We start from the raw sequence: 230,056 nt of genomic DNA, 5'->3' as shown, positions 1-230,056 counted from the left end.
GGTGCTCAGCCTCATCAGGGCCCGCGAGGGGCGGGCGGCGCTGACCGTGGAGACGCACCTGTGGATCCGCGAGATGTCCCGCGTGGACGCCGCCGTCGACACCTCACCGCGCTTCCGTTGGTCCGACGACGGGATCGACCAGTCGCAAGACCTGTTTCTTCCGGCGCTCTACTGCAGGCACTGCGGCCGCTCCGGTTGGGGCGCCGTCCTGGCCCCGACCGGCATGGACCTCGAGCTGGACGACTCCAAGATCCGTGAAGCACGCGTCACGAACAACCCGCGCTTCCGGACCCTCATCTCCGCAGCTGCGGAGGCGGACATCATCGAATTCCATCAGGACGGCTCGGAGGAGGTGCAAGGCCTGCACTGGCTCCACACCGTCAACCGGGGGCTCTCGGCTACACCGCCGAAGGCGGACAGCGCCGACCTCGCCGAGGGGCGGATCATCCCTGTCCTGATGCTCACAGGCAAGGACGCGGACGACGATTCGAAGAAGGACGTATGTCCGTCCTGCCTGGCTAAGGATGGCATCGCCTTTATGGGCAGCGCCATCGCCACAATGCTCTCCGTGAGCATCTCCAACCTGTTCGGTGCCGAAGGGCTGAACGACGACGAGAAGAAAGCCCTCGTCTTCACTGACAGCGTCCAGGACGCCGCGCACCGGGCCGGATACGTCCAGTCCCGCTCCCACACGATGACGCTGCGCACCGCCCTGCGGCGCGCGCTCGGCGAGCAGCCCGCCACGCTCTCGGAACTTGTGGACGCCGCGATCACCCGCGCGGACACGCCCGGCGCGCGCTACCAGCTGATCGCCCCCGAATTCGTAGACCGGCAAAGTTTCCGACCCTTCTGGGATCCGAAGGCCTCCCCTGGAGAACGCGTCCGCGCCAGACGTTTCGCCAAACGCCGGCTGCAGTTCGATGCTCTCCTGGAGCTCGGCCTCCAGTCCCGCACCGGCCGCACCCTGGAACTCACAGGATCCCTGACCGTCGAAACCGACGCCGGCAACCCCACCCGCATGCTCTCCGTGGCGCGGAAGGCCTATGAGGCCGCCCTTCACCAGACGATGATCGGCGAGACCGCACCCACGCAGCAGCAATTGCTGCACTGGATTCGCGGCACGGTGGAGAGGGTCCGGCTCCAGGGCGGCGTGCACCACGAATGGCTCAAGGGCTACATCGCGACCGACGGCAAACGCTGGCAGATCTGGGGTGGACGACCCAAGGGTGAAGGCATGCCCGCATTCCCTTCCGGCCGGTCCGCGCCAGCCTTCCCGCGGATCGGCAGCGCTGCCGCGGCTACCGACAACATGGACGGGGTCACGTCCTCGGCCTCCTGGTATGCGCGTTGGACAGCCCGCTGCCTCGGCGTCGCTCCCGCCGACAGCGGCTACCTGGCGAAGGCACTCATCACCGCACTCGCCGAGGGCGGAACCCTCGGCAGCTCGAAGACCAACTCCGGCGCGGATGTGTACTGGCTCGACCCGGAGAAGATCGTGCTCTCCGTCCCGGACGCCGAGGATCTGGCCGGAGGACGGCACACCGTCCAGTGCAGGGTCTGCCAAGCCATCACCCCCGGTAGCCTCACCGTCATCGACCAGCTGGTCGGGGGCCCCTGCACGCTGGTCCGCTGCGGCGGGACACTGCAGCGGCATGCCGCGGACACCCGTAACTTCTACCGGGACCTCTATTCTTCCCGTGAGAGCAAGCGTGTGGTGGCCCGGGAACATACCTCGCTCCTCGACGACGCCACGAGGATTCTCCACGAGACGCAGTTCAAGTCCGGCGCCGACAACCCCCAGGCACCCAATGTGCTGGTGGCCACACCCACCCTGGAGATGGGCATTGACATCGGGGACCTGTCCTGCGTCATGCTGGCTTCGCTGCCGACGTCCGTGGCCTCGTACCTACAACGGGTGGGCCGGGCCGGCCGTCTGACCGGCAACTCGCTCGTCCTCGCCTTCGTGCGAGGCCGGGGCGAGCACCTGCCCAAGCTCCACGAACCGCTTTCCGTCATCAACGGCGAGGTTCGGCCACCTGCCACCTACTTGGACGCCGAAGAGATCCTGGGACGGCAGTACGTCGCCCACGTCGCGGACCGCTTCGCCCGGGTCGCGGGCCGGGCACATCCAGTCGATGCCATCCAGGCCCTCGGGAGCGTGGCATCCGGATCGTTCATCGGGGATCTGATCGAGGACGCCACGGCGAACGCCCCCGCCTATCTCGTAGCATTCTTGGACCAGTTCGGCGAAAGGATCTCCGCGGACAGCGTCGCCCGCCTGACGGTCTGGGCATCACCCCACGCGGACGGTGAGCCCAGTGACCTCGCTCGTCACCTCATCCGGGCGGCCGCGGAGTGGAAGGCGGACGTCGACGAACTCGACGCCCGCCGCAAGGAGGTCGGCAGCGCCCTGCCCGCGCTGGAGGAGGCCGTCGCCCTGGCTGACCGGCTGGACGACAAGACCTCTGACGCGCACCAGGCCCTTCGCACCGCCAAGGCCACCCTCAAGATGATTCGGGACCAGCTCAAGCAGCTCCGCGGCCAGTACTGGATCTCGGTCCTTGAGGCCTATGGTGTGCTGCCAAACTACACGCTCCTGGACGACTCGGTGAGCCTGGACGTGGGGTTGTCCTGGAAGGACGCGGACACACAAGAGTTCGTCACCGACACGGTGTCCTACAACCGCGGTGCCTCGGTGGCCCTCAGCGAATTCGCGCCCGGCGCCACCTTCTACGCGCAGGGCATGGAGATTCTGATCGACGCCGTCGACCTCGGCCCCCAGCAGAGCCATATCCAGAAATGGCAGGTCTGCCCGCACTGCGGCTGGATCAAGACCGACCTCGGTACGGCTACGGCCGTGCAGAACTGTGTTCGTTGCGGCACATCGGCCATCGCGGACATGGGTCAGGTCCTCGACGTCGTGGTTATGAAAAAGGTCTCCGCCGAGGTCCGCCGGGACGAGGCCGCGATCAACGACCGCCGCGACAACCGCGTGCGGGAACGCTTCACGATCGTCGCCGCGGCGGACATCGACCCGCAGCACCTGCAGAAGCGCTGGTTCGTGGAGGGCTACGACTTCGGTGCCGAGTACTTCAACCGGGTGGACATCCGCTGGCTCAACACCGGAAGAACCGCCTCCAACGGCGGCACGCGCTCCATCGCCGGCGACGACGTGCGGACACCGATGTTCAGGTTGTGCTCGTACTGCGGACAGCTGGACCAATCCGCCAAGGAGAATCTGCCCACCGAACACCGGTTCTGGTGCAGGTACCGGAAGACAGCACAGGAGAGCGTCAAGGAAGTAGTGCTCGCCCGCGAACTGAACACGCAGGGCGTGGTACTCCACCTGCCCCTCGACGTGACCTACGGCGACGACTTCTCCGTTCCGAGCCTCCAGGCAGCCCTATTGTTGGGTCTCCGAGAAGTCCTGGGTGGAGCCCCGGATCACCTCGGTGTGCTGCGGATCAATGATCCGGCGCACGGCGGGAACCGGATCGCCCTCATGCTGCACGACAAAGTCCCCGGCGGCACCGGTTATCTCGCCGAGTTCGCCGATGCCGAGCGCGTATGGGAGCTGCTGCACGCTGCGTGGCGGACCGTGCGTGATTGCAGCTGTCGCTTCGAGGAGCGGTTGGCGTGCCATCACTGTCTCCTGCCCTTCGCCGAGCCGTGGACAGTGGACAAGGTGGCCCGGGCGAGCGCGGAACGCCTGCTCGGGCTGCTGCTGCGCTCCGGTGAGGCAGACCGGGACGGGACCGTTCCGCCGTCATTCTCTGACTGGAGGGTGACTGCAGAGCTGCCCGACCCCAAAATCTCGATCGAATCCCTCCTGGAGAAGCGCTTCCGTAAGGCCTGGATGGACCGGCTTAAGGCGGTGGGCGCACATACCAAGGTGACCCCCGGTGCGCTGGCCGACACCATCACCTTTCGGATCCCCGGGCAGCAGTTCCAATGGCAGCTCATCCCGCAGGTGGATGTCGCCGGAACCCGACCCGATTTCCTGCTCAAGGGACCGCCCGACCCGAACTTCCCCGTGCTCGCGATCTACACGGACGGCTTCACCTTCCATGCGTCCGCGGAGCACAACAGGATCGCGGACGACGCCACCAAGCGCGACAAGCTCCGACACAGCGCTGAACTGTCCGGGGCCGCCGTGCCATGGGCGGTGACCTGGCAGGACGTGGAAGCGTTCGAAGCCGGCCGCGACGCTCCTGTTGCCCTGCCCCCGTGGGCCAATGCGAAGCTCAATGCGCAGCTCATGGCCAACTACCCGGTGAATGCCGCGATCATGGATCTGCTGGGCCGGGACGCGATGACCATGCTCTGGGAATGGGTCAACCGACCCGATGCGGAGGCCTGGGCAAGTTTCTCGGAGCTAGTGCCGCTCATGCTCATGGGCCAACGGCCTGAGCCCGCCGACGCCGACGCGATGTACGAACACGCGTCCGCCCTGGCTCAGGGGGCGAATTCACCCCTTCCTGCCGGGACCGTTACGGCATGGACGTACGGGTTGGGGAGCCTCGGGTTCGCGGCCGCCGGGTCGCCCAAGAGCCTGTCGACGATCGCCGTCGGGCTGTGCCTGGACGACCGGGCGCATGCAGTCGGCTCTCCTGCGCACGAGGCGTCCTGGCGAGAGTGGCTGAGGCTCTCAAACCTCCTGGCGTTCAAGCCGATCGGACTCACGATCGGCTCGGTGCTGTCCACGGTCAGTGCCGCCGGATCCGTGGAGGAAGAAGCCGCGCGGCTGGAAATGTCCGACGGGCTCAACCCATCCTGGCGTGGGTTGCTGGAGCAGGCTACCGAGCTCGAGAGAGCCATTCTGCTGGCGATCGCCGATGCGGACATCAGTGTGCTGCCCGAACTCGGCTTCGAAGTGGACGGCCTGCCGGTCTCGATCGCCTGGCCGGAGTACCAGATCGCCGTCATGCTCGATGGCGACGACGGGCACGCTGAGCTCGAGGCCGCAGGCTGGGCCACCGTGGGAACAGACATCGATGAAATCCGCGAACTGCTGACGACGAGAGGAGCTTGATATGGCGCTGGTCACGTGGATCAAGCAGAAGGACAAGATCGACGGCACCATGAAGAACAAGGTGTACTCCTTCTTCGAGAAGCTCCAGAAGGACGACACCGCGCCCGGGCTCCACATCGAGCCAATGCACACGCCGGCGGACCCCCGCGTGCGGACGGGCCGGATCGACCTCAACTACCGGGCCGTGCTTTTCAAAGTCGCCTTCGACTCCACCCCGCACTACTTCTACTACGGTGCCTGGCCCCACGACGAAGCGATCGATATCGCCCGGTCCAGTGTTCTGCAGGTCAATTCGACCAACGGCGTCCTAGAGGTCATCCGGACGTCCATGCCGAATGACGAACAACCGCACTCACCCACTCCTGATCTCCCGAGCCCGCCGGCACCGGAGACCGACGTCGAACCTCCTGTCCCCGAGGACAGCGAGTCTGTGGAGGTTTGGACCAACCCCCTACTCGGATGCGGAATGGATCCTGCAGCTCTGGTGTCGGAACTCGGGCTTGCCGCCGACCTCGTTGCTCGAGCGTTCGCCGCGACATCAGACGGAGAGTTACTGGATGTTCTGGGCGATGCGCCGGATTGGCAGGCCACAGCGCTCCTCGAGCTTGCTGCCGGCACGTCCGTCACGGAGGTTCGGGAGAAGCTGGCACTGAGCCGCTACGTGGATGACCCGGAGGCGACCGACGAGGAGAAGATCCGGAAGTCGCTCGAGCATCCAGCGACGAGAATGCAATTCACGTTCGTGGGCGACAACTCCGACGAGCTGAAGAAGGTGATCGAGGGCGGGGACTTCGACTCCTGGCGAACCTTCCTGCACCCTGAGCAGCGTGTCTACTCCGAACGCCACTACAACGGTTCCTTCCGTCTCTCTGGTGGTGCCGGGACCGGAAAGACAGTGGTGCTGCTCCACCGGGCAAGGATGCTGGCCCTTGGTGAACCGACGGCGCGCATAGTCCTGACCACCTATACCACCACCCTTGCCGAGTCACTGGAGAACGGCTTGTCGAAGCTGGACCCCGACCTCACCCGGGCGCCGAAACCGGGGGCGCCAGGCATCCACATCTCGGGAGTGGACTCGTTGGTCAGCAAGGTCTTCCGCAGTGCTCAGGAAACCGACCAGCGTCGAGCGATGAAGGATTTGTTCGGGCTCGAGATGTCGGCCCCGGGGAAGACGCTGGAGACGGAGGCCGCGCGCCAGCAGTGGGAGGCAGCTCTCTCGGACGTCGATCACGAGCTCGAGGTCGAACTCGCCAACGCGACCTTCCTCCAGCAGGAGTACGAGACGGTGATCCTGCCCAATTTCATCAGCACCAAGGACGAGTACCTGAAGGTCCCGCGTGCCGGTCGTGGGACCGCTCTGAACAGGACGAAGCGGATCGCGCTCTGGAAGGTCGTCGAGGGGTACCGCTACTACAACAGGATTGAGATGCATGCCTCCTTCGTGGAGGTTGCGCACCTCGCAGCCCTGGTGCTTCGGCAGCGCGCGGATACGGGCGAAGGTCGCCTCATCGATCATGTTCTGATTGATGAGGCGCAGGACCTGCACGCGGGCCATTGGCTGTTCCTCCGAGAACTGGTTCAGGAGGGTCCGAACGATCTGTTCATTGCAGAGGACTCGCACCAGCGCATCTACGGGCAGAAGGTTCCGCTGTCGCGCTTCGGGATCGGCATCGTCGGCCGTGCGCGTCGGTTGACGCTCAACTACCGCACCACTCAGCAGAACCTGGCCTACGCCGTCGGACTCCTGAGTGGTGCGCCGGTGACGGACATCGAAGGCGACCAGGAGTCAGTCAACGGCTACACCTCCTCGCGCGTTGGGCCACGGCCGGAGGAGATCGCCGCCGCTTCGATCGCCGAGGAACTCGACAACCTCGCTGGTCATCTTCAAAGGTGGATGGGAGAGGACGTTCCACTGGAGACCGTAGGGATCCTGGTTCGCGCGAACTTCCAGATCGCGAAAGTCATCAATGGGTTGAGTGAACGTGGTCTGCAAGCGAGGACAGCGGGTGCGGCATCAGCACCCGGTGTGCCGTCGGTGATGACGATGCACCGGTCGAAAGGAATGGAGTTCACACGGGTGGTCCTGTTCGGTATCTCGGACCAGCATCTACCGGCGACGTACCAGGTGCGGAACTTGGCAGCGGCGGAACAGGCCGATGCCATTCTCCGTGAACGCTCGCTGCTCTACGTGGCTGCCACGCGGGCCCGCGATGGCCTGGTCGTGTCGTGGAGCGGCAAGCGGTCGGAGCTGCTCGGTACCAGGTAACAGGGGGCGCCGTCGACGTTCGATCGATCGTCATGAGCGAGCCAGACGCAGTTGGAGCAATGGGGCCGGGCTAGATTTCTGTAGTGCCGTCGACGCCTGCGAGGCTGTAAGCCAACTCGGCGGCCTGGGTGACTCTGCGAAGGACCTGCTGAGGGTCAGCGGAGAGGTCGATGGGAAACTCGTGAGTCACGACATCGGTATTGCGAATCTGCCTTGATACTGCGTCACCCGGCCCGGCGTACAACAACCACGCATTCTTCTGACCAAGGGCCGTGGCGTACGCCAGCATCTGGTAGTAGTCCGCGTTCGGGTACTGGCCGGTTCTCGATGCCGTTTTGTATTTCGCGTCGAAGATCAGGATGAGCTCGGAGCGCACCTCATGGACGACGTCGGGCCTCATCGATACCCTTCGGCGGTCCTGATCCCCACCGATCTCATCCAGATAGGTCTTGTGTTGTTCCTTCGTTCTACCCGGATAGGTTCGCAGTTCCTCGGTGAGAGCGGCTGCCACGAAGTCCTCGAAGACCTTGGCCATGTTGACCACAAAGGACGCGACTTGCAGGTTCCCGGTAGAGGCCTCCGCAGCAAGATTTTGCAGGATGATCTCAGCGATCCGCAACGCAGGGACGTAGTCGGCGTTCTTGCGAGTGGGTGACCAATTGGGCACGCGGTTCCCCCTCGATATGAGGGAGATATCGGCTAGCTTCCTATCGAGATGGAGAAGGCGGAGTCGGACGCCGGCGTCCAGCCTTGGTACGAGCAGCATGCGGCGCACAGCCGTCCGAAGAATCTGATTCTCCGCGATATCGACCGTGAACTCGTCGTGCGTCACCTCGACTGGGAACAGCAGGCCGGGGCGCTGTGTCACCTGATCGGACATGCGTATTCGGCCGCGGACGGTTTTCAACGATTCATCGATGCTTACGTACCCCTGGAGGACACCGCGTTGAGTGGCCCGCTCTCCCAGCCGGACGAGGGTCTCACCAAGTGCAGCCCAAAGGTCGGAGGTTTTTGCTGCTTGAACGTTGTCCGGTTTGAAGCCGGGGTCCTTGGCATAGCTCAGCAGGAACAGCATCTGAGGGATCCCCACCTTGTCCTTCGGCCTGACCTCAACCAGTAAGCGCCCAATCTGGACGGCACCTACATAACCGTTCGGGAGCAGCATCGACCGGCCTCGGCCTACGCCGCGCACAAGGACCAACTTCGTGGCTTCCAGCGCTTCGCGGATGCCTTCGCCAAGCTGCACCGGGTCGGACTCCGAGTCAAGCTCATCGAGAACAACGTGCTGTAGGCCAGGTGGGGTGGTCATCTCGCTACTCATGGGAGTCCCCGTCACGCACAGGGTCCAACTCTTCGAGGGACCTTCCGAGGACGGAAAGCAGGGCGTCCAGCCCGAATCGCTCGTGCACCTGCTTCCGGCTGAGCTCCCCGAAGTGATATTCCTCGAGCAGCGGCAGGAGCTCATACTTCCACACGCGGCGTAGGCCACCTGAATCCGCGGCGTCCTCTTTCATGAAGTAGGACGGCCCCACTGCGAGATCCCTCTTGTCCGCCCCGAGTTCGTCGTTCAGCGCCGTAAGGAGGTCCGAGGCGAGGGGTGAGCGTCCTTCCCCTGCTAGGAACTTCTCGAGCACCTTTGCCACCATGCCGTCCTGCGGGTGAAGTTCCACGAACGCGAATCGTCGTCTGATGGCGGCGTCCACCATGGCGATCGACCGGTCCGCTGTGTTCATAGTGCCGATGATGAACAGGTTGGGCGGAAGAGTGAAGTTTTCATTCGGGCTGTACTGGAGTCGAATGCTGTCCTTGCGGTACTCCAGGAGGAAGTACAGCTCCCCGAATACCTTGGCGAGGTTGCCTCGATTCATCTCATCGATGAGGAGGAAGAACGGCTTGTCCTGGTTGCCGGGTTGGCTCGCGAGCGCTGCGAGGCGCCGGAGCGGCCCGTGCTGTAATTCAAACCCGACAGAGCCCCCATGAGATGAGCTCGGGCGAAATCCCTCGAAGAAGTCCTCGTAGGCGTAGGAGGGGTGAAACTGGACGATCTGTACGTGATCGGCGTTCTCCTTGCCCACCAGATATTGCGCGAGTCGCTTTCCGATGAAAGTCTTGCCCGTGCCAGGCGGTCCGTAGAGAACTATCTGGCGCCGGGTGCGAATCAGGTCGACCATCTCCTGTAGGTCGTCCCGCAGTACATGGAGTTCAGTGGCCAACTCCTCGCTCGGTTTCTTGAGCTCAAGAACCTTATTGGCGACAGACACCGGTTCTACTTGTATCGACCACGCGGTGATTGTCGAGATCGCGTCGGAGGCATCGATGATTGTGCCGGTTTCGGTGAGAAGCCGTGGCAGGGGATCAGGAAGGTCGATATTCGGTACTGCGTACGTGTGCCAGTCAACGGTGCGAGAAAGTTTCGGTCCGCCGACATCGGTGGACTGCACGTTCCCCTTGATGGTGCCCACAAGGACTACGTCCTCCCACGGTGAGATGAGCAAGTCGCCCTCGCGCATTTGGGTGACGAATCGATGGAGTTCCCGGGCTTTGTCCTTCTGGTCCGATGAACTGATGTGCTCGTACTCGTCTTTGACGATCCGAAGAAACTCCTCGAACTCATGCGTTGCGGGGATCCATTCGCGAGGAATCGCCACCGTGATGAGGTCTTCCCTGGTCCAGGTCTCTGCCATCGACTGACCCCCTTGCGATTGCCGGATGAGCCATGCCTTTCGGCGACCGCTGTCGAAGTTAATCCACTGTGACTTGTACGGTTCGGTGTACCAGTCGGCGTACGTGCCTGCTTGTGCGTTATGGATCTGCCGTATGTCGTGGAGGTCCTGCGCGATGTCGATCTCCGCGTTCCCCCGCGGACGACCAAGAAGGTACGCAAAGGCGTCGCGAATCTTCCTCCGGTCGTCCTTGGCCACAACGGACTGGAGGTAGTTCGGCCAGACAAGGTAGTCGATGGTGTATCGGATGGAGGGGACGTCGTCGGGAACATCCGCAGTCAGCGCGATCCATTTCCATGGATTGGCCAGTGCAGCGTCCAACTCGTCCTTTGGGAGTCCACTGACGTGCTTGACCAACCGAAGGAGCCAACTGATGTGCGAGGAGATGTGCAAGTTGAAGCCTTGACCGCCGTTAAACGCTCCTGGGCTATGCAACGCGTTTTCCAGCTCCGCGGGGAGCCGAGGGGGGCCGGAAGGTGCCCATTCGAGAATGGCGTTGACCCGTTCCATCTTTTTCGTGGCCCCCGTGTCCGTCAGCGCCACGCATTGAAGAAACGTCAACTCGGCAGCCAACAGGTAAGTCTCATTCGGCGACCCCTCGAGTTGACCTTTCAGCCTGCCAAGATAGCCTCCAACACCCGGGTCCTGATTCTCGCGGGCCAGGATCAGATCGCGTGCAGCGCTGCCTTGCCAAGTAGGCGATCTATTGTCGATGGGGGAGGGGTGGCCCCGGAGCGCCGGCTCCAGAATCTTCCAGGCCGCATCTTCCGTCTCGAGAGATCCCCCTGTGCCTCGGGTGTAGGACAGCGCTCGAGGAGCGTCTTGATCCCCCCGCCACTCCCGGAAGGCCCGCGCTTCTTCCCGGGGCCAACGCGAGTTCGGATCGCTATTGGTCAATGTCCACATCAGACCTTGCGCGTCGAGTCGGTCCTGAACCGGTAGTCCGGCCGACTGGGTGGTTTCGAGCAATGCATCGAGTGCCTCGAGCATTTGGCCGTATCTCGCACCGGCGGAGGCATTAGCTTTCAGCGGCTGTTGTCCGATGAGCCGTATGAACTGGGTAGCTCTCCTAGCCCTGAACGGAGGGTATCGGGTAGGTGAGACGGCCATCAGGAGGAGCGCCCCGAAGCCGATTGCACCTCCCGCCGACAGCCGCTGAGGATTCAACCGGCGAAGATCCTTTTCCAGTTCATCGAGTCCATCCGGGCCAACTGGGTCGGTCCAGAACTTCAGGACAGCATCACGAAGCTCCTCGGGCTTGTCTGCCGATGCTTTGATGAGCGCCATCATGAAGTATTGGTTCACAAGGTTCGTCCGGCTGATCTCCCGCCTGAGCGTCTCGAACCACTGTTGTTGTCCCTCCAACAGCTGCTCGCGAGCGTCTTTTGCTCCTTTTGCGAAGTCAAGCTTGTAGTAGCGCTCATCCTCGTTCAGGTCGATCTGGTTCAAGAAAAGCTGCGAATACTTCAAAATCGGTTCCCAGACGGACATCAGGGGAGCTCCTTGAGGAGATGAGGCGGCGAATGATGTTTTGCCAGGACGCCGTGTGGAGATAGGGACACATCCTGTATACCTTCTCTTGAGCTGGCAGTTCGCAAACCCTCCCGATCAATCGTTTCGAGAGGGGTCTTGGTAGCCGGGGAGCCGCGCGAACCGGGCGCTAACGGGAGCCAATATGCAATGTGTCAGTCATGCGCTGTCGTCGAGAATGACCCGAAAAAGTCGAAGCGGATCGTCGTGTCGTGGAGCAGAAAACCGTCTGAGTTGTCTTGCACGAAGTAGCGTCGATGCATCAACGAGCTTTGGGGGAGAGATGACGGCAGTGACACCGGTCAAGAAGTCGCGCTGGTGGGACGGGGATACCACTCAGCGGTATTGGATGGAATTGGTCAACGTCGACACGTGGGGGAGCGAGCTCATCGCACCGGATACGCCGCGGTACGACTTGATGAAGGACGTCCGCGTCGGTGATGTCGTGCTGCATTGGGTGGGCAAGAACAACCCGATGCGCTTCAAGTCGGGGATGTATGGCGCGTCGATCGTGGCCGGTCAACTCCAGCCGCGCGCGGGTGACTGGTATGGGAAACCGGCGAACACGATCCCCCTCACGGATTACACCCCTCTAGCGAAGCCCTATCTGCTGACCGACCTTCGGTCGAACCACCAGGAGGACATCCTGGGTGTCAGAGACGTCCTCGAGCGCACCTATACGGATACCGCCGGACAGATCATCTACTTCCCGTTCCAGAGGCATCCGACCAGTGGCCTCAAACCCAATCAGGGGTATCTCTTCAAGCTGCCGGAGGAGCTGATCAAGACCATCGACGGACTGCTTCCCGAGAGCGACTGGGGCAGCTCCGACGCTTTCCCTGTTGCGCCGCCCGTCGGCGGGCAGAACGGCGTTCGACAGCGCTATGCGGGTTTCTGCGCCGACCCGATTCTGAAGAAGGCGATCGAGATGCAGGCGGTCCGCCAGGCGATCACTCACTATGAGACATCGGGCTACAGGGTCGAGGACGTCGGCGCGTATCGGTCCTATGATCTGCTCGCCACGCGAGGGGCTGAAGAACGGCATGTCGAGGTCAAGGGATCCCAGGGACATGTCGAGAAGGTCATCCTGACGCGTAATGAGGTCACCCACGCGAATGATTACGAGCTGACCGACCTGGTCGTCGTCGCGGAGATCAAGTGGGAACGTCACCTCGACGGTTCAGTCACCACTGACGACGGCACGATGAGCGTCTACTCTGACTGGCGGCCCTCGCCGGAGAACCTGAAGCCGCTCAGCTACGAGTATTTTCTGGACTAGGCACTGAGGGGAGAGGGGGTCGGGGGTCCGACCCCCTCTCCCACCGGAACCTAGTAGGTTTTGTCCGCCAACTTGTCAGCCAGGTCACCTGGAGCGAAATCAGCAGTGTGGTAGATCGTCCAGCCTTCCTCGGCCAGCCAGTCGTCGCGCGTCTCGTCCCTGTCCTCAAGCACTGCGACTCGTGCGCCTGGCCAGGAGAGATCGATCTGCCATTGATTGTCCGGACCGATGTCAGAGCCCCAATCGCCCGGCTCGACCTCGGCTTCCACAAGTTCCGAGACGAGCTCACGCAGCGACGGGCCGGACTCGGCGAAGATGGTGAGCCACGGGCTTTGACGGACGCTTTCGGGAACCCCCTCGTCGACCTCACCGGTCGCAGGCGCGCCGGCGTGGGCAGATGACTGAAGTGGATTCAACTCCGCCCAATCCCTGAAGCCGAGCCCGATCTGTCCGTGCACCCCGAACAGCGTTCCCCGGTCGAGGTTGGAATTGAACAGCTCACAACTGGTCTCCGGGACCAACACACAACAGTGGCACGCGGCGAGGTTTCGCGCGTCGGTCCCAGAACCCCGGGACTCGATGCACACGGGATCTGCGGAACACCACGACGTCCGGAAGAGGCCCTCGTCGAGAGCGGCACCGAGACGGCCCGGGCCTGCCTGCGCGGCGATGCCGCCCAAGCTGCCGGCAGAGTCTGAGGAAGCCGTATACAGCAGCACGCCCACCTGATCCCGACCGACGTACAGGCGTTCACGGATGGAGGAGGCTGGGTAGCCCGCATCGAGCGAGAGCTGATCGATGATGATGTGGGACAGCGTGTGGATCAATGTCTCCGCGATATTCACCGGCACTGGTTCGAGGCCGCGTTGCTCGGCAGCTCGCTTCACATTGTGTCTGAGGGTTTTCTCCCTCCCTGCGGCGAAATCCGTCTTCGCCCACTCCTCGACCTGATGTCGGTCAAGTGCAATGAAGAGACCCTCGCCCAGGGTCTCGATGGCAGGCAACCAGTTCTGTTTGTTGTCGTCCGGGAAGAGCGGAGACGACGTCGCGTCCGGATTGTCCTCGCTGCGTGGGTGCAACCGGCTGAAGCCGTAGAGTGCACGAACCTCTCGGAGACGTGTGACTTTTCGAGTGGCTTTGATCCAATGCGAATGAGACTCGGGGACAGCGACTTTCTCGGCGACGAAGTCCGTATCAGGGCTGTCGCGGCGGCCGTTCATCAACGCCATGAACTCCTGCTCGCGGAGCTGTTCCTCGGACAGCTCCGTCTCGTTGCCGCCATGGAACTGGCGCTTCACCTCTGCACGCAGCTCGTCGACGGAGAAGCGTCCATCGAAGCTCTCCACGATGCCTTCCAGCACCCAGGTGGAGGCAGGCTCGAGAGCCTGCGGCTTGCTGAGCTGCGATGCGTTGGCCGTGACGACCTTGGCAAGGAATTCGGAGTAGGGCGGAATGGAGATCGCAGAGCGGACGATTGGGAACCAGACGTTGGAAGCACCACGCTGGACGGTCTTCGGCGGCTTCCCGCACTCCCGTTCCCGGTAACCCCATCCGAGCCAGGGACGATTACCCTGGCATTTCATCTCCTTGAGCGCGATCGAGTTGAATGCATCAGCCATCGTGCGGGATTTCCCGCACGAGCAGCGGACGACCATATCGGCGAGTGAGGACGTGCGGCCCTCGGACAGGAGGCTCAGCTTGTGCTCGGCGTCGTCGTTCGGCGAATAGCCGTGGACCCAGTAGCCGTAGGGGAAATCATCGATGTGGCCGTCCTCGCAGGCGATGACGAAACGGGACGGCGTCAATGGCGCCAGTGACTTGCACAGGCCGCACTTCGGATCCTCGTACGAGGCTTGTAACTGCTTGACTGTACCGATCCGGTTACAGCTCGGACAGACGAGCATCTGCGGGAAACGAACCACCGGGATCTTGCCCCGTGTGCCGGCCGGCGGCAACAGCAGTTGGGATACACCGAGACTGCGAGCCAGACGAGGTTCGCTGACGGGCTTGAGATGCTTCTTGTCCCACTGATCGATGCTCGTGATCATGAAACTGTTGTTCTCGGCCGGGAACAGGCTTCCGACTCCGAACGTCGAGATCAGCTGGCTGCGACGTGCAGCGTAAGTCTTCCTAGCCAAGAGAGGCGTCCTTCCTTAGAGGTGCGGGCCGGAGGGTGGTCTCAGCGTCTACATCCCGCATGCTGCGCGGAGTCGGCCACGGCGTGGTACTGGTGCTGTAGACGAAGTCCGGGTCTTCGAGCGCCTTGCTCGAATCGATGAGCAGGGAACGAGGACTGCTCCGCTTCTCCTGGTATGGCAGGTCGACGTCGTCGAGGGCGGCCTTCCGCCAGATGTTCACCAGCCGTTCGAGTTCTTCCCGTGTCGCCGCGGCTTCCTCGGGATCGATGGCTTCCACCCGGTCTCCGACGAGGGCCATGACCTGGTCGACCAGATGCGACTCCACCCGGACCTGCCCGGCCTCCCCGCGGAGTTCCGGAACAAGCATTCGGAGAGCTGATACGAGCGTGGCGTGAAGGCCACGGTCTCGAGATCGCGCGGCGAAAGGTGTGGCGCTGGTGGCTTCGACGGCCCGGTACAGAGCACCGTGGAAGTCGTTGAAGGACTCGTAGTGCGAGCGGTCGCGAGTCCGTGCCGCGTTGAAGATCGTCACGACGAGACCCGGATGCTGCCGCCCGACCCGGCTGGTCGCCTGGATGTACTCGGCGCTGGATTGAGGCTGACCCATGACAGCCATGAGGCCCAGCCGGTCGACGTCGAGGCCCACTGAGATCATGTTGGTAGCGAGTACGACATCTTCAGGTTTGGTTTCGCCCATCAAGCTCTTCTCGAGCGACTTCAACGCCTCGGGGATCTTGTGGTTCTCGACGCGACTCGTCAGCTCGCTGAGCTGAATGCTGCGTGACGTATCGCGTCCCTCGCGTCGTGCCAGCAGGGATAGACGGGCGCGGACGTCGTCGTATACCTGGAGGTAGGCCGAGCCCAGAACGCGGAGGCTGTTGAAGTACCCGACGAGCGTCCAGTAGGGATCACGGTCCGATTGTTCAGCGGCATCGACGACGGTAGCCGAGTGGAGCAGCGATGCGTAAGTACGGACCATCAACGTCGCATGACTGGTGCCGGAGGCGAGCACGCCGACGTACTGACGAGTCCCGTATCGGTCCGACGGCGCCCTCTCGGCGAAGAATGAGTCATCGGGGTCCAGTCCGGGTGGCGGGAAAAGCTTCGATCGTCGATTGAACACGGATCGGATCTGCCGCTCGGCTCGCCGGATGGTTGCCGTCGAGGCGATGATCTTCGGTTTGCGCCCGTCCGAACCGCCTGGGCGATTGATACCGCCTGCCGCGAGATCGACTGCCGTCTCGAAGAGGCCGACAGTGGAACCCAATGGGCCGGAGATCAGGTGCAGTTCGTCCTGGATGATCAGATCGGGGCCGAGATCAGACGCTGAATGCCGCCCGAAGAGTGTGGAAACCTCACCCCGCCAAGCCATACTCGCGAATTTGTCGACGGTCCCGATGACGAGCTCAGGCCGCTCCCGGTAGACATCGGTGTCGATGATGTGGACCGGCAGGCCGTCGCTGAACTGGCAGTGACCGTCCGCGCAGCTCACGATCATGCGCTCGTACGGGACCTTGACGATCCGGTAGTCGTCGACGGTGAGCCGGGTCCCACACCAGGGGCACGCTTCGATTTGGCGCGGATTCCCCTCGACGACGTCTTCGTTCCGCCTGAGCTTGGCGAGGTTGGTCTTGGCCGTGCCGATATCGTTGGGCGTCGCGCCCCCTCCTACCCAGAGCCCGATGCCGAAGGATTCCCTACCGAGACGTCGCTCGTCCTGCTGGCGGACGGACTCGAGAGAGCAGATGAGCATAGCGGCGCGCTCGAACTGCTGGATCGTCAGAAGCCGCAGGGTGTACCGCATAATCACTGCGACGCCTCGGACAGTGCTGTCACGCAAGCGGCGAAGTAGGAGGAGATACGCGATCAACCCGAGGTATGCCTCGGTCTTACCCCCACCGGTGGGGAACCATAGCAGGTCGGCGATGTCGCGCTCCTCGTGCTGATCATCTGTGACCGATGGCAGGTTGATGAGGATGAACGCGATCTGGAATGGGCGCCAGGACTGCTCCCCGAGTGCGAACTCGCCCTGTGCACCCTTCCGAACCCAGTCCTGACGGGCACGCTGCATGTGCATCGCCCTGTTGGCGAGTTGGAAGGCCTCGAAAGCGACGTCGTCATGAGCCAGAAGGCTGATGCCCGCGGTGATTCGGCCGTGCGCTTCAGCGGCATGCTCCATGTGCTTATCAGCCACGCCCCGAAGGTGCTGCGGGACATGGGACGGGCCATTCGCGGACATCGAGTTCGTGGTGGCCTTTATCCAGGACGAGTAGTCCGTCGCCAACCGGGTCAGTTGAGCGAGGACTTCCTCACGCGTCCCGGCGCTCAGGAGTGAAAGTGACAGATCGGCCTTGCTCCCGCCCGCCATCGAGCGGTGGACCGCCTGTCGCGGGACGAAGGTCGTCGCTACTCGGCGGCAACGCCGACCCTCGACGTCGTCGTCTTCTACTTCGACCGCACAGCCATGACCGGCGCCGAAGACCATGTGGTTCCGGTAGAGCAGTTCTGCGGAGGCGAGGTCTTCATCCGCGGGCAGATCGACGCGGAGTTTGGACCGATCAACCAGAGCGGCCTCCTCCGTGCAGACGGTAAGACCGACTTGGAACCAGCAGGCGACGTCCTTGTCCTCGGAAGCGCCGGGCTTCGGTTGGGTATTCCGAAGGACGACCGTGACCGTCACGATGCCGTTCTCCGTCGGGCGGACCAGGGCATAGAGCTCGAGGGCACCGCCTTCGAGCAGATGATGCTGTGGGCCCGGCGCGTCCAGCTCGATGTCGATGGCACCCAAATCGGCTGGCTGTCGCTGCCAGTCGTAGACGTCACGCCTCTTACTCCCGCTCTGGCGATCGGTCTGCACCGGCGCGTAACGGGCTGCGACCGGTGAGACCTGGAGAGATGATGCCAGTCGCGTATCTACCGAGACCGTCATACCCACGCTGCTCGGGTAGGTCAGCCGTGCATTCGCCACAGGGCTGTCGACTGCAGCTTCGCCGGACACGGCGGATACGGATTCGGGCTCGTCCGGGGCCTCGACGTAGGTGTCATCCTGGGCAGGCCACAGCACGCCCGTGACGTAACGCTCCAGTGGGCGTTCAGTGATTAGCTCATCCTGCGAACCGGGACCGTACAGGTCTGTCTCGAGGCGGTCCACCATCTCTCGCCGGAAGGCGTACTTAGTATCCAGTGTCGACACTTATTGCTCCTGATTCGTGGTCCGCGCGATCAATCCGGTCAGTCGAGGAACCAACCACATGCCCGAGGATCCCAACCCCGTCAGTTTCGTGTCCTCCGGGTGCCCGGTAGCGCATTCGATAGATGTAACGCGGGCACCGGTGAATCCTGCGGGCCACTGATAGCTGCGGCTGTTTCTAAAGCCGAAGCTGTTCTTGAGCGCGTAGGCAAAGGACGTACTCGTTCGCCCGATCACTCCGCCGTCGCCGGTGGTGAGCACATACCGCGGTACTTCACCCGGCTCCGGCTCGGATTCCAACGAGCCGGAGACGACCTGACCTAGGAGGTCCTCCAGAACGAGGTTGTCCTGCACAGCCCGGGCATCACCGTCGACGGGGTAGTAGGGCGAGGCGTCATCGATGTCCGAGTTGATGAATTCCATCCGACCTGTGTACTGGCCGTGCTTCCCGTAGGCCTTTTCCAGCCAGCGTCCCGTAGATCCATCCGCGTGCTTGCGGAGGTTCTTCGGAAGTCTTGTGGAGATGATCTCCTCCCGCGCACGGCTCAAAGCCACGTACTTCTGCTTCAGCGTCGCCTCATTCTCCTCGGCTGCCGGCGACCCGAACTCGGGCTGCACGTACAGGACGTTGGTGAATTCGAGGCCCTTCGCCCGGTGGACAGTAGAGACCACCAGGTCGGCGGTGTCTGCCACTGTCAACGTCATTGGTACAGACCTGCTGCGAAGTCGTCGACTCAACTGAGGGACATTGAGGGAGTCGTAGGCCGCGAAGTTCCCTTCAGCCGTCTTCAGAGCGAGCCAGAGGTCAGCTGCGGAATCACCGAAGAGGTCGGTCAGCCGGGACTTGATGTCATCCGCATCGTATGTCCGATCTTCAAGGTCCTTGAATACTCCATGCACCCAGGGCGCGACGCTCATGTCCTGGGCTTTACGCCGGACGAGATGCCGGTAGCCGTTCTGCCAGAGGAGTTCGCTCGCGATGAGGACCTCGTAGTTGGTCGAGCAGAGGAGGGCCGTCGTCTCCCCGGCGTTCGGGCTCAAGGCTCCGGATTCGTCCAGGACCGAGGTGCTGGACACCTGCCTACGGAAGTCATCGAGAAGCTCATGGGCTGTCTCCACCGTCGAATCGTTCAGCTCGCCGAGGCTCCGGATCTCCTCACCGACGACGATGAGCTCCCGTGTGCGGTCGGTGACGGCCCTGTAATGCTGCGACAGCGCCTGATGCTCAGCTCCGAAGTCGACTTTCAACTTCTCGATGAGCTCCCCGGACGTCAACTTCGAGGTGGACTCCTTTAGTTGGAAGTCGTAGATCCCCTGCAGGGGATCGCCGAGCACGGTGAACCCTAGATCGTCACCGAGCGCAGCGAGTAAGGCGAGCACCAGCTCCGCCCGGTCTCCGACGAGATCCTGAGCCTCGTCGATCAGGATGTGCTTCAACTGGGTGATTCGCTCAGGAGTGTCCTCGCCGGCGACATGTTTCGTGGCTTTCTTGATCCGTGCTTCGAAGTTGTCGCCCAGCGTCTCCTCGTCCATGTCGATCAGGATCTGAGCCGCGAAGGAGTCGAAAGTGCGGATCTGGAGTCCGTCGAGGTCATGAACCCGAGCACGTTTCCTGACAGCCTCGACAGCAGCTCGCGAGAAGCTGAGTACCAGGATCTCGTCCGCGGGATTCAGTCCGTCATCCACCAGGGTCTTCACCCGGGCGAGGAGCACCTCGGTTTTCCCTTGCCCCGCTGCGGCCGTGACGAACAGCCTCGCGTCTGGTTCTGCCTCCGCTACCGCTTGCTGACTCTCATCGAGGTCGATCTCAACGAGCACCGATTGCCTCGTTCCGCCAGAGGTAGTCCAGCTGTGTGAAGGCGAGTTTGTGCCCGTACTGCTGCAGATTGTCCTTCACGTTGACGATGAGCACCTCTTCGCTGCCGCCGTTGCGAGGTCCGCGTAGGCCGCGGCCGATCATCTGAATGTATTTGTTGGGGGAGAAGGTGGGCCGGCAGACATACACGGCGTCGACCTTCGGCGCATCAAATCCCTGTGTTAGCACATCGAAGTTTGTGAGGACCCGGATCTTTCCCTTACGGAAGTCCTCGATGATCGAGCGTCGGTGCCCCAGGTCCGTCTTGCCGGAGATCGCGGCTGCAGGGATACCCTCGACGGACAGTACAGCGGCCAGGGCCTCTGCGTGTTCGACCGAAGCGGCGAACACGAGCGTCGGTCCTGTCGTCTTCGACGACTTGATATGGTCGAGGATCGCCTCATTACGTCGAGTGCTGTCTGCTACCTGCTGGAGGTCGATTCGAGCTTCGAGCATGGCACTCTGAGAATCTTCATCGGTGGCCGAGCGCATGTCCTTGAGCTTGAGCTCGATGCCCTCCAACTCCTGGTGATTTACCCGAGCTAATACCTTGAGGTCTTGAAGGTATTCGTGGGCGTCCTCTGCGGTGAACTCATCGGGCTCGATGAGGTTCTTGCCGAAGCGCGCGACGAGCCTCTCCGTCTCCTTCTCGTTCGACCCCCGGTACGGAGTTGCCGAAAGTCCGAGCAGAGACCTGGACTTCTCAGTGAAGGAACGGCCGAACCACGAGAGGACGGGCGTGTACGAGGTAGCGGTTGCCCCATGAGCCTCATCGATGATGACCAGGTCCGGGTTCGACATCCACTCGTACATCTGACGCCGAGACTGGTGAATGCTGGAGAGTGTCTGAATCGTCGCGACGACGAGGTGCAGCTTGGTTTCCTCACGTATTGCCTTATTGCCGCCCCAGAGTCTACTCACCGCCATTCGCTGTCCGGGAGCACCGACAGCTTGCCAGACGTAGGTCCACGTCTCGATGGCCTGCTCGCAGAGTTCTTCGGACTGCGCGATCCAGATGACGAGGCGGTGCTCCTCTTCGGGTGCGGCCTTGATATCTCGGATGACCGATTCGACGGCCACACGAGTCTTACCCGCGCCGGTGGGCAGTTGCACGAGACCTCGGCGGTACTTCGTCCGCCCGGCTAAGAGGTCGACGATCTTCTGGCTCGTCGTCTCCTGGTATTGGTGAAGCGGGTTCAAGCCCACCGGCCCGACGAACTCCTCCCGTTCAGGCTTCTTTTTGATCGATTCACCGGCCATCGCCGGCGAGAAGCCGAGCTCCTTGACGAACTCTTGGGCAGTGCGACCACCGCGGAACTGGTCAGGGGCGTCGATGCCCGCCTCGGACAGCGCCGGCTTGAGCACCTTGAGAAGGCTGCTGCCGTGTAGGTTGCTGACAATCTCAAACAGCCGTTCATCCGTTAGCTCGAGGTCTCTTGCGTCCAGCATCTTCGTGACCGCAGCCGGAATGAGCTTCCGAAGGGTGTCGCGACCGACCAGCTCAGCAATCTTGCCAGCATCCGTCTTTTGCCTATTAGCGCTCATGATGCGTTTGTTAGCGGCATCATCTTTCTTCAGCTGACGCATCGTCTGCATGACGTGCAGAGATACTTTCTTGCTTTCGAAGGCACCGAGGATTGTTGTCAGTAACGCCTGCTCGCCCTGAGGAGCGCGGTAGTAGAGCGCATCGTCATCAAGGTAGAACGCCTTCGGCGTTGCGATCGAACGAGTGTCGAAGCTGTTTGTTCGAACCTCCTCGACGGAAGCACAAGGAACACACAGAGTCTGAACCGCGACCTCACTTGCTGCCCGCTTGAGAAATGGGAAGACCGACTTGATACTTGCTGGTGCCTCGCCCTCCAATGGTGTGGCGCGGACCGATGTGAAGAACTCGACGGATACCGGCTTCATGCCCCAGTTCTCGACCAGCGAAGCATCGAGATCGGGATGACCTGTGTAGACGACGGGTACGTCAGCGATATCTACCAAATAATCGCGAGAAGCCAGATCTGATGCGAGCTGCAAATCCGAAGTCCGGTAGCGGGAATTTCGGCCTTTGCTCAACGGCACCAGAAGCTCCCTTGGCGGCCGCACGGCCAGAGCTGCCAGGGCGCCGTAGAGCTCGTGGACCTGTAGCATCGGCAGACGCTGTTCAGCTAGAGATAGGACGGGAGTCCATTCAATCCGTTGGGCGTCCGTCAACAGGTGCAGGACATCCGCATCTCCCTCTCCTGGAAACGGCAAATAGTCGAGCGGTACCCCGTCGATCTTGCCTACACAATGCTTGGTGTCCACGAGCCCCAGCGGGGTCTCGAGAGCACCGAAGGCCCTGACCCACCACAAGTCGGGACCTTCGACGCTCTCTGAGGGACGGTGACCACTGCTGAACTCGATCTTCGTCGGGTATTGGGCCTGGCGCAGAATCAACCTAGTGACGCGGGCGCGAGTAGCCGCTGATGCCTCAGTCAGAAGGTGGAGACCATCGGTGGTCAGGGCTTGGTTGAATCGTAGCCCGGAGCCTGGGAACCGACCGGAATGATGCCTCTTCCAAAGATCGTATGTCTCTCCGGCACGGCTCATCTGAGCGTCCCCGAGGGAAGATCGTGCGCCGAGTTTCCTTATCAGGGTGATGTCTTGGGCATGGAACTGTTCATCTATCAGGAGATGCTCGTCCCCGATATTCGATTGAGGGATCAAGCCTCCCGACAGCCAGACATTGCTTAGCTGTCGCCATTTTCGGTCCCGGCAACGCACCAAGATCTTCGCGGGGTCGGTTCTCTCACTGATGATCGAAAGGCTCTCCGGAACCGCGAGTGATCTTGTCAATGCCCAGAGCGACCGCGCCAGTTCTACGTCGGTATAGTCGCGGGCAATGCTACTCGCCATTCGGCTGACGATACCCCGGCCATCTTGCGCTTGAAGATCGAGAGCACGTAGGTAGGTGTTCGCGTTTCCGTGCTGCATCAGGTCGTACGACACGATATTGACTGCCTCGTCATCGGCCTTCATCGGAAGGAAAACCCTGGACGTTATCGGCGGCTGCACGCTGCCATCGGACATCAAAACGATCCGACTGCGCCGCATCGCTTGCTGGTAGTCGCTGTGGGACTTGTCGATCATGGCGGCGAGCTGGAGCGCATTCTCGTAGTCCTGGAGCTCTCCACCTGAGACAACTTCTTCAAGCCACTCCTCGATGGACGCGCGCTTCAGATTCGCTTCCTTCAGAATGCGCATCACTTGCGGCTCACGCCCGCCAAGAGCGCTTGGGTGAAGCCAACTTCGGTCGGCTGGCACCCACGAATCCCAGAGAGACGTGAGCTTAGTGGCATCTTCAAGGGCGGGTTGCACCTTGACCTCGCTAGGAATCCTCAGCACGCCGGATCGGTCCGGCAAGCTCGGTGCGAATGGCAGGATTGCGAAGATCGGCTTGTTGATCGCCGCGTCGGCCCAGGAGTTCGATTCCTTGTCCCGCGACGGAAGGATGTCTAGAAACAGGGCGGGATCACCCGGCGTGCTGAGTTCCTTGAGCGCGCTCGCCACCATTCGCGGAAGAGTCCGAGTCAGGATCTCCCGGTTGTACTGGGTGTCCAGAATGCTGTGTCGGTCCTCGTTCATCTTGAATGCAGCGTTGACCAAACCCCGGAGGGAGGTCTCGTGCTGAGTAGGAAAGTAGTTCCAGAAGCGACCCAATTTGCGACGTTGGTTGCCAGTGATCGGCACCGCCCAGGTGACGTCGATCCGCTTGCGCGCGACTATGCTTCCCGCCTCAACCGCTGCCACTGTGCTGACTTCGTGCTGATCTTCGAAGATCAACCACTCGCTGTTCGATGTGCTGTCAGTGAGCGTTACCCGGTTGCCTTGGCGGTCGGCTGTCCACAGCACCGCGGACCCCTCGTTTCGGTCGTCGAATTCCAACGAACCGATCTTGTCGGAGAAGAGCAAAAACTCCGGAGGGAAGTTTTTTATCTCCGTAGACAGCCATGAGACGTTGCCCCGCAGGGGAAGCTTCACGACGGTAGAGGCCCATGGCAGGAGCTCAGCGAGGACGTCGTCCTCTGCTGCTGCGTCATAAGGGTCCACGGGCATCGCCAGACGGAGTATCGGGTAGGACTCCAGGCCGGGATACAGCTTCTGGAGCAGATCGCGACTCCGGTCCTGACTCCAAGACACCGACCCACTACGACTGAAGATCATCGGCTCGGTGGTTACTTGAATCACCGACTTGAATCCGAGACCGAAACGTCCGATCTCGTCGTCACGTTTCTCCGACGAGTGGGATAACATGAGGGTCCTGAAACCGGCTTCGGTGAAGGGCTCGCCTTCGTTCGCGCAATACAGGGCGTCGTTGGTCAGGACGACCTTGATTCGTCCACCAGGATCTTTGATGGCGTCAGCCGCGTTCTGGATGAGCTCGTTGAGCTGCTTACGCCCGTAGCCACCCTGCGAGATCGCTGCTTCGATGTTGGCGTGTTCCCGGATCAGATCGGGGCGTGCCTTGTAAGCGTTGAGAGCGCTTTGTGTCTCGGCACTGACGAACTGATTGACGGGCGAACTCAGCCCTGCCCATGCTTCTTGAACCCTCATCGGTTCTCCCCATACAAAAGTGCACCTCCGACGGTCCTCCAGCGGGCCGCCGCATAAGTATGACGGCAATCATATGCTTCGCATCGACAACTACTGCGTTGGGCGGTCATTCACTTGCCCGTGTCTCAGAGGTGTCGCGGGACTTGAAGCGCGCTAGCTCGACCCACCACGACGCGCACCGCATTGCCGATCTGCTTGGTGATCGCAGTTTTCGATCCCACCCTGTGACGCAAATCGGGGAATCAGCAGTCGAGAGGCCTCGAGATGGGTGGTCTGGTCAAGGAGGCGTATAACTTCGAAGGGCGTCGAGACAGGCTTTCCGGATGAGTTGCTGTCGCTTCGCTCCTCTGGACTCGCCGGTTCGTACTGCGTGCCCCTTTCAGTTGGACTGTTAGCCCTTGCTAGTGTTCGGACATGACGAATGACCATGCACTGGAAGCCGAGCGGCTGACAGACGCCTGCCGCGCAATTTTCGGCCCTGAGGACGCTTGGATCTCCGCAGACGGCTACCCCAAAAGCTTGGCCCTATGCATCATCGACTCCGTATTCTCGACCGGCTCGCATTACCAAAGCGTCATCAACGTGGTCGCCGCATATTGCAGGTATCGGAAGAATCAGGGCGGTGACCCTTACACTGACGGGGTGGGGGAGCTCTTGGCCTCATTCGAAGAAGTAGGGAACTGTAGAGGGTGGGCGAAGCTCGTAGACAACCACAAGCCTGCCCACACGGGAACGGGGGCGCTCCTGAAGGCCGAAGTGGTCTATCGGGCGGCTAGAGCACTGAAGCGCGAAGGTATTCTGTCAGTCGCGGATCTGCATGAGCTGCACACCCAGGATGAGCACTTGATTCCAGTGAAGAAGCTTTGGCTGAAGCTCCCGAGCCAAAGCTCCGGAGTGACGTATAACTACTTGCTCATTCTTGCCGGATTCCAATCGGTTAAGCCCGACCGCATGGTCACCCGTTTTGTCACCCAGCACGCAGGGCTTGACGGAGAAAGGCTTACGGCAATGGATACCGCTAAGTTGGTCGCGCAAGCAGCAAAGCTATATCCAGCACAGCCGAGAAAGCTGGATCACGTGATCTGGCGTCATGTTTCGGGCCGGCAAATTTTCAAGGCTGATGGTCTCGTCACTGCTGATAGCGGACTAAGCTCTGATGCCCAGCTGCATTTCCGGTAGATAAGTAGCATTTTCACGCTGAGCACTACATTCTTCCCTGCATTTCACTTCGATGTCAGGGAAGGCGACTGCGGACGACTTGCTCGACAATCTTCGCGGCCGCCTCCATGTCCTCGTGCTCCCAAAAGCGCAAGACAACCCACCCGAGGGCTGATAGATGCGCATCGGTGCCGCGATCACGAGAAACGTTTTTCTCGAGTTTGGCGACCCACCACGCGTGATTTGATCGAGGTATGGTCGCGTGAAGAGGGCAGCTATGCCAGAAGCAACCGTAAACGAACACTGCCACGCGTCTGCGCGAGAAGAATACGTCAGCACGACGCCGAGGAAGCCCGGGAAGGGATGCATCAACTCGGTAGCGCATCCCTCTGGCGAACAAGGACCTCCTCAATCGGAGTTCCGGTGCGGTGTCCCTGCGTCGTTGCCTCGACATCCGTCCGCTGGTCGCTCGGTCAGGCGTCCTGCACACCGTGGATGGTTGACTCGCTTGATTAGGCGCGTCCTTGCTAAATCGTTGCATGCACTCGCCCTCCACCGCATCGAACCACAAAGGTTTGCGTCCTCATCGGCGTCACAACCAGGCCGCCACCCTCATACCTCGCGGGATGGTCGGGCCAGAGGTTTCCCGTCAGGCGCCAATATTGATGCATAAATAGCGCTGTCGTCTACGAGTGCGATGCAACGAGTTCTCCATGGTTGAAGTTCGTGCGAGCGGAATGCACCAAGTCTGGTTGAGTGGCTTGTGCTGGGCTAGTCTTGCGGCCTTCTACAGTCAGCCAGGTCTGCTTCATCATTCGGCTGAAGAATTCTTCGTCCAGTTTAGTGCCAAGTGCGGCTGCCAGTACGTGAGCGGCCAAGCGAGGGGGAATGGCATTACCAATTTGTTGGTAGATGTCCTTACCTGACCAGGGGTAATCCGCAGGAAATGTCTGCAGAAGACCGGCCTCGGAAAGGTTGAACCTGTCGAGTTCGTCACCGCGGTCGGACAAGACGCGATTGCGTGAGACCTTACCCGTTACGGTGAAGGCTGGTTCCCGAGAGGATCGACGTCCTCGGGCTTTTGGGTCACCACCAGAACCGTAGTTGGAGACGACGACGAAGGACCCAGAACGCTTCAGGGTTCCTCCTATGGTTTCACAGGCGGCTAGGGGGGACTCGACCTCATTTGTGGCGGATCGCTTCCTGTACCGACGATGGGTCGCTTTCGGCATTGTCGGCGAGCCGTGCAGAGTGGCTATGAGGATGGCGCGACGACGAGTTTGCGGAACCCCGTATTCTTCTGCGTGCAGGACGTCCGACGTCGTCTTGTATCCAATTCCTTGCAGCACCTCCTCCATGGCTTTCCAAACCGGAAGCACAGCCGGCACCTGTTCCAGCACGATGGTTTCGTAAGGGCGCCCCAAGTGGTGAGCTTCCAGTGCCCAGCGCAGTGGCTGCAGCACCAACCCCGTCCTTTCGTCGTCCAGGGCGGCCAAATCAGTGGAGACGTCCTCTCCTTCGACCATGCGCGCCATGAAGCGGAGCACCTGGTTCAGGGCTCGTCGCCCTCCACCTGAACCTGCCAATGTGTAGGTCTGACAGGGTGGCCCACCCGTAAGAATCGTTGCGTGGGGAAACTCATGCGGACCGTGGTCGCGTACGTCTCCCTGCACCGTTTCCAGCCCGGCGCGCTCTCTGGTGGCACACGCGTTTTCGTCCCACTCGATGCCGACTGCCGGTACCTCCAACCAGCTTGCGGCTACATCCAGACCGCCCGGTCCTGCGAAAAGATCCACCATCCGAGCAGTGGAGGCGGGTCGGTCTGGTTGCACGGAGGTCATGAGTCCCAATTCTATATCTACGGCGACCGGAGGTGCTCCGCAGCGTGCCGGTACCTCGTTCGTATCGCTGAGCAGAGGCCAGCATCTATTACCAGGGCTGGCTGTTCAGAAACCATGATTCCCTCTGACGACCGTTTTGAGACTGCTAGCTTGCAGCTGGGCAGCGTACGCTACCCGGACAGACATCCAAGCGAGTAAAAGCAGAGTTCTGACTGACGCGCCACCGCTATGTCGAGGATGCTGACCATTGAGGTGCTTTCAGGATTTTCCGAGTGCTGCGGGAGGGTGCTCCTCCAGAGCCCAATTTATCTATTCCCGTGGGTATCCGGGCGCGTGGTACACGAACTCGTCTCATAGGCGTGTTCCGATACGACTTAGGTTATGTTCCTATCAAAAACGCTACATTTAGTCGGGCACCGCCCGCCACATGGCTAGGAGCTCGAGAAGCCAATAAGGGCGGGTCTCAAGCTCCAGCCGGCAGTCTCGTTACCATCCGCTGAGCGAAGATGAAGGAGGCGGATTGGCAAATACCTCCGACCCCGACGAGATGCAAACTGAGCAGCGACCTTCGCGATATGGGTAAACGCGATTCCGCCTGGACAGGCGAGGCATTCACATTCAGGGGGTCCTTATCAGAACACTAGTCGAAGCTTATCTCCTCGAGACTTCCGTAGTACTCCTTTTCTCTCCAAGTTGTCGAGAACATTGTCAAAGTCTAAAGTGGCTTCAAGAAAACAACGCCTGAGCCGCGCTTCCGTCACGCCCTGCTGGTAGGGGTTCCCGTGACATGTACTTATCAGAACATGCACCACCTCTGCTTCCTCTTCGTTAAGGGCAACCAGGTTGTCGTAAATCTTTCGGATCGAAGTGGCTATGAAAGCCGCCGGAGCGTTTTGGGTCATTGAGAACACGGCCGCAGCAATCATTGCGTCGCCCCAAAATTCCCGGCATTTGGTTACATTGAAGAAGAACCGAGTTTTCGCTACCATCAGAGCGGCCAGACCCGGAGGCGGCGACGGAACGTATGTCTCAGATTTCAAATATTCGCTGGCGTGCGGGGCTGTCGCGATAACGCTAATCAGGGCGGACTTCGTTTCCAGCAAGTTGTTTGAGTCATCGCTATACAGCGTTTCCACAATCGAATTTGAGTGGTCATACGTCTTCCAGTAACTCACTAATCTATGTCCATCTTTAGGTTCTGTCTCTGATGTCAGCCAAAGACAACGGCTGTTTTCTGCAAACTATAGCATCGCGTAGTACACCAATTCGACATTAGCGTAGTAACAAGAAAATCCGAATCGAGGTGGGTGGCAACACCTCGAACAGCGATAGAGGTCACGCGGATTAAGGCCGGGCCCCGTAGTCGAGGTGACGATTGGAATAGGCTTCGTTCAGTGGATGCTTTTGCGGGACACCGAGAAGGCGAGATGTGTACGGAAGCCTTCGCTGTCCGTTAGCCCTGCTTAGGCGCTCATGACCTCCCAGTTGTCATTGGTCGCTGTGTCGAGTTTAATACAGTTTCAGCGTGCGACCGATGTCGTCGCCTCCGGCTGGTTTCAGTTCACCGCTGAAAAAGCGGTAGTTTGCGCTCTTTCTTAGCGCTCTCGATCCCCCCTTTGGGGAGGTGCGACCCTCGCTAGATTGGTAGTGGGCCGCGCCGCTCGAACTTGCAAATTAGTTTTGATGGCGCAGCCCGGGGCGATCAGGGATCCGGTCACGTGATCGCGGCGCCATCAAAGGTTAGTGGAGGTTTCCGCCGACGCCTGTGTACCGGCGGCACTGCTCCTCTCATTGACTCGATCGCGTCCTGACCTGACCGCGCTGGGGGTGGCGATGCATGCGGCCTAGTGAAAAGGGGTCTCGACACCGAGCCCGCTATCCTGAAGGCCCGTGCGCAGTGTCGCGCCCGGTTGCAGGAGACAGGTGCCGTACATGCAGCAGCTTCCCACGCCCAGCAACACCCAGAACCAGCAGAACCCCCCGCCCTCGCAGCTCGACCGCATCACCGAACTTGCCGGCGACCTCGCCGGACAGTTCGAACTGGTGCCGCTCCTCGAACGCGTCCTCGGGCACGCCGCCGTCCTCCTCGGGTGCGAGAGCGGCTCCATCTCGATCGTCCACGAGGCCGAGGGCTACTACCGCAAGGAAGTTGACCAAGGCGTCGGATGCCGCGAGGGCCAAACCTTCCCGCTGACCGAAGGCCTCACCGGACAGATCGTGAAGACCCGCGGCACCGTCATCCTCGACCGCTACGCGTCTGTGCCGATGGGCCACATCGACCCGGCGGACCCTCGGTGGGGGAGCGCCGTCATCGGCGTCCCCATCACCTGGGCCGGCAGCATCATCGGCACTTTCGCCATCTTCAGTGACGGTCCCGGCCGCGTCTTCAGCCCCGGCGACGCCTCCCTCGTGGAGCTCTTCGCCAATCACGCCGCCATCGCCATCATGAACTCGCGCCTCCACCAAGCCGCTGCAGCGAAGGAACGCGAGGCTGCCGTCGCAGGAGAACGTGAGCGCGCCGTACAGGAGGTCCACGAGACCATCGGCCGATCCCTGGGCTCGCTCCTGCTGCACCTCGACCGCGCGGACAAGGCGACACCGGGCGGGTCGCCCTCCACCCAGCACATCGACTCCGCCCGGGTGCTCGCCCACGAGGCGCTTTTCGAGACCCGCCGCACCGTGCTGGGACTCGGACCCTCCAGCCTGGCCGACCGCTCGCTCGAGGAAGCGGTCCGCCAGGAACTCGACCGGGTGAGCGCGAGCAATCCGATGGACGTGACACTCCTCGTGACCGGCAGTCCCCACGAACTGGCACCCGTCGTCGCCCACCAGCTCTTCATGATCATCCAGGAGGCCGTGGCCAACGCGGTGGCTCATGCCTGCGCTACCGCGTGCCGGGTGGGCATCTTCTACGACACCACCGGCATCTCGGTCGTCGTCGAGGACAACGGTCGCGGGTTCGAGGGCCGGGAGAGCACGGACCTGAAGGGCAGCCGGCTCGGTTTGCACGGCATGGCCGCCCGGGCCCACTACCTTCGGGGTGAACTCCATGTGGAATCAACGCTCGGCTGGGGGACGAGCGTCCGAGCGCAGGTGCCGTACTCCTCGAACGGGGACGCCTCCCGCGAACGATGGAAGGTCCTCGTCGCCTGCACCCAACCCCTTTTGCGGGCCGGACTCGTCCGGCTGCTCGAGACGTCCGAGCCGTCGGTGCAGGTCCTGGGCGAGTTCGGGACGCTCGAGGATCTCACCGAATCGGTGTCCCTCCTGCAGCCGGACATGATCGTCCTCGACGAGCACCTGCTGTCCGGATATTCAGAAGCCCGGGTGACGGACTCGGACACCGTCGAGCGGCCGGTGGTCGCCGTCGTCGACCATTTCGCGGACGAACTCCTGGCAGCCGCGGCGTCGTCGGGCGTGCGGGGCTTCCTTTCAACCTCTTCGACGCCGGCCGAGGTGGCGCGCGTCGTCGTCGCCGCCGCCCGCGGCGATGCCCTGCTGGACGGGGCGATGTTCACGCGGCTCACGGAGCATCGCGCGGCGGACACAGGCGAGTCGATATCACTGACGGCCCGCGAGCTCGAGGTGCGGGACCTCCTCGCAGAGGGGCTGGCGGACAAGCAGATCGCCACGCGGCTCGCCATCTCGGTGAAGACGGTCGAGAAGCACGTAAGCGCCATGCTGCGGAAGACCGGGGCACGTAACCGCACCATGCTGGTAGGCCTGCAGCACCAGGGTCAGGCAATCGCGAACTCCAGATAGGCGGCGACGCCGGCGGAGGCCTACGTACTGAGGCGCCACCAGCACGCTCGCCAGGTGTGCGTCTCAGAGGATGGTTACGAAGACCCAGCGGCGGTGGCGTCGAGGATGAACCGGGCTGTCTCCTGCGGCTGGTCCCAGTGCGGGAAGTGCCCGCAGTCCTCGAAGACGTGCAGGGTGGCGTCCGGATAGAGCGACATGGCGACGGCTGCCTCGCTGAGCGGGGTGACCCTGTCCGAGCGGCCCCAGCCGAACGCCAGCGTGCCCTTGATCGTCCCCTGTGGCGCGCCTGCCTGGCGCGGTCCGTGCGCGAGTGACTTACGCGCTTCGTCGAGACTGGGCGAGGTGGCAAATCCGCGGAGCTCCGTCAGGACGAGGTCCGGGTCGAGCTTCCAGGGGGCCACGGAGAACTGGGCGAGCAGCGCCGTCCGGCCCGCAGCCTGCTGGACGAGGAACGGCAGGACGGGCTGGAGGCGCCGTACCAGTGCAATGGACGCGGTGATGCTGCCGTTGAAGATGCGCACCTGGGTGTCGTTCCAGAATCCTCCGGGATCGAGGGCGACGACGTTGCCGGCGTGACCCCGCCGCGCCAGTTCGACGACGATCCGCGCACCCATCGAGCTGCCGACGATATCCGCGTCGCGCAGGTTCTCCTGCTCGAGGAACTGCTCGACGGCGTCCGTGAGGGTCGCGAGGGTCACCTCGCCCGCGAGCGGCTCGCTGCTGCCGAACCCAGGGAGGTCGAGAGCGATGACCTCGCGCTGTTCCTGCAGCTGAGGAAGGACAGGATCCCAGGTGCGGACGCTCGAGCCGAGCCCATGCACGAGGACGAGTGGCTTTCCGGTGCCGGTTCGTTCGGTGCTCAACATGTGGGGCCTTCCGTAGCCGGCGTGAGGACCCAGTCTATGCGGGCACAGATTGCTGTAGCCGATCCCCGCAGGACGAGGGGATTCCTCTGTGAGAATGGGCGCATGAGCCCGACAGAGATCCGCCACCACCAGGAGTCCATCACGATTCAAGCATCGGCGGACAGCATCTACGACCTGGTCTCGGACATCACCCGCACCGGCGAATGGAGTCCGGTGTGTACGCGGTGCTGGTGGGAGAACGACACCGACGCGGGCCAGGTCGGTGCCTGGTTCACAGGGCGCAATGAGCTTCCGCACCGCACCTGGGAAACCCGGTCGCAGGTCGTGGCCGCAGACCGCGGCCGTGAGTTCGCCTGGGTGGTCGGCGGCGATCGGGTCCACTGGCGCTACATGCTGACGCCGGCCGGCACCGGGACCACTCTGACCGAATCCTGGGATTTCCTGCCGGGCGGCATCGCCATGTTCGAGGAGAAGTTCGGGGAGGACGCGCCCGCGCAGATCATCGACCGGACCCGGCAGGCGCTTGACGGCATCCCGAAGACGCTTGCCGCCATCAAGCGGATCGCCGAGGCCGGCACATCTCGTGTGGATGACCGATCCTAGCGCGCTGACCCTGCAGCACTAGGGTCAGGCAATCGCGAACTCCAGGTAGGCGGCGGCGCCGGCGGAGGCGACTTCCTGGTCCTGCTCGATGGTGCCCGTGGAGACGCCGATGGCGCCGACGATGCTGCCGTCGCGCACCAGCGGGATGCCGCCGGGGAACACCACCAGGCGCCCGCCATGCGCATCGCTCAGCCCGTAGATCGGACCGTCGGGGCGGGTGACGCCCTGCAGGTCGCCGGTCTCGCACTGGAAGGCGATGGCCGTGTAGGCCTTATTGATCGCGATGGTGATGCTGCCGATGTTCGCGCCGTCCATCCGCACGTGCGCTTTCAGGTTCCCGCCGGCGTCGACCACGGCGATGTCCATCGGCTGGCCGATCTCCTCGGCCTTCGCTGCCGCGGCATCGATGACGAGGCGGGCCTCTTTGGACGTGATGGTTTCGAGTACTGATCCGGGAGTCATGGGGGTCCTTCGTCGTCGAAGTGGGTGGCCGGGCGGCCGCGGCCCACTCAACCACGCGCGTCCGCCGCTGACGAGGTGGTGATTACCCCCAGGGGGAGGGCGGGAGAACCCCCATATCCAGCGCGGCCTCGCCCACCTAGCGTGGGGGTCAGCCTGACCAGGAGGAATCACCATGGCCGTTGTACCGCTGAAGGACATCGTCGACCCGGCATTCGAGGCGCGCTACGGGGTGCCCGCCATCAACATCTTCAATGACCTGACCATGGAGGGCGTGCTCGCCGGCGCCGTGGAGGCCAACTCCCCGGTGATCCTGCAGACCTCGGTGAAGACCGTGCGCAGTATCGGCTCCCGGGTGCTGTTCGACATGTGGCAGTCCATGACGCGCGGCATCGAGGTGCCCGTGACCCTGCACCTGGATCACTGCCCCGACCGCGACGTGGTCACCGAATGCCTGAAGGCCGGCTGGAACTCGGTGCTCTTCGACGCGTCCAACCTCCCGGTCGAGGAGAACCAGCGCCAGACCATCGAGGTCGTCGCGGAGGCCCGCAGCTACGGCGCCCAAGTGGAGGGCGAGATCGAGGCGATTACCGGCGTCGAGGACGACCACGGGTCCGACGACGTCTCCAAGCAGCAGAGCCTCGAGGTGGCGCTCGCATTCATCGACGCTACCGGGATCGACGTCTTCGCCCCCTCGATCGGCAACGCCCACGGCAGCTACAAGGCCGCGCCTGTGCTCGACGCCGGACGCGTCACGCAGATCGTCGAGGCACGCAACGTCCCCATCGCCCTGCACGGCGGTAGCGGCCTGAGCGCCGAGCAGTTCGCCGACCTCATCGCCCGCGGCTGCGCGAAGGTCAACATCTCCACGGCACTCAAGGAGACGTACATGCAGTCCAGCCTGGCGTTCCTCAAGCAGGCCGAGCAGAACAGTAAGTGGGACCCGCCGTCGCTGTTCAAGCACACCCGCTCAGACGTCGTCGCCCTTGTCACGGACCTCTGCAAGCAGTTCGGCAGCGCGGGCAAGGGCGGCCGCTGACCATGCCGGCCCTCATCTTCGACTGCGACGGCGTGCTCGCCGACACCGAGCAGTACGGCCACCTCCCCGCCTTCAACCAGACCTTCTCCGACTTCGGCGTGCCCGTGCAGTGGAGCGTCGAGGAGTACGCCGAGAAGGTGAAGATCGGCGGCGGCAAGGAGCGTATGCGCAGCATCCTCACACCGTCGCTGACCGACTCCCTTGGTTTGCACGACGACGACGCCGTCGACGCCGCGATCCTCTCCTGGCACAAGCGCAAGACCGAGGTCTACAAGGGCCTCGTCGGGAGCGGGGTCATGCCGGCGCGACCGGGCATCGCGCGCATCGTGCAGGAAGCGCATGACGCCGGGTGGACACTCGCCGTCGCCTCCACCTCCGCGGAACCCGCGGTCCGTGCCGTCCTGACGCACGCCGTCGGGGACGACCTCGCCTCGCACTTCGCCGTGTTCGCCGGTGATATCGTGCCCGCCAAGAAACCGGCACCGGACATCTACCTGCTGGCCCTTTCGGAGCTGGGAGTGTCGGCTGACGACGCGATCGTCGTCGAGGACAGCGGGAACGGGCTGCGCGCCGCCGTCGGTGCCGGCCTCGCCACCGTGGTGACCGTCAGCGGCTTCACCCGCGAGGAGGACTTCACGGGCGCCGCGCTCGTCGTCAGCTCCCTCGGCGATCCGGACGGCGAACAGGCCGAGGTGCTCGAGGACCCGCACGGCGTCGGGCTCCGCGGCGTCGTCACCCTCGCCACCCTGCAGGCCCTGCTCGACGCCTCTTCCATGGCGCCGTCCGCCTCCCACGCATCGTCCACCGGAACGGAGATCCCATGAGCACCACCAAACTCGCCGACGTCGAATACGTCGTCCACTCACTGGCGCAGACCGCCGTCGAGAAGGAGAAGGAATTCGGCGATCTCGACTCCGTGGTGGGCGACGGCGACCTTGGCTACTCCCTCGCCCGCGGCTTCGAGAAGGTGCTGGCGGACTGGGACTCGTTCAAGCGCGACGACGTCGCCACCTTCCTGCAGCAGATCGCGCTCGCCATCTCCAGCAGGATCGGCGGCACCTCGGGACCGCTGTGGGGCACGGCCTTCCTCCGGGCGTCCGCTGCCGCGAAGACCACCGAGACGATCGACGGGGCCGCCGTCGTCGCCATGCTCCGCGGTGCCACCGACGGCATCAAGAAGCGCGGCAACGCCGACCTCGGCGACAAGACCCTGCTCGATGCCCTCATTCCCGCCACCGACGAGCTCGAACACCAGCTCGCCGCGGGCGCCTCGCCGGAGGAGTGCCGGACGGCGTTCGCCGCGAAGGTGCGCGAGTGCGCGGACGCGACGTCGAGCATGCAGGCGAAGCGCGGCCGCGCCAGCTACAGCGGGGAGCGCAGCATCGGCTCGCCCGACGCCGGTGCGGTGGCCGTGGCCGTCATCATCGAGCGCATCGTGGCCGACTGGCCCTGACTCTTCCTTCTACCCGTCCCAACTCACAACGATGTGGAGCCCCCATGAAGAAGTTCGTCAATGATCCGCAGCAGTTCGTCCCGGAGATGCTCGAGGGCCTGGCGCTCGCCAACCCGGACACGCTGAAGTACGTGCCCGAGTACAACCTGATCATGCGCGCCGACGGCCCGGACGAGAGCAAGGTGTCCATCATTCAGGGCTCCGGCTCGGGACACGAGCCGGCCCACGTGATGATCGTGGGAAAGGGCATGCTCGACGCCGCGTGCCCGGGCGACGTGTTCGCGGCCCCGCCGTTCGACTACGTGTACGAGACCACCAAGCTCATGGCGTCGCCCAAGGGCGTGCTGCTGCTGGTGAACAACTACACGGGCGACAAGATGGTGTTCGAGATGGCCGAGGAGATGTCCTCGGCGGACGGCATTGAGGTGAAGACGCTGTTCATCAACGATGACGTGTCCGTGGAGGACTCCACCTACACGATCGGGCGGCGGGGGGTGGCGGGCAACTTCTTCGTCATCAAGGCCGTCGCCGCAGCCTCCGAGCGGGGCTCGGACCTCGGCGAGATCATCCGGATCGGCGAGAAGGTGAACGCGGTGACGCGGACCATGGGCGTCGCGCTGACGGCCTGCACGCCGCCGGCCAAAGGCAGCCCCCTGTTCGAGCTCGGCGAGGACGAGATCGAGATCGGTGTGGGGATTCATGGTGAGCCAGGCCGCCATCGGGGGAAGATGATGCCGGCCAACGAGATCGTCGAGGAGATGCTCGTCCCGATCGTGAAGGACCTGCCGTTCAAGGAGGGCGACCGCGTGGCGCTCATGATCAACGGCCTCGGCGGCACCCCGATCAGCGAGCTGTACCTGCTGTACGGGCAGGCGCACAAGCGCCTCGCGGAGCAGGGCATCAGCGTGGGCCGCAGCTACGTGGGGGAGTACTGCACCTCCCTGGACATGGCCGGCGCATCCATCACGCTGGTGAGGCTCGACGACGAGATCGAGTCGCTGCTCATGGATCCGGCGGAGATCCCGATCCGCGTGTTCTAGTTCCTGCGCAACGACGACGGGCCGGTCACCTTGCGGGGGCCGGCCCGCAGTCGTGTTAGAAGAAGCAGGACTTCACGAGGAATGCAGCTCAGCCGTTGCTCAATCCAGGAAGATTACGGCAATTCCAAGCGAGCCGAACATGCCAGTCAGCATGGCCTCGGTATTCTCCGTTGCTCGGTCAATAAGCCCCGATTCCTCCGCGGCGGCCGCTATCTTCGCTTCTGCGTCCCGGTAGTACTGGGACTGCTCGGGCAATTCGATCGCGTCGGAAATCCGATCCAAGGCTCCACGATCCTCGTCGAGGACGTAGGTCAGCTCTTGGTCAAGATTGGGCTTGTCGAACTGCGGCTCCGGCAGTCGCACGTCGACCGACTTGCCATCCGGGGACAGGACCAGATCGTCCTCCGCGAGTCCTCCCAAATCCACGTAGGCACTTACCGTGCCCACCGCAACAAACGTTGTCTGCCGGCCCGCGAGAAGTTCGGGAACCCAGGGGACGTCGTCCTCGATTTGAAGTACCTGCTGGAAGGTACCCTCGACCGCGTGGTACTCGCTGATGTCTTTGACAGATGTAAGCAAGGCCGGCTGGCTCTGGTCGTCTCGGCTGCCTTGAAACGGGCTTACCCCGTATGCACTTGCGACGCCGAGTCCGCCTACGGCCACAATCATGCCAGCAGCCACGGACGAGATGATTTTAAGCTTTGTAATCGTAGGCTCCGTTTCAGCCATTGACAGCCCTGAGGCCGAATTAGCGGTTGCGCTGTCTAGCGCCATGCCAGATGAGCGAATTCGGCCTCAGTGTAGCGCGTGAGTACGGTCCTGCGACGCGAGCGTGCCGCGCAAAGTATCGCGTCGCATCTCCGATCACGAGCGACAATGCATTTCCATTGATCCATGGCGAGACAAGCTTTAGGCCATGCCATAGCTGAAATTGCCATGTCTGCTTCCACCTCGTCCGGAAAAAATTTTCGCTATCGGTTACAGTGCTCAAGAGCTACTGATCCCACATCCACCGATTGATCCGCGAGTCAACGCGCGGAGAATCTTCGGTGCGCTCATTCTGGAACTAGGAAGGAACGGCGATGGCCGACGCGACCGTATCAGAGCCCGAGGATTCGCTCAGTCTCGCCGAGAAGGTCTCAGACCAACTTCAGAACATGGTCGGCAAGGTGATCGACTCAGGCGTCGGTCCACTGGCTGGATCGATCAAGTGGGCGGAAGACCGTCTGGCTCGCGTTCAGGGGGGCCGCTACGAAGCGAATAGCCAACCAGCGCGAAAAGTGCGACCGGGCGAGTGCGAAGACATCGACAAGGTGATCAAGAGGTTGATTCTGGAGTCAGTGGAAGCGGCGGGTGTCAACGGCTTTGTGACGGGGCTAGGGGGTTTCATCGCTATGCCGGTGACTATCCCCGCCAATATGGCTGGAGCACTCGTGATCAATGCGCGTCTAGCCGCTGCCATTGCTTACCTTCGCGGATACGATCCTTCGGACCCCCATGTCCGAACCATGGTCACCCTCGTTGCGGTTGGCTCGAACGCTCAGCAAATCGCCAAAACGATCGGCATCAAGGCAGGGGAGAAAGTTGCTATCAATGCAATCAGAAAGCTCCCTGTAGCTGTGATTCGCGAGATCAACAAGAAGGTCGGATTCGCGCTCGTAAGCAAGTATGGGACCAAACGATCTGTAGTCACCCTCGCAAAGGGCATACCGCTCGTAGGTGGAGTGATAGGGGGAGGGGTGGACGCAACGATGACCAGTGTCATCGGCCGGACCGCGAGGGCGATGTTCCCCGTTGATTAACTGCGCTATTCGCCTATTGGAGCCGACGCCTATTCGCCAGCGGATCCTGCTCCGTGTGCTTTGCTTTCACATGCATCCTGCGGGCTAGCTACCCCTTAGGAGGCTAGCCCGCCGTACGTACCAAGCGGACGCTTGTCTTGGCAGGGCCCAGGACCTCCCGCCCGGTGCGTAGCACCGAGATCCGTGGGTGAGCGTGCACCGAGTCACAGGTCGGTTTTCGACCCTCGTGCCCAATTCGACGGCATTTCGGTCAGCCAGTTGTACCTGCGGGACGGACAGGCGTACAAGCGCCTTGCCGAGCAGGGCATCAGCATGGGCCGCAGCTATGTGGGGGAGTACTGCACCTCCCTGAACACGGCCGCGGCGTCCATCACTCCGGTAATGCTGGACGACGAGATCGAGTTGCTGCTCATAGGCCCGGCATAGATCCCTATTCGCGTGTTCTAGTTCCTGTGGGGGGAGGACGGCGGGCCGGACGCCAGGAGGACCTAGAGGGTGTCGGGAATGGGGCGCCCCGGGAAGAGCGTGGCGTACTGCCTGCGGTACAACCTGCGCCCTATGAGACGGTAAGCGAGGCGGACCGGCGGCGGGAGCTCCTTGAAGAACTCCTCCCGCTCGGCGGGCGGATTCGTGGCCAGCACCATCCCGAGGTAACCGACCAGGAACTTCTTGTCGAACGTCTCCACGCCGTGCTTCCCGATCTCCTTCCCCTCCTTCTCGGTCATCACTCTGTCCACAGCGGGCATCACCTCGGTGACCTCGCGGCGCAGGTGCACCTGGAGGACGGTGGACAACTCCTCGTACCGATCAGCGAGGTCCGCTCGCACGCCTTCCTCGGCTGTCTCCATCCAGCCCAGGCGAACTGGCTCGATGCTCTCGAGCCGTTGCGTGACCTGCCTGTGCTGCGCGAGCATCTGCTCTATGTGAAGGGCGCACCCCGGTGCTCTCTCCGCCAGGCGTGGGTACATAAGGACGTCCTCGCCTTCATGATGCACATGAAGCACCTTGTCGAAGTTCCCCAGTACCTCGCCGACGTAGGCGGCGCGGCCTGTGTCGCCGGGTTCGACGGATCTCACCAGGCCGGGCGCCTCGCCGTACGCCCACAGGAAGAAGCGGTGGATCCGACGCATACTCGCCGATCCGGTGCAGAGGACGGGCCCCGATGGCACGGGCGCTGCAGTCTCGCCGGGTCTCATGGTGAAGAAGTCAGTCATGGGATCGCCCTTCATGGAATCGGTCGAGACCAAGTCCTTCCCCGGCAGGATCCTAGGCTTCCCTTTCGCTTCGCACAATGGCCGCCCAGCGCCCGGCGGCACGTTCAGAGGCGCAGTGCACGACGGCGGTCGGCTTGCCTCCGGCGGTCAGCTCGCTTCTGCTGCAGGGGTTCGCTGATGAACCACGTCGATCCCCGATGACAGGTGTTTGCGCGCGTGTCGAGCTCATTCACGCCATGACCAACCATTGGGCCATGGTGTCGCTGGCCAGCCCGACCGACAAGGAGCTATAGCCTTGCAGCGGTGCGTCAGAGCTGCTGGCACGCATTCATTTCATCTCTATGGGGGTACTCCTTGGATCTACTGGGCAGCATGAGCCTTGACGCGCTTAGAGCCTTCCCATGGATTGCAGCCGCCGTCATCGCGTTGGTGTTCGGGTTGTGGCGTCCGCGCAGCCTGCACTGGATTGCGCTCGGCGCGGTTCTGCTCTTCGCCGCGCTCAACGCGGCGGCCGGCATCTACATTCTGAGCAACTTCAATGATTCGCGGTGGTCCCTGGACGGAGAGGCACCGCTGAGCGCTCCGTCACTCTCCGAAACGCCTCTTGTGGGGGAGTTCCTGGAGCCACTTGACTCCGCTATGGAAGGAGTAGTGGGAGGGGTCAATGACTTCCGCTCATTCCAAGAGGCACTTCCCCTCGCGCTGGGCTTCCTGGCGACTTCTGGGTGGGCACTGCTGGTGTCATTCCCGCTGGTCGTTCTTGCCGCTGGTCTCAGCTCCCTTGCCGCGCAGCGCCGGAAGGCGGAGTTCAGGAAGTACCGTGCGACTGTCGATTCGCTCAAGGAGGAGCTCGAGCAGATCAAGCGGCAGATCTCATCAGGAAACAACGGTGCTACGGCGCTCCCTATGGGGGATGCCGGTATGGGTACGCAGCCAGAAGTGACGCGCAATTGACGCGGTGAAGGCCGCATGAAGGCCGCGCTATGACCCCTTCTGCTTTTCAAGCACTTCGCAGGTGCCGTTCATCTCAACCGGAACGTAGACGCCACGGTCGCCAATGGGACCGAGCTGGTACCGCAACACTTTTTTGAGTGGGCCTCCTAACGATCAGCTCAGCTTTCGCCGGCGAGCACGTCCACGTGCACGTGGTCGAGGTGGCGCAGAATGTCGTTGGCAGGTGCGGGAGCGTCGTAGGGGTGCCATCCGCCTCTGGCCAGGCGTGCGCTCCAGAACTGGTCGTCGAAAATGACGTACTGGATGTCGAGGTCCTCGGCATGCGCGACCAGCCAGTGCGAGAGCATCCATCCCTGCCTCCGGTTCTCCGCGGTCAGGGGTCGGAAGAAGATGTCGATTGCCCGCCCGTCATAATGCGTGGAGTCACCGCCGTGCCCGGAACCGACACCGCCGGGCTCGAAACCGCCGAGGCTCTGGTCGCCGAACACCTCAGCCATAGCCGTCCGCACCTGCTCGGCGCGCGGAGTCAGGCCCGACGGGGTCAGCTCCTCCACCTGCAGATCCGAATCCACGGAGCCCTTACAGGTCAGGACCGGCCCGGCGTCGCTTGCCGGACCGTCAGTCAGGGCCTGAATCGCGGCTTCGTCGAGGCTCGAGCTTTCCGTGGGCTCTACGCCACGGCCCCGAAGAGCTACTTCCGTCGTGGCTCGTTTCGCCTCATCTCGGCTGAGCCCGATCTCTCCGTTCGGAGTGCGCACCACGCACTCCGGACGGGTGAGAAGTGATCCGCCTCCGGTGGACAAGCCGCTGAGGAAAGTCGGCCCCAGCAACACGAGTGCTGAGCCGAGCACGGCGAGGATCAGGACGGCCACGAGCACCTGAATCGGGCGCCGCCGACGGTTGCGCGTGACGTTGCCGGTCATCGGCGGCCCGCCTGAGCGGACAGCTGGGGGACAGGGGACGTGGTTCTACCGGTCACCGTCGATTCGCCGACGGCTGCTGCCGCGAAGCTGCTCGCCATGACCGATCCTCCTGGTGTGATGCAACGCAGCTCCTGGTGCGGAGTGACCTACTGCTCAGGGAGTTAATCGACGACAGCCAGCAGTAGTTCCCCAGAAGAGCAGCCCGAGGCCACGGAGCGGTCGCGGCGTCGATGAGCTGGTGAGTCGATGGCGCTGCACGCTCAGCAGGGCCGGTAAGTCTTTCCACCGGGTGCGTAGCAACGAGGACCGGTGTAAGGATCCGCGATCACAGGGGGAGCGGGAGGAACATACTGCTGCGCGGGCGGAACGTAGGGCTCGGGTGCGGGCGGGAGGTTCCGGATGCGCTCCTGCTCAGCGGCGGCTGCCGCTTCGGCCGCCAGCCGGTCGGCCTCGGCACGAGCATTGGCTTCCGCCTGGACCCGCTCGGCCTCGATACGGGCGGCCTCCGCTGCTTCCGCCTGAATACGTTCGGCCTCGACCCGCGCTGCTTCTGCTGCCCTGGCGGCTTCTGCTTCAGCCGCTGCGACCTGCGCGGCGGCTTCGGCTTCCCTGAGTGCTGTGGCTTTGGTGTCAGCAGCGGCCAGTGACCGCTCGCCCTTGGCGATCTGGGAGTCGAGGTCGCTCACCATTGCTGCCGTGCGATCGGCTCCGACCGCGAGAACCCGAACGGTGTCCTTGCCCGCCTCGAGGGCTTCCCGTGCGGCCTTCGCTGTCGTCAGGGCGGCGAGGATTCCGGCAGCGGTTGCAGCGACAGCTGCCCCTGTCTCGCCGACAGGAGCCTCGGTCGCCGCGGCGAGGGTCTCCACGGCATCGGTCACCTCAGCCGGAAGGGTGCAGCCTTCCGCGACGTCCAGCAACCCGGCGCCCTGTGCTGTGGCCTCGTTGTAGGCCGCTTGCACCTCTTCGTAGTACTTCCTGTTCGGCTCGATGAGAACCGGGACGCCCAAGCCCACCCGCGCGAGTTCCGCGTTGACCAGGACCTGGTCCTCGATGAAGACGGCGGCCAACACGCGGTCGTACTTGTCCGTTCGCTCGATATCGAAATCCAGCGCAACCTTCGTTCCTGGCGGCGTCAGCGATTCGAGCTTCTGAGTGGCCTCCGCGCCAAGGCATTCGACGGGCTTGTCGGGGTGCTTCGTCTCGGGAGTGTCCACGTTCAGCAGGCGTACGGTCTGGTCCTCGCCGTCGAAATTGATGACGAGGGTATCGCCGTCGACCACCCGAACGACGGTGCCCGGCTGGTAGTCGGATGCTGCCTCACCTGACGACGCAGGGTCGGTGCAGGCTGTCAGGGTCGAGGCGAGAACCGCCGCGGTCAGGAGGGTCGCCGGCGCGAGGCGGCGAAAACGAGCAGGATTCATCGGTCTTCTTCTACGGGTACGAATACGAGAGCTGGGCGGTGGTGGCTCGATGGACTCACCCGACACCGCAGGGATTGGAGTGTCAGCTGATGCGGGACCATCAACCGGGCCGGCGTGGGCGCCTTCGGACAGGTCTCAGCGAAGCAGGTGACAGAGAAGTTCTAGCACAGGCCGATGCTCCTGATCCCGGATAGGGAAGGGAAGCGCGAATCGGCTCCAGTCCTGAGCGGAAACTGAGCCAATCCAAAGCCGAGGGACGATGAATGAGCAGCCAATGCTGACATGTTCATCATTTCGCAGAACCGCGGGTACGCTGCCCCAAGACATCGCATCAACGCTGGGGAGCATCTCATCAAATCGCCATTCCGTCCGCCTGCCCGCACGCCGTCGTCGACCTCGTCGTCCACGATCAAGCTGGAGATACGGACCTCCACCGCTATCCTCGCCGGACTTGCACTGATCCTCGTGGTCGTCGGGCTCATCACCGGCGGTATCGGCGGAGCACTCATGATGGCGGCGTCGTTCGCCTTCTTCACGGGCCTCTACACGCTGATCACCAACCGCCCGTCATGGGCACGCCTCGCCGGGCGCAAGGCCGGAGCGATCACCGCAGGTGCAGCCGTCGTCGCGCTCCTCATCGGTGGTGCCATCGCGCCCGCGTCCGACACGGTCCCGACAGCCGTCGCCGAACAGGTGACCGATCAGGCCACGGAGGAGGCCGAGCAGGCGGAATCTACCGAGGAGCCGAGCACGAGCCGGCCCTCCGCCACAGCGACGCCGTCCGCCACGCCGACGCCGTCACCCACTCCCAGCGCAACGTCGTCGGACGTCGCCCCGCTCGACCCGGACACCGTCCCCGACGCCTCCGGTACGCCCCGGGCACCGGCGGACCAGCCGGCTTTCGACACCACGGCGCTCGCCGTCCTGGAAACGCTGCCGATCAAGGGACGCGCGCCGAACACCGGGTACGACCGCGAGCAGTTCGGGCAGGCCTGGCTCGACGTCGACCACAATGGCTGCGACACCCGCAACGACATGCTCAACAGGGACCTGACGGAGATCGTCCACGCGAACTCCGTGCCCTGCAAGGTGCAGTCGGGCATCCTGGACGATCCGTACACGGCGTCCACCATCTCGTTCCTGCGCGGACAGGCGACGAGCACCAAGGTGCAGATCGACCACGTCGTCGCCCTCTCCGACGCGTGGCAGAAGGGCGCTCAGCAGCTCACCTTCGACCAGCGCGTCGCCTTCGCGAACGACCCGCTGAACCTGCAGTCAACGGATGGTCCCACCAACCAGCAGAAGGGCGCGGGCGACGCCGCCACCTGGCTGCCGCCGAACAAGGGCTACCGCTGCGAGTACGTGGCACGGCAGGTGTCGGTCAAGGCGACGTACGCCCTGTGGGTGACACAGGCCGAACACGACGCCATGGCGCGCATCCTGTCCGACTGCAACGGCATCCTCGCGCCGACCAACCAGATGGCACCCTCCGTGGCACCGCCGGTGGCGCCCGCCGAAACCGAGGCGCCGGCACCCGTCGTGCCGGAGCCCGTTGCCCCTCCCGTGGCTCCTGCCCCCGCGCCGGTTGTCCCGGCGCCGGCACCCGCCCCGGTCGCACCGGCACCGGCACCTGCGCCCGTTGCACCCGCACCGGTAGCTCCGGCTCCCGCGCCCTACTACCAGAACTGCGATGCAGTCCGTGCTGCAGGTGCCGCACCGATCGCCGCCTGGACACCCGGTTTCCAGCAGAAGTTCGACCGCGACGGCGACGGGATCGGCTGCGACAGCTAGCGGTAGCCATCGCCAGATGGAATGACGGCGAGGCAGTTCCGCAGGGGATTGCCCCGCCGTCGTTCGCTTCAATGCCGGTGGAAGAAGACAGCCGTGGTGCCGCCTGACACGGAGCACCCTGCTCTCACAGAGCGGCGACCGACTCATTCCGCCGACGTGCCTGCTCCACAGGATCCGGAACGGGAGCGGCCGCGAGCAGGCGTTGGGTATAGGGATGCTCGGGGGCCGTCAATACTGTGTGGCGGTCACCCTGTTCCACGATCTTTCCGCGATGCAGCACCACCACGCGGTCGCAGAGCTCGTCCACGACCGCGAGGTCGTGACTGATGAACAGGCAGGCGAAACGGAGATTGCCCTGGATGGTGCGCAGCAACTCGAGCACTGTCGCCTGCACTGAGACATCCAGCGCCGAGGTCGGCTCATCTGCAATGAGCAGCATCGGCTCGAGCGATACAGCGCGGGCTATCGCTATGCGCTGGCGCTGGCCACCCGAGAGCTCGTGCGGGTAGCGCAACCCACGAGGCAGGCAGCTCGACAGCCTCGAGCAGGCGATCGACACGCGCAGAGAGTGCGCCACCGCGCAGGCGTTCGTGGACCCGGATGGGTTCGCCGATCGACTGGCCGATGGTCCGTCGGGGGTCGAGCGCGGCAGTAGGGTTCTGGAACACCACGCCGATGCGCTTCTTGAGCGCTCGCGCCTGCGAGCGCGACGCTGTGGCCAGATCGACACCATCGATGACGATATGACCTTCGGTCAGTGGGGCGAGGCCGAGCGCGCTCTTGCCGATCGTCGACTTGCCTGAGCCCGATTCGCCGACGAGAGCGATCATCTCCCCAGCGCGGATGTCCATGGAGACGCCGTCGACCGCGCGCATCGCCCGCCCGCGTCGATTGCGGTACTCCACCACCAGATCGGCGATCTCGAGAACCGGACGTTCGTGAGGTACAGCTGTCGATGCTCGGTGGGCGGCTCCGAGCCGTGGGACCGCCGCGAGCAAGGCCTTCGTGTAGTCAGCCTCTGGACATTCGAAGATGCGCTGGACGGGCGCGGTCTCCTCGACCCGTCCCCGCCGCATGACGACGACCCGGTCTGCAAGGTCCGCCACGACGCCCATGTCGTGCGTGATGAGGAGGATCGCCGCGGCGGTGCGCTGCTGCAGCCTCCGCAGGACGTCGAGGATCTCCCGCTGCACGGTGACGTCGAGCGCCGTCGTCGGTTCGTCGGCGATGAGGATCTCCGGGTCACACGCGAGAGCCATGGCGATCATGACGCGCTGCGCCTGCCCACCGGACAGCTGGTGCGGGTAGTAGTCGAGCCGGTCCTCGGGATCGGGCAGCTCCACCATCCGCAGCAGCTCCACGGCACGTTCGCGACGCTGAGCTGCGGTCAGCTGCGGGCGATGGCGCTTCAGCATCTCCAGGATCTGGTATCCGACGGTGAAGACCGGGTCGAGCGCGTTCGACGGGTCCTGGAAGATCATCGAGACCTTCCTGCCGCGGATCCCGGACAACACCTTCTCGGAGGCGCCGAGAACGTTCTGGCCGTCGACGAGAATCTCGCCGGACGCGCGCGCATTGCCGGGGAGCAGCCCGAGCACGGCCAGGGAGGTCACGCTCTTTCCCGAACCCGACTCACCGACGATGGCGAGCACCTCACCGGCGTGGAGGTCGAAGTCGACGGCGTGCACGGCCGGCACCCGATCTCCCCCCACGAGGAAATTGATGGCGAGGTTCCGGACGGTGAGCACGGGAGTTGTCATGGCGTTTCGTCCCTCGTTGTCGTGTGGTCGTTCTCATGGGCATCGCGGTACGCCTCCCAGTCGAGGAGCATCTTGCGGTGGTACCCCTCGAGCCAGGTCATGTAGCGCTCGGCGTTGCGCAGCCGCGTGCGCGGACTGGCCGCTTCGCTGTCAAGGATCCCGAGGCCACCGGTGATCGCGCCCTTCATCCGGCGCAGGTACTCGCGCTCGCCACTGAGGAACGTGCCCCACACGTCGTCCTCGACCCGGAAGTAGTGAGCACGATCCCCGGGGATGTTGTGTCGCTTGAGGAAGCCGACGATCACGAGCGAGCGGGTGGCCATCGATACCGCGCCGGTACTCGCCTGCAGAAGCTGGCCGATCTGCGCGGAGGACAGGTAGGGCTCGTCCACGATCATGAGCAGACCGAGGACGCGGCCCTCCATGCGGGCGTTGTTCGCGAGTTCCCACGAAGAGGCGAAGTCCTCGATGAAGGTCCGGGTCTTGTCGTCCAGCTCGCCCGAGAAGGACCGCGAACCGCTCTGCTTGTCTGTCATAGGGACATCTTGCCAAGCGTGTCGACCGGGCGTCCCGACGCGAGCGCCGCACGGTAGGTGTCGATCGGCCAGAGCGTCATCCCGCCCAGGGCTACGGACAGGATCCGCCCCGCCCCATCGCGCGTGAAGTATGCGGGCTCACCCGTCGCACCGAAGCCCGGGATGCGTTCGGCGAGGAGCTCGTCGTCACCGACGACGTCGAGGAACTGGTGGGCGAGGGCCGGCTCGGGGGACCGGGGGTTGATCGAGACGAGATGCCCGCCGAGTTCCACGATGTCGGTGACACCCCACATGTTGGCGAAGCGGCCGGTATACCGCGCGAGGACCGCCGGGTCGTGCGCCCGGGCCGCCGTGGTGGGGGAGAGGGCGATCTCGATGATCTGCAGCAGGCCGGTCGCGAGGGAGTCGGCGGGTCCGTCGACCGAATTGGTGAGCACGCTGAGCACGAACGCGTCGTCCGGGCCGATCCAGGTGCGCGTGATGTGACCGGGGTAGCCACCGCTGTGCCCGACGAGCTTGCGCTCTCCCACGGTGCGGATCTCGAAGCCCAGCCCGTAGCGGCCGAGTTCCCGTCCGCGGACCGTGACGATGGTCTCCTCGCGCTGCAGCAACCGTTTCGAGGAGTCCGACACGAGGGTTTCGTTGCCGAACCAGTGCGCGGCTCCATAGCTCGTCAGTTCGGCGGCGGTAGAGAACCAGCCGGTCGCGGCCGCCATCGCGCGGGTATCGACGTGTTCGATCCGCCAGCGTCGGTCATCGGCTTGCGTGAGACCCGTGTGCCCGGCCGCGTACTCGGCGGCGCGGTCGGCGTCGTACTCCGGCCCGGAATCGACGAGGCGCAGTCGGCCGACGATGTTCACACGCACGTAGTCGTTGTACGGCAGCCCGCTCGCGGCCTCGATGGCGAGCCCCAGCAGGGAGTAGCCGACGTTCGAGTACTTGAAGTACTCGTCCGTCTCGTACACGGCTCCGTTGAGCCGCGACTCCTCGAGCAGGGCCTCCCGGTCGAGGAACTCCCCGCCGCGCTGCCAGAAGTCATTGTCCACGCCGTCACGGATCACGCCTGCATTGTGGCCGAGCAGCGCGCGCAGGGTGACCGTGGCGAGGGGGGTCTCCGCGAGTTCCGGGACCCAGGTGACGACGGCGTCGTCGAGCCGGAGGGAGCCCTGCTCGACGAGCTGCAGCACCGCCGTGGCCGTCATGGTCTTCGAGTGCGAGGCGATGCGGAACAGGTGTCCGGGGGTGAGCGTCTCCCCGGTGTCGACGTCCGCGGTTCCCCAGGCGTAGTTCAGCACGACGTCGTCGTCGACCCGCAGCGCCGCCTGCACCCCCACCGCTCCCCGGAAGGCGCCCTGGAAGGCGATCCAGCTCTCGAGGTAGGGGGCGATGCGGGTGAGGACGGCGGTCCGGTCCGTTGCGGTGATGGTCATGAACGTCCCTTCGGGTCGAGGGCGTCCCGGAGGATGTCGCCCAGGGTGATGAGGCTCAACACCGTGACGGTGAGGAACAGGCTCGGGAAGACGAGCAGGTGGGGGTCGCTCTGGAAGTACGACTGCGCCGTGGAGAGTTGCAGTCCCCAGGAGATCGAGGGTTGACGCAGGCCCACGCCGAGGAACGTCAGCGTCGACTCGGCGACGATGACGGAGCCCACCATGGTGGTGGCGATGGCGAGCACCGGCCCGAGCGAATTGGGCACGACATGTCCGAGCAGGATACGACGGTCGGTCAGTCCCATCGCCGACGCGGCCTGCACATACTCCGCCCCACGTACGGTCCGCACGGAACTGCGCACCAGCCGCGAGAGCGTAGGCCATGAGAAGAACGCGAGCACGAGGGAGACGGTGAGGGCCGAGCGCGTGCCCGCACTGTTGAGGACCACGATCGCTCCGAGCAGGAACGGGAACCCGAGGAACACATCGGTGAGCCGCGAGACGATCCGGTCGGCGATACCTCCGTAGTAGCCGGCGATCGTTCCCAGCACCATCGCGATGACCAGGCACAGGATGGTGGTGAGCAGGCCGATGAAGAGTGAGGTCTGGGTCCCGTGGACCACGTTCGCGAAGATGTCGCACCCCTGGAGGTCGGTGCCGAAGACATGGTTGGGGCTGGGTTCCTGCGCGCTACGGGACAGGTCGCACGCTCGGGGGTCGGGCTGTCCGAACAGTCCCGCGATCGGGCCGGGCAGAACGGCGATGACCGCGAGCACGCCCAATGCCGCCGAGCAGATCCAGAAGAGAGGCCGCTTGCGGAGGGTGGTCCAGACGCTTCGGTCGCCGGGGGTGACGAGGGGTGCCTGCTGGGACGCGAGTTGCTCACTCATGGCGGATCCTGGGGTCGAGGAGGGAGTTGATGAGATCGACGACGACGCTGGTCATCAGGAAGATGAGGATGAGTGCGGTCGCCACGCCGACGACCGTCGGCCCCTCGTGTGTCCGGATGGCGTCGAACAGGAGAGCTCCGATGCCGGGCAGGTTGAAGATGGCCTCGATGACGACGGTCCCGCCGAGGAGGTAGCCGAGGTCGATCGCGAGGAACGTCAGCACCGGGGTCACCGAGTTGCGCATGACATGGACGCCGACGACGTTGCGGCGCGGCATCCCCTTGGCGGTGAGGGTCCTGACGAAGTCCGACCGCAGGGTGTCGACGACGCTGCCCCGCATGAGCCGCGTGACGCTCGCGAGCCCGAACAGCGCGATCACGGTAGCCGGCAGCAGGTACGCCGTCGGCCATCCGGCTCCGGCCCCGGCGATGGGGAACCAGCCGAGTTGCAGTCCGAAGACCAGCTGGGCAGAGACGCCGAGGACGAAAACCGGTACCGAGCTCGCGAGGATCGTGCCGATCAGCAGGGTGCGATCGAGGATACCGCCGTTGCGCAGGCCGGAGACGAGGCCGAGGATCACGCCGACGACGACCTCGATCGCGAAGGCGGTCAGGGCGAGGGTGATGGTGATGGGCCATCGCGCGGCCATCCGGTCGCCCACGGGCCGGCCGTCGAAGGTGGTGCCGAGATCCCCGGTGAACAGCCCCCCGATGTAGCGCAGGTACTGCAACCACACGGGTTCATCCAGGTGGTACTCGGCGCGTAGTTGCGCCTGTACGTTCTCGGGCAGCGGACGGTCGCCTCCGAGCGCTGCGATCGGGTCCCCGGGGAGCGTGAACACCATCGCGTAGATGACGAACGTGACCCCGATGAACACGATCGCGAGTTCGATGAAGCGCCGGCCGATATAGCGGGTCATGAAGCGTCCTCCGCGAGGAGCCGGGCCGCGACGGCGAGCGTCGAGGCGTATTGCACGCCCACCAGTTTCTCGATCGGCAGCACGGTGATGCCCGGTACGGATTCGGACTCCGCGATCCACCCGTCGTAGACCCGGGCCAGCTCTGTGCCGATGAGGCGCAACTCGGCTGGGGCGACGCCGGCGTCGACCTCGGCATCGATGGCACGCAGGAGCATCCCCCCGAAGCGCAGGCGGAAGCAGCGCACCGTGTCCTCATTGGTGAAGACCTCGGCAGTCGTGGCCACGCGTGAGCTCTCGGGAAGCTCGGCCCTGCGGGCCTCGGCGTCACCGACTCCCGCCATCATGGGAATGAACGCGCACGAGGCCCGGAGAAACGGTGAGTCGAGCACGAGGTGCGGCAGCGCCGACGACAACGCGTGCTGCAGCACGCGGCTGAGGTCACCGAGACCGGCAGCCTTCTTCCGGAGGACAGCTGCGTAATCGGTGCCGCTCGGGCGCGTGTCGAAGGCCTCGGGATGGGTCCAGTACGGCAACTCGGCCACGAAGGTGACCGACCCGTAGCGGCGCGCATAGTCGGCCGACCCGCCCCCGCCCACCTCCGCCACGGGATCGAGGCCGAGCGATTCGAGGTAGTCGTAGTGTTCTGTCGCGAGGGGGGCCAGGAACACCGCAGGCGCGAGCGCCGTGAGATCGGCGGACTCGGGTTCGCCTGCGTCGAGGGGGAGACCGAGAGCCTCAGGGATGGCGTGGAGGTCCGCGACGGCTCCCGCGATGTCGCGCCCCAGGTAGTAGTAGACGCCCCCTAGCTCCGCATTGTGCAGCCCGACGAGCAGCGCGGGTCGCGTCTCGTCGATCAGGCGCATGAGTGCCTGCGTCTCCGGCATCGACCGATCGAAATACGCCTTCTTGTAGCTGAGGGGGAACGACCACTCGACCTGCTCCTGCGGTGCCGGGCGGTAGAAGTTGCGGGCGTAGTGCGAACGGCTCGACGGCGCGCCGAACCATCCCTCGTTGAGCCGCGTTCCGTCGGGATCGATGCACGGGATCAGATGCCAGGTTGCGTCGACCGCGGCGAGCAGGGCGTCGTCGGCGGTGAGATCCTCTGCCAACCGCTGGATGGTGTGGAAACCGATGGGTTCATTGGGGTGCACCCCTGCGTACACCAGGATGTGTGCGGAGCCGGTGCCGACGGCGTAGTCGTGGATCGGGTCACCAGCCCGGGAGGTTCCGATGCGGCGTCGGGTGACGCGTCCGGGATGCGCAACGGCGATGGCGTCGAAGCGGGCCAGGAGGTCGTCGACGCCGGGGAAGTCGTGCAGGGGTGCCATGCTGGTGGCCCGGTCGATGATGTCGCCGATCGAGCCGGTGACGGCGTCGGCCGTTCGGGTGCTGGTGGCGGTGCTGGTCATGCGGGGACGTTCCTCCCTGATCGAACGGGTGCAGGTCGGTGGCGGGCCGCCGGACCCACGGGAACCCGGCGGCCCGGTTCCACTAGCCTGCGAGCTCGATGTGGGTCAGTCGCGGGTTCCCGACCGGGGACGTCACCAGCTCACTCACCTTGTCCGAGACCACGTACGAGTAGGTTTCGAAGAAGAGGGGAGGTGCGGGGAACTCGGCAAGAATCAGTTCCTGCACGGCGGCGTAGGCTTCGCCGTCCTCGGTGGCCTCGGCGTCGGCGGTGTCGATCGCAGCTTTCACCTCGGGGTCGTACCAGGGGATGCAGTTGGCGCAGCCCCCGTTCTCGACGAAGAACGGACGCATCGTTGCCTGCTGGCTCGGGTACAGGGCGCCCCAGCGGGAGAAGAACGGTCCGTCGATGGTACCGGCGGTCCGGTTGTCCGAGAACTCGGCCCAGTCAGCGCTCGGCACCGCCGAGGCATCGACGCCGAGGTTCTGTCGGAGATTGTTCGCTATGGCGTTGTAGAACTCGTCGAGTCCGCCGCCGCCGGGGAAGGAGATCTCCATGGTGCCCTCGAAGCCACCCGCCTCGTCGAGCAGGGCGGCCGCAGCCTCGGGGTCGTACTCGCAGAGCTTCCCGCAGATGCCCTCGGGAGTCCCGGGCTCGATAGCCGGCGTGAAAGCGGTGGCGGGCGTGTTGGCGCCGCCATAGATGACCTCGTTGATCGTCTCGCGGTCGATGGCCATCGAGATGGCCTGGCGGACCCGGATGTCCTGGTATCGCTCGTCCCACAGCGGAAGACCGAGGTAGGAGATGCCGGGTGCCTCGAAGGAGTAGAAGGCGTCCCCGAAGTCCTTGCTCGCCTGAGGCAGGCGGCTGGCGGGCACGCTGGCGACGTCGAGGTTGCCGGCCTGCACATCCGTGTACGCGGTCACTTCGTCCGTGTAGGGCACGAAGCTGATCTGATCGGTCGTCGGGGCGTCCCCGGCGTAGTCCTCGAAGGCCGTGACCACGATGGTCTCGTTCTCAACGTAGTCGTCGACCATCTCGAACGGCCCATTGCCGACCGGGTGGCTGTTGTAGGCGTCGAGGTCCTCGAACGCCGACGGGGGCATCGGATACATGGCGGTCTGCGCCTGGCTGAGCTGCAGCGGGAACTGGCTGTCGGGGCCGATGAGTTCGACCGTGAACGTGAGGTCGTCCACGACGGTCAGCCCGGACATCTCCTCCGTGGCGGGCTCGCCCTCCGCGGGGTTGAGGTCGGTATAGCCGACGATGTTCGCCACTTGGCCGGAGTTCTCAAAGGCGTTCGGGCCATAGGCGACGGTGTTCCAGGAGTCGACGTAGGACTGCGCCGTCACCGGAGTTCCGTCGTGGAAGGTCCAGCCGTCCTTGAGCGTGATCGTCCAGGTGGTGTTGTCGTCGGATTCGACCGACTCGGCCTGCACGTAGTTGAGGGTGCCGTCCGACTCGAGGAACGTGAGCGGAGCGAATACGGCCATGGAGAAGTCGTAGGCGACCAGCTGGCGACCGGGCGTGAGGGTGCCGGGATCGGTGACACCCATCGTGATGGAGCGGTCTTCGGAATCAGAGGCTTCACTTCCTCCTGACGAACACGCTGACAGGGCAAGCAGAGCGACCGTAGTGGTCGCCGCCATGGTGAGCAGTTTCTTTCTCATCGTTCTCCTGTTTCGGGCGCAGAACCCGGTGCTGGACGGGAGCTGAAGCGGGAAGTATCCGTCGGCACGGGGGTCGGCGGTATCGCCAGCAAACTCGGCGCCGGGCGTCGGGTCAATGCATTCCGCGCCCAAGTTTCATTACTTAATGAAACCTGAACAAGATGGAAACAAACCAAAAAACAGTTTCGTGGCAGAGTGACGAGCATGCGCCACACGCCACACTTCGTCCTGTCCGACGTCGGCGAGGTCAAGCGACTCGTCCGCGAGAATCCCTGGGCGACGATCGTGTCCTCACCGGCCGGCGGAGTCGTGGCGTCCCACTATCCGGTGATGCTCGAGGAGACGTCCGACGACAGCATCAGCATCCTCAGTCACGTGGGGCGCCCCGACGAGCAGCTGCACGACCTCGGGAACCACGAGGTACTGGTGATCATCCAGGGCCCGCACGGCTACATCTCACCCGGCTGGTATCCCGAGGACCAGATCATCCCGACGTGGAACCACGTCACAGCTCACCTGTACGGGAAGCCGGAGATCCTCTCCGACGAGGAGAACTTCCGAGTGCTCGGGAAGCTGGTCGACACCTTCGAGGCCGTCATGCCGGAGCCCAGCGCTCTGGCCCTGGACCCCGAGGGATCACGCCGAGTGGCCCGGGGGACGGTGGGCATCCGCCTGCGCGTGACCCGCTTCGACGCGCGGCTCAAGCTCAGCCAGGACAAGGCTCCCGCCGTGGTGGAACGGATCGTGGACGAGCTCGAGCACGGCGAGCACTACGCGAACCCGGCCCTCGCCCGCGAGATGCGGCGTACGTGGCACGGATGAACAGTTCCGTGGGTGGCGTCCTTCTCCGCTCCGCGCGCCTGGTCGGGACGCCCGGTGAACCAGTGGACCTCCTCGTCGAGGACGGCATCATCACGGCTGCGGGCCAGGGCCTGGAACCCGGTTCGGCCCGGACGGTGGATCTCGGCGGACGGTGGGTGTCACCGGGTCTCTGGGATTCGCACGTGCACATGGGCCAGTGGGCGCTCATGCGCCAGCGCCTCGATCTGTCCCCGGCGACATCGGCCGCGGGCGCCGCGGCGCTGGTCGCCGGACGCCTGCTCTCGATGCCGCCCGCGGCCGGACAGCCCCTGATCGGCTACGGCTTCCAGGACGGACTGTGGCCGGACGCCCCGACGCGGGAACTGCTCGACGCCGTCGGGTCCGACGTGCCCGTCGTGCTCGTCAGCAAGGACCTGCACGCGGCATGGCTCAACACCAGGGCCCTCGCCCTCCACGGGCACGCCGACCACCCCACGGGTCTGCTGCGCGAACAGGCCGCCTTCGACGTCAACGCCCGCATCAGCTCGGTGCCCGACGAGCACCTCGACGGCTGGGTGGGGGAGGCGGTCGATGCCGCGGCCGCCCGGGGCGTCGTCGGCATCGTGGACCTCGAGATGACCCTCTCCCTCGACCGGTGGGCCCACCGTGTGGCCGGTGGCATCCGGGGTATGCGGGTCCGGGCCGGCGTGTACCCGCACGATCTCGACACCGTCATCGCGAGGGGCCTGCGCACCGGGGACGTCATCGAGGGTACGGAGGGCCTGGTGACGATGGGCCCGTTCAAGGTCATCACCGACGGTTCGCTGAACACCCGCACCGCGTTCTGCCACGCCCCGTACCCCGGACTCGAGAACACAGCCGAGGGGCACGGGATCTCCACCGTGGGCGGGACCGACCTCGTCGACCTGCTCCGCCGCGCGTCGTCGGCAGGCCTCGTGCCGGCGGTCCACGCGATCGGGGACGCGGCGAACTCCCTCGCCCTCGACGCGTTCGAGGAGGTGGGCTGCGGCGGAAGCATCGAGCATGCCCAGCTCGTCGACGAGGCCGACTTCGGACGCTTCGCGCGCCTCGGCGTCACTGCCAGCGTCCAGCCGGAGCACGCGATGGACGATCGCGACGTCGCGGACCGTTACTGGCCGGGGCGCACGCACCGGGCCTTCGCCTTCGGGAGCCTGGTGGCAGCGGGCGCGGAGGTCAGGCTCGGCTCGGACGCGCCGGTCGCACAGCTCGACCCGTGGGTGTCGATGGCCGCTGCCGTGTCCCGAGCACGGGACGGGCGGTCACCGTGGCACCCCGAGCAGCGCGTGCTGTCGTCGGTGGCACTCGCCGCGTCTACCGACGGGCGCACGATGCTGCGGCCGGGGTCGGTAGCAGACCTCGTGGTCACCGAACTGGACCCGCTCCGCGCCGACGACCACCAGCTGCGGGACTTCGCCGTGTCGGCGACCATGCTCGGGGGCCGGTGGACGCACTCCACCCTCGACGGGGACACAACCGTCCAGGGGTAGCTGTCGGGGTCCGGCGGACGTCCCGGGTGCGGCAAGATGGAAGGCATGGACCGGGCCGCAGAGATCTCCGCTTTCCTGCGCTCGCGACGCGCACGGATCTCGCCGACCACGCTCGGAGCGCCGTTCGACGGCAGGGTGCGGCGCGTGCCCGGGCTCCGGCGCGAGGAAGTGGCCCGGCTCGCCGGCATGAGCCCCGACTACTACACGCGGATCGAGCAGGGCCGCGGTGGCGCGGTGTCGCTGGAGATCATCGACTCCATCGCCCTGGCCCTCCGCCTCGACACGGTGGAACGGAACCACCTGCTGAACCTCTGTGGCACCCCACTGCCCCACCACACGCCCGGCCTGGAGCCCCAGCGCGTTCGCCCCGGGCTGTACGACCTGCTCGCCGTCATGGAATCGGTACCCGCGATCATCCTCGGACGCCGCACCGACGTGCTGGCCAGCAACCGCCTGGCGAGGGCCCTGATGACCGACTTCGAGGCGCTTCCGGCTCCGCACCGCAACTACGCCCGCTTCATCCTGCTCGATCCGAAGGCCCGTGAGCTCTACCGGGACTGGGAGCAGGTGGGCGAGCAGACCACCGCGATGCTGCACCTCGACGTCGGACGCTTCCCGGAGGACCGCCAGCTGGCCGACCTCATCGCCGATCTCCGTGCGGGTTGCCCTGAGTTCACCCGGTTCTGGGAGGACCAGAACGTCCACGAGAAGGACCAGGGCGAGATCCGCTTCAACCACCCTGTCGGCGGTGAGTTCGTGCTGCATTACCAGACCCTCCTGGTACCGGGAGAAGCGGACCAGAGCGTCTGCACCTACTACGGGGCGCCGGGATCCAGCAGCGAAGCCGCGCTCGCGAGGCTCGCCGGGATGACGACGTCGTCCCCTGCCTCCGCCTGATCCTCCCGCCGCTGTGGCGCGGGCCACAGGTCAGGCTAGCCCTGCGCGAACTAGGTCCAGCGGGGTAGGTCTTGGGCGGTCGAGCGCTCCGGGGGAGTGATGGACTGAAGTCTGTACCAATCCCCACAGGCAGGAGCACCACCCGTGACGAGAGCATCGGACACACCGTCGGTTGCGGCCAGTCTGAGCCTGATCCAGGACGAGCTCGCAGGAGCAGCCGGCAGCCTGCAGGACGACCAGCTCGCAGCGCTCGTGGCCGAGATCCAGCAGGCCCGGAAGATCTTCGTCGCCGGTGGAGGCCGTAGCGGCCTCGCCCTGCGCATGCACGCCATGCGCCTCATGCACCTCGGACTTCCGGTGCACGTGGTGGGCGAGACGACGACGCCGGCCATCGGCTCCGGCGACCTCCTGATCGTCGCCTCCGGCTCCGGAACCACCGCCGGTGCCGTCGCTGCTGCAGAGACCGCGGTCTCCGTGGACGCCCGGGTGGCGGCCCTGACCACCGACGGCGAGTCGACGCTCGCCGGACTGGCCCACCGCGTGGTGGTCATCCCCGCCGCGCAGAAGACGGACCACGGCGGCACGGTGTCCCGCCAGTACTCCGGCAGCCTCTTCGAGCAGGCACTGCTCCTGGTGCTCGACGCCACGTTCCACACCCTCTGGAAGGCCGACGGCACCCCCGCCGAAGACCTCTGGCCCCGGCACGCCAACCTCGAATAGCGCGCCACCCCTGATCCCCCCCAGCCAGCAAAGGAAACATCATGAAACTGCAACTCGCCATGGACGTACTGACCGTCGAGGACGCCCTCGAGCTCTCCGGGAAGGTCGCCGAGTACGTCGACATCATCGAACTGGGCACCCCCCTGGTCAAGAACGCCGGACTCTCCGCCGTCACGGCCATCAAAGAAGCCCACCCGGACAAGATCGTCTTCGCGGATCTGAAGACCATGGACGCCGGCGAGCTCGAGGCCGACATCGCCTTCACGGCCGGCGCCGACCTCGTGACCGTGCTCGGCGTCGCCGATGACTCCACCATCGCCGGAGCCATCAAGGCCGGCAAGGCCCACGGCAAGGGCGTGGTCGTGGACCTCATCGGCGTCGACGACAAGGCAGCACGCGCCAAAGAGGTCACCGACCTCGGTGCGGAGTTCGTCGAGTTCCACGCCGGACTCGACGAGCAGGCCCAGGACGGCTACAACCTCGACACCCTGCTGACCGCAGGCAAGGAAGCCGGCGTCGCCTTTTCCGTCGCCGGAGGCGTGAAGCTCGCCACCCTCAAGGACGTCCAGGCCTCGGGTGCCGATGTCGCCGTCATCGGCGGCGGTATCTACAGCGCCGATGATCCCGCACAGGCCGCGAAGGAACTGCGCGCAGCGATCAGCTGATCTGCCCGTAGCAGGAAGGAAGGGCCGGTCCTTCGGGGCCGGCCGTGCCGTTTCCCCGGGCGCTGTGCGAAAGCACACCGGGGTCCCGCTGATCGGTGGAGAACAGCCAGTACCGCGTGGTGCTGCCGCTGGGACGATTGGATGGACAGCCGATTCCGCCACAGAATGGACCGCCATGGGCAACGACGCCGTACCCAACCCTGACCCGTCGACGTACGAGGGGAGGGACGCCGCCTTTCTGCAGGACTTCGCCACCCTCAGTACCTTCGGAGCCACGCCCGGGGGAGGAGTGGAACGCCAGGCGGGCTCGCCGGCCGATGGCGAGCAGCGTGCCTGGCTCACGGACCTGTTGGCGGTGCAGGGCTTCACCGTCCATTTCGACCGGGCCGGCAACCAGTTCGGGCTCCTCGAGCTCGTTCCCGGCGCACCCTTCGTGCTCGTCGGCTCACACCTGGACTCGCAGCCGACCGCCGGCAGGTACGACGGCGCCTTCGGCGTCCTGGCCGCAGCCCACGCGGCATTCACTCTCGCGGAGGAGTGGCGCGCGGCCGGTGCGGCTCCGCGCTACAACCTCGCAGTGGTGAACTGGTTCAACGAGGAGGGGTCGCGGTTCAAGCCGTCCATGATGGGCAGTTCCGTGTTCACGGGGAAGCTCGCCCTCGAGGATGCGCTCGCCACGACGGACCCGGCAGGGGTCGCCGTGCGCGAGGCACTGGCAGCGACGGCGAGCTCCGGCACGTTGGAGGGACCCGACCCGGCCTACTACGCCGAGATCCACATCGAGCAGGGTCGCGGGATGGAGCGCGACGGCATCGCGATCGGCGCCGTCGCATCGAACTGGGCGGCGAACAAGTACGAGTTCGTCATCCACGGCGAGCAGTCCCACACCGGATCGACGGTCATGGCGGACCGGCAGGACGCACTGCTGGGGGCTTCGCTGCTGGTCGTGGCCGCGCGGGACGTGGCCGACGCGTTCCCGGCGGGCGCCGTCCACACCTCGGTGGGCGAGCTGCACGTCTACCCGAACTCCCCGGTGGTCGTCGCGTCCCGCGTGAGCCTGCTGCTGGATCTCCGCTCCGCCGACGAGGAACTGCTCGCCGCCGCCGACCGGCAACTGCACGAGCAGCTCCGGGTGATCGAGGAGCGGGCCCGGGTGCGCATCGAGAAGACCGGGTCGCACTGCTGGCCGGTCACGCCCTACCAGCCGCAGGGCGTCGAGCTGGCGGAGAAGATCGCCGCGAACCGCGGCCTGAAGCACGCCCGCGTCCAGACGATCGCCGGACACGATTCCACCAACATGAAGGACGTGGTCCCGACCGTCATGCTGTTCGTCCCCTCCGTCGAGGGCATCTCGCACAACGAGCACGAGTACACCACCGACGAGGACATCGTGAACGGCCTGCACGTGCTCACCGACACCGTCCGCGCGCTGTGCCTCGGGGAGCTCGACGAACCGACGAAGTGACTCCCAGACAGAAGGAGCCCCGCCACCCGGCGGGGCTCCTTCTGTGTAGTACGGCTCAGGCCGTCTCGGCGACTCCGCACCAGCCGGCGATGAACAGGGCGATCGTCTTCGTGACGTTCCGGACCGACTCGACGGACACGCGTTCGTCGAAGCCGTGGATGGCCTCCGACGTCGGCCCGTAGACCAGCGCCGGAATGCCGGCGTAGAGCGAGAACACGCGGCCGTCGAGGTAGCCCGGCGTCGTGAAGTTCTGCAACGCGGCCCCGGTGACGTGCTGGTGGGCCGCCGCCAACGACTGCTCGGCCGCCGACCCCTCCTCGAGGACGTAGCCCTCGGAGAAGAAGCCCGTACGCACGGCCGAGATGTCCGCTTCGCTGTCGATACCTGCCAGGCAGTCCTCGATCTCGCGCCAGGCGTCCGCCGCCGAGGTACCGGGGTAGAGGGAGGCGCGGACGTCGAACTCGCACCAGGAGGGGACGCTCGAGGGCCAGTCGCCACCGGCGATTCTGCCGATGTTGAAGTTGATCGGATGGTCGAGGTCCTCGAAGTACCGGTGCTCGCCCTTCTCGGCATTCCAGCGGTCCTGCACCGTGCGCAGCTCCTGCATGACCGGATATGCGGCGTCGATCGCATTGAACCCCGACGCCATCTCGCGGACGTGCGTCGGCTGCCCGGACACCCGGACGCGGAACCAGATGACGCCCACGTTCGCGCGGACGAGCATGTCCTCCTCCGGCTCGGGAATGACGACGGCGTCGGCCGTGTAGCCGCGCTGCAGCGCCGCGAGTGACCCGTTGCCCGTGCATTCCTCCTCGACGACGGACTGCACGTGGATGCGTCCCTGGGGCGACAGGCCGGCGGCGCGCACGGCGTCGAACGCGAACAGGTTCGCGGCGAGCCCGGCCTTCATGTCGCCGACCCCGCGCCCGTACATCCAGCCGTCGAGGATCGGGGCATCCCAGGGGCTGCGGGACCAGGTCTCCACCGGGCCGGTGGGGACGACGTCGATGTGCCCGTTGAGGATCAGGGACCGCCCGGCTGCCGGCGCCGACGGCGTGTACGTCCCCACCACGTTGGTCAGGTCCTCGAAGTCCACCGTCGTCGGGCCGTACCCGACATGCCCGGACAGGGACTCCTCCTCGAGCTGCCAGCGGTCCAGCTCGAACCCGCGTTCCTGGAGGGCGCGGACCATCAGGTCCTGGGCACTGGCTTCCTGCGCCCGCAGCGACGGGTGGCGGACGAGCTCGGCCGTGAACGCGAGCTGGCGGTCGAAGGCGGCATCGACGGCGTCGAGGATCCGGGTGCGCTGTCCGTCGTCGAGCCCGGACCCGGGCGTGACATCACTGGACAATGGCCTTGTCCTTCACGCGGAGGCGCTCGCCGAAGAAGCCGCCGGCTGCGGTGATGAGCGAGACGGCCATGAGCAGCAGGGCCGCGGTCCAGGATCCGCCGCCGGTGGCGCCCTGCAGGGCGACGGCGATGAAGGGGAGGAATCCGCTCAGAGCGCCGGCGAGGTTGTAGCCCAGGGCGACGCCGCTGTAGCGGAGGTGGGGCGGGAACAGCTCGGTGAGCAGGGCGCCGGTCACCGCGTAGGCGATGGACAGGAACGCGATGCCGAGCGTCACGGCGAGGATGATGGCCGCGGGGTTCCTCGTGTCGATGAGCCAGAACAGCGGGAACGCCGCTGCGGCGGTGACGAGGCCACCGAGAAGGGTCATGCGTCCCGGCCCGACGCGCTCGCTGAGGCGTCCCATGACGAGCACGACGCCGATCTGGAAGACGGCGGCGACCAGCGTCGCGTTGACCATGAGCCCACGCTCGAGGCCGAGCGTGACGGTGCCGTAGCTGATGACGAAGGTGGTCATGACGTAGAACCCGCCGACACCGAGGAACGCGGCGGCGACAGCGACGAGCAGGCGGCCCCACGCGTTGCGGAAGACCTCCAGGGCGGGGATCTTGGCACGCTCCTCGAGCTTGACGAGTTCCCGGAAGATCGGGGACTCCTCGACCTTGAGCCGGATGTAGAGTGCGATCAGCAGCAGCGGGAAGGCGGCCAGGAACGGCAGGCGCCAGCCCCAGGAGTCGAAGGCCTCCGAGGGCAGCAGCAGGACGAGGGCGAAGGCGCCGGAGGACATCAGGGTGCCGACGGGAGAGCCGACCTGCACGAGCGCCGCGTACCGGCCGCGCTTCTCGATGGGTGCGTGCTCGACGGCGATCGTCATGGCTCCACCCCACTCGCCGCCCACGGCCAGGCCCTGCATCAGGCGCAGGATGGCGAGCATGATCGGCGCTGCCAGCCCGATGCTGCCGAAGTCCGGCAGGACGCCGATGAGCCCGGTGGCACAGCCGATCATCACGATGGTGATGAGCAGGGCGGGTCGGCGCCCCACGCGGTCGCCGATGAAGCCGAAGAGGACGGCACCGAGCGGGCGGGCCGCGAAGCCGACGCCGAAGGTCGCGAAGGCGGCGAGGGTCGCTGCGGTGGGATCCAGCGTCGTGAAGAACAGGCGGTTGAACACGATCGCCGCGGCGGTGCCGAAGAGGAAGTAGTCGTACCATTCCAGGGCCGTACCGACGAACGCGGCGCGCGCGATCTTGCCGGCGTCGGCCCCGCTCACTGTCGGGATCTCTGGTGGGGGTGCGGGTGTTGCCTCGGAGGGCTGCATGGTCATACTTCCTGGTCGGAGGGGAGCGGGGCGGTGGCAGGGACGGGGACGACCGTCCGGGGGGTGAGGAATCCGTCGCCGAAGACGCACTCGCCGCCCACGAGGGTGGCGAGGACGGTGATGGCGCCGATCCGGTCCGGGTCGACGCGGGCGGGGTGGTCGGAGAGGACGACGAGGTCGGCGAGCTTGCCCGCCTCGAGGGTGCCCCGGCGGTCCTCCTCGCCGGCGGCCCACGCGGCGTCCACGGTGTACGCGCGCAGGGCGGTCTCGGCGTCGACGCGCTCCTCGGGAGCGATGACGGCACCCGACGACGTGGTCCGCTGCACCATGGACTGCATGCCGAGCAGGGGGGCGCCGGTCGCGACCGGGCGGTCGGAGCTGCCCGGGACACGCACGCCCCGCTCGAGGAAGGATCGATGGCGGTAGACCCACGGCTCGCGCTCGCGCCCGACGGCGGCGGCCATGGTGTCGCCGACCTCGTACAGGAAGCGCGGTTGCGGGACGGGCGTGATGCCGAGCTCCACGAACCGGTCGAGCTGGTCGGGGCGGACCATGCCCGCGTGTTCGATCCGGTGGCGGACGCCGGGCCGGGGTTGCTGCTGCTGGGCTGCCGCGAAGGCGTCGAGGGCGACGTCGACGGCGGAGTCCCCGATGGCGTGCGCGGCGACGGTCCAGCCCGAGCAGTGTGCCGAGACGATCCGGCGGGTCAGTTCCTCGATCGAGAGCTGGAAGTCGCCGGTACCGTGGGCGTGGTCGCAGAACGGTTCGGTCACGGCAGCGGTGCGCCCGATCAGGGACCCGTCCACGAAGATCTTCATCGGGCCGATCCGGACGGTGTCGTCCCCGAAGCCCGTGGCGATGCCGAGGTCCAGGCCGAAGGTGATGCCGTCGTCGTCGTGCGCCGTGACCGGATGGAGGGCGTCGCTGGCGACCATGAGCTGGACGCGCGTCCGCAGTCCGCCCTGCCGGCGTGCGAGCGCATAGGCGGCGAGTTCGACGGGGCTGCGCCCGATCAGTCCGCCGCCGATGCCCGCTTCCACCACATGCGTCAGGCCCTCGGACGCGTACACCTCGCTGGCCCCTGCGACGGCGTCCGCCAGGTCCGCGACGGGATACGGCAGCACGAGTGCGGTGACGAGCTGCTGGGCCCGTTCCTCCAGCAGGCCCGTCGGGCCGTCGGCGTCCGTCACCACCTTCCCGCCTTCCGGCGTCGCGGCCGTGCCGTCGAGGACGCCGGCCAGCTCGAGGGCGAGGGAGTTCACCGAGCACATGTGGCCGGAACGGTGCTTCAGCCAGACCGGGCGTCCCGGGGCTGCGGCGTCCAGCAGCGTGCGGTGGGGATGGGCGCCGAGGACGGTGTCGTCGTACCCGGACCCGACGAGCCACTGACCCTCGTCGAGGATCGCTGCGGCATCCCGCACCGCTGCGGACACCTCGTCGAGGGTGCGGCAGCCGCTGAGGTCGAGCTCCTGCAGTGACTGCCCGAACCACGCCATGTGGTTGTGGGAATCTCCAAAACCGGGGACGACGACGGCCTGGTCCGCGTCGATCGTCCGCCGGGCCGGGAGGCCGGAGACGTCGTCGTCGAACCCGACGATGAGCCCGTTGAGGATGCCCATCGACTGCGCGGTCGGGCGGGTATCGCTGAGTGTGAAGAGCTGGGCGTTGATGATCTTGAGGTCGAGCATGGTGTTCCCTCGAGTGGGTGGAGCTGTTCGATTCCTACCAGTGTGGTCTCCGTCACCGGCGCCCACAATGGAGGGATGGCACGGACTCCAGCCCTAGGATGGGCAAATGCCCAAGAACAGTGACTCCTCGGCAACCGGGCGGTCAGTCCTGTCCGACGTGGTGACCAGCTGCCTCGCGGACATCGACGGAATCGCCGAACGGTTCCTGATCGACGTGCAGGACATCGAGGGGTACGCGGGCTCGCCCGTCCAGGACCAGGACCTGCGGGACACGGCCGTCGCCTCGATGGAGCTGCTGCTGAGGATGGTCGGCGGGCTGCCGGTTCCGGAGCGCCTGGCGCTCATGTCGGACGCGCTCGGCCACCGCAGGGCGAGCCAGGGTGTACCCCTCGAATCACTGCTGCGGGCCGTGCGGATGGACTTCCGCATCCTGTGGACCGAGATGCTCGGCAGGGTCCCGGCCGAGTCCCTGTCCGATTTCACGCACGATGCGGTGCGGGTGTGGGAAGCCGTCGAGTTCCATGTGACCCGTGTGCACGCCGGATACATGGACGAACTCGCGTCGATGGCCCACGAGAAGGAACAGCAGCGGGCCTTCCTGCTGTCGAGGCTGCTGTCCTCCGACGGTCGGGACCCGCAACTGCTCGGGCAGGCCGCCCGGGCGCTGGGCGTGTCTCCGCAGGGATCGTTCGTCGTCGCGGTGGGGGCGGAGAGTGCGCGCAGGGAGTTCAGGGCCGGCATCGCCCGGGCACAGGCAGAGGACTACCTGCACGAGCGCGACGGAGCGCTCATCCTCGTCCTCGAGGACCGGCGTCCGCCGTCGGGTCGGGCGACGGTCGCCGTGCCGGCCTGGCTGACCGGCCTCCGGTGCTTCGTCGCGCCCGTCGCGGGGTCCCTGGCGGAGGTCCCGACGATGGTCCGCGTGGCCCTCGAGGCCGTGGCGGTGCTGGACTTCACGGCGCCGGGCCACCAGTCGATCCGGCAGGCCTGGGGCCCGGTGGCTGCTGCACGGCTCGGCGGGTTCGGTGCGGTGCTCGCCGACGAGGTCCTCGGGCCGCTGGCGCGCATCCCGGCGGCGGAGGGGGAACGCCTCGTCGAGACCCTCCTCGCCTACGTGAACTCCGGATCGGTCTCCCTGGCTGCGCAGCAGCTGTACTGCCACCGCAACACGGTGCTCAACCGGCTGGCACGGGTCCATCAGCTCACCGGGTACGACCCGGCGGTCCCTGCCGACGCGGCCACGCTGATCGCCGTCCTGAACTGCCGCGTCCAGGCGCAGGCTGGGAGCGACGCTCCCCGTTCCTGATCCCCGTCGTCGTACCCGGTTCGGTTGCGGAACCGGACCGGGAGCGACGGTGGTCAGGCGCTCTCCTCGCCCTTGTCGTCGACTTCCTCGACCCACGACGGCGGCTCGTCGCGTCCCTGCTCCTCGTCCTTCTCGGCGTCGTCCGCCGTCGCCTGCACGATGCCCTGGGCATGGTGCGTGGGTGCGTAGACGGCGTAGAGGCGCAGGGGTTCGTCCCCGGTGTTCTCGACGTCGTGCCAGGTGCCGGCGGGCACCTGGATGCTCCAGCCGTCCTCGACGTCCTGCTGGTACGAGAGGTTGTCCTTCGAGGGCCCCATCGTGACGCGGCCCTTCCCGGCATCGACGCGCAGGAACTGGTCGGTGCCGTGGTGCACCTCGAGGCCGATCGCATTGCCCGGCTCGATCGACATGAGCGTCACCTGCAGGTGCTTCCCCGTCCAGGCGACGCGACGGTAATCGGTGTTCGCCGTCGTTGCACTCTCGATGTCGAACGCGTTCGGGTTCGGTCCGTTGTCAGTGATGTCCATGATCGCATTCTGTACCATTTCCGCCCGGGGTCGCCAGATCGAGGACCACGTCGTCGGGCCGGGAAAGCGCGGTATGCGGTGGGAAGGGTGATCGTGGACCGGTGCCCGGCCGGCCCGGCCTACCGGGCCACGGGTTCGAAGGGTGACGAAGCAGCCCCGGTCCACCGGTACAGGTCCAGCACGGCGGTCTGCTTCGTGACGCCGTCGTCGACGACCCGGCCCTGGGTGGCGATGTAGAAGTAGCCGTTGCCAAGGGACTCGAGTCCGACGTCGGCGGTGAAGTTCCAGCCCCGGATTCCGGTGGGCTCGTGGGAGAGGCCCTGCTGGAGGAGGGGGAGGAGCAGGCCTTCCTCGCGCGTCGGCTGGCCCTCGATCATGCCTCGTTCAGGTCGTGACGAGCCGTCGATAGCGTAGAGCGAGTAGTTGGGGAACTGCTCCTTCACGCCCTTGTAGACGCCGAGGAGCCAGGTGTGGGTGAAGGCGTCGTAGTTCAGGTTCTGCACGCCGTAGGTGGTGTTGCCGGTGTGGACGAAGTACTTGCCGTCGGTGGTCGCCGGGCCGGAGGTGTGGGGGGCGGCCTGGGTGAGCGGCTGCTCGTACTTCTTCCACCGTGTGACGTCGTACTGCAGGAGCACCTGGTGGTCGTTGTCCGTGCGTTCGGTGTTCGAGTACACGCCGTAGGCGACCGTGAGCAGCTGCCTGCCGTTCTTGCGGCCGAATGCCGGGCCGAAGGAGACACCGTCGATCCCGCTGCTGCCGTAGCGGTGGTCCGGGGTGTCGGCGATGTCGCCGTCGAAGACGCCGTTGCCGTCCAGATCCGCGGTGAAGTCCTGCACCACCTCGTCGAGGTAGACGGCCGTGACGATGCCGTCCGTCTCGGCGTCCATGTCCATCCCGGTGATGCGGTCGACGTCGAAGATGGCGATGTAGAAGGACTCGGCCGCCTTGTACTCCAGCGATCCGTAGACGCGGCCGTCCTTCTCGTTGAAGTCGAGGTCCCCGAGGTGGCCGGTGAATCCCGTGACGGTGCCGAGGACGGTGCCGTCGAGGTCGGTCTTCACCAGCATCGAGGTGAAGGAGTAGTAGACGACCTCGTTCTCGGTGTCGACGGCGATCCCCTGGACGTGCCCGGCGGGCCAGGCGCCGCCGTCGACCGTGGCGGGGAAGTCCTCGACGGCTGGCTTCGCGGCGCCGGTGACCAGGACGGCGGACAGCAGGACGGAGATGGCGCGGACGATTGCTTTCACGGATGGCTCCTCGTCGGGCAGCAGTGGTGTCGGTTCCACGCTGCCGAGGGGGAGTCACGGGCGGGTTGCCTCCGCTGGGCAGGGAGGTGAACAGGCCGCCAAGGCTCGCCTAGGAACGCAACTGCGGCGTGGTGGCCCGGACGATCAGCTCCGGCTGCAACAGGACGCTCGAAGCGGTCTCCCCCTTGAACCCCCGCAGCAGTGCGTCGACGCTGAGGGTGCCCATCCGCTGCAGGTCGGAGCGGATGGAGGTCAGCGGGACCGGGAGCGTCGCTGCGAGGTCGAGATCGTTGTAGCCGACCAGCGCGACGTCGTCGCCGACCCGTTTCCCGGCGTCGCGGATGGCTCCCATCGCGCCGAGGGCGAGGAGGTCGTGCACGGCGAAGATGGCCGTGGGGGGCTCCGGCAACTGCATGAGCTGCCGACCCGCCTCCAGCCCCGAGGGCGTGCTGAACGCCGACTCGACGACGTAGGCGTCCGGCAGCGGATAGCCGGCGGACTCGAAGGCCCTGCGAAATCCGAGGGTCCGCTCGCGGCCCGTGCTCGCCAACTGGTCCCCGGCGATGACTCCCACCCGACGGTGACCGAGAGCCAGGAGGTGCTCGGCCGCGAGGTGCCCACCGCGGTGGTCGTCCGTGGTGACGGACAGGTGGCCCTCGAGTTTCCGCATGACGAGGACGTAGGGGACGCCCCGGCGCCGCAACTCATGCGCTGCCGTGTCACCGATGTGTGAATCGCCGATGATGACGCCGTCGATCCTCCGCGAGAGCATCGCGTCGAGACGGGTCCGTCGGTGATCCGGATCGTCGAGGGTGTTGGCGACGACCGTCCCGTAGCCGGCAGCGCTGGCCGCGGCGTCGATGCTCTCGTAGATGGACGCGAGCACGAGATCGGTGAGGCGGGGGACGAGGACGCCGATCAGGCGGGACGATCCGGTCCTGAGTCCCGCCGCGCCGACGTCGCGCCGGTACCCGAGCACGGCAGCCAGCTCCCGAACGCGCCGGACCGTATCCGCACCCACCCCGGCCGGATCGTCGCTCAGCGCACGTGATGCCGTGGACACATGCACCTGCGCATGCCGTGCCACGGTCGCGAGCGTCACGGGGCGCGATCGACCGGACGTCGGGCCGGTGATGGGTTCGTCCTTCATTGCCTCGAGTCTAGGGGCCCCGGGCTCCCCGGACAGCAGGTGCAGGGGGCACGCAAAGGTTTGCGCGAGTGGTACCCCGTCCCGCAGCTTTCACAGTGCGGAAACATTGACGAAACCACCCGCCCGTAGTGTGATGTACACCATACTTCCGCGATCGTCCCTCCCCGATGCGGAACGCAATCGTTTGCGCGAATGACAGGATCCCATGCTCCAGTCCACCTCACTCGAGACCCTCGAACGACTCGGCACCGGCGTCACCGCACTGTCCGGTTTCACCGACGGCGACCGTCCCGGCTGGACCCGGGAGGTGTTCAGCGAGCCCTACCGGGCCTCCCGGACCTGGACCGCGGACCGCATGCGCCAGGTCGGGCTGGAGGTGCATGTCGATGCCGCCGGCAACATCGTGGGCCGTCTCGCAGGCCGCGAACCGTCCGCCCCGGCGCTGGTCACGGGATCGCACACGGACACCGTCGACGGCGGTGGACGGTTCGACGGCATCGTCGGTGTCCTCGGGTCCATCGAGGCCGCACGGCTCCTGCAGGAATCCGGGACGCAGCTCCAGCGGGACCTGCTGGTCGTCGATTTCCTCGGGGAGGAATCCAACGTCTTCGGCCTCAGCTGCCTGGGCAGCCGGTGCGCAGCCCAGGAGATGACGCCGGAGGACCTCGAACGGCGGGACTACCGCGGCGTGAGCCTCGGCCGGGCGTACACCGACTTCGGTCTCGATCCGTCGACGCTCTCCGACGTGCCCTGGGCGAAGCGACCGCTGCACGCCTTCGTCGAACTGCACATCGAACAGGGCCCCACCCTCGAGAAGCGTGGGTTGCCGCTGGGCGTCGTCACCGCGATCACCGGGATCGAGCGCTTCATCGCCACCTTCGCGGGCTCCGCGGACCACGCCGGGACCACCTCCATGGAGGACCGCCGGGACGCGATGATCGCCGCCGCCGAGGCCGTCCTCGCGGTGCGCGCCGAAGGCTGCGGGGCGCCCACCCATGGCGTCGCGACCTCGACGCGCGTGGAATCGGAATCCCGGTCACCGAACGTGGTGCCGTCCCTCGTCCGCATGTACAGCGAGGTCCGCAGCGTCGACTCGTCCTGGCTGTCCGGCGTCAAGGGACGCCTCACCGCCGAGATCGCCGCGAAGGCGACCGACCTCGGCGTCGACGTCGGCTTCGAGTGGTCGACCGACAACGCCGTGGTCCAGGCGGACCGGGGCGTGCAGGACGTGGCCGGCGCAGCCGCCGACGCCCTCGGACTGCCGTGGATGCCGATTCCCAGCGGTGCGACGCACGACGCCGTGCACATGGCCTCCCTCGCACCCATGGGCATGATCTTCATTCCCTCCAAGAACGGCAAGAGCCATTGCCCGGAGGAGTGGAGCAGTACGGAGGACATCGCCACCGGCGTGAGCGCGCTCGTCGCGACCCTCCGCCGGCTCGACGGCACCGACACCCGACCGACCGACTGACCGGCTCTTCGACCCCCACCCGCCCTGCCGACCGGAGTTTCCATGAAAACTGCACTGACTCCCGAGGGACTGTCCACGGACATCCTTGCGATCGCCAACCTGCCCGTCCTCTGGATCCTCGCCCTCGGGGTATTCGCGGCCATCATCGTCCAGTCGCTGATCTACATGAGGGCCGCGAAGAAGGCCGGACCCGCGGCCGACATCTCCGCTGACGAACTGCGGACATCCTTCCGGGCCGGTGCCATCGCCGCGATCGGGCCGTCGCTGGCCGTGGTACTAGTCAGCATCGCCCTCCTCACGCTGTTCGGCACACCGGCCGTGCTGGTGCGGATCGGCCTCGTCGGCTCGGCCGCCACCGAATCGGCCTCCGCGAGCCTCGCCGCCGGCACCATGGGCGCCACCCTCGGCGGGCCGGACTACACGCAGGCGGTGTTCGTGGTGGCATTCATGGCCATGAGTCTCTCCGGTGCCGGCTGGATGCTGGCGACCCTCGTGCTGACGCCTATCCTGCGCAGGGGTGACACGAAGCTGCGGCGGGTCAATCCCGCCCTGATGGCCATCGTGCCGGCGGCCGCCCTCATCGGGGCCTTCGCAAGCCTCGGTATCGCCGAACTCGGCAAGACACCGGTCCACATCCTGTCGGTCATCGTCTCGGCCATCACCATGGCCGTGTGCATCGTCCTCGCGAACAGGACTTCCGCGACCTGGCTGAGGGAGTGGGGGCTCGGCATCTCGATCATCGTCGGGCTGTTCGCCGCGTACATCGCCCACACCTCCGGCATGGCCCCCGCCGCCTAGGCAGTACCTCACCCGAAAGGAACCACCATGTCTGCTGCAGATACTGCCGTCACCTCCTCCGGATCGCTCGCCGAATTCGACCGCACCACCTCCCTCTGGGGCCAGTTCACCATGGGCACCGCCCTCCTCCTCTCCCTCGCCGCGCCCCTGTACCTCGTCTTCTTCACGGACCTGGGCATCACTGCCGGGATGATCTGGACGGCCTATCTCGCCGTCGCCGCAGCGTTCTTCGTGCTCTGGTTCGTGGAGCCCATCACCTACTACCCGGTGCTCGGGCCGGCCGCGATGTACCAGGCCTTCATGATCGGCAACATCGCCAACAAGCTCCTGCCCTCGGCCCTGGTGGCACAGGCGGCCGTCGGAGCGAAAGCCGGCACCAAGCGGGGCGAGTTCGCGGCACTCATGGCCATCTGCGGCGCGGCGATGGTCCACGTCGTCTCGATGCTGCTGTTCGTCGGGATCCTCGGGACCTGGCTGGTCAGCATCATCCCCACCGACATCGTCGACGTCGCGCGGCTCTACATCTTCCCGGCGATCATCGGCGGCGTCCTCGTCCAGCTGATCGTCACCATGAAGCAGCCCCGCGTGACCGTGATCGCCGTCGTCGTCGCCGTGGTGGTGCTCTTCGTCCTGGTGCCGGCGGTCCCGGTACTCGCCAAGCCGGCCACCGGCGTCGTCGTCCTGATCACCGCCGTGCTGGCCTGGTTCCTCCGCTCGCGCAAGGCGACCCCAACCCCCACCACCCTCGTCAACTAGGCTCCAGACAGACCCGCCCGAAAGGACACCATGACCATCGACACCGCCGTCTTCGACCTCTCCGACGCCGACACCACCGCGATGCACGAGCTGTACCAGCACCTCCACGCCCACCCCGAGCTCTCCATGCAGGAGACGCACACGGCGGCGTTCATCCTCGAGAAACTGAACCACCTCGGGCTGGAGACCTTCATGTGCGGGGGCACCGGCGTCGTCGGGATCCTGCGCAACGGCGACGGCCCGGTGGTCGGCTACCGCGCGGACACGGACGGCCTGCCCATCGCCGAGGACACCGGCCTCGCCTACGCCAGCACGACGGCGGGCAACCTCGCCGACGGCACCGATGTCCCCGTGATGCACGGCTGCGGCCACGACACCCACATGACCGTGGGCCTCACCGCCGCCCAGCTGCTGGCAGAGAGCCGCGAGGCATGGTCCGGCACCGTGGTCTTCATCTTCCAGCCCGGCGAGGAGACCGGCGAGGGCGCGGAGGCGATGGTCGAGGACGGCCTGTGGGACAAGGCACCGAAGCCGTCGATCATCTACGGGCAGCATGTGTGGCCGGGACTCGCCGGCACCGTGAACATCAGCAAGGGCACCGCCATGGCGATGGCCGACTCCTGGAAGGTGACCGTACACGGCAAGCAGGCGCACGGCTCGCAGCCCGAGCAGTCGATCGACCCGATCGTCCTCGGCGCCCACATGGTGGTGCGCCTCCAGACGATCGTCTCGCGCGAGGTGCACCCCATGAAGTCCGCGGTCGTCACGATCGGCACCTTCCACGGCGGGCTGAAGGAGAACATCATCCCGGCGTCGGCGGAGTTCACACTCAACGTGCGGACGTTCGACGTCGACGTGCGCGAGCGCGTCCTCGGCTCGCTGCGGCGGATCATCAGCGCGGAGGCCGCGGCGTCGGGAGCACCGGAGCCGGTGATCGAGCAGATCACCAACTTCCCCCAGTGCTACAACGACCCTGCCTCGACGGAGGATCTGATGGCCGTCCTCGGCGAGGTGCTCGGGGAGGACGCCGTCATCGAGGCCCCGCCGGTGATGGGCAGCGAGGACTTCGGACTCCTGGCCGAGGCCATCGGTGTACCGAGCGTCTACTGGTTCTTCGGCGGACACCCGCAGGAACTGCTCGACGGCGACGACCCCGTTCCCGGCAACCACTCGCCGTACTTCGCGCCGGCGATCGAGCCCACGCTCTCCACCGGAGTCCGGGCCGCCATGACGGCCCTGCTGTCGAAGGTCGGGACCACCGCGTGACCGCTGCACTCTCCGACCTGTCCGCCGTCGAGCTGACGGGGGCCATCCGCCGTCGGGAGGTGTCCGCACGCGAGGCGCTCGAGGCGCACTTCGACCGGATCGACGCCGTCAACGGCCCGATCAACGCCGTCATCACCGAGGACCGCGAGGGCGCCGCAGCGCGCGCGGACGCTGCCGATGACCTGACGGCGTCGAGCGCCGACCTCCCGCCGCTGCACGGTCTGCCGATGACACACAAGGACACGCACAACACCAGGGGACTGCGCACGACGCAGGGGTCACCGATCTTCCGGGACTTCGTGCCGACGTTCGACGACGTGATCATCGGCCACCTGAAGAGCGCCGGTGTGGTGACGACGGGCAAGACGAACGTGCCGGAGTTCGCCGCCGGCTCGCACACCTTCAACGAGGTCTTCGGGACGACGGTCAATCCGTACGACACCACGCGCAGTGCCGGCGGCAGCAGCGGGGGAGTGGCGGCATCGATCGCGGCACGCATCCAGCCGCTCGGCGACGGCAGCGACATGGGCGGCTCGTTGCGGATCCCCGCGTCGTTCTGCAACGTGGTCGGGTACCGCCCGTCGATCGGCGTCGTCCCGGCCGTGCCGACGCGCAACGCCTGGGCATGGCTCGGCCGCAACGGGCTGATGGCTCGTGATGTCGAGGACATCGCGCTGGGAATGACGGCGATCGCCGGCGCCGACCCGGCGGTTCCGTACGCCTACCCCGTGTCGGGCTCGTTCGCCGCCCCGCTGCAGCGGGACCTGACCGGGCTACGCATCGGCTGGTCACCCGATTTCGGGGTGGGCGTGCCGGTGGATCGCGAGGTACTGCGGGTCCTCGAGGGACAGCTGCAGGTCTTCGCCGACCTCGGCGCGATCGTCGAGGAGGCCGCGCCGGACCTGCGCGACGCCGACCAGGTGTTCGGTACGACGCGCGCCTTCGACTTCGTGCTCGGCCTCGGTGAGCTCGTGCAGAAGCACGGCGATGCGATCAAACCCGAGATCCGCTGGAATGTGGAGCAGGGGTTGCAGCTGACGGCGCAGGACATGGTCGATGCCGCCCTCGCCCGGACCCGGCTCGACACGAGCGTGCGGCGCTACTTCGGGAAGTACGACGTCTTCGCCAGTCCGACGGCGCAGGTGCTTCCGTTCGACGCAACCGAGCGGTATCCGACGTCGGTCAACGGCGTGGAGTTCGAGACGTACCTGGACTGGATGCGTTCGGCCTGCCTGATCTCGGCGACCGGGCTGCCCGCGGTGTCGGTGCCTGCCGGCTTCAGCGAGGACGGCCTGCCGGTCGGGCTGCAGCTCGCGATGCCGCACGGCAGCGACGTCGAACTGCTGCAGGTCGCGTATGCGTTCGAGCAGGCGACGGGGTGGGCGAAGCGGGCGCCGGAGCTGTAGGGCACCCGCAGGGCGCTCGTTTATGTCTGTGCCGGTTTTCCCAGTCGGACGATGGACGGAGCAGTCGGGTCCTTCACTGCAGCTATGCCGGCCGCAGTTGCCTGGGTCAGGCACCACTTCTCGAGGCTGCCCAGCCGTAGGTCTGCCAGTTTCCTGCCACCGTCGAGGAGCAACCCCACATAGCCGCCGAACTGACCGACGTGCACCCCGCTCTTGCGCAGGTGGCCGTCCTGAAGCGCCGCGAGGAAGGCCGCCCGCACGTGTTCGGGACCGGCTGACGGCGGGACGTGCTTCAGGACGTGACGCTGCAGGTGTCCATTGACCGACGGAGTCTTTTTGGCCGGCTCGGCGACAGGTGGTGCTGCTTTCTGCTTGAGGGGCGCACTAGCCATCGCTACTGCCGGTGACTCGGGTGCAGCGATCGGGGCTGCTGCCGGCACCTTGAAAGGAACCACCGACGTTGCTGTCGACGGACTGGCCAGAAGTTCCGGCGCCTGCGTGCCTGATGGCGCAACAAGCCCCTCGTCGACCAGCGCTGCGAGTTCGAGATGGAGCGCGGCCAGTTCGCGGTAGATGGCCGCGATCCTCACCTGAGGACTCGGTGGTACGGGAGCGGGCGGAGCGATCCTCCTACGCACCGCCTGGCTGATCGAGCACCGGAAGAGCTCGGCCAGCGCCTCGGCGAGAGCGACCTGCGCACTGCCACCGGCAGCGATCAGGGGAACAGTGACGGCCCTGCGCTCGACCATGAGGGCGACGTCGTCGAGCGACCCGTGCACCACGCCGTACCGCAACCGCTCCCGCCGCGTGGCCTCATTCACCTGAGGGGAGTACACGGTCGGATACAGGTTGATGGAGTGCTGGTCGGCCGACGGGAAATGCTCCCTGCAGATATTCAGCCGAAGAGCGCGACGGACGGCGTCGAGTTGCTTGCCCACCTGCTCGAGGGGATTCGGCACCACGGACTGATTTCCCAGCGTCCACGCTTCGCCGGCATCCTTCACGCGGACCACCGCGGCAGGGAACCGCTTCCACTCGCTGAGGATGAAGGTCCCGTTGGTCGAGTTGTAGAAGAGCCAGTCCACCTCGGCGACCGGCAGACCCGGTGCGTCGACGCGGCAGTTGCTGAAGGCCCAGACGTGATCGCCCAGGAGCTGGTGCAGGCGGGTCACGTCCGCGGGATCCGCCGTATGGGCTGCGCTGTTCTTCGAGGGGAAGTGGAGCATGGATTCTTCCGGTACAGGGAGTAGGTGGCGCTGCGAGGCGAGGGAGCGGCAGCTCAGAAGGGTGGCAGGACGCCCGCCGCCGAGGCGACGAATGCCGCGGGCACGGCAAGGAGCCAGCCGATCCGTCGTCGTCGTGCCTGGTCCACCAGCCGGTCCAGCGCTTCGAAGGGCCCGACGACGTCGGCCGGGTCGCGCAGCGCAGGTGCTGTGCGCCGCCAGGTCGAGGGCTGTGCTGCGGCAGCCGAGAGGAGGGCGACCTGCTGCCCGGTGTGGACCACCGGCCGTCGGGTGAGCCACCGCAGGAGCTGGTTCTCGGAAACCACCGACACAGACCGGTGCTTCTCCTTCACGGTGACCTGCCGAGCCCCGACGACCACGATCGCGGCCGATACCGACACGGAGTTCAGGACGGCGGCGGACAGCAGCTTCCCTGCCCGTGCCGCCTCATGCTCCGAGTTCCGGATGTAGGGGTAGCGCGTCCCGGCGACCAGGAAGGTGCCCTTCGCGGTCCAGACATCCTGGCCGGGATGGCGTTTCGTGTTGATCGTGAAGATGCCCGTCGGCCCAATGACCACGTGGTCGATGTCCGAGGACTTCTCACCGACCGGGACGGCGTGCAGGACCGTCCACTCGGGTCCCAGGGATGCGAGGGTGCGACCCACGGAGCGTTCGCCGAGTGCTCCCCAGTACCAGGGCCGGCTGTCGGGAGCCAGCGGACGGACGCCGAACACCCGGGCCAGCAGTCCGCGCGTGTCCTTCGTGCCGTGGACGTCGAGCAGCTGCTCCATGACCGACTGACCGGGGACACGCCGCTTGAGCAGGCCGAGCGTCGCCGGTTCGACGTAGGCGACGTCGTCGTCGAGTGGGACAGCCGCGCTCATGGTCCGCTTCCCGACGCCATGCGATTCCCCCCGAGCCTGAGACCCGGGCGAGCTGAGCCTCGCCCGGGTAGGACGAATCTACCGGGCGAAGTGCAGTGATGAGGCCGGTCAGGGCGCCGATTGCCGGCAGGATTGCCACAGCATTTCCGCACCGGCACGGGAACCGCGACGGAGAGCTCGAGGCGCGCCGCCGATCGGTGGGCGGGCAGGCTCCCGTTAGGCTGGAGAGGGTCGCGGAACGAGCGGCGACAGCTTCAGGGGGAACAGTGCAGGGTCTCGACTTCACCGCGATCGACTTCGAGACCGCGAACAGCAAGCGGGGCTCGGTCTGCGCCGTCGGCCTGGCGAAGGTGAGCAACGGCGTCGTCGTCGACAGGGCGGCGTGGCTGATCAAGCCCCCGCGCTCCGTCGGCGAGTTCGCGCCACGCAATATCCAGGTGCACGGCATCCGCCCTGCTGACGTCCGCACTGCTCCGGGGTGGCCCGAGAGCCTGCAACGCATTCTGGACTTCGCCGGCGACGACCGATTCGTCGCGCACAACGCGTCCTTCGACCGTTCCGTCCTGCGCGGTGCGTGCGTGGAGTCAGGACTCACAGTTCCCGACACCACCTTCCACTGCTCCGTCGACCTCGCCCGTCGCCTCCTCGATCTCGAGCAGCACAAGCTCCCGCACGTCGCGAAGGCCCTCGGCCTGGGGGCTTTCCAGCACCATGATGCCGGGAGCGACGCCGAGATCTGCGCGGCCGCCGTCGTAGCGATCGCGCGACGACACGCACTCCACTCGCTCGACCTGCTCTGGCCACCGGCCCAGCAGGCATCGGTCCGCTCCTACCGCTCCGCGGCCAGCACTGCCCCTGCCGGACTGCCGCGAGCGAACCATCAGGCCGACCCGTCGAACCCCCTCTTCGGTCAGGAGGTGGCGTTCACCGGGGACCTCGCCACCCTGACGCGGCAGGACGCGATGAACCTGATCGCGGACCGCGGCGCGACGCCTGCCGCCAACGTGACCAAGAGGACCACGATGCTCGTCGTCGGACAGCAGGATGCCGGCCGACGCAGGGCATTCCTGACACCGGGTACCGCCAAGGAGAGGAAGGCGCTCCAGCACATCGGCGCGGGTCAGGCCATCCGCGCCGTCAGCGAGTGCGAGCTGCGCGAGTGGGTCGGGTTGGACCGGCCCGACGCCTCACGGGACGAGACACCTGCAGACGTGCGGGGAGTGCTCGAGTCCGCGGTCACCGGCCTGCTCGCCTGGGTCGGACGACGGCGGGTGAACTAGGAACGGCGTCCCGCCGAGGAGGACGTGGTGAAGGCCGCCGGCACGCCCTCGGAGGCCTTTGTCGGTGCTGGCCCTCAGCTCAGGATGTCCTTCGTGCTGAACCGCCCGTAGGCCAGCGTCCCGAAGACCGCGATGTAGCCGAACTGCAGCAGGGCGTTGTCCGCGAAGGAGTTCCAGACGATCGGCTGCCGCAGCAGGTCCGCGAACCCCAGCCAGTAGTTGGTGAACAGCCAGGGGTGCAGCCACTCGAGCTGCGGAAGGGCGCCGAGGATCTGCGCGACGGCGGCCAGCGCGGCCGTCGCCGCCATCGCGCCGACCGGGATGGTGGTCAGCGTCGAGATGAACAGCCCGATCGCACTGAGCCCCATCAGGGACAGCGTCACGTAGAGCGCGAGCAGCAGCAACCGCACGAAATAGCCGGGGATGCCCACGGTGTCGCCGGACAGCAGCGTCACCGGCCCTACCGGGAACAGCAGCGCCCCGATGATGGCGCCCGTGATGACGACGGTGAGGGTCGCCACGAGACAGAACAGCGCCGCCCCCGCATACTTCACGAGCAGGAGGCGGATGCGCCCGGCGGGCGCCACAAGCAGGTAACGCAGCGTCCCCAGGTTCGCCTCGCCCGCGATGGTGTCACCGGCGACGACGCCGATGGTCAGCGGCAGGAACAGCGGGATGGCCACGGTGAGTGCGGTCAGCGAGACGAACAGGCCGTTCTGCGTGATGCTGTCGAGGAACGCGGGTCCGCGTCCGCTCCCGGAGCCGTCGGACGAGACCCGGACGACGACGGCGATGAGGATCGGGATCAGCGCCAGAGCACCGATCATCGCCCAGGTGCGGAGCCTGCGGAACAGCACCGAGATCTCCGAGAGCACGAACGTGAGCCCGAGGGAGCCTCCGGCACGGGGGCGGGCTACTGCGGATTCAGCCGGCAACGTCGAACCCCTCTCCGGTGAGTGCGACGAAGCGGTCTTCGAGCGAGGCGCCGCTGGCCTCGAAGCCGCGCACACGCACGTCGGCCCGCACCAGGGCGGCGTTGACGGTCTCGGGCTGGAGGCCGGGCACGGACAGTTCGGCCGTGATGACGTCGTCCCGCCCGTGGAGCTCGGGGGTGAGCCCCAGTCCTGTGAGGACGTGATGGGCGTCGGCGTAGTCGGGCGTGGTGACCCGCACGCGGGAGGTGCCCTCGGATCGGAGGTCGTCGAGCGAGCCCTGCGCCACGAGGCGGCCGGCACTCATCACGGCGATCCCGGTGCACATCTGCTCCACCTCGGCGAGGAGGTGGCTGGAGACGAAGATGGTGGTGCCGTCGTCGGACAGGGACCGGATGAGGCCGCGGACCTCGCGGGTACCCTGCGGGTCGAGGCCGTTGGTGGGCTCGTCGAGGATCAGCAGGTCCCGCGGTGCGAGCAGCGCGTTGGCGATGCCGAGGCGCTGCTTCATGCCGAGCGAGTAGGCGTGCGCACGCTTCTTTGCCGCGTGGCTGAGGCCCACGCGGTCGAGGGCGGCGTCCACGCGCCTGTTGCGTGTCGCGGGATCGGTGTGTCGGTCCGCGGCGTCGAACCGCTGGAGGTTCGCCCGTCCCGAGAGGAACGGATAGATGGCGGGACCCTCGACAAGGGCTCCGACACGCGGCAGGACGGCGCGCGCGTCCTTCGGCATCTCGCCGTCGAGCAGGCGGATCCTCCCGCTGGACGCGGCGGCCAGCCCGAGGAGCACCCGGATGGTGGTGGTCTTCCCCGACCCGTTGGGGCCGAGGAAGCCGAAGACCGATCCCCGCGGGACGGCGAGGTCGACGCCGTTGACGGCCTTCTGCTTGCCGAAGACCTTGATCAGGCCGTGCGTCTCGATCGCGAACTCGCCGGTGCTCACCGGCAGACCCGCACCATCGGTACGGGTCTGCGGTGGTACGTCATGGATCACCGCTGGGAGGCGGCGACGAGCTGGTCGGCGCTGACGGCGCCTGCGAGGATCCGGCCGTCGTCCGTGATGAGCACCGAGACGAGCGACGTCTGCAGGGCATGCCCACCGTCGACGTCGGTGAGGGCCTGCTCCAGCATCGCCTGGGCTCCCGCGACCTCCTCCGGGTCCATGCCGGGTTTGATGTCCATGATGTCGCCCATGCCGGCCGCTTCGCCGGTGCCGAGGTCCAGCCCGAGCGTCGACGCGGTGCCGGCGGGCAGCTCCACGATGGTGCTCCAGCCCTCGCCGATCACGACGGGCTCCTCGGAGGGGGCAGGCTCGTCCTTCGCGTCGACGCGCGCCTTCGCCTCGTCGGCGGTCGGGGCCTCGGTGACGGTGGCGTCGGCCGGGGGAACGAAGTCGAAGGTGTCGGCGTCAGGAGTGCTGAAGTCCACGTCGCTGAAGCCGGCCGAGAAGGCTGCTTCCTCCTGGCCTTTCGCCTGTACGGTGACGCTGAGGGGGACACCGGTCTCGGAGTCGACCGCGACGGCGATCGAGCCGATCAGCGTGGCCTCGTCCTCGGGTGTCAGCAGGAGCTCGTAGGCGCCGCGGCCCGCGACACGGCTGGTGCCGTCGACGGTCACCTCGGTGCTCGGGTCGATCGTCGCGAGGAACACCTGGGCGAGCTCGGCCGGAGTGCGGGGGACGTCCTGCAGCTCGGGGTACTCGGCGGCCTTCTCCTGGAGCGTCGCCTCCAGCTGTGCCTTCGCGGCGTCCCTGTCGGGCAGTACGGCATGCGTCGCTTCCTTGGCCGCGGAGTCGTAGAACCAGACCTCGTCCTGGTTCACGACGACGTCGCGCTGGGCCAGCTGGTCGAGCACCTGGACGCGTGCCCGGTCCGGTCCGTCGACGTAGACCTGCGCGGTGTGCTCGCCGGTGAGCAGCTCGAGCGCGGTGGAGGTGGGGTCCGAGCTGGACGTGCCACCCGGGGGAGTGGCGAGTCCGATGTCGGGGAGGCCGAGGTTGGAGGACTGCTCGACGGTGCCGGAATAGGCGTCGTCCGAACTGGTGGCCACGAATTCGAGCAGTTCCTGCGCGGTTTTGGCGGGGAGCTGCGGTTGGGCCTCGGCGACGGCGGAACCGCTCACGGCAGCAGTGACGATGACGACCGGGACGATGCCGGCGGGGAGCCAGCGCCAGTTCTTGTTCATGATTGAGCCTTCCGAACGAATCTCTGCCCCATCTGGCGTCAACGCTACACCTGCACGCTGGGAGGAGGATGGGCGCGTGTACTGGGAGAACGAGCGGGACGGCGCAGGCGTGCCGCCGTCGGGCGCACGGTGCACGGAAGGCGCTGACGACAAGGCCCGGACATGCGGAAGGGGCGGCCGAAGCCGCCCCTTCCGATGCCGGGAAGTCCTAGCGCCTCACGTGACGGCGACCCGCGACGCTCTCCGCGACGCCGATCAGCAGCACTGCCGCGATGACCGAGACGATGAACCCGAGGATGTTCAGTTCCCACATGTTGCCGGTGCCGAGCAGGCTCGCGATGGCGCCGCCGATGACGGAACCGACGAGGCCGAGCAGCAGTGTGGCGAGCAGGCCGAGGTTCTGCTTGCCCGGCTTGATGAGGCGCGCAAGGGCGCCGATGATGAGGCCGGCGAGGATGAATCCGATCATGTCAATCTCCTTCTCTGTGCCCGCGATGTGCGGGAAGTCCCTGGTCCTGCTGGTGGTGACGCCGCGTCGGCTGCGCCTGGTCCCGCGATTTCGGCCCGAAGGCAAGGGCCCGGTCCTGATGCGGCCGGGTGTTGCCACCAGCGTCGATCGGTTCAACGATAGTGGAATGCGAAGCCTACTGAGGAATTATTGATGGCTCGGCCTCCTCGACAACGCCGTCCGCACGGTGCAGTGTTCGCGGGCCGCACGCGGCCCCACGGTGCCAGCCGCATCATCGGGCTGGTGGTCGGCTGGCTGCTGGTGCTGGTCGGCCTCGCCGCCCTCGTGCTGCCCGGCCCGGGGCTGCTGGCCCTCGTTGCCGGCCTCGCCGTCCTCGCACAGCAGTACGAGTGGGCGCGGCGCTGGCTGCGGCCCGTCAAGCGGAAGGCCTTCGCGGCAGCAGCCCAGGGAGTGAAGAGCACCCGCAACATCGTGCTCAGTTTCACGGGCGCACTCATCCTCATCCTGCTCGGCGTCCTGTGGGGGGTGCACCCTCCCGTGCCGGGGTGGTGGCCGCTCGACGACCGTTGGTGGCTGCCCGGCGGATGGAGTGTGGGATCGGGGCTCGTGGTCTCCGGGCTGCTGGCCGCCGCCTTCATCGTCTACAGCATCCGCCGCTTCCGTCCCAGCTCTGATCCGTCCCGGCACTGATCCGTCCCAGTACTGATCCGTCCCAGCACGTCCCTTTCGCGCAGTACCGACCCGAGGAGCACACCATGTCCGACGCCCGCGCCATGCTCGACACCTACCCACTGGACCGGGACGGCTTCGACAGCGACCTGCTCGCAGAGTGCATCGATGCCTGCTTCGACTGCGCACAGACCTGTACGGCCTGCGCTGACGCCTGCCTCGCCGAGGACATGGTGGCCGACCTGCGGAAGTGCATCCGGACCGATCTCGACTGCGCGGACATCTGCAGCACGACCGGGCGGATCCTCTCCCGGCACACGGGGTACGACGCGAACCTGACGCGGGCCGTGCTCGAGGCCTGCCGCACGGCGTGCAGAGCGTGCGGTGACGAGTGCTCGCAGCATGCCTCGATGCACGAGCACTGCCGCGTCTGCGCGGAGGCGTGCCGCCGGTGTGAGCGCGCCTGCGAAGCCCTGCTGGCGTCGATGGATTAGCGGCCCCGGCTGCCCGCCGTCGCGTACCGCACCACCTCGTCGACCATCTGGACGGCCAGGACGGCAGGCGGTCGGCGGGCATGGCTGCGCCCGGCTGGACCGCAGGTACGACCGGCCCGGCATGTCCACACACGACGACGCCGTGCCCCGGCCGGGGACACGGCGTCGTCGTGATCGGGCTACTGCCGGCTGTAGTCCAGGCGCGTGCGCAGCAGGACGCCGGCCGGAGGAGCCGGCTCGGGACCGCTCGGCAGGGCATTGGTGGTGGCGTACAGGTACTTGCCGTCGATCTCGACGTCGGCCGGCAGCACCGCCTCCAGGAGGGGAACAGCCTCGGTGGTCCCCGCAGCAATGACCGAGATCCTGCCCGCGAAGAGTTCGGCGACGAAGATGTTGCCCCGTCGGTCCAGGGCCAGCCCGGTGGGCGACGTGAGGCCGGACGCGATGACCTCCACGGCCCCCGTCGCCGGGTCGAGCCGGCGCACCGATCCGAGCGTGGGATCCTCCGGCACTCCCGGGAGCGACGTCAGGTACAGGAGGCCGTCCGTACCGAGTTCGAGGTCGGTGGGAACAGGCTCACTGTTGAACGTGGCGCCGAGCACGCACTCGGGCAGGACGATTCCCTGTTCCGCCAGGGAGGTGAACAGTTGCTCGGTGATGACCGTCACCACAGGCTCGAGGACCGTTGCGCTCACCGTATTGCGGCGCGTGTCCACGGTGAAGACCGCGTTCGCCCCGGCATCGGCCACATGTACGTAGCGTCCGGAGTTCGACACCGCCGTCGCATACGGGTGCGAGTACGTCTCTCCTCCATGCGGCAGCGCGAGAGGGGCGAGCTCCGGCGCGATCAGGCCCGCGCATTCCGGGGTGAGGTCCTGGAAACCGTAGGAACTGGCGCCGTCGTAGTTGTTGGCGGTCTCCAGCGCGGCGAGGTCGGCGAGGATGCGGACCGTGCCTTTCTCGAGGACGCTGACGTTCGCGACGAACGGGTCCGGAGAACCCGGTCCGCCGGCGCTCTCGGTGAAGTACACCTCACCGTGGTTCGTGGAGACGCCGCCGACCTCGATGCCGGGCCTGTCGACGAGCGTGGCAAGGGCTCCGTTGCGGTCCACGCTGGTGAGCTGTCCGCCGAAGTTCTGCGACACGTAGGCGGTGTTGCCGCGACCGATCGCGACCCGGAGGGGGCCGAGGAGGCCAGTGGCGAGTTCCGTCTGCTCACCTGCGGTGACTGCCCAGCTGCGCTGCGAGGGAACGGAGGTGGGCGCTGCGAGTGCCGCGCCGGCGGTGGAGGTGAGTGCGACCGCGAGTGCGGCCGCGACAAGAGGCGTGCTTGTACCCTTCATGGTGGTTGTCCTTGGGGTGCGAGAGATCGTCGAGACGCTCTGACCGGCCCCAGCGCCGAGTAGCGGCCACGGCCGCCATGGTGCGCGCACGGCCCTGTTCCCCCAGGAGTCATCGTGCTGGACGAAATGCTAGGACCGCTCCGGCCCGGTGTCCACGATCTCCGGCAGAAAGTCGGTGATTGGTGCAGGTGGGGCAGGAGTGGGACTCACACGGCGAGCGAACGCACCTGGTCCATCAGTTCCCGGGCCTTCTCATCCGCCCCGGCGTCGGAGTACAGGCGGGCGGCCTCGGCGAGATGGAGCGCGGCCCGCTCCGTGGAGCCCGACGCCGCGTAGTACTGCCCGAGGCTGTCCTCGAGTTCCGTCGTGGACTCGAAGTCGAGCAGGTCACGCCGGCCGTCGACGACGTCGAGCAGCTGCTTGGCGGTGTCGAGCTCGTGGGTCAGGAGGGCGAATCCGGCCCGGGTGAGGGTGAGCTCGAGGCGCTGGCCAGGAGTACCGACGAGCGAGAGGCCCAGCTCGGCGTTCCTGATCGAGGTCCGGACGGAGTCGTCGACGAGGCCGGCCTGCACCTTGAAGTTCGCGCTCGCCTTGTGGAAGTCGGCCCACCTCTCCAGATCCGCCTGCGGCAGGAGGAGCCGCGCCGCGAGGGCATGCTGCTCGCGGCCCACCTCGACGTCGCCGCGACGGAAGGCGACGTTGCCGATGGTCCATGCGCCGCGCGCGACCAACAGCGACGGGACGTACGGAGTGCCCTCACTGATGTCGAGCGACGTCGCCACGTCCCACGCGGCGTCGAGATCCCCCTTCACCGACAGCGCGGCGATGAGGATGAAGGCGGCCTGCAGCCGCGCAGGGGACTGGTCGGGAAGGTCCGCCGCCGAATCCATGGCCTGCTGTGCGAGCTCGAGGGCCTCGACCAGGCGACCCCTGTTGCGGGCGATGGTGGAAAGCCGTCCCTGCACGACGGACCGGAGTTCCGGCGTCGCAACCATCAGCGAGGAGTTCTCCATCCGTACCAGCACGACCTCGGCCTCATCCAGGCGTCGCAGGGCGATCAGCGACTGCGCCTGGAGCATCGACATGTCCCACCAGGCCGGCGCGTTCCGCTGCTCCTGGGCGATGCTCGCCGCGTACTCGGCTTCCGATGCCGCCAGCGCGTCGTCCTGCATGTCACGGGCGTAGTTCGCGGCCAACATCGCCGTGGTGAGGGCGGCCGGGTCGTCGGACGACGGCGGCTCCACCCACCAGTTCAGGGTCTGCGCGTCCATGCCCAGCCGGTCCGCAAAGTGCTGCACCATCTCGGCGGTGGGCTGGCGCAGACCGCGCTCGAGCAGGGAGACGAAATGCGTGGAATACACGTCGGCGCCCAGCTCCGCGTGGGTCAACCCCTTGGCGCTGCGGGCCTCGCGCAGCATCTCCCCGAATCGCATACAGCTCCCGTCCCCAGAGTGTGGTCACTGCGGCCCGCTCGGCACGCGGGATTCGATCCGTGACACCCTTGTCTAACAGATGCTTCGGACAATCAGGAAAACCTCGTCGACCGCGGTCAGACGAGCCCCCGGAGATAGGTTGAGAACCCGGCCGGGACGCGGCCGCTGGTGCGCGACGACGTCATGACCTCGAGAGACCCGGAGGCCGTCCACCTCGCCCCGGCCGCCTTGACCCGTTCGGCGAGGTGCACGTCCTCGTCCTGGGCCAGCGGGGCGAAGCCGCCCACGTCCTGGTAGGTGCTTCCCCGGATGCCGAGGTTCGCCCCATGGACGTGGTCGTGGCCGTCGCGGGGTACATAGGCGTTGGACCACAGCTGGATCCGGTCGGCGTTGTCGGCCGTGAGCGTCGGACGGACGGTCCCCAGCACGAGGTCGGAGTGTCCACCGAATGTATGGTGCCGGACGAGCCAGTCGCGCGGGACCAGGGTGTCGGCGTCGGTGTTCGCGATCCAGGTGCGCGCGGGAACGCTGCGTGACCGTGCCAGCGCGAAACGGACCCCGGCGTCGCGGGCGGCCCCCACCGAGTCGAAGCTGCCGGAGATGACCGAGATCCCGTGGCCGGCGCGCGCCGCAGCGGCCGAGCCGTCCGTGCAGCGGTCCAGGACGACGGTCACCGACACGAGGACGCGCGGGATGGTGCGCATGAGATGGACGCGCGCGGCGTCGATCGCCCGAAGGGACGCGGGCAGCCAGTCCTGCTCGTTGAAGGCGGGAACGACGACGGCCACCTGGCCGGGGATCACAGCAGGCCTTCGCGGCGGGCGACGGAGGACGCGGGTGCCGGCACGAGGACCTCCAGGAGGAAGTCCTCCTCCGTGTGCAGCACGAGGGTCTCGAGGCCTGACAGCCGACGGACCCGCTCGTGCACGGCATCGCCGTCGAGCTCCCAGCCCTCGATCGGGTGCCGCCAGTGGCAGAGGACGAGCACGCCGTCGTCATCGAGTGAGGCCTTGATGAGATCGACGACGGCGTCGAGCTGGTCGGCGGTCAGGAAGTAGCCGGTCTCCGACAGCACGATGAGGTCGAACGGTCCGTCCTCGCGCGGCCAGTCGCGGGGGACGGTGGCCAGCCGGGCCGTCGCGGCCTCGTCCATGATGAGGGCCTCGTTGGTGCGCCGGACGGCCGTCTCGCTCGTGTCGAGGGCCAGGAGATTGTCCGAGACGGCGGCGAGCTCCCTGGTCAGGGCCCCCACCGAGCAGCCGATCTCGAGGGTCCGGCAGAAGCGGCGGCGCGGCAGCGCAGCCATGGTCAGTGCACGCTTGCGCTGCTCGTAGAACCGCTCGGCGACCTCCCACGGATCCGCCCTGTCCCGGTGCAGCCGCTCGAACGTCGAGGAGCTCCGGGTGACGAAGAAGGACTCGAAGTTCCGCTCGAAGTGCTCGAGGATCCCGGGTGACAGCAGCGTCTCGTCGCCCGGGGCGTCGGACAGGGGCAGGGTCTGCGAGAGGTGCGCCGCGAGGGCGGTGCCCTTGCGGCCGTGGTCGGCGGCGTCCAGCCACTGGAACGAGAGGGTGGCGAGCTGATCCGCGGAGTCCTCCGCCGTGCCCCAGTGCCAGAGCCAGATGGGGTACTCGAGCAGCGGCACGTCGAGCTCCCCGCAGACCTCGGCCGCGGCGCTGCCGGCGGCGTCGTGGTCGGGATGGCCGTCGTGGCGCCACGGGACGGCGACGAGGGTCAGGGAGTCGCCCTCGCCGAGTTCGCGTCTCAGGACGGCGGTGACGTCGTCGTGCCCGAGCCCGCCGTCCGGCAGGCCCTCGAACGTCAGCTGAGCGGCCGGCGCCAGGATCTGCAGCGCGTCCGCCACCTCGGTGCGCCGCAACTCGGCGAGCCGGTGGGGTGGATGGGTGGGGGAACCCGGGTGGGAGGCCTCACCGTCGCTGAGCACGACGACGTCGCATCTCACGCCCTCCCGGGACAGCCGGGCGAGCAGCCCGCCGGCGCCGAGTGTCTCGTCGTCGGGGTGAGCGGCCAGCAGGAGGAACCGGTCGGGGAGCCTGCCGTCGAAGAGCTCCTCGACCTGCAGGTTCCCGCCGGCCTCACGCTCCTGTTCCCACCTTCGCCAGTGGCTCTCCGGAGTCCCCTCGCCGTCGTGCGTGAAGCTCACCATGCCGCCGCCCCCGCGTCTGCCCGCTCGAGGATCCGCCGTCCGAGGGCTGCGTCGTCGCGCTCGGCGTGGTGCTGGCGCAGGTACAGGTGGAGGTCCGCGACGCGCGCGGCGTGGATGTCGTCGAACGCGAGCGGTGCGGGGCCGAGCGCGTGCGCGGCTGCGTCCAGCACCAGTTCCGCGCAGCGGAACGCGGTGGCGCGGACGCGAGCCGCGAGCAGTGCGCCGTCCTGCCCGGAGGCCCTGCCGGAGTCGACCGCGTCCGCGGCGTCCCCGAGCATCGTGCGGGTCCCGTGCAGGGCGGCGTCCACGCGGCCCAGGTGCATCAGGGCGATCTGGTCCGGTTGTCGGCGTCGTGCCGCGGCGAGCAGGGTCCCGGCGATGCCGAGGGCCCCGCCGTACCAGCAGGCCGCCACGCCGATCCCGCCCCAGGCGAACCCGTCGCGTGCCAGGTACCAGTCGGGCTCCCCGACGGGTACGGCGCGGGCCGCCTCGAAGCGGACGGAGCAACTGGGAATCGAGGGGAGGCCCCGGCTCACCCAGGTTCCTGCCGGTTCCGGCAGGACGCCGTCGGCGCGGAGGTCGACGGCGAAGGCCCGGCGCCGGCCGTCGGCCAGGTGTGCGGTGACGACGGCGGCGTCCAGCTGGTCGGCGAGGGAGCACCAGGGCTTGGTGCCGGTCAGGCTCCAGCCGCCGTCGGGTGCGGGCGCCGCCTCGAGGACCACGCCGGGTCCTTCGGCCGCGAAGACCCCCCAGGTCCCGGTGGCACCCGCCCGGTTCGCCGGCCCTCCACCGTGCCCGGCCTGGTCGAGGATGGCGAGGGCATCGAGGTGGGGCTCGACGACGCGTGCCACGGTGAGATCGGTGGACGCGAGCGTCGTGAGGACCTGCCAGGCGACCGCCGTCCGGCCTGATCCCGGCAGGGGCACGACGGCACCGAGGTCCGCGGCGAGGGACAGGGCCCGAGGCAAAGAGTTCCGTGCGGCGCCGGCCCGGTCGGGCAGGGACTGCAGGAACGGCTCGGGACCGTACCCCGCGGGCTGGTGGGCGATGCCGTCCGTCAGCGTCACGGGCGGGAAGGTTTCGGGGAGCGGTCCTCGCAGTGCGGCATGTTCGCAGTCTACTGACCTTCCCGCGTGCCGCCGCTCCGGGCTCTCGCTACCGGGTGGCTACGCGCTTCGGCAGCACCGGTGACGCCAGCAGCGTCAGGACGCCTGCGAGGGGCACCACGATCAGGCCCACGCGCAGCGAGGACGAGTCCGCGACCGCTCCCACGATCGGAGGCGAGAGGAGGAACCCGAGGCGCAGCAGCCAGCTGATCACCGTCAGTCCGGTGCCGGCGCGCAGTCCGGGCAGTTCGTCCGCGGAGTGCATCGCCGCCGGAACGAGCGTGGCGACGCCCAGCCCGGCCAGGCCGAAGCCGAGGATGGTCAGCGGGATCGACGGGAAGAGCAGGGCGGTCCCCATGCCGACGGCCGCCAGTGTCCCGCCGGCCTGCGCCACGGTGCGCTGGCCGAATCGGTCCACGAGGCGGTCGCCGAAGAGCCGCCCCACGAACTGGAGCCCGACGAGGGCCACGAAGCCGAGGCCCGCCACCGTGGGGGTCGCGTCGAGTGCATCGGTGAGATAGACCGCGGCCCACGTGCTGCCGGCGTCCTCGACGAGCGCTCCGGCGATCCCGATGACGACGAGCGCGGCCAGGACCCCCGCCGTGGCGAGCGCGCCGCGCCGCACCGCGCCACGCGTCGCCGTCGCTGCCACCGGTTCGCCGCCGGACTCCACCGGCTCGCGGCCGGGCAGCAGGAAACGGTAGCAGGCGAGGGTGAGGGCGCTGAAGAGTACGAAGGACACCGTCAGATGCAGTCCGCGGGGGATGGAGAGGCCGGCCGCCGCCGCGCCCATCAGGCCGCCGAGCACTGCACCGATGCTCCACACCGCGTGGAAGGAGTTGAGGATGGACCTCCTGTACAGCTTCTGGACGCGCAACCCGTGCGAGTTCTGCGCCACGTCGGTGATGGCATCCATGGCACCGGCCAGGAACAGGGTCGCCGTGAGCACGGCCCAGGACGGCGCGATGCCGGCGAGGAGGATCGCCAGTCCGATGAACCAGGTGCCCATGGTCGCCACGCGGGAGGACCGGAAGCGGCGCACGAGCGCGCCGGCGGCGAGTCCCGCCGTGATGGCGCCGAGGGGGAAGGCGGCCACCGAGACGCCGAAGGCCGCGTTGCTGAGGTCCAGCCCGTCCTTGATGGCGGGGTAGTGCGGCAGGATGTTGGCGAACAACGCGCCGTTGGTCAGGAACAGGGCGCTCACGGCGAGGCGGGCCCGGCCGAGCCGCTGGGCGCTGTACTCCTGGGGCGGCGCGGATGAACGGGTGGTCATGGCCGGATGATCCTCTCGACGGCGGTGCGGACGGTGGAGACGGACATGGGGTCCAGCGAGAGGGCGCGGTGGAGAGTGGTGCCCTCGATCAGGGCGTCGAGCATGAGCGCCGTCTGCGGATCGAAATGCGCGTGGAGTGCTTCACGGCTGCGCGCCATCCAGGCGTCGGTGATGGTCCTGAACTCCGGCCGCCGTGCCGCCAGCGCGTACAACTCGAGGCTGGCGAGCATCGTCTCGGATGCGTTCAGGGTGGTCCCGGTGATGAGGCCGACGACGGCGTCGCCCGCCTCCTCGACGGTGTCGGCGCGGGACAGGACGGTGTCGAAGACGTCCGCCGTCCTCCCGGCGAGGCGCGTGAACGCCGCGTGGAGGAGGTCGTCCATCCCGGCGAAGTGATAGGTCATCGACCCCAGGGGCACGTCCGCGGCTGCCGCCACCCGGCGGTGCGTGGTCCCGGCGACGCCGTACTCGGCGATCACCCCGAGGGCCACGTCGATCAGGCGTTCACGACGCCCGGGGTCATGGCGGCGCCTACTCGAGGGAGGGGTCCCGCCGGTCGCGAGGGCATCGCCTCGCCGGCTCGGCCCGTCCTGCTCGGCGGGGCGGGCTCGCCCGTCGTCCTCGAGATACTGCCCGTGCACCATCCACTCCTCGCGCCCGTCCACCAGTTATATGTACAAGCGTACGCATGATGCGTACGCTTGTACATATGATCGGTGGCAGGCGGTGCAGTAGCGGCCCGGGTGCTCTCGGCTCAGGCCTCCGGCGGCAGGGCCTCGTGGTGCTCCCGGCCCTTGGTGCGCCGGTCCTCCTTCATCTCCGCCTCGAACAGGTGGCGCTTGCCCTCCGCGAGGGAGTCGCGTGCCTCCTTCTCGAAGGCCTTGAACTCGGAGTAGTAGTGGTCGTCGTAGTCCTCCATGATCTGGAACGTCCACCGACCCTCGATCACGTTGCGGCCGATGATCTCGCTCGCGAGCCTGTCGGCGATCTCCGGATGCCCCGCCCTGCGGAAGAGCTCCTCGGCCTCGGAGAGGTTGAGGTCGGCCTTGCCGGTGAGCCGGTGGAAGCCGTAGAGGTAGCCGCGGGCATGTTCCACGACCTCGAGTGCTTCGGACAGCTTTCCGAGGGCTTCGACCGTGAGGTCGGAGACGCCCTCGGGGCGCTGGTGGTGTGCGTCGGGACCTGGTGTGTCGGAGGTAGCCATACTCCGTCAGTACCCAGCCGTGCCGACACTTACACAGGCATCCTCTACTCAGGCATCGTCCGCGGGGTCGTGCGCGTCCCACGCGGAGCGCGCTCTGTGCGTAAATGCAGAAGGGCTGTGCACTAATCGGCGTTGATCGGTCCGTCAACGGGGGCAATACTCGTATCGCCCCGGTGTGTCCCACTGCGCACCGGCCAGCGGAGGCCGGTCACGGCGAGCCGTGTCAATGAAGACACAGAAGGAGTAGCCCGCATGAGTTCAACGCAGCACACACCCCCGCAGCGGCAGGAGCCCGACGTCGAACAGTCGGGCCTGAAGAAGGTCGTCGTCGCATCGATGGCCGGGACCGTCGTCGAGTGGTACGAGTTCTTCCTCTACGCGGCGGCGGCCACGCTCGTCTTCGCCACCGTCTTCTTCCCCAGCGCCGACTCGGAGCTGGACGCGATCATCGCCGGCTTCCTGACCTACGCCGTCGGTTTCGTGGCACGCCCCATCGGCGGGATCGTGTTCGGCCACTTCGGCGACAAGTACGGGCGCAAGCAGCTGCTGCAGGTGAGCATCGTCCTCGTGGGCGTCTCGACGTTCCTCATGGGCTGCCTGCCCACCTTCGACCAGGTGGGCTACTGGGCCCCGGGACTCCTCGTGGTGCTCCGCTTCATCCAGGGCTTCGCCGTCGGCGGCGAATGGGGCGGCGCCGTCCTCCTGGTCGCCGAGCACAGCCCGAGCCGCAGCCGCGGCTTCTGGGCCAGCTGGCCGCAGTCCGCCGTCCCCATGGGCAACCTCCTCGCGACCGGTGTGCTCTTCGGCCTCTCGGCGGTCCTCGACGAGGCGTCCTTCCTCGGCTGGGGCTGGCGCGTGGCGTTCTGGCTCTCCGCCGTGATCGTGATCGTCGGCTACTACATCCGCACCAAGGTCAACGACGCCCCGATCTTCCTCGAGGCCCGCAAGGAGGTCGTGGAGGAGGCCAAGGGCTACGGCGTGATCGAGGTCTTTCGGCGCTACCCCCGCGGCGTCTTCACCGCCATGGGCCTGCGCTTCGCCGAGAACATCCTGTACTACCTCGTGGTCACGTTCAGCATCACCTACCTCAGCACCGTGGTGGGGGAGGACCGCACGCGGATCCTGCTGCTGCTCCTCGTGGCGCACTTCCTGCACTTCTGCGCCGTGCCGATCGTCGGCCGCTACTCCGACAAGCTGGGACGCAAGCCGGTCTACCTCGCCGGAGCCGTGCTCGGTGCCACCTGGGGCTTCTTCGCCTTCCCCATGATGGACACCGGCAACGACCTCATCATCCTCGCGGCCGTCACCATCGGGCTGTTCTTCCACGCCCTCATGTACGCGGGGCAGCCCGCGATCATGGCCGAGATGTTCCCCACCCGCATGCGGTACTCCGGTGTCTCACTCGGCTACCAGGTCACCTCGATCGTTGCCGGGTCCCTGGCGCCGATCATCGCGACCACCCTCCTGCGGGACTACGGCTCCTCGACGCCGGTGGCGGTCTACCTGCTGCTCGCCTGCTGCGTCACCGTCGTCGCCGTGCTGCTGCTCAAGGAAACGCGCGGCATCTCGCTGCTCGACGTCGACGAGGCCGACGCCCGCGGCACGGCGGACCTCCTGGCCGCGAAGAAGTAGCACCGCGGCGCGGATGACGACCCCTGACCGGGGAACGACGGCGGCGCACCGGCGCCGTCGTCGTTCCCGTGTACGACCCCACGAGCGAAGGAGCTTGAGATGGCAACGATCGGCTGGATAGGACTCGGGAACATGGGCGGTCCGATGACCGCCAACCTGGTGAAGGCGGGCCACACGGTACGGGGCTTCGACCTCAGTGCCGACGCCGTGGCAGCGGCGGAGGCGGCGGGTGTCACCTCCGTGCAGGGGATCGCCGACGCCGTGAAGGGTGCCGACGTGGTCTTCACGATGCTGCCGAAGGGCGACCACGCGCGGGCCGTCTACCTCGGGGACGACGGTGTCCTGGCGTCCGCGGACCCGTCGACGCTGCTGGTCGACTCGTCCACGATCGACATCGGATCCGCTGCGGCACTCCACGAGGCGGCCGCCGGCAAGGGCTTCCGCTTCGTCGACGCCCCCGTCTCGGGCGGGATCAGCGGGGCGAAGGCCGGGACGCTCACCTTCATGATCGGCGGCGAGGAGGGGGCGGTGAAGGACGCCACCGCCTTCATCGAGCCGATGGCGCGGAACATCATCCCCACCGGCGGTGCGACCACCGGCCAGGCGGCGAAGATCTGCAACAACCTGATGCTCTTCATCAACCTCGCATCCACCGCGGAGGGCGCCGTGCTCGCCGATCGCCTCGGGCTCGACAAGCAGGTGTTCTGGGACATCGCCTCGGTGTCCTCCGGTGACAGCTGGGCGCTGCGGACCTGGTACCCGGTGCCGGGTGTCGTGGAGACCGCCGCCTCGAACAACGGCTTCGCGCCGACGTTCACCACGGAGCTGGCGAACAAGGACATCGGGCTCGCGCTGGCCGCCGCCCGCGACACCGACACCCCGCTCGAGATCGGCGAGCACGTGCAGCAGCTCTTCCAGCGCCTCATCGACGACGGCCAGGGCGGCAAGGACTGCTCCATGATCATCAAGCTCGTCGACGGCTCCCTCTAGGCACCGTCCCACTCCCGAAGGATTCCCATGCAGCAGATCCCGCACTACATCGATGGCACCCGCGTGACCGACGCCGAGCGGTTCGGCCCCGTCTTCGATCCCGCCACGGGCCGGCAGGAGAAGGAGGTGCCCCTCGCGTCGCCGTCGCGCGTTGACGAAGCCGTCGCCGCGGCCGAAGCCGCCCTGCCCGGCTGGCGCTCCGCGAGCCTGGCCAAGCGGGCCGCCGTCTTCTACCGGGTCCGCCAGCTGCTCACCGAACGGACGTCCGAGCTCGCCGCGATCCTCACCGGCGAGCACGGCAAGGTCCTCTCGGACGCCGAGGGGGAGATCGCCCGCGGCCTGGAGAACATCGAGTTCGCGACCGGACTGGGCCACATGCTCAAGGGCGAGCGGTCCGAACAGGTGTCCTCCGGCGTCGACGTCCACTCCATCCGCCAGCCCGTCGGTGTGGTCGCGTGCATCACCCCGTTCAACTTCCCCGCCATGGTGCCGCTCTGGATGATCGGGAGCGCGATCGCCTGCGGCAACACCGTGCTGCTCAAGCCGAGCGAGAAGGACCCGTCCTCCTCCGTGTTCATCGCCGAGATCTTCTCCGAGGCCGGACTCCCGGACGGTGTCCTCAACGTGGTCCACGGAGACCGCGAGGCGGTGGAGAGCATCCTCGACCACCCGGGCGTGAAGGCCGTGAGCTTCGTCGGGTCCACGCCGATCGCGAAGACCATCTACTCGCGTGCGGCGGCCAACGGCAAGCGCGTCCAGGCGCTCGGCGGCGCGAAGAACCACATGGTGGTGCTGCCCGATGCCGATCTCGACATGGCGGCCGACGCCGCGATCTCCGCCGCCTACGGCTCCGCCGGCGAACGCTGCATGGCGATCAGCGTGATCGTGGCCGTGGGCGGCATCGCCGACGACCTCGTCGAGGCGGTGCGCTCGCGCATGGGCTCGCTCAGGATCGGGCCGGGGACCGATCCCCGGTCGGAGATGGGGCCCCTCATCTCGGCGGAACACCGGGACCGCGTGGCCTCGTACGTCACGGGCGCGCCCGCCGAGGGGGCGACCGTCGTCGTCGACGGCACGCAGCAGCAGTTCGACTCGGACGGCTTCTTCCTCGGGGTCTCCCTCGTGGACCATGTGAAGCCGGGCATGAAGGTCTACGACGACGAGATCTTCGGACCCGTGCTGTCCGTGGTCCGCGTCGAGACCTACGCCGACGCCGTCCGCCTCGTGAACGAGAACCAGTACGGCAACGGGGTGGCGATCTTCACGCGCGACGGCGGTGCGGCGCGGCAGTTCGAGGTCGAGGCGGAGGCCGGCATGGTGGGCGTCAACGTGCCGATCCCCGTGCCGGTGGGCACCTACTCGTTCGGCGGCTGGAAGAACTCGCTGTTCGGCGACACCCACATGTACGGACCGGACAGCATCCGCTTCTACACGCGCGGCAAGGTGGTCACCACACGCTGGCCGGACCCCTCCACCTCGAGGATCGACCTCGGGTTCCCGCAGGTCGACTGACTGCCGGCGGATGCGGGTGCCCGGGGCGGCCGGCGCCCCGGGCATCGCACCTAGCCGAGCTCGGGCTTCGCGATCACCGCGATGTCGTCGTCGCCCGAGCCGGCGCGCTGCGCGTCCGTGAGCGACTGCAGCACCGCCGTGACCGCCGGCAGGGGATCGGGGGTGGAGCGCAGCATCAGCCGCGCGTCCTTCGCGAGGAGGTCGGCGGAGAACTGCGTGTCGCCGAACGTGCCCGCGGTGATGACCGGGCCCTTCATACCCGCGATCACGCCCAGGCCCGTCCCCTTGAGCAGGTCCAGCACGGACCCGGCATCGAGACCGTTGGCCCTGCCGAGGCGCAGCGCCTCGACGAGGCCCTGCAGCGTCACGCCGAGGGCGAGGTTGGCGAGCAGCTTGCCGGTCGCGGCGTCCGACGGCGTCGGCACCCGCCGGAGCCGCTCGGCGTCGCCCCACAGGGCGGCGAGGGGTTCGACGACGTCGACGTCCTCCGGCTCTCCACCGAGCAGGACACCCAGCTGACCGGCACGGGCCGGCGCGAGACTCCCGATGACGGGTCCGTGCACGTACCGGATGCCGGCCGCGGCCGCGTAGTCGGCGAACTCACGCGCGTCCTCGGGGGAGACGGTGGTGACGTCGAACCAGACGGCCTCGGCGGGGATCTCCAGCCCGGAGAGCACCACCTCCCGGACGGTGTCCGGTCCGAAGAGGACCGTCAGGACCACGTCGGCGTCGCTGACGGCGTCCTCGGGCGAGTCCGCCTGGGTGGCTCCTGCCTCGCGCAGGCGGTCGACGGCGCCCGCCGTCCTGTTCCATGCGGTGAGGTCGTGGCCCGCGGCGAGCAGGTGCACGCCGAGTTCGTGCCCCATGCGTCCGACGCCGAGCAGTGCGATCTTCATGAGTCCTCCGGTTGGTGGTCGATGTCCTTCCCTCCATTGTCCCGGATCAGGACACGCGATAGATTCTGGACATCCCTTTGTGATACCGGTACCAACCCAGCGAGGGGCGAACCGACGGCAGAAGGAATCGACCATGAGCACGGCAGGAAACACGCGGCACGTCGCCGTCCTCGGCGGCGGCATCCTCGGGGTGTCGACGGCTGTGCACCTCCTGCGCGAGGGTGCCTCCGTCGTCCTCGTCACCGAGGCGGAGCTCGCGAGCGGAGCCTCGGGCAGGTCACTGTCCTGGCTGAACAGCGCGGGGGAGCGGGCCACGCCCTACCACCAGCTGCGGATGTGCGGCATCGACCGGTACCGGACGCTGTTCGCCTCGGACCCGTCCCGCGACTGGCTGCGGTTCGACGGCGGCCTGCACTGGGCGGACACCGGCTCGGACCAGGACACCGTGACGCGCCACGAGTACGAGAGGGCCCACGGCTACGACTCCGTCCTGGTGTCCCCGGGAACGGTGGACGACCACACCCCGGGCGTCAGCCGGGACGCACTGGGACCCGTGGCGATCTTCAACCCCGGTGAGGGCTGGGTCAGCCTGCCGCACCTGATCGGGTTCCTGATGGAGGAGTTCACCTCCCGGGGCGGCGAACTCGTGACGGACGCGGGCACCGCGCGCGTCCGGGTCGGTGACGGGCGGGCCACCGGCATCGACACGGACGGGGCGGGATCCTTCCCCGCGGACGCCGTCGTGGTGGCCTGCGGACCGCAGACGCCCGCCGTCGTCGCCGAACTCGGCGTCAGGATCCCCGACGCCTCGCCGATGTCGATGCTCGTGACCACCGCCCCCGTGGACCACGCGGTGAGGGCGGTGCTGAACACCCCGCGGGCGGCCGTCCGGCCGAATCCGGGCAACACCCTCGCGCTGGACCACGACTGGTACGAGGAGAGCATCACGCAGGACGCCGACGGGACGTACTCGATCCCGGAGGCGGTGGTCCACGAGCTCGCCGACGAGGCCGCCGGACTCCTGGAGGGCCAACCGCAGCTCTCCGCGGCATCCTGGACGATCGGCCGCAAGCCCATCCCGGGCGACGGGGAACCCGTGTTCGGGGAGCTCGGGTCCGTCCCCGGCTGCTTCGTCGCCTTCACTCACTCCGGGGCGACGCTCGGGCTCATCGCAGGCGAACTCCTCGCGGGTGAGATCATGACCGGGCGGAAGCACCCGATGCTGGAGACCTTCCGGCCCGGCCGTTTCGCCTGACCGGATCCGCCCGACCGGCGGGGACCCGGGCCGGAGCGCAACGGCGAGGGCTCAGGCCTGTCCCGCCGGTGACGCCTGCGCCTGCGCCGCCGGTATGGCCTCCGCCGGCACCGCCGGTATTGCCTGCGCCGGCACCGCTGGTATTGCCTGCGCCGGTCCGATGGAGGAGCGGAGCATGAGCTCGGCCGGGAGCATGTGCAGCCGCGGCTCGTACTCCGGCGCACCGATCCGCGACACGACCTGCTCCACCGCCAGCCGCCCCATCTCGTCGACGGGCTGGGCGATCATGGTGAGTGGCGGCTGCATGACCGTCGCCCAGCTCGTGTCGTCGAAACCCACCAGCGAGACGTCCCCGGGGTAGGAGAGACCTAGATCCTGCACCGCGTGGAGCGCGCCGATGAGGGCCTCCGCCTCCGTCGCGAAGATCGCGGTGGGAGGATCGGCGGACCGGAGCATCACGGAGGCGGCCTCCGCCGCGGACTCCTCGGTCTTCGCCCCGGTGCTGACGAGTGCCGGCGAGTAGGGGATCCCTGCATCCTGCAGGGCGTCCAGGTACCCGCGGAGCCGCTCGGCATCACTCCACAGGCTGCGCGCGTTGACCGTCAGGAGACCGTCCAGGGTGTCGATCGCGGCATCGGTGGTGGGTCCCCACAGGAAGCCGATGCGCCGGTGGCCGGCCTCGATGAGCGTCCTCGTGACGCGTCGTGCCTCGGCCCGGTTGTCGACGACGACGGCGTCCAGGTGCAGTCCCGGGATCAGTCGGTCGATGAGGACCACCGGTGTCCCGCGGCGGGTCGCCTCGGTGAGGTGCTCCGCCTCGGGCGCGCCGACCGCGGCCGAGGACACCACGATGCCGTCCACCTGCTTGTCGAGGAGCACGCCGACGGCGTGGCGCTCGGCCGCCAGGTCCTCGTAGGTGCTGATGACGATCACGTCGAGGTTCCGTGCGCTCGCTGCATCCGAGGCCCCGCGGATCAGGCCGGAGAAGAACGTGTTCCCGATGTCCGCGACGACGATACCGAGCGAATTGGTGACCCCCGTGGTCATGCTCCGCGCGAGGATGTTGGACCGGTACCCGAGGCGCTCGGCCGCGGCGAGGACGCGTTCACGGGCGACCGCGCTCACCGAGCCGTAGCCGCCGAGGGTCCGCGCCGCCGTCGCCCGGCCGACACCCGCTTCCGCCGCGACGTCGGAGATGGTGGGGGCGCTGCTGGAAGGATGCTCGGACGCCATGGGCTAATGGTAACGAGACAGCGGGGCGGTCGGACCGGCGAGGGCGGCGCGCGCAGCCTCCGGGTCCGCGTCGGAGAACGGCCGGCCGTGGCCGAACGCCCCTTCCACCGTGCATTGCCGGGCGGAGTACAGGGCGGCTGCCCGCATCGCGGCGGCGACGTCGGCGGCGGCGGCACGGTGCGTCCGTGACCAGCCGGCCTGCACCAGCCGGAGGAGGAACGCGGTGAGGTAGGCGTCCCCGCATCCCATGGTGTCCACGATCGACGACGGCGGGACGTGCTCCGCCCCGTCCTCGTAGAACGTGTCCCCGTCGAGGAAGAGGGCGCCCTCGGTGCCGCGCGTCGCCAGGGCCGCGCCGGCGCCGAACCGGATCGCCGTCGAGAGGAGGTCCCGGGACTCCCGGTGGCTCAGGTCCGCGCAGGAGAACTGCGCGAGGTCCACGGAGGGGCACACGGCAGCGAGATAGGTGTCGGACCGGCGGTCGTCGTCGGACGAGAAGTCGAAGCTCACGCGGGCGACGGCGGTCCGCAGGGCCGGCAGGTGCTCCTCGATGCCCGAGTAGACGCTGGAATGCACGACGTCGAAACCGGCCAGGTACGCCAGGTCCCCGGGGGAGGGCCGGAGCGGCTCCGCGAGGGTGATGCCGCCTCCGTTCCAGTCCAGGAACTGGCGCTCGCCGTCCTTCAGCCGGATGTTGGTCCAGCCACTCGGGCCGTGCCGGGTGATGGAGCGTGAGATGTCCACGGACTCCGCGAGGAGCGCCCCCCTGAGGAGGTCCCCGAACACGTCGTCCCCGAACACGCCGAGATATCCCGCATCGGCTCCGAGGCGCCGCGCGAACACGGAGAAGTTGACGCTGTTGCCGCCGGGATAGGACGTGCGGCGGTCGATGAAGCGGTCGACGATATTGTCGCCATAGCCGAGAACGCGCATGGGTGCCTTGCTGTTCGGAGGAAGGGCCGCCGGCCGGGTGGCGGGCACCCGGCCGGCGAGGGGGTCTCGCCGTCGGCTCAGGACGACACGGCTCAGTACTCCACGACGCGGTAGTACCGGCGCAGGTCGAGTGAGTGGTCGCGCTGCTTCTCGAGGTGCTTGCTGATCCGGCTGGTGATGGTGTCCATCACCAGCGGGCCCAGCAGTCCCCGGAACTCGTCGTCGATGCCCTCGAGCGGGTAGTCCGCGGTATCGAGGACCGTGGTGGCCTGCGAGTACTTCTCCGAGAACGCGACGACGCGCTCCATCAGCGGGCGGGTCTCGTCCTCGCCCACGAAGAGCAGGACGCTGGTGTCGGGCTCGATCAGCTCCAGGGAGCCGTGGAAGAACTCGGCACCGTGCACCCGGGTGGTGTGCAGCCACTGCATCTCCTCGAGGATGCACATGGAGTACAGGTAGGCATGGCCCCAGAGGTTGCCGCTGCCGACCACGAAGTGGAAGTCCGTCTCCCTGTGCCGTTCCGCGAAGGCCTCCGCCAGCGGCTCCGCCTGGCGGGCCACGCCCACGAGGGCCTGGGGGACGGCCCGGAGCTGGTCGACCAGCTTGTCGTAGCCGGCGAAATCCCCGCGCTCCGACAGGAACCGCGTGGTGAGGAGCAGCAGGCCGAGATCGAACGGCCAGGCGTCGGGTTCGGTGATCAGCGCGGAGTCCACGGCCTGCGCGATGGGGCTCTCGGCGATGCCGGTGAACCCGATGGTGCGGACGCCACGGGCCCGGCAGAACTCGATGCACGCGATCACGTCCTCGGTGGTGCCCGAGGCGGAGGCGAACACGGCGACGGAACGCTCGTTGAGGAGGGCGTCACCGGAGAGGACGAGTTCCGCGGCGATGGCCGACCGGACGGGAACCGTGGTGTTCCGGCGCAGGAGGTGCTCGTAGGGCCACATGGCCGCATAGGTCCCGCCCGACCCGATGAGGAACACGGCTTCGACGTCGGACAGGCCTCCGACGATTTCTTCTATGCGCGGCTGCAGGGCCAGGAAACTCTGTGCGCGTGTGAGGAACTGGTCCTCATCGAACTTCAGCATGACGATCCCTTCGGAGGAGGCGATGGTGACCCGAGACTGATACCGGTATCACCGGCACATCGTTGCACGCAGAAATTGAACGAGTCAACCATCCACATGCGCTTCCTCTGTCCGTCCCGTCGCTTTCGCATCTTTGTGGTCGAGGGGCTGGTACCGGTATCAAACTTGCGCTACTGTGATCCGCACCACGCGAAAAGGGCAGGCCCACCGGGCAGCTGCTCCTGACCGCAGCGGAGGCTTCCGGGCACGTCCCGGTCAATCAAGGAGGCTCGGCCATGAAGAACGTCCGACGGAGAGTATGTGCGGTGTCCGCCGCGGCACTGATGGGCCTCACGGCCTGCGGAGGCGGGACCGATGTCGAGGCGGCCGACCTCACGGCCGCGCCCGAGTACGAGGGGACGCTGTCGATCCTCACGAAGTTCGGCGGCGAGCCGTTGTCGCCCTACTTCGAGGACCTCGCAGCCGAGTACACGGCGCTGCACCCGGACGTGGACTTCGAGATCATCCAGGAGACCGACCAGAGCATCAAGGACAAGACCAAGACCCTGGTGGCCTCCTCGGCTCTGCCGGACATCTACTTCTCCTGGACCGGCGACTACGCCGACAAGTTCATCGAGGGCGGGTTGGCCACCGACCTCAGCGACGTGCTCTCGCCCGATTCGGACTGGGGCTCCACGTTCGGGGCGGCGTCGCTCGATGCCTTCGCGCAGGACGGCAAGTACTACGCCGTCCCCCTCTACAACAACGGCAAGTTCATGGGCTACAACAAGAGCATCTTCGAGGCGGCCGGCGTCGCCGTCCCCACCACCTTCGAGGAGCTGATCGCAGCCTGCCCGAAGCTGGAGGCGCAGGGCGTGGAGCCGCTCGCCTTCGGGAACAAGGACGGCTGGCCCGGCCTGCACTTCCTCCAGCAGCTCTTCGCCTACAACGTGCCCCGGGACGTGCTCGAGAAGGACTTCGTCCCCGCGACGGCCAGCTGGGACCACCCCGGCTACGCGAAGTCGCTCGAGGAGTTCCAGACGGTGGTGCGGGACTGCACGGCCACGGGCACCGACTCCAACGGGGTGCTGTACTCCACGGCGCAGCAGGCGCAGTCCGCCGGCCAGGCAGCCATGTACTTCCAGGAGATCCTGGAGTTCGACTCGGTGGTCACGGACGGCTCGGAGATCACCGCCGAGGACTTCGGCATCTTCGCCCTGCCCGCCCCCGAGGGGGCCGAAGGCGATCCGGCCGCGCTCGAGGGGTCACCCGAGGGCATGATGGTCAACGCGAGGTCCCCCCGCCAGGCGCTCGCCGTCGACTTCCTCAAGTTCGCGACCAGCAAGGCCAACGCGGAGACGCTCGCCGGAGCCCCCTTCAGCCAGCCCAGCACGATCGTCGGTGCCGTCTCCGCATCCACGGCGAGCCCCGCCGTCGTCGAGGGTGTCGCGAAGCTCAACGAGGCCAGCTACCTCCTCGGGTGGCTCGACGCCGTCACCGTCCCCGATGTCGCGGACGCCTGGCTTGCCGGCGGCGAGGCGCTGGTGTCCGGATCCGAGACTCCCGAAGAGGTTCTGAGCAATGTCCGCGCCGCTTCAGACAGCGCCGAGTAGCACCGCACCCGCCGCGCCCCTGCTTCCACGAACCGTCGACGCAGGGGCGCGGCGGCCCCGCAGGCCACGCGGTTGGGTGTGGGTCGCTCCCGCGCTCCTGGTGCTGGGCGTCTTCGTCTACCTGCCCCTGCTCCAGAACCTGCAGTACAGCGTCATGAAGTGGGACATCTACGCGGGCGGCTCCTCCTTCGTGGGGCTGGCCAACTACGAGAAGCTGGCCGGCGACCCCGTGTTCTGGCGGGCGCTGCTCAACAACACGGCCTATGCGGCAGTCTCCCTCGTCTGCCAGGTCTTCGGCGCGCTGCTCCTCGCCGCGCTGGTGGAGGGCCTCCGGTCCGAGCGGTGGCGCCGCGCACTGCGGGCCGTCTACTTCGTGCCGTCCGCCATCTCCCTGACGGTCGCCGGGCTGCTGTTCTACTTCGTGTACGAGCCGGAACTGGGCATCCTGAACGCGCTGCTGAGGGGCGTCGGACTGGATGCGCTGACGCAGGCCTGGCTGGGGCAGGAGGGCACCGCGATCTGGGCCGTGATCGCCATGAGCCAGTGGCAGGGCTTCGGCTACTCCACGCTGCTGTTCGCGATCGCCATCCAGCGCATCCCGCAGGACCTCTACGACGCCGCGTCGCTCGACGGCGTCGGCCCGATCCGGAGGTTCCTCCAGGTCACCGTCCCGCTCACGCGTGAGATGACCGGCCTGATGATCATCGTCACGCTCTCGGGCGCGTTCCAGGTGTTCAACGAGGTCATGGTGATGACCAGCGGCGGCCCCAACAACTCCAGCCAGGTCCTTGTGTCGTGGCTCTACCGGATGGGCTTCGGCCGCAACGACTTCGGCTACGCAGCCGCCATCGCGACGGTGATCTTCGTCCTGACCCTGGGCGTCGCGCTCCTGCAGCTGGCCATCACACGGAAGAGGAGAGTCGAATGGTGACCCGAACGAGTGTCCTCGGCGTCGTCGCGCGGACCTTCGTCGCGTCGTTCCTGCTGGCCCTTGCCGTCGTCGTGATCTATCCGCTGCTGTGGATGGTCCTGAACGGGTTCAAGACCAACAGCGAGCTGTTCGGCAACCCCTTCGCGCTGCCGCTGCAGTTCACCTGGGAGAACTACGCGAAGGCGTGGAACCGCGGTGTCAGCAGCTATCTGATGACCAGCATCCTCGTCACCGTCACGGCGACCATCGCCACCGTCTTCATCAGCGCCTGGGCGGCGTACGGGCTCACGCGGATGCAGATCCCGTTCAGCCGCACGGTCCTCGCCCTGATCCTCGGCGGCCTGATGCTCGCTCCCGCCGTCGCACTGATCCCGCTCGTCAGGATGTTCCAGGCGCTCGGGCTCTACAACACGTTCTGGGCGCTCCTGATCCTCTACGTGGCGTTCCGGATCCCGTTCACGACCTTCCTGATCCGCGCCTACATGGTGGACCTGCCGGTCGAGATCGACGAGGCGGCAGCGGTGGACGGGGCCGGCAAGGCCAGGGCCTTCTGGAGCATCGTGCTGCCCATGTGCAAGCCGATCCTCGTGTCCAGCGTGATCCTGAACATCCTCTTCACCTGGAACGAATACCTGTTCGCCATGGTGTTCACCAGCGGGGGAGACCTGCAGACCCTGCCGATCGGGCTGACCAACCTGATGAGCAAGCACGGGACCGAATACCCCGTGGTGTTCGCCGGCATGACGATCGCCGCCGTCCCGGTGATCCTGCTCTTCTTCCTCACCCAGAAGTACTTCGTCCGCGGACTCGCGGACGGCGTCGGGAAGTAGGCACCCCGGTCCTGTCCGCGAGGACCGGGGTGCCTGCACCGACCCGACCGGTCCGGTCAGTCGGCGCTGATCTGCCGGCGGAAGGTGTCCCGTCGGGCATGGAGGTCCCAGAGCACGCCGGCGAGGACGGCCGGGTCCTTCTCCGGGTCGCCCTCGATGATGCGGCCGCCGATGATGAGCTGCGAGACGTGGATCCCCTCCTCGCCGAGCACCTCGTGCAGCAGCTGGGCGTAGGCCGCCTGGCCCGCGAAGGCCACCGAGGTGCCGGTGACACCACGGCCGGGCCTGACCGCGGACCCGCCGTTGACGAACAGGATGGTGCCACGGTTCCCGCCGAGGAACCTCATGCCGGGCAGTACCTGGTGCACCGCGGCGACGGGGCCGTAGATGGAGAACTCCACCGGGCCCCTGAGGTCGGCCGGTGTCGTCTCGAGGACGGGCCGCATGAAGTCCTTCTGCGGCAGGGGGCTGTACTGCAGCACCTCGATGGGGCCCAGTGTCTCGGTGGCGGCCTCGAGGGCTGCGGCGATGGATTCGGGGTTCCGGACGTCCGCCGCGAAACCGCGGGCCTGGATGCCCTCCCTGCCGAGGTCCTCGGCGAGGGCGTCCACCTTGCCCTGGCTCCGGGAGATGAGGGCCACGGAGAATCCCTCCGCTCCGAAACGCCGTGCCACAGCGGCCCCGAGGCCGCGTCCTGCTCCGATGATCGCGAGAGTTGTCATACTCCGTGCAAGGAGCCGGGCCGCTCCATCATTCCGACGTGAGCTGATTTTCTCAGCGGAGCGTCCCGAGGATGGTGCGCTGGATGACGACGGCGGCAGCCCCGCGCGCCCACTGGGCGAAGTCCGACGGCTGGCGGCTCAGCCGGATGGGCGCCGCTTCCGGGTCGCGGTGGTAGTCGATCGAGGCCCGCAGTGCCTCGGCTGCGACGTCCGCCAGGTCCATGCCCTCACCGGACAGCACGACGAGCTCCACCATCGTCAGGTTCGCGACCGCCGACACCAGGAGGCCCAGCGCCTCTCCCGCCGCGCCGACGACGGCGGCGGCCACGGGGTGGCCCTCCCCGGCGAGCCCGAGGATCTCGTCGTAGGTCCGCTGCTCGCCGGTGGAGGCGGCGAACTGGGAGCAGATGGCGGGAATGGTCAGCACGGCGGAGGAGCACCCGCGGTGGCCCTCCATGCACCGTGGCCCGGAGGGGTCGAGCGGATAGTGCCCCACGAGGCCGAGCCCGGCATCGGGCGGCGAGATGACGGCGTCGTTGATCACCAGCCCGTAGCCCACGCCGGCGCCGACCGTCAGGACGGCGAAGTCCTTCTCCCCGCGCCCCGCGCCGAACCACTGCTCCGCGATCGTGAGGGCCACGACGTCGTTCTCGACGGCGACCGGCAGCCCGGTCCGCTCCTGCACGAGTGCGGCGAGGGGCACGTCGCGCCACCCGAGGAACGGGGCGCGCAGCACCTCCGCACCGGAGTCCACCTTGCCGCCGATGCTGATGCCGATACCACTGAATCCCGCCAGGGGCCCGAGGTCGGCCACGGCGTCGACGATGGCGTCGATCACCTCCCCGACGGCGTGGCCCGGCAGCGCCGCCTCGCTCGACCCGACGACATCGGCCTTGAGGTTCGTGGCGACCGCGGACGCGGTGTCGCCGGTCAGTTTGACGCCCACGAACCGGTGCGCGTCCGGACTGACCTCGAGCGGGCGGACGGGCCTCCCGATGGCCGCGGCCGCGACCTCGTCCGACTCCCGGAGGACGCCCGCATCGAGGAGGGGCTTGCTCAGCCGCGTGAGGCTGGCGACCGACAGGCCGAGGCGGGCCGCGAGGTCGGCACGGGAGATGGGTCCGCGGATAAGGACTTCGCGCGCGAGCGCCCGGGCCGGGCTGGAGGGTGCGAGCGAGGTGACCGCGTCCATGATGTTCCGTTCGCAGGGGGTACTTATTTTCAGAGTATCGCTAATGGCCTGGCTTTTCGGTGTGGATACTCCTGCAGACGCTCCGGATGTCGCGTGAGTGGAATGGTTGACACCGCTCTTATTTCTGTCGTAAAAATAACCAGTGCCCAGTTCGACACGGACATGGACACGGCACGCCCTCACACAGCACGAAGGAGAGCCAGTTGTGAAGCAACCCCACGGCCGCGCGAGGCGCGCCGCCCGATGCGCGGCAGGAGCGGCGGCCCTCGCGCTGGTCCTCCCGGGATGCGCAGCCCAGGACGACGTCGTCACGCTCGATTTCTTCCAGTTCAAACCCGAAGCGGTCGCGAACTTCAGCGCCATCATCGACGAGTTCGAAGCCGCCAACCCGGGCATCCGGGTGGTGCAGAACCACGTGCCGGACGCCGATACCGCCATCCGGACCCTCCTGGTCAAGGACAAGACCCCCGATGTCCTCACCCTCAACGGCAACGGGCGCTACGGCGACCTCGCGAAGGCCTGTGTCTTCGCGGACCTCTCGGACCTGCCCGTCGTCGAGCAGGTCCGGCCGGCGGTCAGCGACATCATCCGCGACCTCGGATCCTGCGGCGACGAGGTGAACGCGGTCCCGTTCTCGAGCAATGCGAGCGGCATCCTGTACAACAGGGACCTCTTCGAGCAGTACGGCGTCGAGGTGCCGACCACCTGGGACGAACTGCTGGACGCGGCGCGGACCTTCGAGGCCGCAGGCGTCACACCCTTCTACACCACGATCAAGGACGCCTGGACGGTGGGCCCCGCCTTCGTGAACCTCGGGGGTGCGCTCCAGCCGGAGGGCTTCTTCGACCGGCTCCGTGCCCAGGGGCCGGACGTGCAGTCCGGTGAGGTGTCGTTCTCCAAGGACTACCCGGAAGCGATGGAGAAGCTGACGGCGCTCTACGCGTTCGGCCAGGACGACGCCGCAGGCCGGGACTACAACGCCGGGAACGCCGCCTTCGCGACGGGGGAGTCCGCGATGTACCTGCAGGGCAGCTACGCCATCCCCGCCATCCGGGCCGTCGACCCCGACGTGAACATCGGTTCCTTCCCCTATCCGGCGACCAACTCCCCGGAGGACACCGTCGTCGTGTCCGGCGTCGACGTCGGTGTGTCCATCGGACGGGACACGGACCACCCGGAGGAGGCGAGGAGGTTCGTCGAGTTCCTGATGTCCCCCGAGGTCGTTGAGCGATACGCACAGGAGCAGAGCGCCTTCTCCCCGCTGGCGACCGGCGCCGAGACCACGGACCCGGCGCTTGCCGGCCTCGCCCCGTACTTCGACGACAACCGGATCATCGGCTTCATCGACCACCAGCTCCCCGCGAGCCTGCCGCTGCCCCAGTACCTGCAGGAACTCGTGCTCGGCGGACGGACTGAGGACTTCCTGGCCACCCTGGACCGCGAGTGGAGCAAGATCGCAGCTCGGACCATCCCGAACGAGAAGGACTGACATGAGCACACCAGTCAGCAGCCCGGCACGCCCGGGCCCACCGCCGGCGGCACTCCGCGGGGAACGGCGCGTCCCGCGGGTCTTCTACCTGATGGTGCTCCCCGCCCTCGCCCTGTTCGCCGTGTTCCACACCGTGCCCCTCCTCACCGGGATGTTCTTCAGCCTCACGAACTACGCGGGCTACGGCGAATGGTCCTTCGTGGGCCTGCGGAACTACGCCAACCTCTTCGGCGACGACCGCATCTACGGCGCCTACGGCTTCACGTTCCTGTTCGCGATCGTGTCCACGGTGGCGGTGAACATCATCGCCCTCGCCGTCGCCATCGCGCTCAACGGACGCATCCGCTTCAAGACCGGATTCCGGGGCATCTTCTTCATCCCGAACATCCTGTCCATCCTGATCGTCGGGTACGTGTTCAACTACCTCTTCTCGAACTCGGTCCCGGCGATCGCCGACGCACTCGGCATCACATCTCTGACCACGAGCATCCTGGCGAGCCCCGACACCGCCTGGATCGGCGTCGTCATCCTGTCCGTCTGGCAGGCCGCTGCCTTCAACATCATCATCTACCTGGCCGGGCTGCAGACCATCCCGGGTGAGCTCTACGAAGCGGCGTCCCTCGACGGGGCCTCGCCCTGGAAGCAGTTCACCTCCATCACGTTCCCGATGATCGGCGCGTTCTTCACCATCAACATGGTGCTCAGCCTCAAGAACTTCCTGCAGGTCTTCGACCAGATCATCTCGCTGACCGCCGGCGGCCCCGGGACGTCCACCGAATCGATCTCGCTGCTCATCTACCGGGGCGGCTTCCAGGGCGGCGAGTACGGCTACCAGACCGCCAACGCCGTCCTCTACCTCTTCGTGATCATCGCCATCTCATTCATCCAGCTGCGGATCCTGCAGCGCAGGGAGGCCTCGTTCTGATGACCGCCACATCCTCCTCCGCGGTGCGCCGCGTGGCCGCCGACCGCCCTGACGGCGACGACGTCGTCGAACGCGCCTACCGACCGGACCGTCGCCGCGTGAACTGGTGGCTGACGGCCCTCGTCGCCGTGTGCGCCCTGACGGTGCTCATTCCGCTCTACCTCACCGTGGTCACGGCCCTGAAGACGCCCGACCAGCTCGGCGGCACCGGTTTCGGTCTGCCGACGACCGCCCGCTGGGAGAACTTCGCCGACGCCTGGACCCTGACCAGCTTCCCGCGGGCCCTGCTCAACACCGGGCTCGTCACCGTGGGCACGGTGCTGCTGACCCTCGTCACCAACTCGATGGTCGCCTACGCGATCGCGAGGAACATGCACCGCAGGTTCTTCAAGGGGCTGTACTTCTACTTCATCGCAGCCCTGTTCGTGCCGTTCCCCATCATCATGCTGCCGGTGGTCAAGCAGACGGCGATCTTCGGGCTCGACAACCAGCTGGGCCTGATCCTGCTCTACACGGTGTACGGGCTCTCGTTCAACATCTTCGTGTACGTCGCCTACATCCGGTCCATCCCGCTCGAACTCGAGGAGGCAGCGCTCACCGACGGTGCCACCACCTGGACCGTCTTCTGGCGGATCATCTTCCCGCTCCTCGGCCCCATGAACGCGACCGTCGGCATCCTCACCTGCCTCTGGGCGTGGAACGACTTCATGCTGCCGCTGGTCATCCTCTCCGACCCGTCGGCGCAGACGCTGCCACTGGCACAGTTCATCTTCCAGGGGCAATTCAACACCAACTACTCCGTGGCATTCGCGTCCTACCTCATGGCGATGGCACCGTTGTTGATCGTGTACCTCTTCGCGCAGCGCTGGGTCATCTCCGGTGTGATGCGCGGATCCTCCAAGTAACGTCCACATCCCCACTCCTCGAAAGGGACACCTTCGTGACTTCCACCGTCAACCCCGAGGTCGACTCGGCCGTCGACGCCACGTCCGGGCTCTCCGCCGATGCGCTCGCCGAGCGCATGCAGGACCCCTCCTGGTGGCGCCAGGCCGCCGTCTACCAGATCTACCCGCGCAGCTTCGCGGATTCCAACGGTGACGGCATCGGTGACCTGAAGGGCATCACGTCCCGGATCCCGTACCTCAGGTCCCTGGGCATCGACGCCGTCTGGCTGAGCCCGTTCTACCCCTCCGCACTGGCTGACGGCGGGTACGACGTCGACGACTACCGCGACGTCGATCCCAAGCTCGGCACCCTCGAGGACTTCGACGAGATGGTGGCCGCGCTGCACGAGGCCGGCATCAAGCTCATCGCCGACATCGTCCCCAACCACACCTCCGACCGGCACGCCTGGTTCCGGGAGGCACTGGCAGCGCCGAAGGGGTCGGCCGCGCGGGCCCGCTACATCTTCCGCGACGGCAAGGGTCCTGACGGCGACGAGCCGCCGTCGGACTGGGACTCCGTGTTCGGCGGACCCGCCTGGGAGCGGACCGCGGACGGCCAGTGGTACATGCACATCTTCGCCCGGGAGCAGCCCGACCTGAACTGGGACAACCGCGAGGTGCGCGACGACTTCCTGAAGACCCTGCGCTTCTGGTCCGACCGCGGTGTCGACGGCTTCCGCGTCGACGTGGCCCACGCCCTCACCAAGGACATGACCGAACCCCTGCCCTCGAAGGCCGAGCTCGGCGCCGAGGACGAGAACCACAACGGCCGGCACCCGTTCTGGGACCGCGACGAGGTCCACGAGGTCTTCGCCGAATGGCGTGCGGTGTTCAACGAGTACACCCCGCCGCGCACGGCCGTGGCCGAGGCCTGGGTCCACGCCGAGCGCCGCGCCCGCTACGCCAGCCCGGAAGGGCTCGGCCAGGCGTTCAACTTCGATCTCCTCAAGGCCGACTGGAACCCGGGCCAGTTCCGCGACATCATCACCAGGAACCTGGTCGAGGCGACGTCCTCCGGCGCGTCGTCCACCTGGGTGTTCTCCAACCACGACGTCGTCCGCCACGCCACGCGCTACGGGCTCCCGCCGGCCGACCCCGACAGCAGGAGCAAGCCCGGGCAGGGCGGGCAGGGCGGCCAGGACGGATCGGCCTGGCTCCTGAGCGGTGGCACCGAGCCGGCCCTGGACCGCGACCTCGGCGAACGCCGCGCCCGCGCCGTCACGCAGCTCATGCTGGCACTCCCGGGCTCCGCCTACGTGTACCAGGGCGAGGAGCTCGGACTGCACGAGGTCGCCGACATCGCCGCCGAGGACCGCCAGGACCCGACGTTCTTCCGCAACACGGGCGTCGACGTCGGCCGTGACGGCTGCCGCGTGCCGCTGCCGTGGACCAGGGACGGCGAGTCCTTCGGCTTCGGGTTCGGCGGCGCGCACCTGCCGCAGCCGGAGTGGTTCGGCGAATACGCCGTCGAGGTGCAGGAGGGCGATCCGGCCTCCAACCTCAGCTTCTACCGCCGTGCCCTGGAACTGCGGCGCGAACTGCAGGGCGAGGAGGACTTCGACTGGGTGGCAACGCCCTCCGCCGACGTCCTGCACTTCACGCGTCCCGGCGGATGGCACTGCGTCACGAACTTCGGGTCGTCGCAGGTGGACCTGCCCGCCGGCAGGGTGGTGCTGAGCAGCTCGCCCCTCGTCGACGGCCGGCTGCCGGGGGACACGACGGCCTGGCTCGTCTAGTACCTGCTGTCCGACGGCGGGCCCCTCCCGGGTGCCCGCCGTCGTCGTTCCCGGCGCTCCGGTGGCCATGCTGCGGCTGCGTGCACGTGTTTCGGTGGCTTTGCTGCGGCTTCGTGCACGCGTTTCGACCGAAAAGCCGCGTGTCGCGACGGGACACGCCGTGGAAACGGGGCGGAGCCGTCGGAACGCGTGCACGAACCCGCACCCTCGCGCGTGCGACCCCGCGGCGCGAGGCCGTTCGTCCGCAGGAGAATCGGTTGCGGGCCCCTCGGCCCCGTCGGAATACTTGAAGGACCGGAACGAGCGAGGCGGAGGGCAGCGGCATCAGCGGGTCCCAGGAGCACGAGGAGAGGCTGCGCAAGGCGGCCCAGTACCGGGCTGCCCGGGGTGGCGGAGGCGATGCGAGCGATGCACTCGCCGAGCTGGAACGCCAGAACGACGACGGCGATGCACCGAACGGGGAGATGGCCCCGCTGCGCACGGGGGAGGACGAGGTCCGGCGGGCACGCCTGATCGTCGACCGGGCCGTGGCCCGCGGGGAGTTCGACGACCTGGCTCTTGCCGGCAAGCCGATCCCCGGCCTGGGGGAAGCACACGATCCGGACTGGTGGGTCAAGGGACTCATCCAGCGCGAGAACATCACTGGGCTCGGACCGCGGGCCATCCTGCTCCGCACGGAGGACGCTGAGCTCGACGACCGCCTCGACCGCCAGTACACCGAGCGGCAGGTGCGCGAGGTCCTCGAGGATTTCAACTACCGCGTCATCGACGCGAGGCGCCAGCTCCTCGGCGGGCCGCCCGTGATCACGAAACTGCGCGACGTCGACGCCGAGGTGGAGCGGTGGCGCGAACGCCGGGCCGCAGCGCGCCTCGCGGCGGAGGCGGCCGCGCCGCCGGAACCGCAGAGGGTGTCCTTCTGGCGGCGCATCTGGCGCGGCTCCAGCTGAGCCGCGCCGGGGACGGTCACCACGGGACGACGCCGATCGCGACCAGATCCGCTGTCGACGCGCACGCCTGACGGTCGCCGGCTCCGGCCCGACGGTCGCCGGCTTCGACTGGCGATCGGTGGCTCCCACCTGAGGGGCACCGATCAGACATGACGGTCGCCGGCTTCGACCTGGCGGGCACCGATCAGACGTGACTGGCGCCGGCCTGAGCCGGACGACGGCGTGCCCGCATCCCCAGCCGTGCGTGGCCCGCGTCCCTGCCCGACGGCGTGCCCGCATCCCCAGCCGTGCGTGGCCGCAGCCTCGCCCGCGGCTCACGCCACGGCGTGCCGCAGGAGTGCTGTCAGGGCCTGACTGTGACAGTGGGCATCGACGCGGTCACCAGCGTGCCGTCCGCCCGCCGGGTCCCCTCGATGTCACTCGTGGTCGGAGCGCCGGTCAGGCGCGGACCCTGGTGGCTGAGGTGGACGGTGACGGGACTGCCGGCCTCGACGTGCACGACCTGGCTCCGGACGGAGACCGTCGCGCTTCCACCGGATTCGACCGTCAGCGTCATGGCATGCTGGGTGACCTCCGCGCGCAGGCGTGTCCCGTGCAGGGTCACACGGAAACTCATGCGGGTCCAGCCCTCGGGGAGGCGCGGGTCGAAGGTGATGCGGCCGCCGTGGTCGCGCATGCCACCGAACCCGTAGGTGAGGGCACTCCACACGCCTCCGGTCGATGCGACGTGGATGCCGTCCGAGGTGTTGCGGTGCAGATCGGCGAGGTCCACGAACAGGGCCGACTGGAAGTACCTCATCGCCAGGTCCTGGTACCCGACCTCGGCGGCGATGATCGACTGGACCACCGCGGAGAGGGTCGAGTCCCCGGTCGTGAGGGCCTCGTAGTACTCGAAGTCGGCGCGCTTCTGCTCCGCGGTGAACTCGTGGCCCTGCAGGAGGAGCGCGAGGACGACGTCGGCCTGCTTGAGGACCTGGAAGCGGTAGATCACCAGCGGGTGGTAGTGCAGCAGCAGGGGCCGCTTGCTCGCGGGCGTGTTCTCGAGGTCCCACAGTTCCTTCTCCAGGAACGCGGCGTCCTGCGGATGGATGCCCGCGCGCTCGTCGAAGGGGATGTGCATCTTCTCGGCGGCGAGCGACCACTCGAAGATCTCGTCCTCGGACAGGTTCAGGCGTGCGACCATCCGTTCGTAGGCGACCGGATCGTCGGCCCGCAGCGATTCGACGGAACGCGTCGCCGCCTTGAGGTTGGCGCGCGCCATGACGTTCGTATAGAGGTTGTCGTTGACGACGGTCGTGTACTCGTCGGGTCCCGTGACGCCGTGGATGTGGAAATTGTCGTCGCCGTTGCTGCGCCAGAAGCCCAGGTCCGCCCACATCCGCGCGGTCTCCACGAGGATGTCGATCGCCCCGCGGACCAGGAAGTCCTCGTCGCCCGTCGCGGCGACGTACTGCATGAGCGCGTGGGAGATGTCGGCGTCGATGTGGTACTGGGCGGTGCTTGCGGCGTAGTAGGCCGAGGATTCCTGACCGTTGATGGTGCGCCACGGGAACAGCGCCCCACGCTGATTGAGTTCGGCCGCCCGCGAGCGTGCCGGCTCGAGCATGGCCTGGCGGAAGCGGAGTGCGTTCCGTGCCACGAGGGGAGCGGTGTAGCTGAGGAAGGGGAGGACGTAGACCTCGGTGTCCCAGAAGTAGTGGCCGCCGTACCCGGAGCCGGACACGCCCTTGGCTGCGATGCCGCCGCCGTCGGTGCGGGCCGTGGCCTGGGCGAGCTGGAAGATGTTCCAGCGCACGGCCTGCTGGATGGCCGGCTGGCCCTCCACCTCGACGTCGGAGCGCGACCAGAAGTCGGCCAGCCACTCCCGCTGCTTCCGGTACTGCTGCTCGAGGGGGATCTCGCGGGCGCGGTCGAGCGTGCGCTCGCAGCGGTCGGCGAGTTCGCGGACGGGCACGCCGCGGGAGGTGTGGTAGGTGATGGTCTTGACAAGCCGGATGGGCCGGCCGGGCATCGCCTTCACGCGGTAGACGTGCTTGGCGAGGTCGTCCTCGATGTGCGACCGCTCGTCCCACTCGTTGTCCGTGACGAGCTCGTGTTCCACACCGCAGGCCAGGGTCATCGAGGAGTTGGTGGTGCGGTAGCCGAGCAGGTAGCGGGAACCGTCGACGCGCTTGAGCCGTGGCTGGAGCACCCGGTCCTTGAACGCATCCGCCTTGCGGGGGTCGAAGGACGTGTTCTCCGCGACGGGGTTCACCTGGTCCTTGTCGATGCCGTCCTGGCGGTTGAGGATCTGGCTCGAGATGAGGATGGACGCCTCGGCGTCCAGCATCTCCACCTCGTAGTCGACGACGGCCAGGTGGCGGTCCGTGAAGGAGACGAGGCGGCGCGTCCGGACGAGTACGCGCTTGCCGGAGGGCGTGCGCCATTCGAGCTCGCGCACGAGGAGCCCGTCGGAGAAACCGAGACGCCGCGAGTAGCGCAGGATGTCGGCCTCCGTCAGGACGAACGGCTCGTCGTCGACGTACAGGCGGATGATCCTCGCGTCGGGGACGTTGACGATCGTCTGCCCGACGCGGGCGAAACCGAAGGCCTCCTCCGCGTGCTGGATGGGCCAGGTCTCGTGGAAGCCGTTGATGAACGTGCCGTAGTGGTGCCCGTCCCTGCCCTCGTCCACGTTGCCGCGGAGGCCGAGATAGCCGTTGCCGACGGAGAAGAGTGTCTCGGTACGGCCCTGGAGGGCGACGTCGAACTCCGTCTCGACGAGCGCCCACTCTTCCACGGGGAAGTGGTTGCGGTCCAGTGGATCGGAGGTGATGAGATTCATGAGGGATGTCCTGGTCAGGAGGTACGCGCGCCCGGGGCGGCGGTGGCCGGCCGGGTCGGGAGGAAGGGGAGGAGTTCGGCGAGGTCGTCGACGACGGTGTCGGCGCCATGGGCGAGGAGGGTGTCGGCGCCGACGCCCCGGTCGACGCCGATGACGAGACCGAAGGCACCCGCCCGACCGGCGGCGACGCCGGAGTGTGCGTCCTCGACCACCGCGCACGCCGAGGCGGGGAGGCCGAGCAGGTCGGCGGCGTAGAGGTAGGTGTCGGGAGCGGGCTTGCCGGCGATCTCCCGGTCGGCCGCGAGGACGCCGTCGACCACGACGTCGAAGCGGTCGCGGAGACCGGCGGCCTCGAGGACGGGGACACCGTTGCGGGAGCTCGTGACGACCGCGACGGCGACGCCGGCGGCGATGGCCGCGTCGAGGAATGCGAGGGACCCCGGATAGGGTGCGACGCCTTCCTCCTCAAGGGTCTCGTTGAAGGCCCGGTTCTTGCGGTTGCCGAGCCCGCAGACGGTCTCCAGCTCTGGTGCGTCCCCGGGGAGGCCCTCGGGCAGTGTGATGCTGCGGGAGGCCAAAAGTGCCCGGACGCCGTCGTAGCGGGGGCGGCCGTCGATGGAGGCGAAGTAGTCCGCGTCGGTGTAGCCCTCCACCTGCTTTCCCTCCAGATAGGGAGTGAACAGCCGCGACCACGCCTGCATGTGGACCTCGGCGGTCGGGGTGAGCACGCCGTCGAGGTCGAACAGCAGCGCTCCGAGGGACGACAGGCGTGCCGGGGTGGGGAAGGAGGTCATGGAGCCTTCACTGGTGGTGCGGGGGCCGTGAATGGACATCACGGTGCGGATCGACATCGGTGGCGCTGGTGCGACGTCGTCCTGGAGCCGGTGAAGATGTCCGAGCAAACGGGCCGGCCGGACGGGGTCGTCGACGGCGAGACCAGAACTAGGACGAGCGGCCCCGGGGGGCTCATGATCCTGCAGCGGTGCTGCGGAGCCCCTCCAGTCTACCGGTACGAACGGTCCCCCGGGAGCCACGAGGGACCGGGCCGGCACACTTCCCGCGGTCAGCGCCACGGTCCTCCGTCCGGCCGGAGAGTCGCCGGGCGGCCGGGCGGGGGCGGGTCAGTTCGGGATGATCCCGAAGAGGACCCTCCGCTTCACCAGAACCCAGATGACGAGGGTCACGACGGCGTGGATCAGGAGTCCCTGCCAGGCGTCCGTGCGGTCGAGGCCCGGGATGTTCGCCACCGCGAGCACGAAGAACACGTGGAGGATGAAGACGTACAGGCTCGCACGCCCCAGCGGGACGTACAGCCAGCCCGTCAGCGTGTTGATGGGGCGCCAGAACGCGGTCAGGATCACGTGGGCGGCAAGGATGAAGAAGGCCAGGTTCAGGAGCCTGCCGGGCTGCAGGAACACCCGCACGTACGCGGACTCGTACAGGGTCTCGTAGAAGCCGGCCGGGATGAACGGCAGACCGAGTTCCAGCGTGGAATTCAGCCAGAGGGTCCCGAGCACGAGGGCGTAGGCGCCGGTGGCGGCGCCCACCAGGATCTTCCCGCGACGTGTGCTGAGGGCGTCGATGATCGAGCGGCGGTGGTAGCCGAGGACGACGCCGTGGACGAAGATGACCTGCCAGGTCAGCAGGGGGAAGACGTCCTGGAACTGCGAGTCCAGGACCCGCAGCGAGAACACGGCGTCGACCGCGTAGAGTGCCCAGCTGATGGCCAGCACCAGCCACCACAGCTTCTTCCGCAGCAGCAGGACCAGCAGGGGAACCGTCAGCGTCAGCACGACGTAGAGGCCCATGATGTTGAAGGCCCACGGCCCCATGTTCAGGAGCAGCAGGTCCCGTACCGCGTAGGCGGGCGGCGGGTAGTCCACCAGGCGTGCGACGTTCGGGTACAGGTCGTACACGCGCCCCGCGGCTCCCGTTCCGGCCTGGCCTGTTCCGCGGTCCGTGAAGGTGGTCAGCACCGACGCGTCGATGAACGGCACCAGGGAGAGCAGGTAGACGGTGATGACCACGGCCAGGGCCGTGACGTAGAGCTTCACCGCCCGTCGGGTGGTGCTCCTGGCGGCCGCGCCGGCCCCGCGTCGCCGGACGGCGATGGGGTGCACCATCCCGAGGACGACGCCGGAGAGCAGGACGAAGAGTTCCGCTCCGGTGATCGTCCCGATCAGGGTGCGCGAGATGAAGGACCAGGGCCCGGCGACCTCGATGTGGGTGACGACCACCGAGGTGATGATCCAGCCACGCAGCAGGTCGATGCGGGCGTCCCGGGAAGCGTGCTCGTCAGGATACCGCCAGTGCGGAACGAAGCGCCCGGCTGCTCCGGCGAGGAGGACCAGGGCGAAGAGCCCGACGACACAGGCGACGAGCCAGCCCATCACGGCACTGACCGGGGCGCCTGCCTGCCACACCTGCCGGGTCGATTCGTTCGCGTCCGCCTGGTCGACCACCTGAGTGATCGGCCCGAGCCGCACACCCGGTGCCGCATCGAGGGTGTCGCGCAGCGCCGCCACCGTCGCCTCGTCCGCACCGAGCCGCCAGTCCACGGTGTGGCCCTGCGCCTCCGGCTCCTCCCGCTCGGCCTCGAGCCAGGACACCATGCCGATCTCCGGATATCGCGCAGCGATCACCGGGTCGAACAGCTGGTCGAGCCACGCGCGCTTGATGTCCGCTTCAGGGGCGCTGTCGGAATCCTCGGGATCGTGGAGTGCGGCGGTCTGGACGAGGAACCGCTTGCCCTTCGCTGCGGCGTACTCCTTCACGAAATCGATACGGGGAGCGCCCGGGGCCGCGCCGTAAATGCCGGCGAGCTGGTCTGCGAACTTGTCCGGTTCCGGGAGCACGGAGGTGGTGATCGCGCCGGAGTACTCGCGCGTCCCGTCCGCGTTCGTGGTGGCGCCCTGCTCGTAGCTGCCGAAGTGGTACATGGACAGGCCCACCCAGTCGACGGCGTCGTCCCCCGGGTAGTAGGGCGCGTACGGGTCGTCGCCGCCGTCGATCAGGCCGTTGCCGTTCGTGTCGAGGGCGGTGACGGAGCCGGACGCGAGACCCTCCACGGCGCCGTACGCCTCGGTGAACGGGTAGCCGGCCGCGTACGACGGCGCCCAGACCATGGCGGCGGTCGGCACCTCGGAGTGGATGACACCGGCGAGGGACCGGAAGGCGTCGACGTACCCGGCGGGCTGCTGGCCCCAGCCGTGCCAGGTGCCGTTCATCTCGGGTGCGAAGCGGAGGAAGAAGGCGGTGCGGAACTCGTCGCCGATGCGGCCGAGCGTGTCGGCGAGACGCGCGGCGTCGTCGCCGGTCAGCTCGTCGAGCGGTTTCGTCGGCTCGAGGGTGACGACGGCGACGGCACCCAGGGGTGCTTCCTGCCGTGCGAGGTCGAAGAGGTCGCGCTCGGCCGCTGCGTCGAGCGGGTAGGGGATCGGACGGCTGAAGAACGACGGCGTCGTCCCGGTGCGGTCGGCGTAGGCGCGGGCGTTGTCCTCGGACCAGTCGAGCTCCGGGCCGAAGTAGCGACCCTCCGCGAGGGCTGTCGGGTCCTCGACCGGCACCTGGCCGCTGCCGTGCGTGGTGGCGGGCAGGCCCGCGGCATCGGCCTGCACGGGCAGGCTTCCGGCCAGGAACCCCAGCACCAGTGCCACCGGCAGGACCAGGCGGATCAGCGCCCGGCTCCCGGCGGCGGCCGTCATCCCTTCGCTTCCTGGCGGGCCTTGGCGGTCGCGATGTCCGACTGGTAGTGCTCGTATCCCCGGTAGCGGACGGCTTCGATGATGACACTGAAGATGACGAGGTCGAAGAGGACCCAGACGATGTTGACGGAGGTCCCCAGGATGTCCGCCTGTCCCACGGCCATCCGGATGATGCCGATGACCACCGCCGCCACGAGCAGCCCCATGGCCCACAGCTGCGGCTTCACGAGGTCCCACCGCAGCTGGTTGTCCTGCTGCAGGGTCTTCGGCGTCACCGCGAAGTCGAGGCTCTTGCCCAGGTAGACGTTGCCGAACGCCGAGGTGATCGAACGGATCCAGACGGGGAACAGCGCCAGCGAGTACTGCTGCCCGCGCCAGGTCTTCACGCCCTTGCCGACGACGGCGAACAGCAGCTGGTTGACCAGGAGGAAGGGGATGAGCCGCAGGAAGAACTCGGTGCTGATGGAGCTGACGGGCAGGATGCCGAAGATCAGGTAGATGATGGGCGCGGCGATGTAGACGACCGCGGCGAAGCCGGAGAGGTAGCTCCACATGGTCGCCGCGTACATGAGCCGCTGGGCGATCGAGAGGCCCTTCTGTGCGAACGGGTTCTCGCGGAACATCACCTGGATGGTCCCCTGGGCCCAGCGGAGCCGCTGGGTCAGCATGGAGTTGAGGTCCTCGGGAGCGAGTCCGTCGGCGAGCTTCTCGTGATGGTAGGCCGTCTCCCAGCCGAGGCCGTGGAGGCGCATGCACGTCGCCATGTCCTCGGTCACGGAGATGGTCGCCATCGGCATGACGGCCTGCGCCTCACCGCCGCGGTCGGCGTTGACCGACTCGATGAGGAGGCGAACGGCGTCGATCGCGGCCAGCGGCGACCAGGACCGCTGGGCGAGCTGGTCGAGCGCGCCGGCGTCCACGACGGCGAGGTCGGGAGTGCCCGGCGCCCCTCCTTCGAGGCCCTCGATGCCGAGTTCCTCGAGGGAGGCGAGATCCTCGTGGAGCGCAGCCATGTCCGCGGAGACGAGGTCGCGGCTGACCTGCTCCACGCGCTGCTGGAACTCGTAGGTGACCTCGGAGATGCCGTCCCCCTTCTGGAGCCTGCGGCGTACCCGGCGCAGGTCCTTCGCCACCAGGTCCAGGGCATCCGACATCCTCGGGTTGTCGGCGTCGAGGCCCTTCTTGGCCTTCGCGATCACCCGGTCGGCGGTCTTGAGCGCGCGGTTCAGGGAGAGTTCGATCTCCGTGACGTAGCGCGTGACGCCGAGCTGCATGAGCGCCTCACGCCGGATGATGGCGTTCGAGCCGCAGAAGAACGCTGCGTTCCACCCGTCCTTGCCCTGCTGGATGGGGCCGTAGAAGAGCGGTGCCTGGCTGCCCAGGGGATCGGACTCCGGCACGTTGATGAAGACCTGCGGGGTCTGGACCAGTGCCATCCTGTCGTTGGTGAAGTACCCGAGGGTCCTGTCGAGGATGAGCGGGTCGGGAATCTGGTCGGCGTCGAGGATCAGGAGGAACTCGCCGTCCGTGGAGGCCAGCGCGTTGTTGAGGTTGCCGGCCTTCGCGTGCCGCGGCATGTCCTTCCAGTCCGCGGACCGGGTGATCCAGCCGATCCCCTCGGCCTCGGCCGCTGCCCGCACCTCGGCCCGGTTGCCGTCGTCGAGGATCCATGTCCGGTGCGGATAGCGGATGTCCTTGGCGGCCCGGGCGGTGGTGAGGACGAGGTCCAGCGGCTCGTTGTAGGTGGTGATGAAGACGTCCACGGTGAGGCCGGCGGGAGGCTCGGGGGCACTGCGCTTCTTGAGCTTCCACACGGTGAAGCCGAACAGGAGGGAGTCCACGAGGGAATAGGTCTCCGCCAGCACCAGGGGGATGGCGATCCACCACGCGTCCCAGTTGATGGAGTACAGCCACCGCCACACCACGTAGTTGAGGCCGAGGACGGCCGTCACGAGCACGATGGCCCGGATCAGCAGCGTCCGGCCGCCGGACGAGGCTTCCCGCTGAGGGGCCCCACCACTGTCTGCGGACGGATCGTTCGGTGACAGTGTCGTCATCGGCCCAGTACGCTCCACTTCTGTTCTCGGTCTACCTGATCAGGGCTTCGGTGGTGCACCTACGCCGGATCGGTATGAGCGCAGGAGATCACCGGACCCTGAGGGACCATGAAGCCAGCATCCAACGTACCCGAGAGCGCGCGTCGGACGGCGCCCACGGGCAGGCTGCGGCAATACTGAGCAATACCTGCGCGCGCGGGCCGGTTCCGGCACGAATCCTTGCAGGAGCGGGGCAGCAGGGGAGCGGGCGTCAGCCCATCTCGGCGTAGCGCCGCGCCTGGCCGAGGGCCCCGCGCATGCCGTCGGCGTCGTGCACCGTGCCGTACCCCGGGGTGTCGCGCTGGAAGCGCCAGCCCTCTGCGAGGGATCCTGCGTCCACGGCGTCGAAGCCGAACTCGTCGAGGAGCTCCACCACGGCCTGCTTCGCGTCGGAGTCGTCGCCGGCGATCGGCAGTGCACGGCGGTCCGGGGTGCCGGCGGGCGTGCCGTCCGTGGTCAGCTGGGCGGCGGCGATGTTGTTGAAGACCTTCACCACGGAGGAACCCGGGAGATGGCGCTGCACGAGCTCGCTCGTGGTCGTGGTCTCGTCGTCCAGCTCGGCGATCCGGCCGTCCCGGTACGGGTAGTAGTTGCAGGTGTCGATGACCAGCTTGCCGGCGAGCGGCTCCACGGGGACCGAGCCGATGTCCTTGAGCGGGATGGTGACGACGACGACGTCGCCCTCCCGCGCGGCGTCGTCGACGGTCCCGGCACGCGCCGCGTCGCCGAGTTCGCGAACGAGGTCCTGCAGCGTCTCCGGGCCCCGTGAGTTGCTCATCACCACGCGGTAGCCACGGGCGACGGCCAGGCGTGCGAGCTGCGAGCCGATGTGGCCGCTGCCGATGAAGCCGATGGTGCTGCGCGGGGCGCCGGTCCGGGGTGTCGTGTTCTCACTCATGCCCAGCACAACCTCCCCGACCCGGGGTTATTCCTCAACCGCGCGGCGCCCCGTCCGTCCAGACGTAGAACTTCTCCGGTCGCCCGGCCGAGCCGTACTGCGGAACGATCCTCGCCTGGCCCCGGGACACCAGGAACTCGAGGTACCGCCGCGCGCTGACGCGGGCCATGCCGAGCCTGTCCGCGACGTCGGAGGCCGACGTACCGCGGCCCTGGCTGCGCAGGTCCCGCATCACGGCGTCGAGTGTCGGCGCCGAGAGGCCCTTCGGGGTCGTGACTGTTGCGGTGGCCGCACTGCCGACGGCGGCGCCGCCCGGGGCGGTCGTCCGGAGGAGCTGATCGATCCTGCCCTGGTCCAGCGATGCCGACCCGTCCGCCGCGTGGTCCTCGAGGTCGGCGCGGTACGCGACGTACGAGTCCAGGCGCTCGTTGAGCACGGCCGCGTTGAAGGGCTTCACGAGGTAGTGCAGCACGCCGCCGGCCACCGCGGCGCGCACGGTCTCGAGTTCGCGGGCGGCCGTGATCGCGATGACGTCGACGGGTTCGCCCGGCCGGTTGCGCAGCGCACGGAGCACCTCGATGCCCGTCATGTCCGGGAGGTGGATGTCGAGCAGGACGAGCCGTGGCCTCAGCTCGTCGGCGAGTTCGAGTGCACGGGCACCGGTGTGCGCGGCCCCGACGACCTCGAACGCGCCGTGGGCGAGGAGGAACCCGGTGTGGATCCCGGCGACCTGGTGGTCGTCGTCCACGACCAGAGTGGGGATCGGGGGCTGCTGCCTGCGCGGTGCCGCGGGGGGAGTCGCGCCGGTCATGGCACCTGCAGCGTGGTGCGGGGGGTGTCGGCGAGCGACGGCGCGAGCCAGACGGTGAACTCCGCGCCGCCGAGGTCGGAGTCGTCGACGACGACGTGCCCGGAGCGGCGGCGCGCGATGCGGTCCACGAGCGCGAGGCCGAAGCCGCGCGTCCCGGTGGAGCCCCCGTCCTTCGTGGAGTAGCCGGAGGAGAAGATGCCGTCGATGTGCGCTGGCGCCACGCCGGGGCCGTTGTCGGAGACCGTGATGCGCACGGCGTCGTCGTCCGTGTCCACCTGGACGACCACCCGGCCGTCGGGGCGCCCGCTGCCTGCAACGGCTTCCATGGCGTTGTCGATCAGGATGCCGAGCACGGTCACGACGTCCGTGGTGCCGTCCGGCTGGAGCGTCGAGGTGTCGTCGATCGAGAGCGTGATGCCCTTCTCCGCGGCGATGGTGCTCTTCGTCATGAGCAGGCTCGCAGCGTCGGGGTCCTGGATGCCCGGGGCGATCGATCCCGACACGAGCGAACCGCCGTGGCCGGAGCGCGAGATGAAGTCCACGGCCTGTTCGGTGCGGCCCAGTTCGAGCAGGCCCGAGATGGTGTGCATGCGGTTGGCGAACTCGTGCGCCTGCGCCCGGAGCGCCTGCGTGACGTCGCGCTCGCCGTCGAGGTCGGTGAGCAGCTGGTACAGCTCGGTGCGGTCACGGAGGATCATGACGCGGCCCACGCGCGTGCCGTCCACCAGGGCGTCGGACGTGCGGGCGAGGAGGACGCGCTCGCCGGACAGCACGGTCTCGTCGGTGTCGGCGGGATCGACGAGGAGCCGCGCGAGGGCGGGTTCCATGACGTCGTCGGCCAACTGGCCCGTGGCGGCGTCGTCGAGGTTCAGGAGCCTCTTGGCCTCGTCGTTGAGGAGCGCGATCCGGTGGTGCTCGTCGACGGCGACCATGCCCTCGCTGATGCCGTGGATCATGGCGTCGCGGGTCTCGAGGAGGGAGGCGATCTGCTCGGGTTCCAGGCGGTAGATGCGACGCCATACGAGGCGGGAGATCCAGATCGCGCCGGCGGACCCCACGAGTGCGGCCACGATCAGCCAGGCCAGGAGGCGCGGGAGGTCCTCGTAGAGGTCGGCGTCGAGCTCCGACTCCAGTGTGCCGACGGACGCCGTGCCGATGATGCTGCCGGCGCCGTCGTAGATGGGTACCTTCACACGCCAGGACTTGCCGAGCGTCCCGGTCTGGGTGCCCACGAAGATGTCCCCGGAGAGGGGGATGGACGGATCGGTGGAGACGGGCTCCCCGATGAGGTCCGGGTTCGGGTGCGAGTAGCGGATGCCCTCCTCGTCCGTGACGACGACGTAGGTCACGCCCGTGGACTGCCGGATGAGATCGGCGATGGGCTGGATCGTGGCGCTGGGATCCGGCTGGTCGAAGGCCTCGACCACCGAGGGCAGCTGGGCGACCGACTGGGCGACGCCGACCATCCGGCCCTGGTACTGCTCCCGGATCTGCAGGCGCTGCATGGCGACGGCGGTGGAACCCGCCACGGCGACGATGACGAGCACGATGGCCAACTGCAGGAGGAACAGCTGCGATCGGAGCGACATCGTTCGGATCATCCTCATAGTGTGACACGCCGTGTCGCGTCACATCATGGCGCCGCCGGCCGCCGGAGGGGCCGCCGTGACCACAAAGACCAATACGAGCACTACGACCGCATTCTTTACCGCCGATCGGCGGCCTTCCTACCCTGAGGACAGCAGTGGTGACCCGCATCACATCTCGCACTCGAATCTCAAGGAAGAGAAGATCATGACGATCGATCGCACAACGGCGCGCCGTTCGACCCTCACAACCCTCGCCCTCGTCTCCGCCCTGGCCCTCTCGGCCTGCAGCTCGATGACGCAGAGCACCACCTCCGACGAGGCGGACGGTGCCATCGAGAAGCTCCAGATCGTGGTTCCCGCCGATCCCGGTGGAGGCTGGGACCAGACCGGCCGGGCCATGGAGACCGACCTCAAGGAGAACGAACTCGTGGGCAATGCGTCCGTGGTCAACGTGGGCGGCGCCGGCGGTACCAACGGCCTCGCGCAGCTCGCCACCGAGACGGACCCCAACACCCTCATGGTCATGGGATACGTGATGGTGGGTGCCGTGGAGACCAACAATGCGGCCAACCGCATCGAGGACACCACGCCGATCGCCCGCCTGACCGAGGAACCCCTCGTGATCGTGGTCCCCGCGGACTCCCCGTACCAGACCATCCAGGACCTGCTCGACGACATCGAGGCCAAGGGCCAGGGCGTCTCCATCACGGGCGGCTCGGCCGGCGGTGCTGACCACATCCTCGCCGGCTCCGTCCTCAAGGAAGCGGGCATCACGCCCGACAACCTGAACTACATCCCGTACTCCGGCGGCGGCGAGTCCCTCGCGGCACTGCTCGGCAACAAGGTGAACGCCGGTATCTCGGGTGTCGGCGAGTACGCGGAGCAGGTCAACTCCGGCAAGCTCCGCGCCCTCGCCGTCTCCGGTGAGGAGGCCGCGCCGCAGCTGCCCGACACCCCGACCCTCACCGAGGAGGGCGTGGACCTCGTGCTCACCAACTGGCGCGGCGTCGTCGCCCCCGGGAACATCGACGACGCCCAGGCGGACAAGCTGACCCAGCTGGTCACCGACCTGCACGAGACCGACACCTGGAAGGCCACCCTCGAGGAGAACAACTGGTCGGACGCCTTCCTGTCCGGCGACGAGTTCCAGTCCTTCCTCGACGAGGACATCGCCAGCGTCAAGACGACCCTCACCGACATCGGACTGCTGTAGCAGATGAGTACCTCCGTGGAGAACGCCCCCGGGAGCGGCACGGCCGCCGCTCCCGGCAGGCCGATCGGTGAGCTGATCTTCGCGCTCATCATCGTCAGCATCGGTGTGGTCGGCTTCGTGGCCGGCGCCGGCATCCAGACCCCGCCGTCGGCCAGCGACATCGGGCCGCGCGCCTTCCCGTTCGCCGTATCGGCACTGCTCGTCGCCGTCGGCGTCGGCCTGGTGATCCAGATCCTCCGCGGCCATCGTGGAGCAGCCGACGAGGGCGAGGACGTGGACCTCGAGGCGAAGACCGACTGGCTGACCGTCGGCAAGCTCGCAGCGTTCGTGCTGGTCCACGCCTTCCTCATCGTTCCGCTCGGCTGGCCCGTCGCCGCCGCCTTCCTGTTCTTCGGAGCAGCCTGGTCCCTCGGGGCCCGCCCCTGGTGGCGCAACCTCGTCACCGCCATCGTCCTGGCACTGGTGCTGCAGTTCGTCTTCGGCGGACTGCTCGGCGTCTCGCTGCCCCCCGGCTTCCTCGAAGGGTTCGGTGTCTTCGGTGGATAACTTCTTCATGCTGATGGAGGGCTTCGCCACGGCGATGCAACCCATCTACCTGCTCTTCGCGCTCGGCGGCGTGCTCGTCGGCACCGCCGTCGGCGTCCTCCCGGGCATCGGCCCGGCCATGACCGTCGCGCTGCTCATGCCCATCACGTACAGCCTGGAACCGACGGCGGCGATCATCGTCTTCGCCGGCATCTACTACGGCGGCATGTACGGCGGGTCGACCACGTCCATCCTGCTCAACACGCCCGGCGAGTCGTCCTCGATCGTCACGGCGCTCGAGGGCAACAAGATGGCCAAGGCCGGCAGGGGAGCGGCAGCGCTGGCGACGGCGGCGGTCGGCTCGTTCGTCGCCGGCACCATCGCCACCGTCCTGCTCAGCTTCGTCGCTCCGTACGTGGCGGCCTTCGCGGTGCAGATCGGCCCCGTGGAGTACGTGGCCCTGATGGTCGTGGCGTTCCTGACGGTCGGCGCACTCCTCGGTTCGTCCGTTCTGCGCGGCCTCGCGTCCCTCGGCCTCGGCCTCTTCATCGCGCTCGTGGGCTTCGACTCGCTCACCGCCCAGCAGCGCTACACCTTCGGCAGCCCCTTCCTGGCGGACGGGATCGACGTCGTCCTCGTGGCGGTGGCGCTCTTCGCCGTCGGCGAGGCGCTGTACGTGGCCTCCCGCCTCCGGCACGGCCCCATCAAGGTCATCCCGGTGACCGGCGGCTGGACGAGCTGGCTCCGCAAGGACGATCTCCGCCGCTCCTGGAAGCCATGGCTCCGGGGAACCCTGATCGGCTTCCCCGTCGGCACCATCCCCGCCGGTGGAGCAGACGTCGCGACCTTCCTGTCCTACGCCTCGGAGCGCAAGCTCGCCAAGGGGGAGAACAAGAAGCAGTTCGGCAAGGGTGCCATCGAGGGCGTCGCGGGTCCTGAAGCCGCGAACAACGCGGCTGCAGCCGGCGTCCTGGTGCCCCTGCTGACACTCGGCATCCCGACGACGGCGACCGCCGCCATGATGCTCGTGGCCTTCCAGCGGTACCAGATCCCCGTGGGCCCGCAGCTCTTCGAATCGAACAGCGCGCTCGTGTGGGCGCTCATCGCGAGCCTCTACGTCGGCAACCTGATGCTGCTCGTGCTGAACCTCCCGCTCGTGGGCATCTGGGTCAAGATCCTTCAGATCCCGCGGCCCTACCTGTACGCGGGCATCCTGGTGTTCGCCGTGCTGGGTGCGTTCTCGGTGAACTTCACGCCGATCGACGTGATCATCCTGCTGATCGTCGGCATCCTCGGATTCTTCATGAGGCGCTTCGGCTACCCGATCGCGCCGATGGTGGTGGGCCTGATCCTCGGGCCCATCTTCGAGAGCCAGCTGCGCAGGTCGCTCGCGATCTCGCAGGGCGATCCGGTGGCGCTCGTGCAGTCACCCGTCGCGGCCATCATCTACGTCGTCCTGATCATCATCTTCGCGCTGTCCTTCCTGCTGAAGCGCCGCCAGCGCCAGTTCGAGGCGATGGTCGCGGCGAACGCCGACGCATCCGACGTCGTCCGCAGTTCCACGGCGGCCCCCGAGGCCGCCGTTGCCCCGACGACGACCACCCGAGAGGATCCTGACCGATGAGCACGATCGTTGTGGGCTACGTGCCCAACGCCCTGGGCGATGCCGCCGTCGCCGAGGCGGTGGAGGAGGCCCGACGACGGGACGCCGAGCTCGTGGTCATCAACACCACGCGCGCCGACCGCCTCGTCAACCCCGCCTATGCCGACTCGGAGGACGTCTCGAAGCTCGAGGGCATGCTCCGGTCCACCGGTGTCCCGTACTCGGTACGTCACAGCATCTCCGAGGCCACGGCGGCCGAGGAGGTCGTGGAGACGGCGGAGGAACTGGATGCTGACCTGATCGTGATCGGGCTGCGGCACCGGACGCCGGTGGGCAAGCTGATCATGGGTTCCACGGCGCAGACCATCCTGCTCTCGGCCCGCTGCAACGTCCTGGCGGTCAAGCTGGCCTGACGCTGCGGCACCCGCGTCACGACGCGGAACGCCTGTTCCAAAGGTCGACGGCGGGTTCCTCCGGAAGGGGTGGCCCGCCGTCGTCGTGCCGGGCGTGGGAAGACTGACGGGTGGCCCCGCGCCGGCTGATTCCGTGCCTCATGATCCCATCCGCCACCCCCAGAATCGGGGGCGAGCGGACAGGTACTGAGCCCGGCACGACCCCGATGTCAAGGGCCTCCGGCCCACCGACCCGAGGTCCTGCCGAGCCATTCGGAAGCAGTCGGACAGCCACGCAGATGCTGCTATGGGGAACGACCCGGTCGGGCTGCGTCGAGCCGGGTGCGCTAAGCCGCGGCGGCGAAGAGTTCGAGGGCGATGTTGTCCGGGTCCCGGAACTCCAGGATGTAGCCCGCACCGATGTCCTTGACCCCGCCGTGTGCGATGCCCATGGCATCGAGCTGCGCCGCCGCGTCGTCGAGCACCGGGCGGCCGTCGACGGCGAAGGCGACGTGATCGAGGCCCACGCGGTTCTCGCTGAAGCGGTCGTCGGCCACAGGTCGCAGTCCCAGCAGGCTGCCGCCCAGTCTGTAGATCACGCCGCCGTAGAGGAACCCGAGGCCCTCACGCGTCTCCTCGTCGGCGCCCTCGGGCACCTCGAACGCGATGGGCAGGCCGAAGAGGGCATCGTAGAAGGCGCGTGAGGTGTCGATGTCCGTGACCGTGAGGCGGACGTGGGCAAAGGCCGTGATGGGGATCGTCATGGTGCGAGTGTTGCACGCTGCACCGACGCGGGTCGGGATCCGCCCGCGGGACAAGGCAGCGCGGGCAGTCGCGTCCGGTGGATACGCTGAATCCGTGACCGCCGTCGGAGCCACCCTCCTCGCCCTCGCCCCGACCGCGGGCGCCGTGGTGCTCCTCATGGCCGTCACCCTCGGTGTCCTCACCTGGTCGCGGTCTCCCCATCGGTTCGCTCCCGCGCTCGCCGTCCTGCGCGGGGCGGTGCAGCTGGGGCTCATCAGCCTCGTCCTGGGCGGAGTCATCACGGATCCGCTGTGGGTGGCCTGCGCGCTGCTCGTCATGTTCGCCGTCGCCACCGGAACCGCCACACGCCGCATCGGGTTCACCCGCGCGCACCTCGCCGTCGTGGCCTCCGGCATGGCCCTGGGCGTCACCGTGACCCTCGCCATCGTGTTCGCCACGGGAGCGATCCTCGCGGAGCCGCGCTATCTCCTGGCCCTCGGCGGGATCGTCATCGGCAACACGATGTCCATCGCGACGCTCGCCGGCCGGCGGCTCCACCGATCGACCCTCGAGCGATGGGACGAGGTGGAAGGCTGGCTCGCGCTCGGGGCGACGCCGAGGAGGGCGACCCTGGAGCTGGCCCGCACCGCGGTGTACGAGGCCCTCATCCCGTCCACCGACCAGACCAGGACCACGGGCCTGGTCACGCTCCCGGGTGCCTTCGTCGGTGCGATCTTCGGTGGGATCTCGCCGCTCGAGGCAGGACGCTTCCAGATCGTGGTCCTCGCAGCGATCATGGCGGCGGGCGCACTGACCGCCGTCGTCCTGGTGCGCGGGCTCGCCCCCGCCACCTCCCGGCCTGGTCCGCTCGACTAGGCGGGCCCGCGCCTGGACGGGCCCGACGCCGACGGGCGGGAATGCCGAGCCCTCCCGAAACGCTGCACGGGATATGAAGAAGATCGGATTCCTGTCCTTCGGCCACTACCAGGACGTGCGCGGCTCCCTGGTGCCCACTGCGCAGGAATCACTGGTGCAGGCCGTCGAACTGGCGGTGGCGGCGGAGGAGCTCGGCGTCGACGGCGCGTACATGCGTGTCCACCACTTCGCGCCGCAGTACTCGGCGCCGTTCCCCGTGCTCGCAGCCATGGCCGCGCGGACGAAGACCATCGAGCTCGGCACGGGCGTGATCGACATGCGCTACGAGAATCCGCTGTACATGGCGGAGGAAGCCGCGGTCACCGACCTCATCAGCAACCGGCGACTGCAGCTCGGCATCAGCCGTGGGTCTCCCGAGACCGCGCTCGACGGCTCACGGACCTTCGGCTACGTGCCGGCGGAGGGAACCACGGACGCGGACCTCGCGCGCGACAAGGCTGCATTGTTCCGGCGCGCGATCGCAGGGCACGGCGTCGCCGACGCCAATCCCCGCATGACCGGCAGCCCGGGCAGGCTGCCGATCGACCCCCTCTCGCCCGGGCTGCCGGAGCGCATCTGGTGGGGTTCCGGTACCCGGGCCACCGCGCAGTGGGCGGGGGAGCAGGGCATGAACCTCATGAGTTCCACGCTCCTCACCGAGGACACCGGTGTCCCGTTCGACGAACTCCAGGCCGAGCAGATCGACATCTTCCGTAAGGCATGGGCGGACGCCGGACATGCCTGGAGGCCGAGGGTCTCGGTGAGCCGCAGCATCCTGCCCATCGTGAGCGAGGCGGACGAGTACTACTTCGGCATCCGCGCCCAGCGGGAGTCGACGGATCAGGTGGGGATCCTCGACGGCGCGAGGTCGCGGTTCGGCCGCAGCTACATCGGAGCGCCGGACGTCATCGCGGAACAACTCGCCGCCGACGCCGCCGTCCAGGCCGCCGACACGCTGCTCGTGACCATCCCCAACCAGCTGGGCGTCGACTTCAACGCCGCACTGCTGGGCAACATCGTGACGCTCGTGGGACCGGCCGCGGGTCTGCGCTGACCCCGCGGGGGACCCGAACCCTGCCGGAGGGTTTCCCCTCCGGCGAACCTCCGGTACCGTAAAACAATAAGCATGCTGACCATTCCGTCGGCGGACGTGGACGAGCCGAAGGACGTGCAGTGGACCGGGTCCAGCGACAGAGGATGCTCGACGCGCTGTCGCTGTGCAACCTCCCCCTCGACCAGGTGTGGCTCCACTACTGCGGCAACGGTGGCCACCTCGGGGAGGCACGGATCGACCTCTTCCTCAAGGGCGGGGCACGCCTGCCGGCCCTCGAGCGTGACATCCTCGCGCACGCGATCAACGAGATGCTCTGGGACCGGCAGCTTCCCAGCCTCGTACCCTACGTGCTCCCGCCCGTCGTTGACGGAGGCACCGACGGTCCCGGGATCAGCGCCGCCGCAGCATGGTTGCTCACCGACGACGAGGCGGAGGGCGAGCGGTTGAAGTCCCTCGCCGCGACAGGCCTGGTGCACAGCGGTCCTGTCCCCGTGCTCGACGCCCTGGTGGAGGAGGCCCGGGACGCCTTCGGCGTCAGCTCCGCGAGCGTGTCCGTGATCGGCGCGTACCACCAGCACCTGAAGGCCTCGATCGGGCCACTCCGTGGGCACCTGCCGCGGAGGGAGGCCTTCTGCGACGAGACGATCCGGACGGCGTATCCGCTGGTGGTTACCGACACCCATGCGGACGGCCGCTTCAGCGACCACCCGCTCGTCGTCGACGAACCGTACCTGAGGTTCTACGCGGGCCACCCGCTCCAGGGCCCCGGCGGCTGGAACATCGGCACCTTCTGCATCCTCGACCAGCGTCCCCATCCCTTCCCGGGGGAGAAGCAGCGGTTCCTCCGCTCCTTCGTCCGCCGTGCCCAGCAGGAGATCGGGCGCTCACGCCACGCCGAGGAAGCGCGCCGCGGCGACGCGACGAGGAACTGAGCCGCAAGGATCAGGGGGTGCGCGCCGTGCCGCCGGTCAGCTCGAGCGCGACGTCCGCGACGGAGCGCCTGGCCTGCTCCGCCCGGGAGACCAGCTCACGGAACGCGCTGCGGTCGTCGATGCCGAGCTGGGCCATCAGGATGCCCTTCGCCATGCCGATGCGGTCGCGCATCTGCAGGGCGGTCGCCAGTTCCGACCGGATCTGGTGCGGAGTCTCCGTCGTCTGGACGTGGCTGAGGAGGGCCGCGGCGGGAACGGCGAAACGCGTCAGCGCGCGCTCGGTGGCCTCGTCGAAGGCGCCGGCCCGGGTGGAGTACACCTTCATGGCCCCGATCGTCGTGCTGCCCTGGATCAGGGGCACGCTCTGGCAGGACCGCACCCCCATGGCGGCGGCGGCCTCGGCCCATCGTGGCCACAGCTGGTCGGCGGCGGTGGTGTCGTCCGCGCGGACGGGTGCGCTCCTGGACCAGGCGGTGAGGCAGGGACCCTCGGAGAACTCGTACTGCAGTTCGTCGGCGCGGCGGACCAGGGTATCGGTGGCGCCGGTGCTCGTGCGCTCCCCGCGGTGGATCAGGGACACGCCGGCCCCGACCGCGCCGGGGATGAGGTCGCGTGCAGCTTCGGCGAGCAGGTCGACAGCGTGCTGCACGGTCTCTTCGGTGAGGAGGAGGCCACGGACGCGGCCGAAGACCACGGCCAATTCGTTGAGATTGGGCTCTGAGTGCAAGATAAGCCTCGGGATGTCCAGGTGCCGGCCATGCCGGCACTATGCCGTGCCCACTTCTAGACACGTCAAAGATAGTCAACGGGTGGAAGCGAGGCAAATTGCCCGACCCCGATACCCGATGCCTCGTCGGTCGGGTCGATCTCGTCCTCTGCGTCTGTCCTCACGCCGCTCCACTCGCTAGCATTGTCGGTAGTTGTTCAACAGCCAGCAGCTTCCTGATCGTCGCGCCCGCCTCGAGGGCGTTGCAGTGCACGGGGGACATGTCATGGGCGAGGCGTTGGACTTCCTACCCGGATCGGATGCACGGAGCCTGCTCCAGGACCTGCTGGTGGTGAGCGCCGGCCTCGACGAGTTCCTCGACGGGCTCGTGGGTGCCGCGGCGGCCGTGTTCTCGGACGAGCATTCCGAGACCCTGACCAGCGTCACCCTCCTGCGTCCCCGGAGCAAGGCCACCATAGCGAGCAGCTGCCCGACGGCCCGCCGACTCGCGGACATCCAGTACCGGTTCGACGACGGCCCCTGCATGAGGGCGGCAGCAACGGGCCGGACCGTCGGTGTGCTGGACTTCGCCGCTGACGGCACCTTCCCGCTCTACGCCTCCGCGGCCCTGCAGCGCGGCATCCGCTCCAGCCTCGGTGTCCCCGTCCCACTGGACGGGCCGGAGAGAGTCGCGGTCACCTACTATTCCCGCGAGCCGGGTGCGTTCCCCGAGGAGAAGGTGGAGCTGGCGGAACACTTCGCCGCGGAGGCGTCCACGCCCCTGCGCCTCGCTCTCCGCCTCGCGCGGCTCACGGAGCGGGCGGAACACCTCGCCGCGGCCATGGAGTCACGCACCACCATCGACCTGGCAGCGGGAATCATCATGGCGCAGAACCGGTGCGGCCAGGAGGAGGCGATCGAGATCCTGCGGGCGGCGTCCAGTTCGCGCAACATGAAGCTCCGCGATCTCGCCTCGAGTGTCCTCACGAGCACGGTCGATGCGCCGGTCAGCACGCACTTCGACTGAGCGCCGGGATCATCGACACGAGCGGTGCGTCTCCGGTCAGGGGTGTTGGGTGGCGGAATTCACGACGCGTTCGGCGACCAGTCGGAGCTTCATGTTCCGGCTGCTGGCGGCCCGTTGCAGGATCGCCATGGCGTCGGCCTGGGAGCACTTGTTCTGGAACATGATGATCCCGACCGCGGTGTTGATGGTCTGTCGGGAGGCGAGCGCCGCTTCCAGATCGTGGTTCTCGTCGTCCACCGACGCGGCGCGCACGGCGAACCGCAGCGACGACGACGCCGCCTCGGCCAACGCTTCGGCGGCCTTGATGGCTGCCGATGGAAAGGCATCGGGCTGGGCGGCGTACAGATTGAGAGCCGCACGTCCGCTGTCCTCCAGGGCGAACGAGACACCCAGGATCGATCGGACCCGGCGGGTGTCGAGCCGCTCGAGGTACACGGGCCAGCGCGCATCCCGGACGGTGTCCGGGCAGTACACCGAGCGTTCCGTCATGGCGGCCTCGAGGCACGGGCCCTCGTGGAAACGGTTCTGGAACTCGTCGGCCTGCCGTGCGACGGCGTCGCTCGCTGCCAGGGTGCCGGCTTTCCGACGCCGGACGAGCGTGATGGCACAGGATACGGGAACCGCTCCGGAGAGCCGCTCCGCCGCCATGACGGCGAACTCGTCGAGGAACTCCTGGATACCCGCCGTCTCGGTCAGGAGGGAGAACAGCTCGTCATTGACGTCGCTCAGTACTTCCTGCTCGGTCACAGCTCTTCCCTCGGCCTGGCGGATACTCCTGATCTCGGTTCTAGCCTACGCCGTTGCCCGGGCCGGCGAGGGAGCCGTTCAGGGGCTCAGGGCGCGGACCTGAGCCGCGGCGGCCTCTTCCGCCTTCGTCGCCCGCGCGAGGGCGCGGTCGGCGGACGCCGCCTCCCGATCGAGGGCAGCCGCCTCGGCGTCGACGTCGGTGATCTCCCGGCGGAGTGCGTCGAGGCGTTCCTCGAGATCCTCGATGGAGGCCGTCAGCCCATCGCGCCGCACGACGAGCCGCCGGGATTTCTGCTGCAGCCCCGCCGCTGCCTCCTCGGCCTCCATCCGCGCGTGCTGAGCGGCCGCGAACCGCGCGTCGGCTTCCTTCCGCCGGCGTGCAGGGACCGCGGTCGGCTCCGGCGTCCGGCGACCCGGGCCCGCGGCGCCCGTGTCGGTCGCGTCGTCCGTCGCCGTCGTCTCCCCGTCCGCGGGTGGAGTGAAGGGGCCGGCCACCGCGCCCTCGAGGTCCACGGAATCCCAGCCGGTGACCTCGAGCGTCCGGACGAGCCGGCCGGTGAGTACCGCCGCAGCCGCCGCAGGATCCGCGAGGGCGGCCCGCAGGGTCTGCTCGACGCCGGGCAGGGCTGCGGGGCCGATGGTGTGCCCGATCTCCGCGGCGGCATCGAGGGACTGCCGCGCGACGGCGGTGAGGAGGCGCTGTCGCTGCTGGCCCAACGCGTGCAGTTGGGCACGGTCGAGGCTGTCCTGCGCCTCCCTGAGCGAGGCACCGAGCTCGAGCACCTGCTCCACCTCGTTGCGCCGGCGATCGACGAGGACGTTGACGAGCCAGGCCGCCGCAGCCGGCTTGGGTAGCTTCCGCAGGGTCGCAGCGAGGTCCCTGGCGCCCTCCCCGGTTGCTTCCTTCGCCGCGATGTTCCGGGCCTCCGTGAATCGATCGAGCGGCAGGACGTACAGGGCCTCTGCCTGTTCCAGGAGGTCCATGGCGCTGCGCTGTCCTTTCGTGGTGCTCGCTACGGCCGCCCCGGGCATGAGGCCGGCCGCCGTCGTCGGAGCAGAGGCAGCGGCACCCGTGCGACCAGCGGGGGGCCCGACCACGGGCCCGGAATCTCACCGGGGAGCACGCCCGATTATAGGCACCGGACATCGGTGGCGACAGGGGAGCGCGCTCCTGTTCCCGACGGCGGCGGGCGGGTAGAGATGGGAGGGGTGCTATCCCGGCACCGCCTTCCGTACGGCCCCAGGGAGACTCCGTGTACACCTCGGTTGCAGACCAGACCACCGAACAGCTCGGTGGGCCGCTCAGCGTGCTCGTCCGCCAGAAGCGGGACCACGTGAGGCTGAACGCGTTGCTCGAGCAGCTGCGTGGGACGTCCGGCGAGACCCAGGCCGACGTGCTGCTCCACATCTACCGCCTGGTGTTCCCCCACGCGTTCGCGGAGGAATCCGTCCTGTGGCCCGTGATGCGCAGGGTCCTGCCCGACGGCGGGGAGCTCACGCTGGAGGTGGAGCGCGAGCACCAGGAGGTCAACGAGCTGGTGCAGAAGCTCGAAGGACTCCCGGACGGCTCCACCGAATGGGCGGATGTCCTCGGGCGGCTCGCCGAGGTGCTCGACGACGACGTCCGTGACGAGGAGGACTCCCAGTTCCCCCGGCTGCAGGCCCGGGTCTCCCGCCGGGAGCTGCAGGTGCTCGGCGTCCTGTGGGAGGTGGTGCGGCGCATCGCGCCGACGCGGGCCCACCCCGTGGTGGCACGGCGACCGCCCGGGAACGTCGTCGCCGCCCTGCCGCTGTCCGTCCTCGACCGGGGACGTGATGCCGTGGATCACGCGCTCCTCGGCGCTCCCGGGAGCCTCGCCCCCGCGCTCCACCGGATCAGTTCGGCACTGGCGCGGGCCTCCCACGCCGTCGAGCTGCTGCCGATCATGCGCTCCGGCGAGGACCCCTCCACGCGGTACGTCGCCGGCAGGCCGCCGTTCCCCTGGGTTGCCGTCCTCGTCTGCCTCGCTGCGGCCGGGCTGATCGGCGCCGGGGCCCGGCGCGTTCTCCGGCGGAACGGTTGAGCCCTGGCGTTGCCGGTGTCCGTCCGGCGGAGTCGCGACGGCCGGTGGTGGCGCAGGACAGGCAAGCAGTGTGTACTGGGGTCTTCGCGGATGCGTGGGCATGTCGCGGACCTGATGCACGGAAAGGACCCGCCCCATGGAAGCACGATGCCCCAGCTGCGGATCGGCCCTGATCGAACTGAGCGAGGATCAATGGCCGGCGGAGGGGCCGGTGCCCGACGGGACCCTCGCCGTCTTCCAGTGTGAGCAGAACCACAGGATCCTCGTGGGGGAGACGCAGGTCCAGGCGTAGGCCGCACGATCCGATCGGGACGTGGCGGGCGCCCCTGGCCGCCCTGCCCTAGGCGCCGGTACCGCCGGCGTCCCGGATGATGCGCGTCAGCTCGTCCCGCAGGGCCACTGCCTCGTCGACGCTGAGCTGGAGGCGATCGCCCTGCTCCATCCAGCCCACGCTGATGGTCGGCCTGCCCTGGTCGTCGGGTGAGGGGGACAGCCCGACCGCCAGGGCCCGGCCCCCCGTCCGTGTCACGTCACCGACGATCAGTTCGCCGCCGTCGTCCTCTGCAACTGCCATGATTCCTCCTGCAGGTCCTGTGCTGTTCCTCCCATGCTGGCGGGACGCGGACGGCGGTGTCCACTCTTTGTTCCGTATCGGGGCGCCGGACGCCGTCGGTGCCTAGCCGGCATCCGCCGCACGGAGTGCGAGGTTGGGGTGCAGCAATGCGAAGCCCTCGTCGGTCAGCGCATTCCGATCGATGTCGTCCGGCAGCAGCACCACGGTGGCCCTGCTGTCGCGGATCGTGGCGCCTGCGCTCCCGGGTACGAGCGGCGCGCATTCCAGACCGACCCCGATGCCCTCCTCGACGAGGAGGCAGGCTATGTCGTCGCTGCCGGTGCCGGCCGTCGGCCTGGCTGCGAAGTACTCGACGCCGTCGCGTTCGGCGAGGAAGCGGGTGGTCGAGAGGTCGATGCCGTCGAGATCCGTCCGGATGGTGAGGACGTCCTGGTCCGTCTGGTCCCGATCGAGGACGCCCAGCACCGGCCCCAGGCCGCACGCGGCCAGTCCGAGCAGCACGCTGCAGCATCCGGCGACCAGTGCCGGGCAGCGGGGGATGCGGCGCATTGATCTCCTGGGGGCGGAATCGGGGTGGATGATGCTCCCAGCCTAGCGAACGGGCGCACCCCTAGGCTGGGAGCCATGGAGTCCACCCGTGCCCTGTCCGGTCGTACCTTCGTCGTCACCGGGGTGAGCCGACGCAGGGGCATCGGCTACGCCGTCGCGTCCCGCCTCGCGGGCATGGGCGCAAGCCTGTTCCTGCATTCCTACGCTCCGCACGACGCCGAGCAGCCGTGGGGCGCGGACGACGTCGACCTCGTCGTCGCGGGGATCCGCGGCCTGCTGCAGGACGACGCGCGGCTAGCCCATGCGAGTATCGACCTCTCCCGGCCCGATGGCGGCGAACGACTCATCGCCGAGGCACGGGACGCGCTCGGACACCTCGACGGGCTCGTGTGCAACCATGCGAGGAGCGGGGGCGACGGCCGGCTCGGCGACATCTCCTGGGAGGACCTCGACGCGCACTGGCAGGTCAACACACGCGCCACGATCATGGCCACCAGGTACTTCGCGGACCAGCACGACGGCAGGGAGGGTGGCCGCGTCATCTGGCTGACGTCCGGGCAGGTCGCCGGTCCGATGCCCGGCGAGATCGCCTACGCCGCGTCGAAGGCGGCGCTCGCCGGGCTGACGGCGTCGGTCGCCGACGACCTCGTCGACCGGCGCATCCTGCTCAACACCGTCAACCCCGGCCCGGTCAACACCGGGTACCTCGACGAGGACACCGCGGACCGGCCTGCCGAGGTGCTGCAGCAGGTCCTCCGGCACTGTCCGTCCGGGCGCTTCGGCGAGCCCGACGATCCGGCACGGCTCATCGCCTGGCTGCTCGGGGACGAGGGCCGCTGGATGGTGGGCCAGGTCCTGAGTACGGAGGGCGGCTTCCGCCGCTGGTGACCCCGCGCGGACCTCGGCGCCCAGGCAGGCGGCGTCCGCACGACTAGCGGATGCCGCTCCGGGCCAGCCCCTGCACGAAGTACTTCTGGAACGCGAGGAACATGATGACGATCGGCGTGATGGAGACCAGCGCCAGGGCCATGATGGCGCCGTAGTCCGCCCCGTACTGGCCCCGCAGGTACAGGAGGCCGATGGGCAGGGTGAAGAGCTCGCTGTCCTTCAGGGCGATCAGCGGCCAGGCGAAGTCGTTCCACTGGTACATGACGGTGAGCAGGACCAGGACGGCGATGAGCGGCTTGCAGAGCGGCAGGACGATCTGGAGGAAGATCCGGAGGGTCCCGGCGCCGTCGACCTTCGCCGCTTCGATGAGCTCGTCCGGGATGGCGATGATGAACTGGCGGGCCAGGAAGATACCGAACGCCGACGCCGCCGACGGGAGGATGACGGCCCAGAAGGTCCCGTAGATGCCGAGCTGCGTCACGAGGCGGAACTGCGCCACCATCAGCACCTGGACCGGGATCATCATGGTGCTCAGGACGAGCAGGAAGATCGCGCCCTTGCCGCGGAAGTCCAGCTTGGCGAAGGCGTAGCCCGCGAGCAGGTTCACCGTGACGGTGAGGACCGTGACGAACGCGGTGATCACCACGGAGTTCCCGAACCAGGTTGCCGTGGGGAAGCTGCCGAAGACCGTGCGGAAGTTGTCGAGGCTCCACGAGGACGGCCAGATGTGCAGCTCCCTGCTGAAGACGTCGGCGTTCGGCGAGAAGGCGAGCGTGACCATCCAGTAGAGCGGGAACATCATCACCAGCCCGACGACGACCGCCGTGACCAGGCGGGCGGCCGCGGCCACACGCTGGCCCGGCGGTACATGCCTGACACGCGGTACGAAGCCGCCCGGAGTGTCGTCGGTCCTCGCTGCGGCGGTGCGCGCGCCGTCGTCCTGGAGCGGGAGTGGTCGGGCCATGGGGGGTCCTGTCCTGGAGGTCCGGGGCTATCCGGCGGTGTCGCGGGAGCGGTTGCCGCGCCACTGGATCGCCGTGAAGAGAAGGGTGAGCAGGAAGATGACGATGCCGATCGCCGCCGCATAACTCTGGTCGCGCGTGACGAAGCCGTTCTCGTAGGCATAGGTGACCAGCACCGACGTCGAGCGTCCCGGGCCACCGCCGGTCATCACGAAGATCGTGTCGAAGACCTGGAAGGAGTAGATGACGTCCATGATCAGCAGGAAGAACGTGGACGGTCCCACGAGCGGCACCGTCAGGTAGCGGAACTGCTGCCACGGGCCCGCCCCCTCGAGGCGTGCGGCCTCGTAGAGCTCGGGCGAGATGCCCTGCAGGGCGGCCAGGTAGATGACCATGTTGAAGCCGACACGGATCCACAGGGTCACGAGGATGATCGACGCGAACGCGGCCGACCCCTGCGACTGCCACGGGATGGCGGCGAGTCCGCCGTCGCGCAGGAGCTTGTTGACGATCCCGGTGGCCTCGTCGAACAGCAGGACGCCCATCAGGGCCGTCGCCACGCCCGAGATGACCATGGGCAGGTAGATGAGGGTGCGGAACAGCCTCCGCCCGGGAAGGACGGAGTTCATGAGGACGGCGAGGCCCAGCCCGAGGGCGAGGCTGAGCGGCACCGTGATCAGCGTGAAGACCGCGGTGTTCAGGGCGGACTGCCAGAACGTGGGGTCCGCGACAAGGCGTTGGTAGTTGGCGAGCCCCACCCATCCGCTGGCGCCGAAACCGCTGGATTCCTGGAAGCTGATCAGGAAGGCCCAGCCCAGGGGGAGGAACAGGAAGATCCCGAGCAGGACGAGGTTCGGGCCGAGGAAGCCGTAGGAGGCCAGGGTGGCGCGCTGCCGCGACGACACCCGCCGGGTCCTCGCGGCATAGGTGGCGGCCGGGGAGGCGGCTGGATCGGTCCTGCCGGTCGACTCCTCGCGCGCCGAGGTGCCGGCGGACATCAGCCGACTGCCTCGTCGACTGCTGCCGCGATGTTCGCAAGCGTCTCCTCGACCGGCTGGCCCTGGACGAACGCGGCCTCCAGCTGGTCGCGGAGCTTCGGGTTGATGGTCGCCATGGCGGGGGAGGTGAGCTGCTGGACGTCACCCGGTTCGAGCGTCGTCGCCTGCTCCACGAAGATGCCCGCGATGTCGGGCCGCGTCTGGTAGTCGAGGTCGGTGTCCACCAGGCTGGTCAGGGTGGGCAGCTCCATCGCGCGGGCACAGAAATCGGACATCTGGTCCGGTTGGGTCATGAATTTCAGGAACTCCGCGGCGAGGTCGGGATTGCGTGCGTTCTTCGTGGCCACGAGGGCGTTGCCACCGAGATCGCAGGCGCCTCGCTGATCGCGTGGCAGGTAGGTGGCCCCCCACTCGAAGTCGGTGATGGCCTCGTCGAGGCTCGGGAGCACGAAGTTGCCGACGAAGGCCATGGCGGTGGTGCCGGCCGAGAACGCGTTGTCGGCGTAGGTCGAGGACTTCACCGAGCTGCTCGGAGGCACCAGGCCGTCGGTGAAGAACCCCTGCGTGAACGCGAGGGCCTTCGCGCCGGCATCGGACTCGATGGCGGATCCGGTCAGGTTCTCGTCGAAGAGCCGTCCCCCCGCCTGGAACAGCCAGCTCAACCAGCGGGTGGACCCGCCCAGCTGCCAGTTGTAGACGAAGGGGAAGAGGTCGTCGGGGAGGGACCCGCGGAGCTGCTCCGCGACCTGGCGGAACTCGTCCCAGGTCCAGGCGGAGTCGAGGCTGTCCGGGACACTGCCGATGCCCGCCTGCTCGAAGAGGTCCGTGCGGTACACGACGGCCGAGGTGTCCGTCTGGTGGGGCACGCCGTAGGGCTTGCCGTCGAACTGGACGGCCTGCCACATCGCGGGGAGGAACTCCTCGCCGGCGGCGGTGTCGAAGTAGCTGCCGAGGTCGAGGAGCTGGTCCTGGCTGCTGTAGGCGCCGATGGTGCCGTAGTCCACGCGGAAGAGGTCCGGAGCCGTGCCGGCCTGCAGCTGGGCGTCGATGTTCGAGAAGATCTGCTCGTAGGGGACGAGGTCGAGCTCGACCTTCGTGCCCGAGTTCGCGGCCTCGAAGGCGGCGATGCCGCGGCGGAAACCCTCCTCCTCGGCGGGGCTGCCCCAGGTGGTGAACGTGAGGGTGTTCTCCCCGCCGTCGTCGCCGCCCTCCGACCCGCCGCCCCCCGAGAAGCCCGCGCAGCCGTTGAGCGCCGCCGCCGCTGCGAGGAAGCCCGCACCACCGAGTATCTGCCGTCTGGAAATGGTCATCGATCTGCCTTCCGAGTGAGCGTGGTCACAACGTACAGCACGGCGCCGACAGCGCAACCACCCTTGCTCCCCGGGAGGAGGTGCGCTATGACCCGGTCTGTGGCGACCTACCGCTCGAAGACCGCGCGTGCGCCGACCGGGTCACCCCGCCCGAGCCGGCCGGTGGAGGCACCGAGGGCGCCTCGGGGGTCGGCGGCTCCGAGGGCACGAGCGGTTCCGTGCCGGCCGGGTCGGGGCGGGACCGCATCCGCTCACGGCGCGAGGACGGACCTCAGAACCCGACGAGGGGGTGGGGCACGTAGTGCTCCTCCAGCGCGCCGACCTCGTCCTCCGTGAGCTCGAGGTCCAGCGAGGCGAGGGCGTCCTCGAGGTGCCGCGGCCCGCCGACGCCGACGATCGGCGCGGAGACCACGGGGTTGCGCGACACCCAGGCGAGGGCGACCTGGGCGCGGGTGACCCCGCGCGCCCCGGCGACGGTCCCGACGGCGTCGGACACGCGCCGGTCCGCGTCGAGGGTGCCGTAGAGGGTCTTGCCGAAGGAGTCCGTCTCGGACCGCGACGTCGTCTCGTCCCACGGGCGCGCCAGCTTCCCGCGCGCGAGCGGGCTCCACGGCAGGACGCCGACGCCCTGGTCCGCGCACAGCCCGTACATCTCGCGCTCCTCCTCGCGGTTGATCAGGTTGTAGTGGTCCTGCATCGTGACGAAGCGGGTCCAGCCGTTGATGCGCTGGAGGTAGAGGGCTTTCGAGAACTGCCACGCATACATGGAGGACGCCCCGAGATACCGCACCTTGCCGGCCCGGACGACGTCGTGCAGTGCTTCCAGGGTCTCCTCCAGCGGGGTTCCCGGGTCGAACCGGTGGATCTGGTAGAGATCCACGTAGTCGGTCCCGAGGCGCCGGAGGCTGTTGTCGAGCTCCGCGAAGATCGCCTTGCGGGACAGCCCGGCGCCGTTCGGCCCCTCGTGCATGCGGCCGTGCACCTTGGTGGCGATGACGGTCTCCTCGCGGCGGGTGAACTCAGCCAGCGCGCGTCCGACGATCTCCTCGCTCGAGCCGTCGGAGTAGACGTTCGCCGTGTCGAAGAAGTTGATGCCCGCGTCGACCGCGGCGCGGATCAGGGGGCGGCTCTCCTCCTCGGTCAGCGTCCAGGGGTGGTTGCCGCGGTCCGGTTCGCCGTAACTCATGCAGCCGAGGGCGAGGGGCGAGATGTCGAGGCCTGTGGAGCCGAGTTTCACGTAGCGCATGCGTTCCCTTTGCTGGCGTCGGAGGTGTTCCTCCACCCTAGCCCGGGCTCCTCCGTCGATCCGAGGGAGGAGCCCGGCGGGTGCAAGCGGCCGGCCCACCCGGCGCCGCCGGCCGGGACTAGGGCAGGATGGCTGTGTGACACCTGCAGACTCCGACAACCCGGCAGACCCGACCTCCGCGCGATCCCGCTCCCGCCGCTGGCGGCTCCCGGCGGCGCCCGCCCCGGCGGAACCGCACGGCTCCTCGGTGGCCCGGCGCTTCCGCCCCCACGCCTTCGCGGAGGGATTGAAGGCCAGCGCCGCCTGGACGGCGCGCAGCATCATCGTCCTGGCAGGACTGGTCATCCTCTGGTACATCACCGGGGCCCTGTGGTCGATCGTGCTGCCCACGCTGTTCGCACTGCTGCTCGCCTCGGTCCTCTGGCCGGTCAACCGGTTCCTGCGCAAGGGCCTCCCGAAGGTGCTCGCCGCCCTCGTGACGCTCTTCGGATTCCTCGGCCTCGTCGGCGGGATCGGAGCGCTGACCGTTCCCTCGATCGCCGGCGGGGTCGCAGACCTCTCGACGCTGGCCCGGGACAATGTCGCCGACCTCGCGGATTTCGTCGCCGGGCCGCCCCTGAACCTGGACGGTGCCAACCTGGACGGGATCGTGGACACCGGCCTGAGCCAGCTGCAGGCGAACGTTGGGAACATCGTCACCGGTATCACCACGGGGCTGAGCGAGCTGACCTCGGGCACCGTCGTCGTGCTGCTGGCGCTCGTCTTCACGTTCTTCTTCCTCAAGGACGGCGACCGCTTCCTGCCCTGGGCGGGGCGGTGGACCAACTCCGCGGCGTACGCCCACGCCGCGAGCATCGCCGGCGGGGCCTGGAAGACGCTGTCCTCCTACATCTTCGCGCAGGCCACCGTGGCGCTCGTGGACGCCGTGTTCATCGGGCTGGGCCTCGTGCTGCTGGACATCCCGCTCGCGGTCCCGCTGGCCGTGCTCGTGTTCTTCTCCGCGTTCATCCCGGTGGTCGGAGCCATCGTCTCCGGCCTCGTCGCGACCCTCGTGGCCTTTCTGGCCTATGGCTGGGTGACGGCACTGATCGTCCTCGGGCTGGTGGTGCTCGTGCAGCAGCTCGAGAGCAACTTCATCCAGCCCCTGCTGGTGGGCCGCACCCTCGAGATCCATCCCGCCGTGGTCCTCGCCTCCGTCACGGCGGGCGGCACGATCTTCGGTATCATCGGCGCCTTCCTCGCCGTCCCCACCACGGCGGTGGGGATCGTGGTGCTGCGGTACCTGCGTGACCTGTCGATCGAGCACCGCCCGGAGACGGGCGTCGCCTCCGGTGATCCCGCCGCCTCGCCGCCTGCCGGCGGGGCCGGCGAGCCCGTACCGGACACGGGTCCGCCCCCGGCCGGCCCCGTGGGGCACCGGTCGGAGCAGTCATGACCGGTCGTCCTGTGGTCGCGGTCCTCGAGGGTGCGACGCCGGTGCGCGGGCTCGAGCGCGTGGCCGAGGTGGCAGAGGTCCGGGTGGCGCAGGCGGCTGGCCTCCCCGGAGCCCTCGACGGCGCCGACGTCCTCTACCTCTGGGACTACTTCTCCGGAGCGCTCCCCGCGGCCTGGCACGCAGCCGGCTCCCTCCGCTGGCTGCACGTCGCGGCCGCCGGCGTGGACAAACTGCTCTTCCCGGGACTCGTGGCCTCCGACGTCGTCGTGACCAACGCCCACGGCATCTTCGACCAGCCGATGGCGGAGTACGTGCTGGGTGCCATGCTCCACGCCGCGAAGGGTTTCGGGCCCCTGCGGGACTCCCAGCGCGAGGCCCGCTGGGCCTGGCGGGAGGGCCGCAACATCGCCGGTTCCCGGGCACTGGTGGTGGGCACGGGCAGCATCGGCCGCCATACCGCACGACTGCTGCGGGCGGTCGGGGTGCGCGTCGAGGGCGCGGGCAGGGTCGCGCTGGAGCACGACGACGATTTCGGCCGCGTGCACGCCGCCGCGGACCTGGCCCGGGTGGTGCCCGGGTTCGACTGGGTCGTCCTGGTGGCCCCCCTGACCCCGTCCACCGAGAACATGATGGATGCCGAGGCGATCGGGGCGATGAAACCGTCCGCCGTCCTCATCAACGTGGGACGGGGGCGGCTCGTGGACGAGGCGGCCCTCACCGGCCGACTGCGGGCCGGGACGCTCGCCGGAGCGGTCCTCGACACGTTCGCCGTCGAGCCGTTGCCCCCGGAGAACCCGTTGTGGTCCCTGCCCACCGTGCTCGTCACGCCGCACATGGCGAGCAATGCCGATTCCTGGCTCGACGACCTCGCCGCGCAGTTCGAGCGGAACTTCCTGCTGTGGGTCGAGGGGCTGCCCCTGCCGGGTGTCGTCGACAAGGCCCTCGGGTACGTGCCCTCCGGGGGTCCGCCCGGCTAGGCCGGTGTGGCGGCCAGCTCCCCGCGCCACCACCGTACGGTCTCGTCGAGGGCGGCCTCCAGCGGCGTGGGTGCGATGCCCAGCAGCCGCTGCGACGACGTCGAGTCCATGACGAACGGCCGGTCGAACTGGTAGGACATCTCGGCCAGCTCCCGCACGGACGGCACGACCACGCCGAGTCTGCGGAACAGCCAGCCCGGTGTCCCCGTCAGGCGGGGTGCGGCGACTCCGGCCGTCGATGCGAAGGCCTCGACGAGCGCGCGCTGCGTGAGGGCGGGGAGGGTCGGGGCGTGCAGCACGCGATCGCGGACGCGCGGCAGCTCGGCCGCCGCGATCATCGCCGCGGCGAGGTCGGGGACGTAGGTGAACGAGTGTGCGGCGTCCGGACTGCCCACGAGCCGGATCGGGCTGCCGTCCAGCACGGCCGGCACCATCCGGTCACCGGCGTGCGCCATCCGCACCCTCGGCCCGAAGAAGTCCGACGCGACCACCGAGACGGTGTCCGTCGCGGACGCTGCCCGCGCCGCCAGCAGGGCCGTCCGGACACCACGCTTGCCGCCTTCCGCAGCGCGCTCGCCCTGCTCCGTCATCACCTGGTCCGGTCTGCTGTAGGAATACAGGCTCTCGGGGAACACGACGACGGCGCCCTCCCGCCCTGCGGCCTCGAGCACCACGGACTCGGCCGCGGGTAGTTCCCGCTGCCAGGCCGCCGCGGAGTAGGTGCTGCCGTGGATGCAGGAGAAGACCGCGACCGCCCCGGTGATGGCGGTCGCGAGGGCGGAGGCGTCGGACACGTCGACGACCAGCTTCTCGACCAGGGGGTGGTCCGGCCCGCTGCCGGACCGTGTCAGGATGCGCACGGAGTCCCCGCGCGCTGCGAGCTGTTCCGCGACGGTCCAGCCGACAGGTCCTGCTCCGGTGACGATGTACTGGCTCATGGTGTGCCTTTCGGGCGGTAGGAGAATGAGAGCGGTGCTCTCGCTTCCAAGGATGCACCATCCTCCGGATCTGGTCAAGAGCACTGCTCTCAAAAGTTGACACTGCTCTCATCCGGCTGCCAGAGTGACACCATGGCCGGAACACCGCGCGAACGCGCCCGCGAACAGACACTCAGCGACATCACCCTCATCGGCCGCCGTCAGCTCGGGGAGGTGGGCGCCGCGGCCCTCTCCCTGCGTGCCGTGGCGAGGGAACTCGGCGTCGTCTCCTCGGCCGTCTACCGCTATGTCGCCAACCGCGACGAATTGCTCACGCTCCTCGTGGTCGACGCCTACAGGGAGCTCGGTGACGAGGTCGACGCCGCCGTGGATTCCGCGCCGCAGGCTGCCCTCGGGCGTTTTACGGCACTCGCCGGCGCCGTCCGGGCATGGGCCGTGCGTGAACCGTCACGTTATGCGCTGCTCTACGGCAGCCCCGTCCCCGGCTACGAGGCGCCAGCGGAGCGGACCACGACCCAGGGGACCCGCGTCGTCACGCTGCTCGCGCACATCGTCGACGACGCCTGGCGCGCGGGGAACCTGCACGGCGCCGCCGGACCGGCACCCGCACGGCTCGCGGGCGACTACCGCGTCATCCGCGACCAGCTGTCGCTCGCCGCGCCGGACGACGTCCTCGCCGCCACCGTGCAGGCCTGGTCCGCCCTCTTCGGTGCCGTCTCGTTCGAGGTCTTCGGTCAGTACGGCACCGATACGTTCAGCGATCCGGACGCGCTCCACGACTACACGGTCGCGCGACTCGCCGCGCAGCTCGGGCTCCGCGCCGTAGGCGTGCAGGACGCCCAGGGAACCGCCTGACTCACGAGCAGCACGGCCGTGGACCCTGGACCCCGGTCGCCCACCGAGCGGGTGCCGGCCGAGCTCCACCGCGCGGAACTCCTCACCCGCCCGGGGCGGCATGCACCCGCCCGGGCCGCCCTCGCGCAGGCGGAGGCGCTCGTCGATGCGGCGGAGAAGGAAGGGGCCGCGGAGTACCTCGCCTCCACCCGCGAGGTCGTGGCCGAGGGGAGTCCGGCGCGTCCCCGGGGGATTGGCGTCGGCAACGCGGCGGGTGAGACACTGGCGGCTGCCGCCACCCCGCTGATCAGGAGCCGCCGTGCGCATCCGCCTGCCCCGTCCGGAGACCCGCAACAGCGCGCGCCCGGTCTGGCTGTTCTTCGCCCTCGTCCACGCCGGTTTCCTCGCACGCCTGCTGCCGTTCATCCTCGGCGGCGGAGTGCTCAGTGACATCCGCTTCTACCGTGAGTGGGCGTACCAGGGGCTGGACGACGGCGTCTGGCAGGGGATCGACACCGCCTGGGTGTACCCCGTCGGAGCCCTCGCACCGATGGTCCTCGCCACCGTCCTCGGCCCGTATCTCTACCAGCTCGCCTGGTTCCTGCTCTTCGCCGCGCTCAACGCCGTCGGCACAGCTGCCCTGGTCCGGCGGGGCACACCGTCGTCGTTCACCGCCGCCTACTGGTGGCTGACGGCGACGGCACTGCTCGGGCCGGTCGCGGTCGGCCGGATCGACGGCCTGACGGCGCCCCTGGTGATCACCGCACTGCTCCTCGTCGCCGCGCGGCCCTTCGTGGCCTCGCTCGTCCTGAGTGCCGCCACCTGGATGAAGGTCTGGCCGGCCGCCGTCGTCCTCGCGGCGCTCGTCGCCGTGCGGAAGGGCCGGCTCCGCATCCTCGGCGCGGGCCTCGCCCTCACCGCCGGCATCGCTGCCGTCGTCGCGCTGACCGGTGACGTCCGCAACCTCACCGGCTTCCTCAGCGCGCAGGGTGCCCGCGGCATGCAGCTCGAGGCGCCGCTCAGCACGCCCGGCGTGTGGCAGGCGATCACGGGGACCTCGGGCGCCTACTTCTTCGAGGACGAGGTCATCAACACCATGGAGGTCCGGGGTGCGCTGAGCGGGGTCGTCGGGGACCTCATGACCCCGCTGATGGCGCTGACAGTCCTCCTGCTCGCCGTGTTCCTCGCGGTCGCCCTGCACCGCGGAGCCCCGGCCGATGCCCTGCTCGCCACGGGGGCGCTGGCGCTGGTGAGCACCCTCGTGGTGTTCAACAAGGTGGGATCCCCGCAGTTCATGCTGTGGATCGCGGCCGTGATCGCCGGAGGACTCGTGCTCGACCGCGCGTCCGAGTGGCGCTACCCGGCGCTCGCCATGCTGGCCACGGCGGGCCTGACGACCCTCGTGTATCCGGTGTTCTACGACGCCCTGCGCTACGAGCTCGACCCGGCCGTCGCCGTCCTGCTCACGCTCCGGAACCTGCTCGTGGTGAGCATCCTGGTCTGGTCCCTCGTGCGGCTCGGACGCCTGACCGCCCGGGCGCGGATTCCCGCCGCCGCGGCTACGGGTGCCTGACGCCCTGCCCTGCCAGGACGGCGCGGTAGCCCTCCCGGTACGTCGGGTAGGTGAAGGAGAACCCCGTGGACCGGAGCAGGCTGCTGTCCACCCTGCGCGCGCCGCCGCGGGTCGGGGACACCTCGCCGCGGGGCGGCTCCGGCAGGCCGAGCTCCCCGGCGAGGAACTGCAGCACCTCACCGAGGTCCACGGGTCGTTCGTCACTGCCGAGGTAGATGGGTGCGGGAGCGTCGACCGCCGTGACCAGGTACACGATCGCCGCCGCGGCGTCGTCGCGGTGGATCCGGTTCGTCCACTGCGGTTCCGCCGGCAGCACGGCCGCGCCGGTCCTCACCTGGTCGATCAGGCGGGTGCGGCCCGGCCCGTAGATCCCCGAGAGCCGGAGGACCGTGCCGCGGTCAGAGCGGCCGAGGAGTACCTGTTCGGCCTCGCGCACCAGGCGGGCCGTCGGGGCGGGGCTCTCCGCCGGTGACTCCTCGGTGACCCAACCGCCGTCGAAGTCCCCGTACACCGCGGTGGACGACACGAAGAGGATGCGGCGCGGCCGGACGCCGTCGCGGTCGAGGGCGTCCAGGACGTTCCGGGTGGCGTCGACGTAGGCGCTGCGGTACGCGGCCTCGCTGCGGTCCCCGGCCGCCGTGGCGATGACGACGACGTCGGTGTCCTGCGGGATCGCGGGCAGTGCCTGCGTCAGATCCGCCGCCACGCCCTCGATCCCCGCCGGGATGCGCCCGGGCGAGCGCCGCCACCCGACCACCCGTTCCCCGCGCGCGGCCAGCCGGAGGCCCACCTCGGTCCCGAGGTCTCCGCAGCCCGCTATCAGCACCGTCATCGCGCATCCGTCCTTCGTCGTCGGCCGAGCCCTGGCAGCCGGTCCGTCCGCCAGTCTAGGGCGGGCGGGACCGGCGTCGTCCACTAGTCCCGGATGCGTACCGCGGTCTCCCTCAGGTACAGGTCCACACGCGTGTAGGCGTCCCGCGTCAGGGCCTTCCAGAGTTCGACGGCGAGCCGGGGGTCCTCCTGCTCGATCGTCCGGATGGCCCGGGCCGTCAGCACCTTGACGTGCACCTCCTCCAGGGCCTTGACCGTCGTCTCCTGGCGGTCGTCACTGCCGAGGGCCAGCTCCCCGAACGTCATCCCCGCGCTCAGGGTGGTCAGCCGGAGCCGCCCGCCGGAGGGGCCGGGGACCGAGGTGGAGATCCTGCCGGAGAGGATGAAGTAGACGCCGCCGAAGGCCTGGCCGACACGACGGACCACATGGCCCTTCTCGTACGTGCGATCCTCCATCCGCCGGGCCAGGGCCTCGACGTCCTCGTCGCTCAGGGGGCTCAGCGCCGGGCACTGGGCCACCTCCACCTCGGCCGGGAGGACCAGGTCCCCGCCGTAGCGGGTGATCAGTTCGTTCTCGCACCACTCGACCGCGGCGGTGCGCGTGTCGAACGTGGGGACTGCGCGGTCCACGTCCCGGAAGGTCTCCGCGAGCGTGCCTTCGCCGTCGATCAGCACCAGCTCACGGTTCACCGTCGCGAGGTTCTCACGCACCTCGCCGAGCAGCCGGAGGGAGACGTCCGCGACCTCGTCGACGCGGCGCAGATCGAGGATCACGAAGTCGACGTCGTCGTCCAGGCTGCTGAGCTCCCGGACCATCGATTCGGTGCCGGCGAAGAGCAGGTCACCGTTGAGTTCGATGACCATGGCGCGGTGGCCGTGGTCGCGGAGGACGTCCATCGCCTCGTCGGTCCGCCGGATGCCGGAGGGAGCCGCCGTGATGTCGTAGGTCGCGCGGATGGCCGATCGCCCCGCCCGCGCGGCCCGCACGAAGTGGAGCTCCATGTCGCGGGAGAGCCGCTGGCTGGTCGCCATGCCGCGCACACTGCTGCCGTGGTCGTCGAGGGGTGGCGAATAGACGGCGAGGCCCACCTGGCCCGGGAGCACGGCGATGGTGCCGCCGCCCACCCCGCTCTTGGCCGGCATGCCCACCGTGCTGATCCACGATCCGGCGTCGTCGTACATGCCGCACGTGGTCATGACGGACAGGACCCGCTCCACGGCGGGCAGGTCCATCGCCTCGACGCCGGTCAGGGGATTGCGGCCCGAGTTGGCGAGGGTCGCCGCCATGACGGAGAGGTCCATGCAGGTGACCATCACGGAGCACTGGCGGAAGTAGTCCTCGAGGACGGGCGTCGGGTCCTCCTCGATGATGTCGAAGGACCGCAGCAGGTAGGCCAGGGCGCGGTTGCGGTGTCCGTGCTCGAGCTCGGACCGGAAGATCTCCTCGTCCACGCCCAGCTGGCGGCCCGCGAAGGCGGAGTAGGTGTTCACGATGCGGCGGAACCGGGTGTTGCCGCCCCGGGACCGGACGAGGGACGTCGCCGTGAGCGCACCGGCGTTGATCATCGCGTTCGACGGCCGGCCCGTGCCCGGCGCCAGCGAGATCTCGTTGAAGGAGTCGCCGGAGGGCTCAACGTCCACCTTCGCGTCGACGGCCTCCATGCCGAGATCGGAGAGCGCCAGCCCGTAGGTGAAGGGCTTGGAGATCGACTGGATGGTGAACTCCTCGCGGGTGTCACCGACCTCGTACATGTATCCGTCCACGGTGGTCAGGCAGATCCCGAAGTTGTCGGGATCGACGTTCGCCATCGCGGGGATGCTGCTGTACGGCTTGCCGTCCCGCAGTTCGGAGATCTCCCGGTGGATGGTCCTGAGGTAGCTCTCGATCGGCGATTCCATGCTATCCACCCTACGGGGGCCGCGCCGGCAGGACGCCCGGGCGCCGGTCAGCGGGTGCGCAGGGTGTGGCGGATCGAGAGCACGAAGAGCTGGACGACGGCGGTGCCGCCGCCGAGGAGGATCAGCGGCGGCGCGGCCGTCACGGTGTACTGGAACCACGGGGGGCCGGTGGGGCCCGACGGCGCGAGCGCCATGCTCTCCAGGTACTGCTGGTCGTGCAGGATCGGCGCCACGAGGAGGTAGGTGCCCGCCGCCAGGAGGACGCCCGCGACCAGCCACACCCACACGTCGAAGGGATTGCGGGGCGTGTCGTGCGCCGGGCGCGCCACCGTCCCGGGTCCCACCTCGCGGATCTCCGACGGATCGGCCGTGCTCCCGATGACCTGCGGCAGGGCGGGTGCGAGCGGCGCGGGGGATGCCATCCGCGATGCCGCATCGCCGTCGCCGCCACGCTGGTAGATGTCTGCGTAGCGTGGATCGTAGGTTCCCTGCATGCGGTCGCTGCTCATCGGATTCCCCCCTGGACTGACGATCGCTCCAGAGTAGACCACGGGTCCTTCGTGGTCCCCCTGTCGTCCCACCGTTTCTCGCCGGGGCCGTCGGCTCTGGACCGCGCGGCTAGACTGGCCAGCCGGTGCACCCGCACCGGATGACGGGGAGGGACCCATGCCCAGGAAGACCGCAGGTGGCGCGACTCCCGCGCCGCGGCTTGCCCTGCGGGCGCCGCAGGGCGTCACCCGGGTGGCCGAGCCGCGGCTGCTCGACGGCGACCACCGGGAGGGCGAGCACTACGAGCGGACCTCGTTCGACGGTGGGGAGCTTGCCGGCATCACCCTGCAGGAGTGCCTGCTCGAGGGCGTCTGCCTGAACGACACGGACCTGCGCGGCGCCCGCTTCCTCGAATGCGCCCTCGAGGACACGTATGCGCCGGTCTTCCGCGCACCGCGGAGCAGCTGGCGGGAGACGTCCCTGCGGAGCACGCGGTGGGGTTCCGCCGAGCTGTACGACAGCCGGTTCGACGCGGTGCACCTCGACGGCGGGAAGCTGGACTACGTGAACCTCCGCAGCTCCCAGCTGACGGACGTCCTGGTGAGCGACTGCATCATCGGCGAACTGGACCTGACCGGGGTCCGGGCGACCCGGCTGGCCCTGCGGGACTGCACCATCGGGACCCTCACCCTCGACGGCGCACAACTGAAGGACGCCGACCTGCGCACGAGCACCTTCCGCAGCATCCACGGTCTCGACGGCCTGCGCGGCGCCACGATCGACGAGTACCAGCTGCAGCTGCTGGCGCCGTTCCTCGCCGAGAGCATGGGTCTGCGCATCGAGGGGTGAGCCCGGATCACCGCCGCGGGGGCACCAGGCCGTCAGGCGGATGCGGACGAGCCGGTGCCCGGGTAGCCGGGTCCGCCGGGGTGCGCCGTGCCTGAGGGATGGCCGGGGCCCGGCGGATGGGCCGGTCCGGACGGATGCCGGTCGGCGGTGTAGTCCCGGCCCGGAGCGGGTGATGGCGCTGCCACGGAACCCTGTGCTGCGGACGAGGAACCGGACGAGGAACCGGACGCGGTCCGAGGCACCGGTGAGCGTCCGGACGGGCCCTCTGCGGAGGCCGCCGGCGCATCGACCGACCGGGCCGAGGTCGGGGCGGCAGATGAGGCGGGGGCGGGTCCGGCGGCCGGTGCGTAGTGCGCGGCGTCGTACTGCGACGGGTCGTAGGCGTGTCCCGGCGACCGAGGCAGCGACCGTGACTGCGGCAGCGCCGGCCCCTGTGCCCAGGGTGTCGCGCCGACCGGTGCCTGTCCGGCATGGGCGAACGGCGCGGGCATCCCGGCCGGGACCGAGGAAGCGGGGTAGGGCGGGCGCCGGACGGCGGGCAGGGGGGCCGCGGTGCGCGTCCGGGCGATGCCACGGCGGTCCGCGAGGCGGACGATGACGACCGTGGTCACCGCCATGGTCGCCACGGACACGACGAGTCCACTCACGGAGCCGTCGGTCGAGTTCACGTCGACCAGCCCGAACGCACCGAGCACGAAGATGGTCATGTTGTTGATCGCGTGGACGGCGATCGCCGCCTCCAGGCCGCCGGTCCGCCACGTGAGCCAGCCCGCGACGACAGCGAAGACCGCGACGTCGGCCTGGCCGAGCGGGTCGTAGCCGTGGCCGAGGACGAAGAGCGGGACGGGCAGCAGGATCGCGAAGGCCGGGTGCCGCAGCCAGCTCCCGATCGCCTGCATCAGGAAGCCCCGGAAGACGTACTCCTCCGCGGCGGCCTGGAACGGGACCGCGAACAGGGACAGGGCCAGCAGGACGAGCAGGATCGTCGTGTCCTGCTGCACGGGGGCGGCGGCGGCCTCCTCGGGGAAGAGGAAACCGATCCCCGTCGAGACGGCGAGGCTCACGAGGAAGACGGACAGCGCCGCGACGGCGCAGACCCCCAGCCAGCGCCAGCGGATGCGGCCGGCCACCGAGGAGAGCAGGCCGAGGGGCCGCGGCCCGACGATCAGCACAGCGAGCGCGAGGGCGGGGATCATGAGGATCAGCGAGGCCAGGGTGAAGGCGAAGATCACCGGATCGGCGAGGTCGATCGCCGCTGCGGCGTCGAGGTAGGGCCCGATGTCCGCCGAGGAACTCAGTGCGAGGACCACTCCGACGATCAGCAGGAGTACCGTGAGGACCAGGTAGAAGGCGACTCCGAGCAGTGCGGTAAGGAGCGGTCTCCACCAGCGGTGCTGCGGCCACGAGTGGGCCAAACGGTGGAATTCGAACTGCCGGTCAACCTGTTCCATGCTTCTACCGTAGTGCGGATTCCTTGGCGTTCTCTGCGACGGATTCCTTGCGGTCCCGCCGGTGGCGCAGGTGCCCGAGGAGCGTGACGACGGCGGAGAGCAGCGCCGATACGGCGATGCCGAGCCAGAGATCCACCGTCAGGGTCAGGGCGCCGACCACGGCTCCGGCCATGATCAGCGCGATGGCGGAGAAGCGGCGCGCCCAGAAGGGACTCTTCCCGCCGGCGAGGCGGGAATCCGAGGCGAGGCCCGTGATGGTGGACGTGACGACCACCGTGGTGATCTCGGCGACCTTCAGGCGCTTCGCCGTCGCGGCCTGGACGCCCATCATCGTCGCCAGCACCGACGTCGTGATGCTCCCCAGCACCTCCTCGGCGTGCACGTCCACGAGGGCGACGTACACCGCGAGGGCCGTCAGGCCCACGGTCACGGCCAGGAGGGCGATCGACGTACGGCCGGACCACCCCTCCGGGCCCTTCCGCAGGACACGCCCGGCGAGGGCGGCGCCGACCATGAAGAAGACGAGGGCCAGCGCGGGCCGGAGGATCGGCAGGTCCGCCCCGCCGGCGAAGGCCATGCCCAGCAGCACCACGTTGCCCGTCATGTTGCCCGTGAAGACCCGGTCCAGGCCGAGGTAGCCGACGGCGTCGATCACGCCCGTGGAGAAGGTCAGGGCGAGCATGAGCCACAGGTGGAGCCGGTCGGTCGCTATACGCGGATTCTTCTTTCCCATGAATTCCCTCGGTAACAGCCTTGAAACGAATGTATACGAAGCTTATCGTCGTACAGGCGATTGTATTCAATCTTTCGATCTCCCTGCAGAAGCAGTTCCATCCTTCCGTTCGTGAGGAACCCCATGCAGCACTCCACCCCCACCCCGACACCCCGCAGGAGATCCGGCCGGGCCGCCGGACTGCTGGCGGCCGCGGCCGTCGCCGTGACGGTCCTGACCGCATGCCAGCCGGTCCAGCCGTTGCCGGCCGCCCCCGTCCGTGAGGACGTCACCAGCGTGCCCATCGGGGACGCCGCAGTCCGTGAGGGAGGAGACCTCGTCATGGCACTCTCCGCCGAGCCGGACAAACTCGACCCGACGACGTCATCGTCCCTTTACACGCGCTACGTCATGCAGACCATGTGCCAGAAGCTCTACGACATCGACGCCGACGGGGAACTCGTACCGCAGCTCGCCACAGCGCTGCCGGAGATCTCGGACGACGGACTCACGGTCACGATCCCCGTGCGCACCGACGCCGTGTTCGCCGACGGTGTCCCCTTCGACGCCGATGCCGTGCGCGCCACCCTGGAGCGCCACCTCACGCTCGAGGGATCGACCCGCAAGAGCGAGCTCGGGCCGATCACCGAGATCAGTGCCGTCGGCCCGGACCGTGTGCAGATCCGCTACGAGCGTCCCTTCGCGCCGCTGGCGGCCGCGCTCGCCGACCGCGCGGGCATGATGCTCTCGCCTGAGGCCATCGAGGAGAAGGGCGCGGACTTCGGGAGCAGCCCGGTCTGCGTCGGACCCTTCAAGTTCGTCGACCGCGTGCCGCAGACCTCCATCACCGTCGAGCGCGATCCGCTCTACTACGACGCCGCCGACGTGCACCTCGACACCATCACCTACCGGATCATCACCGACGCGAACATCAGGGCCGCCAACCTGCGCTCCGGCGACGTGCAGGTCGCCGACACCATCTCACCGCAGGACATCGACGCCCTGCTCAAGGAGGACGGGCTCGGAGTGCTGCAGGTCGGCTCGCTGGGCTACCAGGGCCTCACCGTGAATATCGGCAACACCGACGGCGTGGGGGAGCCCGTGGGCACCATCGCCACGCCGCTCGCCCAGGACAAGGCCATCCGCCTGGCGCTGTCCATGTCGATCGACCGGGAAGCCCTCGTCAACACGGTGTTCAACAGCTGGTTCGAGCCCGCCTGCTCACCCGTCTCGCCCGACAGCCCCTACGCCTCCGAGGCCAGCGAGGCGTGTCCGCCGTACGACCCGGACGGCGCGAAGAAGCTGCTCGAGCGCGCCGGCGTCGAGACGCCGTACCCGATCGAGATGCAGGTGACCAACACCCCGGACACCCTGCGCTACGGTCAGGCGCTGCAGGCAGCGGTCGCCGACGGCGGCTTCGACCTCACCGTGGTGCCGGTCGAGTACTCCACGCTCCTCGACGTGCAGTCCCAGGGCGACTTCGAGGCGCTGCAACTCGGCTGGTCCGGACGCATCGACCCCCACGGCAACATGTTCAACTTCCTCTCGACCGGCGGCGGCAACAACTACTCCGGTTACAGCAATCCCGAGGTGGACGACCTGCTCACCGACGCGGCCCAGATCAACGACGTCGCGGAACGCGCGGCACTGTACGGGGACGTCGTGGAGCGGCTGCACGAGGACAACCCCCTGATCTACCTGTACCGGCAGCGGAGCCTGACCGCGTACAGCACCGACATCGCCGGTGTGGAGACCTTCGCCGACGGCGTCGTGCACCTCAGCGGCGCGGCATTCATCGAGACGGAGAACTGACATGGGCCGTTACGTGTTCACGAAACTCTGGCAGTCGGTCCTCACCCTGGTCCTGGCCTCGATCGTGGTCTTCGTCGGGGTGCGCCAGCTTCCCGGCGACCCGGCCCTCGCCATGGCGGGGGAGGAGGCGACACCGGAACAGCTCGCCGCGGTCCGCGCGGAGATGGGCCTCGACCAGCCGCTCGTGGCCCAGTACCTCGCCTTCGTGCGCAACATGTTCCGCGGCGACTTCGGCGAGTCCACCCGGACGGGGACACCCGTGACCGAGCTGATCGCCACCACGCTGCCCGTGACGCTCTGGCTCTCGGCGTACGCGATCGTCGTGGCGATCGTCGTCGGGATCCTCTTCGGCGTCATCGCCGAGCGGTTCCGCGGCCGCTGGCCCGAATGGGTGGCGAACGCCTTCGCGCTGGTGGGCCTGTCCGTCCCCAACTTCTGGCTCGGTATCCTCGCCATCCTGTATCTGGCCGTGACGCTCGGCTGGTTCCCCGCCTCAGGCTATGTGGATGTCCTCTCGGATCCGCTGCGGGGCCTGTACTACCTCACGCTGCCCGCGCTGATCCTCGGGACCGGGCTCGCAGCGGTGATCATGCGGCAGACCCGCGCCTCGATGATCGAGACCATGACCACCGACTACGTCCGTACGGCCCGCGCGAAGGGGCTGGGACGGGGCCGTGTGCTGGTGCGCTACGGGCTCCGGAACTCGCTCATCGTCGTCGTGACCATCGTGGGCCTGCAGCTCGGGGGCCTCATCTCCGGGGCCGTGGTCACCGAGCGGATCTTCGCGCTGCCGGGCTTCGGCAAGCTCACCCTGGACGCCGTCTTCACCCGCGACTATCCCGTCATCCAGGCCGTGGTGCTGATCATCACCGTCAGCTACATCCTCATCAACCTCGCCGTGGACATCCTGTACTCGGTGGTCAATCCCAAGATCCGTGTCGGAGGAGCCAACTGATGGCCGTCGAAACACTGCCCCCCGGAACCGCCGGGGCAGGCCTGGGCTCCGGCCGCGGCCGCATCCTGTCCTCGCTCCGCTCCAACCCGCTGGGCATCACCGGCGGCGTGATGCTCGTCGCCGTCGTGCTGGCCGCGCTCCTCGCCCCCGTGCTCGCGCCCTATCCGCCCACCGAGGTGCACTTCGACACCCCGTTCCAGCGGCCCCTGACCGAGGGCTTCCTGCTCGGCACGGACGACCTCGGCCGTGACGTCCTCTCCCGTCTGCTCTTCGGGATCCAGACCTCGCTGCAGGTGGGTGTCCTCTCCGTGCTCCTCGCGGTCGTCATCGGGACGCCGCTCGGTCTCCTGGCCGGGTACTCCCGCGGGTTCGACGCCGTCATCTCACGCCTGACCGACGTCACCCTCGCCTTCCCGTTCCTCATCATCGCCGTCGGACTGGCCGCGATCAGCGGGCCCAGCCTCGGCAACGCGGCGGTCGCGCTTGGCATCGCCCAGATCCCGACGATGATCCGGGTGGTACGCGGCGAGACGCTGCGCATCAAGGAGAGCGACTTCGTGCTCGGCGCCCGCACCATGGACGCGTCGCCGACCTGGATCATGCTGCGGCACGTGCTCCCCAACGCGACGTCGGCCATCATCGTCCAGGCGACGGTCATCATGCCCGTCGCGGTGATCGGCGAGGCCCTGCTGTCCTTCCTCGGGCTCGGCATCCAGCCACCCACACCGAGCCTCGGCATCATGCTCTCGGACGCCCAGCAGTACATCTTCCGGGCACCCAGCGCGGCCATCTTCCCCGGCATCGCCATCGCCGCGATCTGCCTCGCCTTCAACCTGTTCGGGGACGCCCTCCGCGACGCCTTCGACCCGACGAACACCACCCGAAAGTGACGACGATGACGTACACACCCCCACCCTCCTTCACCACGCGGCCCACCCTCCAGGGCACCTTCGGCATGAGTGCGTCCACGCACTGGCTGGCCACCGCCTCCGCGCAGGCCGTGCTCGAGCGCGGTGGCAACGCCTTCGACGCCGCCGTCGCCGGCGCGTTCGTGCTGCACGTCGTCGAACCCCACCTCAACGGACCGGGCGGCGACATGACGGGTGTCTTCGCCACGGCCGACGAGCCGGGCCGGCCCGTGGTGCTCATGGGACAGGGCCCGGCACCGGCCGGTGCCACGCGTGAGCACTACCTCGCCGAAGGCCTCGAACTCGTCCCCGGCGCCGGAGCCCTCGCCGCCGCCGTCCCGGCCGCCGTCGACGCCTGGCTGGTCCTGCTGCGCGACCACGGGACGTGGGAACTGGAGGACGTGCTGGCCTTCGCGATCGGCTACGCCCGCGACGGCCACCCGGTCGTCGGACGCGTGGGGGCCACCATCGCCGCCGTCGCGGATCTCTTCACCGAGCACTGGCCCACCTCGGCGGCCCTCTGGATGCCCGAGGGCCGCCCCCCGCGCGAGGGCGAGGTCATCCGCAACGAGGCCTACGCCCGTGTCCTCGGGTCGCTCGTCAGCGCGGCCTCGGACGGCGCCACCCGCACCGAGCGGATCGACGCAGCACGCCTCGAATGGCGCACCGGCCTGGTCGCGCAGGCCGCCGCCGAGTTCGTCCGGACGCCGCACCGGCACTCCTCCGGCCTCGACCACGCCGGCGTCCTCACGGTCGACGACTTCGCCGGTTTCGAAGCCGGCTACGAGGAGGCGACCACCCTCGAGTTCCGCGGCTACACGATCGCGAAGACCGGACCGTGGGGCCAGGGCCCGGCCCTGCTGCAGACCCTCGCCATCCTCGACAGGTTCGACGACGAGCGCCTCGACCCGTCCACCGCGATCGGCGCGCACACCATCCTCGAGGCGCAGAAGCTCGCCATCGCCGATCGCGAGGCGTACTACGGCGACGCCGACGTGCCCCTGGACCACCTCCTCTCGGCGGGCTACGCCGCGGAGCGGCGGGCCCTCATCGGCGACGAGGCATCCCTCGAGTTCCGCCCCGGCACGGTGCCCGGCGTCGAGCCGTTCCTCCCGCCCCTGCGCACCGGCTACACCCCGCCGGCACTCGCCGACGGGAGCGGGTTCGCCGGGGTGGGCGAGCCGACCGTCTCGCGTGAGGGGGAGACGCGCGGCGACACCTGCCACATCGACGTCGTCGACTCGGCAGGCAACATGGTCTCCGCGACACCGAGCGGCGGCTGGCTGCAGTCCTCGCCCACCATCCCCGAACTCGGCTTCTGCCTCGGCTCACGGCTGCAGATGACCTGGCTCGAGGAGGGCGGCCCGTCCACGCTGCAGGCCGGGAAGCGGCCCCGCACCACGCTCACCCCGACGCTCGTCCTGAAGGACGGCCGGCCCGTGGTCGCCCTCGGGTCCCCCGGAGGCGACCAGCAGGACCAGTGGCAGCTGCTGTACCTCCTGCGCACGATCGTCGGCGGCTACTCGCCCCAGCAGGCCATCGACGCCCCGTCCCTCCACACGACATCCATCCCCGGCTCCTTCTGGCCGCGCACCTGGGAGCCGGGCGGTGCCGTCGTCGAGGACCGGCTCGGGGCGGACGTCATCGCCGACCTCGAACGGCGGGGCCACGTCATCACCCGGGCAGGGGACTGGTCGCTCGGCCGGCTCTCCTCCGTCACCAGGGACCACGAGACCGGCGTGCTGTCGGCCGCCGCCAATCCGCGAGGAGCACAGGGCTATGCTGCAGGACGCTGAGAACATCCTGGAAGTCACCGATCTCGAGGTCGCCTTCGGCGGAACACCCGTGCTGCACCGGGTCGGCTTCTCGATGCGGCGCGGCGAACGCGTCGCCATCGTCGGGCAGTCCGGGTCCGGCAAGTCGACCGCCATCGGGGCGATCCTGCGGCTGCTCCCGGGCAGCGGGCGGATCACGCACGGTTCCATCGTGCTGGGTGCCGGACGCACCCGGGGCGACGTCGTGGACCTCGCCACCGCCTCCGAACCCCTGATGCGGGGCATCCGCGGCCAGCGCGTGGGCCTCGTGCCGCAGGACCCCATGTCCAACCTCAATCCGGCCATGAAGATCGGTCCGCAGGTGGCCGACGCGATCGTCGCCAGCCGGCGCGACCTCGGGAAGCCGGATCGGGCCGACGTCAAGAAGCGGGCGATCGCCCTGCTCTCCGAGGCCGGGATCCCCGACGCCGGACGCCGCTACGGCCAGTACCCGCACGAATTCTCCGGGGGCATGCGCCAGCGCGTGCTCATCGCGATCGCCCTGGCGGGAGAGCCGGAGCTGCTGATCGCCGACGAGCCGACCTCGGCGCTCGACGTCACCGTGCAGCGGCAGATCCTCAACCACCTGCAGTCGCTCGTCGACGCGCGCGGGACCTCGCTGCTGTTCATCACGCACGACCTCGGGCTGGCGGCGGACCGCACGGACCGCATCATCGTGATGTCGGAGGGCCGCATCGTCGAAGTGGGGACGCCCCGCGAGATCCTGCTGGACCCCCGGGAGGAGTACACGAAACAGCTCGTCGCGGCGGCGCCCTCGGTGGCGGCGGTCCTCGACGCGGAACCCCTGGCCGAGCCGCCGGCACCGGCGGAGGTCCGCCCGCCGTCGATCCTCGTGGTCGACGGCCTCGTCAAGGAGTTCGCCCTCCGCGGGCAGCGCGGCGGCACCGTGCGGGCGGTCGGTGACGTGTCCTTCGAGGTGGCACGCGGGACGACGACGGCGGTGGTCGGGGAGTCCGGCTCGGGCAAGACGACGGTCGCGCGCATCATCCTCGGGCTCGAGACCGCATCATCGGGGGAGGCCCTGATCGACGGGGAGTCGCTCACCACCACGCGCGGGAGCCGGCGCCGGGCCCTGCGCCGGAAGGTGCAGCCCGTCTTCCAGGATCCCTACGGTTCCCTCGACCCGACCTACAGCATCGAGCGCCTGATCGACGAGCCGTTGCGCATCTTCGGCGTGGGCGACCGCTCGAGCCGGCAGGAGAGGGTCGCCGAACTCCTCGACCAGGTGGCCCTGCCGCGCAGCGTCGCCCAGCGCCGGCCGAACGAGCTCTCCGGCGGGCAGCGACAGCGCGTCGCCATCGCGAGGGCCCTCGCCCTCGAACCGGAGCTGCTCATCTGCGACGAGGCCGTCTCCGCACTGGACGTCCTCGTCCAGGACCAGATCCTGACGCTGCTGGCAGACCTGCAGGAGCGGCTCGGGCTCACCTACCTGTTCATCACGCACGATCTCTCGGTGGTGCGCCAGATCGCCCACCAGGTGGTGGTCATGCGGTCGGGCGAGGTCGTGGAGAGCGGCCCGGTGGACGACGTGTTCAACCGCCCGCGGGCGGACTACACGAAGGAGCTCCTCGGAGCCATCCCCGGTGCGGCCTTTGCGGCCTGACCAGGACGCGGCGGCGCCGCAGCGCGTCCTCGACGCCATCCGCCGGGACATCATCTTCGGTGCGCTGCGCCCCGGCACGCGCGTGACGGAGGCGGCGCTCGCCGGGAGGTACGGTGTGTCACGCGTGCCGGTGCGGGAGGCGCTGCGGGCCCTCGAGGCGGAGGGTTTCGTCGAGTCGAGGCCCTACGCCGGGTCCACTGTCGCCGAGATACCGCTCGATGACGCCGAGGACCTCTTCGCGGTGCGCGGCGTCATCGAGTCGACGATCGCCCGCCGGGCGGCGCGCCGTGCTGCGGCGCAGTTCGCGGCGGACGCGCCGAGCGCCGCGTGGTGGTCGGCGCGGCGCGCCCTGACCGACATCCTCGACGACGGCGACCGCGCCGTCGCGGCCGACGCCCTCGTGGACCTGCCCGAGCTGAACATCCGGTTCCACCTCGGCGTCGCGGAGCTCAGCGGGAGCTCCTCGCTGGCCGCGCTCCTGCGGCAGATATCGGGGAAGATCGAGTGGCTCTACGCGGCCGACGTCGACAACCGTGGCAAGCAGTCCTGGGGCGAGCACCGCCTCGTGATGGCGGCGATCGACGCGGGGAACGAGGCCGAGGCGGAGCGGCTCATGGCCGCCCACGTGGGATCCTCCCAACGGGGCTACCTGGAGCGCTTCTCGGCGCCCTCCTCGGGAGCCGGGGCCGGGGCCGCCGGGAGTGCGGGACCCGGGACTACAGGAACGGGCGCAGCGGAGCGAGGATGAGTTCGCTGGCGCGGGCCACGACATGGCGGCCCTCCCACTCCTCCTTCGTGAGCACGCGGCTGTTGGAGGAGTCCACCTCGAAGATCTGCTCCATCGTGGCGGCGAGTGCGCGGTCGAAGATCTCCAGGTTGATCTCGTAGTTCCCGGTGAGGCTGAGACGGTCGATGTTGGCCGTGCCCACGGTGCTCCACTCGCCGTCGATCGTCGCGGTCTTCGCATGGATCATCGAGTTCTGGTACAGCAGGATCTGCACGCCGGCCCCGATGAGCGACGAGTAGAACCCGCGGGACAGCCAGTCGGACACCACGTGGTTGGATTCCTCGGGCAGGATCACGCGCACATCCACACCGCGGCGGCTCGCCCGCAGGAGGGCGTCGAGGATCTGGCGGTCCGGGATGAAATAGGCCGTCGTGATGAAGATGTGCTTCTCGGCACGGTTGATCGCGTCCAGGTAGATCCCGCGGATGGGGAACACCAGGTACGCCGGGATGTTGTTGACCGCCCGGATGCGGGGCTCCCAGAAGGAGGCGCTGAGATCCGGCAGGAGGGGCCTGCGCGGGATGGCGCGGAGGTTCCAGAAGCTGACGAAGGCCTCCCGGAGCTCCCAGACGGACGGACCGCGGATCTCCAGGTGCGTGTCGCGCCACTTCGTCGCATAGTCCGCGCCGATGTTGTAGCCGCCCACGAAGCCGACCTCGTCGTCGACCACGAGGACCTTGCGGTGGTCGAAGCCGGTTCCGCGGATGTTCGTGAAGACGATGGACGGGCGGAGGACGGGGAAGCGGTAGGCGTTCACGAGGGGGTGGAACGAGTAGAAGAACGGATTCACCACGAGGTTCGCGAAGCCGTCGTAGATGACGAAGACCTTCACACCGCGCTCCGCTGCCTGGTTCACGGCATCGCGGAACCGCGCCCCGACGGCGTCGCCCTTCCAGATGTACGTCTCGAGGAGCACCTGGTGCTCGGCCTTGTCGATCGCCGCGATCATGGCGTCGTAGAGGTCCTCGCCGTAGGTGTAGACCGTCGTGTCCGTGTCGGCGATCGTCGTCCGGAAGGTGCCCGGCTGCGGGAAGCCCGGACGCCTGGTACGCCGGCGTTTCTGGTAGGCGTCCACCCCGACGAGCCCGGCGATGACCACGGCCTGTGCCGAGAACAGGGTGACGGCCGCGCGTTTCGCCGTGGTGCGTGCGAATCCGAATATCGTCTTCTGCTTCAGCCAGCCCATGCGCCCAGCGTATCCTCTCGCCGTTGCACCGATGCGCCCGACGACGGCACGCGCCTAGTGACCGCCGACCTCCAGCGCCTGGGCCACCGCCGACTCCACGCCGGCACGCCACGGGAAGCCGTGCCCCGGCAGGACGGTGCGGGCCGCCGTGGCGCGCAGCGCGTCGAGCGAACGCAGTGCCGTGGCGGTGTCCGCCGTCGCCGCTCGCGCCACGACCTGCGGACCCGGGTGTCCCGTGTACGGGTCGAGGGTCACGAGGGCGTCCCCGCTGATCACGGCGTCGCGGTCCGGGAAGTGCAGGCCGCAGTGGCCCCTGGTGTGGCCCGGGGTCGGGACCACGAGGGGGGCGCCGGGCAGCGCCGCTGCCGCCTCGGGGGTGAGCGGGAGGGTGTCGCGGATGCCCTTGACGGCCACGGCCCCCGCGACGGTCATCCGCAGCAGGCCCGGAACGGCCCGCGGATACCTCAGGGGGTAGAGGAACGGCGAGCTCTCGTGCTCGTAGCTGTAGGGGTGTGCGGCGATGTGCGCGTCGTCCGAGTGACAGTACACGGGGATCCCGTACCGGGACCGCAGGTGCTCGGCCGTGCCCACGTGGTCGAAGTGCCCGTGCGTCAGGACGACGGCGCGGATGTCCCCGACCGCCCTGCCGATGCGGCCCAGGGCCTCCAGCAGCACGGTCTTCGACCGGGGGAGCCCGGTGTCCACGAGCAGGATGCCGTCGTCGTCCTCCACCAGGTACACATTCGTCCTGGCGTGCTCGACGTAGTGGATGCCGGGCGCGATGTCCGTCCTGATCATGGTGTCTCCCTCTCTCCTCGCCTGACTCCGACCCTAGGCACCGCGGGGCAGGGCGACAAGCATGCGCGGAAGGGTTCTGCGGGCTTCCCATCCGAGGTGCGCGTCGCTACGTTGATGAACAGACCGACGACGGTGCGCACGGCGGCCGGTGGCGGTAGCCGGGAAGGTACGGGAATGAGCACGGGCATGAGCGAGGAGGAGCAGCAGCGCCGCACGTGCGCCGCGTTCCGGTCCACGAGCCTGAGCACCTACGACCTCTGGCTCCGGTACTTCAGCCTCGGCGGCAACGTCGGGGAGGAGGAGATCGACGCCTACCTGTACAGCTCGTTGCTGCTCCCCCCGTTCGAGCGGGACATGCTGGCACTCGCCGTCAACGAGTACATCGCGGACCTGCCGCCGGCCCCGCGGGCCACGTTCAGCGGGACGGACCGGTCCTGACCTCGGTGACCTGACGTCGGTGACCTACAGGAGCGTCTGCTGTTCCCCGTCGGCCGTGACATCACCGGGGAGGGGGTCGATGAGGTCCGGCCCGTTGTTCCGCACGGAGCCGACCCGGTCGCCCACCAGGCGCGGGACGAGGTGCGGGTCCGGGATGGCGTCGAGCAGTTCCTGGACGGCCGGGCGCGAGTCGTTCCGCGGATCGAGCCAGTCCCCGCGCAGCTGCGGCGGGACGATCACGGGCGTGCGGTCATGGATCTCGCCGAGGGCGTCGCTCGCCGGACGCGTGATGATCGAGCAGCTCACCACCCACGAACCCTGGGGATGCTCCGCCGACGCGGTCGAGGGGTCGCGCCAGAACTCGTACAGCCCGGCGAACCCCAGGTGCGAGCCGTCGGCGCCGTGCAGGTAGACGGGGGTCTTCGACCCGTCGTCGTTCTTCCTCCACTCGTAGTACCCGTCGGCGGGGACGAGTCCGCGGCGCTTGAGCGCAGCGGCACGGAAGGACGGCTTCTCCAGAACGGTCTCGCTGCGCGCGTTGATCATGCGTGCTCCGACCGCCGCCGACCGCGACCAGGAGGGGATGAGCCCCCAGCGCGCCGGCTCGAGCCGCCGCGTCAGTTCCCCGGTCTCCGGATCCAGCCGCTCGACGACGAGCTGCACGGTGTCCGTCGGCGCGACGTTCCACGAGGGTTCGACCTCGTCCACGAGCGCCTCGTCGACGTCGAAGGCGTCGATGAGGGCGGCCCTGTTGCCTGCGATCACGAAGCGCCCGCACATGCCGTTCCTCCCGTGTCCTGTGGGTCCTCCCCAAGCGAGCCCCAGGAGGGACCCGGCTGTGCCGATGCGCCCGGACCCTCCTGGCGCATCGGACGCCGCAGCCGGTCTACTTCTTCCTGCGGTCCAGGATGAGGGACAGGGCGATGCCCACCATCCAGACGTCCTTCGCGACGGCTGTGCCGTCCTGCGTGGGACGGATGCCGTCCTCCTGGGTGAGTTCGGGGGTCCGGAGGTACATCGTCATCATGCCCGACGAGAAGGCGAGCAGGCCCAGACCGGCCACCCTGCTCGGGACGAACGGCGCGAGCAGCACCGAGCCGAGGGTGATCTCCGCCGCCGCGAGGTACCTGCCGAACTTCTCCGCCTCGAGCCGGCTCAGCTGGGGGAAGGCCTTGGCGGCCATGGACTGGAGGTAACCCGCGGAGCCCTCGTCCAGGCCGGTCTTCCCGAGGCCCGAATTGAGGATGAAGGCGCCCGTGGCGAGACGGAGGGGGATGTGGCTGGGGCGGAGTCCCATGGTGATGCCTTTCGCTGCTGGAAGAATGCTTCGCTTGTGAAGCCTACGGCGCGTGCTGCCGCCCCGCCAGTACTCCCGCATTCCCTCCGGGCACCCGGGCGGCCGCCCGGCGCGGGAGGGTGCCTGCGGGATCGCCGCTGGTGCCCTCCCGCAGGAGTTTCCCCGATGTTCTCCGACGTGCCGCAGTGAGTTCATCGGGTGGGCCGGCACCTCTGCTGGAATGGTCGGACACGACGATCAGCTATCGGAGTAGGTTCCATGGTCCCCAGGACAGCAGAACACCCCCGGCCGCAGCACTTCCTCCTCCACCTGAGCGACACGCACCTCGTCGCCGGCGACGGTCCGCTGTACGGCGCGGTGGACAGCGAGCAGCGGCTGCGGGAGGTCTTCGACGACCTCGAGGCGTCAGGCGCGCGCCCGCAGGCCATCGTGTTCACGGGCGATCTCGCCGACAAGGGGGAGCCCGGCGCGTACTCGAAGCTCAGGGCCCTGGTGGATCCTGCGGCGGCCCGCCTCGGAGCCCGGGTCATCTGGGCGATGGGAAACCACGACGACCGGGCCGCCTTCCGGGCGGGCCTCCTCGACGAACGCTCGTCCGTCCGCGCGGACGCTCCGGTGGATGCGGTGCACTTCGTCGACGGACTGCGCATCATCACGATGGACTCGACCGTTCCCGGCCACCACCACGGCGAGTTCACCGCCGAGCAGCTCCGGTGGCTCGCGGGTGAGCTGGAGGTGCCCGCACCGCACGGGACCATCCTCGCCCTGCACCACCCTCCCGTTCCCAGCGTCCAGGACCTGGCCGTCCTGGTGGAACTGCGGGACCAGCGCTCCCTCGCCGGTGTCGTCCGCGGCTCGGACGTGCGGACCATCCTCGCCGGGCACCTGCACTACTCCACGACCGCGATGTTCGCCGGCGTCCCCGTCTCGGTGGCGAGTGCCACCTGCTACACGCAGGACCTGCTGTTCGACGGCGGCGGCACCCGCGGACGGGACGGCGCGCAGTCCTACAATCTCGTGCACGTGTACGAGGAGACGATCGTCCACTCCGTGGTCCCGGCGGGCCGCCACACCCCGGTGGGCGAGGTGGTCCCCCGGGAGGAGGCCCGCCGCAGGCTGGACGCGCACGGGGTGACGATCACCGACGGGCGCCGGGTGCGCGAACTCGCCTCCGCCTGAGGCGCGGGCCGGTCAGGCGTCCAACGCGTCGGGCAGGCCGACGCTGAACAGCGTCCTCGGATCCTGGAGCAGCGCGGGTGGGTCGAAGTCCGAGCGCTCCAGCCAGCCATGGAGGCTGGCCGGGCGGAGGAGTCCGTCCTCGTGCATGAGGACGCGGCCGACGCGACCGGTGCGGAAGTGCCGGCCGTCCGGATCGGCGATGGCCACGGCGTCGCCGTCCTCCAGTGCCTCCTCGAACGTGTGCAGCTGCCGCTCCCATTTCGGGGCTGCGCGCCCGCTGGGCGGGACCGGGGGCATGAGCAGCGTGGCATCGCCCTCCGGCGGATGCGACGCCGCACGCCACACCCACAGCCGGCGCCCCTCCGGTTCGGCCGGGACGAGCTCGTGCTCCGGCTCCGGCCAGACGTACGGCAGGTCCTCGGGGATGCCGGGGAACCTGCTCCGGTAGATCTCCGGAGCCTTCTGGATCAGGTTCGACTGGTGGCTGACGTGGAGGGCCGGCTCCCCGAGCCATGGCGGCATGGCCACGTCGGGGTCCTCGAGGACCCCGGGCGCGAACTCGAGGATCTGCCGGTGCGTCGTGTCGGCATGCCCGCGGGAGACCCACTCCGCGACCATGGCCAGCCCGTACACGGTCAGGGCCGGGACGTAGCCCATCCACATGCGGATCGCGGGGTGCTGGCGCCAGCCGTAATCAGGGATCACGAGTGCGCGCAGTGCCTGCAGGGTCTCCACCCGTTGCTTGCCGAGCCTCGCCTGGTCCAGCACCGCGGCGCTCGCGGCGAAGTCGGGGTACGGCAGGAAGGTCTGCATGCCGCCAGTCTCGCATGCGTCCCCGACGCCGGGACGGAGGCTTCAGATCTCCCAGGGAGCCTTGACCGGGAAGTACTTCTCGAGGAAGTCCCGGACCAGGTGGGCCCGCTCCTCGGCGGGGACCTCGGGGAAGCTCCCGTCATTGAGGCAGAAGAAGTCCTGGTTGCGCTTGTCGAGCAGCTTGATGAGGCTGCTCAGCCCGGAGCGCATCGTGGTGTCGACGTACTTGACCTTCGCCATCTCCTGGGTCACGGCACGGCCGGTCAGCAGGGCGTAGTAGTGGTACAGGGAGTTGGTGACGGAGATGTTGTCCTTGGCGCGGAAACGCGACGCCGCCGTGGCGGCGAACTCGGCCGCGAACTCGTCCTCCATCTCGAGCAGCACGCTCTTCCGCAGGGGCGCTGCCGTGTGCTCGAGGTGCCGGGTCGTGATCCTGCCGAAGCGCTCGTGCAGCAGGCGCCGGTTGACGCGCGCCGCGTTCTCGAATCCGCTCCGGTCGGCGTCGTTCTCGCCCAGTCCGATGCGCGTGTCGGCCTCGATGAACTTCGTGATCCCGCCGGGCGAGAAGAACATGTCGGGAGCGACGGGACGTCCGAAGAACATGTCGTCGTTCGAGTACAGGAAGTACTCCGACAGTCCGGGGATGTGCTGCAGCTGTGCCTCGACGGCCTGGGAGTTGTGGGTCGGCAGCACGGACGGATCGCTGAAGTGCTCCTCGGAGCGGACGAGCGTCACCGACGGGTGGTCGGCGAGCCAGGCGGGCCGGTCCGAATCGGTGGCGATGAAGATGCGCCGCACCCATGGCGCGAACATGTAGACGGAGCGCAGCGCGTACTTGAGCTCGTCGATCTGGCGGAAGCGCGCCTCGTGGTCGTCGCCCTCGCCGACCACCACGCCCTGCATGCGGGCGGCGCGGGCCGCCTGGTACTCGGGGCTGCTGCCGTCCACCCAGGAGAAGACGAGGTCGACGTCGAAGTCGATGTCCGTCGCGTGGTCCGCGAACATGTTGTCGATCGTCGGCCAGGAGAGGCCATGCCGAACCACCTCCCCGCGCACCACCTCTGCGGCGGGCAGGGTGCGGCGGGTCAGGGAGTTCTCCACGGGCAGCTCGATCGTGGTCTCGCCCAGGGCCCAGAGCTCGATCTGCACCCCGGCGGACGGCCCGTAGGCGAGACCGCCGAGGGGCTCGATGCGCGGGCGGAACAGGCGGAAGATCCGGGCCCTGCCGCTCTTCGAGAGCTCGCCGTCCCCGACGAGCAGGGTGGTGCGCCGTTTCGTGTCGACGGTGCGGGAGTAGAAGGGCTCGTCGCGGCACGCCTCGACGAGCGCTGCGCGGAGCTTCTCGCGGTCGTTCAGGTCGACGGCGATCACGGGCCGCTGGTCGTTGCCGCGCACCAGCAGGAACCCGATGCCGGCGTCGTCGAGGGCCGTGCGGATGAACAGCAGGTCCTCGACCATCGCCTGGTGCGGCGTGCGGTCGGAGTTGATCAGCGTGAAGCGCCGTTTGACCGTGGTGATGTCGGAGCGGCCGTCGAAACGGGCTACCGCCGCGCGAGACGCCGACTCGAGGATCTCGGCTTCATTCTCCGGCTCGGGTGCGCCGAAATAAATGTCGTGTTGGGCAGCGGTGTCTGTAATCGGAACCTCCGGGGGTGGGTGTGTCGAATCCCCATGATAGGGCCTGTGGGGGTGCTGCGATTGCGACGAGGCACGATACCGCTTCGGGTGGGTGCCGTCCAGCCTTCCGGCCGGCGGGTTCAGTGTTGGACGGGAGCCCTGCGGTGCTCGGCGACGTCCGCGCGTTTCCGCTGCACGGCGATGGCCTTCCCGTAGTAGGTGGTGAGCTGCTCGCAGAGGACGGGCCACGTGCGCCCCTGCACCGAGGCGTGGGCGGCCCGGCCGAACGCGCGGCGCTTGGCGTCGTCGCCCATCAGGTCGGCCACCGCGGCGCGGAGGCCCTGCAGGTCCCCGGGTCCGTAGATCCATCCGGTGCGCGAGGGGTCCACCAGGTCCAGGGGGCCGCCCCGGCCCACCGCGACCACCGGCACCCCGGAGGCCATGGCCTCCTGGATGGTCTGGCAGAAGGTCTCGGACTCTCCCGGGTGGACGAAGAGGTCGAAGGTCGCCACCCTGCGCGCGAGGTCGAGGCCGGCCTGGAACCCGGCGAAGTGCGCGCGGGGCAGGCGTGTCCGCAGCTCCTCCTGCTGCGGACCCGATCCGATGATCACGAGGCGGGTCCCCGGCAGCGCGTCGAGCACCGCGAGGTCCTCCACCTGCTTCTCCGCGGCGAGCCGGCCCACGTAGCCGATGATGCGCTCGTGCGGCTCGGCGACGGTGGCCCGCCAGGCGGCGTCGTACCGGTCGGGTGAGAACCGTTCGGTGTCGACGCCGCGCCGCCACAGGTTCAGCCGCTGCACCCCGCGGGACCGCAGCTGATCCAGCGCGGCGGAGGACGGGACGAGCGTCAGCGTCGAGGCGTCATGGATGTTCTGCACGCGCTGCCACAGCAGCGGTTCCAGCCACGGGAAGCCGTAACGCGCCGCGTAGGCGGGCACCTCGGTCTGGTAGACGGAGACGGTGGGCAGGCCGAGCTGCGCACTGGCCTGCACGGCACGCCAACCGAGGACGAAGGGAGAGGCGACATGCACGACGTCGGGCCGGAAATCCGCGAGGAGGCGGCGCACCCGGGCCACGGTGCCGGCGGCGAGCCGCACGGTCGCGTACCCGGAGAGGGGTACGGAGGGCAGCGCGTGGACGGGGTAGCCCTCCACCCACGCCGGTGCCTCGTCGTCGGACCGGGACGACGACGGCGCGATCACCAGGACCTCGTCTCCCCGGCTGCGCAGGTGGGCGAGCACGTGGAGCAGCGACTGGGTGACCCCGTTCATCTGGGGCAGGAACGATTCTGCGACAACGGCGATCCTCACCGGCCCAGCGTCGCCCGCGCAGGCGGAGGAGCGGCCACGGAAGGATGGAGGCCGGGTGAACGCCGGGCGAAATCGCCGTCCCGGCGGTCACTCGGGGCCGGGGCGACCCTGGTGGGAGCCGTGGGTGAGCTGCCGGGTCAGGGTGTCGATCTGCAGGCTGACGCTCTTGAGCTGGTCCTGGACCTGGGTGTCGGACTCGGCGGTCCGGCCCTCCGCGGCCTGCGCGGCGGCGACGTTCTCCACCAGCCATGAGGCGAACGCCGCGGTGACGGCACTGAGGACCCCGATCCCGCCGATCATCAGGCCTGCCGCGATCAGGCGCCCTGGTCCGGTGACGGGGTAGTAGTCGCCGTAGCCCACGGAGGTGACGGTGGTCAGCGCCCACCAGAGCGCATCGGGGAGGGTCACGATGGTCGCCCCCGGGGCGTCCTGTTCGACGTCGAGTACCGCGAGTGCGCCCGCGTACCCGAGCACCGTCATGGCGGAGACGACGTAGAGCACGATATGGCCGCGCAGCGCGTCACCGCCGGAGCGGTTGAGGACGCGCAGGAGGGGGATCAGCCGCAGCAGCCGGAGGGGCCGCAGCATGGGCAGCAGCAGGATGACGAGTTCGTGCAGGTGACGGAGGAACCAGCGGCCGCGCGCGGGTGCCAGGGCGAGATTCACGAGGTAGTCGAGGAGGAAGAGCCCCCAGACACCCCAGACGACACCCTCGAGGAATCGCGCGGCGGCAGGCCCGGGATCTCCCGTGACCTGGATCGAGTAGGCCGCGAGGTAGAGGACGGCGGCGATGATGAGGGGCACCTCGGAGCGACGGCGCCACTGGTCCTGCTTCATCGGGTCGTGTTCATCGGGTCGTCCTCATCGTTCGGGCTCCTCGCCGGTGGACGGCGCCCACGTCGCCGTAGCTCCCAAGCCTACGGACTGCCGGGCCGTCGCGCAGTGCCGGCCCGACCGGTCAGTACGCGCGGTAGAGCTCGCCGACCGGGGCCTCGTCGAGCAGCCGGTTGCCCGGCCCGGGCAGGGGGCAGGCCCACTCCTCGTCGTAGGCGCAGGAGGGGTTGTAGGCGAAGTTGAGGTCGACGACTAGGCTGCCGGGTGCGCGCCCCTCACCGAGGTGCGCGCCCTTGATCGTGTCCAGGACGTAGCGTCCGCCCCCGTACGTGCCGCCGGGCCTGCCCGCGGTGGCGTCCCGCACCGGGAGGAAGAGCCCGCCGCCGTAGGATCCGAGCTTCCAGAGGGCCAGTCCACCGAGGCCCGGCAGCAGGAGGGTGCCGAGGCGGTGGAACGGCACGACGCCGTCCGTGCCGGTGGCGACCTCCATCAGTTCGCCCGCGCCGTCGTCGTCGAGGATCGCCTCGAAGCGGAAGGCGGGATCGTAGGGCGCGACGGCCAGGCCGCGGAAGGAGGACCTGGCCTGCTCCGACAGGGCCGACGCCGGGTGGACCCGGAACAGCTCGTCGCGACCCGTCCGCCACAGGGCGTGCGCCGCTTCGGGGGACTCCGCGACGGCGCGCTCGCGGACATCGGCGTACAGGCCGAACACGCGCCGGCGCCAGTCGGCCGTGGCCAGTGCGGTGGTGGCTGCTGTCATACGGACAGGCTACCGTCGGGCGGTGCTCCACGGCAGGCGGACCGGGTGAGCAGGTGGTTGCCCCGGCGTACTGTAGCTGGGGTGACCCTCGGCATCTTCTCCATCGTGCTCGCCTCCGTCCTCGTGGGGGCCGTCGCGCAGCGCATCGCCGGACTCGGGTTCGCCCTGCTGATCGCACCCTTCCTCGTGATCATCCTCGGCCCGCACGCCGGTGTGCTCCTCGTCAACATCTGCGGTGTCGTGTCCTCGACGATCATCGTGGGCCGCGTGTGGAAGGACATCGACTGGAGCATGTTCCGCTGGCTGGTGGTACCGTCCCTGTTCGGGTCGGTGCCCGGTTCCTTCCTCGCGGTGGCCGTGCCGTCGGCGCCCCTGTCCGTCACCGTCGGCGCCGTCGTCCTCGTGGCACTGACCATCTCCCTCGTGCTCCAGCGCTCCGACGTCGTCGTCCGCGGCAACGTGCCGAAAGTGGTCGCCGGCTTTACGGCGGGCCTCACCAATTCCATGGCCGGCGTGGGCGGCCCGGCGGTGAGCGCGTACGCCGTCCTCTCCCGCTGGCCACAACGCCCGTTCGCCGCGACCCTCCAGCCCTTCTTCGTCTGCATCGGCACCGTGACGCTGGTTGCGAAGCTGATCCTCGACCCGTCCCAGGCTCCGGTGCTCGCGCCGTGGATGTGGATCGCGATCGGGCTGGCCATCGTCGCCGGCATCTTCGCCGGCGAGAAACTGGGACGCTTCGTCCGCGACCACCAGGCCCGGCTGTTCGTCCTCGTCATCGCGTTCGTCGGCGCGGGGCTGGCCGTCGTCAAGGGGCTCGTCGACCTCCTCGGGTGACAGGCGCCACCGGGCGGGCAGCGGTCGGCGCCCGCGTCGCTCGGCCCCGGCGGAGGCTCCCGGTGGCACCATGGAGGGGATGAAACTCCCCACCAAACCCCGTTCCCTTCCCATGCCCCTGTGGCTGCAGGGGGTGTTCGAGCTCGGCCAGGCCGCCCTGATCTCGGCGCTGCTCGTGGTCCTCCCCGTCGCCGCCGTCTGGCTGACGGGCGGATTCGCGGACCGCACGGCCGAGTCGGCGGCGCGGCTCGCCGGCCAGGGATGGCTCGTGATGCACGGGGTCCCGCTCGTCCTGCAGTTCCCGGCAGGCGTGGCCGGAGCCGAGGCGTCCGCGGGGCTGCTGCACGTGATCCCCTTCGGCCTCATCCTGGTGCCGTTGCTGCTCGCGTGGCGGGCAGGGCGGCGGCTCGCCCGCGCCTCCTACACGGACCAGCTCTGGCAGGCCCTGCTCGGGGCCCTGGTCACCTATGCCGCCATCGGCGCGGCCGTCGCCTACGTGTCCACGAGCGCCGACGCCTCCGCTCCGCTGGCCGCGGGAGCCCTGATACCGCCCGTCTCCGCCGGGATGGGCCTGATCACCGGTGCCTACCGTGAGGCCGGCGCCTGGAGCCGCCTGGTCGGTGTCGACTTCGCGGCGTGGGTGGGCCGTACGAGCCAGCACTCGCGCTGGGCGGGGTCCTACGCGTGGTCCGTCCTCCGCTCGGGGTTCCTCGCCGTGCTGGTCGCGGCGGGCCTGTCCGCAGTACTGCTCGCGGTGGCGATCGGCCTGAACTGGGCGGGGATCGCGGCGATCTACGAGCGGATCGACGGCGGGATCGCCGGTGCGTCGGTGGTGACCCTGCTCCAGCTCGGGCTCCTGCCCAACTTCGCGGCGTGGACGATGGCCTGGTCCACGGGGGCGGGATTCGCGCTCGGCACGGGCAGCTCCATCACCCCGCTCGCCAGTACCGTGGGTCCGCTGCCCGCCCTGCCCGTCCTCGGCGCGCTGCCGGCCGGCATCCTCGAGTACGGCTACGCCGCGCTGGCCATCCCGGTCGTCGCGGGACTCCTCGCCGGCTGGTGGTTCTTCCGCGAGGGCGAGAACCACTTCGACGAGTGGCTCGTCCTGCACAGCAAGCAGCGCTGGCTGACCGCGACGGCGTCCACCCTGGCCCTCGCGGGGCTCATCGGCATCGCGGCCGGGCTGGGTGGTGCCGCCGTCGCCGCCCTCTCGCGTGCCTCCCTCGGCCTCGGCCGTCTCACCGAGCTGGGGCCGGATCCGCTGACCGTCGGCCTGTGGTTCGCGATCGAGGTGGCCGTCGGCGCCCTCCTCGGGCACGCCGTCGGGCCCCTGCTCGAGCGGGAACCGCGGCGGCGCTGACGCGCCGGTGCCGGCCTGCGCTGTCGGGACGCCCCTCCGCCCGACGCCCCTCCGCCCGACGCCCCTTCGGTCCGGGCGCTACCAGTCCAGGCGCCACCAGTCCGGGCGCTATCGGCCCGGGTGCCACCAGTCCGGGCGCTACCGGCCCGGTGCGAAGCCCTCGAGCTTCCTGAGGCCTTCCTCGCAGTCCGCCTGCGCCTGCAGCGTGAGGGCACGGGACATGCAGTCCTCGTAGTTCTGCGTGACGGGCCACAGGAGGACCGAGGCCGTGGTCCCCGCCGTCAGGAACAGGGCGGCAGCGAGGCCGAGGGCCGTCGCGACGACCACGAACCGGGACAGTTTCGCGCTGATCGCCTTGACGAGCGCGACGACGCCGGCTCCGAGGGCGAACAGCGCCAGGACGAGCCCGAGGACCTTCCAGGGCAGGACCAGGCTGCTCGCGACCGCCCCGCCGAGCAGGGCCAGCAGGAACAGGCGCAGCCACAGCCCGGCCGACGCGGCGCGCGCGGCAGCGGCGTCGTCCGGACCTCCCCGCCCGCTCCCGACGCTGCGCGATCCGCTCGGTCTGGTGCCCTGCTCCGTCATCGTTCCTCCCTCGGCATGGTTAAACCCTAGGTGAGACGAGACCCTAAGGTTGAGCCATGCGCATCGTAGTACTCGTCTCCGGCAGCGGATCGAACCTCCAGGCCGTGATCGACGCCGTCGCCGACGGCAGCCTTCCCGTGACCATCGCCGCCGTGGGGGCGGACCGGCCCGGGACGGGCGGCGTGCAGCGGGCGCGCGACGCCGGCATCGCCACGTTCGAGGTGGACTTCCGGCAGTACGGGGACAGGGCGGCATGGAACCGGGACCTCACCGCGGCGGTCGCCTCCCACGCTCCGGACTACGTGGTTTCCTCGGGCTTCATGCGGATCGTCGACCAGCACTTCCTGGATGCGTTCCCCGACCGCTACCTGAACACCCATCCCGCCCTCCTGCCCAGCTTCCCGGGCGCCCACGGTGTCCGTGATGCCCTCGCCTACGGGGTCAAGGTGACGGGCTGCACCGTCATGATCGCGGACGCCGGGGTGGACACCGGCCCCATCCTCGCGCAGGCCCCGGTCGCCGTGCTGCCCGACGACACGGAGGACTCCCTGCACGGTCGCATCAAGGTCGAGGAGCGCCGGCTCCTGATCGAGACGCTCGCGGGGCTCGCGGCCGACTCCGCCGCAGCGGGAGCCTGAGATGCCCGTCGTCGCCAATGCCGTGTACGTCGGCGGGGAGACCCGCATCGATCCCGAGAACCTCGACAAGACGTTCGAGATCATGCGGGACAGCGGCGGTATGGGCTGGATCGGCCTGTACCGTCCCGAGCGCGAGGAGATCCACGCGGTCGAGGCCGAGTTCGGGCTGCACCCCCTCGCCGTCGAGGACGCCACCAACGGACACCAGCGGGCGAAGCTCGAACGCTACGGCGACACCCTCTTCCTCGTGCTGCGCCCCGCGCGCTACCTGGACGCCGAGGAGAAGGTGGAGTTCGGGGAGCTGCACCTCTTCGTCGGCCATGACTTCGTGGTGACCATCCGGCACGCCGAGTCGCCGGACCTCGGCATCGTGCGGCGGAGGCTCGAGGCCGATCCGACGCTGCTCGCCGCCGGGCCCCAGGCCGTCCTGTACGCGCTGCTCGACCAGGTGGTCGACGAGTACGAGCCCGTGGTGCGGGGCCTCGAGAACGACATCGACGAGATCGAGGACGAGCTGTTCGGGGGAGCGCCGGATGTCTCGCGCCGGATCTACGAGCTGCATCGCGAGGTGATCGAGTTCCAGCGCGCCACGCAGCCCCTGGAGGCCATGATGGACGCCCTGCTGCGCGGGTCCGAGAAGTACCAGGTGGATTCCGAGCTCGGACGCAACCTGCGCGACGTCCAGGACCATGTGATCCGCGTCGTCGAGCGCGTGAACACGTTCCGCGCCCTGCTGCAGAACGCCCTCACGGTCCATTCGACGCTCGTGGCGCAGCGCCAGAACGAGGAGATGACGCGGCTGACGGAGACGTCGCTGAGCCAGGGGGAGGAGGTCAAGCGCATCTCGTCGTGGGCGGCCATCCTCTTCGCGCCGACCCTCATCGCCTCCGTCTACGGGATGAACTTCGACGTCATGCCGGAACTGCACTGGGCCCTGGGCTATCCGTTCGCCCTCCTGCTGATGGTGGCGATGGGCATCGGGCTGTGGTGGACGTTCAAGCGCAACGACTGGCTGTGACCCGCTCCGACCTCTCGAGGCACGAGGGAAGGACCACTCGTCAGGCCTGCATGACCAGTCCATGACGGCGGCCGGGACCCGAGGGGGCCCGGCCGCCGTCGTGCCGTGCAGGCGGAGTCAGCGGGTGCTGATCACCTTGGTGCGGTGGTCGTAGACGAACGTGATCGGACCGCCCGGATGGGTCAGGGCGATATTGGTGCCGTTGAACGCGCCACCGGCTCCGTAGTTCTCCGTCCAGGACCGGTTCAGGGCGGCCTTGTACTCGTAGCTGCCGGCGGGCAGCTCCTCGATCCCGAGGAGCCAGGTCTGCGATGCGGCGTCGAACGTCATCTGCGCCTGGTCGCACGCCGGGTCCCAGTCGGCACCGCAGCCCAGTTCGGAGTCGAGGCTGCCGGCCACCGCCACCGTCCCGGGCTGCTCGATGACCGATCCGACGCGGACCGTCCTGGTATCGCTCACGGACGTACCGAGCACGGCCCGGTACTGCACCCGGGTGCCCTCCGCGAGGTCCAGGGAGGCGAGGTCGTCGACCGCCGTGTAGGTCGGCGACGAGTCGTCGGTGCCGATCGGGGTCCAGGCCCCACCCGCGATGCTGCGCTCGATCGTCACCGTGTACTCGGAGTCCCCGGGACTCGCCGTCGCGGTGACCTCGACGTCGCCCTGCACCTGCGTGCCCTCGGCGGGCAGGCCCATGGTGAGCCGGGGTGCGGGGACGACGGCCGACGCGGTCGGGCTCGTCCTCGTGTGCCGGCCGTTGTCGAGCACGACGGCGCGGTACTCGACGGCGGCCCCGACGGGCAGGGCGCTGGTGTCGTGGTAGACGCTGTAGGGGGTGTTATCGTCGGTGCCGATGCTCGTCCAGCCGGCGCCGGGCGTGCGTGCCTCGAACGTGACCTCGTAGAACGAGGAGCCGGCGACGTCGGCCGCCACCCGGGTCCGGCCGTTGTCCTCGGTGGCAGGGGTGGGCTGCTGCAGCGCGATGGCCGGCGCCTTGCTCGAATGGGGGACCTTCCCGGAGAGCTCGTACACCACGGTGGACAGTGCGGGGACGGTCACGCTCAGGGTGCCGTCGCCGGCCGACCTCGCACGCTTCGGCGCATCCCCGTACACGAGGCCGAAGCTGCGCTTCGCCGCGTAGGTGGGGATGGCTGCGGTCTGGGGCTCGGTGCTGTTGTTCAGCGCCACGACGTACTCGCGCTGCTCCTCGGCGTCCGTCCGCGAGAACGCGTAGATGCCGGGGCCGTCCGCGGCGTAGCGGTGCTGGTGGGCGCCGTCGCGCAGGGCCGGGTGCTCCGCGGTGATCCCGGCGAGCGTGGCGATGCCGCGGTAGAGCGGGTGGCCGGTGTCGAAGTTGTCGGTCGCATGCGTCGCCGCGGTGCCGAGCAGGTCGTCGTCGAGGTACTCGGGCACCTGGCTCGCGAACAGCGTCTGGCGTGCGTCCTGGTCACCGCCGGGGCCGGTGAAGCCCTGCTCGTCGCCGTAGTAGATCACGGGGTTGCCGCGCGAGAAGTACATGAGCTCGTGCGCGAGGGTGTCCCGGGCCAGCAGCTCGTCCTCGGCGGCGCCCGGGTTGTCGGCGGCGAGGAAGCTGCCGATCCGCCCCATGTCGTGGTTCCCCAGGAACGTCGGCAGGCTGTATGCGTTGGAGTCCGCATCGGTGTACCAGTCGTCGCCGGCGAAGAAGGCCTGCAGGTCCGAGGCGGGAGCACCCTGGGACGCATAGCCCCGCGCCGCCGCCTGGAACGGGAAGTCGAGCACGGACTGCATGCGGTTGCGCGTGGTGAACTGCGAGGTGAAGGACTTGGTGGTGTCGAAGACCTCGCCGAACATGAAGAACTCGTCCTTGCCCTGCTCCTGGGCGTAGGAGAGCACCTCGGGACCGAAGGCCTGCCAGAACTCGTCGTTCACGTGCTTCATGGTGTCGATCCGGAAGCCGTCGACGCCGAAGTCCGCGATCCACGTCTTGTAGATGTCGATCATGCCGTCGACCACCCGGGGGTTCTCGGTGGAGAGGTCGTCGAGCCCGAAGAAGTCGCCGTAGTAGGCGTCCTCACCGGCGAAGGTCGTGTCGCCCCGGTTGTGGTAGAGCGTCGGGTCGTTCAGCCACTCGGGGACCTTCAGGTCGCGGTCGGCCTCCGGGACCACGGGGACGTACGGGAACGACGTCGCGGCGTCGAATGCCGGGAAGGTGCCCGTGCCCGCGTAGTCGCGGTCGTCGAACGCGGCACCGTCGGCGTCGCGGTAGGGCTCCTCGTCCTTCGAGATGTACGGTGCGCGCTCTCCGGCGTCGTACCCGATCACGTCGGCCGTGTGGTTGGTGATGATGTCGAAGTAGACCTTCATGCCGCGCTCGTGGGCGGCGTCGATGAGGGCCTTCAGGTCCTCGTTGGAGCCGAGGTGCGGGTCGATCTGCGTGAAGTCGGTGATCCAGTAGCCGTGATAGCCGGCGGAGTCGTCCTCCGGCTGGACGGCACGGTTCTTGAAGCTCGGGGTGAGCCAGATGGACGTGGTCCCCATGCCCTGGATGTAGTCGAGCTCCTGCAGCAGGCCCTGGAGGTCTCCGCCGTTGTAGTAGCCCTTGCGGGTGGGGTCTAAGCCGGACACCGACGGATCGGGTCCCAACCCGCCGTCGTCGTTGGCCGTGCTGCCGTTCCGGAAGCGGTCGGCCATGACGAAGTAGAAGTTCTCGTCGGTGACGGCGGAGCGGAGGGAGTGCCGGGCTTCGGCCGCCGGCGGGGAGCCGGGATCCTCGGGTGCGGCGGTGGCGGGCAGTGCCGTGACGGAGCCGGCGACGAGGGCGGTCAGCACGACGACGGTGGCGTGGCGAGGTTTCACATGTCTCCTTCGTGGGAAAGGACCAGCGTGTCCCACGTCACAGGAGGAGTCAATCCTGCGCGGCCCGGTCGGCCCCTGAAGTTGCCTGGGGCACCGGTAGGGTGGGGGAGGCCTCCGGCCACTCCGATCTCGAACACCGTTGGGACTCTCATGAACACCTCGCGCATCGCGGCCACCGCCGCCCTCACCCTGCTGGCGCTCACAGCCTGCGCCGGCACCTCCGAGTCCACGCCGGCGACCCCGGCCGGGACCCGGCCGTCCCCCGCCAGCTCCTCCGCCGCAGCCTCGAACATCCAGCGGCCCGCGACCAACGACCTCGTCGGGGAGGTGTCCGCCGAGGGCGCCCGGGCGTTCCTCTACTACTACTTCGACCTCAAGGCCTATGTCCTGCAGACCGGGGACGCGGCCGCCGTGCTCGAGGTCCTCGACGGAGCGGCGAGCGAGCAGGCCGAGGCGGAACGGCTGAAGGCCGTGTACGACGGCGGCGGGTGGGTGCTCGGCGGCCAGCCCAAGGTGGAGAACGTCTACCTCACCACGCCGGAGGACGAAGTGGTGGAGGGCGCCGATGTCACCGCCCTGATCCCCGTCAACCCCGACGCCTACACCGAGTTCGCGGAGGACGGTGCGGTCGCCGAGCAGCGTCCGTTCTCGCCGGCCGGCACCATCTACACCGCCACCGCCCGCTACGCCGACGGCGCGTGGAAGGTCACCTCGCTCGAGGAGACCCCGGACGCGGTCCTGCCCGAGGCCTAGCCCGCACGGGCGGCCCGCGACGAGGAAGGGGTGCCACCGCTGCGGCGGTGGCACCCCTTCCTCGTCCCGGGCCGGTCAGCGCAGCGTGGCGTTCCGGGTCTCGGGGGCGTTGAAGGCCATGAACACGACGGCGAGGAGCACCAGTCCGCCGGTCAGGGCGAACGTGAGCGGCAGGCCGAGGTAGGGCCACAGGAGCGTCCCGAAGATCAGGGGGACCAGGCCCGCGCCGATCCGGGAGATGGTCGACGCCCAGCCGAACCCGCTGCCCCGCAGCTCCGTCGGGTACAGCTCCGAGACGTAGGTGTAGAGGACGGGGATGGCCACCTGCACCACGAAACCGAAGCCCAGCAGCCATGCCGTGGCGGCGGCGGGCAGGTCGAGCGTCAGCGCGAAGACGACCAGGAGCGCGGCGGAGCCGGGACCCGTGACGGCCAGCAGCCACTTGCGGCCCACGCGCTCCACGAGGAGGGCGGCCGCGATCACCCCGAGGAAGCCGACGCCGGTCATGAACGTCGTCGTGATGAAGGCGACCGACTGGGCGTAGCCCGAGGCGATGAGGATCCGCGGCATCCACGTCAGGGCACCGTAGTAGACGAGCAGGATGGTCAGGAACAGGCTCCAGGCCGTGAGGGTGATGCGCCAGTCGTAGCGCCACAGCCCCGCCAGCTGGCCCGAGACACTGCCGAGCGAGAGCCGGGGCGTCTGCTCGGGCTCCGGCAGGCGCCATTCCCGCTGCTCCGCGCCGGTCCGGGCCACCAGGTCGTCGATGACGGTCCTGGCCTCCTCGCCCCGGCCGCGCTGCACGAGGTAGAGCGGCGATTCGGGGACACCGCGCCGCACCCAGAAGACGAGGAGTGCCGGGAGCACCATGACGAGCATCGCGTAGCGCCAGCTGCCCGACTGGGCCACGACCACCGTCGTGACCACCCCGCACAGGAAGGCGCCGACGGGCCACCACGCATCCATCGCGGTGAGGACCCGGCCGCGCTGCCGCCGGGGCGTGAACTCGCCGACCAGGGCGTAGTCCACGGGGATGCAGCCGCCGAGGCCGAAGCCCGCGAGGAACCGGAACACGCAGAACCAGACGATGTCCGGGGAGAACGCCCCCAGCACGGTGAAGACCGAGAAGACGAGCAGCGTGAGGGTGAAGGCCCGCTTGCGACCGATGATGTCGGCGACCGAGCCCCAGGCGAAGGCCCCGACCGCCATGCCGATGAGGTTCGACGTCGCGACCCAGGCCGCCTGGCCGGAGGACAGGCCCCAGTCGTCGATCAGGAGGGGGATCAGGTAGGCGTTGAGGGTCACGTCCCAGGCGTCGAACATGAAGCCGAGGCCGCCGATGAGGAAGATCTTCCCCTGGACCTTCCAGCGCCAGGGGAGGTCCTGCACCACCTGGTCACCGGTGGGGAGTTGCGTATGGGTGTTCATGATGCCTTCTCGGAGGGTGCTGTTCTGCCAGAACTGTACCGCCAGCCACCCGGGACCCCGTGCCGTCCCCTCGCGACCGGGCAGGGCCGCACCTATAGACTTGGTGCCGACCCCAGCGACGCTCTACTGACGGAGATCTGCGTGAGCCTGACCCACCTCGACCGTGTCCCCATCCGCCGAGCACTGATCTCGGTGTTCGACAAGACCGGCCTGGAGGAGCTGGCACAGGGCCTGCACCGTGCGGGCGTCTCCATCGTCTCCACCGGCTCGACCGCGCAGCGCATCGCCGCCGCGGGCGTCCCCGTCACCGAGGTGTCCGAGGTGACCGGATTCGCCGAGACCCTCGACGGGCGCGTGAAGACCCTGCACCCCAAGGTCCACGCCGGCATCCTCGCGGACCGCCGCCGGCAGGAGCACGTCGACCAGCTCGCCGAGCTCGACATCGAGGCGTTCGACCTCGTGGTGGTGAACCTGTACCCCTTCGTCGAGACGGTGCGCTCGGGCGCGGAGCCCGACGCCGTCGTCGAGCAGATCGACATCGGCGGACCCGCCATGGTGCGGTCCGCCGCGAAGAACCACCCGTCGGTCGCCGTCGTCGTGGATCCCGCCCGCTACGGCGACGTGGTCACGGCGGCCGCGGAGGGCGGCTTCGACCTGAAGGCACGACGCCGGCTGGCCGCCCTCGCCTTCGCGCACACCGCCGCGTACGACACCGCCGTCGCGTCCTGGACCGCCGAGCAGTTCGAGACCGACGACGACGCCTTCACCTGGCCGGGCTACGCGGGCCTCGCGCTCGAGCGCTCCGAGGTGCTCCGCTACGGCGAGAACCCGCACCAGCAGGCGGCACTGTACGTGGAGAAGGGCGCCACGCCGGGCATCGCCCAGGCCGACCAGCTCCACGGCAAGGCCATGAGCTACAACAACTTCGTCGATGCCGACGCCGCCCTCCGCGCGGCCTTCGACTTCGAGGAGCCCGCGGTCGCGATCATCAAGCACGCCAACCCGTGCGGGGTCGCGGTCGGCTCGGCAGACGCCGAGGACCCCATCGCCGACGCCCACGCCAAGGCCCACGCCTGCGACCCGGTGTCGGCGTTCGGCGGGGTCATCGCCGCGAACCGCGAGGTGACCGCCGGCATGGCCGCCACGGTGAAGGACATCTTCACGGAGGTCGTGATCGCGCCGTCGTTCTCCGCCGGGGCCGTCGAGATCCTCTCGCAGAAGAAGAACATCCGGCTCCTGACCCTGCCCGAGGGCTACGGTCGGAACCCCGTGGAGTTCCGCCAGGTCTCCGGAGGGGTGCTCCTGCAGGTCGCGGACACGCTCGACGCCGACGGCGACGACCCCTCCGGCTGGACCCTGGCCGCCGGGCAGGCCGCCGACGACGCCACGCTCGCCGACCTCCGCTTCGCCTGGAAGGCCTGCCGTGCCGCGAAGTCCAACGCCATCCTGCTGGCGAAGGACGGCGCAGCCGTGGGTGTGGGCATGGGCCAGGTCAACCGCGTGGACTCCTGCAGGCTCGCCGTCGAGCGCGCCAACTCGCTCGCCGACACCGAGCGTGCCCGCGGCTCGGTCGCGGCGTCCGACGCGTTCTTCCCCTTCGCGGACGGACTGCAGATCCTGCTCGACGCCGGTGTCCGCGCCGTCGTCCAGCCGGGCGGTTCGGTGCGCGACCAGGAGGTCATCGACGCGGCGGACGCGGCCGGCGTGACGCTGTACCTGACCGGCGCACGCCACTTCTTCCACTGACCTCCCCGCAGGCGCGCCGGCGGCTCCGGCCACCGGCGACCTGCGGGATACACCCGTCGACGCCGTCGTTCCATCGGGTCCGCCGTTAGGCGATGCCTCGGGGACCTCGGTAAGTTAGAGCCGATGGGCAAGCCCCAACCGACCGCACAACGCAAGAGCACCAGGGAGACGCCACCCATGGCCAAGATCATCTACACCCACACCGACGAGGCGCCGATGTTGGCCACCTACTCGTTCCTGCCGATCATCGAGGCGTTCGCCTCCACGGCGGGTGTCGAGGTGGAGACCCGCGACATCTCGCTCTCGGGCCGCATCATCGCCCTCTTCGGCGATCACCTCACCGAGGACCAGCGACAGGCGGACGCGCTCGCGGAACTCGGCGCACTGGCGAAGACGCCGGACGCCAACATCATCAAGCTGCCCAACATCAGCGCCTCCATCCCGCAGCTCAAGGCCGCCATCACCGAGCTCCAGGGACAGGGCTACGCGCTGCCGGACTATCCCGACCACCCCTCGACGGACGAGGAGAAGGAGGTCCGCGCGCGGTACGACAAGGTCAAGGGCAGCGCCGTGAACCCCGTCCTCCGCGAGGGGAACTCGGACCGCCGGGCTCCCGCGTCGGTCAAGAACTACGCACGCCAGAACCCGCACAGCATGGGTGCCTGGACGCCGGAGTCCAGGACGAACGTGGCGCACATGACGGGCGACGACTTCCGCTCCAACGAGCAGTCCGTCGTGATCCCCGCCGACGGCACGATCTCGATCCAGCACGTCGCCGCGGACGGTTCCGTGACGGTCCTCAAGGACTCCTTCCCGGTCCTCGCCGGCGAGGTCGTCGACGGAACGGTCATGCGGGCCGAAGCACTCAACAGCTTCCTGAAGGCCTCCGTCGCCCGCGCCAAGGAGGAGGGCGTGCTCTTCTCGGCACACCTCAAGGCCACCATGATGAAGGTCTCGGACCCCATCATCTTCGGCCACGTGGTCCGCGCCTTCCTGCCCGGGCTCTTCGAGACGTACGGTGAGCAGCTGACGGCTGCCGGTCTGAGCCCGAACAACGGCCTGGCGTCCATCCTCGGCGGCCTCGACAAGCTTCCCGAGGACGTGCGCGAGGGAGTGCAGCAGGCGATCTCGAAGGGCATGGAGGACGGCCCGGCGATCGCCATGGTCGATTCCGACAAGGGCATCACCAACCTCCACGTGCCGAGCGACGTCATCGTCGACGCCTCCATGCCGGCGATGATCCGCTCGTCGGGCCACATGTGGGGACCGGACGGCAAGGAAGCGGACACGCTGGCCGTCATCCCCGACAGCAGCTACGCCGGCATCTACCAGGTCGTCCTGGACGACTGCCGTGCCCACGGCGCCTTCGACCCGACCACCATGGGCACCGTCCCCAACGTCGGCCTCATGGCGCAGGCGGCCGAGGAGTACGGCAGCCACGACAAGACCTTCGAGATCCCTGCGGCCGGCACGGTCCAGATCCTCGACGCCGAGGGCACCGTGCTGATCGAGCACGACGTCGCGCCCGGTGACATCTGGCGCGCCTGCCAGACCAAGGACGCGCCCATCCTCGACTGGGTCAAGCTCGCCGTCACGCGTGCCCGTGCCTCGGCGACGCCCGCGGTGTTCTGGCTCGACGAGAGCCGCGCGCACGATGCGAACCTGATCGCCAAGGTCCAGGCCTACCTGGCGGAGCACGACACGGACGACGTCGAGCTGCAGATCATGACGCCCGTCGACGCGACGGCCTTCACGCTCGAGCGCATCCGCAGGGGCGAGGACACCATCTCGGTGACCGGCAACGTGCTGCGCGACTACCTGACGGACCTGTTCCCCATCCTCGAGCTCGGCACGAGCGCCAAGATGCTCTCCGTGGTCCCGCTGATGAACGGCGGTGGACTCTTCGAGACCGGCGCCGGCGGGTCCGCTCCGAAGCACGTGCAGCAGCTCGTGAAGGAGAACCACCTCCGGTGGGACAGCCTGGGTGAGTTCCTCGCCCTGGCGGTCAGCTTCGAGCACCTGGCGACGTCGACGGGCAACGCCCGCGCGCAGATCCTCGCCGACACGCTGGACCGCGCCACCGGCACGTTCCTGCTCGAGAACAAGTCGCCCAGCCGCCGCGTCGGCGAGATCGACAACCGCGGCAGCCACTACTTCCTCGCCCGCTACTGGGCCGAGGAGCTGGCCCGGCAGGAGCAGGACGCCGAACTCGCCGAGAGCTTCTCCCGCGTCGCGGAGGCGCTGACGGGCAACGAGGACACCATCGTGGCCGAGCTGCTCGCCGTGCAGGGCTCACCCGCGGACATCGGCGGCTACTTCCACCCCGACGTCACGAAGGTCACCGAGGTGATGCGTCCCTCCGCCAAGCTGTCGGAGGTCCTCGCGATCCTCGCCCGGTAGGCTCCGTCGCTCCAGCCGGTGGACAGGAGTCCACCGGCTGGAGCGACGTTCCGGGACACGGACGGGCCCCCGCGGTAGCGACCGCGGGGGCCCGTCCTTCGATGCCCGACTGCCGGGACGACGCGGGCGGACCCTCAGACGGCGTCGTTCGCGTAGCGCAGCCCGATCTGGGCCCGTACGCCGTCGAGCAGGCGCATGGTCCTCACCGTGTCACCGACGGGCATCGTGGGGCTCTCGGTCAGCCCCTGCTGGATGCAGCGCGTGACCTCGCGCAGTTCGTAGGTGTACCCGGCGCCGACCTGCTCGAAGTGCTCCACCCTCGGCTCCTCCTGACCGATCCGGACGGTCAGTTCCTTCGGGTTGTGGAGGTTTCCGCCACCGGTCTTCAGCCAGCCCTTCGATCCGGCGACCGTCGCCTGGCCCGGGCAGGAGGCGACGAGCGACGACGACAGCTGGGCGTACGCCCCGTTCCCGTAGCTCAGGGTGACCGCGTTCTGCACGTCGACGCCGTCGCTGTTCAGCGTTCCGAGCGCGGAGACGGAGTCCGGGAAGCCGAGGGAGCCCAGGGCCCAGGTGAGCGGGTAGACCGTGAGGTCCATCAGGGCCCCGCCCCCGGCCTTCGGGTCCCAGAGGCGGCTGCCGGGATCCTGCGGTGCGGGGAACCCGAGGTCTCCCTGTACCCACCGGATCTCGCCCAGCTCGCCGGAGGCGATGATCTCCCAGGCACGGTTGATGCTCGGCAGGAAGCGCGTCCAGACCGCCTCCATGAGGAAGAGCCCGCGCTCGGCGGCCAGTCCTGCCAGTTCCTCCGCCTCGGCGGCGTTGATGGTGAACGGCTTCTCGCACAGCACGTGCTTGCCGGCGGCCAGTGCGGCCTTCGCGACGTCGTAGTGCTGGGCGTGCGGCGTCGTGATGTAGACGACCTCCACCTCGGGATCGTCCATGAGCCGCTGGTATCCCGTGACCCCGCCGTCGTCACCGTAGCTGGTGGCGAACCCGAAGCGGTCGGCGAAGGCGGCGGCGCTGTCCGCACTGCGGGAACTGACGGCGTGCAGCACGGCGTCCTCGAGCAGCGCGATGTCCTGGGTGACCTTGGCGGCGATCCCGCCCGTGGCGACGACACCCCACGTGAGGGGACGGCCGGTGGCGTCGATCGGACTGGGGGCGCCTGCTTCGGCGCAGGGGGGAACGGCGATGCGGTTCTGGAGGTTCATGGACCTATCCTTGCCGCTGCGGTGGTCCCGCGTCCATCGCCGGGAGACGCCGCGCGTGGACGGGTCGGCGGCGGCGTGCCTGCGACGCGGACGGTCGCCGCGTCCCGGACGCGCATGCGGTCGTCCAGGGGGCCGGCAGGGCGGGAGACGAACGAAGCACCCCGGCCTGGGCCGGGGCGCTTCGGGTACTGCTGCCGGACGGATCCGGATCGGTGCTACTTGGTGAGTGCCGACAGCGTGGGATCGTCGGCGTACGCCTCAGCGGCGTTGTCCTTGGTGACGATCTGCGGCTCGAGGAGGTAGGCGGGGACGGTCTTCACGCCGTTCTCGTAGGAGTCGGGATCGTTGATCTCGAGTTCCTCGCCGGCCTGCAGGCCGTTCACCATCTCGATGGCGTGCTCGACCAGGGCACGGGTGTCCTTGTTGATTGTGGAGTACTGCTTGCCCTCCATGATGGACTTCACGGACTCGACCTCGGAGTCCTGGCCGGTCACGACGGGGAGCGTCTTGCCTGCACCCTCGACCGAGGTCAGGATGGCGCGGGCCAGCGTGTCGTTGGGGGAGAGGACGCCGTCGAGCTCCTCGGTCCCGTAGCTGCCCGAGAGCAGCGTGTCCATGCGCTTCTGGGCGTTCTCCGCCTTCCAGCCCTGGGTCACGGCCTGCTCGAAGGTCTCCTGGCCCGATACGACGACGAGGTTGCCGTTGTCGATCTCGGGCTGGAGGATGCTCATGGCACCGTCGAAGAAGACCTTCGCGTTGGCGTCGTCGGGCGATCCGGCGAACAGCTCGACGTTGTAGGGGCCCTCGGGCTTGGCGGCCTTCATGCCGTCGAGGAGGGCCTGGCCCTGCAGCTCGCCGACCTTGAAGTTGTCGTAGGCCACGTAGTAGTCCACGGCGTCGGTGTTGAGGAGCAGGCGGTCGTAGGCGACGACCGTGATACCGGCCTCCTTCGCCTGGGCGAGCTGGGTGCCGAGCTGCGCGCCGTCGATGGCGCCGACGACGAGGACCTTCACGCCGTTGGTGATCATGGAGCTGATCTGGTTCTGCTGCTCGGCGACGCCGCCGTTCGCGAACTGTACGTCCGGCTCGTAGCCGGCCTCGGTCAGGCCGTCGTTGAAGAGCTGCTCCGCGAGGACCCAGTTCTCCGACGTCTTCTGCGGGAGTGCGACGCCGATGGCGGATCCCGTCTCGAAACCGGCGGCTGCAGATTCGCCGCCCTCGGTCGCGGGGGCCGCCTCTTCGCGGCCGCATCCTGTCAGCGCCAGTGCTGATATCGCAGCGATGGCTGCGACGGACTTTGCGAATTTACGCATTTCCATTCTCTTTCTATTGCTCTTGCTGGGTGGACGGGTGGAGCGTTGTCGCCCGGGAAGCCGGTTCCATCCGGTTCCTAGACGTCGTGGGAGATGACTTCCTTCGTTCCGACGGCCTGTTCCGTGGGAGCAGGCCGGGGATCGGGGGTGCCGGCCTTCGCGCCGCCGCCACCTCCGCCGAAGTTCCTGGTGAGCAGGCCGATGATGGACGGCTTGCCCTGGCTCTTGTTGTAGACGTCGAAGGCGACGGCGACGAGGAGGACGATGCCCTTGATGATCTGGGTGTCGTCGGCGCCCGCGCCGAGCAGCTGGAGTCCGTTGTTGAGGACGGCCATGACGAGGCCGCCGATGATGGATCCGACCACGGTCCCCACGCCACCGGTGACGGCAGCGCCGCCGATGAACACGGCCGCGATGGCGTCGAGTTCCCAGCCGACGCCGTCGGACGGGCCGGACGCCGTGGAGCGGCCGACGAAGATCATGCCGGCGAGGGCGGCGAGGATGGACATGTTCATCATGACCATGAAGTTCACGCGCTTGCTCTGCACACCGGAGAGTTCGGCCGCGTGGCGGTTGCCGCCGACGGCGTAGACGTGGCGGCCGAGGATCGTCTTGTTGGAGATGAAGGCATAGATGATCACGAGGACGCCGAGGATCAGGCCGGGGACGGGGAAGGACGTGCCGGGGCGACCGGTCGCGAACAGGTACGTCGCGTAGAGGATGACGGCGGAGAGCAGGACGACCTTGGTGACGGGGACCCACATGGGGGGGACGTCGGCCTTGATCCTCTCGAGCTTGCGGCGGCCGCGGAACTCGCTGTAGATCACGAACGCCACGAGGGCGAAGCCGATCAGGAGGGTCAGGTTGTTGTAGCCGGTGGTGGGGCCGACCTCCGGGAGGTAGCCCGCGCCGAGGTACCGGAAGCCCTCGGGCACCGGGACGGTGAGGGAGTTGCCGACCGACTGGTTGGCGCCACGGAACAGGAGCATGCCGGCGAGCGTGACGATGAACGCCGGTATGCCCACGTAGGCGACCCAGAAACCCTGCCAGATCCCGATCACCGCGCCGAGGACCAGGCCCAGGAGCACGCCGAGGTACCAGGGGATACCCCAGTCCCGCATCGCGATCGCGACGACGATGCCGACGAACGCTGCGATGGACCCGACGGAGAGGTCGATGTGCCCGGCGATGATCACGAGGACCATGCCGATCGCCAGGATCAGGATGTAGGAGTTGCCGTTGAAGAGGTTCATCATGTTCACGGACGTGAGCGTCTTGCCGCCCGTGCGCCACTGGAAGAACACGACGAGCGCGACCAGGGCGAAGATCATCCCGAACTGGCGGGTGTTCCCGCCGAATATTTGTTTGAGGGAATTCATGGTGTCTTTCCTAGGGAGCTACGGTCAGGCAGATTTCCTGCTGGCGGTCATGAGTTTCATCAGGGATTCCTGGTTCGCGTCCTCACGGGTCACTTCTCCCGTGATCGCGCCTTCGAAGATGGTGTAGATGCGGTCCGAGAGGCCGAGCAGTTCGGGCAGCTCCGAGGAGATGACGATCACGCCCTTGCCCTGGTCCGCGAGTTTCTGGATGATGCCGTAGATCTCGTACTTCGCCCCGACGTCGATCCCGCGGGTGGGCTCGTCGAGGATGAGCAGCTCGGGGTCGGTGAACATCCACTTCGCGAGGACCACCTTCTGCTGGTTGCCGCCCGAGAGCTTGGCGACGCCCTCGTTGACGCTCGGCGTCTTGGTGCGCAGCGACTTCCTGTACTCCTCGGCGACGCGGAACTCCTCGTCCTTGTCGACGACGAGGCCGTTGGTGATCTTCTTCAGGTCGGCGGACACCGTGGTGGTCTTGATGTCGTCGAGCAGGTTCAGGCCGAGGGACTTGCGGTCCTCGGTCACGTAGGCGAGCCCGGCGTCGATCGCCTGGGGGACCGAGCGCAGCGTGACCTCCCTGCCGTTGATGAGGATCTGCCCGGACTTGAAGTTGCCGTAGGAGCGTCCGAAGACGGAGCGGGCGAGCTCCGTGCGTCCTGCACCCATCAGGCCGGCGAAGCCGACGATCTCGCCGCGGCGGACATGGAAGCTGGAGTTCTTGCACACCAGGCGGTCGGCCACCGAGGGGTGGCCGACGGTCCAGTTGCGGACCTCGAAGAAGGTCTCGCCGATCGTCGGGGTGTGGTCCGGGAAGCGGGATTCCAGGGACCGGCCCACCATGCCGCGGATGATGCGGTCCTCGTCGACGCCGTCGTCCTTGACGTGCAGCGTCTCGATCGACTTGCCGTCACGGATGATGGTGATCGAATCGGCGATCTGCTCGATCTCGTTGAGCTTGTGGGAGATCATGATGCACGAGATGCCCTTGGAGCGCAGGCCTGCCATGAGGTCGAGGAGGTGCTGCGAGTCGGACTCGTTCAGGGCCGCGGTGGGCTCGTCGAGGATGAGGAGCTTCACGGACTTGTTGAGGGCCTTGGCGATCTCGACCAGCTGCTGCTTGCCGACGCCGATGTCCTTGACCTTGGTGGTCGGGTCCTCGCTGAGGCCCACGCGGGCCATGAGCTCCAGCGTTGTCCGGTTGACATAGTCCCAGTCGATCACGCCGAAGCGGGTGGGCTCGTTGCCGAGGAAGATGTTCTCGGCGATGGAGAGCTCGGGGATCAGGGCCAGTTCCTGGTGGATGATGACGATGCCCGCGGCCTCGCTGGAGCGGATGTCCTTGAACTGGACCTCCTCGCCCTGGAAGACGATGTCGCCCGAGTAGTCGCCGTAGGGGTAGAGCCCCGAGAGGACCTTCATGAGCGTGGACTTGCCGGCACCGTTCTCGCCGCAGATGGCGTGGATCTCGCCTGCTCGGACCGCCAGCGACACGTCGGAGAGGGCTTTGACTCCCGGGAATTCCTTGGTGATGGAACGCATCTCAAGGATGGTGTGGTTCTTCATGGAGCCTCCCGCAGTGACGGCGTTGTCTTGGTGCAGGCCCAACCTCGGCCCGAAAGAATTGAACACGGTAGGAGGCGTTGTCGTCAACTGTTGAACGCAACCTCCGGTGAAAACAGAGGAAAACTTTAGGCAGAACTCGCCAGGGCGGGGGTGAACCCCGGTCGGGCGAGGACGACGGCTGCCGCGCCCAGGGCCTCGGCGCGATCACCGAGGGAGGACATGCAGACGTTCGTGGTCTCGCCGACGATCGGCACGGCATGGCGGGCCAGGCCACGGCGGACCGGCTCGAGCAGGATGTCCCCGAGACTGGTCAGCGGTCCGCCGATGACGATCGTCTCCGGGTTGATGAGGTTGGCAGTATGGGCCAGTGCCCGGCCGATGGCGACACCGGCGTCATCGATCACCCGCAGGGCCGCCGTGTCGCCGGCGAGTGCCCAGTCGATGATGCGCTGCGTGTCGACGGTCTCGTTGCTGCCCCGGCTGAGCAGTTCGATCATCGTCGAGGTGGAGGCGACGGTCTCGAGGCAGCCGCGGTTGCCGCAGCGGCAGATGACGCCGTGCTCGTTGATGGTGGTGTGGCCCAGTTCCCCCGTGACCCCGACGTTGCCGTAGTACAGGGATCCGTTGAGGACCAGACCGGAGCCGATGCCCGATCCGACCTTCATGAACATCAGGTTCTCGACGGCGCTGTGCGGACCCCAGGTGACCTGCGCGAGGGCACCGAGATTGGCGTCGTTGTCGATGAAGACGGGGACCTGCAGCCGTTCGCCGAAGGTCTCGTGGATGTTGATCCCCACCCACTCGGGCAGGATGGCGCCCTGCACCACCGTGCCCGTCCTGCGGTCGATGGGGCCCGGGATGCCGATGCCCGCGCCGAGGAGGGACCTGCGGCCGATCCCGCCGTTCTCCAGCAGGGTGTCGAGGAGGTCCGACGCCGCGGTCAGTCCGTCGACCGCGCTGTGGCCGAGGGGGAGGCTGACGGCCGCCTCCTGGACGACGCGGTAGTTCGGGCTGGCGAGCACGACGCGGAGGTGGCGCCGGCCGATGTCGATGCCCGCGGCCACCTGGCCGTTGTCGTTGAGGATCACCGACAGCGCCCGCCGGCCGGAACTGGTGGTCGGAGCCGTGCTGACGACGCCGGTCGCGGCCATCACCTTGACGATGTTGGAGACCGTCGCCGTGGACAGTCCGGTCTGCCGCGACAGCTCCGCCTGCGTCTGGGGCCCGCCGCTCATCAGGGCCGCGATGACCCGCTGCTGGTTCTGCTCGCGCAGGGCGGACTGCGAGCCCGGCTTCGGAAGCGGGGCGCTCAGGCTTGTCCTCGCCGTCGAGGGGGGATCTGCGGGCATGATCTCTAGGGTGCCGCAGGGCTCCCTTGTAGTCAAGAAGTTAACGCGGCACGATGTTCCTGCGCGAGGGACCGGTAGCGATCGGCGTTGGCCTTCACGGCGTCGACCTCGGCGTCGTCGAGCTGCCGGCGCACCTTGCCCGGGACGCCGGCCACGAGGGAGCGCGGGGGGACGACCGTCCCCTCGAGCACCACGGCGCCCGCGGCGACGAGGGAGCCGGAGCCGATCACGGCACCGTTCAGGACCGTGGCTCCCATGCCGATGAGGCAGTCGTCCTCGATGGTGCAGCCGTGCACGACGGCGGCGTGCCCCACGCTCACGCCGGCGCCGATGTGCGCGGGGTACCCGGGATCGGCGTGGACCACCACGTTGTCCTGCAGGTTCGTGCCCTCGCCGATCCGGATGGCCGCGGTGTCGGCCCGCACGACGGCGCCGTAGAACACGCTCGCGAAGGGCCCCAGCACCACCTCGCCGATGAGGGAGGCCGTCGGGGCGGTGAATGCCGAATCGCTGACGTCGGGGGTCTTGCCGCGGAAGGGGATCAGGTGTGCCATGGCGCCAGCCTAGGCGACGCCCTGCCGGGCGGGGAGTGATCGGTGCCGGTCGGCGAAGGGCGGCCGGTGAAGGCGGGTTCGCTCGGATCCGTCAGTTGAAGACGATGGTGCGGCGCCCGTCGAGGAGGACGCGGCGCTCGGCGTGCCACTGCACCGCCTGGACGAGGGCCCTGCCCTCGAGTTCGCGCCCGATCGACGTGAGCTGCTCTGCCGTCCGCGCGTGGTCCACGCGGATGACCTCCTGCTCGATGATCGGCCCCTCGTCGAGGGCGCCGGTGACGTAGTGGGCTGTGGCGCCGATCAGTTTCACTCCTCGGGCGTGGGCCTGGTGGTACGGCCGAGCCCCCTTGAAGGACGGCAGGAACGAGTGGTGGATGTTGATGGCGCGCCCGAGCAGGTCCTCGCAGAGCTCGTCACTGAGGATCTGCATGTAGCGGGCGAGCACCACGAGTTCGATGTCGTGCCGGTCCATCAGGGCTCGCAGTTCGGCCTCGGCCTCCGCCTTGGTCGCGGGAGTCACCGGGATGTGGTGGAATTCGACCCCGTAGAAGGCGGCGAGGTCCTCGAGGTCACGGTGGTTGGACACGATCACCGGGATGTCGATGGCCAGGGTCCCGGAGCGGTGCTGGAACAGGAGGTCGTTGAGGCAGTGTGCGGCCCTGGACACCATGATGAGCGTGCGCGTCCGCCGCTCGGACTGCGCGAGCGCCCACTCCATCCCGAACTCCGCGGCGACGGGTTCGAGGGCCGAGCGGAGCTCCTGTTCCGGGGCGTCCGTGGCGAGTGCCACCCGCATGAAGAAGGTGCCCGTGTCCGGGCTCCCGTACTGCTGGGACTCGGTGATGTTGGCGCCCACGCCGACCAGGGCGCCGGACACGCCGTGGACGATGCCGGGCCTGTCGGGGCACGAGAGCGTCAGCGAATAGGAACGGGAGGTGTCGGGGGAGGTCACCTACGCCAGATTACCGGCAGGCCCCTCGTGTGACGCGATGCTTCGGAGGGCGCCGACCGCGGCTGCCGCCGCGGTGCGGCCCGCACGGGAGGCGCCGAGGGTCGATGCCGATGCCCCGTAGCCGACGAGCAGGAGTCGCGGCTCCCGTCGGACGTGGACGCCGTCCATCCGGATGCCGCCGCCGGGCTCGCGGAGGCGCAGCGGGGCCAGGTGGTCCAGCGCGGCCCGGAATCCGGTGGCCCACAGGACGACGTCGATGGGCTCCTCCGATCCGTCGGTGAACACGGCGGAGTGGTCCAGGAGCCGGGCCAGTGGTCCCCGCGACACGAGGATGCCGGCGTCGATCCCGGCCTGGTACTGGGCGGTGAGGGACAACCCGGTCACGGACACCACGCTGGCCGGCGGGAGCCCGGCGCTCGTGCGGGCGTCGACCTCGGCCTCGACCTCCCTGCCCCACTCCGGATCGAACGGCCGGCGGGTGAAGGCCGGCGGGCGTCGGGTGGACCACAGGGGATGGGCACCGGCCTCGTGGAGCTGGAGCAGGAACTGCACGGCGGACGTCCCTCCGCCGACCACGAGGACGCGCCGGCCTTCGAACTCGGCGGCCGACCGGTAGTCGTGCGTGTGCAGCTGGCGGCCCGTGAAGAGGTCCCGGCCGGGGTAGTAGGGCCAGTACGGGCGGTCCCAGGTCCCCGTCGCGTTGATGACGACGTCCGCGATCCATGTACCACCCGTGGTCCCGACCCTCAGCGGGCCGGCGCCGTCGTCCGCGCCACCGTCGTCCGCGCCACCGCTGGACGCGCCACCGCTGGACGCGCCACCGCTGGACGCGTCGTCGGCCGACTCGACGCGGAGCACGGTGACCGGTCGGACGACCGGCACGTCGAACTCCCTCTCGAAGGCCCCGTAGTAGCGATGGACCACCTGCGAGGCGGGCTCCTGGGGGTCGGGCGTGCCGAGCGGGAAGCCGGGCAGGTCGTGGAGGGCGTGGGCGGCATCGAAGGTCAGGGCGGGCCAGCGATGCAGCCAGGCACCACCCGGCGCGGGATTCGCATCGAGGACCACGAAGTCCCGGTGCGGCTCGAGCCCCCGGCGCCTCAGGTGGTACGCGCTGCTCAGCCCCGCCTGGCCCGCACCGATCACGACGACGCGCACCCTGCGCGGTTCCCCGCCCGCCGATACCTGCTGAACCGACCCGAGCATGACCAAGACCTCCCCGGCGGCGCCCGTCCGTCGGGACACCGTTCCACTCATCCCGAACGGGCCGGCATGATCCCGTATTCCACGGGCTCCCGCCACGGGCCCGGGAGGGAGCCGCCCCTTCGGGCGGATGCCGAGGAGGCGGAGCACGCGGGCCGGGCGCCCCGCGCGGGAGTGCGCAGGGAGCGGTGGCGGGGCACGCCGTCGTACGGCTAGCATGGGACCGTCGCGACTGGCGTAGGGTGGGCAACCACCAGGAAGCGGCATGGAGCCGGATCGATCCCCCCGGGAGGACCCGTGCTTCCAGTGCAGACCACGGATCGCACGCCTGGGCCGCGGGTCACGTTTCTGAGCGGCCGGGGCGCGGATGATCGATCCGCCGCCTCACCCGCGACTCAAGCTGACCTCTTGCGAGACCCACAGAAGGATCAACCGATGACCACTTCGCCCACGGCTCCATCCCAGGCTGCCGCAGATTCCGTCACCAACGCGCCCCTGTCCGAGGTGGACCCGGAGATCGCCGCCGTCCTGCGGGACGAACTCGCACGTCAGCGGGACACCCTCGAGATGATCGCCTCGGAGAACTTCGCGCCGCGCGCCGTCCTCGAGGCGCAGGGGAGCGTGCTGACCAACAAGTACGCGGAGGGTTACCCCGGGCGGCGGTACTACGGCGGCTGCGAGCACGTCGACGTCGCGGAGAACCTCGCGATCGAACGCGTCAAGGCCCTGTTCGGTGCGGAATTCGCGAACGTGCAGCCGCACTCCGGCGCCCAGGCCAACGCCGCGGCCCTCGCCGCCATGATCAAGCCGGGCGAGAAGATCATGGGCCTGTCCCTCGCGCACGGCGGACACCTGACGCACGGCATGAAGCTCAACTTCTCCGGCAAGCTGTACGAGGTCGCGGCCTACGGCGTCGAGGAGGACACCCACCGCCTCGACATGGAGCGTGTGCGCGAGCAGGCGCTCGCCGAGAAGCCCCAGGTCATCATCGCCGGCTGGTCCGCCTACCCGCGCCAGCTCGACTTCGCGGCCTTCCGCTCCATCGCCGACGAGGTCGGCGCGCTCCTGTGGACCGACATGGCGCACTTCGCCGGCCTCGTGGCCGCGGGCGTCCACCCCAGCCCGGTGCCGCACTCCGACGTCGTCACGTCCACCGTGCACAAGACCCTCGCCGGCCCGCGCTCCGGCGTGATCCTGGCCAAGCAGGAATGGGCCAAGAAGCTCAACTCGAGCGTCTTCCCCGGCCAGCAGGGCGGCCCGCTCATGCATGTGATCGCGGGCAAGGCCACGGCCTTCAAGATCGCCGGCTCGCCCGAGTTCAGGGAGCGCCAGGAGCGCGTCCTCGAGGGTGCCCGGATCATCGCCGAGCGCCTCACCGGGGCCGACGTCGCCGAGCACGGCGTCTCGGTCCTCACCGGCGGGACCGACGTCCACCTCGTCCTCGTCGACCTCCGCAACTCCTCCCTCGACGGCCAGCAGGCGGAGGACGTCCTGCACTCCGTCGGCATCACGGTCAACCGCAACGCCGTGCCGTTCGATCCCCGCCCGCCGATGGTGACCTCCGGCCTGCGCATCGGCACCCCGGCGCTCGCGACCCGCGGTTTCGGCGCGGCCGAGTTCACCGAGGTCGGGGAGATCATCGCGGCCGCCCTGAAGCCGTCGCCCGACGTCGAGGCGCTGCGCGCCCGTGTCTCAGCACTCGCGGCGGACTTCCCGCTCTACCCGGGCCAGGAGGAGTGGTAGATCCGATCCTCCGCGCCGCCCTCTCCTCGAGGGCGGCGGCGTCACCGGACTTCGACATCCCCGCCGCGGAGTGCTGCTTCACCGGCTGCTGCGACCGCGGCAAGGCATTCCTGCTCGAACAGCTGGACGAGCGACCAGAGAAGGATCTCCCCCATGAACAACGCCCGCATCCTTGACGGCAAGGCGACAGCCGCACGTATCAAGGAGGAACTGACCGAGCGCGTGAGCGCGCTGCGCGAGCGCGGGGTGACTCCCGGCCTCGGTACCGTGCTCGTCGGCGACGATCCCGGAAGCTCCTCCTATGTGGCCGGCAAGCACCGCGACTGCGCCCAGGTCGGCATCACCTCGGTCCGTCGCGACCTGCCGGACACCATCACGCAGGAGGAGCTCGAAGCCGTCCTCGACGAGCTGAACGCCGACGACGCCACGACGGGCTACATCGTCCAGCTCCCCCTGCCCGCCCATATCGACACCAATGCCATCCTCGAGCGCATCGACCCGGCGAAGGACGCCGACGGCCTGCACCCGACCAACCTCGGCAGGCTCGTCCTCAACGTCAACGCGCCGATGGACTCCCCGTTGCCCTGCACCCCGCACGGCATCGTCGAGCTCCTGCTCCGCCACGACGTGGCGCTCACGGGGCTGAACGTCCTCGTCGTCGGACGCGGCGTGACGGTCGGCCGTCCACTGGGCCTGCTGCTGACGCGCAAGCAGGTCAACGCGACCGTGACCCTCGCGCACACCGGGACCGTCGACCTCGCCGACCACCTCGGACGGGCCGACGTCGTCGTCGCCGCGGCCGGCATCCCGCACATGATCCCGGCCGGGCAGCTCAAGCCCGGCGCCATCGTGCTCGACGTCGGCGTGAGCCGCGTCGAGGACCCGGACACCGGGAAGGCGACGCTGACCGGCGACGTCGACCCGGAGGCGGCGTCGGTGGCGAGCTGGCTCTCGCCGAACCCCGGGGGAGTGGGGCCGATGACCCGCGCGATGCTGCTCACGAACGTCGTCGAGGCCGCCGAGCGTCAGGCGGCCGGGGCCTAGGCCCGTGCGAGAACTCCCATTGGCTTCTGCCAATGGGAGTTCTCGCCTAGGCTGGGCAGGTGTCGACGACCCCCTCCGGACCACCGGTCATCTCCGCCCAGCAGCTCAGCAAGCACTACGGTGACTTCCGGGCGGTGGACGGCATCTCCTTCGACGTCCCCGCGGGCGAGTCGTTCGGCCTGCTGGGGCCGAACGGGGCCGGCAAGTCCACGACGATGCGGATGATCGGCGGTGTCTCGCAGCGGACCTCGGGCAGGCTCACCATCATGGGCCTCGACCCGGAGGAGCACGGTCCGGAGGTCCGCGCCCACCTCGGTGTGGTCCCGCAGCAGGACAACCTCGACGAGGAACTGCGGGTGCGCGACAACCTGCTCGTCTACGGCCGGTACTTCGGCCTGCCGATGAGCTACCTCAGGCCCAAGGCCGACGAACTGCTCGAGTTCGCGCAGCTCACGGACAAGGCCACGGCCAAGGTGGATGCGCTGTCGGGTGGCATGAAGCGGCGCCTGACCATCGCCCGCTCCCTGATCAACGAGCCGAAGATCCTGCTGCTCGACGAGCCCACCACCGGGCTGGACCCCCAGGCGCGCCACATCCTGTGGGACCGCCTGTTCCGGCTCAAGGAGTCGGGCGTGACACTGATCCTCACCACGCACTACATGGACGAGGCCGAGCAGCTCTGCGACCGCCTGGTCGTCGTCGACAAGGGCCGGATCATGGCCGAGGGGTCGCCGGCGCAGCTCATCCGCGACCATTCGACCCGGGAGGTCCTCGAACTGCGGTTCGGGTCCGAACGCAACACCACAGTGGCGGCGGAGCTGCAGGGTATCGGGGAACGCCTCGAGCCGCTGCCGGACCGGGTGCTCATCTACGCGGACGACGGCGAAGCGGCCCTGGAACAGGTGACCTCGCGCGGGCTCCGGCCGATCACGTCGCTCGTCCGGCGCTCGTCGCTCGAGGACGTCTTCCTGCGCCTGACCGGAAGGAGCCTCGTTGACTGACCCGACACCCGCCCGCGTGCAGGAAACGGCAGCACCGCCCTACCGACCCTCCGCCCACCCGCCAGCGGTGTCAGCGGCGCGCGCCCGGACGTTCGGCTCCTGGTACTACGCCGAACACGTGCTCCGGTCCATGAACAGCTACCGCTGGACGCTGCTCGCCTCGAGCGTGGGCACACCGGTCCTGTACCTGTTCGCCATGGGGGTGGGGCTCGCGACGCTCGTCGACCGCACCGCAGCGGGAGCGTTCGGCGGTGTCGGCTACCTCGCCTTCCTCGCCCCCGCCCTGCTGGCGTCGGCGACGATCATGACGGCGGCCACCGAGTTCACCTACCCGGTCATGGACGGATTCAAGTGGCGGCGCGTCTACTACGGCCCGCACGCATCGCCGCTCAGCACGGACCAGATCGTCAACGGGCACATCATCGCGATCGCGGCGCGCCTGACGGCGACGACGATCATCTACTTTCTCATCGTCGCGGCGTTCGGCGCCTCCCCGTCCGCCGCCGGCGCGGCAGCCATCCCGGTCGCCGTCCTCAGCGGCCTCGCGTTCGGCCTCCCGCTGATGGCCTATTCGGCCGGCGTCGAGGAGGACAAGGGCCAGTTCGCCCTCGTGATGCGCTTCGTCGTGACCCCGATGTTCCTCTTCAGCGGCACCTTCTTCCCGCTCGACACGCTGCCCGTGTTCCTGCGGTGGATCGGCTGGATCTCGCCGCTGTGGCACGGCACCGAACTCGGCCGGGCACTCACGTACGGGTACGACGTACCGGCGTGGCTCGCCATCGTGCACGTGCTGTTCCTGCTGGTCCTCGCCGAGATCGGCTGGCGCAGGGCCCGCACCGTGTACGCGAGGAGGCTCGGGAGATGAGCGCGCAGCTGACGGCCCGGGACTATGCCCTCAGTGGGTCGAAGCGGCCCCTGGCGGCGCTCTACTCGCGCAACGCGAAGGCGGTCATCGCGCGCGGCCTGCTGGCGACGCGCAGCAGCAACTGGCTGATCATGGTGTCCGGATTCTTCGAACCCGTGCTCTACCTCGTCTCGATGGGAGTGGGGCTCGGGGCACTCGTCGGCACCGTCGCCGGACCGAACGGCGAGCAGATCAGCTACGCGGCCTACATCGCGCCGGCGCTGCTGGCCGTCTCCGCGATGAACGGGGCCGTGTACGACAGCACGTGGAACGTGTTCTTCAAGATGAACTTCGCGAAGCTCTACCAGGGCATGCTCTACACCTCGTTGGGGCCGCTCGACGTCGCCATCGGTGAGATCTTCCTCGCCCTGCTCCGCGGAGCGATGTACGCCACAGGCTTCACCGCCGTGATGGCCGTGATGGGACTCGTCACCACACCCGTGGCCCTGCTCGTGATCCCCGCGTCTGTCGTGATCGCGTTCGGGTTCGCGTCCTTCGGCATGGGGATCACGAGCTACATGAAGACCTTCCAGCAGATGGAGTGGATCAACTTCGTGATGCTCCCGATGTTCCTGTTCTCGGCCACCTTCTATCCGCTGAGCGTCTACCCGCAGGGCCTCCAGTGGTTCATCCAGGCCCTGCCGCTCTGGCACGGGGTCGAGCTGCTGCGCCAGATCAGCATCGCCTCGTTCACCCCGGCCGCCGTGCTCCACCTCTGCTACTTCCTCGTCATGATCGTGGTCGGCATGCTGCTGACCACGCTGCGCCTGCGGAAGCTGTTCCTGAGGTAGCCCTCACACCACCAGCGTCGCGTAGACCACGTAGTTGTCGTCGAAGGCGCCCGTCTCCGGGTTGTAGCCGTCGCAGGTGATCAGGCGCAGCTCCGAGCCGGGAGTGTTCCCGTACACCGTCAGGGTGGGGAACTCGTCCTTCTGGTAGGCCTCGCCGCGCTGGAACTCGAAGACCGCCGTGGTGCCGTCCTCGCGGACGACGTTCATGCGGTCGCCGGAGGAGAGGGAGCGCAGGTCGGCGAAGACGCCCTTGCCGCCGTCGGTCGCATTGACGTGCCCGAGCATCACGGCGGGTCCGCGTTCGCCCGGGGTGGGGGACCGGTCGTACCAGCTCGCCGGGGCGCCGGGGCCGTCCGGCGGAACCTCCAGGCTCCGGTTCTCCCGCAGGCCGAGGGTGAGCAGATCGGTCCGCACGCCGATAGACGGGATCTCCAGCGTGACCGGCGCCGAGGCGGCGAGCACGGCAGGCTGTGCCGTCGGTGGGGCCGCAGGAGCGGCCGGCTCCGTGGCAGCAGCCGCCGAGGGCACGGCCGGACCGGGTGCAGCGGACGCAGGACCGGCGGAGCTGCTCGCAGGGGCCGACGGGGAGTCCGGGGTCGCTGCGGGCGCGTCCCCGGTTCCGCAGCCGGCAAGGAGGAAAAGGGCGGCCACCGCCGGGGCGGTGAAGCCCCAGCGGCGGCCGGTTACCTTACTGATCACGGGAAGCGATCAGGATCATGCGTTGGTCGCGCGGCGGCGGACGGCGTAGGTTCCGCCGGCGGCTGCGGCCAGGACCAGGCCACCGCCGAGGGCGATCATGCCCGCGGAGTTGGAGGAGGACTCGGTGGCGACACCGGTGTCGGCTCCGCCGGACGGCATGGCGCCCATCTGGGTCGCGGCGAGGGTGCCGCACAGTGCGGGCGAGGTCGCGCCGAGCGGGAGCTCGGGAGCGATCTCGGACGGGCTGCCGAAGACCTCCGGGGACACGCCGGCCGTGGCGGGATCGAGACCGTGCACGACGACGACGGCGGTGCCGGCTTCGAGCGATGCCTTGGTGGCGGCATCGAGGGTGATCTCGCGCTGGATCGAGTAGGTCCCGCCCTGGCCACCGAGCTGCAGGTTCAGGCCCTCGGCAGGGGTGGTGGCGCCGGAGGTGGTGAGCGTGGTCTGGATGTCTCCGTAGCCCGGGACACCCTCGGCGACGTTGATGATCCCGTCGCCATTGGCGTCGTCGGCGGGCGTGGGGCAGACGCCCTTGGCGCCACCGTGGATGTGCTGCACGTGGGGGTACGGGGCGTCCATGAAGGTCTGGGCGAGACCGGAGACCTGCAGGTTGACCATCGCCTTGTCACCGGTGACGTCGAGCGTGATCGTGCCGGAGCCCGTGGTGCCGTTCAGCTGGCCGAGGGTGGACGAGTAGGAGCCGTCGGCGGCCAGCGCGGGAGACCCGGCGAGGGCGACAGCGCTGATGGCGAGGGCCGGTACTGCGAGGAGACGCATCTTCTTGTTCATGGGTAAGTCCTCCGTAGTGCGAATGAAGCGCACCGTAGGGCGCGCACGACAGTACTTCGCGGTGACCCCGGTCACGGATGGGCGGAGATGGAAGAAACCTTGGGGAAGCCTGACAGTTCGCCCGCGGTGGAAGGAGCGGGAGGCGCCCGGACGATGCGAGAGAATGGTCGGATGCAGTCACTGGGAAGTAATGGCCGGCCCGCGGGCCGGGGTATGAGCATGCGCATGGGCAGCGCCGGGATGGCGATCATGCTCGTCGTGTTCCTGGTCGCCGTGGTCTTCGCCGCGAACCAGAACGACGTCGTCGGCTGGCTGGTGGTGATCATCTCCCTCGGCTGGCTCCTGGTCTTCAGCTTCGTCGTGTTCAGCCTCCGCTCGGCCGCGCGCAAGGCCGCGTCCCGCCTTCAGGGGCATGCGGGGTTCGGCGGGCAGGCCGCTCCGGTCGCCGTCGACAGGGCCCGGGACCTCAAGCTGGACCACAGCTTCAAGATCGTCCAGGTGCAGGTCGGAGTCGTGCGTGAATACCTCGGCCGGGACGAGGGAATGGTCGAGCGCGCACTCGAGACGATCGAGATCACCTCGCACAATGCCCGCTCCATGATGAAGGGGTCCACCGACGGCCCCGTGGAGGGCACCGTCGTCGACTGACGGGCCCCCGTCGGAGATGAATCGGAATATCGTGCGGGGTAAGGTTGATCGAGTGAGTCCGGCATCGAACCCTCCGCAGAATCCCCTCCGCATCGCCTCCGTCAATGTCAACGGAATACGTGCCGCCTACAAGCGGGGCATGCAGGAATGGCTGGACGGGCGGGACGTCGACATCCTCTGCCTGCAGGAGGTCCGGGCCCCCGATGCCGTGGTCCGCGACCTGCTCGGGGACGGGTGGCACATCCTCCACACCGAGGCCGACGCCAAGGGCCGTGCCGGGATCGCCGTCGCCTCCCGCCGGGCGCCCACGGCGACGCGCACCACCATCGGCGACAGCTACTTCGAGACCGCCGGCCGGTGGGTCGAGGCGGACTTCGAGGTCGACGGCGCGAGCCTGACGGTCGTGAGCGCCTACGTGCACTCCGGCGAGGTCGGCACGCAGAAGCAGGACGACAAGTACCGCTTCCTCGACGCGATGACCACACGGCTGCCCCAGCTCAGGGACGGCGCCGACCATGCCGTGGTGATGGGCGACCTCAACGTCGGCCACACGGAGCTCGACATCCGGAACTGGAAGGGCAACGTCAGGAAGGCCGGTTTCCTGCCCGAGGAACGCGCCTACTTCGACCGCTTCTTCTCGGACGAGTGCGGTTTCGTCGACGTCGCACGGCTCCTGGCGGGCGAGGTCGAGGGTCCGTACACCTGGTGGTCATGGCGGGGCAAGGCGTTCGACAACGACACCGGCTGGCGCATCGACTACCAGCTGGCCACGCAGGCCCTGGCGAAGAGCGCACTGAGCGCCGACGTCGACAGGGCGCCGAGCTGGGACACGAGGTTCTCCGACCACGCCCCTCTCGTCGTCGACTACCAGATCCAGAGTGCAGGACAGCTTCCATGACGACACCCGCCCCCGCCCCGGCCCCGAACCGGCGGCAGCGCATCCTCTCCGGCATGCAGCCGTCCGCCGGCTCGCTGCACCTCGGCAACTACCTCGGTGCGCTCGTGCACTGGGTACGCCTGCAGGAGACCTACGACGCCGTCTTCTTCATCCCCGACCTCCATGCGATCACGGTGCCGCAGGACCCGCAGGAACTGGCGCACCGTACGCGCCTCACGGCCGCCCAGTACATCGCCGGAGGTGTGGACCCGGACCGGGCCACCCTCTTCGTCCAGTCCCACGTGCCGGAGCACGCCCAGCTGGCCTGGGTGCTCAACTGCTTCACCGGCTTCGGCGAGGCGTCGCGCATGACCCAGTTCAAGGACAAGGCGTCCAAGCAGGGCACGGATGCCGCCAGCGTGGGCCTCTTCACCTACCCCGTCCTGCAGGCCGCGGACATCCTCCTGTACCAGCCCGACGGCGTTCCGGTCGGCGAGGACCAGCGGCAGCACGTCGAACTGAGCAGGGACCTGGCGCAGCGCTTCAACTCCCGCTTCGGGGACACCTTCGTGGTTCCGAAGCCCTTCATCCAGAAGGAGTCGGCGAAGATCTACGACCTGCAGAACCCGACGGCGAAGATGTCGAAGTCCGCGTCCTCGGTCGCCGGGCTGATCAACCTGCTGGACGATCCCAAGGTCACGGCCAAGCGCATCAGGTCGGCGGTGACCGACGCCGGAACGGAGATCCGCTTCGACACCGCGGAGAAGCCGGGCATCTCGAACCTGCTGTCCATCTACTCGGCGCTGTCCGGCAAGGGCATCGCCGAGCTGGAGGCGGAGTACGAGGGACGGATGTACGGGCACCTGAAGGTGGATCTCGCCGACGTCGTCGTCCAGGCGCTCGCGCCCGTGCGGACCCGGGCGGAGGAACTGCTGTCCGACCCCGCGGAACTCGACCGCCTGCTCGCGCAGGGTGCGGCGAAGGCCCGGGACCTCGCGGCCCCCACGCTCGCCGACGTCTACGCCCGCGTGGGCTTCCTCCCCGCCGCGGGAGTCCTCTGATCCATGTGCGCCTCGACCGGTCAGCCCAGCGGAGCGGTGACGACCATGGCCGGATCCGGCGTGGACGGTAGCTGCGTCGGGATCACCATCCCGATCCCCGAGCCCCTCGCCGGTGCCCTGGAATCGTGGCGGGCGTCGTTCGGGGACCCCATGGCGGCCGTCGTGCCCCCGCACATCACCCTCATCACGACGACGCCGGCGTCCGACTGGGACGCGACGATCGACCACGTGCGGGCGGTCGCCCGCGCGCAGCGGCCCTTCGAGGTGCGCCTGCGCAGCACCGGTTCCTTCCGGCCGGTCTCGCCCGTGGTGTTCCTGAAGCTCGTCGAGGGCTTCGACGAGTGCGTGGAGCTGCACGCGCGGCTCCAGACCGGACCGCTGGAACGGGACCTGGACTTCCCCTTCCATCCGCACGTCACGGTGGCGCATGATGTGTCCGAGGCCGGCATGGACGCAGCGGTCGAGGAGCTCCACGCCTTCGAGGCATCCTTCGAGGTGCGATCCATGGGACTCTACGAGCACGTGCCGTCGGGCCTGTGGAAGCTGAGGGAGGAGCTGCATTTTGGCGAAGTCGCTGACGGCTCCGAAGCCGCCGCAGGTTGACCAGCCCTCGCCCGCCAGCCTGCCGGACCTCCGCCGCAAGGTCCTCGACGCGCAGGTCCGCCTGGGCCGGCTGACCCGGTCCGGAAGCGGGGGCTCCGAGCTCCTGCTGGCACGGCTCGACCTCGCGATCTGCCGGTTCTACACCCTGCGACCCGTGCGCGTCGTGCTGCTGTACAACGAGCGCCGGGGCCCGCTGATGGCGGCCGGATTGGCGTACCGGTTGTTCTTCGCGATCGCGGCACTCCTGGTCGTGGGGTTCGCCGCGCTCGGCCTCGTCGTCGCGGGGGATGCGGACCTCCGGGATCTCTCCGTCGACGCCCTCGACCGGGCGGTGCCGGGACTGATCGACAGGGGCGAGGAGGGGCGGGGACTCGTGACCCCTGCCCGTCTCTTCGACGCGACCAGTGGCCTGGGCTGGACGATCGTCGTCTCGTCGGCCGTGATGCTCGTGACGGCGCTCGGCTGGATCGGGGGGATGCGCCAGGCGATGCGCGGGATCTTCGCCCTCCAGCCCGTCGCGGCACCCCCGATCGTGCTCTGGCTGAAGGATCTGGGCACGCTCGCGGTGCTCGGTGTCATCATGCTCGTGACGACGGGACTGGGTATCGTCGCCACCAACTCGCTGGGCGCACTCCTGGCGATCCTCCACCTGGCAGCAGTGAGCCAGGTGCTGACGCAGGCGGCAGGATTCGCCGTGATGATCCTGCTGGACATCCTCGTGGCCGTGGTGCTGTTCCACTCGGCGTCGGCGATCCAGATGCCGCGCCGGATCCTGCTCCAGGGGTCGGTCATCGCCGGGCTCGGGACGACACTGCTGCGGACCTTCTCGACGCAGATCCTGGGCACCTTCGGCAACAACCCGCTGCTGCTGTCCTTCGCCGTGATCCTGGCGCTGTTCATCTGGTTCTTCCTCCTCAGCCAGGTCTACCTGCTGGCGACGGCCTGGTGCGCGGTGGGGTCGGCCGACGCCCTGACCCGGGCGGAGCGCGAACACCACGCGAAGGGCGGCACGCTGCGGCAGCGGAGCCGCCGGAAGCCGGGGACCGGGAATCCTCCCACCTGACCCGCCCTGACCCGCCCGGACCCGCCGTGACCCGCCCGGACCCGCCGTGACCTGAGCTGACCCGCCGTGACCTGAGCTGACCCGATCCGCCCGTCCTGCTCGCAGCGACGAGGTGCCCGGGAGACCTCGGGAACGACGAAGGGCGGCCCGCCGATGCGGGCCGCCCTTCTCGGCAGCTGGACTGCGTGATCGCCGGTGGCGGTCAGACCTTGCGGGTCAGGATCGCCTGCTTGACCTCGGAGATCGCCTTCGTGACCTGGATACCGCGGGGGCATGCCTCCGAGCAGTTGAAGGTGGTGCGGCAACGCCACACGCCTTCCTTGTCGTTCAGGATCTCGAGGCGCATGTCCCCGGCGTCGTCGCGCGAGTCGAAGATGAAACGGTGCGCGTTCACGATCGCCGCGGGGCCGAAGTACTGGCCGTCGGTCCAGAAGACGGGGCAGGACGACGTGCACGCAGCGCACAGGATGCACTTGGTGGTGTCGTCGTAGCGGTCGCGCTCCTCGGCGGACTGCAGGCGCTCCTTCGCGGGCTCGTGGCCCTTGCTGATCAGGAACGGCATGATCTCGCGGTAGGACTGGAAGAACGGCTCCATGTCGACGATGAGGTCCTTCTCCACGGGAAGGCCCTTGATGGGCTCCACGAGGATGGGCTTCGACGTGTCGAGGTCCTTCAGCAGGGTCTTGCAGGCGAGGCGGTTACGTCCGTTGATGCGCATGGCGTCGGAGCCGCAGACACCGTGCGCACACGAGCGGCGGAAGGAGACGGAGCCGTCATGCTCCCACTTCACCTTGTGCAGCGCGTCCAGCACGCGGTCCGTGCCGTACATGGTCAGCTTCCACTCGTCCCAGTGGGCGTCGTCGGAGACCTCGGGATTGTAGCGGCGGACCTTCAGGGTGATGTCGAACGTGGGGATCTCTCCACCGCCGCCGACGCCGGGCGCGAGCTCGACCTTGGAGGCCGGCTCCTTTTCCATCGTTTCGGTGCTCATCAGTACTTACGCTCCATGGGCTGGTATCGGGTGAAGATAACCGGTTTGGTCTCAAGGCGGACGCCACTCGTCTCGGTGGCGCTGGGATCCTTGTAGGCCATGGAATGGGTCATGAAATTCTCGTCGTCACGCTCCGGGTAGTCCTCGCGGAAGTGGCCACCACGGGACTCCTTGCGGTGCAGGGCCGCCGCCGTCATGACCTTCGCCATGTCGAGGAGGAACCCGAGCTCGACGGCTTCGAGGAGATCGAGGTTGAACCGCTTGCCCTTGTCCTGCACGGTGATCCGCGTGTACCGCTCCTCCAGCGTATCGATCACGCGGAGGGCCTCGATCAGGGTCTGCTCGGTGCGGAACACCTGGACATTCGCGTCCATGATGTCCTGCAGCTCCTTGCGGATCTGCGCCACACGCTCTCCGCCCTCCGAGCTGCGTGCCCGGTTGAGGAGCTCCTCGGTCTCGACCGTGGGGTTCTCGGGGATCTCGACGAAGTCGGCCGTCAGGGCGTACTCGGCCGCGGCCAGCCCTGCGCGCTTCCCGAAGACGTTGATGTCCAGGAGCGAATTGGTGCCGAGGCGGTTCGATCCGTGCACCGAGACGCAGGCGACCTCGCCGGCGGCGTAGAGGCCCGGGACCACGGTGTCGTTGTCCGCCAGGACCTCGGCCTTGATGTTCGTCGGGATGCCGCCCATGGCGTAGTGCGCCGTCGGGAAGACCGGAACCGGCTCCGTGTAGGGCTCCACGCCGAGGTAGGTGCGGGCGAACTCGGTGATGTCCGGGAGCTTCGCGTCGATGTGCGCGGGCTCGAGGTGCGTCAGGTCGAGGAGGACGTAGTCCTTGTTCGGTCCGGCACCGCGGCCCTCGCGGACCTCGTTCGCCATGGACCGCGCGACGATGTCACGCGGGGCGAGGTCCTTGATGGTGGGGGCGTAGCGCTCCATGAAGCGCTCACCCTCCGAGTTGCGGAGGATGGCGCCCTCACCGCGGGCGGCCTCGGAGAGCAGGATGCCCAGTCCGGCGAGGCCGGTCGGGTGGAACTGGAAGAACTCCATGTCCTCGAGGGGGATCCCGCGGCGGAAGGCGATGCCCATGCCGTCACCGGTCAGGGTGTGGGCGTTCGACGTCGTCTTGTAGACCTTGCCGACACCGCCCGAGGCGAAGACGACGGACTTGGCCTGGAAGATGTGCAGTTCACCCGAGGCCAGGTCGTAGGAGACGACGCCGGCGACGCGCTTCTGGATGCGCGTCACGCCGTCGACCGTGACCTCCTCGTCCACCATGAGCAGGTCGAGGACGTAGTACTCGTTGTAGAACTCGACGTTGTGCTTGACGCAGTTCTGGTAGAGCGTCTGCAGGATCATGTGTCCCGTACGGTCCGCCGCGTAGCAGGACCGGCGGACGGGGGCCTTGCCGTGGTCGCGGGTGTGGCCGCCGAAGCGCCGCTGGTCGATGCGTCCCTCGGGGGTGCGGTTGAACGGGAGGCCCATCTTCTCGAGGTCGAGGACCGCCTCGATGGCTTCCTTGGCCATGACCTCGGCCGCGTCCTGGTCGACGAGGTAGTCGCCGCCCTTGACGGTGTCGAAGGTGTGCCACTCCCAGTTGTCCTCCTCGACGTTGGCGAGTGCAGCGCACATGCCGCCCTGCGCCGCACCCGTGTGGGACCGGGTGGGGTAGAGCTTCGTCAGGACGGCGGTGCGGGCGCGCTGCCCTGATTCGATGGCTGCGCGCATCCCCGCGCCACCGGCGCCGACGATGACGACGTCGTACTTGTGGACCTGCATGCTGGTCGCTCTTTCTGTTGAAACCGGTGTGTGTGCACGGGGGCGCCCCAAAAGGCCCGCCGTGCGGGAACTGCCGACGTGGGCAGGCTTACGGTGCGGGGCAGTAGTCCGCGACGTGGGCCACCCCGTCGATGACGGGGCAGGGGTCGAACGTGAAGATCACGAGGGTGCCGAGCACCAGGATGACCACGGTCGCCGTGTACAGGACACCCTTGAGCCACATACGGGTGCTGTTCTTCTCGGCGTAGTCGTTGATGATCACGCGGATGCCGTTGGTGCCGTGCAGCATGGACAGCCACAGCAGCGTGAGGTCCCAGATCTGCCAGACGGGGTCCGCCCACTTGCCGGCGACGAAGCCGAAGTCGATCCCGGTGATGCCGTCACCGGCGACGAGGTTCACGTAGAGGTGGACGAGGATCAGCACCAGGAGGATGGCGCCGGAGAGGCGCATGAAGAGCCAGGCGGTCATCTCGAAGTTGCCGCGCGAGCCGGGGGTGCGTGAGTAGCCCGGGGCGACGCGTCCGGAGCGGGGGCTTTCGATGGTTGGGGTAGCCATGGGTACTAACCTCCGAAGACGTGCGAGAGATGGCGGATCGAGAAGGCGATCATGACGACCGCCCAGAGGCCTACGACGGCCCACAGCATCTGGCGGTGGTACCTCGGACCCTTCTTCCAGAAGTCCACGAGGATGACGCGGACCCCATTGAAGGCGTGGAACAGGATGGCAGCGACGAGGCCGAGTTCCCCGAGACCCATGATCGGGTTCTTGTACGAGGCGATGACGGCGTCGTAGGCTTCCGGCGAAACGCGGACGAGCGACGTGTCCAGGACGTGCACGAGGAGGAAGAAGAAAATCACTACCCCGGTGATGCGGTGGGCCACCCAGGACCATTGGCCTTCCCGGCCACGGTAGAGGGTGCCTGCTGGTGTCAGTGTCTTCGGCATTGAAATTACCTCCCTGCATCGCATGGGCGTTAGCGCGTTATACGCAGGGATTACGCCGGTGCGACAGCACTCTTCAGATAAGAATAATGTAGGCCGGTGACACTTCCCGTTCAATTTAGGCACCCCTTCCCTGTGACCTTGTTAACACCCGTGCGCACCGGGGCGGACAGGGCATCGGCGGAGCGCCGACCGGGAGCCGGCCGGGACGGTGGCGAGGGTGCGTGCCGGGGTCCACGCCGGGACTGATGGAGGTCCTCCCCCGAGTGCCGGAGGCGCGGCCGGGGCCGTCCCCGATGGGGGACGGATCGCCGCCGCGCACCGCTCGTCCGTTACCGTGGAACGGATGAGTACAGAGAGGGCCGCGGCCCAGACCCCCGAGAACGTGCTGGACCGCTTCCACGGCGTCATCCCCGCGGGAGGCACGGGCACACGCCTGTGGCCGCTCTCGCGGGCGGCCGCACCCAAGTTCCTGCACGACCTCACGGGGTCCGGCAGCACCCTGATCAGGGCGACGTACGACCGCCTCCGGCCGCTGTGCGACGGACGCATCATGGTGGTCACCGGGATGGTGCACCGCCGGGCCGTGCTCGAGCAGCTGCCCGAGATCGAGGACATGAACCTGGTGCTCGAGGCCGAGCCGAAGGATTCCGGGGCGGCGATCGGGCTGGCAGCGGCCATCCTGCACCAGCGGGACCCGGACATCATCATGGGGTCCTTCGCCGCCGACCAGGTCATCGCGCCCGTGGACGTCTTCCAGGCTGCGGTGCGAGAGGCCATCCAGACCGCGGCACGGGGATACATCGTCACGATCGGCATCAAGCCGACCCACGCATCCACCGGGTTCGGGTACATCCGCGCCGGTGAATCGCTCGCCTCGGCGGGAGCGCCCAGCGCGCGCGCCGTCATCGAGTTCGTCGAGAAGCCCTCGCAGGAGGTCGCCGACGGCTATATCGGGAGCGGCAACTACTCGTGGAACGCGGGCATGTTCGTGGCACCCGTCGACCTCATGCTGAAGCACCTCTCCGCCAACGAGCCCGAGCTCTACGCGGGACTGATGGAGATCGCCGAGGCGTGGGACACCCCGCGCAGGGTGGAGGTGGCCCGCCGGGTCTGGCCGACCCTGCCGAAGATCGCGATCGACTACGCCGTGGCGGAGCCCGCCGCCGCCGCGGGCGACGTCGCCATGATCCCCGGGGAGTTCAACTGGGACGACGTCGGCGACTTCGCGGCCATCGGCCGCCTCAATCCTGCCGAGGAGAACAGCGAGCTCACGGTCATGGGGGAGGGGGCCCGCGTCTTCTCGGAGAACGCGTCCGGGATCGTCGTCTCCGACACCAAGCGGGTGATCGCCCTCATCGGCATCGACGACGTCGTCATCGTCGACACACCCGACGCGCTCCTCGTCACGACGAAGGAGCACGCGCAGGAGGTCAAGAAGGCCGTCGAGAGGCTGCGCGCCAGCGGCGACACGGACGTGCTGTAGGACGGGACCCCGATTCGTCCATGACACGGGCGAGTCCGATCGTGTGAGGGTGCCGGGCCGTCGGTCGGTAGGCTGATCCAGTGGAAACGTCCAGTACCCAGAGTCCGCCGATCTCCCGAGTAGGTGCCTCCCTCGAGCCGATGCTCGGCGAGCTGACCGAGATCCGGCGCGACATCCACCGGCATCCGGAGCTGTCCTACAAGGAGCACCGGACCACCGACCTGATCGTGGCCAGGCTCGCGCAGGCCGGGCTCGTGCCGCACCGGCTCGAGGGCACCGGAGCCTACGTGGACATCGGCCGGGGGCCCCTGCGGATCGCCCTGCGGGCGGACATCGACGCCCTGCCGATCGTCGAGGAGACGGGGCTGGACTACACGTCGGCCGCCACCGGTGTCACCCACGCGTGCGGGCACGACATCCACACCACGGTGATGCTGGGGGTCGCGCTCGTGCTCGCCGACCTGGATGCCGACGCGCCGCTGCCCGGCACGGTGCGCATCATCTTCCAGCCCGCGGAGGAGATGATGCCCGGCGGGGCGATCGACGTCATCGCCCAGGGCGTGCTCACCGGCGTCCCGCGGATCCTGGCGCTCCACTGCGATCCGAGGATCGACGTCGGCCTCGTCGGCACGCGTATCGGTGCCATCACCTCGGCGTCGGACACCATCCGCGTGGAGCTCAGCGGCCGCGGCGGCCACACCTCGCGCCCGCACCTCACCGAGGACCTCGTGTTCGCCCTCGCCTCCATCGCCGTGAACGTCCCGGCCGTCCTCTCGCGCCGCATCGACGTGCGCAGTGCGGTGTCCGTGGTGTGGGGGCAGATCCATGCGGGCTCCGCGCCCAATGCCATCCCGGCGCACGGCTTCATGTCCGGCACGCTCCGCTGCCTCGACGGGGAAGCCTGGGAATCGGCGGGCGAGCTGCTCGACCGTGCCGTGCGCGAGGTGGCCGCCCCGTTCGGGGTCGACGTGAGGCTCGAGCACATCCGCGGCGTCCCCCCGGTGGTGAACCAGGAGGCGGAGACCGGGTTACTGGAAGCCGCGGCCCGCGCCGAACTCGGTTCGGGCGCCGTCGTCCTCACCCCGCAGTCCATGGGCGGCGAGGATTTCGCCTGGATGACCCAGGAGGTGCCCGGTGCCATGATGCGGCTGGGCACGCGCACCCCCGGTGGCGAGACCTACGATCTCCACCGCGGGGACTACGCACCCGACGAAGGCGCGATCGCCTGCGGTATCCGCGTGATGGCCGTCGCCGCCCTCCAGGCCGTGCTCGGTCGCGACCACTGACGGCCGGGTCCTGCGTCCTGGAGGAACCGGGACCTCCTCCCGGCTGTCCTCAGCCGCCTGTGCATAACGAAAACCGAACGATCCTCCCGCCCCGACCGCCCGTGTAGTGTTCCCCATCACTTGGCGCTTAGGATATTCGCATACGTGCTGCACCGACGGTGTCGCGGCGCCACGGTCTCCCAGTGAAAACAGAGCCTCGGATCCAATCGTGGACCGTGATGGACACTCACTGGTATTCGTCCCGTGGCGCATTTCTCTCCTGGAGGCATTTTTGAAGAACTCACTGCGCTCATTCTCGCGTGGCACCGGCCTGTCCGCCGCCGTTCTCGGCGTCTCGGCCCTCGTCCTGTCCGGCTGCGGCGCGCCGCCCGCCGAGGACTCGGCCGGTGGCGGCTCGAGCGCCGAGGCCAACACCGACTACCTCGGCTGCATCGTCTCCGACTCCGGTGGATTCGACGACCGTTCGTTCAACCAGTCCAGCTACGAGGGCCTGAAGAAGGCCGAGGCGGACCTCGGCATCACGATCAACCAGGCCGAATCGCAGGCCGAGACCGACTTCGGCCCCAACGTCGACCAGATGGTCCAGGCCGGGTGCAACCTCACCGTCACCGTCGGCTTCCTGCTCGCGGACACGACGAAGGCAGCGGCGGAAGCCAACACCGATGCCAACTTCGCGATCGTCGACGACAACTCGATCGACCTGCCGAACGTCAAGCCGATCATCTACGACACGGCGCAGGCCGCGTTCCTCGCCGGCTACGCAGCGGCGGCGACCAGCGAGTCCGGCAAGGTGGCCACCTACGGCGGCATCAACATCCCGACCGTGACCATCTTCATGGACGGCTTCGCCGAGGGCGTGGACTACTTCAACGAGGAGACCGGCGGAGACGTGCAGCTCCTCGGCTGGGACAAGGAGAGCCAGAACGGCACCTTCGTGGGTAACTTCGAGGATGCCGCCGCAGGCAAGACCAACACCCAGAACTTCATCAACGAGGGTGCCGACATCATCATGCCGGTCGCCGGTCCGGTCGGCTCGGGCACGCTCGACGCCGTCATCGAGGCGAACGCGGGCGGCAAGGACGTCAAGGCGATCTGGGTCGACTCGGACGGCTACGAGACCGCCGGCAAGGGCGAGGAGTTCATCCTCACCTCCGTCATGAAGCTCATGGGCGACGCCGTCGAGGACGTCATCAGCACCGATGTGGAGGGCAACTTCGACAACACCCCGTACGTCGGCACCCTGGAGAACGGTGGCGTGGCACTGGCGCCGTTCCACGACCAGGAGGCCAGCGTCCCCGCCGATCTGCAGACCACGCTCGACGAGCTGAAGGAACAGATCATCTCCGGCGACATCGCGGTCGATTCGGCCGCCAGCCCGAAGTAACAGCGCACCGCACGAGAACCGCCTTCCTCCCGGGGCTTTCCGCCGGGAGGAGGGCGGTTTGCGTTCGCCGCGGGTGCATGCCCCGGAGCCGTGGCCGGTATCCTTTCCGGTGACGTCCACCGACGACAACAGAACAGAACAGGCTGGGTTGTGAAACTCGAACTGATCGGCATCACGAAGCGTTTCGGATCGCTCGTCGCCAACGACTCCATCGATCTCGTCGTGGAACCAGGACAGGTCCACAGCCTGCTCGGCGAGAACGGGGCCGGCAAGTCCACGCTCATGAACGTGCTGTACGGCCTCTACGACCCCACCGAGGGCGAGATCCGCGTCAATGACAAGCCGGTGACCTTCAAGGGACCGGGCGACGCGATGGCCGCGGGGATCGGCATGGTGCACCAGCACTTCATGCTGGTGCCGGTGTTCACCGTCGCGGAGAACGTGGCACTGGGCAACGAGGCCACCAAGGCCGGCGGGATGCTCAACCTGCAGGAGACCCGGACGCGCATCCGGCAGATCTCGGACCAGTACGGGTTCGACGTCGACCCCGACGCGGTCGTCGAGGACCTGCCGGTCGGCGTCCAGCAGCGCGTCGAGATCATCAAGGCGCTCGTCCGCGACGCCGAGGTCCTCATCCTCGACGAGCCGACAGCCGTCCTGACGCCCAAGGAGACCGACGAACTGCTCGGGATCATGGCGCAGCTCAAGGCGGACGGCACATCCATCGTCTTCATCTCGCACAAGCTCCGCGAGGTCAAGGCCGTCTCCGACGTGATCACCGTGGTCCGCCGCGGCAAGGTCGTCGGAACCGCCGACCCCAGCGCCCCGACCACGGAACTCGCGTCCCTCATGGTGGGGCGCGCCGTCAGCCTGACCCTGGACAAGAAGCCGGCCGCGCCGGGCGAGGTGACCTTCCGGGTCCGGGACCTCACCGTCCAGGCCCCCAACGGGCAGCGCGTGGTGGACGGCCTGAGCTTCGAGGTCGCCGAGGGCGAGATCCTCGCCGTCGCGGGTGTCCAGGGCAACGGCCAGACCGAACTCACGGAGGCGATCATGGGCCTCCAGGACCACGTCACCGGATCGATCACCCTCGGCGGGAACGAGCTCCTGGGCCGCAGCGTCAAGGACGTCATCCGCGCCGGCGTCGGTTTCGTCCCCGAGGACCGCAGCGTCGAGGGACTCGTCGGGACGTTCTCCGTCGCCGAGAACCTCATCCTCAACCGGTACGACGACGCGCCCTTCGCGAAGGGACTCTCCATGTCCCCGTCGGCCATCGAGAAGAACGCCGACGAGAAGATCGCCGAGTACGACGTGCGCACGCAGTCCGCGTCCGCCGCCGCGGGCACCCTCTCCGGCGGCAACCAGCAGAAGGTCGTCATGGCCCGCGAGTTCTCGCGGCCCCTCAAGCTGTTCATCGCCTCGCAGCCCACGCGCGGCGTCGACGTCGGTTCCATCGAGTTCCTGCACCGCAGGATCGTCGCGGAGCGCGACGGCGGCACGCCCGTCATCATCGTCTCCACCGAACTCGACGAGGTCCTCGAGCTCGCCGACCGGATCGCGGTCCTCTACCGCGGCCGCCTCATGGGGATCGTCCCCGGGTCCGTGTCACGCGACGTGCTCGGCCTGATGATGGCCGGTATGCCCGCCGAGGAAGCCCTGGCGCAGACACACGATATCCAAGGAGGAAACCTGTGAGCCCGCAGGACGACCGGCCGGTATCCCCGGCTCCCGACGGCGGCGCCCCGCCGACCCGGCGGGAAGCGAAGGAGGCCGCACGCCAGGACGAGGTGCGCCTCGAGAACGCCGTCGAGACGGCAGGCGGGGAGGTACCCCCTCCCGCGGTACCCGCGACGGCGGCGAGCCGCGGACCCGCGCCGGAGTCGACCCTCCTGCAGCGCGTCATGACGGGGAACGCGCTCGTCGCCTTCCTGTCGGTGGTGCTGTCCCTGATCCTCGGTGGAGTGCTCATCGCGGTCACCGACCAGAACGTGGCGCGGGCGTCGTCGTACTTCTTCAGCCGCCCGCAGGACACCCTCGGTGCTGCCTGGACGGCGGCGTCGAGCGCCTACATCGCGCTCTTCCAGGGCTCGGTCTTCAACTTCGGCGGAGATTCCTTCTCCCGCATGATCTACCCCCTGACGCAGACCCTGACCGTCGCGACCCCGCTGATCTGCGCGGGGCTCGGCGTGGCCCTCGCCTTCCGGGCCGGCCTCTTCAACATCGGTGCCCAGGGACAGATCCTGATCGGCGCCACGTTCGCGGGCTGGATCGGCTTCACGCTGCACCTGCCCGTCGGCCTCCACCTGCTGCTCGTGATCCTCGCGGGCATGGTCGGCGGCGCCGTCTGGGCCGGTCTCGTGGGCCTCCTGAAGGCTCGGACCGGTGCACACGAGGTCATCCTGACGATCATGTTCAACTACATCGCGACGAACCTGGTGCTGTACTTCCTGAGCACCCCGGCGTTCCAGCGGCCGGGTTCCACGAACCCGATCAGCCCGCAGCTCGACGCGAGCGCCCTGTACCCGCCGCTGCTCGGTCCGGCGTTCCGCCTGCACTGGGGCTTCGTCGTCGCCGTCCTGGCCACCGTCTTCGTGTGGTGGCTGCTCAACCGGTCGACCGTCGGGTTCGAGCTCCGTGCCGTCGGCGCCAACGCGAGCGCGGCCCGCACCGCCGGTGTCAACGTCAGCAGGGGCTACATCCTCGCGATGGCCATCGCCGGGGCCCTCGCCGGCCTCGCCGGCGTGGCCCAGGTCTCCGGGACCGAGAAGGTCCTCACCTCGGGCGTCGCTGCGAGCTTCGGCTTCGACGCGATCACGGTGGCACTCCTCGGCCGGTCCTCGCCGTGGGGCACCTTCGCGGCGGGCATCCTCTTCGGCGCCTTCCGCGCCGGGGGAGTGGCCATGCAGGCCTCGACGGGCACGAGCATCGACATCGTCCTCGTCGTGCAGTCGCTGATCGTCCTCTTCATCGCGGCGCCGCCACTCGTCCGTGCGCTCTTCCGCCTCCCGGCACCGGGCGCCGCGCGCACGGGCAAGGGCGGCACCCCTCACCGCACGCCAGCCTCGACCGGAGCAGCAGCATGAGCACAGCAACCACCGCTCGCGACGAGCGCCAGAACGCAGCCGGCGACGCGGCCGTGCGGAGCTGGAAGAACCCGGTCATCCTCTCCGTCGTCGCCCTCTTCGCCCTCCTCGTCTTCGCACTCGGAGCGCCGGGCAACGACGTCACGTTCAGGCTGTCGGAGGAGAACGACCCGATCGTCCTGCCGTCCATCGTGGTGTCCGCCCCGGTGATCGGCTGGATCGCGGCACTCGCGATGATCGCCCTCGCCGTCCTCGCGATCCTGCGCACGCGCTCGGGGCGGAAGATCCCCGCCTGGCTGCTGGCCGTCTTCGCCGTCCTGTTCCTCGTCGCGTTCCTGACGTGGGTCGTCGGGAGCGCCCGCACCCCCAACGTCGCCCTCTACGGTCTCCTCGCCGGATCCGTCACCCTGGCCGTGCCGCTGATCTTCGGCTCGCTCTCGGGCGTGCTGTGCGAGCGCTCCGGCGTCGTGAACATCGCGATCGAGGGCCAGCTGCTGTTCGGCGCGTTCGCGGCCGCGGTCGCGGCGTCGCTGTCCGGGAGTGCCTTCGTCGGCCTCCTCGCCGCGGCGGTGGCGGGCGTCCTCGTGTCCCTCGTCCTCGCCGTCTTCAGCATCCGCTACGTCGTGAACCAGGTGATCGTCGGCGTCGTGCTGAACGTCCTGGTCTCCGGGCTGACCGGTTTCCTGTTCTCCGCCGTGCTGAGCGAGGACGCGGAGCGGTGGAACTCGCCGCCGCGCCTGCCCGTGATCGAGATCCCGCTGCTCGCGGACATCCCGGTGATCGGCCCGATCCTCTTCCAGCAGACCATCGTGGGCTACCTCATGTACGTCGCGGTGGCCGTCGTCTACGTGGCGCTCTACCACTCGCGCTGGGGCCTGCGCACGCGCGCCGTCGGCGAGCACCCCAAGGCCGCCGACACCCTCGGCGTCAACGTCAACCGCATGCGCTTCACCAACGTGCTGCTCGCGGGCGTCGTCGCGGGCGTCGGAGGATCCTTCTTCACGCTCGTCGCCGTCTCGGGCTTCGGCCGCGACATGACCGCGGGCCAGGGCTACATCGCGCTCGCCGCCCTGATCTTCGGTCGGTGGAACCCGATCGGGGCCTTCTTCGCGGCGCTGCTGTTCGGCTTCGCCACGAACCTGTCCAACGTGCTCAGCCTGCTCGGCACGCCCGTGCCGGACCAGTTCCTGCGCATGCTGCCGTACGTGGTGACGGTCTTCGCGGTCGCGGGGCTCGTCGGCCGCTCGCGGGCACCGGGCGCCAGCGGTATCCCGTACATCAAGGGCTAGGAGGCTCAGCAGCATGACCGACGACGAGATCCCCTGGGACTCCCTGGCCGCCACGGCGAGGGACGCCATGGAACGCGCCTACGTCCCCTATTCGAAGTACCCCGTGGGGGCCGCGGCCCTGCTCGAGGACGGCCGCATCATCTCCGGCTGCAACGTGGAGAACGCCTCCTACGGTCTGACCCTGTGCGCGGAGTGTGCGCTCGTGAGCGCGCTGGCCATGAGCGGCGGCGGGCGTATCCGGGCGTTCAGCTGCGTGGACGGCGAGGGCAGCACCCTCATGCCGTGCGGGCGCTGCCGCCAGCTGCTGTACGAGTTCCGGGCGCCGGACATGGTGCTCATGACCGTCAGCGGCATCTGCACCATGGACGAGGTCCTGCCGGACGCCTTCGGGCCACAGCACCTCGCCTGACCCAGGGGCGCGGCCGGACAGGCCGCGCCCCTCCTCTTCCCCTTCCCATTCCACGGCTCCTGCCAGGAGCCGCACCACGATCCGAGGATCCCCATGACCGAAGCCTTCGACGCCGTCGACATCATCCGTACCAAGCGCGACCGGGGCACGCTCTCGCCCGAGCAGATCGACTGGACCATCGACGCCTACACGCGTGGCGTCATCGCCGACGAGCAGATGGCCGCCCTCAACATGGCGATCCTGCTCAACGGCATGGACCGCGCCGAGATCTCGCGCTGGACCGCCGCGATGATCGCCTCCGGCGAGCGCATGGACTTCTCCTCGCTCGGCCGCCCCACCAGCGACAAGCACTCCACCGGGGGCGTCGGCGACAAGATCACCCTGCCGCTGGCCCCGCTCGTCGCCGTCTTCGGCGTCGCCGTGCCGCAGCTCTCCGGACGCGGCCTCGGCCACACGGGGGGCACCCTGGACAAGCTGGAATCCATCCCCGGCTGGCGTGCGCACCTCAGCAACGAGGACATGCTGCGCCAGCTCGCCGAGGTGGGCGCGGTCATCTGCGCCGCCGGGACGGGACTGGCCCCCGCGGACAAGAAGCTCTATGCCCTGCGCGACGTCACGGGGACCGTCGAGGCCATCCCGCTCATCGCGTCCTCGATCATGAGCAAGAAGATCGCCGAGGGGACCGGGTCGCTGGTCCTGGACGTGAAGGTGGGCAGCGGGGCCTTCATGAAGGACGTCGACCAGGCACGCGAGCTCGCCGAGACCATGGTGGCCCTCGGCAGGGACGCCGGCGTGAACACCGTGGCGCTCCTCACCGACATGAGCACACCCCTCGGACTGACGGCCGGCAACGCCATCGAGGTCGAGGAGTCGGTGGAGGTCCTCGCCGGCGGCGGACCGGCCGACGTCGTCGAGCTCACCGTGCGCCTCGCGGAGGAGATGCTCGCGTGCGCGGGCGTGCACGACGCCGACCCGGCGGCCGCGCTGAAGGACGGACGCGCGATGGATGTCTGGAACAGGATGATCCAGGCGCAGGGCGGAGACCCCCGCGCGACCCTGCCCGTGGCGAAGGAGTCCGAGGTCGTCCTGGCGCCGGCCGACGGCGTGCTCGTGGGCCTCGACGCGCTCTCGGTGGGCGTCGCCGCCTGGCGGCTCGGAGCCGGCCGGGCCCGCAAGGAGGACCAGGTGCAGGCGGGGGCCGGCGTGCGGCTGCACGCGAAGCCGGGAGCCTCCGTGCGTGCGGGGGAGCCCCTGATGACGCTGCTCACGGACACCCCGGAGAAGTTCGACCGTGCACGGGACGCGCTGGCCGACGCCGTCGTGATCGCACCGGAGGGTTCCCGCCCGGCGCAGCAGCTCATCATCGACCGCATCGCCTGAGGTCCGGATCGCCTGAGTCCGGATCGCCTGAGGTCCGGATCGCCCGAGGTCCGGATCGCGTGAGGTCCGGATCGGGCCACCTCCGGTGCGACCCCTAGGGGGAACGGGCGCCGGCCTCATCCCTGGGGGTGAGGCCGGCCGCGGGCCGGATCGCCCGCAAGGGCGACGACCCGGGACGGCTGCCGCGGGTAGCGTCGACGGCAGACGCGCGGCAGCGGTTCCCGGTTCCCCCCGGCACCGCGACGGCGTCGTCCGGCCCCGTTCCGACGACCGCCTCCACCCCTGGTGGCGGGTCGCACGGGGTGTACCGGCGGAGGAGCCCCAGGATGGATGCGATCACCAGTGCCCTCGACGGCATCAGCGACGTCGTGCTGGCCGCCGCGGAGCAGCCCTGGGTGTACCTCCTGGTGCTCGTGTGCTGCGTCGTGGACGGTTTCTTCCCGCCGTTCCCCAGCGAGTCCGTCGTCGTCGGCCTCGCGTCGCTCGTCCTCACCCAGGGCGTGCCGAACCCCTGGCTGCTGATCCTGGTCGCGGCCGCGGGCGCGTTCCTCGGCGACAACATCGCCTTCCGCTTCGGCCGGGGGATCGGCACCACGCGCTTCCGGTGGATGAGGCGACCGCGCATGCAGCGGTCCTTCACCTGGGCGGGGAACGAACTCGCGAAGCGGGCCGCGTCACTGATCCTGGTAGCGCGCTTCATCCCGATCGGCCGCGTGGCGGTCAACCTCACGGCGGGGGCCACCGGGTACTCGCAGCGCCGGTTCGTCGCCCTCACGGCCCTCTCCGGTGTGGTGTGGGCCGGCTACTCCGTGGGTATCGGCGCGGTCGCGGGGACCTGGTTCCAGCACAACCATCTGCTGGGCGTCGCGGTGGCCGTCGGGATCGCCGTCGTCCTCGGGTTCCTCGTGGACCGCGTGATCGCCCTCGTCCGCGGCTCGACGCCGCTCCAGGCCGCCGTCGAGGAGCCCCAGGACTCTCCGGAGCCGGCCCGGGAGACGAGCCCTCCCTGAGGCGCATCGCGTAGGCTTGACGGCGTGACCCAGACCCAGAACGACGCTGCCATCGACATCCGGACCCTGCCGAAGGTCTCCCTCCACGACCACCTCGACGGCGGCCTGCGGCCGGCCACCATCCTCGAGCTCGCCGCCGACATCGGGCACGAGCTCCCGGCACCGGACGCCGAGTCCCTCGGGACCTGGTTCCGCGAGTCCGCGGACTCGGGATCGCTCGAGCGGTACCTCGAGACCTTCGACCACACCATCGCCGTCATGCAGACGCGGGAGGGGCTCACGCGGGTCGCCCGGGAGTTCGTCGAGGACCTGGCGCTCGACGGCGTGGTCTACGGGGAAGTGCGGTGGGCGCCGGAGCAGCACACGCAGAAGGGCCTGACGCTCGACGAGGCCGTCGAGGCGGTCCAGGAAGGCCTCGAGGCGGGTGCCGCGGCGGCCATCGCCGCGGGACGCGTCATCCAGGTGGGCCAGCTCATCACGGCGATGCGGCACGCGGACCGCGGCCAGGAGATCGCCGAGCTCGCCGTCCGCCACCGCGACCGCGGCGCCGTCGGCTTCGACATCGCCGGGGCGGAGAACGGCTTCCTGCCCTCGCGCTTCGCCGACGCCTTCACGTACCTCGCCTCCGAGCAGTTCCCCGCGACCGTGCACGCGGGCGAGGCGGCCGGGCTGGACAGCATCCAGGACGCCCTCGTCGCGGGACGTGCGCTGCGCCTCGGCCACGGCGTCCGCATCGCCGAGGACATCGAAATCGAGGAGTCGGCGGACGACGACGCCGCCGACGGCGAGGAGGTCGGCATCGCCAACCTGGGCCGTATCGCCTCCTGGGTCCGCGACCGCGGCATCCCGCTCGAGCTGTGCCCGTCGTCGAACCTGCAGACCGGCGCCATCGCGGCCTTCGGCGACACGATCGACGCCCACCCCTTCGACCTGCTGTACCAGCTGGGCTTCAAGGTCACCGTGAACACCGACAACCGCCTGATGAGCGGCGTGACCCTGACGGGCGAGTTCGAACTCCTCGTCGGCACGTTCGGCTACGACCTCGGCGACCTGCTCGAACTGACCCTCAACGCGGTGGACGCCGCGTTCCTGCCGCTCGAGGACCGCGAAGCCCTGGCCGAGCACATCACCGCGAGCTTCGACAGGGCCGCGGGCCGGGCCGCCGCCTAGCCGCTCCGGTGACGGACGCAGCAGCGGCACGGCCCGGAGCCGCGCCCGGAAGGCCTCCGGGCGCCGCGGTCGGCCGCCTGGTGGAGGTGGTGGACCTCCTCCGCCGGCACTGCCCCTGGACGGCTGCGCTGGAGCCGGCGTCGCTGCTCGAGTATCTCGTCGAGGAGACGTACGAGCTCTACGAGGCGGTCGACGACGTCGCCCGCGCCGAGCGGCCGTCGCAGGAGCTCCTGGACGAACTGCGCGGGGAGCTGGGGGACGTGCTCTTCCAGGTGGTCCTCCACGCACAGCTGCAGGCCGAGGTCGGATCCTTCGGGCTCGCCGAGGTTGCTGAGGGGCTGACCGCCAAGCTCGTGCGGCGGAATCCCCACGTGTTCTCGCCCGACGGAGCCCTGCGCGGCGGACCGGCCGGATCGGTCGCGGACATCGTCGCCACGTGGCAGGCCGTCAAGCAGCAGGAACGCCCGGCCCGCACGTCCCCCTTCGACGGCATCCCGCGCCACCTGCCGGCTCTCGCCTTCGCCGCCAAGACGCTCGCACGGGCGGGAGAGCGGGGCGACGGTGTGCCCGACCCTGCGGGCGAAGCCGGGCTGGGCCGGGAACTGCTGGAGCTGGTGCGGCGCGCCGTGGCGAGCGGCGTGGATCCCGAGCGCGCACTGCGCCGGGCCGTAATGGACCACCAGCAGGACGTCGTCGGCGATGCGTGAGCCCTGCGACGGCGCCGCCCGCGTCACACGCGGGTGATCCACCCCACGTGCAGGACGGACGTGAACTAGGGTGGGAGCAACACCTCCGTTGCTCCGACAAAGACGTCCCAACATGATGTGAACCCCTACACTCCAACGAAGAGGAGCAAATCCATGGCCATCATCGACGCCATCCACGCGAGGGAGATCCTCGATTCCCGCGGCAACCCCACGGTCGAGGTCGAGGTCCTGCTCGACGACGACACCTTCGGCCGCGCGGCCGTCCCCTCCGGTGCCTCCACCGGCGCCTTCGAGGCCAACGAGCGCCGCGACGGCGAGAAGGACCGCTACCTCGGCAAGGGCGTCCTCCAGGCCGTCGAGGCCGTCATCGAGCAGATCCAGCCGGCACTCCTCGGGTTCGACGCCGCGGACCAGCGTGCCATCGACCAGGCGATGATCGACCTGGACGGTACGGAGAACAAGTCCAACCTGGGCGCCAACGCGATGCTGGGTGTCTCCCTCGCCATCGCCCGCGCCGCCGCCGAGTCCTCGGCCCTGCCGCTCTACCGCTACCTCGGCGGCCCGAACGCGCACGTCCTGCCGGTACCCCTGATGAACATCCTCAACGGCGGTTCGCACGCCGACTCGGACGTCGACATCCAGGAATTCATGATCGTCCCGCTCGGCGCGCAGTCCTACTCCGAGGGACTCCGCTGGGGCGTCGAGGTCTACCACGAACTGAAGTCCGTGCTGAAGGAGAAGGGCCTCGCCACCGGCCTCGGCGACGAGGGCGGGTTCGCCCCGAACCTGCCGTCCAACCGCGACGCACTGGATCTCATCACCACCGCCGTCGAGCGCGCGGGCTACACCCCGGGGACCGACATCGCGTTCGCCCTCGACGTCGCCGCCTCCGAGTTCTACAAGGACGGCGCCTACCAGTTCGAGGGCAAGGCCCTCAGCACGGAGGAGATGAGCGCCTACTACGTGGAGCTCGTCCGCGACTACCCGCTGGTCTCCATCGAGGACCCCCTCGACGAGGACGACTGGGAGGGCTGGAAGCACCTCACGGACTCGATCGGCGACAAGGTCCAGCTGGTCGGCGACGACCTGTTCGTCACGAACCCGGTGCGCCTGGCCAAGGGGATCTCGAACCAGACCGCCAACTCGCTGCTGGTGAAGGTCAACCAGATCGGCACCCTCACGGAGACGCTCGACGCCATCTCCATGGCGCAGCGTGCCGGCTACACGACGATCACCTCGCACCGTTCGGGTGAGACCGAGGACACCACGATCGCCGACATCTGCGTGGCCACCAATGCGGGCCAGATCAAGACGGGTGCTCCTGCACGCAGCGAGCGGGTGGCCAAGTATAACCAGCTGCTGCGCATCGAGGAGGAGCTCGACGACGCCGCCCGCTACGCCGGACGCAGCGCCTTCCCGCGTTTCACGGCCTAGTTGATCCGCAGTTGATCGGCAGGGCGGTTACCCTCGTTAAGCGGGTCCCGCGAGGGACCCGACGCGACCACACGCGAAAGCATTGACGAGGAGCTTCATGACTGCCCGCCGCCCCAACGTGCCGCGAGCCGGCCGTCCGACGCCTGTGGCGGAGGAACGGCCGGCTCCCGGGACGGCCAGGGGCCAGACCCCTGCCCACGGCCCGCGGACGTCCGGCTCCGCAACCCCGGCCGGTCCGGGATCGGCCGGTCGTGGCCATGTGCCGTCCCCGGGCCGGCCGCGATCCTCGGGATCCGCACTGCCCGGGACCGCCGCACCGCGGACCGCAGGACCCTCCGCGACGAAGGATCCCCGCGGGGCCGGCGGAACGGCGGGAACGACGCCTGCGCGCTCTGTGCGCCAGGCCGCGGCCTCCACTCCGCCCGGAGCCTCGAAGCCGTCGTCCCCGTCCGAGGCGCGGGCCGCCGAACGGTCCCAGCTCGCCGGCAGCATCCGCCGCGGCAGGCTCGGTGCCAGTCGTGCCGAGACCGCCATCCAGCCGGCGGAGGAGGCGACGCCGATCCCCGCGAAGTCCTTCTCCGGTCGCCTGCTGGCGCTCGCCGTCGTGCTCATCGCCGTGATCGTGCTGCTGGCGCCGTCCGTGAGCAGGTACCTGCAGCAGCAGGCGGAGCTCGACGCGCTCCGTGCGGACATCGCCCGGCAGCAGCAGGAGCAGGCGGACTACCGGTCGGAGCTCGCCCGCTGGGACGACCCGGCCTTCGTCCGGCAGCAGGCGCGCGAGCGCATCTTCCTCGTGATGCCGGGCGAGACCCGGTACCTGGTCAAGGGCGCCGACGGGATCGAGGACAGCACGGGCGAGGGCTCGGCCGCCGACCCGGCCGACCTGCCCTGGGTCGACTCCCTCTGGAGCTCGGTCGCCCGCGCAGCGACAGATTGAGCGGGCCGGGCGCCGCCGCGCCCCCTGCGAACCGTACGCCCCGGAGCGTCCAGGAAGGAACAGCGTGACCCACCACGACCAGCATGACGAGCGCGACGAGCGAGGTCCCGAGGGACAGGATCCCCGGACCCCCAGCGCACGCGACCTCGACGTCCTCAGTCGCCAGCTCGGCCGCCCCGTGCGGGACGTCGTCGAGATCGGGGCGCGGTGCGTCTGCGGCAATCCGCTCGTCGCCACCACCGCACCCCGCCTCTCGAACGGCATCCCGTTCCCCACCACCTACTACCTCAGCCATCCCGTGGTCACCTCCGCCGTGTCGCGGCTCGAGGCCGACGGCGTCATGACCGAGATGAGCGACCGGCTGACCGCCGACGCCGGCCTCGCCGAGCGCTACCGGGCCGCCCACGAGGCGTACCTCGCCGCGCGCGACGCCGTCGGGCAGCGGGCTGGGACCGGCCCGGTCCCCGAGATCGACGGTGTCTCGGCCGGAGGCATGCCCACCCGCGTCAAGTGCCTGCACGTCCTCGTGGGCCACTCGCTCGCGGCGGGACCCGGGGTCAATCCGCTGGGCGACGAGGCGATCGCACGGATAGCGCCGTGGTGGACGCCGGAGCACTGCTCCTGCGACGGGGCCTGGGACACCACGGGGCAGGCACCCCACGCCGACCTCAGCCGGCACACCAGGACCCAGGGCCTGAGCCCCGAGGAGCTTGAGGCGAAGCGGGCGGCGCGCCGCCGCGGAGCGGAGCCGGACGGCACGGCAGACGCGAGCACGCCGGTCGCCGGGGCCCACGCCGCTTACACCACGGCTTCCGCCCCGGCTTCCACCACCGCTTCAGCCCCCAGCGGCGCCACCGAGGAGAAGTAATGCGTACAGCTGCCATCGACTGCGGCACCAATTCCATCCGACTCCTGATCGCGGACATCGCGGACGGGGTCCTCACCGACGTCGAACGACTCATGCGCGTGGTGCGCCTCGGCGAGGGGGTCGACGCGACCGGCCGACTCTCGGAGGCGGCGCTCACGCGGACCTTCGCCGCGACCGAGGAGTATGCGGAGCTCATCGACCGGCACGGCAACCCGCCGGTGCGCTTCGTCGCGACGTCGGCGTCCCGCGACGCCGAGAACCGCCAGGACTTCGTCGACGGCATCCGGGCACGGCTGGGCGTCGAGCCGGAGGTCGTCTCCGGCGATGAGGAGGCGAGGCTGTCCTTCGCCGGCGCCGTGAGCGTCCTCGAGGCTGCCCGCGACGAGACGGTCCTGGTGATCGACCTCGGCGGCGGGAGCACGGAGTTCGTGGCCGGGACGGCCGGCGGCCTCATCGCCGCGCGGAGCACCGACATGGGGTGCGTCCGCTACACGGAGCGCTTCCTCAAGGACAACCCGCCGACGCCGGACCAGATCGCGGCGATGGAGGCGGAGGTCGGCCGCATGATGGACGACGCCGCGGCGCAGGTCCCCCTGGACAGGATCACGAAGATCGTCGGCGTCGCCGGGAGCGTCACCACGGTCACCGCGCACGCCCTCGGTCTCCCGTCCTACCAGCCGGAGCGGATCCACGGCGCGGAGCTGCCGATCCCGGTGGTCTCGGCGGCGGCAGCGGACCTCCTGCACATGACGCGGCAGGACAGGGCCGCACTGCCCTACATGCACCCCGGCCGCGTCGACGTGATCGGTGCGGGAGCGCTCATCTGGAGGTCGATCGTTGAGCGCGTCGCCGACGTCACGGACGGCCGGGTCTCGACGGCGGTCACGAGCGAGCACGACATCCTCGACGGGATAGCCCTCGGCATCGCGGAGCGGGAACGGTGAGCTGATGCGCACCCGACGGCGCATCGCCGTGCGGACGGGCGCCGCCGTCGTCGCCGGCCTGGTGGCCCTGCTGCCCGCTGCGGTGCCCGCCGCGGCGGACGAGGTGCGTGCCAAGGAGTACTGGCTCGAGGACTACGGCATCGCCGAGGCCTGGAGGAGCACGCAGGGTGAGGGCGTCACGGTGGCCGTGATCGACAGCGGGATCGACGGGAACCATCCGGATCTGGCCGGTGCCGTGGTGGGCGGCACGGACGCCTCCGGTGCGGGAGATCCGCGGGGGCAGCGCGGCATCGGGGAGGTGCCCGGCCACGGCACCCTCGTCGGGACCCTCCTGGCCGGACGCGGGCACACCGACGGACCGGAGCAGGCGGGACCGTCGGCCAGGCCGTCCGGCGGCAGCACGGCGAAGGCCACGCCCGCGCGGGACCCCTTCGGCCAGTACGGCGAGGGGCCGGACGGCATCGTGGGAGTGGCGCCGAAGGCCGACCTGCTCGCCGTCTCGGTGTGGATCGAGGGGCAGAACAGCGGCCCCAACCCCGCAGGCGTGACGGTGGACGAGCAGGTACCGGCCGCCGTCCGCTGGGCCGTCGACAACGGCGCCGACGTCATCAACATGTCCCTCGGCAGTACCAGTACCGCCTGGCCGGAGAGCTGGGACGAGGCCTTCCTGTACGCGGAGCAGAACGACGTCGTCATCGTCGCCGCCGCAGGCAACCGGGCCGGGGGACTGACCCAGGTCGGTGCGCCCGCCACGATCCCCGGTGTCCTCGCGGTCGCAGGACTCGACCGGTCGGGCGTCGCAAGCGCCGAGGCGTCCTCGGAGGGCATCAGCATCGCGGTCGCCGCTCCGTCCGAGAATCTCGTCGGAGGCCTGCCCGGTGGGTTCTACGCCGACTGGTCCGGCACCTCCGGAGCGGCACCCCTCGTGTCCGGCGTCGCCGCGCTCATCCGGTCCAGGTACCCCGAGCTCTCGGCAGCGCAGGTCGTCAACCGCATCGTCGGCACCGCGCGCGATGCAGGCCGCCCGGGGTTCGACACGCTCTACGGCTACGGCGTGCTCGACGTCGCCGCCGCTGTCGGGGAGGACCTCGCGGTGCCGGAGGAGAACAGGCTCGGCAGCATGGCGGAGTGGATCCAGCTCTACCGTCGCGGGGGCACGGCGCCCACACCCCTGCCCACGCCGCCGGATCTCCCGGCGGCAGAGGTGATCCCTCCACCGCCGGTGCCGACGGCCGAGGATCCGCTCGCGTCGGTCCACACCGTACCCGCCGTCGTCGTCCTCGGATCCGGGGCCCTGATGCTCGCCGTGCTGGCGGGCGGGGGGCTGCACGTGACCCGCGTGAGGAGGCGCCGGACCGCGTCCGCCGGGGACGAACCGGGCCTGGTCGTGGCGGTCCCGGGACGCGGGAACGAGCGGGGAGCGCCAGGGGTTCCGCGTCCGCCACGGAGTTAGTGAAGATTTTCACAAAGTCCGGTAGCATCGGGGACATGGCATCGAACCCACACTTCTCGGACCGCCCGCGCATCCTCGTCGTCGGCGGCGGTTACGTAGGCCTCTACGTCGCGCACAGGCTGCAGAAAAAGGTCAAGGACCACGGCGGGATCGTCACGCTGGTCGATCCGCTGCCCTACATGACCTACCAGCCGTTCCTCCCCGAGGTCGCCGCCGGCAGCATCGAACCGCGCCACGCGATCGTGTCCCACCGCAAGCACCTGCGGAAGACGGAGCTCATCTCGGGCAAGGTCACCTCGATCGACCACGCAGGCCGCAAGGCTACGATCGCCCCCACGGGCGGCGGTGACCCGTTCGACCTCGGCTACACCGACGTCGTCGTCGCTGCCGGTTCCATCACGCGCACCTTCCCGATCGACGGGCTCAAGGACCAGGGCATCGGCCTCAAGACCATCGAGGAGGCCGTGGCGCTCCGCGACCGGATGCTCGAGCGCATCGAGACGGCCTCCGTCCTGCCCGAGGGTCCCGAGCGCGATCGCGCCCTGACCTTCGTCGTCGTCGGCGGCGGGTTCGCCGGGATCGAGACCATCACGGAGATGGAGGACGCGGCCCGCGACGCCGTGAAGGCCAACGGACGCCTCAGCCGCTCCGATCTGCGCTTCGTCCTCGTCGAGGCCATGGGACGCATCATGCCCGAGGTCACCGCCGAGCAGGCCGAGTGGGTCGTCGGCCACCTTCGCTCCCGCCAGATCGAGGTCCTGCTGAACACGTCGCTCTCCAGCGCCGTCGACGGCACCCTCAAGCTCATCAACATGCCGGACAAGACGCCCGCCGACGAGTTCGAGACCGACACCCTCATCTGGACCGCCGGTGTGCAGGCCAACCCCGTGGTCCGCTCCACCGACTTCCCGGTCGACGAGCGCGGCCGCGTCCGTGCCACCCCCGAGCTGCGCATCACGGGCGACGACGGACCCATCGAGCACGCCTGGACCGCCGGCGACGTCGCTGCCGTACCGGACCTCACCGGTGGGGGAGTCGGCGGCTTCTGCGTCCCGAACGCCCAGCACGCCGTGCGCCAGGCCAAGCTCCTCGCCGCCAACATCCTGGCGGCGAACTACGGGCTGGGTGAGGTCAAGGAGTACCGCCACACCAACCTCGGCGCCGTGGCCGGCTTCGGCCAGTTCAAGGGTGTCGCGAACATCATGGGCTTCGGCATGAAGGGCTTCCCGGCCTGGCTCGCACACCGCGGCTACCACGGCTTCGCGATGC

196 protein-coding genes and 2 pseudogenes (2 of these 198 cut by a window edge) are annotated in these 230,056 nt (G+C 68.5%); 100 read left to right on the top strand and 98 right to left on the bottom strand.

What is annotated here, in order from left to right; translation table 11 throughout:
- Positions 1-5,032 carry the 3' portion of a DEAD/DEAH box helicase gene (locus AC0Z9V_RS11325; RefSeq protein WP_485141557.1) on the top strand. 1,334 nt of this gene lie to the left of the window's left edge, so only the last 5,032 of its 6,366 coding nucleotides appear in the window; its start codon lies beyond the left edge, outside the window; it ends in the stop codon at positions 5,030-5,032.
- A gap of 1 nt (position 5,033) precedes the next feature.
- Positions 5,034-7,298, top strand: a complete 2,265-nt coding sequence (locus tag AC0Z9V_RS11320; protein ID WP_485141556.1) for a 3'-5' exonuclease — start codon at positions 5,034-5,036, stop codon at positions 7,296-7,298.
- Between the two features lie 70 nt (positions 7,299-7,368).
- Here AC0Z9V_RS11320 and AC0Z9V_RS11315 read toward each other — a convergent pair whose 3' ends face one another.
- Entirely contained in the window at positions 7,369-8,619 is a 1,251-nt protein-coding gene (locus AC0Z9V_RS11315; RefSeq protein WP_485141555.1) for an McrC family protein, read from the bottom strand.
- Positions 8,612-11,512 (bottom strand): McrB family protein, encoded by a 2,901-nt coding sequence (locus tag AC0Z9V_RS11310; protein WP_485141554.1) that lies wholly within the window; start codon positions 11,510-11,512, stop codon positions 8,612-8,614. Before AC0Z9V_RS11310 ends, AC0Z9V_RS11315 begins: the two co-directional genes overlap by 8 nt.
- Positions 11,513-11,834: 322 nt before the next feature.
- Between AC0Z9V_RS11310 and AC0Z9V_RS11305 the strand changes: the two genes are divergently transcribed.
- Positions 11,835-12,830 carry a protein NO VEIN domain-containing protein gene (locus tag AC0Z9V_RS11305; RefSeq protein WP_485141553.1) on the top strand — a complete coding sequence of 332 codons (996 nt, stop codon included), beginning with the start codon at positions 11,835-11,837 and terminating at the stop codon, positions 12,828-12,830.
- Positions 12,831-12,880: 50 nt separating this feature from the next.
- Here AC0Z9V_RS11305 and drmB read toward each other — a convergent pair whose 3' ends face one another.
- From drmB to AC0Z9V_RS11285, 4 genes are read right to left on the bottom strand one after another with little or no spacing between them, the layout of a single operon-like run.
- The gene (gene drmB, locus AC0Z9V_RS11300; protein ID WP_485141552.1) at positions 12,881-14,968 is read right to left on the bottom strand and encodes a DrmB family protein; all 2,088 of its coding nucleotides are present in this window, start codon (positions 14,966-14,968) and stop codon (positions 12,881-12,883) included.
- Entirely contained in the window at positions 14,961-18,161 is a 3,201-nt protein-coding gene (locus AC0Z9V_RS11295; RefSeq protein ID WP_485141551.1) for a helicase-related protein, read from the bottom strand. The genes drmB and AC0Z9V_RS11295 overlap by 8 nt, the downstream gene beginning before the upstream one ends.
- Positions 18,162-19,976 carry a UvrD-helicase domain-containing protein gene (locus AC0Z9V_RS11290; RefSeq protein ID WP_485141550.1) on the bottom strand — a complete coding sequence of 605 codons (1,815 nt, stop codon included), beginning with the start codon at positions 19,974-19,976 and terminating at the stop codon, positions 18,162-18,164.
- The gene (locus tag AC0Z9V_RS11285) at positions 19,966-24,597 is read right to left on the bottom strand and encodes a DEAD/DEAH box helicase (protein WP_485141549.1); all 4,632 of its coding nucleotides are present in this window, start codon (positions 24,595-24,597) and stop codon (positions 19,966-19,968) included. The genes AC0Z9V_RS11290 and AC0Z9V_RS11285 overlap by 11 nt, the downstream gene beginning before the upstream one ends.
- A 414-nt stretch (positions 24,598-25,011) precedes the next feature.
- On the opposite strand from AC0Z9V_RS11285, the gene AC0Z9V_RS11280 reads away from it, so the two are divergent.
- Positions 25,012-25,776, top strand: a complete 765-nt coding sequence (locus tag AC0Z9V_RS11280; RefSeq protein ID WP_485141548.1) for a hypothetical protein — start codon at positions 25,012-25,014, stop codon at positions 25,774-25,776.
- A gap of 55 nt (positions 25,777-25,831) precedes the next feature.
- On the opposite strand, the gene AC0Z9V_RS11275 is transcribed toward AC0Z9V_RS11280, so the two are convergent.
- From AC0Z9V_RS11275 to AC0Z9V_RS11265, 3 genes are all read right to left on the bottom strand, one after another.
- Positions 25,832-26,209: a very short patch repair endonuclease gene (locus AC0Z9V_RS11275; protein WP_485141547.1), complete on the bottom strand. Its 378-nt coding sequence runs from the start codon at positions 26,207-26,209 to the stop codon at positions 25,832-25,834.
- Positions 26,210-26,441: 232 nt separating this feature from the next.
- Positions 26,442-27,554, bottom strand: a complete 1,113-nt coding sequence (locus tag AC0Z9V_RS11270; RefSeq protein ID WP_485141546.1) for a DNA cytosine methyltransferase — start codon at positions 27,552-27,554, stop codon at positions 26,442-26,444.
- Positions 27,555-28,228: 674 nt separating this feature from the next.
- Positions 28,229-28,732, bottom strand: a complete 504-nt coding sequence (locus AC0Z9V_RS11265) for a hypothetical protein (protein WP_485141545.1) — start codon at positions 28,730-28,732, stop codon at positions 28,229-28,231.
- A 796-nt stretch (positions 28,733-29,528) separates the two neighbouring features.
- On the opposite strand from AC0Z9V_RS11265, the gene AC0Z9V_RS11260 reads away from it, so the two are divergent.
- Positions 29,529-31,358: a hybrid sensor histidine kinase/response regulator transcription factor gene (locus tag AC0Z9V_RS11260; RefSeq protein ID WP_485141544.1), complete on the top strand. Its 1,830-nt coding sequence runs from the start codon at positions 29,529-29,531 to the stop codon at positions 31,356-31,358.
- A 74-nt stretch (positions 31,359-31,432) separates the two neighbouring features.
- On the opposite strand, the gene AC0Z9V_RS11255 is transcribed toward AC0Z9V_RS11260, so the two are convergent.
- Positions 31,433-32,221, bottom strand: a complete 789-nt coding sequence (locus tag AC0Z9V_RS11255; RefSeq protein WP_485141543.1) for an alpha/beta fold hydrolase — start codon at positions 32,219-32,221, stop codon at positions 31,433-31,435.
- A gap of 105 nt (positions 32,222-32,326) precedes the next feature.
- Here AC0Z9V_RS11255 and AC0Z9V_RS11250 point away from each other — a divergent pair, with 105 nt between their 5' ends.
- A complete protein-coding gene (locus AC0Z9V_RS11250; protein ID WP_485141542.1) occupies positions 32,327-32,827 on the top strand; it encodes an SRPBCC family protein in 501 nt (166 codons plus the stop codon).
- A 24-nt stretch (positions 32,828-32,851) separates the two neighbouring features.
- On the opposite strand, the gene AC0Z9V_RS11245 is transcribed toward AC0Z9V_RS11250, so the two are convergent.
- Positions 32,852-33,289 carry a GlcG/HbpS family heme-binding protein gene (locus AC0Z9V_RS11245; RefSeq protein ID WP_485141541.1) on the bottom strand — a complete coding sequence of 146 codons (438 nt, stop codon included), beginning with the start codon at positions 33,287-33,289 and terminating at the stop codon, positions 32,852-32,854.
- A 172-nt stretch (positions 33,290-33,461) separates the two neighbouring features.
- On the opposite strand from AC0Z9V_RS11245, the gene AC0Z9V_RS11240 reads away from it, so the two are divergent.
- Genes AC0Z9V_RS11240 through dhaK form a run of 4 tightly spaced genes read left to right on the top strand, consistent with a single transcriptional unit; the run spans position 33,462 to position 36,818 of the window.
- Positions 33,462-34,325 (top strand): class II fructose-bisphosphate aldolase, encoded by an 864-nt coding sequence (locus AC0Z9V_RS11240; protein ID WP_485141540.1) that lies wholly within the window; start codon positions 33,462-33,464, stop codon positions 34,323-34,325.
- Positions 34,326-34,327: 2 nt separating this feature from the next.
- Complete coding sequence (locus AC0Z9V_RS11235; protein WP_485141539.1) at positions 34,328-35,149, top strand: HAD-IA family hydrolase; 822 nt, start codon at positions 34,328-34,330, stop codon at positions 35,147-35,149.
- Positions 35,146-35,778 carry a dihydroxyacetone kinase subunit DhaL gene (gene dhaL / locus AC0Z9V_RS11230; RefSeq protein ID WP_485141538.1) on the top strand — a complete coding sequence of 211 codons (633 nt, stop codon included), beginning with the start codon at positions 35,146-35,148 and terminating at the stop codon, positions 35,776-35,778. Before AC0Z9V_RS11235 ends, dhaL begins: the two co-directional genes overlap by 4 nt.
- A 44-nt stretch (positions 35,779-35,822) precedes the next feature.
- Complete coding sequence (dhaK, locus tag AC0Z9V_RS11225) at positions 35,823-36,818, top strand: dihydroxyacetone kinase subunit DhaK (protein ID WP_485141537.1); 996 nt, start codon at positions 35,823-35,825, stop codon at positions 36,816-36,818.
- A gap of 99 nt (positions 36,819-36,917) precedes the next feature.
- On the opposite strand, the gene AC0Z9V_RS11220 is transcribed toward dhaK, so the two are convergent.
- Positions 36,918-37,547 carry a DUF4230 domain-containing protein gene (locus tag AC0Z9V_RS11220; RefSeq protein WP_485141536.1) on the bottom strand — a complete coding sequence of 210 codons (630 nt, stop codon included), beginning with the start codon at positions 37,545-37,547 and terminating at the stop codon, positions 36,918-36,920.
- A gap of 353 nt (positions 37,548-37,900) precedes the next feature.
- Between AC0Z9V_RS11220 and AC0Z9V_RS11215 the strand changes: the two genes are divergently transcribed.
- The gene (locus AC0Z9V_RS11215) at positions 37,901-38,620 is read left to right on the top strand and encodes an EcsC family protein (protein WP_485141535.1); all 720 of its coding nucleotides are present in this window, start codon (positions 37,901-37,903) and stop codon (positions 38,618-38,620) included.
- Between the two features lie 183 nt (positions 38,621-38,803).
- Complete coding sequence (locus AC0Z9V_RS11210) at positions 38,804-39,046, top strand: dihydroxyacetone kinase subunit DhaK (protein WP_485141534.1); 243 nt, start codon at positions 38,804-38,806, stop codon at positions 39,044-39,046.
- Positions 39,047-39,108: 62 nt separating this feature from the next.
- Here AC0Z9V_RS11210 and AC0Z9V_RS11205 read toward each other — a convergent pair whose 3' ends face one another.
- A complete protein-coding gene (locus AC0Z9V_RS11205; RefSeq protein ID WP_485141533.1) occupies positions 39,109-39,834 on the bottom strand; it encodes a hemerythrin domain-containing protein in 726 nt (241 codons plus the stop codon).
- Between the two features lie 372 nt (positions 39,835-40,206).
- Here AC0Z9V_RS11205 and AC0Z9V_RS11200 point away from each other — a divergent pair, with 372 nt between their 5' ends.
- The gene (locus tag AC0Z9V_RS11200) at positions 40,207-40,788 is read left to right on the top strand and encodes a hypothetical protein (RefSeq protein WP_485141532.1); all 582 of its coding nucleotides are present in this window, start codon (positions 40,207-40,209) and stop codon (positions 40,786-40,788) included.
- Positions 40,789-40,946: 158 nt separating this feature from the next.
- On the opposite strand, the gene AC0Z9V_RS11195 is transcribed toward AC0Z9V_RS11200, so the two are convergent.
- Positions 40,947-41,711, bottom strand: a complete 765-nt coding sequence (locus AC0Z9V_RS11195; protein WP_485141531.1) for a VldE C-terminal domain-containing protein — start codon at positions 41,709-41,711, stop codon at positions 40,947-40,949.
- Positions 41,712-41,971: 260 nt separating this feature from the next.
- Positions 41,972-43,198, bottom strand: coding sequence for a thermonuclease family protein (locus tag AC0Z9V_RS11190; RefSeq protein WP_485141530.1), 1,227 nt, complete (start codon positions 43,196-43,198; stop codon positions 41,972-41,974).
- 216 nt (positions 43,199-43,414) lie between these two features.
- Between AC0Z9V_RS11190 and AC0Z9V_RS11185 the strand changes: the two genes are divergently transcribed.
- Positions 43,415-44,923: a GmrSD restriction endonuclease domain-containing protein gene (locus tag AC0Z9V_RS11185; RefSeq protein WP_485141529.1), complete on the top strand. Its 1,509-nt coding sequence runs from the start codon at positions 43,415-43,417 to the stop codon at positions 44,921-44,923.
- Positions 44,924-45,047: 124 nt separating this feature from the next.
- Here the strand turns inward: AC0Z9V_RS11185 and AC0Z9V_RS11180 are convergent, their stop codons facing one another.
- The 8 genes and pseudogenes from AC0Z9V_RS11180 to AC0Z9V_RS11145 all read right to left on the bottom strand — a co-directional run bounded on the left by AC0Z9V_RS11180 (position 45,048) and on the right by AC0Z9V_RS11145 (position 53,422).
- Positions 45,048-45,362: an ABC transporter ATP-binding protein gene (locus tag AC0Z9V_RS11180; RefSeq protein WP_485141683.1), complete on the bottom strand. Its 315-nt coding sequence runs from the start codon at positions 45,360-45,362 to the stop codon at positions 45,048-45,050.
- 30 nt (positions 45,363-45,392) lie between these two features.
- Positions 45,393-46,683 (bottom strand): annotated as a pseudogene (locus AC0Z9V_RS11175) (ATP-binding cassette domain-containing protein); the annotation flags it as partial.
- Entirely contained in the window at positions 46,680-47,219 is a 540-nt protein-coding gene (locus AC0Z9V_RS11170) for a GbsR/MarR family transcriptional regulator (protein WP_400482991.1), read from the bottom strand. The pseudogene AC0Z9V_RS11175 and the gene AC0Z9V_RS11170, both read right to left, overlap by 4 nt.
- The gene (locus tag AC0Z9V_RS11165; protein WP_485141528.1) at positions 47,216-48,649 is read right to left on the bottom strand and encodes a serine hydrolase domain-containing protein; all 1,434 of its coding nucleotides are present in this window, start codon (positions 48,647-48,649) and stop codon (positions 47,216-47,218) included. Before AC0Z9V_RS11165 ends, AC0Z9V_RS11170 begins: the two co-directional genes overlap by 4 nt.
- Positions 48,646-49,539, bottom strand: a complete 894-nt coding sequence (locus AC0Z9V_RS11160; protein ID WP_485141527.1) for an ABC transporter permease — start codon at positions 49,537-49,539, stop codon at positions 48,646-48,648. Before AC0Z9V_RS11160 ends, AC0Z9V_RS11165 begins: the two co-directional genes overlap by 4 nt.
- Positions 49,532-50,458, bottom strand: a complete 927-nt coding sequence (locus AC0Z9V_RS11155; protein WP_485141526.1) for an ABC transporter permease — start codon at positions 50,456-50,458, stop codon at positions 49,532-49,534. The genes AC0Z9V_RS11160 and AC0Z9V_RS11155 overlap by 8 nt, the downstream gene beginning before the upstream one ends.
- A complete protein-coding gene (locus AC0Z9V_RS11150) occupies positions 50,455-51,867 on the bottom strand; it encodes a M14 family zinc carboxypeptidase (protein ID WP_485141525.1) in 1,413 nt (470 codons plus the stop codon). Before AC0Z9V_RS11150 ends, AC0Z9V_RS11155 begins: the two co-directional genes overlap by 4 nt.
- A gap of 82 nt (positions 51,868-51,949) precedes the next feature.
- Entirely contained in the window at positions 51,950-53,422 is a 1,473-nt protein-coding gene (locus tag AC0Z9V_RS11145; RefSeq protein WP_485141524.1) for a peptide ABC transporter substrate-binding protein, read from the bottom strand.
- Positions 53,423-53,740: 318 nt separating this feature from the next.
- Here AC0Z9V_RS11145 and AC0Z9V_RS11140 point away from each other — a divergent pair, with 318 nt between their 5' ends.
- The 6 genes from AC0Z9V_RS11140 (at position 53,741) to AC0Z9V_RS11115 (ending at position 59,613) form a co-directional block, all read left to right on the top strand.
- The gene (locus tag AC0Z9V_RS11140) at positions 53,741-54,358 is read left to right on the top strand and encodes an FMN-binding negative transcriptional regulator (RefSeq protein WP_485141523.1); all 618 of its coding nucleotides are present in this window, start codon (positions 53,741-53,743) and stop codon (positions 54,356-54,358) included.
- Entirely contained in the window at positions 54,355-55,866 is a 1,512-nt protein-coding gene (locus AC0Z9V_RS11135) for an amidohydrolase (RefSeq protein WP_485141522.1), read from the top strand. The genes AC0Z9V_RS11140 and AC0Z9V_RS11135 overlap by 4 nt, the downstream gene beginning before the upstream one ends.
- Before the next feature lie 45 nt (positions 55,867-55,911).
- Complete coding sequence (locus tag AC0Z9V_RS11130) at positions 55,912-56,763, top strand: helix-turn-helix transcriptional regulator (RefSeq protein ID WP_485141521.1); 852 nt, start codon at positions 55,912-55,914, stop codon at positions 56,761-56,763.
- Between the two features lie 144 nt (positions 56,764-56,907).
- The gene (gene hxlB, locus AC0Z9V_RS11125; protein ID WP_485141520.1) at positions 56,908-57,483 is read left to right on the top strand and encodes a 6-phospho-3-hexuloisomerase; all 576 of its coding nucleotides are present in this window, start codon (positions 56,908-56,910) and stop codon (positions 57,481-57,483) included.
- Positions 57,484-57,524: 41 nt separating this feature from the next.
- Positions 57,525-58,148 (top strand): 3-hexulose-6-phosphate synthase, encoded by a 624-nt coding sequence (gene hxlA / locus AC0Z9V_RS11120; protein WP_485141519.1) that lies wholly within the window; start codon positions 57,525-57,527, stop codon positions 58,146-58,148.
- A gap of 175 nt (positions 58,149-58,323) precedes the next feature.
- Complete coding sequence (locus tag AC0Z9V_RS11115; protein WP_485141518.1) at positions 58,324-59,613, top strand: M20 family metallo-hydrolase; 1,290 nt, start codon at positions 58,324-58,326, stop codon at positions 59,611-59,613.
- Between the two features lie 55 nt (positions 59,614-59,668).
- Here the strand turns inward: AC0Z9V_RS11115 and AC0Z9V_RS11110 are convergent, their stop codons facing one another.
- Genes AC0Z9V_RS11110 through AC0Z9V_RS11100 form a run of 3 tightly spaced genes read right to left on the bottom strand, consistent with a single transcriptional unit; the run spans position 59,669 to position 63,967 of the window.
- On the bottom strand, positions 59,669-60,964 hold the full coding sequence (locus AC0Z9V_RS11110; protein WP_485141517.1) for an ArgE/DapE family deacylase: 1,296 nt from the start codon (positions 60,962-60,964) through the stop codon (positions 59,669-59,671).
- Positions 60,954-62,279 (bottom strand): MFS transporter, encoded by a 1,326-nt coding sequence (locus tag AC0Z9V_RS11105; RefSeq protein WP_459267632.1) that lies wholly within the window; start codon positions 62,277-62,279, stop codon positions 60,954-60,956. Before AC0Z9V_RS11105 ends, AC0Z9V_RS11110 begins: the two co-directional genes overlap by 11 nt.
- Positions 62,280-62,281: 2 nt before the next feature.
- The gene (locus tag AC0Z9V_RS11100; protein ID WP_485141516.1) at positions 62,282-63,967 is read right to left on the bottom strand and encodes an amidohydrolase; all 1,686 of its coding nucleotides are present in this window, start codon (positions 63,965-63,967) and stop codon (positions 62,282-62,284) included.
- A 106-nt stretch (positions 63,968-64,073) separates the two neighbouring features.
- Between AC0Z9V_RS11100 and AC0Z9V_RS11095 the strand changes: the two genes are divergently transcribed.
- A complete protein-coding gene (locus tag AC0Z9V_RS11095) occupies positions 64,074-65,273 on the top strand; it encodes a PucR family transcriptional regulator (RefSeq protein WP_485141515.1) in 1,200 nt (399 codons plus the stop codon).
- 53 nt (positions 65,274-65,326) lie between these two features.
- Here the strand turns inward: AC0Z9V_RS11095 and AC0Z9V_RS11090 are convergent, their stop codons facing one another.
- From AC0Z9V_RS11090 to AC0Z9V_RS11080, 3 genes are all read right to left on the bottom strand, one after another.
- Entirely contained in the window at positions 65,327-65,800 is a 474-nt protein-coding gene (locus tag AC0Z9V_RS11090; protein ID WP_485141514.1) for a cupin domain-containing protein, read from the bottom strand.
- A gap of 119 nt (positions 65,801-65,919) precedes the next feature.
- The gene (locus tag AC0Z9V_RS11085) at positions 65,920-67,047 is read right to left on the bottom strand and encodes a hypothetical protein (RefSeq protein ID WP_485141513.1); all 1,128 of its coding nucleotides are present in this window, start codon (positions 67,045-67,047) and stop codon (positions 65,920-65,922) included.
- 109 nt (positions 67,048-67,156) lie between these two features.
- On the bottom strand, positions 67,157-68,197 hold the full coding sequence (locus tag AC0Z9V_RS11080; RefSeq protein WP_485141512.1) for a LacI family DNA-binding transcriptional regulator: 1,041 nt from the start codon (positions 68,195-68,197) through the stop codon (positions 67,157-67,159).
- Positions 68,198-68,402: 205 nt separating this feature from the next.
- Here AC0Z9V_RS11080 and AC0Z9V_RS11075 point away from each other — a divergent pair, with 205 nt between their 5' ends.
- From AC0Z9V_RS11075 to AC0Z9V_RS11055, 5 genes are read left to right on the top strand one after another with little or no spacing between them, the layout of a single operon-like run.
- Positions 68,403-69,668, top strand: coding sequence for a M20 family metallo-hydrolase (locus AC0Z9V_RS11075; RefSeq protein ID WP_485141511.1), 1,266 nt, complete (start codon positions 68,403-68,405; stop codon positions 69,666-69,668).
- Positions 69,669-69,710: 42 nt separating this feature from the next.
- Complete coding sequence (locus tag AC0Z9V_RS11070) at positions 69,711-70,466, top strand: DUF5058 family protein (RefSeq protein WP_485141510.1); 756 nt, start codon at positions 69,711-69,713, stop codon at positions 70,464-70,466.
- Between the two features lie 27 nt (positions 70,467-70,493).
- On the top strand, positions 70,494-71,222 hold the full coding sequence (locus AC0Z9V_RS11065; protein WP_485141509.1) for a hypothetical protein: 729 nt from the start codon (positions 70,494-70,496) through the stop codon (positions 71,220-71,222).
- Between the two features lie 30 nt (positions 71,223-71,252).
- Positions 71,253-72,488, top strand: a complete 1,236-nt coding sequence (locus AC0Z9V_RS11060) for an amidohydrolase (RefSeq protein WP_485141508.1) — start codon at positions 71,253-71,255, stop codon at positions 72,486-72,488.
- Positions 72,485-73,894: an amidase gene (locus tag AC0Z9V_RS11055; RefSeq protein ID WP_485141507.1), complete on the top strand. Its 1,410-nt coding sequence runs from the start codon at positions 72,485-72,487 to the stop codon at positions 73,892-73,894. Before AC0Z9V_RS11060 ends, AC0Z9V_RS11055 begins: the two co-directional genes overlap by 4 nt.
- 20 nt (positions 73,895-73,914) lie before the next feature.
- Here the strand turns inward: AC0Z9V_RS11055 and AC0Z9V_RS11050 are convergent, their stop codons facing one another.
- Complete coding sequence (locus tag AC0Z9V_RS11050) at positions 73,915-75,120, bottom strand: hypothetical protein (RefSeq protein ID WP_485141506.1); 1,206 nt, start codon at positions 75,118-75,120, stop codon at positions 73,915-73,917.
- A gap of 53 nt (positions 75,121-75,173) precedes the next feature.
- Positions 75,174-76,001 carry a nuclease-related domain-containing protein gene (locus AC0Z9V_RS11045; RefSeq protein WP_133082629.1) on the bottom strand — a complete coding sequence of 276 codons (828 nt, stop codon included), beginning with the start codon at positions 75,999-76,001 and terminating at the stop codon, positions 75,174-75,176.
- A gap of 266 nt (positions 76,002-76,267) precedes the next feature.
- On the opposite strand from AC0Z9V_RS11045, the gene AC0Z9V_RS11040 reads away from it, so the two are divergent.
- Positions 76,268-77,281 carry an exonuclease domain-containing protein gene (locus AC0Z9V_RS11040; RefSeq protein ID WP_485141505.1) on the top strand — a complete coding sequence of 338 codons (1,014 nt, stop codon included), beginning with the start codon at positions 76,268-76,270 and terminating at the stop codon, positions 77,279-77,281.
- A gap of 74 nt (positions 77,282-77,355) precedes the next feature.
- On the opposite strand, the gene AC0Z9V_RS11035 is transcribed toward AC0Z9V_RS11040, so the two are convergent.
- The 4 genes from AC0Z9V_RS11035 to AC0Z9V_RS11020 all read right to left on the bottom strand — a co-directional run bounded on the left by AC0Z9V_RS11035 (position 77,356) and on the right by AC0Z9V_RS11020 (position 80,863).
- Positions 77,356-78,216, bottom strand: a complete 861-nt coding sequence (locus tag AC0Z9V_RS11035; protein WP_485141504.1) for an ABC transporter permease — start codon at positions 78,214-78,216, stop codon at positions 77,356-77,358.
- Positions 78,206-79,153 (bottom strand): ABC transporter ATP-binding protein, encoded by a 948-nt coding sequence (locus AC0Z9V_RS11030; RefSeq protein WP_485141503.1) that lies wholly within the window; start codon positions 79,151-79,153, stop codon positions 78,206-78,208. The genes AC0Z9V_RS11035 and AC0Z9V_RS11030 overlap by 11 nt, the downstream gene beginning before the upstream one ends.
- Before the next feature lie 47 nt (positions 79,154-79,200).
- Positions 79,201-80,394, bottom strand: coding sequence for a LolA family protein (locus AC0Z9V_RS11025; protein WP_485141502.1), 1,194 nt, complete (start codon positions 80,392-80,394; stop codon positions 79,201-79,203).
- A gap of 208 nt (positions 80,395-80,602) precedes the next feature.
- Positions 80,603-80,863, bottom strand: a complete 261-nt coding sequence (locus AC0Z9V_RS11020) for a GlsB/YeaQ/YmgE family stress response membrane protein (protein WP_133082632.1) — start codon at positions 80,861-80,863, stop codon at positions 80,603-80,605.
- A 192-nt stretch (positions 80,864-81,055) separates the two neighbouring features.
- Between AC0Z9V_RS11020 and AC0Z9V_RS11015 the strand changes: the two genes are divergently transcribed.
- Positions 81,056-81,553 carry a PGPGW domain-containing protein gene (locus AC0Z9V_RS11015; RefSeq protein WP_485141501.1) on the top strand — a complete coding sequence of 166 codons (498 nt, stop codon included), beginning with the start codon at positions 81,056-81,058 and terminating at the stop codon, positions 81,551-81,553.
- Positions 81,554-81,618: 65 nt separating this feature from the next.
- Complete coding sequence (locus AC0Z9V_RS11010) at positions 81,619-82,026, top strand: four-helix bundle copper-binding protein (protein ID WP_485141500.1); 408 nt, start codon at positions 81,619-81,621, stop codon at positions 82,024-82,026.
- A 179-nt stretch (positions 82,027-82,205) separates the two neighbouring features.
- Here AC0Z9V_RS11010 and AC0Z9V_RS11005 read toward each other — a convergent pair whose 3' ends face one another.
- From AC0Z9V_RS11005 to AC0Z9V_RS10970, 8 genes are all read right to left on the bottom strand, one after another.
- Positions 82,206-83,369, bottom strand: coding sequence for a ScyD/ScyE family protein (locus tag AC0Z9V_RS11005; protein WP_485141499.1), 1,164 nt, complete (start codon positions 83,367-83,369; stop codon positions 82,206-82,208).
- A gap of 206 nt (positions 83,370-83,575) precedes the next feature.
- On the bottom strand, positions 83,576-84,802 hold the full coding sequence (locus AC0Z9V_RS11000; RefSeq protein ID WP_459288496.1) for a helix-turn-helix domain-containing protein: 1,227 nt from the start codon (positions 84,800-84,802) through the stop codon (positions 83,576-83,578).
- 116 nt (positions 84,803-84,918) lie between these two features.
- Complete coding sequence (locus tag AC0Z9V_RS10995; RefSeq protein WP_485141498.1) at positions 84,919-85,605, bottom strand: glycosyltransferase family 2 protein; 687 nt, start codon at positions 85,603-85,605, stop codon at positions 84,919-84,921.
- Positions 85,602-86,969 carry a PIG-L family deacetylase gene (locus tag AC0Z9V_RS10990; protein ID WP_485141497.1) on the bottom strand — a complete coding sequence of 456 codons (1,368 nt, stop codon included), beginning with the start codon at positions 86,967-86,969 and terminating at the stop codon, positions 85,602-85,604. The genes AC0Z9V_RS10995 and AC0Z9V_RS10990 overlap by 4 nt, the downstream gene beginning before the upstream one ends.
- Positions 86,963-88,036: an acyl-CoA dehydrogenase gene (locus AC0Z9V_RS10985; RefSeq protein ID WP_485141496.1), complete on the bottom strand. Its 1,074-nt coding sequence runs from the start codon at positions 88,034-88,036 to the stop codon at positions 86,963-86,965. Before AC0Z9V_RS10985 ends, AC0Z9V_RS10990 begins: the two co-directional genes overlap by 7 nt.
- Positions 88,037-88,124: 88 nt before the next feature.
- Complete coding sequence (locus tag AC0Z9V_RS10980) at positions 88,125-89,348, bottom strand: MFS transporter (RefSeq protein ID WP_485141495.1); 1,224 nt, start codon at positions 89,346-89,348, stop codon at positions 88,125-88,127.
- A complete protein-coding gene (locus AC0Z9V_RS10975) occupies positions 89,345-90,013 on the bottom strand; it encodes a TetR/AcrR family transcriptional regulator (RefSeq protein WP_244186050.1) in 669 nt (222 codons plus the stop codon). Before AC0Z9V_RS10975 ends, AC0Z9V_RS10980 begins: the two co-directional genes overlap by 4 nt.
- 89 nt (positions 90,014-90,102) lie before the next feature.
- Positions 90,103-90,552, bottom strand: a complete 450-nt coding sequence (locus AC0Z9V_RS10970; protein WP_208740093.1) for a hypothetical protein — start codon at positions 90,550-90,552, stop codon at positions 90,103-90,105.
- Positions 90,553-90,804: 252 nt separating this feature from the next.
- Here AC0Z9V_RS10970 and AC0Z9V_RS10965 point away from each other — a divergent pair, with 252 nt between their 5' ends.
- The 3 genes and pseudogenes from AC0Z9V_RS10965 (at position 90,805) to AC0Z9V_RS10955 (ending at position 94,686) form a co-directional block, all read left to right on the top strand.
- Positions 90,805-92,184: an MFS transporter gene (locus tag AC0Z9V_RS10965; protein WP_459267520.1), complete on the top strand. Its 1,380-nt coding sequence runs from the start codon at positions 90,805-90,807 to the stop codon at positions 92,182-92,184.
- Positions 92,185-92,277: 93 nt separating this feature from the next.
- A pseudogene (mmsB, locus tag AC0Z9V_RS10960) lies at positions 92,278-93,174 on the top strand (3-hydroxyisobutyrate dehydrogenase); the annotation flags it as partial.
- Positions 93,175-93,201: 27 nt separating this feature from the next.
- Positions 93,202-94,686, top strand: coding sequence for a CoA-acylating methylmalonate-semialdehyde dehydrogenase (locus tag AC0Z9V_RS10955; protein ID WP_485141494.1), 1,485 nt, complete (start codon positions 93,202-93,204; stop codon positions 94,684-94,686).
- A gap of 50 nt (positions 94,687-94,736) precedes the next feature.
- Here AC0Z9V_RS10955 and AC0Z9V_RS10950 read toward each other — a convergent pair whose 3' ends face one another.
- Entirely contained in the window at positions 94,737-95,582 is an 846-nt protein-coding gene (locus tag AC0Z9V_RS10950; RefSeq protein WP_485141493.1) for an NAD(P)-dependent oxidoreductase, read from the bottom strand.
- 133 nt (positions 95,583-95,715) lie between these two features.
- Between AC0Z9V_RS10950 and AC0Z9V_RS10945 the strand changes: the two genes are divergently transcribed.
- Complete coding sequence (locus tag AC0Z9V_RS10945) at positions 95,716-96,837, top strand: NAD(P)/FAD-dependent oxidoreductase (RefSeq protein ID WP_485141492.1); 1,122 nt, start codon at positions 95,716-95,718, stop codon at positions 96,835-96,837.
- Between the two features lie 51 nt (positions 96,838-96,888).
- On the opposite strand, the gene AC0Z9V_RS10940 is transcribed toward AC0Z9V_RS10945, so the two are convergent.
- The 3 genes from AC0Z9V_RS10940 to AC0Z9V_RS10930 all read right to left on the bottom strand — a co-directional run bounded on the left by AC0Z9V_RS10940 (position 96,889) and on the right by AC0Z9V_RS10930 (position 100,091).
- On the bottom strand, positions 96,889-98,070 hold the full coding sequence (locus tag AC0Z9V_RS10940; RefSeq protein ID WP_485141491.1) for a LacI family DNA-binding transcriptional regulator: 1,182 nt from the start codon (positions 98,068-98,070) through the stop codon (positions 96,889-96,891).
- A gap of 3 nt (positions 98,071-98,073) precedes the next feature.
- Positions 98,074-99,003, bottom strand: a complete 930-nt coding sequence (locus tag AC0Z9V_RS10935) for a PfkB family carbohydrate kinase (protein WP_485141490.1) — start codon at positions 99,001-99,003, stop codon at positions 98,074-98,076.
- Positions 99,004-99,095: 92 nt separating this feature from the next.
- The gene (locus AC0Z9V_RS10930) at positions 99,096-100,091 is read right to left on the bottom strand and encodes an SIS domain-containing protein (protein ID WP_485141489.1); all 996 of its coding nucleotides are present in this window, start codon (positions 100,089-100,091) and stop codon (positions 99,096-99,098) included.
- Positions 100,092-100,366: 275 nt separating this feature from the next.
- On the opposite strand from AC0Z9V_RS10930, the gene AC0Z9V_RS10925 reads away from it, so the two are divergent.
- The 3 genes from AC0Z9V_RS10925 to AC0Z9V_RS10915 are packed head-to-tail and all read left to right on the top strand — an operon-like array spanning position 100,367 to position 103,444.
- Positions 100,367-101,683 carry an ABC transporter substrate-binding protein gene (locus tag AC0Z9V_RS10925; protein ID WP_133082650.1) on the top strand — a complete coding sequence of 439 codons (1,317 nt, stop codon included), beginning with the start codon at positions 100,367-100,369 and terminating at the stop codon, positions 101,681-101,683.
- The gene (locus tag AC0Z9V_RS10920; RefSeq protein WP_459288470.1) at positions 101,652-102,614 is read left to right on the top strand and encodes a carbohydrate ABC transporter permease; all 963 of its coding nucleotides are present in this window, start codon (positions 101,652-101,654) and stop codon (positions 102,612-102,614) included. Before AC0Z9V_RS10925 ends, AC0Z9V_RS10920 begins: the two co-directional genes overlap by 32 nt.
- A complete protein-coding gene (locus tag AC0Z9V_RS10915; RefSeq protein WP_133082652.1) occupies positions 102,608-103,444 on the top strand; it encodes a carbohydrate ABC transporter permease in 837 nt (278 codons plus the stop codon). The genes AC0Z9V_RS10920 and AC0Z9V_RS10915 overlap by 7 nt, the downstream gene beginning before the upstream one ends.
- A 56-nt stretch (positions 103,445-103,500) precedes the next feature.
- Here the strand turns inward: AC0Z9V_RS10915 and AC0Z9V_RS10910 are convergent, their stop codons facing one another.
- Entirely contained in the window at positions 103,501-104,166 is a 666-nt protein-coding gene (locus tag AC0Z9V_RS10910; RefSeq protein ID WP_485141488.1) for an SDR family NAD(P)-dependent oxidoreductase, read from the bottom strand.
- A 52-nt stretch (positions 104,167-104,218) separates the two neighbouring features.
- Complete coding sequence (locus tag AC0Z9V_RS10905) at positions 104,219-105,358, bottom strand: ROK family protein (protein ID WP_133082654.1); 1,140 nt, start codon at positions 105,356-105,358, stop codon at positions 104,219-104,221.
- A 205-nt stretch (positions 105,359-105,563) separates the two neighbouring features.
- Between AC0Z9V_RS10905 and AC0Z9V_RS10900 the strand changes: the two genes are divergently transcribed.
- The 5 genes from AC0Z9V_RS10900 (at position 105,564) to AC0Z9V_RS10880 (ending at position 111,399) form a co-directional block, all read left to right on the top strand.
- Positions 105,564-106,847, top strand: a complete 1,284-nt coding sequence (locus tag AC0Z9V_RS10900; protein WP_485141487.1) for an ABC transporter substrate-binding protein — start codon at positions 105,564-105,566, stop codon at positions 106,845-106,847.
- 1 nt (position 106,848) lies between these two features.
- On the top strand, positions 106,849-107,772 hold the full coding sequence (locus AC0Z9V_RS10895) for a carbohydrate ABC transporter permease (RefSeq protein WP_485141486.1): 924 nt from the start codon (positions 106,849-106,851) through the stop codon (positions 107,770-107,772).
- Entirely contained in the window at positions 107,772-108,677 is a 906-nt protein-coding gene (locus AC0Z9V_RS10890) for a carbohydrate ABC transporter permease (RefSeq protein WP_485141485.1), read from the top strand. Before AC0Z9V_RS10895 ends, AC0Z9V_RS10890 begins: the two co-directional genes overlap by 1 nt.
- 116 nt (positions 108,678-108,793) lie before the next feature.
- Positions 108,794-110,452: a glycoside hydrolase family 13 protein gene (locus AC0Z9V_RS10885; RefSeq protein ID WP_485141682.1), complete on the top strand. Its 1,659-nt coding sequence runs from the start codon at positions 108,794-108,796 to the stop codon at positions 110,450-110,452.
- Positions 110,453-110,775: 323 nt separating this feature from the next.
- Positions 110,776-111,399, top strand: coding sequence for a DnaJ family domain-containing protein (locus AC0Z9V_RS10880; protein ID WP_133082658.1), 624 nt, complete (start codon positions 110,776-110,778; stop codon positions 111,397-111,399).
- 343 nt (positions 111,400-111,742) lie between these two features.
- On the opposite strand, the gene AC0Z9V_RS10875 is transcribed toward AC0Z9V_RS10880, so the two are convergent.
- The 7 genes from AC0Z9V_RS10875 to AC0Z9V_RS10845 all read right to left on the bottom strand — a co-directional run bounded on the left by AC0Z9V_RS10875 (position 111,743) and on the right by AC0Z9V_RS10845 (position 123,333).
- Positions 111,743-114,223 (bottom strand): glycoside hydrolase family 65 protein, encoded by a 2,481-nt coding sequence (locus AC0Z9V_RS10875; RefSeq protein WP_485141484.1) that lies wholly within the window; start codon positions 114,221-114,223, stop codon positions 111,743-111,745.
- A gap of 14 nt (positions 114,224-114,237) precedes the next feature.
- Complete coding sequence (locus tag AC0Z9V_RS10870) at positions 114,238-115,017, bottom strand: HAD family hydrolase (protein ID WP_485141483.1); 780 nt, start codon at positions 115,015-115,017, stop codon at positions 114,238-114,240.
- A 327-nt stretch (positions 115,018-115,344) separates the two neighbouring features.
- The gene (gene opgC / locus AC0Z9V_RS10865; RefSeq protein ID WP_485141482.1) at positions 115,345-117,927 is read right to left on the bottom strand and encodes an OpgC domain-containing protein; all 2,583 of its coding nucleotides are present in this window, start codon (positions 117,925-117,927) and stop codon (positions 115,345-115,347) included.
- Positions 117,924-119,984: a glycosyltransferase gene (locus AC0Z9V_RS10860; RefSeq protein WP_208740461.1), complete on the bottom strand. Its 2,061-nt coding sequence runs from the start codon at positions 119,982-119,984 to the stop codon at positions 117,924-117,926. Before AC0Z9V_RS10860 ends, opgC begins: the two co-directional genes overlap by 4 nt.
- Before the next feature lie 250 nt (positions 119,985-120,234).
- Positions 120,235-120,921 carry an NADPH-dependent F420 reductase gene (locus tag AC0Z9V_RS10855; RefSeq protein WP_485141481.1) on the bottom strand — a complete coding sequence of 229 codons (687 nt, stop codon included), beginning with the start codon at positions 120,919-120,921 and terminating at the stop codon, positions 120,235-120,237.
- A 34-nt stretch (positions 120,922-120,955) separates the two neighbouring features.
- Positions 120,956-121,732, bottom strand: a complete 777-nt coding sequence (locus AC0Z9V_RS10850; protein WP_485141480.1) for a response regulator — start codon at positions 121,730-121,732, stop codon at positions 120,956-120,958.
- Complete coding sequence (locus AC0Z9V_RS10845) at positions 121,729-123,333, bottom strand: ATP-binding protein (RefSeq protein ID WP_459267534.1); 1,605 nt, start codon at positions 123,331-123,333, stop codon at positions 121,729-121,731. The genes AC0Z9V_RS10850 and AC0Z9V_RS10845 overlap by 4 nt, the downstream gene beginning before the upstream one ends.
- A 193-nt stretch (positions 123,334-123,526) precedes the next feature.
- Between AC0Z9V_RS10845 and AC0Z9V_RS10840 the strand changes: the two genes are divergently transcribed.
- Genes AC0Z9V_RS10840 through AC0Z9V_RS10825 form a run of 4 tightly spaced genes read left to right on the top strand, consistent with a single transcriptional unit; the run spans position 123,527 to position 127,075 of the window.
- Positions 123,527-124,534, top strand: coding sequence for a Bug family tripartite tricarboxylate transporter substrate binding protein (locus AC0Z9V_RS10840; protein WP_133082666.1), 1,008 nt, complete (start codon positions 123,527-123,529; stop codon positions 124,532-124,534).
- Between the two features lie 3 nt (positions 124,535-124,537).
- Entirely contained in the window at positions 124,538-125,080 is a 543-nt protein-coding gene (locus AC0Z9V_RS10835) for a tripartite tricarboxylate transporter TctB family protein (protein ID WP_208740456.1), read from the top strand.
- Positions 125,073-126,683: a tripartite tricarboxylate transporter permease gene (locus AC0Z9V_RS10830; RefSeq protein ID WP_133082668.1), complete on the top strand. Its 1,611-nt coding sequence runs from the start codon at positions 125,073-125,075 to the stop codon at positions 126,681-126,683. The genes AC0Z9V_RS10835 and AC0Z9V_RS10830 overlap by 8 nt, the downstream gene beginning before the upstream one ends.
- Entirely contained in the window at positions 126,680-127,075 is a 396-nt protein-coding gene (locus AC0Z9V_RS10825; protein ID WP_133082669.1) for a universal stress protein, read from the top strand. Before AC0Z9V_RS10830 ends, AC0Z9V_RS10825 begins: the two co-directional genes overlap by 4 nt.
- A 326-nt stretch (positions 127,076-127,401) precedes the next feature.
- Here the strand turns inward: AC0Z9V_RS10825 and AC0Z9V_RS10820 are convergent, their stop codons facing one another.
- Positions 127,402-127,818: a VOC family protein gene (locus AC0Z9V_RS10820; RefSeq protein WP_133082670.1), complete on the bottom strand. Its 417-nt coding sequence runs from the start codon at positions 127,816-127,818 to the stop codon at positions 127,402-127,404.
- Between the two features lie 94 nt (positions 127,819-127,912).
- On the opposite strand from AC0Z9V_RS10820, the gene AC0Z9V_RS10815 reads away from it, so the two are divergent.
- From AC0Z9V_RS10815 to AC0Z9V_RS10805, 3 genes are all read left to right on the top strand, one after another.
- Entirely contained in the window at positions 127,913-128,674 is a 762-nt protein-coding gene (locus AC0Z9V_RS10815) for an ABC transporter permease (protein WP_459288444.1), read from the top strand.
- Between the two features lie 73 nt (positions 128,675-128,747).
- Complete coding sequence (locus tag AC0Z9V_RS10810) at positions 128,748-129,767, top strand: LLM class flavin-dependent oxidoreductase (protein ID WP_208739584.1); 1,020 nt, start codon at positions 128,748-128,750, stop codon at positions 129,765-129,767.
- A gap of 119 nt (positions 129,768-129,886) precedes the next feature.
- Positions 129,887-130,699, top strand: a complete 813-nt coding sequence (locus tag AC0Z9V_RS10805) for a GAF domain-containing protein (protein WP_208739583.1) — start codon at positions 129,887-129,889, stop codon at positions 130,697-130,699.
- A gap of 10 nt (positions 130,700-130,709) precedes the next feature.
- Here the strand turns inward: AC0Z9V_RS10805 and AC0Z9V_RS10800 are convergent, their stop codons facing one another.
- Positions 130,710-131,426 (bottom strand): GAF and ANTAR domain-containing protein, encoded by a 717-nt coding sequence (locus tag AC0Z9V_RS10800; RefSeq protein ID WP_459267538.1) that lies wholly within the window; start codon positions 131,424-131,426, stop codon positions 130,710-130,712.
- Positions 131,427-131,619: 193 nt separating this feature from the next.
- On the opposite strand from AC0Z9V_RS10800, the gene AC0Z9V_RS10795 reads away from it, so the two are divergent.
- On the top strand, positions 131,620-132,432 hold the full coding sequence (locus AC0Z9V_RS10795) for a GAF and ANTAR domain-containing protein (RefSeq protein ID WP_485141479.1): 813 nt from the start codon (positions 131,620-131,622) through the stop codon (positions 132,430-132,432).
- A gap of 36 nt (positions 132,433-132,468) precedes the next feature.
- Here AC0Z9V_RS10795 and AC0Z9V_RS10790 read toward each other — a convergent pair whose 3' ends face one another.
- Positions 132,469-133,179 carry a GAF and ANTAR domain-containing protein gene (locus tag AC0Z9V_RS10790; RefSeq protein WP_459267540.1) on the bottom strand — a complete coding sequence of 237 codons (711 nt, stop codon included), beginning with the start codon at positions 133,177-133,179 and terminating at the stop codon, positions 132,469-132,471.
- Positions 133,180-133,257: 78 nt separating this feature from the next.
- A complete protein-coding gene (locus AC0Z9V_RS10785; RefSeq protein WP_485141478.1) occupies positions 133,258-134,163 on the bottom strand; it encodes a hypothetical protein in 906 nt (301 codons plus the stop codon).
- A gap of 269 nt (positions 134,164-134,432) precedes the next feature.
- Between AC0Z9V_RS10785 and AC0Z9V_RS10780 the strand changes: the two genes are divergently transcribed.
- The gene (locus AC0Z9V_RS10780) at positions 134,433-135,242 is read left to right on the top strand and encodes a hemerythrin domain-containing protein (RefSeq protein ID WP_485141477.1); all 810 of its coding nucleotides are present in this window, start codon (positions 134,433-134,435) and stop codon (positions 135,240-135,242) included.
- 136 nt (positions 135,243-135,378) lie between these two features.
- Complete coding sequence (locus AC0Z9V_RS10775) at positions 135,379-135,534, top strand: hypothetical protein (RefSeq protein ID WP_208739579.1); 156 nt, start codon at positions 135,379-135,381, stop codon at positions 135,532-135,534.
- Positions 135,535-135,582: 48 nt separating this feature from the next.
- Here the strand turns inward: AC0Z9V_RS10775 and AC0Z9V_RS10770 are convergent, their stop codons facing one another.
- Positions 135,583-135,816 (bottom strand): hypothetical protein, encoded by a 234-nt coding sequence (locus AC0Z9V_RS10770; protein ID WP_485141476.1) that lies wholly within the window; start codon positions 135,814-135,816, stop codon positions 135,583-135,585.
- Between the two features lie 102 nt (positions 135,817-135,918).
- Positions 135,919-136,365, bottom strand: coding sequence for a hypothetical protein (locus tag AC0Z9V_RS10765; protein ID WP_485141475.1), 447 nt, complete (start codon positions 136,363-136,365; stop codon positions 135,919-135,921).
- Positions 136,366-136,440: 75 nt separating this feature from the next.
- On the opposite strand from AC0Z9V_RS10765, the gene AC0Z9V_RS10760 reads away from it, so the two are divergent.
- Complete coding sequence (locus AC0Z9V_RS10760) at positions 136,441-137,253, top strand: SDR family oxidoreductase (protein ID WP_133082681.1); 813 nt, start codon at positions 136,441-136,443, stop codon at positions 137,251-137,253.
- A 43-nt stretch (positions 137,254-137,296) separates the two neighbouring features.
- On the opposite strand, the gene AC0Z9V_RS10755 is transcribed toward AC0Z9V_RS10760, so the two are convergent.
- The 4 genes from AC0Z9V_RS10755 to AC0Z9V_RS10740 form a co-directional block, all read right to left on the bottom strand.
- Positions 137,297-138,217 carry a carbohydrate ABC transporter permease gene (locus AC0Z9V_RS10755; RefSeq protein ID WP_485141474.1) on the bottom strand — a complete coding sequence of 307 codons (921 nt, stop codon included), beginning with the start codon at positions 138,215-138,217 and terminating at the stop codon, positions 137,297-137,299.
- 27 nt (positions 138,218-138,244) lie between these two features.
- Positions 138,245-139,213, bottom strand: a complete 969-nt coding sequence (locus AC0Z9V_RS10750) for a carbohydrate ABC transporter permease (RefSeq protein ID WP_485141473.1) — start codon at positions 139,211-139,213, stop codon at positions 138,245-138,247.
- Complete coding sequence (locus tag AC0Z9V_RS10745) at positions 139,213-140,523, bottom strand: ABC transporter substrate-binding protein (RefSeq protein ID WP_485141472.1); 1,311 nt, start codon at positions 140,521-140,523, stop codon at positions 139,213-139,215. Before AC0Z9V_RS10745 ends, AC0Z9V_RS10750 begins: the two co-directional genes overlap by 1 nt.
- Before the next feature lie 271 nt (positions 140,524-140,794).
- Complete coding sequence (locus AC0Z9V_RS10740) at positions 140,795-141,769, bottom strand: aldo/keto reductase (RefSeq protein ID WP_485141471.1); 975 nt, start codon at positions 141,767-141,769, stop codon at positions 140,795-140,797.
- 136 nt (positions 141,770-141,905) lie between these two features.
- Here AC0Z9V_RS10740 and AC0Z9V_RS10735 point away from each other — a divergent pair, with 136 nt between their 5' ends.
- Positions 141,906-143,204 (top strand): AI-2E family transporter, encoded by a 1,299-nt coding sequence (locus tag AC0Z9V_RS10735; protein WP_459288424.1) that lies wholly within the window; start codon positions 141,906-141,908, stop codon positions 143,202-143,204.
- Complete coding sequence (locus AC0Z9V_RS10730; RefSeq protein WP_485141470.1) at positions 143,201-144,181, top strand: D-2-hydroxyacid dehydrogenase; 981 nt, start codon at positions 143,201-143,203, stop codon at positions 144,179-144,181. Before AC0Z9V_RS10735 ends, AC0Z9V_RS10730 begins: the two co-directional genes overlap by 4 nt.
- On the opposite strand, the gene AC0Z9V_RS10725 is transcribed toward AC0Z9V_RS10730, so the two are convergent.
- A complete protein-coding gene (locus AC0Z9V_RS10725) occupies positions 144,178-145,119 on the bottom strand; it encodes an NAD-dependent epimerase/dehydratase family protein (RefSeq protein WP_485141469.1) in 942 nt (313 codons plus the stop codon). The two genes, AC0Z9V_RS10730 and AC0Z9V_RS10725, sit on opposite strands and share 4 nt — an antisense overlap.
- A 132-nt stretch (positions 145,120-145,251) precedes the next feature.
- On the opposite strand from AC0Z9V_RS10725, the gene AC0Z9V_RS10720 reads away from it, so the two are divergent.
- Positions 145,252-145,974 carry a TetR/AcrR family transcriptional regulator gene (locus AC0Z9V_RS10720; protein WP_485141468.1) on the top strand — a complete coding sequence of 241 codons (723 nt, stop codon included), beginning with the start codon at positions 145,252-145,254 and terminating at the stop codon, positions 145,972-145,974.
- Positions 145,975-146,272: 298 nt separating this feature from the next.
- A complete protein-coding gene (locus AC0Z9V_RS10715; protein ID WP_485141467.1) occupies positions 146,273-147,526 on the top strand; it encodes a hypothetical protein in 1,254 nt (417 codons plus the stop codon).
- Here AC0Z9V_RS10715 and AC0Z9V_RS10710 read toward each other — a convergent pair.
- From AC0Z9V_RS10710 to AC0Z9V_RS10700, 3 genes are all read right to left on the bottom strand, one after another.
- Entirely contained in the window at positions 147,513-148,358 is an 846-nt protein-coding gene (locus AC0Z9V_RS10710; protein WP_485141466.1) for an SDR family oxidoreductase, read from the bottom strand. The genes AC0Z9V_RS10715 and AC0Z9V_RS10710 overlap by 14 nt on opposite strands.
- Before the next feature lie 83 nt (positions 148,359-148,441).
- Complete coding sequence (gene glsA / locus AC0Z9V_RS10705) at positions 148,442-150,256, bottom strand: glutaminase A (protein WP_133082691.1); 1,815 nt, start codon at positions 150,254-150,256, stop codon at positions 148,442-148,444.
- A 47-nt stretch (positions 150,257-150,303) separates the two neighbouring features.
- Positions 150,304-150,765 carry a hypothetical protein gene (locus tag AC0Z9V_RS10700; RefSeq protein WP_133082692.1) on the bottom strand — a complete coding sequence of 154 codons (462 nt, stop codon included), beginning with the start codon at positions 150,763-150,765 and terminating at the stop codon, positions 150,304-150,306.
- A gap of 157 nt (positions 150,766-150,922) precedes the next feature.
- Here AC0Z9V_RS10700 and AC0Z9V_RS10695 point away from each other — a divergent pair, with 157 nt between their 5' ends.
- Complete coding sequence (locus AC0Z9V_RS10695) at positions 150,923-151,594, top strand: pentapeptide repeat-containing protein (protein ID WP_133082693.1); 672 nt, start codon at positions 150,923-150,925, stop codon at positions 151,592-151,594.
- Positions 151,595-151,626: 32 nt separating this feature from the next.
- Here the strand turns inward: AC0Z9V_RS10695 and AC0Z9V_RS10690 are convergent, their stop codons facing one another.
- Positions 151,627-153,045 carry a CPBP family intramembrane glutamic endopeptidase gene (locus AC0Z9V_RS10690; RefSeq protein WP_459267550.1) on the bottom strand — a complete coding sequence of 473 codons (1,419 nt, stop codon included), beginning with the start codon at positions 153,043-153,045 and terminating at the stop codon, positions 151,627-151,629.
- Positions 153,046-153,049: 4 nt separating this feature from the next.
- Complete coding sequence (locus AC0Z9V_RS10685) at positions 153,050-153,778, bottom strand: YoaK family protein (protein ID WP_133082695.1); 729 nt, start codon at positions 153,776-153,778, stop codon at positions 153,050-153,052.
- Positions 153,779-153,901: 123 nt separating this feature from the next.
- Here AC0Z9V_RS10685 and AC0Z9V_RS10680 point away from each other — a divergent pair, with 123 nt between their 5' ends.
- The 6 genes from AC0Z9V_RS10680 to AC0Z9V_RS10655 are packed head-to-tail and all read left to right on the top strand — an operon-like array spanning position 153,902 to position 161,618.
- The gene (locus tag AC0Z9V_RS10680; RefSeq protein ID WP_485141465.1) at positions 153,902-155,569 is read left to right on the top strand and encodes an ABC transporter substrate-binding protein; all 1,668 of its coding nucleotides are present in this window, start codon (positions 153,902-153,904) and stop codon (positions 155,567-155,569) included.
- A 1-nt stretch (position 155,570) separates the two neighbouring features.
- On the top strand, positions 155,571-156,524 hold the full coding sequence (locus AC0Z9V_RS10675) for an ABC transporter permease (RefSeq protein ID WP_133082697.1): 954 nt from the start codon (positions 155,571-155,573) through the stop codon (positions 156,522-156,524).
- Positions 156,524-157,414 (top strand): ABC transporter permease, encoded by an 891-nt coding sequence (locus AC0Z9V_RS10670; protein WP_133082698.1) that lies wholly within the window; start codon positions 156,524-156,526, stop codon positions 157,412-157,414. Before AC0Z9V_RS10675 ends, AC0Z9V_RS10670 begins: the two co-directional genes overlap by 1 nt.
- 5 nt (positions 157,415-157,419) lie before the next feature.
- Positions 157,420-159,228, top strand: coding sequence for a gamma-glutamyltransferase family protein (locus AC0Z9V_RS10665; RefSeq protein ID WP_485141464.1), 1,809 nt, complete (start codon positions 157,420-157,422; stop codon positions 159,226-159,228).
- Positions 159,212-160,870: a dipeptide ABC transporter ATP-binding protein gene (locus AC0Z9V_RS10660; RefSeq protein ID WP_133082700.1), complete on the top strand. Its 1,659-nt coding sequence runs from the start codon at positions 159,212-159,214 to the stop codon at positions 160,868-160,870. The genes AC0Z9V_RS10665 and AC0Z9V_RS10660 overlap by 17 nt, the downstream gene beginning before the upstream one ends.
- The gene (locus tag AC0Z9V_RS10655; RefSeq protein ID WP_459267554.1) at positions 160,860-161,618 is read left to right on the top strand and encodes a GntR family transcriptional regulator; all 759 of its coding nucleotides are present in this window, start codon (positions 160,860-160,862) and stop codon (positions 161,616-161,618) included. The genes AC0Z9V_RS10660 and AC0Z9V_RS10655 overlap by 11 nt, the downstream gene beginning before the upstream one ends.
- Here AC0Z9V_RS10655 and AC0Z9V_RS10650 read toward each other — a convergent pair.
- Together AC0Z9V_RS10650 and AC0Z9V_RS10645 are read right to left on the bottom strand one after the other, a co-directional pair.
- On the bottom strand, positions 161,587-162,843 hold the full coding sequence (locus AC0Z9V_RS10650) for a phospholipase D-like domain-containing protein (protein WP_485141463.1): 1,257 nt from the start codon (positions 162,841-162,843) through the stop codon (positions 161,587-161,589). The two genes, AC0Z9V_RS10655 and AC0Z9V_RS10650, sit on opposite strands and share 32 nt — an antisense overlap.
- A gap of 54 nt (positions 162,844-162,897) precedes the next feature.
- Positions 162,898-163,641, bottom strand: a complete 744-nt coding sequence (locus tag AC0Z9V_RS10645; RefSeq protein WP_485141462.1) for an MBL fold metallo-hydrolase — start codon at positions 163,639-163,641, stop codon at positions 162,898-162,900.
- A gap of 174 nt (positions 163,642-163,815) precedes the next feature.
- On the opposite strand from AC0Z9V_RS10645, the gene AC0Z9V_RS10640 reads away from it, so the two are divergent.
- On the top strand, positions 163,816-164,079 hold the full coding sequence (locus AC0Z9V_RS10640; protein ID WP_459267555.1) for a hypothetical protein: 264 nt from the start codon (positions 163,816-163,818) through the stop codon (positions 164,077-164,079).
- Positions 164,080-164,103: 24 nt separating this feature from the next.
- On the opposite strand, the gene AC0Z9V_RS10635 is transcribed toward AC0Z9V_RS10640, so the two are convergent.
- Together AC0Z9V_RS10635 and AC0Z9V_RS10630 are read right to left on the bottom strand one after the other, a co-directional pair.
- Positions 164,104-164,859 carry an SOS response-associated peptidase gene (locus tag AC0Z9V_RS10635; RefSeq protein ID WP_208740423.1) on the bottom strand — a complete coding sequence of 252 codons (756 nt, stop codon included), beginning with the start codon at positions 164,857-164,859 and terminating at the stop codon, positions 164,104-164,106.
- Between the two features lie 106 nt (positions 164,860-164,965).
- Positions 164,966-165,376, bottom strand: a complete 411-nt coding sequence (locus tag AC0Z9V_RS10630; RefSeq protein ID WP_133082706.1) for a hypothetical protein — start codon at positions 165,374-165,376, stop codon at positions 164,966-164,968.
- A gap of 258 nt (positions 165,377-165,634) precedes the next feature.
- Here AC0Z9V_RS10630 and AC0Z9V_RS10625 point away from each other — a divergent pair, with 258 nt between their 5' ends.
- On the top strand, positions 165,635-166,555 hold the full coding sequence (locus AC0Z9V_RS10625) for a phosphodiesterase (protein WP_459267557.1): 921 nt from the start codon (positions 165,635-165,637) through the stop codon (positions 166,553-166,555).
- A gap of 12 nt (positions 166,556-166,567) precedes the next feature.
- Here AC0Z9V_RS10625 and AC0Z9V_RS10620 read toward each other — a convergent pair whose 3' ends face one another.
- The 5 genes from AC0Z9V_RS10620 to AC0Z9V_RS10600 all read right to left on the bottom strand — a co-directional run bounded on the left by AC0Z9V_RS10620 (position 166,568) and on the right by AC0Z9V_RS10600 (position 171,889).
- Complete coding sequence (locus tag AC0Z9V_RS10620) at positions 166,568-167,368, bottom strand: MSMEG_6728 family protein (RefSeq protein WP_133082708.1); 801 nt, start codon at positions 167,366-167,368, stop codon at positions 166,568-166,570.
- 42 nt (positions 167,369-167,410) lie between these two features.
- Entirely contained in the window at positions 167,411-168,940 is a 1,530-nt protein-coding gene (locus tag AC0Z9V_RS10615) for a stealth family protein (RefSeq protein WP_432206147.1), read from the bottom strand.
- 185 nt (positions 168,941-169,125) lie between these two features.
- Positions 169,126-170,295, bottom strand: a complete 1,170-nt coding sequence (locus AC0Z9V_RS10610) for a glycosyltransferase (RefSeq protein WP_133082710.1) — start codon at positions 170,293-170,295, stop codon at positions 169,126-169,128.
- A gap of 87 nt (positions 170,296-170,382) precedes the next feature.
- Positions 170,383-171,132 carry a potassium channel family protein gene (locus AC0Z9V_RS10605; RefSeq protein ID WP_133082711.1) on the bottom strand — a complete coding sequence of 250 codons (750 nt, stop codon included), beginning with the start codon at positions 171,130-171,132 and terminating at the stop codon, positions 170,383-170,385.
- Between the two features lie 121 nt (positions 171,133-171,253).
- Positions 171,254-171,889, bottom strand: coding sequence for a DUF1684 domain-containing protein (locus tag AC0Z9V_RS10600; RefSeq protein WP_459288389.1), 636 nt, complete (start codon positions 171,887-171,889; stop codon positions 171,254-171,256).
- An 81-nt stretch (positions 171,890-171,970) separates the two neighbouring features.
- Here AC0Z9V_RS10600 and AC0Z9V_RS10595 point away from each other — a divergent pair, with 81 nt between their 5' ends.
- Both AC0Z9V_RS10595 and AC0Z9V_RS10590 read left to right on the top strand, forming a co-directional pair.
- Positions 171,971-172,723 carry a sulfite exporter TauE/SafE family protein gene (locus AC0Z9V_RS10595; protein ID WP_133082713.1) on the top strand — a complete coding sequence of 251 codons (753 nt, stop codon included), beginning with the start codon at positions 171,971-171,973 and terminating at the stop codon, positions 172,721-172,723.
- Between the two features lie 79 nt (positions 172,724-172,802).
- On the top strand, positions 172,803-174,083 hold the full coding sequence (locus tag AC0Z9V_RS10590) for a cell division protein PerM (RefSeq protein ID WP_459267561.1): 1,281 nt from the start codon (positions 172,803-172,805) through the stop codon (positions 174,081-174,083).
- 138 nt (positions 174,084-174,221) lie between these two features.
- On the opposite strand, the gene AC0Z9V_RS10585 is transcribed toward AC0Z9V_RS10590, so the two are convergent.
- Positions 174,222-174,668, bottom strand: coding sequence for a hypothetical protein (locus AC0Z9V_RS10585; protein WP_208740429.1), 447 nt, complete (start codon positions 174,666-174,668; stop codon positions 174,222-174,224).
- Positions 174,669-174,724: 56 nt separating this feature from the next.
- Between AC0Z9V_RS10585 and purN the strand changes: the two genes are divergently transcribed.
- Together purN and corA are read left to right on the top strand one after the other, a co-directional pair.
- Positions 174,725-175,306 (top strand): phosphoribosylglycinamide formyltransferase, encoded by a 582-nt coding sequence (purN, locus tag AC0Z9V_RS10580; RefSeq protein WP_133082716.1) that lies wholly within the window; start codon positions 174,725-174,727, stop codon positions 175,304-175,306.
- A gap of 1 nt (position 175,307) precedes the next feature.
- Positions 175,308-176,324, top strand: a complete 1,017-nt coding sequence (corA, locus tag AC0Z9V_RS10575) for a magnesium/cobalt transporter CorA (RefSeq protein ID WP_133082717.1) — start codon at positions 175,308-175,310, stop codon at positions 176,322-176,324.
- A gap of 117 nt (positions 176,325-176,441) precedes the next feature.
- Here corA and AC0Z9V_RS10570 read toward each other — a convergent pair whose 3' ends face one another.
- On the bottom strand, positions 176,442-179,159 hold the full coding sequence (locus tag AC0Z9V_RS10570) for an alpha-amylase family glycosyl hydrolase (protein ID WP_485141461.1): 2,718 nt from the start codon (positions 179,157-179,159) through the stop codon (positions 176,442-176,444).
- Between the two features lie 150 nt (positions 179,160-179,309).
- On the opposite strand from AC0Z9V_RS10570, the gene AC0Z9V_RS10565 reads away from it, so the two are divergent.
- Positions 179,310-179,912: a DUF6318 family protein gene (locus AC0Z9V_RS10565; protein ID WP_485141460.1), complete on the top strand. Its 603-nt coding sequence runs from the start codon at positions 179,310-179,312 to the stop codon at positions 179,910-179,912.
- A 75-nt stretch (positions 179,913-179,987) separates the two neighbouring features.
- Here AC0Z9V_RS10565 and AC0Z9V_RS10560 read toward each other — a convergent pair whose 3' ends face one another.
- A complete protein-coding gene (locus tag AC0Z9V_RS10560) occupies positions 179,988-181,340 on the bottom strand; it encodes an MFS transporter (protein ID WP_133082720.1) in 1,353 nt (450 codons plus the stop codon).
- 141 nt (positions 181,341-181,481) lie between these two features.
- Between AC0Z9V_RS10560 and purH the strand changes: the two genes are divergently transcribed.
- Positions 181,482-183,086, top strand: coding sequence for a bifunctional phosphoribosylaminoimidazolecarboxamide formyltransferase/IMP cyclohydrolase (purH, locus tag AC0Z9V_RS10555; protein WP_485141459.1), 1,605 nt, complete (start codon positions 181,482-181,484; stop codon positions 183,084-183,086).
- Between the two features lie 177 nt (positions 183,087-183,263).
- On the top strand, positions 183,264-185,486 hold the full coding sequence (locus AC0Z9V_RS10550) for an NADP-dependent isocitrate dehydrogenase (RefSeq protein WP_485141458.1): 2,223 nt from the start codon (positions 183,264-183,266) through the stop codon (positions 185,484-185,486).
- Positions 185,487-185,620: 134 nt separating this feature from the next.
- Here AC0Z9V_RS10550 and AC0Z9V_RS10545 read toward each other — a convergent pair whose 3' ends face one another.
- From AC0Z9V_RS10545 to AC0Z9V_RS10510, 8 genes are all read right to left on the bottom strand, one after another.
- Positions 185,621-186,700 (bottom strand): Gfo/Idh/MocA family protein, encoded by a 1,080-nt coding sequence (locus AC0Z9V_RS10545; protein WP_485141457.1) that lies wholly within the window; start codon positions 186,698-186,700, stop codon positions 185,621-185,623.
- Positions 186,701-186,915: 215 nt separating this feature from the next.
- On the bottom strand, positions 186,916-188,013 hold the full coding sequence (locus tag AC0Z9V_RS10540; protein WP_133082724.1) for a substrate-binding domain-containing protein: 1,098 nt from the start codon (positions 188,011-188,013) through the stop codon (positions 186,916-186,918).
- A gap of 77 nt (positions 188,014-188,090) precedes the next feature.
- On the bottom strand, positions 188,091-189,392 hold the full coding sequence (mmsB, locus tag AC0Z9V_RS10535; protein ID WP_133082725.1) for a multiple monosaccharide ABC transporter permease: 1,302 nt from the start codon (positions 189,390-189,392) through the stop codon (positions 188,091-188,093).
- 24 nt (positions 189,393-189,416) lie between these two features.
- Positions 189,417-190,955, bottom strand: a complete 1,539-nt coding sequence (mmsA, locus tag AC0Z9V_RS10530; RefSeq protein ID WP_133082726.1) for a multiple monosaccharide ABC transporter ATP-binding protein — start codon at positions 190,953-190,955, stop codon at positions 189,417-189,419.
- Positions 190,956-191,080: 125 nt separating this feature from the next.
- Complete coding sequence (locus AC0Z9V_RS10525) at positions 191,081-192,304, bottom strand: ROK family transcriptional regulator (protein WP_485141456.1); 1,224 nt, start codon at positions 192,302-192,304, stop codon at positions 191,081-191,083.
- 32 nt (positions 192,305-192,336) lie between these two features.
- Positions 192,337-192,858: a gamma carbonic anhydrase family protein gene (locus AC0Z9V_RS10520; protein WP_133082728.1), complete on the bottom strand. Its 522-nt coding sequence runs from the start codon at positions 192,856-192,858 to the stop codon at positions 192,337-192,339.
- Positions 192,859-192,949: 91 nt separating this feature from the next.
- The gene (purU, locus tag AC0Z9V_RS10515) at positions 192,950-193,810 is read right to left on the bottom strand and encodes a formyltetrahydrofolate deformylase (RefSeq protein WP_485141455.1); all 861 of its coding nucleotides are present in this window, start codon (positions 193,808-193,810) and stop codon (positions 192,950-192,952) included.
- Positions 193,811-195,013 carry an FAD-dependent oxidoreductase gene (locus AC0Z9V_RS10510; protein WP_485141454.1) on the bottom strand — a complete coding sequence of 401 codons (1,203 nt, stop codon included), beginning with the start codon at positions 195,011-195,013 and terminating at the stop codon, positions 193,811-193,813. It abuts the gene before it with no gap.
- A 432-nt stretch (positions 195,014-195,445) separates the two neighbouring features.
- Between AC0Z9V_RS10510 and glyA the strand changes: the two genes are divergently transcribed.
- From glyA to AC0Z9V_RS10480, 6 genes are read left to right on the top strand one after another with little or no spacing between them, the layout of a single operon-like run.
- The gene (glyA, locus tag AC0Z9V_RS10505) at positions 195,446-196,753 is read left to right on the top strand and encodes a serine hydroxymethyltransferase (RefSeq protein ID WP_459288370.1); all 1,308 of its coding nucleotides are present in this window, start codon (positions 195,446-195,448) and stop codon (positions 196,751-196,753) included.
- Complete coding sequence (locus AC0Z9V_RS10500) at positions 196,747-196,929, top strand: hypothetical protein (protein WP_485141453.1); 183 nt, start codon at positions 196,747-196,749, stop codon at positions 196,927-196,929. Before glyA ends, AC0Z9V_RS10500 begins: the two co-directional genes overlap by 7 nt.
- Positions 196,907-197,797 carry a bifunctional methylenetetrahydrofolate dehydrogenase/methenyltetrahydrofolate cyclohydrolase gene (locus tag AC0Z9V_RS10495; protein ID WP_208740646.1) on the top strand — a complete coding sequence of 297 codons (891 nt, stop codon included), beginning with the start codon at positions 196,907-196,909 and terminating at the stop codon, positions 197,795-197,797. The genes AC0Z9V_RS10500 and AC0Z9V_RS10495 overlap by 23 nt, the downstream gene beginning before the upstream one ends.
- Positions 197,798-197,856: 59 nt before the next feature.
- Complete coding sequence (locus AC0Z9V_RS10490; RefSeq protein ID WP_208740647.1) at positions 197,857-198,798, top strand: ABC transporter ATP-binding protein; 942 nt, start codon at positions 197,857-197,859, stop codon at positions 198,796-198,798.
- Positions 198,791-199,663, top strand: a complete 873-nt coding sequence (locus AC0Z9V_RS10485) for an ABC transporter permease (protein ID WP_485141452.1) — start codon at positions 198,791-198,793, stop codon at positions 199,661-199,663. Before AC0Z9V_RS10490 ends, AC0Z9V_RS10485 begins: the two co-directional genes overlap by 8 nt.
- The gene (locus tag AC0Z9V_RS10480) at positions 199,660-200,493 is read left to right on the top strand and encodes an ABC transporter permease (protein WP_208740648.1); all 834 of its coding nucleotides are present in this window, start codon (positions 199,660-199,662) and stop codon (positions 200,491-200,493) included. The genes AC0Z9V_RS10485 and AC0Z9V_RS10480 overlap by 4 nt, the downstream gene beginning before the upstream one ends.
- Positions 200,494-200,496: 3 nt before the next feature.
- On the opposite strand, the gene AC0Z9V_RS10475 is transcribed toward AC0Z9V_RS10480, so the two are convergent.
- Complete coding sequence (locus AC0Z9V_RS10475) at positions 200,497-201,192, bottom strand: sortase domain-containing protein (RefSeq protein ID WP_133082735.1); 696 nt, start codon at positions 201,190-201,192, stop codon at positions 200,497-200,499.
- 15 nt (positions 201,193-201,207) lie between these two features.
- Positions 201,208-201,984 (bottom strand): hypothetical protein, encoded by a 777-nt coding sequence (locus tag AC0Z9V_RS10470; RefSeq protein WP_485141451.1) that lies wholly within the window; start codon positions 201,982-201,984, stop codon positions 201,208-201,210.
- A 171-nt stretch (positions 201,985-202,155) separates the two neighbouring features.
- Here AC0Z9V_RS10470 and AC0Z9V_RS10465 point away from each other — a divergent pair, with 171 nt between their 5' ends.
- Genes AC0Z9V_RS10465 through AC0Z9V_RS10445 form a run of 5 tightly spaced genes read left to right on the top strand, consistent with a single transcriptional unit; the run spans position 202,156 to position 206,236 of the window.
- Positions 202,156-202,632, top strand: a complete 477-nt coding sequence (locus AC0Z9V_RS10465; RefSeq protein ID WP_485141450.1) for a hypothetical protein — start codon at positions 202,156-202,158, stop codon at positions 202,630-202,632.
- Positions 202,633-202,648: 16 nt separating this feature from the next.
- Positions 202,649-203,530, top strand: coding sequence for an exodeoxyribonuclease III (locus AC0Z9V_RS10460; protein ID WP_485141449.1), 882 nt, complete (start codon positions 202,649-202,651; stop codon positions 203,528-203,530).
- The gene (gene trpS / locus AC0Z9V_RS10455; RefSeq protein WP_133082739.1) at positions 203,527-204,570 is read left to right on the top strand and encodes a tryptophan--tRNA ligase; all 1,044 of its coding nucleotides are present in this window, start codon (positions 203,527-203,529) and stop codon (positions 204,568-204,570) included. The genes AC0Z9V_RS10460 and trpS overlap by 4 nt, the downstream gene beginning before the upstream one ends.
- A gap of 3 nt (positions 204,571-204,573) precedes the next feature.
- Positions 204,574-205,173, top strand: coding sequence for a 2'-5' RNA ligase family protein (locus AC0Z9V_RS10450; RefSeq protein ID WP_133082740.1), 600 nt, complete (start codon positions 204,574-204,576; stop codon positions 205,171-205,173).
- The gene (locus AC0Z9V_RS10445) at positions 205,133-206,236 is read left to right on the top strand and encodes a YihY/virulence factor BrkB family protein (protein WP_485141448.1); all 1,104 of its coding nucleotides are present in this window, start codon (positions 205,133-205,135) and stop codon (positions 206,234-206,236) included. The genes AC0Z9V_RS10450 and AC0Z9V_RS10445 overlap by 41 nt, the downstream gene beginning before the upstream one ends.
- A 202-nt stretch (positions 206,237-206,438) precedes the next feature.
- Here AC0Z9V_RS10445 and AC0Z9V_RS10440 read toward each other — a convergent pair whose 3' ends face one another.
- From AC0Z9V_RS10440 to sdhC, 4 genes are all read right to left on the bottom strand, one after another.
- Complete coding sequence (locus AC0Z9V_RS10440; protein ID WP_133082742.1) at positions 206,439-207,227, bottom strand: succinate dehydrogenase iron-sulfur subunit; 789 nt, start codon at positions 207,225-207,227, stop codon at positions 206,439-206,441.
- Positions 207,227-209,005 carry a succinate dehydrogenase flavoprotein subunit gene (sdhA, locus tag AC0Z9V_RS10435; RefSeq protein WP_459267573.1) on the bottom strand — a complete coding sequence of 593 codons (1,779 nt, stop codon included), beginning with the start codon at positions 209,003-209,005 and terminating at the stop codon, positions 207,227-207,229. The genes AC0Z9V_RS10440 and sdhA overlap by 1 nt, the downstream gene beginning before the upstream one ends.
- 88 nt (positions 209,006-209,093) lie before the next feature.
- A complete protein-coding gene (locus AC0Z9V_RS10430) occupies positions 209,094-209,561 on the bottom strand; it encodes a succinate dehydrogenase hydrophobic membrane anchor subunit (RefSeq protein WP_133082744.1) in 468 nt (155 codons plus the stop codon).
- Between the two features lie 5 nt (positions 209,562-209,566).
- Complete coding sequence (gene sdhC / locus AC0Z9V_RS10425) at positions 209,567-209,950, bottom strand: succinate dehydrogenase, cytochrome b556 subunit (RefSeq protein ID WP_133082745.1); 384 nt, start codon at positions 209,948-209,950, stop codon at positions 209,567-209,569.
- Between the two features lie 343 nt (positions 209,951-210,293).
- On the opposite strand from sdhC, the gene AC0Z9V_RS10420 reads away from it, so the two are divergent.
- The 17 genes from AC0Z9V_RS10420 to AC0Z9V_RS10340 all read left to right on the top strand — a co-directional run.
- A complete protein-coding gene (locus tag AC0Z9V_RS10420) occupies positions 210,294-211,433 on the top strand; it encodes a mannose-1-phosphate guanylyltransferase (protein ID WP_459267574.1) in 1,140 nt (379 codons plus the stop codon).
- 140 nt (positions 211,434-211,573) lie between these two features.
- Positions 211,574-212,719 carry an amidohydrolase gene (locus AC0Z9V_RS10415; protein WP_432206149.1) on the top strand — a complete coding sequence of 382 codons (1,146 nt, stop codon included), beginning with the start codon at positions 211,574-211,576 and terminating at the stop codon, positions 212,717-212,719.
- Positions 212,720-212,990: 271 nt separating this feature from the next.
- On the top strand, positions 212,991-214,103 hold the full coding sequence (locus AC0Z9V_RS10410; RefSeq protein ID WP_485141447.1) for a BMP family lipoprotein: 1,113 nt from the start codon (positions 212,991-212,993) through the stop codon (positions 214,101-214,103).
- A 150-nt stretch (positions 214,104-214,253) separates the two neighbouring features.
- Positions 214,254-215,798 (top strand): ABC transporter ATP-binding protein, encoded by a 1,545-nt coding sequence (locus AC0Z9V_RS10405; protein WP_133082748.1) that lies wholly within the window; start codon positions 214,254-214,256, stop codon positions 215,796-215,798.
- Entirely contained in the window at positions 215,795-217,186 is a 1,392-nt protein-coding gene (locus tag AC0Z9V_RS10400) for an ABC transporter permease (protein ID WP_485141446.1), read from the top strand. The genes AC0Z9V_RS10405 and AC0Z9V_RS10400 overlap by 4 nt, the downstream gene beginning before the upstream one ends.
- Positions 217,183-218,475 carry an ABC transporter permease gene (locus AC0Z9V_RS10395; RefSeq protein ID WP_485141445.1) on the top strand — a complete coding sequence of 431 codons (1,293 nt, stop codon included), beginning with the start codon at positions 217,183-217,185 and terminating at the stop codon, positions 218,473-218,475. The genes AC0Z9V_RS10400 and AC0Z9V_RS10395 overlap by 4 nt, the downstream gene beginning before the upstream one ends.
- Positions 218,476-218,488: 13 nt before the next feature.
- On the top strand, positions 218,489-218,884 hold the full coding sequence (locus AC0Z9V_RS10390; RefSeq protein ID WP_485141444.1) for a cytidine deaminase: 396 nt from the start codon (positions 218,489-218,491) through the stop codon (positions 218,882-218,884).
- 93 nt (positions 218,885-218,977) lie between these two features.
- Entirely contained in the window at positions 218,978-220,264 is a 1,287-nt protein-coding gene (locus AC0Z9V_RS10385; protein WP_485141443.1) for a thymidine phosphorylase, read from the top strand.
- Positions 220,265-220,590: 326 nt separating this feature from the next.
- Entirely contained in the window at positions 220,591-221,274 is a 684-nt protein-coding gene (locus tag AC0Z9V_RS10380; protein ID WP_133082753.1) for a DedA family protein, read from the top strand.
- 24 nt (positions 221,275-221,298) lie between these two features.
- Complete coding sequence (locus AC0Z9V_RS10375; protein ID WP_133082754.1) at positions 221,299-222,444, top strand: adenosine deaminase; 1,146 nt, start codon at positions 221,299-221,301, stop codon at positions 222,442-222,444.
- An 8-nt stretch (positions 222,445-222,452) separates the two neighbouring features.
- Entirely contained in the window at positions 222,453-223,151 is a 699-nt protein-coding gene (locus AC0Z9V_RS10370; protein WP_485141442.1) for a MazG nucleotide pyrophosphohydrolase domain-containing protein, read from the top strand.
- A gap of 153 nt (positions 223,152-223,304) precedes the next feature.
- On the top strand, positions 223,305-224,585 hold the full coding sequence (gene eno / locus AC0Z9V_RS10365; RefSeq protein ID WP_133081978.1) for a phosphopyruvate hydratase: 1,281 nt from the start codon (positions 223,305-223,307) through the stop codon (positions 224,583-224,585).
- A gap of 97 nt (positions 224,586-224,682) precedes the next feature.
- Entirely contained in the window at positions 224,683-225,522 is an 840-nt protein-coding gene (locus AC0Z9V_RS10360; RefSeq protein WP_133081979.1) for a septum formation initiator family protein, read from the top strand.
- 64 nt (positions 225,523-225,586) lie between these two features.
- Complete coding sequence (locus tag AC0Z9V_RS10355) at positions 225,587-226,390, top strand: DUF501 domain-containing protein (RefSeq protein ID WP_133081980.1); 804 nt, start codon at positions 225,587-225,589, stop codon at positions 226,388-226,390.
- Positions 226,390-227,334 (top strand): Ppx/GppA phosphatase family protein, encoded by a 945-nt coding sequence (locus AC0Z9V_RS10350; protein WP_133081981.1) that lies wholly within the window; start codon positions 226,390-226,392, stop codon positions 227,332-227,334. Before AC0Z9V_RS10355 ends, AC0Z9V_RS10350 begins: the two co-directional genes overlap by 1 nt.
- A 4-nt stretch (positions 227,335-227,338) precedes the next feature.
- Positions 227,339-228,787 carry a S8 family serine peptidase gene (locus AC0Z9V_RS10345; RefSeq protein WP_485141441.1) on the top strand — a complete coding sequence of 483 codons (1,449 nt, stop codon included), beginning with the start codon at positions 227,339-227,341 and terminating at the stop codon, positions 228,785-228,787.
- Between the two features lie 35 nt (positions 228,788-228,822).
- A protein-coding gene (locus AC0Z9V_RS10340; protein WP_485141440.1) for an NAD(P)/FAD-dependent oxidoreductase crosses the window boundary here: on the top strand, positions 228,823-230,056 show its 5' portion. Its footprint extends 206 nt past the window's final position; 1,234 of the gene's 1,440 nt are visible here — the first part of the coding sequence; it begins with the start codon at positions 228,823-228,825; its stop codon lies off the right edge, out of view.

It is taken from the genome of Arthrobacter sp. UYP4, from assembly GCF_057291175.1.
Note: the sequence above shows the minus strand (reverse complement) of the source record. Positions and strands in the feature narration are given on the sequence as shown.

Bases quoted from the DNA above. Each gene is read 5' to 3' on its own strand.
- AC0Z9V_RS11320 (WP_485141556.1), top strand. From the start codon at position 5,034: ATGGCGCTGGTCACGTGGATCAAGCAGAAGGACAAGATCGACGGCACC.
- AC0Z9V_RS11315 (WP_485141555.1), bottom strand. From the start codon at position 8,619: ATGAGTAGCGAGATGACCACCCCACCTGGCCTACAGCACGTTGTTCTC.
- AC0Z9V_RS11310 (WP_485141554.1), bottom strand. From the start codon at position 11,512: ATGTCCGTCTGGGAACCGATTTTGAAGTATTCGCAGCTTTTCTTGAAC.
- AC0Z9V_RS11305 (WP_485141553.1), top strand. From the start codon at position 11,835: ATGACGGCAGTGACACCGGTCAAGAAGTCGCGCTGGTGGGACGGGGAT.
- AC0Z9V_RS11285 (WP_485141549.1), bottom strand. From the start codon at position 24,597: ATGAGGGTTCAAGAAGCATGGGCAGGGCTGAGTTCGCCCGTCAATCAG.
- AC0Z9V_RS11280 (WP_485141548.1), top strand. From the start codon at position 25,012: ATGACGAATGACCATGCACTGGAAGCCGAGCGGCTGACAGACGCCTGC.
- AC0Z9V_RS11275 (WP_485141547.1), bottom strand. From the start codon at position 26,209: ATGTCGAGGCAACGACGCAGGGACACCGCACCGGAACTCCGATTGAGG.
- AC0Z9V_RS11270 (WP_485141546.1), bottom strand. From the start codon at position 27,554: ATGGTGGATCTTTTCGCAGGACCGGGCGGTCTGGATGTAGCCGCAAGC.
- AC0Z9V_RS11260 (WP_485141544.1), top strand. From the start codon at position 29,529: ATGCAGCAGCTTCCCACGCCCAGCAACACCCAGAACCAGCAGAACCCC.
- AC0Z9V_RS11250 (WP_485141542.1), top strand. From the start codon at position 32,327: ATGAGCCCGACAGAGATCCGCCACCACCAGGAGTCCATCACGATTCAA.
- AC0Z9V_RS11245 (WP_485141541.1), bottom strand. From the start codon at position 33,289: ATGACTCCCGGATCAGTACTCGAAACCATCACGTCCAAAGAGGCCCGC.
- AC0Z9V_RS11240 (WP_485141540.1), top strand. From the start codon at position 33,462: ATGGCCGTTGTACCGCTGAAGGACATCGTCGACCCGGCATTCGAGGCG.
- AC0Z9V_RS11235 (WP_485141539.1), top strand. From the start codon at position 34,328: ATGCCGGCCCTCATCTTCGACTGCGACGGCGTGCTCGCCGACACCGAG.
- dhaL (WP_485141538.1), top strand. From the start codon at position 35,146: ATGAGCACCACCAAACTCGCCGACGTCGAATACGTCGTCCACTCACTG.
- dhaK (WP_485141537.1), top strand. From the start codon at position 35,823: ATGAAGAAGTTCGTCAATGATCCGCAGCAGTTCGTCCCGGAGATGCTC.
- AC0Z9V_RS11220 (WP_485141536.1), bottom strand. From the start codon at position 37,547: ATGGCTGAAACGGAGCCTACGATTACAAAGCTTAAAATCATCTCGTCC.
- AC0Z9V_RS11215 (WP_485141535.1), top strand. From the start codon at position 37,901: ATGGCCGACGCGACCGTATCAGAGCCCGAGGATTCGCTCAGTCTCGCC.
- AC0Z9V_RS11205 (WP_485141533.1), bottom strand. From the start codon at position 39,834: ATGACTGACTTCTTCACCATGAGACCCGGCGAGACTGCAGCGCCCGTG.
- AC0Z9V_RS11200 (WP_485141532.1), top strand. From the start codon at position 40,207: ATGAGCCTTGACGCGCTTAGAGCCTTCCCATGGATTGCAGCCGCCGTC.
- AC0Z9V_RS11195 (WP_485141531.1), bottom strand. From the start codon at position 41,711: ATGACCGGCAACGTCACGCGCAACCGTCGGCGGCGCCCGATTCAGGTG.
- AC0Z9V_RS11185 (WP_485141529.1), top strand. From the start codon at position 43,415: ATGTTCATCATTTCGCAGAACCGCGGGTACGCTGCCCCAAGACATCGC.
- AC0Z9V_RS11180 (WP_485141683.1), bottom strand. From the start codon at position 45,362: ATGCTGCTCATTGCAGATGAGCCGACCTCGGCGCTGGATGTCTCAGTG.
- AC0Z9V_RS11170 (WP_400482991.1), bottom strand. From the start codon at position 47,219: ATGACAGACAAGCAGAGCGGTTCGCGGTCCTTCTCGGGCGAGCTGGAC.
- AC0Z9V_RS11165 (WP_485141528.1), bottom strand. From the start codon at position 48,649: ATGACCATCACCGCAACGGACCGGACCGCCGTCCTCACCCGCATCGCC.
- AC0Z9V_RS11160 (WP_485141527.1), bottom strand. From the start codon at position 49,539: ATGAGTGAGCAACTCGCGTCCCAGCAGGCACCCCTCGTCACCCCCGGC.
- AC0Z9V_RS11155 (WP_485141526.1), bottom strand. From the start codon at position 50,458: ATGACCCGCTATATCGGCCGGCGCTTCATCGAACTCGCGATCGTGTTC.
- AC0Z9V_RS11150 (WP_485141525.1), bottom strand. From the start codon at position 51,867: ATGACCAGCACCGCCACCAGCACCCGAACGGCCGACGCCGTCACCGGC.
- AC0Z9V_RS11145 (WP_485141524.1), bottom strand. From the start codon at position 53,422: ATGGGTGTCACCGATCCCGGCACCCTCACGCCCGGTCGCCAGCTGGTC.
- AC0Z9V_RS11140 (WP_485141523.1), top strand. From the start codon at position 53,741: ATGCGCCACACGCCACACTTCGTCCTGTCCGACGTCGGCGAGGTCAAG.
- AC0Z9V_RS11135 (WP_485141522.1), top strand. From the start codon at position 54,355: ATGAACAGTTCCGTGGGTGGCGTCCTTCTCCGCTCCGCGCGCCTGGTC.
- AC0Z9V_RS11130 (WP_485141521.1), top strand. From the start codon at position 55,912: ATGGACCGGGCCGCAGAGATCTCCGCTTTCCTGCGCTCGCGACGCGCA.
- hxlA (WP_485141519.1), top strand. From the start codon at position 57,525: ATGAAACTGCAACTCGCCATGGACGTACTGACCGTCGAGGACGCCCTC.
- AC0Z9V_RS11115 (WP_485141518.1), top strand. From the start codon at position 58,324: ATGGGCAACGACGCCGTACCCAACCCTGACCCGTCGACGTACGAGGGG.
- AC0Z9V_RS11105 (WP_459267632.1), bottom strand. From the start codon at position 62,279: ATGCAGCCCTCCGAGGCAACACCCGCACCCCCACCAGAGATCCCGACA.
- AC0Z9V_RS11100 (WP_485141516.1), bottom strand. From the start codon at position 63,967: ATGCTCGACCTCAAGATCATCAACGCCCAGCTCTTCACACTCAGCGAT.
- AC0Z9V_RS11095 (WP_485141515.1), top strand. From the start codon at position 64,074: ATGCCCAAGAACAGTGACTCCTCGGCAACCGGGCGGTCAGTCCTGTCC.
- AC0Z9V_RS11090 (WP_485141514.1), bottom strand. From the start codon at position 65,800: ATGGACATCACTGACAACGGACCGAACCCGAACGCGTTCGACATCGAG.
- AC0Z9V_RS11080 (WP_485141512.1), bottom strand. From the start codon at position 68,197: ATGAAGGACGAACCCATCACCGGCCCGACGTCCGGTCGATCGCGCCCC.
- AC0Z9V_RS11075 (WP_485141511.1), top strand. From the start codon at position 68,403: ATGCTCCAGTCCACCTCACTCGAGACCCTCGAACGACTCGGCACCGGC.
- AC0Z9V_RS11070 (WP_485141510.1), top strand. From the start codon at position 69,711: ATGAAAACTGCACTGACTCCCGAGGGACTGTCCACGGACATCCTTGCG.
- AC0Z9V_RS11065 (WP_485141509.1), top strand. From the start codon at position 70,494: ATGTCTGCTGCAGATACTGCCGTCACCTCCTCCGGATCGCTCGCCGAA.
- AC0Z9V_RS11060 (WP_485141508.1), top strand. From the start codon at position 71,253: ATGACCATCGACACCGCCGTCTTCGACCTCTCCGACGCCGACACCACC.
- AC0Z9V_RS11050 (WP_485141506.1), bottom strand. From the start codon at position 75,120: ATGCTCCACTTCCCCTCGAAGAACAGCGCAGCCCATACGGCGGATCCC.
- AC0Z9V_RS11045 (WP_133082629.1), bottom strand. From the start codon at position 76,001: ATGAGCGCGGCTGTCCCACTCGACGACGACGTCGCCTACGTCGAACCG.
- AC0Z9V_RS11025 (WP_485141502.1), bottom strand. From the start codon at position 80,394: ATGAACAAGAACTGGCGCTGGCTCCCCGCCGGCATCGTCCCGGTCGTC.
- AC0Z9V_RS11020 (WP_133082632.1), bottom strand. From the start codon at position 80,863: ATGATCGGATTCATCCTCGCCGGCCTCATCATCGGCGCCCTTGCGCGC.
- AC0Z9V_RS11015 (WP_485141501.1), top strand. From the start codon at position 81,056: ATGGCTCGGCCTCCTCGACAACGCCGTCCGCACGGTGCAGTGTTCGCG.
- AC0Z9V_RS11010 (WP_485141500.1), top strand. From the start codon at position 81,619: ATGTCCGACGCCCGCGCCATGCTCGACACCTACCCACTGGACCGGGAC.
- AC0Z9V_RS11005 (WP_485141499.1), bottom strand. From the start codon at position 83,369: ATGAAGGGTACAAGCACGCCTCTTGTCGCGGCCGCACTCGCGGTCGCA.
- AC0Z9V_RS11000 (WP_459288496.1), bottom strand. From the start codon at position 84,802: ATGCGATTCGGGGAGATGCTGCGCGAGGCCCGCAGCGCCAAGGGGTTG.
- AC0Z9V_RS10990 (WP_485141497.1), bottom strand. From the start codon at position 86,969: ATGGTGAGCTTCACGCACGACGGCGAGGGGACTCCGGAGAGCCACTGG.
- AC0Z9V_RS10980 (WP_485141495.1), bottom strand. From the start codon at position 89,348: ATGACCACCCGTTCATCCGCGCCGCCCCAGGAGTACAGCGCCCAGCGG.
- AC0Z9V_RS10970 (WP_208740093.1), bottom strand. From the start codon at position 90,552: ATGGCTACCTCCGACACACCAGGTCCCGACGCACACCACCAGCGCCCC.
- AC0Z9V_RS10965 (WP_459267520.1), top strand. From the start codon at position 90,805: ATGAGTTCAACGCAGCACACACCCCCGCAGCGGCAGGAGCCCGACGTC.
- AC0Z9V_RS10955 (WP_485141494.1), top strand. From the start codon at position 93,202: ATGCAGCAGATCCCGCACTACATCGATGGCACCCGCGTGACCGACGCC.
- AC0Z9V_RS10950 (WP_485141493.1), bottom strand. From the start codon at position 95,582: ATGAAGATCGCACTGCTCGGCGTCGGACGCATGGGGCACGAACTCGGC.
- AC0Z9V_RS10945 (WP_485141492.1), top strand. From the start codon at position 95,716: ATGAGCACGGCAGGAAACACGCGGCACGTCGCCGTCCTCGGCGGCGGC.
- AC0Z9V_RS10940 (WP_485141491.1), bottom strand. From the start codon at position 98,070: ATGGCGTCCGAGCATCCTTCCAGCAGCGCCCCCACCATCTCCGACGTC.
- AC0Z9V_RS10935 (WP_485141490.1), bottom strand. From the start codon at position 99,003: ATGCGCGTTCTCGGCTATGGCGACAATATCGTCGACCGCTTCATCGAC.
- AC0Z9V_RS10930 (WP_485141489.1), bottom strand. From the start codon at position 100,091: ATGCTGAAGTTCGATGAGGACCAGTTCCTCACACGCGCACAGAGTTTC.
- AC0Z9V_RS10925 (WP_133082650.1), top strand. From the start codon at position 100,367: ATGAAGAACGTCCGACGGAGAGTATGTGCGGTGTCCGCCGCGGCACTG.
- AC0Z9V_RS10920 (WP_459288470.1), top strand. From the start codon at position 101,652: ATGTCCGCGCCGCTTCAGACAGCGCCGAGTAGCACCGCACCCGCCGCG.
- AC0Z9V_RS10915 (WP_133082652.1), top strand. From the start codon at position 102,608: ATGGTGACCCGAACGAGTGTCCTCGGCGTCGTCGCGCGGACCTTCGTC.
- AC0Z9V_RS10910 (WP_485141488.1), bottom strand. From the start codon at position 104,166: ATGACAACTCTCGCGATCATCGGAGCAGGACGCGGCCTCGGGGCCGCT.
- AC0Z9V_RS10905 (WP_133082654.1), bottom strand. From the start codon at position 105,358: ATGGACGCGGTCACCTCGCTCGCACCCTCCAGCCCGGCCCGGGCGCTC.
- AC0Z9V_RS10895 (WP_485141486.1), top strand. From the start codon at position 106,849: ATGAGCACACCAGTCAGCAGCCCGGCACGCCCGGGCCCACCGCCGGCG.
- AC0Z9V_RS10890 (WP_485141485.1), top strand. From the start codon at position 107,772: ATGACCGCCACATCCTCCTCCGCGGTGCGCCGCGTGGCCGCCGACCGC.
- AC0Z9V_RS10885 (WP_485141682.1), top strand. From the start codon at position 108,794: ATGCAGGACCCCTCCTGGTGGCGCCAGGCCGCCGTCTACCAGATCTAC.
- AC0Z9V_RS10875 (WP_485141484.1), bottom strand. From the start codon at position 114,223: ATGAATCTCATCACCTCCGATCCACTGGACCGCAACCACTTCCCCGTG.
- AC0Z9V_RS10870 (WP_485141483.1), bottom strand. From the start codon at position 115,017: ATGACCTCCTTCCCCACCCCGGCACGCCTGTCGTCCCTCGGAGCGCTG.
- opgC (WP_485141482.1), bottom strand. From the start codon at position 117,927: ATGACGGCCGCCGCCGGGAGCCGGGCGCTGATCCGCCTGGTCCTGCCG.
- AC0Z9V_RS10860 (WP_208740461.1), bottom strand. From the start codon at position 119,984: ATGACGACACTGTCACCGAACGATCCGTCCGCAGACAGTGGTGGGGCC.
- AC0Z9V_RS10855 (WP_485141481.1), bottom strand. From the start codon at position 120,921: ATGAGTGAGAACACGACACCCCGGACCGGCGCCCCGCGCAGCACCATC.
- AC0Z9V_RS10850 (WP_485141480.1), bottom strand. From the start codon at position 121,732: ATGACCGGCGCGACTCCCCCCGCGGCACCGCGCAGGCAGCAGCCCCCG.
- AC0Z9V_RS10845 (WP_459267534.1), bottom strand. From the start codon at position 123,333: ATGATCCGAACGATGTCGCTCCGATCGCAGCTGTTCCTCCTGCAGTTG.
- AC0Z9V_RS10840 (WP_133082666.1), top strand. From the start codon at position 123,527: ATGACGATCGATCGCACAACGGCGCGCCGTTCGACCCTCACAACCCTC.
- AC0Z9V_RS10835 (WP_208740456.1), top strand. From the start codon at position 124,538: ATGAGTACCTCCGTGGAGAACGCCCCCGGGAGCGGCACGGCCGCCGCT.
- AC0Z9V_RS10825 (WP_133082669.1), top strand. From the start codon at position 126,680: ATGAGCACGATCGTTGTGGGCTACGTGCCCAACGCCCTGGGCGATGCC.
- AC0Z9V_RS10820 (WP_133082670.1), bottom strand. From the start codon at position 127,818: ATGACGATCCCCATCACGGCCTTTGCCCACGTCCGCCTCACGGTCACG.
- AC0Z9V_RS10810 (WP_208739584.1), top strand. From the start codon at position 128,748: ATGAAGAAGATCGGATTCCTGTCCTTCGGCCACTACCAGGACGTGCGC.
- AC0Z9V_RS10785 (WP_485141478.1), bottom strand. From the start codon at position 134,163: ATGGACCTCCTGGAACAGGCAGAGGCCCTGTACGTCCTGCCGCTCGAT.
- AC0Z9V_RS10775 (WP_208739579.1), top strand. From the start codon at position 135,379: ATGGAAGCACGATGCCCCAGCTGCGGATCGGCCCTGATCGAACTGAGC.
- AC0Z9V_RS10770 (WP_485141476.1), bottom strand. From the start codon at position 135,816: ATGGCAGTTGCAGAGGACGACGGCGGCGAACTGATCGTCGGTGACGTG.
- AC0Z9V_RS10765 (WP_485141475.1), bottom strand. From the start codon at position 136,365: ATGCGCCGCATCCCCCGCTGCCCGGCACTGGTCGCCGGATGCTGCAGC.
- AC0Z9V_RS10760 (WP_133082681.1), top strand. From the start codon at position 136,441: ATGGAGTCCACCCGTGCCCTGTCCGGTCGTACCTTCGTCGTCACCGGG.
- AC0Z9V_RS10755 (WP_485141474.1), bottom strand. From the start codon at position 138,217: ATGGCCCGACCACTCCCGCTCCAGGACGACGGCGCGCGCACCGCCGCA.
- AC0Z9V_RS10750 (WP_485141473.1), bottom strand. From the start codon at position 139,213: ATGTCCGCCGGCACCTCGGCGCGCGAGGAGTCGACCGGCAGGACCGAT.
- AC0Z9V_RS10745 (WP_485141472.1), bottom strand. From the start codon at position 140,523: ATGACCATTTCCAGACGGCAGATACTCGGTGGTGCGGGCTTCCTCGCA.
- AC0Z9V_RS10740 (WP_485141471.1), bottom strand. From the start codon at position 141,769: ATGCGCTACGTGAAACTCGGCTCCACAGGCCTCGACATCTCGCCCCTC.
- AC0Z9V_RS10730 (WP_485141470.1), top strand. From the start codon at position 143,201: ATGACCGGTCGTCCTGTGGTCGCGGTCCTCGAGGGTGCGACGCCGGTG.
- AC0Z9V_RS10725 (WP_485141469.1), bottom strand. From the start codon at position 145,119: ATGAGCCAGTACATCGTCACCGGAGCAGGACCTGTCGGCTGGACCGTC.
- AC0Z9V_RS10720 (WP_485141468.1), top strand. From the start codon at position 145,252: ATGGCCGGAACACCGCGCGAACGCGCCCGCGAACAGACACTCAGCGAC.
- AC0Z9V_RS10710 (WP_485141466.1), bottom strand. From the start codon at position 148,358: ATGACGGTGCTGATAGCGGGCTGCGGAGACCTCGGGACCGAGGTGGGC.
- glsA (WP_133082691.1), bottom strand. From the start codon at position 150,256: ATGGAATCGCCGATCGAGAGCTACCTCAGGACCATCCACCGGGAGATC.
- AC0Z9V_RS10700 (WP_133082692.1), bottom strand. From the start codon at position 150,765: ATGAGCAGCGACCGCATGCAGGGAACCTACGATCCACGCTACGCAGAC.
- AC0Z9V_RS10695 (WP_133082693.1), top strand. From the start codon at position 150,923: ATGCCCAGGAAGACCGCAGGTGGCGCGACTCCCGCGCCGCGGCTTGCC.
- AC0Z9V_RS10690 (WP_459267550.1), bottom strand. From the start codon at position 153,045: ATGGAACAGGTTGACCGGCAGTTCGAATTCCACCGTTTGGCCCACTCG.
- AC0Z9V_RS10685 (WP_133082695.1), bottom strand. From the start codon at position 153,778: ATGGGAAAGAAGAATCCGCGTATAGCGACCGACCGGCTCCACCTGTGG.
- AC0Z9V_RS10680 (WP_485141465.1), top strand. From the start codon at position 153,902: ATGCAGCACTCCACCCCCACCCCGACACCCCGCAGGAGATCCGGCCGG.
- AC0Z9V_RS10675 (WP_133082697.1), top strand. From the start codon at position 155,571: ATGGGCCGTTACGTGTTCACGAAACTCTGGCAGTCGGTCCTCACCCTG.
- AC0Z9V_RS10670 (WP_133082698.1), top strand. From the start codon at position 156,524: ATGGCCGTCGAAACACTGCCCCCCGGAACCGCCGGGGCAGGCCTGGGC.
- AC0Z9V_RS10665 (WP_485141464.1), top strand. From the start codon at position 157,420: ATGACGTACACACCCCCACCCTCCTTCACCACGCGGCCCACCCTCCAG.
- AC0Z9V_RS10660 (WP_133082700.1), top strand. From the start codon at position 159,212: ATGCTGCAGGACGCTGAGAACATCCTGGAAGTCACCGATCTCGAGGTC.
- AC0Z9V_RS10650 (WP_485141463.1), bottom strand. From the start codon at position 162,843: ATGGGCTGGCTGAAGCAGAAGACGATATTCGGATTCGCACGCACCACG.
- AC0Z9V_RS10645 (WP_485141462.1), bottom strand. From the start codon at position 163,641: ATGATCAGGACGGACATCGCGCCCGGCATCCACTACGTCGAGCACGCC.
- AC0Z9V_RS10640 (WP_459267555.1), top strand. From the start codon at position 163,816: ATGAGCACGGGCATGAGCGAGGAGGAGCAGCAGCGCCGCACGTGCGCC.
- AC0Z9V_RS10635 (WP_208740423.1), bottom strand. From the start codon at position 164,859: ATGTGCGGGCGCTTCGTGATCGCAGGCAACAGGGCCGCCCTCATCGAC.
- AC0Z9V_RS10630 (WP_133082706.1), bottom strand. From the start codon at position 165,376: ATGGGACTCCGCCCCAGCCACATCCCCCTCCGTCTCGCCACGGGCGCC.
- AC0Z9V_RS10625 (WP_459267557.1), top strand. From the start codon at position 165,635: ATGGTCCCCAGGACAGCAGAACACCCCCGGCCGCAGCACTTCCTCCTC.
- AC0Z9V_RS10620 (WP_133082708.1), bottom strand. From the start codon at position 167,368: ATGCAGACCTTCCTGCCGTACCCCGACTTCGCCGCGAGCGCCGCGGTG.
- AC0Z9V_RS10605 (WP_133082711.1), bottom strand. From the start codon at position 171,132: ATGAAGCAGGACCAGTGGCGCCGTCGCTCCGAGGTGCCCCTCATCATC.
- AC0Z9V_RS10600 (WP_459288389.1), bottom strand. From the start codon at position 171,889: ATGACAGCAGCCACCACCGCACTGGCCACGGCCGACTGGCGCCGGCGC.
- AC0Z9V_RS10590 (WP_459267561.1), top strand. From the start codon at position 172,803: ATGAAACTCCCCACCAAACCCCGTTCCCTTCCCATGCCCCTGTGGCTG.
- AC0Z9V_RS10585 (WP_208740429.1), bottom strand. From the start codon at position 174,668: ATGACGGAGCAGGGCACCAGACCGAGCGGATCGCGCAGCGTCGGGAGC.
- purN (WP_133082716.1), top strand. From the start codon at position 174,725: ATGCGCATCGTAGTACTCGTCTCCGGCAGCGGATCGAACCTCCAGGCC.
- corA (WP_133082717.1), top strand. From the start codon at position 175,308: ATGCCCGTCGTCGCCAATGCCGTGTACGTCGGCGGGGAGACCCGCATC.
- AC0Z9V_RS10565 (WP_485141460.1), top strand. From the start codon at position 179,310: ATGAACACCTCGCGCATCGCGGCCACCGCCGCCCTCACCCTGCTGGCG.
- AC0Z9V_RS10560 (WP_133082720.1), bottom strand. From the start codon at position 181,340: ATGAACACCCATACGCAACTCCCCACCGGTGACCAGGTGGTGCAGGAC.
- AC0Z9V_RS10550 (WP_485141458.1), top strand. From the start codon at position 183,264: ATGGCCAAGATCATCTACACCCACACCGACGAGGCGCCGATGTTGGCC.
- AC0Z9V_RS10545 (WP_485141457.1), bottom strand. From the start codon at position 186,700: ATGAACCTCCAGAACCGCATCGCCGTTCCCCCCTGCGCCGAAGCAGGC.
- AC0Z9V_RS10540 (WP_133082724.1), bottom strand. From the start codon at position 188,013: ATGCGTAAATTCGCAAAGTCCGTCGCAGCCATCGCTGCGATATCAGCA.
- mmsB (WP_133082725.1), bottom strand. From the start codon at position 189,392: ATGAATTCCCTCAAACAAATATTCGGCGGGAACACCCGCCAGTTCGGG.
- mmsA (WP_133082726.1), bottom strand. From the start codon at position 190,955: ATGAAGAACCACACCATCCTTGAGATGCGTTCCATCACCAAGGAATTC.
- AC0Z9V_RS10525 (WP_485141456.1), bottom strand. From the start codon at position 192,304: ATGCCCGCAGATCCCCCCTCGACGGCGAGGACAAGCCTGAGCGCCCCG.
- AC0Z9V_RS10520 (WP_133082728.1), bottom strand. From the start codon at position 192,858: ATGGCACACCTGATCCCCTTCCGCGGCAAGACCCCCGACGTCAGCGAT.
- AC0Z9V_RS10510 (WP_485141454.1), bottom strand. From the start codon at position 195,013: ATGCTCGGGTCGGTTCAGCAGGTATCGGCGGGCGGGGAACCGCGCAGG.
- glyA (WP_459288370.1), top strand. From the start codon at position 195,446: ATGACCACTTCGCCCACGGCTCCATCCCAGGCTGCCGCAGATTCCGTC.
- AC0Z9V_RS10495 (WP_208740646.1), top strand. From the start codon at position 196,907: ATGAACAACGCCCGCATCCTTGACGGCAAGGCGACAGCCGCACGTATC.
- AC0Z9V_RS10480 (WP_208740648.1), top strand. From the start codon at position 199,660: ATGAGCGCGCAGCTGACGGCCCGGGACTATGCCCTCAGTGGGTCGAAG.
- AC0Z9V_RS10470 (WP_485141451.1), bottom strand. From the start codon at position 201,984: ATGAACAAGAAGATGCGTCTCCTCGCAGTACCGGCCCTCGCCATCAGC.
- AC0Z9V_RS10465 (WP_485141450.1), top strand. From the start codon at position 202,156: ATGCAGTCACTGGGAAGTAATGGCCGGCCCGCGGGCCGGGGTATGAGC.
- AC0Z9V_RS10460 (WP_485141449.1), top strand. From the start codon at position 202,649: ATGAATCGGAATATCGTGCGGGGTAAGGTTGATCGAGTGAGTCCGGCA.
- trpS (WP_133082739.1), top strand. From the start codon at position 203,527: ATGACGACACCCGCCCCCGCCCCGGCCCCGAACCGGCGGCAGCGCATC.
- AC0Z9V_RS10450 (WP_133082740.1), top strand. From the start codon at position 204,574: ATGTGCGCCTCGACCGGTCAGCCCAGCGGAGCGGTGACGACCATGGCC.
- AC0Z9V_RS10440 (WP_133082742.1), bottom strand. From the start codon at position 207,227: ATGAGCACCGAAACGATGGAAAAGGAGCCGGCCTCCAAGGTCGAGCTC.
- sdhA (WP_459267573.1), bottom strand. From the start codon at position 209,005: ATGCAGGTCCACAAGTACGACGTCGTCATCGTCGGCGCCGGTGGCGCG.
- AC0Z9V_RS10430 (WP_133082744.1), bottom strand. From the start codon at position 209,561: ATGGCTACCCCAACCATCGAAAGCCCCCGCTCCGGACGCGTCGCCCCG.
- sdhC (WP_133082745.1), bottom strand. From the start codon at position 209,950: ATGCCGAAGACACTGACACCAGCAGGCACCCTCTACCGTGGCCGGGAA.
- AC0Z9V_RS10420 (WP_459267574.1), top strand. From the start codon at position 210,294: ATGAGTACAGAGAGGGCCGCGGCCCAGACCCCCGAGAACGTGCTGGAC.
- AC0Z9V_RS10415 (WP_432206149.1), top strand. From the start codon at position 211,574: ATGCTCGGCGAGCTGACCGAGATCCGGCGCGACATCCACCGGCATCCG.
- AC0Z9V_RS10395 (WP_485141445.1), top strand. From the start codon at position 217,183: ATGAGCACAGCAACCACCGCTCGCGACGAGCGCCAGAACGCAGCCGGC.
- AC0Z9V_RS10390 (WP_485141444.1), top strand. From the start codon at position 218,489: ATGACCGACGACGAGATCCCCTGGGACTCCCTGGCCGCCACGGCGAGG.
- AC0Z9V_RS10385 (WP_485141443.1), top strand. From the start codon at position 218,978: ATGACCGAAGCCTTCGACGCCGTCGACATCATCCGTACCAAGCGCGAC.
- AC0Z9V_RS10380 (WP_133082753.1), top strand. From the start codon at position 220,591: ATGGATGCGATCACCAGTGCCCTCGACGGCATCAGCGACGTCGTGCTG.
- eno (WP_133081978.1), top strand. From the start codon at position 223,305: ATGGCCATCATCGACGCCATCCACGCGAGGGAGATCCTCGATTCCCGC.
- AC0Z9V_RS10360 (WP_133081979.1), top strand. From the start codon at position 224,683: ATGACTGCCCGCCGCCCCAACGTGCCGCGAGCCGGCCGTCCGACGCCT.
- AC0Z9V_RS10350 (WP_133081981.1), top strand. From the start codon at position 226,390: ATGCGTACAGCTGCCATCGACTGCGGCACCAATTCCATCCGACTCCTG.
- AC0Z9V_RS10345 (WP_485141441.1), top strand. From the start codon at position 227,339: ATGCGCACCCGACGGCGCATCGCCGTGCGGACGGGCGCCGCCGTCGTC.